The 230,686-nt window shown below is 35.5% G+C and carries 159 protein-coding genes, 1 tRNA gene and 3 pseudogenes (1 of these 163 cut by a window edge); 82 read left to right on the plus strand and 81 right to left on the minus strand.

Annotated features, from left to right (window positions below; genetic code table 11):
* A pseudogene (locus tag IR022_RS04375) lies at window positions 1-247 on the plus strand (MFS transporter); the annotation flags it as partial.
* 96 nt (window positions 248-343) lie between these two features.
* Here the strand turns inward: IR022_RS04375 and IR022_RS04380 are convergent.
* The 3 genes from IR022_RS04380 to IR022_RS04390 all read right to left on the minus strand — a co-directional run bounded on the left by IR022_RS04380 (window position 344) and on the right by IR022_RS04390 (window position 4,354).
* Window positions 344-1,510 (minus strand): glycosyltransferase, encoded by a 1,167-nt coding sequence (locus IR022_RS04380; protein WP_194202762.1) that lies wholly within the window; start codon window positions 1,508-1,510, stop codon window positions 344-346.
* Between the two features lie 270 nt (window positions 1,511-1,780).
* Complete coding sequence (gene lysA / locus IR022_RS04385) at window positions 1,781-2,938, minus strand: diaminopimelate decarboxylase (RefSeq protein ID WP_194202763.1); 1,158 nt, start codon at window positions 2,936-2,938, stop codon at window positions 1,781-1,783.
* Window positions 2,939-3,043: 105 nt separating this feature from the next.
* Window positions 3,044-4,354: an aspartate kinase gene (locus IR022_RS04390; RefSeq protein WP_194202764.1), complete on the minus strand. Its 1,311-nt coding sequence runs from the start codon at window positions 4,352-4,354 to the stop codon at window positions 3,044-3,046.
* Between the two features lie 455 nt (window positions 4,355-4,809).
* On the opposite strand from IR022_RS04390, the gene IR022_RS04395 reads away from it, so the two are divergent.
* Entirely contained in the window at window positions 4,810-6,426 is a 1,617-nt protein-coding gene (locus IR022_RS04395; protein WP_050708803.1) for an ABC-F family ATP-binding cassette domain-containing protein, read from the plus strand.
* A 105-nt stretch (window positions 6,427-6,531) separates the two neighbouring features.
* Here the strand turns inward: IR022_RS04395 and IR022_RS04400 are convergent, their stop codons facing one another.
* Window positions 6,532-7,509, minus strand: coding sequence for a DUF4349 domain-containing protein (locus IR022_RS04400; protein WP_194202765.1), 978 nt, complete (start codon window positions 7,507-7,509; stop codon window positions 6,532-6,534).
* 265 nt (window positions 7,510-7,774) lie between these two features.
* Here IR022_RS04400 and IR022_RS04405 point away from each other — a divergent pair, with 265 nt between their 5' ends.
* Both IR022_RS04405 and IR022_RS04410 read left to right on the plus strand, forming a co-directional pair.
* Window positions 7,775-9,025: a DUF5103 domain-containing protein gene (locus IR022_RS04405; RefSeq protein WP_194202766.1), complete on the plus strand. Its 1,251-nt coding sequence runs from the start codon at window positions 7,775-7,777 to the stop codon at window positions 9,023-9,025.
* Window positions 9,026-9,194: 169 nt separating this feature from the next.
* Window positions 9,195-15,053 carry an alpha-2-macroglobulin family protein gene (locus tag IR022_RS04410; protein WP_194202767.1) on the plus strand — a complete coding sequence of 1,953 codons (5,859 nt, stop codon included), beginning with the start codon at window positions 9,195-9,197 and terminating at the stop codon, window positions 15,051-15,053.
* Between the two features lie 616 nt (window positions 15,054-15,669).
* On the opposite strand, the gene aroB is transcribed toward IR022_RS04410, so the two are convergent.
* From aroB to IR022_RS04480, 14 genes are all read right to left on the minus strand, one after another.
* On the minus strand, window positions 15,670-16,728 hold the full coding sequence (gene aroB / locus IR022_RS04415; RefSeq protein WP_194202768.1) for a 3-dehydroquinate synthase: 1,059 nt from the start codon (window positions 16,726-16,728) through the stop codon (window positions 15,670-15,672).
* Window positions 16,729-16,773: 45 nt separating this feature from the next.
* Window positions 16,774-17,745, minus strand: coding sequence for a methionyl-tRNA formyltransferase (fmt, locus tag IR022_RS04420; protein WP_194202769.1), 972 nt, complete (start codon window positions 17,743-17,745; stop codon window positions 16,774-16,776).
* A gap of 85 nt (window positions 17,746-17,830) precedes the next feature.
* Window positions 17,831-19,621, minus strand: a complete 1,791-nt coding sequence (locus IR022_RS04425) for a chloride channel protein (protein ID WP_194202770.1) — start codon at window positions 19,619-19,621, stop codon at window positions 17,831-17,833.
* A gap of 167 nt (window positions 19,622-19,788) precedes the next feature.
* Window positions 19,789-20,382 (minus strand): YdeI/OmpD-associated family protein, encoded by a 594-nt coding sequence (locus IR022_RS04430; RefSeq protein ID WP_194202771.1) that lies wholly within the window; start codon window positions 20,380-20,382, stop codon window positions 19,789-19,791.
* Between the two features lie 113 nt (window positions 20,383-20,495).
* The gene (locus IR022_RS04435; RefSeq protein ID WP_194202772.1) at window positions 20,496-21,065 is read right to left on the minus strand and encodes a pentapeptide repeat-containing protein; all 570 of its coding nucleotides are present in this window, start codon (window positions 21,063-21,065) and stop codon (window positions 20,496-20,498) included.
* A gap of 18 nt (window positions 21,066-21,083) precedes the next feature.
* Window positions 21,084-21,647, minus strand: coding sequence for an L-threonylcarbamoyladenylate synthase (locus IR022_RS04440; RefSeq protein WP_050711183.1), 564 nt, complete (start codon window positions 21,645-21,647; stop codon window positions 21,084-21,086).
* An 83-nt stretch (window positions 21,648-21,730) separates the two neighbouring features.
* Window positions 21,731-22,255 carry a GNAT family N-acetyltransferase gene (locus IR022_RS04445; protein ID WP_050711182.1) on the minus strand — a complete coding sequence of 175 codons (525 nt, stop codon included), beginning with the start codon at window positions 22,253-22,255 and terminating at the stop codon, window positions 21,731-21,733.
* An 84-nt stretch (window positions 22,256-22,339) separates the two neighbouring features.
* On the minus strand, window positions 22,340-23,323 hold the full coding sequence (locus tag IR022_RS04450; protein ID WP_194202773.1) for a glycosyltransferase family 2 protein: 984 nt from the start codon (window positions 23,321-23,323) through the stop codon (window positions 22,340-22,342).
* 18 nt (window positions 23,324-23,341) lie between these two features.
* Complete coding sequence (locus IR022_RS04455) at window positions 23,342-23,797, minus strand: BT0820 family HAD-type phosphatase (RefSeq protein WP_050711180.1); 456 nt, start codon at window positions 23,795-23,797, stop codon at window positions 23,342-23,344.
* Window positions 23,798-23,868: 71 nt separating this feature from the next.
* Complete coding sequence (locus IR022_RS04460) at window positions 23,869-24,291, minus strand: hypothetical protein (protein ID WP_050711179.1); 423 nt, start codon at window positions 24,289-24,291, stop codon at window positions 23,869-23,871.
* A gap of 14 nt (window positions 24,292-24,305) precedes the next feature.
* Complete coding sequence (gene recR / locus IR022_RS04465; protein ID WP_050711178.1) at window positions 24,306-24,929, minus strand: recombination mediator RecR; 624 nt, start codon at window positions 24,927-24,929, stop codon at window positions 24,306-24,308.
* A gap of 107 nt (window positions 24,930-25,036) precedes the next feature.
* A complete protein-coding gene (locus IR022_RS04470) occupies window positions 25,037-26,251 on the minus strand; it encodes an HD domain-containing protein (protein ID WP_194202963.1) in 1,215 nt (404 codons plus the stop codon).
* Between the two features lie 76 nt (window positions 26,252-26,327).
* Window positions 26,328-26,864 carry a hypothetical protein gene (locus tag IR022_RS04475; RefSeq protein ID WP_050711177.1) on the minus strand — a complete coding sequence of 179 codons (537 nt, stop codon included), beginning with the start codon at window positions 26,862-26,864 and terminating at the stop codon, window positions 26,328-26,330.
* Between the two features lie 18 nt (window positions 26,865-26,882).
* Window positions 26,883-27,341, minus strand: a complete 459-nt coding sequence (locus tag IR022_RS04480; RefSeq protein WP_050711176.1) for a hypothetical protein — start codon at window positions 27,339-27,341, stop codon at window positions 26,883-26,885.
* A gap of 271 nt (window positions 27,342-27,612) precedes the next feature.
* Between IR022_RS04480 and IR022_RS04485 the strand changes: the two genes are divergently transcribed.
* The 4 genes from IR022_RS04485 to IR022_RS04500 all read left to right on the plus strand — a co-directional run bounded on the left by IR022_RS04485 (window position 27,613) and on the right by IR022_RS04500 (window position 32,364).
* Window positions 27,613-29,601 carry an OmpA family protein gene (locus tag IR022_RS04485; RefSeq protein ID WP_194202774.1) on the plus strand — a complete coding sequence of 663 codons (1,989 nt, stop codon included), beginning with the start codon at window positions 27,613-27,615 and terminating at the stop codon, window positions 29,599-29,601.
* An 89-nt stretch (window positions 29,602-29,690) separates the two neighbouring features.
* Window positions 29,691-30,590 carry a DUF4835 family protein gene (locus tag IR022_RS04490; protein ID WP_194202775.1) on the plus strand — a complete coding sequence of 300 codons (900 nt, stop codon included), beginning with the start codon at window positions 29,691-29,693 and terminating at the stop codon, window positions 30,588-30,590.
* 94 nt (window positions 30,591-30,684) lie between these two features.
* The gene (locus IR022_RS04495) at window positions 30,685-31,053 is read left to right on the plus strand and encodes a BlaI/MecI/CopY family transcriptional regulator (RefSeq protein WP_194202776.1); all 369 of its coding nucleotides are present in this window, start codon (window positions 30,685-30,687) and stop codon (window positions 31,051-31,053) included.
* Between the two features lie 15 nt (window positions 31,054-31,068).
* Window positions 31,069-32,364: a M56 family metallopeptidase gene (locus tag IR022_RS04500; protein WP_194202777.1), complete on the plus strand. Its 1,296-nt coding sequence runs from the start codon at window positions 31,069-31,071 to the stop codon at window positions 32,362-32,364.
* Between the two features lie 69 nt (window positions 32,365-32,433).
* Here the strand turns inward: IR022_RS04500 and mfd are convergent, their stop codons facing one another.
* Window positions 32,434-35,766, minus strand: a complete 3,333-nt coding sequence (gene mfd / locus IR022_RS04505; RefSeq protein WP_199330265.1) for a transcription-repair coupling factor — start codon at window positions 35,764-35,766, stop codon at window positions 32,434-32,436.
* 168 nt (window positions 35,767-35,934) lie between these two features.
* On the opposite strand from mfd, the gene IR022_RS04510 reads away from it, so the two are divergent.
* Entirely contained in the window at window positions 35,935-36,675 is a 741-nt protein-coding gene (locus tag IR022_RS04510; RefSeq protein WP_194202778.1) for a polyprenol monophosphomannose synthase, read from the plus strand.
* 173 nt (window positions 36,676-36,848) lie between these two features.
* A complete protein-coding gene (trmD, locus tag IR022_RS04515) occupies window positions 36,849-37,529 on the plus strand; it encodes a tRNA (guanosine(37)-N1)-methyltransferase TrmD (protein ID WP_194202779.1) in 681 nt (226 codons plus the stop codon).
* An 89-nt stretch (window positions 37,530-37,618) separates the two neighbouring features.
* Here trmD and IR022_RS04520 read toward each other — a convergent pair whose 3' ends face one another.
* The gene (locus tag IR022_RS04520) at window positions 37,619-40,078 is read right to left on the minus strand and encodes a BamA/TamA family outer membrane protein (protein ID WP_194202780.1); all 2,460 of its coding nucleotides are present in this window, start codon (window positions 40,076-40,078) and stop codon (window positions 37,619-37,621) included.
* Window positions 40,079-40,297: 219 nt separating this feature from the next.
* On the opposite strand from IR022_RS04520, the gene IR022_RS04525 reads away from it, so the two are divergent.
* From IR022_RS04525 to IR022_RS04550, 6 genes are all read left to right on the plus strand, one after another.
* On the plus strand, window positions 40,298-41,065 hold the full coding sequence (locus IR022_RS04525; RefSeq protein ID WP_194202781.1) for an RNA methyltransferase: 768 nt from the start codon (window positions 40,298-40,300) through the stop codon (window positions 41,063-41,065).
* Between the two features lie 213 nt (window positions 41,066-41,278).
* Window positions 41,279-43,240 carry an amylo-alpha-1,6-glucosidase gene (locus IR022_RS04530; RefSeq protein ID WP_194202782.1) on the plus strand — a complete coding sequence of 654 codons (1,962 nt, stop codon included), beginning with the start codon at window positions 41,279-41,281 and terminating at the stop codon, window positions 43,238-43,240.
* A gap of 29 nt (window positions 43,241-43,269) precedes the next feature.
* The gene (locus IR022_RS04535) at window positions 43,270-44,565 is read left to right on the plus strand and encodes a glycosyltransferase family 4 protein (protein ID WP_194202783.1); all 1,296 of its coding nucleotides are present in this window, start codon (window positions 43,270-43,272) and stop codon (window positions 44,563-44,565) included.
* Window positions 44,566-44,667: 102 nt separating this feature from the next.
* Window positions 44,668-46,014, plus strand: a complete 1,347-nt coding sequence (locus IR022_RS04540; RefSeq protein ID WP_194202784.1) for a glycoside hydrolase family 57 protein — start codon at window positions 44,668-44,670, stop codon at window positions 46,012-46,014.
* A gap of 33 nt (window positions 46,015-46,047) precedes the next feature.
* A complete protein-coding gene (glgP, locus tag IR022_RS04545) occupies window positions 46,048-50,295 on the plus strand; it encodes an alpha-glucan family phosphorylase (protein ID WP_194202785.1) in 4,248 nt (1,415 codons plus the stop codon).
* Between the two features lie 187 nt (window positions 50,296-50,482).
* Window positions 50,483-52,453 carry an alpha-amylase family glycosyl hydrolase gene (locus IR022_RS04550; RefSeq protein WP_194202786.1) on the plus strand — a complete coding sequence of 657 codons (1,971 nt, stop codon included), beginning with the start codon at window positions 50,483-50,485 and terminating at the stop codon, window positions 52,451-52,453.
* An 80-nt stretch (window positions 52,454-52,533) separates the two neighbouring features.
* Here the strand turns inward: IR022_RS04550 and IR022_RS04555 are convergent, their stop codons facing one another.
* The 4 genes from IR022_RS04555 to IR022_RS04570 form a co-directional block, all read right to left on the minus strand.
* Window positions 52,534-54,735 (minus strand): glycoside hydrolase family 3 C-terminal domain-containing protein, encoded by a 2,202-nt coding sequence (locus IR022_RS04555; protein WP_194202787.1) that lies wholly within the window; start codon window positions 54,733-54,735, stop codon window positions 52,534-52,536.
* Window positions 54,736-54,838: 103 nt separating this feature from the next.
* Window positions 54,839-57,145: a glycosyl hydrolase family 95 catalytic domain-containing protein gene (locus tag IR022_RS04560; protein ID WP_242053063.1), complete on the minus strand. Its 2,307-nt coding sequence runs from the start codon at window positions 57,143-57,145 to the stop codon at window positions 54,839-54,841.
* Between the two features lie 47 nt (window positions 57,146-57,192).
* Window positions 57,193-59,382: a glycoside hydrolase family 3 C-terminal domain-containing protein gene (locus IR022_RS04565; RefSeq protein WP_194202789.1), complete on the minus strand. Its 2,190-nt coding sequence runs from the start codon at window positions 59,380-59,382 to the stop codon at window positions 57,193-57,195.
* 142 nt (window positions 59,383-59,524) lie between these two features.
* On the minus strand, window positions 59,525-63,646 hold the full coding sequence (locus IR022_RS04570; protein ID WP_194202790.1) for a hybrid sensor histidine kinase/response regulator transcription factor: 4,122 nt from the start codon (window positions 63,644-63,646) through the stop codon (window positions 59,525-59,527).
* 210 nt (window positions 63,647-63,856) lie between these two features.
* Between IR022_RS04570 and IR022_RS04575 the strand changes: the two genes are divergently transcribed.
* The 7 genes from IR022_RS04575 (at window position 63,857) to IR022_RS04605 (ending at window position 77,872) form a co-directional block, all read left to right on the plus strand.
* Window positions 63,857-66,685, plus strand: a complete 2,829-nt coding sequence (locus IR022_RS04575; RefSeq protein WP_194202791.1) for a TIM-barrel domain-containing protein — start codon at window positions 63,857-63,859, stop codon at window positions 66,683-66,685.
* 126 nt (window positions 66,686-66,811) lie between these two features.
* Window positions 66,812-69,991: a SusC/RagA family TonB-linked outer membrane protein gene (locus IR022_RS04580; protein ID WP_410492794.1), complete on the plus strand. Its 3,180-nt coding sequence runs from the start codon at window positions 66,812-66,814 to the stop codon at window positions 69,989-69,991.
* Between the two features lie 35 nt (window positions 69,992-70,026).
* A complete protein-coding gene (locus IR022_RS04585) occupies window positions 70,027-71,643 on the plus strand; it encodes a RagB/SusD family nutrient uptake outer membrane protein (RefSeq protein WP_194202792.1) in 1,617 nt (538 codons plus the stop codon).
* 26 nt (window positions 71,644-71,669) lie between these two features.
* On the plus strand, window positions 71,670-73,028 hold the full coding sequence (locus IR022_RS04590) for a hypothetical protein (RefSeq protein WP_194202793.1): 1,359 nt from the start codon (window positions 71,670-71,672) through the stop codon (window positions 73,026-73,028).
* Window positions 73,029-73,143: 115 nt separating this feature from the next.
* Window positions 73,144-74,616, plus strand: a complete 1,473-nt coding sequence (locus IR022_RS04595; protein ID WP_194202794.1) for a cellulase family glycosylhydrolase — start codon at window positions 73,144-73,146, stop codon at window positions 74,614-74,616.
* Between the two features lie 23 nt (window positions 74,617-74,639).
* Window positions 74,640-77,141, plus strand: a complete 2,502-nt coding sequence (locus IR022_RS04600) for a sugar-binding domain-containing protein (protein ID WP_194202795.1) — start codon at window positions 74,640-74,642, stop codon at window positions 77,139-77,141.
* A gap of 173 nt (window positions 77,142-77,314) precedes the next feature.
* Window positions 77,315-77,872 carry an NADPH-dependent FMN reductase gene (locus IR022_RS04605; RefSeq protein ID WP_194202796.1) on the plus strand — a complete coding sequence of 186 codons (558 nt, stop codon included), beginning with the start codon at window positions 77,315-77,317 and terminating at the stop codon, window positions 77,870-77,872.
* A 144-nt stretch (window positions 77,873-78,016) separates the two neighbouring features.
* Here the strand turns inward: IR022_RS04605 and fucP (IR022_RS04610) are convergent, their stop codons facing one another.
* The 4 genes from fucP (IR022_RS04610) to fucI form a co-directional block, all read right to left on the minus strand.
* On the minus strand, window positions 78,017-79,354 hold the full coding sequence (gene fucP, locus IR022_RS04610) for an L-fucose:H+ symporter permease (RefSeq protein ID WP_194202797.1): 1,338 nt from the start codon (window positions 79,352-79,354) through the stop codon (window positions 78,017-78,019).
* Between the two features lie 7 nt (window positions 79,355-79,361).
* Window positions 79,362-80,825 carry a rhamnulokinase gene (locus IR022_RS04615; protein ID WP_194202798.1) on the minus strand — a complete coding sequence of 488 codons (1,464 nt, stop codon included), beginning with the start codon at window positions 80,823-80,825 and terminating at the stop codon, window positions 79,362-79,364.
* A 6-nt stretch (window positions 80,826-80,831) separates the two neighbouring features.
* Complete coding sequence (locus IR022_RS04620; RefSeq protein WP_194202799.1) at window positions 80,832-81,476, minus strand: class II aldolase/adducin family protein; 645 nt, start codon at window positions 81,474-81,476, stop codon at window positions 80,832-80,834.
* Between the two features lie 187 nt (window positions 81,477-81,663).
* Window positions 81,664-83,451, minus strand: coding sequence for an L-fucose isomerase (fucI, locus tag IR022_RS04625; RefSeq protein WP_194202800.1), 1,788 nt, complete (start codon window positions 83,449-83,451; stop codon window positions 81,664-81,666).
* Window positions 83,452-83,704: 253 nt separating this feature from the next.
* Here fucI and IR022_RS04630 point away from each other — a divergent pair, with 253 nt between their 5' ends.
* The gene (locus IR022_RS04630) at window positions 83,705-84,565 is read left to right on the plus strand and encodes an AraC family transcriptional regulator (RefSeq protein ID WP_194202801.1); all 861 of its coding nucleotides are present in this window, start codon (window positions 83,705-83,707) and stop codon (window positions 84,563-84,565) included.
* A 56-nt stretch (window positions 84,566-84,621) separates the two neighbouring features.
* Here the strand turns inward: IR022_RS04630 and IR022_RS04635 are convergent, their stop codons facing one another.
* The 18 genes and pseudogenes from IR022_RS04635 to IR022_RS04715 all read right to left on the minus strand — a co-directional run bounded on the left by IR022_RS04635 (window position 84,622) and on the right by IR022_RS04715 (window position 127,194).
* Complete coding sequence (locus IR022_RS04635) at window positions 84,622-86,916, minus strand: DUF5703 domain-containing protein (protein WP_410492795.1); 2,295 nt, start codon at window positions 86,914-86,916, stop codon at window positions 84,622-84,624.
* A 56-nt stretch (window positions 86,917-86,972) separates the two neighbouring features.
* A complete protein-coding gene (locus IR022_RS04640; protein ID WP_194202802.1) occupies window positions 86,973-88,406 on the minus strand; it encodes a sialate O-acetylesterase in 1,434 nt (477 codons plus the stop codon).
* 25 nt (window positions 88,407-88,431) lie between these two features.
* A complete protein-coding gene (locus tag IR022_RS04645; RefSeq protein ID WP_194202803.1) occupies window positions 88,432-91,812 on the minus strand; it encodes a glycosyl hydrolase in 3,381 nt (1,126 codons plus the stop codon).
* 4 nt (window positions 91,813-91,816) lie between these two features.
* The gene (locus IR022_RS04650) at window positions 91,817-94,687 is read right to left on the minus strand and encodes a glycoside hydrolase family 2 TIM barrel-domain containing protein (RefSeq protein WP_242053065.1); all 2,871 of its coding nucleotides are present in this window, start codon (window positions 94,685-94,687) and stop codon (window positions 91,817-91,819) included.
* 84 nt (window positions 94,688-94,771) lie between these two features.
* Complete coding sequence (locus IR022_RS04655) at window positions 94,772-98,029, minus strand: glycoside hydrolase family 2 TIM barrel-domain containing protein (RefSeq protein WP_194202804.1); 3,258 nt, start codon at window positions 98,027-98,029, stop codon at window positions 94,772-94,774.
* A 34-nt stretch (window positions 98,030-98,063) separates the two neighbouring features.
* Window positions 98,064-102,515: a malectin domain-containing carbohydrate-binding protein gene (locus IR022_RS04660; protein WP_194202805.1), complete on the minus strand. Its 4,452-nt coding sequence runs from the start codon at window positions 102,513-102,515 to the stop codon at window positions 98,064-98,066.
* A 300-nt stretch (window positions 102,516-102,815) separates the two neighbouring features.
* A complete protein-coding gene (locus IR022_RS04665) occupies window positions 102,816-105,494 on the minus strand; it encodes a glycoside hydrolase family 20 zincin-like fold domain-containing protein (protein WP_194202806.1) in 2,679 nt (892 codons plus the stop codon).
* A gap of 93 nt (window positions 105,495-105,587) precedes the next feature.
* Window positions 105,588-107,615, minus strand: coding sequence for a glycoside hydrolase family 127 protein (locus IR022_RS04670; protein WP_194202807.1), 2,028 nt, complete (start codon window positions 107,613-107,615; stop codon window positions 105,588-105,590).
* 4 nt (window positions 107,616-107,619) lie between these two features.
* Entirely contained in the window at window positions 107,620-109,785 is a 2,166-nt protein-coding gene (locus tag IR022_RS04675; RefSeq protein WP_410492798.1) for an alpha-rhamnosidase, read from the minus strand.
* Window positions 109,786-109,800: 15 nt separating this feature from the next.
* Window positions 109,801-111,636 carry a right-handed parallel beta-helix repeat-containing protein gene (locus tag IR022_RS04680; protein WP_194202809.1) on the minus strand — a complete coding sequence of 612 codons (1,836 nt, stop codon included), beginning with the start codon at window positions 111,634-111,636 and terminating at the stop codon, window positions 109,801-109,803.
* Between the two features lie 102 nt (window positions 111,637-111,738).
* Window positions 111,739-112,581, minus strand: coding sequence for a sugar phosphate isomerase/epimerase family protein (locus IR022_RS20320; protein ID WP_410492799.1), 843 nt, complete (start codon window positions 112,579-112,581; stop codon window positions 111,739-111,741).
* Between the two features lie 21 nt (window positions 112,582-112,602).
* Window positions 112,603-116,349: pseudogene (locus IR022_RS04685) on the minus strand (family 78 glycoside hydrolase catalytic domain); the annotation flags it as partial.
* A gap of 1 nt (window position 116,350) precedes the next feature.
* Window positions 116,351-117,796 carry a glycoside hydrolase family 140 protein gene (locus IR022_RS04690; RefSeq protein ID WP_194202811.1) on the minus strand — a complete coding sequence of 482 codons (1,446 nt, stop codon included), beginning with the start codon at window positions 117,794-117,796 and terminating at the stop codon, window positions 116,351-116,353.
* Window positions 117,797-117,861: 65 nt separating this feature from the next.
* A complete protein-coding gene (locus IR022_RS04695; protein ID WP_194202812.1) occupies window positions 117,862-120,312 on the minus strand; it encodes a glycosyl hydrolase family 95 catalytic domain-containing protein in 2,451 nt (816 codons plus the stop codon).
* 25 nt (window positions 120,313-120,337) lie between these two features.
* On the minus strand, window positions 120,338-121,738 hold the full coding sequence (locus IR022_RS04700) for an alpha/beta hydrolase family protein (protein ID WP_194202813.1): 1,401 nt from the start codon (window positions 121,736-121,738) through the stop codon (window positions 120,338-120,340).
* Between the two features lie 257 nt (window positions 121,739-121,995).
* Window positions 121,996-123,321, minus strand: a pseudogene (locus tag IR022_RS04705) (glycoside hydrolase family 28 protein); the annotation flags it as partial.
* A 63-nt stretch (window positions 123,322-123,384) separates the two neighbouring features.
* The gene (locus tag IR022_RS04710) at window positions 123,385-124,377 is read right to left on the minus strand and encodes a LacI family DNA-binding transcriptional regulator (RefSeq protein ID WP_194202815.1); all 993 of its coding nucleotides are present in this window, start codon (window positions 124,375-124,377) and stop codon (window positions 123,385-123,387) included.
* 219 nt (window positions 124,378-124,596) lie between these two features.
* Window positions 124,597-127,194, minus strand: coding sequence for a glycoside hydrolase family 2 protein (locus tag IR022_RS04715; protein WP_194202816.1), 2,598 nt, complete (start codon window positions 127,192-127,194; stop codon window positions 124,597-124,599).
* A 671-nt stretch (window positions 127,195-127,865) separates the two neighbouring features.
* On the opposite strand from IR022_RS04715, the gene IR022_RS04720 reads away from it, so the two are divergent.
* From IR022_RS04720 to IR022_RS04765, 10 genes are all read left to right on the plus strand, one after another.
* Window positions 127,866-129,554 carry a polysaccharide lyase gene (locus IR022_RS04720; RefSeq protein ID WP_194202817.1) on the plus strand — a complete coding sequence of 563 codons (1,689 nt, stop codon included), beginning with the start codon at window positions 127,866-127,868 and terminating at the stop codon, window positions 129,552-129,554.
* Between the two features lie 180 nt (window positions 129,555-129,734).
* Entirely contained in the window at window positions 129,735-130,382 is a 648-nt protein-coding gene (locus tag IR022_RS04725; protein WP_194202818.1) for a DUF3826 domain-containing protein, read from the plus strand.
* Window positions 130,383-130,495: 113 nt separating this feature from the next.
* A complete protein-coding gene (locus IR022_RS04730; RefSeq protein WP_194202819.1) occupies window positions 130,496-133,627 on the plus strand; it encodes a DUF6298 domain-containing protein in 3,132 nt (1,043 codons plus the stop codon).
* 5 nt (window positions 133,628-133,632) lie between these two features.
* The gene (locus IR022_RS04735; RefSeq protein ID WP_194202820.1) at window positions 133,633-134,586 is read left to right on the plus strand and encodes a glycoside hydrolase family 43 protein; all 954 of its coding nucleotides are present in this window, start codon (window positions 133,633-133,635) and stop codon (window positions 134,584-134,586) included.
* Between the two features lie 54 nt (window positions 134,587-134,640).
* Window positions 134,641-137,958, plus strand: a complete 3,318-nt coding sequence (locus IR022_RS04740) for an MGH1-like glycoside hydrolase domain-containing protein (RefSeq protein WP_194202821.1) — start codon at window positions 134,641-134,643, stop codon at window positions 137,956-137,958.
* Window positions 137,959-138,004: 46 nt separating this feature from the next.
* Window positions 138,005-140,746 (plus strand): glycoside hydrolase family 78 protein, encoded by a 2,742-nt coding sequence (locus IR022_RS04745; protein ID WP_194202822.1) that lies wholly within the window; start codon window positions 138,005-138,007, stop codon window positions 140,744-140,746.
* Between the two features lie 80 nt (window positions 140,747-140,826).
* Window positions 140,827-141,759: an aldo/keto reductase gene (locus tag IR022_RS04750; protein WP_194202823.1), complete on the plus strand. Its 933-nt coding sequence runs from the start codon at window positions 140,827-140,829 to the stop codon at window positions 141,757-141,759.
* Window positions 141,760-141,799: 40 nt separating this feature from the next.
* On the plus strand, window positions 141,800-142,726 hold the full coding sequence (locus tag IR022_RS04755) for an amidohydrolase family protein (protein ID WP_194202824.1): 927 nt from the start codon (window positions 141,800-141,802) through the stop codon (window positions 142,724-142,726).
* Window positions 142,723-143,970 carry an L-fucose:H+ symporter permease gene (gene fucP, locus IR022_RS04760; RefSeq protein ID WP_194202825.1) on the plus strand — a complete coding sequence of 416 codons (1,248 nt, stop codon included), beginning with the start codon at window positions 142,723-142,725 and terminating at the stop codon, window positions 143,968-143,970. The genes IR022_RS04755 and fucP (IR022_RS04760) overlap by 4 nt, the downstream gene beginning before the upstream one ends.
* A gap of 24 nt (window positions 143,971-143,994) precedes the next feature.
* Entirely contained in the window at window positions 143,995-145,017 is a 1,023-nt protein-coding gene (locus IR022_RS04765) for a zinc-binding alcohol dehydrogenase family protein (RefSeq protein WP_194202826.1), read from the plus strand.
* Window positions 145,018-145,075: 58 nt separating this feature from the next.
* On the opposite strand, the gene IR022_RS04770 is transcribed toward IR022_RS04765, so the two are convergent.
* From IR022_RS04770 to IR022_RS04785, 4 genes are all read right to left on the minus strand, one after another.
* Window positions 145,076-145,714 (minus strand): murein L,D-transpeptidase catalytic domain-containing protein, encoded by a 639-nt coding sequence (locus IR022_RS04770; RefSeq protein ID WP_194202827.1) that lies wholly within the window; start codon window positions 145,712-145,714, stop codon window positions 145,076-145,078.
* A gap of 163 nt (window positions 145,715-145,877) precedes the next feature.
* The gene (locus IR022_RS04775) at window positions 145,878-146,294 is read right to left on the minus strand and encodes a hypothetical protein (RefSeq protein ID WP_194202828.1); all 417 of its coding nucleotides are present in this window, start codon (window positions 146,292-146,294) and stop codon (window positions 145,878-145,880) included.
* Window positions 146,272-148,422: a hypothetical protein gene (locus IR022_RS04780; protein ID WP_194202829.1), complete on the minus strand. Its 2,151-nt coding sequence runs from the start codon at window positions 148,420-148,422 to the stop codon at window positions 146,272-146,274. Before IR022_RS04780 ends, IR022_RS04775 begins: the two co-directional genes overlap by 23 nt.
* Window positions 148,423-148,739: 317 nt before the next feature.
* Window positions 148,740-148,813, minus strand: a tRNA-Met gene (locus IR022_RS04785).
* A 352-nt stretch (window positions 148,814-149,165) separates the two neighbouring features.
* Here IR022_RS04785 and secDF point away from each other — a divergent pair.
* From secDF to IR022_RS04800, 3 genes are all read left to right on the plus strand, one after another.
* Window positions 149,166-152,063 (plus strand): protein translocase subunit SecDF, encoded by a 2,898-nt coding sequence (gene secDF / locus IR022_RS04790; RefSeq protein WP_194202830.1) that lies wholly within the window; start codon window positions 149,166-149,168, stop codon window positions 152,061-152,063.
* Window positions 152,064-152,261: 198 nt separating this feature from the next.
* Window positions 152,262-153,431 carry a MalY/PatB family protein gene (locus IR022_RS04795; RefSeq protein WP_194202831.1) on the plus strand — a complete coding sequence of 390 codons (1,170 nt, stop codon included), beginning with the start codon at window positions 152,262-152,264 and terminating at the stop codon, window positions 153,429-153,431.
* A 120-nt stretch (window positions 153,432-153,551) separates the two neighbouring features.
* On the plus strand, window positions 153,552-154,172 hold the full coding sequence (locus IR022_RS04800; protein ID WP_050711209.1) for a peptidylprolyl isomerase: 621 nt from the start codon (window positions 153,552-153,554) through the stop codon (window positions 154,170-154,172).
* Window positions 154,173-154,287: 115 nt separating this feature from the next.
* Here IR022_RS04800 and IR022_RS04805 read toward each other — a convergent pair whose 3' ends face one another.
* Window positions 154,288-155,760, minus strand: coding sequence for a DUF3943 domain-containing protein (locus tag IR022_RS04805; protein WP_050711210.1), 1,473 nt, complete (start codon window positions 155,758-155,760; stop codon window positions 154,288-154,290).
* Between the two features lie 235 nt (window positions 155,761-155,995).
* Here IR022_RS04805 and IR022_RS04810 point away from each other — a divergent pair, with 235 nt between their 5' ends.
* The 17 genes from IR022_RS04810 to IR022_RS04890 all read left to right on the plus strand — a co-directional run bounded on the left by IR022_RS04810 (window position 155,996) and on the right by IR022_RS04890 (window position 173,710).
* A complete protein-coding gene (locus tag IR022_RS04810; protein WP_194202832.1) occupies window positions 155,996-156,838 on the plus strand; it encodes a TerC family protein in 843 nt (280 codons plus the stop codon).
* Between the two features lie 120 nt (window positions 156,839-156,958).
* A complete protein-coding gene (locus IR022_RS04815; RefSeq protein ID WP_050709940.1) occupies window positions 156,959-158,707 on the plus strand; it encodes a phospho-sugar mutase in 1,749 nt (582 codons plus the stop codon).
* A gap of 185 nt (window positions 158,708-158,892) precedes the next feature.
* The gene (locus tag IR022_RS04820) at window positions 158,893-159,627 is read left to right on the plus strand and encodes a lysophospholipid acyltransferase family protein (RefSeq protein ID WP_194202833.1); all 735 of its coding nucleotides are present in this window, start codon (window positions 158,893-158,895) and stop codon (window positions 159,625-159,627) included.
* Between the two features lie 98 nt (window positions 159,628-159,725).
* Window positions 159,726-161,219: an arylsulfatase gene (locus tag IR022_RS04825; protein WP_194202834.1), complete on the plus strand. Its 1,494-nt coding sequence runs from the start codon at window positions 159,726-159,728 to the stop codon at window positions 161,217-161,219.
* Between the two features lie 174 nt (window positions 161,220-161,393).
* Window positions 161,394-162,416: a class 1 fructose-bisphosphatase gene (gene fbp, locus IR022_RS04830; RefSeq protein WP_050711196.1), complete on the plus strand. Its 1,023-nt coding sequence runs from the start codon at window positions 161,394-161,396 to the stop codon at window positions 162,414-162,416.
* A 344-nt stretch (window positions 162,417-162,760) separates the two neighbouring features.
* A complete protein-coding gene (trpB, locus tag IR022_RS04835; RefSeq protein WP_194202835.1) occupies window positions 162,761-163,954 on the plus strand; it encodes a tryptophan synthase subunit beta in 1,194 nt (397 codons plus the stop codon).
* Window positions 163,951-165,357, plus strand: coding sequence for an anthranilate synthase component I family protein (locus IR022_RS04840; protein WP_194202836.1), 1,407 nt, complete (start codon window positions 163,951-163,953; stop codon window positions 165,355-165,357). The genes trpB and IR022_RS04840 overlap by 4 nt, the downstream gene beginning before the upstream one ends.
* Before the next feature lie 60 nt (window positions 165,358-165,417).
* Window positions 165,418-165,984, plus strand: a complete 567-nt coding sequence (locus tag IR022_RS04845; protein ID WP_050708381.1) for an anthranilate synthase component II — start codon at window positions 165,418-165,420, stop codon at window positions 165,982-165,984.
* 49 nt (window positions 165,985-166,033) lie between these two features.
* On the plus strand, window positions 166,034-167,392 hold the full coding sequence (locus tag IR022_RS04850) for a TrpB-like pyridoxal phosphate-dependent enzyme (protein ID WP_050708380.1): 1,359 nt from the start codon (window positions 166,034-166,036) through the stop codon (window positions 167,390-167,392).
* A 4-nt stretch (window positions 167,393-167,396) separates the two neighbouring features.
* Window positions 167,397-168,395 carry an anthranilate phosphoribosyltransferase gene (gene trpD, locus IR022_RS04855; protein WP_050708379.1) on the plus strand — a complete coding sequence of 333 codons (999 nt, stop codon included), beginning with the start codon at window positions 167,397-167,399 and terminating at the stop codon, window positions 168,393-168,395.
* Window positions 168,396-168,419: 24 nt separating this feature from the next.
* A complete protein-coding gene (locus tag IR022_RS04860; RefSeq protein WP_194202837.1) occupies window positions 168,420-168,710 on the plus strand; it encodes a chorismate mutase in 291 nt (96 codons plus the stop codon).
* A gap of 2 nt (window positions 168,711-168,712) precedes the next feature.
* Window positions 168,713-169,504 (plus strand): class I SAM-dependent methyltransferase, encoded by a 792-nt coding sequence (locus tag IR022_RS04865; protein ID WP_194202838.1) that lies wholly within the window; start codon window positions 168,713-168,715, stop codon window positions 169,502-169,504.
* A 14-nt stretch (window positions 169,505-169,518) separates the two neighbouring features.
* Window positions 169,519-170,301, plus strand: coding sequence for an indole-3-glycerol phosphate synthase TrpC (trpC, locus tag IR022_RS04870; RefSeq protein ID WP_194202839.1), 783 nt, complete (start codon window positions 169,519-169,521; stop codon window positions 170,299-170,301).
* Window positions 170,298-170,927, plus strand: coding sequence for a phosphoribosylanthranilate isomerase (locus tag IR022_RS04875; protein WP_194202840.1), 630 nt, complete (start codon window positions 170,298-170,300; stop codon window positions 170,925-170,927). The genes trpC and IR022_RS04875 overlap by 4 nt, the downstream gene beginning before the upstream one ends.
* A complete protein-coding gene (gene trpA / locus IR022_RS04880) occupies window positions 170,920-171,693 on the plus strand; it encodes a tryptophan synthase subunit alpha (RefSeq protein ID WP_194202841.1) in 774 nt (257 codons plus the stop codon). Before IR022_RS04875 ends, trpA begins: the two co-directional genes overlap by 8 nt.
* A 132-nt stretch (window positions 171,694-171,825) precedes the next feature.
* Window positions 171,826-172,992, plus strand: a complete 1,167-nt coding sequence (locus IR022_RS04885) for a sulfatase-like hydrolase/transferase (RefSeq protein WP_194202842.1) — start codon at window positions 171,826-171,828, stop codon at window positions 172,990-172,992.
* A 202-nt stretch (window positions 172,993-173,194) separates the two neighbouring features.
* Window positions 173,195-173,710, plus strand: a complete 516-nt coding sequence (locus tag IR022_RS04890) for a DUF4625 domain-containing protein (RefSeq protein ID WP_194202843.1) — start codon at window positions 173,195-173,197, stop codon at window positions 173,708-173,710.
* Window positions 173,711-173,717: 7 nt separating this feature from the next.
* Here IR022_RS04890 and IR022_RS04895 read toward each other — a convergent pair whose 3' ends face one another.
* The 13 genes from IR022_RS04895 to IR022_RS04955 form a co-directional block, all read right to left on the minus strand.
* The gene (locus IR022_RS04895) at window positions 173,718-174,932 is read right to left on the minus strand and encodes a hypothetical protein (RefSeq protein WP_194202844.1); all 1,215 of its coding nucleotides are present in this window, start codon (window positions 174,930-174,932) and stop codon (window positions 173,718-173,720) included.
* On the minus strand, window positions 174,922-175,704 hold the full coding sequence (gene proC / locus IR022_RS04900; protein WP_050708372.1) for a pyrroline-5-carboxylate reductase: 783 nt from the start codon (window positions 175,702-175,704) through the stop codon (window positions 174,922-174,924). The genes IR022_RS04895 and proC overlap by 11 nt, the downstream gene beginning before the upstream one ends.
* 87 nt (window positions 175,705-175,791) lie before the next feature.
* Window positions 175,792-176,391 carry an IMPACT family protein gene (locus IR022_RS04905; RefSeq protein ID WP_194202845.1) on the minus strand — a complete coding sequence of 200 codons (600 nt, stop codon included), beginning with the start codon at window positions 176,389-176,391 and terminating at the stop codon, window positions 175,792-175,794.
* Window positions 176,392-177,321, minus strand: coding sequence for an RluA family pseudouridine synthase (locus IR022_RS04910; protein WP_194202846.1), 930 nt, complete (start codon window positions 177,319-177,321; stop codon window positions 176,392-176,394).
* An 88-nt stretch (window positions 177,322-177,409) separates the two neighbouring features.
* A complete protein-coding gene (locus IR022_RS04915; protein ID WP_194202847.1) occupies window positions 177,410-177,850 on the minus strand; it encodes a DUF4348 domain-containing protein in 441 nt (146 codons plus the stop codon).
* A 132-nt stretch (window positions 177,851-177,982) separates the two neighbouring features.
* The gene (gene leuB / locus IR022_RS04920) at window positions 177,983-179,050 is read right to left on the minus strand and encodes a 3-isopropylmalate dehydrogenase (protein WP_050708836.1); all 1,068 of its coding nucleotides are present in this window, start codon (window positions 179,048-179,050) and stop codon (window positions 177,983-177,985) included.
* 102 nt (window positions 179,051-179,152) lie between these two features.
* The gene (locus IR022_RS04925) at window positions 179,153-180,391 is read right to left on the minus strand and encodes a protoporphyrinogen/coproporphyrinogen oxidase (RefSeq protein ID WP_194202848.1); all 1,239 of its coding nucleotides are present in this window, start codon (window positions 180,389-180,391) and stop codon (window positions 179,153-179,155) included.
* Between the two features lie 134 nt (window positions 180,392-180,525).
* On the minus strand, window positions 180,526-181,572 hold the full coding sequence (locus IR022_RS04930; RefSeq protein WP_194202849.1) for a hypothetical protein: 1,047 nt from the start codon (window positions 181,570-181,572) through the stop codon (window positions 180,526-180,528).
* An 84-nt stretch (window positions 181,573-181,656) separates the two neighbouring features.
* Window positions 181,657-183,168 (minus strand): alpha-isopropylmalate synthase regulatory domain-containing protein, encoded by a 1,512-nt coding sequence (locus tag IR022_RS04935; RefSeq protein WP_050708833.1) that lies wholly within the window; start codon window positions 183,166-183,168, stop codon window positions 181,657-181,659.
* A 96-nt stretch (window positions 183,169-183,264) separates the two neighbouring features.
* Window positions 183,265-183,855 carry a 3-isopropylmalate dehydratase small subunit gene (leuD, locus tag IR022_RS04940; RefSeq protein WP_050708832.1) on the minus strand — a complete coding sequence of 197 codons (591 nt, stop codon included), beginning with the start codon at window positions 183,853-183,855 and terminating at the stop codon, window positions 183,265-183,267.
* Window positions 183,856-183,939: 84 nt separating this feature from the next.
* Window positions 183,940-185,331, minus strand: coding sequence for a 3-isopropylmalate dehydratase large subunit (leuC, locus tag IR022_RS04945; RefSeq protein WP_194202850.1), 1,392 nt, complete (start codon window positions 185,329-185,331; stop codon window positions 183,940-183,942).
* A 9-nt stretch (window positions 185,332-185,340) separates the two neighbouring features.
* Window positions 185,341-186,414: an acyltransferase family protein gene (locus IR022_RS04950; RefSeq protein WP_194202851.1), complete on the minus strand. Its 1,074-nt coding sequence runs from the start codon at window positions 186,412-186,414 to the stop codon at window positions 185,341-185,343.
* Window positions 186,415-186,432: 18 nt separating this feature from the next.
* Entirely contained in the window at window positions 186,433-187,923 is a 1,491-nt protein-coding gene (locus tag IR022_RS04955) for a 2-isopropylmalate synthase (protein ID WP_194202852.1), read from the minus strand.
* A gap of 365 nt (window positions 187,924-188,288) precedes the next feature.
* Between IR022_RS04955 and IR022_RS04960 the strand changes: the two genes are divergently transcribed.
* The 5 genes from IR022_RS04960 (at window position 188,289) to IR022_RS04980 (ending at window position 194,605) form a co-directional block, all read left to right on the plus strand.
* Window positions 188,289-188,867: a uracil-DNA glycosylase family protein gene (locus tag IR022_RS04960; protein ID WP_194202853.1), complete on the plus strand. Its 579-nt coding sequence runs from the start codon at window positions 188,289-188,291 to the stop codon at window positions 188,865-188,867.
* A 69-nt stretch (window positions 188,868-188,936) separates the two neighbouring features.
* Window positions 188,937-189,413, plus strand: coding sequence for a GAF domain-containing protein (locus IR022_RS04965; protein ID WP_194202854.1), 477 nt, complete (start codon window positions 188,937-188,939; stop codon window positions 189,411-189,413).
* 106 nt (window positions 189,414-189,519) lie between these two features.
* Window positions 189,520-191,736, plus strand: coding sequence for a GH92 family glycosyl hydrolase (locus IR022_RS04970; RefSeq protein ID WP_410492800.1), 2,217 nt, complete (start codon window positions 189,520-189,522; stop codon window positions 191,734-191,736).
* Window positions 191,737-191,888: 152 nt separating this feature from the next.
* Window positions 191,889-193,883, plus strand: a complete 1,995-nt coding sequence (locus IR022_RS04975) for an SUMF1/EgtB/PvdO family nonheme iron enzyme (RefSeq protein WP_194202856.1) — start codon at window positions 191,889-191,891, stop codon at window positions 193,881-193,883.
* Between the two features lie 218 nt (window positions 193,884-194,101).
* A complete protein-coding gene (locus tag IR022_RS04980) occupies window positions 194,102-194,605 on the plus strand; it encodes a hypothetical protein (protein ID WP_194202857.1) in 504 nt (167 codons plus the stop codon).
* A gap of 142 nt (window positions 194,606-194,747) precedes the next feature.
* On the opposite strand, the gene IR022_RS04985 is transcribed toward IR022_RS04980, so the two are convergent.
* The 7 genes from IR022_RS04985 to IR022_RS05015 form a co-directional block, all read right to left on the minus strand.
* A complete protein-coding gene (locus IR022_RS04985; protein WP_194202858.1) occupies window positions 194,748-194,942 on the minus strand; it encodes a hypothetical protein in 195 nt (64 codons plus the stop codon).
* A 2-nt stretch (window positions 194,943-194,944) separates the two neighbouring features.
* Complete coding sequence (locus IR022_RS04990) at window positions 194,945-195,307, minus strand: GntR family transcriptional regulator (RefSeq protein ID WP_194202859.1); 363 nt, start codon at window positions 195,305-195,307, stop codon at window positions 194,945-194,947.
* A 4-nt stretch (window positions 195,308-195,311) separates the two neighbouring features.
* A complete protein-coding gene (locus tag IR022_RS04995; RefSeq protein ID WP_194202860.1) occupies window positions 195,312-196,064 on the minus strand; it encodes a hypothetical protein in 753 nt (250 codons plus the stop codon).
* A gap of 11 nt (window positions 196,065-196,075) precedes the next feature.
* Entirely contained in the window at window positions 196,076-196,903 is an 828-nt protein-coding gene (locus IR022_RS05000; protein ID WP_194202861.1) for an ATP-binding cassette domain-containing protein, read from the minus strand.
* Between the two features lie 202 nt (window positions 196,904-197,105).
* Window positions 197,106-198,929 (minus strand): peptidase U32 family protein, encoded by a 1,824-nt coding sequence (locus tag IR022_RS05005; protein WP_194202862.1) that lies wholly within the window; start codon window positions 198,927-198,929, stop codon window positions 197,106-197,108.
* Between the two features lie 112 nt (window positions 198,930-199,041).
* A complete protein-coding gene (locus IR022_RS05010; RefSeq protein ID WP_194202863.1) occupies window positions 199,042-200,250 on the minus strand; it encodes an MFS transporter in 1,209 nt (402 codons plus the stop codon).
* Window positions 200,251-200,387: 137 nt separating this feature from the next.
* Window positions 200,388-200,642, minus strand: coding sequence for a hypothetical protein (locus IR022_RS05015; protein WP_050708817.1), 255 nt, complete (start codon window positions 200,640-200,642; stop codon window positions 200,388-200,390).
* A gap of 178 nt (window positions 200,643-200,820) precedes the next feature.
* On the opposite strand from IR022_RS05015, the gene IR022_RS05020 reads away from it, so the two are divergent.
* Complete coding sequence (locus IR022_RS05020) at window positions 200,821-201,696, plus strand: DUF4261 domain-containing protein (protein WP_194202864.1); 876 nt, start codon at window positions 200,821-200,823, stop codon at window positions 201,694-201,696.
* A 229-nt stretch (window positions 201,697-201,925) separates the two neighbouring features.
* On the plus strand, window positions 201,926-203,269 hold the full coding sequence (locus IR022_RS05025; RefSeq protein ID WP_242053067.1) for an alpha-L-fucosidase: 1,344 nt from the start codon (window positions 201,926-201,928) through the stop codon (window positions 203,267-203,269).
* Window positions 203,270-203,438: 169 nt separating this feature from the next.
* Here IR022_RS05025 and metA read toward each other — a convergent pair whose 3' ends face one another.
* The 4 genes from metA to IR022_RS05045 all read right to left on the minus strand — a co-directional run bounded on the left by metA (window position 203,439) and on the right by IR022_RS05045 (window position 207,588).
* Window positions 203,439-204,386 (minus strand): homoserine O-succinyltransferase, encoded by a 948-nt coding sequence (gene metA / locus IR022_RS05030; RefSeq protein WP_050711436.1) that lies wholly within the window; start codon window positions 204,384-204,386, stop codon window positions 203,439-203,441.
* A gap of 294 nt (window positions 204,387-204,680) precedes the next feature.
* Window positions 204,681-205,232, minus strand: a complete 552-nt coding sequence (locus IR022_RS05035) for a DNA-3-methyladenine glycosylase I (RefSeq protein ID WP_194202865.1) — start codon at window positions 205,230-205,232, stop codon at window positions 204,681-204,683.
* 60 nt (window positions 205,233-205,292) lie between these two features.
* Entirely contained in the window at window positions 205,293-206,234 is a 942-nt protein-coding gene (gene coaA, locus IR022_RS05040) for a type I pantothenate kinase (protein WP_050711439.1), read from the minus strand.
* Window positions 206,235-206,415: 181 nt separating this feature from the next.
* On the minus strand, window positions 206,416-207,588 hold the full coding sequence (locus tag IR022_RS05045; RefSeq protein WP_050711440.1) for a DUF418 domain-containing protein: 1,173 nt from the start codon (window positions 207,586-207,588) through the stop codon (window positions 206,416-206,418).
* Between the two features lie 264 nt (window positions 207,589-207,852).
* Between IR022_RS05045 and IR022_RS05050 the strand changes: the two genes are divergently transcribed.
* Complete coding sequence (locus tag IR022_RS05050) at window positions 207,853-208,917, plus strand: glycosyltransferase family 9 protein (RefSeq protein WP_194202866.1); 1,065 nt, start codon at window positions 207,853-207,855, stop codon at window positions 208,915-208,917.
* Between the two features lie 28 nt (window positions 208,918-208,945).
* On the opposite strand, the gene IR022_RS05055 is transcribed toward IR022_RS05050, so the two are convergent.
* From IR022_RS05055 to feoB, 5 genes are all read right to left on the minus strand, one after another.
* A complete protein-coding gene (locus IR022_RS05055) occupies window positions 208,946-209,515 on the minus strand; it encodes a DUF1697 domain-containing protein (RefSeq protein ID WP_194202867.1) in 570 nt (189 codons plus the stop codon).
* Window positions 209,516-209,527: 12 nt separating this feature from the next.
* The gene (locus tag IR022_RS05060; RefSeq protein ID WP_050711443.1) at window positions 209,528-209,971 is read right to left on the minus strand and encodes a GNAT family N-acetyltransferase; all 444 of its coding nucleotides are present in this window, start codon (window positions 209,969-209,971) and stop codon (window positions 209,528-209,530) included.
* Between the two features lie 75 nt (window positions 209,972-210,046).
* A complete protein-coding gene (locus IR022_RS05065; protein WP_146212723.1) occupies window positions 210,047-210,235 on the minus strand; it encodes a hypothetical protein in 189 nt (62 codons plus the stop codon).
* A gap of 88 nt (window positions 210,236-210,323) precedes the next feature.
* Window positions 210,324-210,476, minus strand: coding sequence for a FeoB-associated Cys-rich membrane protein (locus IR022_RS05070; protein WP_157258381.1), 153 nt, complete (start codon window positions 210,474-210,476; stop codon window positions 210,324-210,326).
* Window positions 210,477-210,552: 76 nt separating this feature from the next.
* Window positions 210,553-213,033 carry a ferrous iron transport protein B gene (gene feoB / locus IR022_RS05075; protein WP_194202868.1) on the minus strand — a complete coding sequence of 827 codons (2,481 nt, stop codon included), beginning with the start codon at window positions 213,031-213,033 and terminating at the stop codon, window positions 210,553-210,555.
* Between the two features lie 352 nt (window positions 213,034-213,385).
* Between feoB and IR022_RS05080 the strand changes: the two genes are divergently transcribed.
* The gene (locus IR022_RS05080; RefSeq protein ID WP_194202869.1) at window positions 213,386-214,153 is read left to right on the plus strand and encodes a hypothetical protein; all 768 of its coding nucleotides are present in this window, start codon (window positions 213,386-213,388) and stop codon (window positions 214,151-214,153) included.
* Window positions 214,154-214,230: 77 nt separating this feature from the next.
* On the opposite strand, the gene IR022_RS05085 is transcribed toward IR022_RS05080, so the two are convergent.
* Complete coding sequence (locus tag IR022_RS05085; RefSeq protein ID WP_199330267.1) at window positions 214,231-215,634, minus strand: DHA2 family efflux MFS transporter permease subunit; 1,404 nt, start codon at window positions 215,632-215,634, stop codon at window positions 214,231-214,233.
* Window positions 215,635-216,022: 388 nt separating this feature from the next.
* Between IR022_RS05085 and IR022_RS05090 the strand changes: the two genes are divergently transcribed.
* From IR022_RS05090 to rodA, 19 genes are all read left to right on the plus strand, one after another.
* Window positions 216,023-216,307 carry a VanZ family protein gene (locus IR022_RS05090; RefSeq protein WP_242047153.1) on the plus strand — a complete coding sequence of 95 codons (285 nt, stop codon included), beginning with the start codon at window positions 216,023-216,025 and terminating at the stop codon, window positions 216,305-216,307.
* Window positions 216,304-216,828, plus strand: a complete 525-nt coding sequence (locus IR022_RS05095) for a TlpA family protein disulfide reductase (RefSeq protein ID WP_194202871.1) — start codon at window positions 216,304-216,306, stop codon at window positions 216,826-216,828. Before IR022_RS05090 ends, IR022_RS05095 begins: the two co-directional genes overlap by 4 nt.
* A 1-nt stretch (window position 216,829) precedes the next feature.
* Entirely contained in the window at window positions 216,830-217,165 is a 336-nt protein-coding gene (locus IR022_RS05100) for a DMT family transporter (RefSeq protein ID WP_194202872.1), read from the plus strand.
* A gap of 96 nt (window positions 217,166-217,261) precedes the next feature.
* Complete coding sequence (locus tag IR022_RS05105; protein ID WP_199327751.1) at window positions 217,262-217,579, plus strand: DMT family transporter; 318 nt, start codon at window positions 217,262-217,264, stop codon at window positions 217,577-217,579.
* Window positions 217,580-217,585: 6 nt separating this feature from the next.
* Complete coding sequence (hisH, locus tag IR022_RS05110) at window positions 217,586-218,176, plus strand: imidazole glycerol phosphate synthase subunit HisH (protein WP_194202873.1); 591 nt, start codon at window positions 217,586-217,588, stop codon at window positions 218,174-218,176.
* Entirely contained in the window at window positions 218,173-218,898 is a 726-nt protein-coding gene (gene hisA, locus IR022_RS05115) for a 1-(5-phosphoribosyl)-5-[(5-phosphoribosylamino)methylideneamino]imidazole-4-carboxamide isomerase (protein WP_050709622.1), read from the plus strand. Before hisH ends, hisA begins: the two co-directional genes overlap by 4 nt.
* Window positions 218,899-218,915: 17 nt before the next feature.
* A complete protein-coding gene (gene hisF, locus IR022_RS05120; protein ID WP_194202874.1) occupies window positions 218,916-219,668 on the plus strand; it encodes an imidazole glycerol phosphate synthase subunit HisF in 753 nt (250 codons plus the stop codon).
* Window positions 219,669-219,675: 7 nt separating this feature from the next.
* On the plus strand, window positions 219,676-220,272 hold the full coding sequence (gene hisIE / locus IR022_RS05125) for a bifunctional phosphoribosyl-AMP cyclohydrolase/phosphoribosyl-ATP diphosphatase HisIE (protein WP_194202875.1): 597 nt from the start codon (window positions 219,676-219,678) through the stop codon (window positions 220,270-220,272).
* A 6-nt stretch (window positions 220,273-220,278) separates the two neighbouring features.
* Window positions 220,279-220,968, plus strand: coding sequence for a cell division ATP-binding protein FtsE (locus IR022_RS05130; RefSeq protein ID WP_194202876.1), 690 nt, complete (start codon window positions 220,279-220,281; stop codon window positions 220,966-220,968).
* A gap of 72 nt (window positions 220,969-221,040) precedes the next feature.
* The gene (locus tag IR022_RS05135) at window positions 221,041-221,583 is read left to right on the plus strand and encodes a GNAT family N-acetyltransferase (protein WP_194202877.1); all 543 of its coding nucleotides are present in this window, start codon (window positions 221,041-221,043) and stop codon (window positions 221,581-221,583) included.
* 67 nt (window positions 221,584-221,650) lie between these two features.
* Window positions 221,651-222,049 (plus strand): DUF1573 domain-containing protein, encoded by a 399-nt coding sequence (locus tag IR022_RS05140; protein WP_050709627.1) that lies wholly within the window; start codon window positions 221,651-221,653, stop codon window positions 222,047-222,049.
* 117 nt (window positions 222,050-222,166) lie between these two features.
* Window positions 222,167-223,267 (plus strand): methylmalonyl Co-A mutase-associated GTPase MeaB, encoded by a 1,101-nt coding sequence (gene meaB / locus IR022_RS05145; RefSeq protein ID WP_050709628.1) that lies wholly within the window; start codon window positions 222,167-222,169, stop codon window positions 223,265-223,267.
* Between the two features lie 123 nt (window positions 223,268-223,390).
* On the plus strand, window positions 223,391-224,356 hold the full coding sequence (locus IR022_RS05150; protein WP_050709629.1) for an ROK family protein: 966 nt from the start codon (window positions 223,391-223,393) through the stop codon (window positions 224,354-224,356).
* A gap of 174 nt (window positions 224,357-224,530) precedes the next feature.
* Window positions 224,531-226,054 (plus strand): bifunctional phosphoribosylaminoimidazolecarboxamide formyltransferase/IMP cyclohydrolase, encoded by a 1,524-nt coding sequence (gene purH, locus IR022_RS05155; protein WP_194202878.1) that lies wholly within the window; start codon window positions 224,531-224,533, stop codon window positions 226,052-226,054.
* A 114-nt stretch (window positions 226,055-226,168) separates the two neighbouring features.
* Window positions 226,169-227,194, plus strand: a complete 1,026-nt coding sequence (locus IR022_RS05160; protein ID WP_050709631.1) for a rod shape-determining protein — start codon at window positions 226,169-226,171, stop codon at window positions 227,192-227,194.
* Window positions 227,195-227,284: 90 nt separating this feature from the next.
* Window positions 227,285-228,142 (plus strand): rod shape-determining protein MreC, encoded by an 858-nt coding sequence (gene mreC / locus IR022_RS05165; RefSeq protein ID WP_194202879.1) that lies wholly within the window; start codon window positions 227,285-227,287, stop codon window positions 228,140-228,142.
* The gene (mreD, locus tag IR022_RS05170) at window positions 228,132-228,641 is read left to right on the plus strand and encodes a rod shape-determining protein MreD (protein WP_050709633.1); all 510 of its coding nucleotides are present in this window, start codon (window positions 228,132-228,134) and stop codon (window positions 228,639-228,641) included. The genes mreC and mreD overlap by 11 nt, the downstream gene beginning before the upstream one ends.
* Window positions 228,638-230,578, plus strand: a complete 1,941-nt coding sequence (mrdA, locus tag IR022_RS05175; RefSeq protein WP_194202880.1) for a penicillin-binding protein 2 — start codon at window positions 228,638-228,640, stop codon at window positions 230,576-230,578. The genes mreD and mrdA overlap by 4 nt, the downstream gene beginning before the upstream one ends.
* A gap of 27 nt (window positions 230,579-230,605) precedes the next feature.
* A protein-coding gene (rodA, locus tag IR022_RS05180) for a rod shape-determining protein RodA (protein ID WP_050709634.1) crosses the window boundary here: on the plus strand, window positions 230,606-230,686 show its 5' portion. The gene runs 1,377 nt beyond the window's last position; the window shows 81 of its 1,458 coding nt (coding positions 1-81); it begins with the start codon at window positions 230,606-230,608; its stop codon lies beyond the right edge, outside the window.

Genomic DNA, 230,686 nt, shown 5'->3' on the forward strand with positions numbered 1-230,686 from the left:
TAAGAAGGCTATTGCTACTATTACGGGTATTGGTGGTATGGCTGGTGGTGTGGGTTCGTTCCTTATTAATAAGGGTTCGGGTGTGCTCTTCGATCATGCGGGGGAGACTCAGATGGTATTCATGGGATTCAAGGGTGAAGAGGCTGGTTATTTTATCATCTTCTCGATTTGTGCCGTGGCATATCTCATTGGATGGGCTGTCATGAAAACTCTTGTACCCAAATATAGTCCGATTACTGATCTGTAAAAAAAAAGATTCTCTAAGATTAGTTTATTATAATAATTTGTTCCAAAAAAGGCTCATTGAAATATCAATGAGCCTTTTTATATATATGATTGTATTTTATTTTTTCCGTCTCTTCTTACTTTTAGAAATTCGAGAGAAGTAAGAATTGTAGTAAGGTTGAATAACATCAAGAAAAGGTAATGTTAAATGAAACCGAGTTGAAAGAAAATGATCGGCTGCTTTATTTAAAACTAAAACTTGGACTGTATATCTTATGATAAAAAATAGAATTGCAACAGCTAAATATACCCAAAGAAGTAATATTGAACTATAAACTATTGAGGCTATAGTTAGTAAATAAAACAGGTATCTGGTGAATGTTTCCAAAGAAAATATTCCAGCAGTGAATCCTTTGAAATTAAATTTTGCTCTGCTATATGCTGTCTTAATTTTTCGCCAATGAGAAAAATTATCAAGTTCGGTAGATACATAACTATCCTGATTTAAAGCTACGGCAGTGTTATTGTTTGTCATAATGTGGTTCACAAAAACCTCTTCAGCATTGTCGTAGTTGAGTGTTGCCGAAAAACCTTTATTATCGAAAAACAAGTGCTTCTTATATGCTAAGTTCTTGTATAGACCTGCAAATGGCTTGTTTTTAATAGCCATCGACATACATTGCAGAGTGAATAATAGATTATCAAATAAGGCCGTTTTATTGTTGAAATCTTCACCTTCTGTAAAACGACTATAGCCTATCACAATATCTTTATCGGCTAAGCTATTCATCATTGATTTGATCCATTGATTTGTCATTGGGAGAGAATCGGCTTCTGTAAACAGTAATATATCTTTACGTGCAGCCTTGATCCCTATAGTAAGTGGTAGTACTTTGTTTTGAATAGACTCATTATCATCTGAATAGGGTGAAAAGGTGCTATATAAAAACGGATACTCTTTTTTTAGATTTTTCAAAAGGAACTCACTCTCATCAGTTGATCCGTCGTTTACAACTATTACTTCATAATCGGGATAGTCCTGATTAAGAATAGAGGGTAAACATCGAGCAAGGTTTTCGGATTCATCTTTGGCTACTATGATTACAGAGACAGATGGTAAATTGGTTCTATCTTCATTTTTATTGCTAGTTTTATTGAAATAAGACACAGGCTTCTTGTAGTACAGAATATAAAAGAATATCTGAATAATAAGAGTTACTAGTAGTATTGATAGTAGTGTTATTCCAATAATATCAAGCGTAAAATAAGATGAAAATTGTTCCATTATAGAATATATATAAGTACCGTAAAATATTTATAGCTGTGTTTAAGGTCTCAGACCTTTTAATACTTTATCAAGCATAATACTATGACTTGATAATATATCATCAAAACTTTCAGATAATTAACATAGAGAGACATATATACAATGTATCTCTATCCAAATATTAGACAAAGATACTAAGATTTATAAACCTTACCCCTTTACAACAGAAGAAAGCCAAGAATTATCTGCTCTTGACTTTCTTTAGATATTGATATCCAGTGTTTATGCTTATAGACTATCTGATAGATAAGCTTTAGGCAATTCTCTGCAATTGTATTGTGAGGCCATTATCTCGCCATAAGCTCCTGCAGAGCGAAGGGCTACAAAATCACCTCTTTTAGTTTCATTCAATTCGTAATCTTTAGCAAAGCAGTCAGAAGATTCACAGATAGGACCTACCACGTCGTATTGTTGAATGGGTAGATTCGATGAAATGTTCTCTATCTTATGATATGCTTGATATAGAGCTGGACGAATTAAATCGGTCATACCTGCATCAAGAATTATAAATTTTTTGCTTTCGCCTTCCTTTACATAAGTAACTCTCGAAACAAGAGAACCACATTGTGCTACCATGGCACGACCTAATTCGAAATGAAGGGTTTGTCCTTTTCTTAATTCTAATTTACTATTAAATCGATCGAAGTAATTTTTAAAATCAGAAATTGGATTTTCATTAGGATTATCATAATCGATGCCTAATCCACCACCAACATTGATGTGTTTAAGAATGATACCTTCGTTTTCGCATTGTGTTTGCAACTCGTTTACACGTTCGCATAATGGATCAAATGTATCAACTTCTGTAATTTGAGATCCGATATGGAAGTGAATACCTAATAGTTCGATATTCTTCAATGTTTTGATCTTTGCAAATACTTTAGGCAAAGAAGACATTGAGAAACCGAATTTATTTTCGTTCAGTCCAGTAGTAATGTATTCATGAGTATGAGCATCTACATTAGGATTGATACGAATAGCTACAGATGCTGTTTTTCCTTTTTTCTCAGCCAATTCATTTATTACCTCTAATTCGGGTAATGACTCAACGTTGAAACAGAAAATATTGTAATCTAATGCTAAATTTATTTCTTTGTCGGTTTTACCAACTCCTGCAAAAACAATTTTAGAAGCAGGAAAGCCAGCATTAATAGCTGCTTTTACTTCGTTACCACTAACACAATCTGCTCCAAAACCAGCAGTTGCAATTATTTGTAAAATTCTGTGATTTGCATTTGCCTTTACTGCATAATGCTGTATATAACCATACTTATGAGTTATTTCCTTAACTATAGATAGGGTTTCTTTTAATAGATTGACATCGTAATAATAGAAAGGAGTTTCGAGCCCTTTGAAGCTCTCCACAGGAAATGTTCCTTTTGTCATATATTGTAATTAAGTAAATGAAAAATATTTAATGATATGTTTTAGAGTCATAACGTCTCTGGATATTGCAACAATCAAAGCTATAAAAGGTTTAAATCTTACCGCTTAGAATATTTTATTATTTAGAGATTGTAATGTCTTTTCTTTGTCTTCTTCTTTGATAATGAAGGATATATTATAACTGCTTCCTCCATATGAAATCATTCTGATAGGCACATTTTTGATGGCATCCAGAACTTCTGCTTCTAGGCTTGCATTTTCCCAATTAAGATCGCCTACAACCGAAATGATAGTCATATTTTGGTCTACGGTTACTATGCCTAGCTTTTTCAGTTCATCTGTGATTTCAGTCAAATATTTAGGACTATCAATAGTAACAGCTACGCCGACTTCAGAAGTGGTAAGCATGTCAATTGAGGTTTGATGATTCTCGAATATTTCACAGACTTTTCTCAAAAAGCCATGAGCGAGTAGCATTCTGCTCGATTTAATATTGATAACGGTGATACCATCCTTAGACGCTATTGCCTTAATCTTTCCCTTTTCAGTCTGATTAGAGATAAGTGTACCTTTTCCTTCTGGTTTATATATATTCAATAAACGTACTGGTATATTTGCCATTTTAGCAGGAAGAATACACATTGGATGCAATATTTTAGCACCAAAATATGCTAATTCAGCAGCTTCATCAAAATTGATCTGATGTACAATATGTGTATTAGAAATCAATTGAGAATTATTACCATATAGAGCATCAAAGCCTGTCCAGATTTGAATTTCTTCTGCTTGGATTGCTGCACCTACAAGAGATGCCGAATAATCGCTTCCTCCAAATTGAAAGTTATCTATTTCGCCATAGGCATTCTGACAGATATAACCTTGGGTTACAAATATATCAGTATCCTTATTTTGCTGTAATAACTTAGTAAGGTTTTGCTGAATGAAAGTAGAATCGGGTTCTTGCTTCTTATCTATTCTAATAAAGTCTTTAGCTTGTAGTTCAAGAGCTTTAATATTTAACTCTTTTAGCATTAATGTAAAAAGCCCTGTACTTAGAAGTTCGCCTTGAGCAAGTACTATTCTTTGTTCGAAAAGTGTGAACAGATCATTTGTTAATGAGCGGATATAAGAAATCGTTTCTATAACAAAAGATTCAGCTTCGCTTTTTATAGCTTGTGCAGAATATAATTCTTCAACTTTTTCAAGATATTCTTTTTCCAGACGATTGATAGATTCGTTCGCTCCTTCAGGGTTTTTCTTGTATAAATAATCTGAAATTTCTTCTAATTGACTGGTTGTACCTGCAATAGCAGAAAGTATTACAATACTATTAGGTATTTGACTAACTAGTTTAGTAACAATTTTAAGCCTCTCGGGGCTTGCAATAGCAGTGGAACCGAATTTCAGAACTTTCATCTTTATATGTTGTATTAAAAAATGATTACTAAGGTATAGACCTAAATATATTGTACAATGTAAGTATACGGATAATAAAGCAAGCTTTAATCTCTTTAGTATAAATTATGTAACAATAGATATCTTCCAGTATCAATATACTGAATAAAGATGAACAAAAATACAAAAAAAACTTGTATTTTCTTGCTTTGGATCAAATCTGATACCATTTTTTAAGTTCTCCTTACAGTTGTTTCATTTTTAGAATGTTTTGATGCTTATCATTGGAGTGGCAGACGGTTTGGTTAATTCGGTAAGTGAAATATACCTAGTTAGTTATCCTTATGTAATGTGGCAATAGATATTTATCATTATTTAAATTGGTTGAGAATGGTTATTAGATACTTGCAGGGTTGTTTATCTCTTCAAAATATCTACCTTTGCACCTCGTTTTAAATTAAGAAGAATAGAAGTACATGCTGATAGTTGAATCGCTTAAAGTAGAGTTTGGAGGAAAAACTCTTTTTGATAATATAAATTTTATAATTAACGCTAAGGATCGTATAGCTCTTGTTGGTAAAAATGGTGCAGGCAAAAGTACCATGTTGAAGATACTTGCTGGTGTAAATAAAAGCTATCAGGGTTCGGTTTCAGGTCCCGAAGGGATGACTATCGGTTATTTGCCTCAGGTTATGCAGGTTTCGGATGATAGAACTGTTCGTGAAGAGGCCTCATTGGCTTTTTCGCAGATTTATGATCTGGAAGCACTTATAGAAGAAATGAATCGTCAGTTGGAGACTCGTACAGATTATGAGTCGGACGATTATTCGAAATTATTAGATGATTTTACCCATGCCCATGAAAGGCTGGCAAATATAGAAGATACCAACTTCGATGGTGAGGTTGAGAAAACATTGATGGGACTTGGTTTCAAACGTGACGATTTGGACAGAGCAACGAGCGAGTTTAGCGGTGGTTGGCGTATGCGTATCGAACTAGCTAAATTGTTGCTTCGTAAACCTGACATTATGTTATTGGATGAGCCTACCAATCACCTAGATATTGAATCTATCGGTTGGTTAGAGGATTTTATAACTACTCAGGCAAATGCAGTGGTTCTTATATCGCATGACCGTACTTTTATCGATGCAGTAACTACTCGGACTATTGAGTTGACTTTAGGTAAAATTTACGATTACAAAGTAAACTTCTCTAAATATATAGAATTGAGAGAAGAACGCCGTCAACAGCAAGTGCATGCTTGGGAAGCTCAACAAAAACAAATACAGGAAATTGAAGAGTTTATAGAGCGATTTCGTGCTCAGGCAGCTAAGGCTACTTTGGTACAAAGCCGTGTGCGCCAATTGGAAAAACTGGATAGGGTAGTGATTGATGAAGAAGATCGTTCATCTATTCGCATTAAGTTTCAACCAGCCACACGTTCGGGTACTTATCCGTTAACGGTTGATATGGTTACCAAAAAATACGATGATTATCTTGTTTTTGAGCATGCCAATTTAATGATAGAGCGTGGAGAGAAAGTTGCTCTTGCCGGTAAGAATGGTGAAGGTAAATCAACTTTTGTTAAATGTGTGATGGGCGAAACTCCATACACGGGAACAATGATGTTGGGGCATAATATAACGATTGGTTATTTTGCTCAGAATCAAGCTGATTTATTGGATGAAGACTTAACTGTTTTTGAAACAATAGATCGCGTTGCTGAAGGTGATATACGTACGCAGATACGTAGCATATTAGGTGCTTTTATGTTCAATAGAGATGATTCTGATAAAAAGGTAAAAGTACTATCAGGAGGAGAACGTACACGTTTAGCAATGATTAAATTATTGCTTGAGCCTGTAAATCTTCTTATTCTCGATGAGCCTACCAATCACCTCGATTTGAAAACGAAAGAGGTTTTGAAAAATGCTCTTCTGGATTATGATGGAACTGTAATATTAGTATCTCACGACCGTGATTTCCTTGATGGATTAGTAACTAAAGTATTTGAATTCTCCGATAAGAAAGTAAGAGAACATATTGGAGGAATCAAAGAATTCTTAGCTAAAAAAAGAGTTCTTTCTTCTTAATATGATATATCAATAATGAAAATAGCCGAACTAATTTGTTCGGCTATTTTTATATACTACTTCAATTGAGTACCATTAAAGGTAATATTTTATCTGCATAACTACTTATTCTTTCTTCTTTCTGTATTTGCAATAGAGTATAGCTAAGATTGCACCGATTAGAATAAGTGGCCAGATATTGAGTAGGAATATAAGTAATGAACTTACGATAATCCATCCATTATATAATGCGTCTTTTGCTTTTTCGCCTAAGCTGGTTTCATATTCTTCTACAGGTTTTTCACGTAATACTCTTTCTGTATATACACTTGTATTTTGGTATAATTTAATAGTGATGGTGCTGTATTCTACCTGATCGTTTATTTCGTATTCAGCCAACTTTGTTTTATCGGCTTCTTCGAGAGTATTGTCAAGAACTTCTTCTGCATCTATTACGTCGTTCAGTTTATGTTCTTTATTATTAATAGCATCTGATACTCGTCTACCTTTTTTACTCATGCGCTCCTGTTTCATTTTCTCAGAAAGTAGCTGTAAAGTAATATCTTTTGCTTCTATAGTTCGATAATCAATTTTAAGAGCTAGTGGTGCAATTTGCTTTAATACAGTATCTAATTTGGTATGTGGTACTCTTAATACGAGATCGGCAATAAGATTACTGTAATGAGTAACTAAAGATGAGTCGTTAGAAATATTAGTAGTCGTTGAATAGCTATTCTCGTTATTTATAGTTGAATGGATTATAAAACCATTGCTCTTTATAATGATATCTTCTATCGTATAAGTTGCTTTGGGAATATCTTTTACTTTGAATTTTATTTGGGCAGTTCTTATAAATTTATGAACACCATCATGGTTGCTGGTAGATGCTGCCAGAGAGCTTATAAAATTAGATTGAGAAGAACTTGCTGATGTTCCTTGCAGTATGGTAGGGGGCGTAAAAGCTATATTTGCTTCGGTTTCTGCACTTGCTGCTGATTCAGAAATATCACTAGCTTGATGCTCTCCTTGAGAGGATTTGTTGGAGCATGATAACAAAAGGCATACTCCTAGTATAATACTTATCGATTTAGTTTGTAGAATCATAATATGCAAATTTAGATTATATAATTATAGAGGGGATAATGCTCTCCGATTCCATAAGGAGGAATAGGAATCGTAGAATATTACACTTTGAGATATTATAGTCTCAGACCTTTTTATTGCTTTGGCAAGTAAAAAACATAGTTAGTTATAACATTAAAACGTGGTATAAATATTTTATATTACTTAGTTGTACAAGTTTTGTTTAAACTTAGATGTTCCTTTATTTGTTATTATTACTTTAGTGTGTGAAATAAATTATTCTTCTATGAAACGTATATCCTTATTCTTATACTTGCTCATTGTTTCTACAGTTTTAATGTATGGACAAGTATATAAAACACAAGCATTATCGGACGAAATACATACTATACAAGTCAATGCAGGGGGCGATTGGCGGCGTTTGCCCTATATTCAATTAAACAATAATGATTATATCCAGATAAATTTCGATAGGATGGGTGCCAACTCAACTAAACAGTTGCGCTATCGTCTTATCAATTGTTATGCTGATTGGACTCGCTCGCCGCTGATAGATGTTGAATATGTAGATGGATTTAATGATATTCCGATCGAAGATTTTGCTTTATCCTTTAATACAACTGTAGATTATATAAATTTCAATATTGAAATACCTAACGATAGGCAACGGATAATGCTCTCAGGTAATTATGTCGTAGAGGTGTATGAAGAGGACAACCCCAATAAGGTTTTGCTGACTGCCTGCTTTTCTATATTAAATCCTGAGGTGCAAGTAACAGGCTCGGTTTCTTCTAATACAGATATAGATAGTAATAGAGAGCATCAGCAAGTATCGTTCGTTATCAATACTAATAATTTGAGGATAAGAGATGTGTTCTCTGACTTAACGGTATTTGTCCGTCAAAATAATCGTCTGGATAATCAGAAATCAGTTATTAAACCAACTTTTATTCAAGGTAATAGATTGGTGTATGAATTGAATAGGGACTTAATTTTTGAAGCAGGTAATGAATATCGAAGATTCGAGTCTGTAAGTTTTCGATATAATGGTTTGAGGATAGAATCAACAAAGTATATAAGACCTTATTACTATACTTATGTTGTTCCCGATAAAATAAGAGCAGGCAGAAGGCATGTATATGATCGTGATCAGGATGGGAGATTTTTTATTCGAAATGCAGAAGGACGAGACAGTGATGTTGATGCTGATTATTTTATCACCAATTTTACTTTAAAAGCCGATAATCCATTCTTAGAGCCAATCTATTTAAATGGTGCTTTTACAAATGATATATTCGATGAGAAGTCATTGATGACATACGATTATAATGAGAAAGAGTATCGTGGCTCTATGCTATTAAAGCAAGGTGCATACAATTATCAATACTTGGCAAAGTCGGGTAAGAATTATACTACCTCTGTAGTAGAGGGTAATTATTTTGAAACACAGAATCAATATTGTATATATGTTTACCATCGCCCATTGGGTTATCAAAGTGATAATTTGGTAGCAGTACTGTTAATATCTGGTAACTAATAGCTGCAAAGGTTAAAAAGAGGAGTAGCTGTATGGAATTTTCCTTTCAAAATTACCTATTAAATAAATGAAAGTATTTAATGCTATACTTTCTTATTATAACAGTCTATTGCTGTTGTTGTAGAAAAGGTTTAAAGCTTTATTTCGAGAAACGTAAAATAATAAAAATATGAAGAAGCGATTAATTTTAGGTCTGACTCTGCTCTTATCAGTTGGAGTATTTTCTCAGACTTTAAAAAATGGAGGTTCTATGAAGTCATATGAACAAAAGTGGACGCAGATACAGAAATTAGAGAAGGACGATCTGCCTAAGTCTGCAATAAATGTAATAGATGAAATTCTGAAACAGGCAATTGCTGATAAAAATACATCGCAGACAATAAAAGCCCTGATCTACAAGAATAAATATCAAATAGCTACGGATAAGCAAGAGAATATTCAGTTATTTACTGATCTGGAAAATCTGATAGCTACTTCTAAGGTTGTTAATGATAAAGCATTATTACATTCGATGTTGGCCGAGTTATATCTGAACTATTATGATGCGGATAGATGGACCATTGATCGTAGGACTAATATTGCAGGTTTTGTACCTGATGATATGAAAGAGTGGTCGAAGAATATATTTCAAGAGAAAGCTCTAAGCAATTTGGAGGAATCAGTAAAAGATCAACCATCATTGTTGAAGCAGACTACAAAGAACTATAAGGATATTATAGAGCTAGGTGATGATTCTCAGACATTGTATCCTACACTGTATGATTTCTTGGTGAATCAGGCAATAGATCAATCTACGAGGATAACTTCGGCAAATAATCAAGAGTCAGGGTTTCAAAAAGCTCTTACTGCAAAGAAATATAAAGTCTCAGATTTGGCTGTAACTGCATCCGATTTTGTGAAATTAGATTTTTCAGGAGAGGATAATCTCATTACTTTACAATATTATAAAGAGTTTCTTCAATCTCTTCTTAGTCGTAATAAGAATGAATCTTTAATGTTGTTAGAGCTGCGACGAAATAGCTACTTATCAGGTCTTTCGGAAACATATCGAACCAAATATGCTTATAATTTTTTAGAGTCATTAGAAAAAAAGAATCAGGCATATGATTATAATGTAGAGGTTATTAGTGCTTTAGTTGATTACCTGAATAGCAATAATTTATCCAGATGGGACTACTATCGCCGTGTAGATCAAGGTGATAATATTAATACTAAAAAAGCATATGATTGGTGTAAATATGGTTTGGAAAAGTATCCTAACTATAAGCGTATTAATTTACTAAAAGGTAAATTAGCTTTACTGGAAAGCCCTTATGCAAGAATAGATGGAGCATCGGTATATCATCCTGATAATAAAAGTAAGACTTTCAAATTGACATATAAAAATTTGAAAGAAATGACCATCAAAGTCAAGGATAAAAAGACCAATGCCATTGTTAAGACTGAAAAAATAGCGCTTAATCCTAAAACTACTTATTCGACTGATCAACATGAGTTTACTTTAGAATTAGATAAAATAGGTAATTATGAAGTAACAGCCGATTTTGATAAGAAGAGTAATACATCAACTAACGATTGGTTTTCATTTAGTATTTCTACGATAGCCGATTTTGCGAGAATTACAGGTGAAGATCAGTATGAGTTTTATACAGTAGATCGCCTTTCGGGTAAGCCTATGAAAGATGCTTCTATTGTGATTTATGCAGTGTCATGGTCTCCTGAAAAGTATACGAAGGTTGACGAAGTAAAGACCAATGCGGAAGGTTTTGCTACTTATGATCTTAAGAAATTATTAAAGGATAATAAAAACAAAGACAATTTCAGATATGTATATAGAGTGAGTAAAGATGGGGTAGAGTTACCTCAATACCAATACTTCTCTAATACTTCGGTATATTCTCCTTCTCTTAATGATGACGTGATTAGTATATTTACTGACAGAAGTATATATCGTCCCGGTCAGATTATGTATTTTAAGGCTGTATCAGCAAAACAAGTTGATAAGAAAACAACAGTATTAAATACAAATAAGAAGTATAAAGTGAGTTTATATAATGCAAACAATCAACTGGTTGTAGATAAAATACTTACTACTAATGAATTCGGATCAATATCAGGTGAGTTTGTGTTACCTCAAAACGGACTTACGGGTCAATATAGAATTGAAGTAGGAGAATCTTCTCAATATTTTAATGTTGAAGAATATAAACGTCCGACCTTTCAAATAACATTCGATAAAATAGAAAAGACATATGCTTTTGGTGATGTAGTGAAACTTATAGGTCGTGCCGAAAATTATTCGGGAGCTAAAGTACAGGGAGCTAATGTAGAGTATAGTATCACGAAAAGTTCATTCTTTAGATGGTGGTCTCCGGCACCTACCGAGAATATAGATAATGGAACTGTAACAACTAACGATGATGGTTCTTTTGAGATTACTTTTACTGCACCTTTAAATGATTCTCCTGCAGGAAGATTCAGTAATAATATTTTTAATTTTTCTGTAAATGCGGAGGTGACTGACATAAATGGCGAAACACAAAGTGGAAACTATAATTTTGCTATAGGTGATGTGTCGATGATATTGTCAGCTAATATTCCCTCACAATTAGATAAAGCATCGAAAGAAAAGATACATGTGACGGCAACAAATCTTAATGGACAAGCTATCGAAGCTAAGGGTAATTATACAATATATAGTGTATTACCTAATGATAGTATTAAAGCTGAAGTGTTGTCAGGTGGTTTTACAACAGATACTGCGGTGTTTGATCTTAGAAATGAGATTGTTAAATTACCTTCGGCTAGATATATGTTATCATTAAATGCTAAAGATGAGAAGGGTAGGGATGTAGTATCTCGCAGTTACTTTATCTTGTATTCTTTGGATGATAAAACTCCTCCCATTGAAACAAATGAATGGTTAATTGAAAAACAAACGACTTTTAATTCAAGTAAAAATGCTGAGATAGTATTAGGGGTATCTGCTAAAAATGCAACTATACTTTATGACTTGCTAAAGGGAGATAAACTATTGCAGCGTCAACATCTTGAGTTGAGTAACGAGAATAAGAAATTTGTAATTCCTTATAAAGATGAGTATGGTGATCAGATTACAGCAGTATTTACGTATGTAATTGATGAAAAACCATATACTAGACAAGTAACTCTTTCGAAAGAAGAAGAGACTAAGAACTTGAATTTAAAATTCGAAGTATTTAGAGATAAACTTCGCCCCGGTCAACAGGAAGAATGGCGTATTTCAGTAAAAGACAATAAAAATAAACCAGCCTTTGCTGAATTATTGGCTTCGATGTACGACACTTCATTAGATCAATTACAATCTCCCAATATTTGGTTATTAAATCCTAAATATGAAGAGTATATTTATCCTAGAGCATTTAGTAGCGATGGCTCAGCTTTTGGAACTGCGAGTGCATCATCATCTTTTGCAAGTGTAACTTGTAAATACGATCCATTTAAATGGGATCAACTAAATTGGTTTGGATTCCGTTTCTATGGCAATGGGTACGGTGTTATGGTAAGAGGTGTGTCTGTGATGTCTCCTGCTCCTGAAATGTTGCAAGATAGAGCTGCGGGAGCAGTTTCTCTTGATGTTGCTGAATTAAAAGAGCATAAAGTTATTGCTAGTGAGGGCGAAGAAAAAAGTCTTGTAGAGAATTATATGGATGAGTCTACAAAACCTCAAATTCGTACTAATTTCAATGAGACAGCGTTCTTTTATCCTCAATTGAAAACAGATAAAAACGGAGAGACTATTATTAGTTTTACTGTTCCAGAAAGTAATACTACTTGGAAATTCAGAGCTTTAGCATACGACAAATCATTAAATATAGGAAGTTTAGAAGCTTTGTCAGTTTCTCGTAAAGAATTAATGGTTACACCTAATATGCCGCGTTTTGTTCGTGAAGGCGATAAAACAAGCATATCTACTAAAATATCTAACTTATCGGATAAAGCAATCAGTGGAAAAGTTAGAATCGAATTCTTTGATCCTTTGACAGATCAAGTGAAATCAATTGGGGTAACTAATCAATATAAAGACTTTACTTTAGAGAAAGATGCTTCGGGATCGGCAACATGGACATTTGATGTTCCTGCTGATATTGATATGCTGGGTTGTCGAGTTATTGCAGAGAGTGCCTCATTTAGTGATGGTGAGCAACATGTAGTTTCGGTGCTTCCTAATAGAATGTTAGTGACTGAAAGTATGACTATGAATGTGAACGGAAATCAGACAAAAGATTTTGCTTTTGAAAAATTGATTAATAATAAATCGAATACATTATCTAATTACCGTTTGACTCTTGAGTATACAGGCAATCCTGCTTGGTATGCAGTACAAGCATTACCTACGTTGAGTAATCCTACAAATGAAAATGCTGTAAATTGGTTTGCCAGTTATTATGTAAATACTTTGGGATCGTTTATGATGAAACAATATCCAAAGGTTGCTACAATGATTGAAGCTTGGAAAAAACAAGGTGGAAATAAGGAAACACTTGTATCTAAATTACAGAAAAATGAAGAGCTAAAAGCAGTGTTGTTAGAAGAAACTCCTTGGGTTCTAGATGCCAAAAATGAAACTGAGCAGATGAATCGTCTATCGTTATTATTTGATTTGAATAATACGAATATGCAGACACAACAAGCTATTGCTAAATTGCAGGATTTACAAAATCCAGATGGAGGATGGTCGTGGTATAAAGACATGTATTCGAGCAGAAGTCTGACACAATATATATTATATGGATTTTCGCAATTGGTAAAACTCAATGCAGTTGAATATCCTAATGAAGTGCGTGTTATGCAAATGAATGCTTTGAAATATATTGATGCTCAGATTTTAAAAGATTTTACAGAACTGAAGAAACATAATACAGATTGGACGAAGATAACAAGTATATCTACCAATCAGTTAGAATATTTGTATGTAAGATCTAATTACAGAGATATTCCAATCGACCAAGCTACAAGAGAGGCAGAAAAATTTTATACATCTGTAGTAGAGAAAAATTGGACTGATCTGAATTTATATGAACGTTCTCTACTTGCAGTATTGTCTGTAAGTAATGGTAATAAAGCGGTGAGTGATAAAATTATGAATTCGATTCGTGAACACGCAACCGTTAATGATGAAATGGGAATGTTCTGGGCAAATAATGCAAGTAGTGCCTTTATGAGTAACTCTGCTGTAACAGTTCACTCTTTCATAATGGAAGCTTTCCAAGAAACAAAGGCATCTCCCAGTGATATGGATTTAATGAAACAGTGGTTGTTGAAACAAAAACAAACTCAGGTTTGGGAATCTACTCATGCTACTATTGATGCTATATATGCATTGTTGAGTACTGGCAGCGATTGGTTTGCATCAACAGGAGAATCTAAAATCTTTGTGAATAATAAAGAGATTGAGTCTAAAAACAAAGAACTAGGTACAGGCTATATCAAAGAGTCGTGGTCAGGAGAGCAGATTTCAAACCAAATGGGTAATGTGAAGATCGAAAAATCGGGAGATGGACCAGCATGGGGTGCTATGTATTGGCAATATTACGAAGACTTGGATAAGATAACTACTCAAAAAGGAGAGCTGAATATTGACAAAAAGTTATTTGTAGAAAAGGCAACTGCTAATGGTAAGACATTAGTAGAAATTACAGAATCTAATCCTCTGAAAGTAGGAGATAAAGTAATTATGCGTCTAACTGTTCGAGTAGATCGTGATATGGAGTTTGTACACTTGAAAGATATGAGAGCGTCTTGTTTCGAACCCATAGAAACTTTATCAGGATTGAGATGGCAAAATAATACTTACTATTATCAATCAACCAAAGATGCTTCAACAAATTTCTTCTTCGATCATTTAGCAAAAGGAACATATGTTTTTGAATATCCTGTATACGTAAATCGTAGTGGTGAATATTCTAATGGAATAACTTCTATACAATGCATGTATGCTCCCGAATTTATATCTAACACAAATGGTATAAAAGTGATTGTTCAGTAAATAGAGAAAGTCTCATATATATTATGTATGACCTTGTGCGAAAGTGCAGGGTCATATTTTTTTGCTAAGATTATTTTAACTAGAGTACTACTATTTCAGAGTTATGCTATAATGACTCGATAGAGAAAAAATGACCTATGTGAAGTCCTGAATATTTGCGAAAAGTAAGGTTAGTAGCCGTTTCAAATATAATATGACAACCTCAGAGAGTTAAAAAGACGTTATTTCTATTTGAAATCTTTGTTTACTAAACTTTTATGACCTCTTTGGTGTTATACCTAAAAGATGCCTAAATAGACTGTTTTATTCAATAAATGGCTATTTATTGTCAGGGGGAGCATCTTAGCTAAGGATACAGCTTGAATCATAAAATGATTCCTCTTTCCAATACAATTTATTCCTAATCGATAGTTTAGTTTCTTTAAATAGTTGTTTATCTGATAGTTTAGTTTTTTAGGTTTAGTGTTCTATAAAAGTGTTTTAGTTGTAAGTGTTATTTATTCTGCAATATTATAAGGCTATAATATTGTGTATTAGATTATTTAGTATAGAAAAAGGAGCTAATATTTATATTAGCTCCTTTTTAATTATCTTATATAGTTAATCGGTCTACATATTATGCTCCTATTGATTCTCTTAAAAAGTCAATAGACTCAAATATATCTTCTTTTGTAGCTGTTTGATTCAATAAGCATTGCCCTATATCAGACAATAGAGTGAAATTGATTTCATCAGCTGAAGCATTCTTCTTATCGTGCTTCATTAACTCGTATAGAGCCTCATATTCGTCACAACCAAAGTAGAATGTGCCATAGTTCTCTTTGATGAACGATAAGGTCTGCCATAGCTTATCTTTGGGGAAATTACATTTCTTGTGAGACAGATATAATTCACATACAATTCCCCAAGCTACTGCATAACCGTGTTGCATAGGTTGTTTCATTGTATAGGATAAGCTTTCGAAAGCATGTCCTATAGTATGACCAAGATTCAAAGACTTGCGAATATTCTTTTCTAAAGGATCTTTTTCGACAATGTCTTCTTTTACTTCTACCGATTCAACCACTAATTCTTTTAGAATTTGATAGTCAATATTGCGAGTATCGAATTGAAGAAGTTTTACCCAAGTTGATTCATTTGAGATAAGTCCATGTTTCAGCATTTCTGCATAACCGGACATGAAATTAGAATGGTCAAGTGATTTGAAAAATACCGAGTCTATCAATACTGTTTCGGCAGCCGCAAAAGCTCCAATCTCATTTTTTAGACCATTGAAATTGATACCTGTTTTCCCTCCCACAGCAGCGTCTACGGCTCCAAGTAAGGTAGTAGGTATATTTACGCACTTTATGCCACGTTTAAAAGAGGCGGCAGCAAATCCGCCGATATCGGTAATCATTCCTCCTCCAAGATTGATAAGGAGAGAATTGCGTGTTGCTCCATTGTTACATAAGAATGTCCAGATAGTAGAAAGACTCTCCAGATTCTTATTATTATCTCCTGCTTCTATGGTTACTTTTCCAGCATTCTTTATTTCATCCAGATTATTGATAAGATGAAAACATAGCTCCTCTGAATTTCTATCTGTTAGAATAAATAGTTTATCATGAGGAATTGCCGATAATATATTTTTAAGATCTGTATTCAGATCAGTCGATTTGATTACTTTCTGCATTATTTGATATTTTTATAGTGCAAATATTAGTTTGTATATGTAGTCTTATTTAAAATAGCTGCCTTCGGGAAATTTGTAACCTCTAAGGAGTTCATCTATTTTCATAGCCTTTTTTCCTGGTAGTTGTATCTCTTTAACTTCGATAGCTCCTCCCTGGCATGCTATCTGCAAATATGTTTTATTATCTGTAGAGATGCTACCTACGGGAAGTTGTAATTCGGTCTGAATTTTATTGGCTGAATATATTTTTGCTGCTATCGGCTCTTCTCCAATAGTATATAGTTCAGTCCAAGCAACAGGGTAGGGAGATAGTCCCCTAATGTGATTATAGATCTGCTCAACAGGCTTATTCCAGTCTATGCGACATGTTTCTTTAAATATCTTCGGCGCAGATTTGAGGTCAGCTTCATTATTGAAGAATTGCTCTTGAGGGATAGCGTCTACTTTATCTTCGAGAAGTAAGTCAACAGTCTTTTGTACAAGTTTTGCACCCATATTCATTAGCTCGTCATGTATCTTTCCAACATTGTCCGACTCTCCAATAGGAATGCGTTCTTGTGCTATTATCTTACCTGTATCAATTTCGTGTGTCAAGAAGAATGTAGTTGCTCCAGTTTCTTTTTCGCCGTTGATAATTGCCCAGTTAATAGGTGCTGCACCTCTGTACTGAGGCAATAAAGAGGCATGTAGGTTGAATGTTCCAAGGCGTGGCATATCCCAAATTACCTCGGGTAACATTCTGAATGCTACTACAATTTGAAGATCGGCTTTTAAAGCCTTTAGTTCTTCTATAAAGTTTTCGTTCTTTAGCTTTTCGGGTTGAAGAATAGGTAGGTTCTGCTCTAATGCATATTGTTTTACAGCCGAATGTTGTATTTTATGCCCTCTGCCACTTGGTTTGTCGGGCATGGTTATAACTCCTACTACATTATAGTTATTCTCAACCAATACACGCAAACTTGCCACAGCAAAGTCTGGTGTACCCATAAAGACGATTCGTAAATCTTTTTTATCCATTAATATTTCGTAAATATCTTTTATATCTTAATTTATGACAGGCTTCTATTGCCCTGCTACCTAAGCAATAAAAAAGTTGGTGACCTTAATCGCGTTCAGAGAAATTATCAACTAACACCTTACGATAGTTATTCAAGATGCTCGATTTGGATACAAATCCCAAATATTTGCCATTCTCATCAATAACAGGTAGATTCCAAGCTTTTGTTTTATCGAATAGAGACATGATTTCCTCCATGTGCATATTGATGCTAATAACCGCAGGAGGAGACACCAAAAAGCGGGTAATCTTAAACTTATCGTATAACTCGGGTCGGAACATAATGTTCCGTATATTGTCTATTAATACAACTCCACTAAGTTTTCCATCATTATCTACTACCGGAAAAATATTTCGCGATGATTGAGTAATTACCTTTACCATATCACCCAAAGTCATGTCTGGATTCACGGCTTGAAAGTTGTGTTCTATCAGCGATTTCAAATCCATAAGTGTTAAGACAGCCTTGTCTTTTTGATGAGTTATCAACTCGCCTTTTTTAGCCAATCGCATAGCGTATATACTATGAGGTTCAAATAATTTGATTGTGGCATATGAGATCGTAGAAACGATTAAAAGAGGAAGTAATAATTCATATCCACCAGTTAATTCCGCGATAAGGAATGTTCCAGTTAAAGGTGCATGCATAACCCCAGCCATAACTCCTGCCATACCCATAAGTGCGAAATTTTCGTGAGGAAGAAATGGTGATAGATGAAGTTGGTTAAGGATATATGCAAATACAAAGCCTGCTATACAACCAAGGAATAACGAAGGTGCAAAAATACCACCGGTACCACCACCTCCATTGGTTGCACTAGATGCAAATACTTTAAATATAAGTAAGGAAACTAATAGTCCGACAATTCCCCAAGATGAATTTTTCAAAGGATAGAATAAACTACCATTCATAATAGATTCATTGTCTTTTAGTCCGCTTAATAAAGAATCTATTGTGTCGTAACCTTCACCATAGAAAGGAGGAAAAAGGAAAATAAGCACACTTAATAAGCTTGCTCCAAGTGCGAATTTCTGCCAATAGTTGAGTTTGCGAAATACATTTTCGATGGCATTCATTGCTCTTGTGAAGTATAAGGAAACAAGTCCGCAAAATATACCTAAAAGAATTACATAAGGTATGCGTTCTAGATGAAATATTTCGACATAAGCATATCTGAACATTGCTCCTGTGCCAGTAGTCATATAAGCAAAGGTAGCAGCAGTAACAGATGTTATCAATAAAGGAAGTACGGTAGTCATTGTTAAATCGAGCATCAATACTTCGATAACAAAAACTAAACCTGCAATGGGTGCTTTAAAGATACCTGCAATGGCTCCGGCAGCTCCGCAGCCTATAAGTAGCATTAAATGACGTTGTTCTATTTTGAAAGCACGACCTAAGTTTGAACCAATAGCTGCACCTGTCAGTACAATAGGTGCCTCGGCTCCTACTGATCCCCCGAAACCAATCGTTACAGAACTGGCGAGGATAGAGGTGTACATATTATGAGCTTTTATATAACTTTTGCGTTGCGATATGGCATAGAGAATTTTAGTTACTCCATGACTAATATCATCTCTTACCACATATTTTACAAAAAGTCCAGCGATGAGAATACCTGCTACGGGATAAATCAGATATAAAAAATTGACATGTGAATCAGTGAAATTGTCAGTAAGAACGTGTTGTATAAAATGAATTATTGTTTTAAGTATAAGCGCAGCGGCAGAAGTAAGTATACCAACAAGAAAACTTAGAAAAATAATAAAGTGCTGTTCTTTGACATTCCTGTTCTTCCAGGCTATAAAACTGTTAAAAGTGCTTTTCTCTGACATACCTATAAATCTTATGAACCTCAAATTTACAAATAAGAATACAAAGAAAGAAGCTTTTAAACAATCAAATTCGGAAAATATGCAGAAGCTAATATATTGTTATATTCTATTGCAATTTTACAGGATCTTATTCCATTTTTTCTTGAATGCTGAGTCATGTAGGATTATTAATCATTTAATCCCTTACCATCGAGAATTTGTTGTGTGTATTTCTCTACCCTCAATTCTCGGGTTTTTATTTGTTTGGCTGTAGAAAAATACAGGATGTAGGCTCTTTGACGTCCCGGGCTTAATGATTCAAAAGCCGTTTTTAAGGCTGGTATCTCATCTAATTTCTTTTGAAATTCCTCAGGAATCTTAAATTCAGTATTCTTCTTGAAATTTACTTCCAAACCAGACTTTTCAATATCAATAGCTTCATAGATATAGGCTTTCAGGATTGGTTCTATGTTAACTATTTCTTGAATATTGGTGAACCGAACTTGTCGTGCTGCCTGAATATTCTCAGTTTGTTGGACTAGAATATTATTGGGATCTTTTAATAGAGAACCTTTGAAAAATAGAATCGCACAATATTCTTTAAACCCGTGTATTAATGCGATGTTTCGATTCTCAAATAAGTAACAAGGCTTTCCCCATTTCAATTCTTCGGTCAGATGGCAATCAAGAATGATGGTTCTCAATCTTTCGAACTCTGCCTGCCATTTTGTGGCTTCACTTAAAAAAATATCAACCTTAGGATTCATTATATTCTTTGCCATAATATGTTCTTTTATTGGGTTGAATACTTTTCTTTCTAAATTACTATCCGGTTGTTTTTAGTGCGATTTTTAAGTTTAGGTTCTGTACTATGTCTTCCTTTTTCTATATTTATCTAAACAATAGAAATGCTAAACTCATGAAGCAGCCCCGATAGATTGTTTTCAGAAAATACAGCTTTTTTTATATTGTTCTGCGTAGGACTTATTATAAAATTGTAAGCAGTACTTAAGTTGGCCTCTTTTAGATTGGTATTTGAAAATGTAGCTTCTTCAAGATTAACTTGATCGAAAAGGGTATTTTGTAGTTGAGTTCCTACCAGATCAACTCCCTTCATAGAACACTTCCGAAAGGATGTATTTGCCATCTTAAGTTTCTCAAACGAGCAAAAATCGAGAATGCAATCCACAAAATTTACTTCAAACAGAAATCCAGGACAACGGCTAAAATCGACTCCCATTATTTTACAATTCTCAAATTTAATATCATTCATTTGAGTGTTTGTCAGTTTGCACATAGACAAGTCGCAATTCTTGAAGATACAATTAAAAAAGATGCAGTCGTTTAATTCTTGCTCGAACAGATTACATCTTTCAATAGTACATTCGAAATATTCAATGCCGTACATTCCTGCTTCAAGAAATGCTTCTTGTGTAATAGTTTGGTTTTCGTAAATTTTGCCCATGCCTTTAATAAAATGGTATTATTCTCTAATTACTTTAATTTCTCCTCCTAAACCTAATTTAATAATGCTTGAAGGTTTTGGATTAGAGGTTTCTTCTTGTCGGAAACCTACAATATAATCAACCCCATCTTTGATGACATCCGATATTTGTGAAAAATTCTGAGGAGATGCTTCTCCACTCACATTTGCAGATGTAGATACAATGGCTTTTCGGAATCGTTTGCATAGTTCTTGTGAGAATTTTTCCTGAGTAACTCGTATTGCCAAAGTTCCATCTTCGGCTATTAAATTGGGAGCTACATAGCGGGCCTTATCATAAATGATGGTGAGTGGTTTCTCTGAGATTTCAATTAAATCCCAAGCCATGTCGGGTACTTCGTCCAGATAGTATTCTAATTTTACAGGAACATCTATAAGTACAATCATCGATTTGCTGTCCGAACGTTTTTTTAGTTCGTACACTTTGCGTACTGCATCTTCATTGGTTGCATCGCATCCAATTCCCCAGATAGTATCAGTGGGGTATAGTATAATACCTCCTGCATTCATTATCTCGCAGGCTTTTAGTATATCTTCTTTCATCTTCTTTCTATAATTTAGGTCTCAGACCTTTTTATTGTTTTGCTATGAGTAGAATAGTTATTATGCCATCATTTTATAATAGTCTATGATCTTATGAGTTGATAGATATAAACATTCTTGTAAATAGAATCGTAATGTACCCAATCTACTAACTCACCGGCACGTTTATAACCTGCTTTCTCGAATAGTCGTATACTTTGAGGATTGTCGGTAGTTATGTAGGCAAATATTTGTTTTATGTGTAAAAAAGCAAATACATATTCCTTGATTAAATCAAGAGTTTGCAATGCATAACTGTTATTTCTGTAATTTTCATCAATAAGGATTCCTATCCCTGCTCTGCTATGATGAAAATCAAATTCATATAAATCGATGGTACCAATAGCTGTATTAGTAGCTTTCAGTTCTATCATAAACCGAAGTTGTTTAGCCTCATATATATCTTGTTGTTGTGTTTCTGATATATATTGCCTTAGAGCAAGTTTAGAGTAAGGGGTTAATGTATTGCCATGCACCCAAAGGTTGGTGTTGTTTTCCCATTTGTAAAGAATGTCCAAATCTTCAGGCTCTAGTGAACGAAGTTTAAGTATATCATTTTCAAGAAACATAGTTGTATATTGTTTGGTGAATGGTGTACTAGATTATTTAAAATTCCTGATTTTGGAATTTTGGGTATAAGATTTTATTATTGTTTACTCTATTCTGTATTCTATGCTTTTATTTTGATTACTGTCCATTTTATTAATTATCTCTTCGTAACTGAGATCGTTTGTATTAAATGTGACAATATTATCTTCGGAAATATTTTTTTTCGGTTTCGATACTTTTAGTTTTCCTGCTAGCTGCTCTATCATTACCTTAGTTTTTATACCAGTCGAAACAAATATTGAAAACAGTTTATCATGAGGATAATATTTACTGTAAAATATCTGCATTGCTCCATAAAAAGCATTCGTGTATTTCGAATCGTTTTTATTAGTGCTCTTGCCTTTATAATGTATAATACGTTCGGGCAGATAGTAATTTTTATAGCCTGCTAGCTCTATTCGGTACGATAGGTCAATATCCTCTCCGTACATAAAGAAAGCTTCATCCAATAATCCGGCTTTGTCTAAAGCCTCTTTTCGTATCATCATAAAAGCTCCTGCCAATATTGGAACTTGATGTATGCTATCTTCATCCAAATATAGCAAATTATATCCTCCCCAAAAAACGGACTTTGGAAATATTGAAGCCAGACCAAATATTTTACAAAAGGAAGCCCATGGGGTGGGGAAGCCTCTTTTGGATTCAGGCAGAAACTGTCCCGATCCATCTATCATTTTTACCCCTACGGCTCCCGATTGAGGTTCGGAATCCATAAATCGGCAAACATTAGACAGAACATTTTCACCTACAATAGTATCGGGATTCAATAGTAGGATGTATTCTCCTTCGGCTAATTTTATGGCTTGATTATTTGCTTTCGCAAATCCCGGATTTGTTTTATTCTCAATGAAGTGAATGTTCGATTGTGGAAATTTACCTTTCAAATATTCAATAGAGCCGTCGGTTGAGTTATTGTCTACTATAAATATTTCATAATTAAAAGCAATGTTTGAAGCCAAGATAGACTTCAAACATTGCTCTAAAAAATATTTTACATTGTAATTAACAATGATAATAGACAATTTCATTTTATGGGTGTCTTCGGGTCAATAACCATCGCGTTCGAACATTTCACCCAAGCGGATAAAAAAGTTTTTCTTGCGACGTCTTCTTTGTTGATTTTCTCCGGCAGACATCATAATGCGTTCAAAAGAAAACTCTCCACGCTCGGCAGCTTTTACTGCATTGTAAATCACTCCCCAATCTGGTAATCCTCCAACGTTACGGTCATCAATAAACAGTTCGGCTGTTAATTTTCGAGACGCTCTCGTAGGGTCTTCTTCCGGATAGTTTTTATTGGCAGCAAAGAAGGTCAATCCTTTTTTAGCACAATAATCAATAGCTTCTTGTAGGAGAGCACCGTCTCTTACTGTCCACAAGATGAGTACATGGCCATCTTTTTGAAGCTTCAATAAAGTATCTATCGCGAATGGTATGGGAGCTCCCAATCTAGGGTATTCGTGTTCAACAATTGTTCCGTCAAAGTCAACAGCAATAATCATAATTTTGTCCTATATTTAATTGCAGTAAATCAGATACTGCTTTATTGTTAAGTTGTTTATAGCTCTCTTTTTTATTCTTGTATGTTAGTCTCATTCTCTATATGTGTCTTACTAGGAGCACACAGAAGCAATGCAAATATACTAAGGAAAGCCAAGTATCTGAAATTTTCGATAGCTGTCAGATTCAAACAAATCAGATTAAATATCGAAATCGCATTCAAAGCAGCCAGACGAGTAATATATTTTGTGAAATATTTTTTTAACGCCGTCTCTGTGTCTGTTCTATCACTTTCACTCAATCGGGGATGGAGCAATTTCAAAGATGCAAATATCCCTCCAAGAGTGATAATTATTCCCCATCGTTCCAGTCCAGTGTTTTCGATTGGCAGCGTATATTTACTTGTATATAATACGTCCAGTACAAAAGCTGTGAACATAATTATAACACAACTCCAGTAGATAAGTTTTAGTTGCTTATGTGTTTTATCAAGCATTTTAAAGTCTATTTTTATAGGTTGAATGATTCGTTGAAAAGAATTCTGTTTATAATCGATCTGCCAAGTGTAACTTCGTCAGCATATTCAATCTCATCGCCAATAGATATACCTCTGGCTATCATCGATATTTTGATATTATATGGAGCTAGTTTTTTATAAATATAAAAATTGGTTGTATCACCTTCCATGGTTGTGCTCAACGCTAATATTATTTCATTAATATGTCCTTCGGATACACGTTTTACAAGGCTTTCTATTTGAAGATCTCCGGGGCCAATACCATCAATCGGCGATATAATTCCCCCTAATACATGATATAAACCTTTAAACTGAGAAGTGTTTTCTATTGCCATTACTTCTTTGATGTTTTCTACAACACATACAATCGATTTCTCTCGCCCAGGATTTGCACAGATTGGGCAAATATCGGCATCCGAAATATTGTAGCATGACTTGCAGTACTTCACTTCATTTTTTAGAGTTAAAATGGCTGACGAGAAATTTTCGACACTCTTATTGTCTTGTCGAAGCATATGCAGTACAAGTCTAAGTGCCGTTTTTCGACCTACGCCCGGTAATTTGGCAAATTCATTTACCGCATTTTCTAATAATACGGAAGGATATTTTTGGATCATTAATTAACTCTTGTTTTAAGTAGTGTACAATTTGCCTTTTTTATAATTGTCTTTAGTTATTTTATTAGCCAAAGCAATAATAAAATTAGAGGTCTTATTTCACAAAGTTATATATTTAGATAAGAGAAATAATACTTCTCTGCCTTTTTCGAAAGAAGTTGTATGTTGAGTAAATCAGAGGCATCGGAGATGCTCTTGATTTCTCCATTTTTATAGAGTATATCTATACTGTTGTCTTTCAGATTGTACATGTCTGTTGTGACAGTTCGCGATGATAGAAAATACTCAGCTTCGTTTGCTGATAGATTCCATTTATTCATATATTTTTTTATATATGTATTTATATGGTCTTTTGATGCTGGTTCTGCTAATATTTCAGTTTTAAACAAGTCTCTATTTACAAAGGCATGACTTAATGTAGAAAGCAGAAAATCGTCGGAATTAGTCCAAACTTTGAGTGCACACCATATGTCAGAATCATCTAGATTTACGAAATGCTCAATAGCTTCGTCTCCGAAACTCTCTTTCGCTATATTTTTTGTTAGAAAATAGCTTAAAGAAGGGGAAGCGAAAAGTTCGATGCCTTGGTTTGTTAGTTCCTTTGCTCTTTTCAATGTGCTGATTAATACATTCTCAGCTCCAATAGCTGTCTTGTGGTGATACACCTGCCAATACATTAACCTCCTCGATAAAAGAAAGTTCTCGATAGAATATACTCCTTTGGATTCTACTACAAGTTGATTGTTGCGAACATCAAGAATCTGGATTATTCGTTCCGAACCTATATTGCCCTCATTTACACCAGTAAAAAAACAATCACGACGCAAATAATCAAGTCTGTCAACATCCAATTGTCCGCTTACCAACTGGTGTAAAAATTCTTTTGGATATTCGTTTTTGAATATAGCAATACAAGTATTAAGTTCGCCTTTTAGTTCTTCATTCAGTTTTTGCATCAACCGAAGAGATATTTCTTCGTGGTAAATTCCATTGACAATTGTGTGCTCCAATACATGTGAAAAAGGTCCATGTCCTACATCATGTAGAAGTATACATGCTAAAGCTCCGTTTTCTTCCTCCTTGGTTATTTCATTGCCTTTTGATCTTAGGTTATTTATAACCTCCTGCATAAGGTACATGGCTCCCAATGTGTGATGAAAACGAGTATGTTGTGCACCGGGATAGGCAAAAGAAGCCATACCCAGTTGTTTAATTCTGCTGAGCCGTTGCAAATATGGATGATTTATAATTTGGGATATAAACTCATTTGGAATGGTTATAAAGCCAAAAACAGGGTCATTTATTATTTGTTTGTTCTTTATCACGGTGTATAAAATTAAAAAAAGCACAGATTTGAATTTCAAATCTGTGCTCAAAGGTATAAAATATTTAAGTCTTTTATTGTACAGTATTGGAAGATGTAGGAACTTGTAGTGTAAGTTCCATGTTATTTGCTTTTGCAAATGCTGTTTGAGCTTTAATCATTTCATCCAATTTTACATCAGTATCTTCTAATGTTTTGTTGATGGCTTCGTCCATCTTCATTAGTTCCTCATCCGTATTTTCATTCGATAATTTTGCATATTGCTCATTATATGTATTTACCTGATTTAATAATGATTCTACATATGCTACAGTTGTATTTGCAAATGCTTCGGCTCCCGAAGGTTTTTCCAAAAGTTTGATTTTATCCAAGTCACTTTGGATGCTATCTTTTACTTCTTTCATAGATTCACTCAATAGAGTAAATTGATCAGCAGAGAATTCTTCACTATCAAAAAATGCATCAATTTTGCCATCTAGAACTTCCAGACGTTTTTCTGCATCTTCCGAATATTTCACCAAATTGTCATTATATGCTACAGGATCTACTTTTTGTTCGCAAGATGTAAAAATAACAGATAATGGTAAAAGCAGTAATAATAATTTTTTCATTGTTTTTTATTTATAAAATTAGTTAGTCAGAGCATTTAATTTTGCTATATATGTATCACGCATTCTTTTAGCGTGCTCTACTGTTTCTAAGAAATTAGAATCGAGATTTTTGGCTGTACTAGTCGATGTTGTGTCAGTTATTGTTGTGTACATCTCCTGTGCATTTATAATCTTTTGCAACGATTTGATGTATGCTATAGCTGAAATACGAAGTTCTTCGGCGGGAGGAGGAATGATCAGGTTTTTCAGATCATTGATCTTCACATTCGAAGAATCCATCGCTGTTTGAGAGACAACCTTTATATAGTCATATTTTTTACTGTCGAGTGCACTTTGTACGTTGTTATCATATTTGTTGATAATAACTTCGGCTTCGTCAACCAAAATAGATATATTACTGAAATCCTTATTGCTTCCGGGTTTACATGAAGCAAAAATAAGGGTAAAAGAAATACAGAAAAGAATAAATTTATTCATAAGTATGTTCTGATATATAATCTTCTGCAAAGATAAGTTATCTCTTTGACTTACAAAAATTAAAATAATTTGATATGTAATTTTGACTCATTTTTATTCGAAAATGAATATCCAGTAGAATGAAAATCAGTTATATTTATAACTTTGTCATTGTATACTGTAAATTCTCTAGTCTCGGTCTTCTTTGTTGTGTGGGCAAATAGTAATAACGAAGAGGTTGCAATGATTATAGATAAGAAATAAATGTTTAGTGTTATTTATGGAATTTAGGATGGTGAAATCGCGGATCTTAGTCTGTTATTTGTTATTTGTTGTTTTTGGCTTGACAATCTTTACGTTTTCCTGTAAACCGGTTAAACTTTCAGATGCAGATCGTCATTTCAAAAATGGGGAATATTTTGAAGCAGCAACTATGTACCGTAAGCTATATAGAAAAACTCCTCCTAAGAATAGGGAGTTGAGAGGGCGTATAGCCTATCGTCAGGCAGAAAGTTTTCGCCTCATTAATAATGTAGCATTAGCTAGTGCTGCTTATGTTAACGCTATCCGCTATAATCCAACAGATAGTTTAATCCGACTACAATATGCACGCACACTACATAAAGATGGTAAATACAAACAAGCTATAGAACAATATAAGTTATTCTTGAAAACAATGCCCGACAATCAGTTTGCTCTAAATGGATTGAAAGGTGCTGAAATGGCAACGGAGATGAAAGAAAATCCGACTAAATATATTGTGAAGCGGATGGATGTCTTTAATTCTCCACGTGGTGAATTTAGCCCTATGTTATTGCCTCCTGATTACGATCTTATTTATATAAGTACCAGTAGAGAAGGCGTACTTGGTGAGGATAAAAGTTCTATTACCGGTGTGAAAAATAATGATATTTTTGTTGCTCGTAAAGACGAGAATGGCAAATGGATGAAGCCCGAATCGGCAGGTCCTGTAAATACCGAAGCAGACGAGGGTACGCCCGCTTTTTCGGCAAGCGGAAATGTTATGTACTATACATTTAGTAAACAAGAACTAGACTGGTCTACTACTGCTGTAATTCATAAGGCACAACGTGCCGATGGGGCTTTTGGTAAGGGCGAAAAGCTAGCTCTTATGACAGACACCATGTCTATGTACGCTCATCCTTCTCTTTCTCCTGCCGGCGACTTTCTGTATTTTGTATCAGATATGCCTGGTGGTTATGGTGGTAAAGATATTTGGAGAGCTATTATGTTTGGAGACGAGATTAGTTATATAGAAAATCTAGGACCAGATATAAACACTTCAGGAGATGAGATGTTTCCTTATGTAAGAACTGATTCTACATTTTATTTTTCGTCAGACGGACATCCGGGAATGGGTGGTTTGGATATCTTCAAAGCGACTTTAAATAATAAGACAAAGGCTTGGAGAATCGAAAATATGGGTTCTGCCTTGAATTCGCAAGCAGATGATTTTGGGCTTACCTTTGAGGGTGATAAAGAAGCCGGTTTTTTCAGCTCCAATAGAGGTGATGGTAAAGGATTGGATCATATTTATTCTTTTGAATATCCGATTGTAAGAGTAGCAGTAGAAGGGTTTGTGGTTGACAAAGATGATGAGTTTGTACCCCGACCTATCATTAGAGTGGTAGGTAATAATGGCACAAACGAGAAATTTGGAGGGAAGCCTAATGGAACATATCGTTTGGATATAGAAAGAGGTGTCAATTATGTATTTTTAGCTAGTGCAGAGGGCTATCTGAATACTAAAATGAGTTTACGAACTGTGGAAACAGAGAAGGACTCTATATATTATGTTGATTTTGTCATGTATGCAATCAATAAGCCGGCTGTTCTTGAAAATATATTCTATGATTTTGATAAGGCAGCCTTGCGAGAAGAGTCTAAAAAAGAATTGGATGATCTTATCGAGCTTCTTGAAATAAACCCGAATGTAACTATTGAGTTATCAGCACATACTGATAGAAAAGGTACGCAAGAATATAATCAACGGTTATCTCAGCGTAGAGCACAATCAGTGGTAGATTATTTGATTGCACACCGAATATCTAAAGATCGTTTAACTGTTGCCGGCTATGGTAAATTACAGCCAAAAGTTGTTACTAAAAATATTGTGAAGAAGTATGATTTTCTGACTGTTGGCGATGTATTGACAGAGGAGTTTATATTAGCTTTACCTCCGGAGCAACAAGAGATTGCTGATCAAATAAATAGAAGAACAGAGTTTAAAGTTCTATCTATTACTTATGGGTTGCATTAAGATTTCAGCTTTTTGATTGCTTTTAGCATTATACGTACAACCAGTTATTGCTTAGCAGTACAGTAATAATTATATGACATTATTATTAGATGAAAAAAATATTTATATGTATATTTTCTATCATTATATTAGGTTTTAGCATTGTTGAAGCACAAGAGCTAAATCTGAAAGTGACGGTCAATAGTAATCAAATTCAAGCGACAGACAAAAGCATATTTACTAAAATAGAAGAGTCTCTAAATCAATTAATAAATGACCGCAAATGGACGGATGCAACTTTTGCATCGAATGAACTAATTGAAGGAAGTATATTGATTACACTAAGTGAAATTCCTCAAGAAAATTCATATAAGGGCGAGATTCAGATAATAGCTAATCGTCCCGTTTACAATGCGACTTATAATACACAGCTCTTTAACTTTCGTGATACAGAGTTTGAGTTCAGTTATTTATTAGGTGAAAATCTTGAATACATAGAGAGCAACGTAAATAATAATCTGGTAGCTATAATTTCGTATTATACTTATATAATTCTGGGACTCGATTTTGATTCTTTTACTTTACAAGGAGGTAGACCCTATTTTGAGAAGGCAATGGAAATTGTAAATGCTGCTCAGTCGCTGAATGCTAAAGGATGGGCTCCTTTTGGTGGAGATCGTAACAGATATGCCATAGCTTTGGCTTTAACAGAAGAGAGTTCTTCGGTATTTCATTCCATGTGGTATAATTATCATCGTAAAGGTTTAGATGAAATGGCAGCAAACCCTGCCCGTGGTCGTGCAGGCGTTATTGCTACTGTTCCCGATCTGCAAACTATCTATAAAGCCCGACCTGCCTCGGCTATTCTCTCTTTTTATGGAGACACTAAGCTCGATGAGCTTATTAATATTTACTCGGAAGCTACTACTGAGGAAAAAGCTGAAGCTTACAAAATTCTTCAATCTATTTATCCTACAAAAAGATATATTCTAGATAAAATAAAAAAATAAGAATTCTTGTTTTTTTATTCATTTTCCTTGCTCATATAAAAGATATACGTATATTTACGAAAAAATAGTAGATTTACTTAAATAAAATAATAGTATGGAGAAGTTAACTTATCAGGAAGAAGTTGTAATGTTACATATCTGGCAATTAAAAGAATGCGTTGTCAAGGATATTGTAAATGAAATGAAAGAACCTAAGCCTCCTTATACTACTGTGGCATCTATAGTTCGTAATCTGGAGCAAAAAGGATATTTGAACTCTAAGAAATATGCTAACGTTTATGTTTATTCTCCTCGGGTTGAAGAGGACGAATATAAGAAAGTATTTATGTCAGGGGTTGTAAAAAGCTATTTTGAGAATTCATACAAAGAGCTTGTATCCTTCTTTGCTAAAGAGGAAAAAATATCTTCTTCGGATTTGGAAGAAATAATTCGGATGATAGAAGAGGGTAAAAAAGATCAATAATAAAACTATTACACTATGGCAAGTTTAATTATATCATATGTAATCAAGGCATCTTTGGCTATGATTCTGTTATGTGGATTATATGCATTGTGCTTTAGGAATGATACTTTTAATAAGACGAAACGATTTTATTTACTATTCATCATATTGTTTTCTTTAGTATATCCTTTCTGTAAATTGAATATTTCGTCAGTCAATGATATTGCTATTTATCAGGCAATACTACCTCAAGTAGAGATAACCAATAATGCTTCTGATACTGCAACTGCAAGTGGGTTTAGTTTGGGATTAACCGAACTATTAATATTTGGAATTATAGGTGGAATAGTAATAATGCTTTCCCGATTTTTAATACAAATGTCAGGCATATTAAAGCTTCGATGGAAGAATAGATCTAGTAATAGTCTTAACTATAAGATTATAAAACTAGATAAACCAATGGCTCCTTTCTCATTCTTCAATTGGATATTTGTATCGAATAATGGTCTGAAAGAAGAAGATTTGGAAGTAATGATGGCTCACGAAGAGGAGCATGTTGATCAATATCATTCTTTTGATATACTATTGAGTGAATTGTTTTGTATTTTATTTTGGTGGAACCCTATTGCATGGTTATTAAAAAGAGAAATTAAAATAAACCTCGAATATCTTGCTGATAAAGGAGTTTTGGAAAAAGGTGTAGAGGCGAAAAAATATCAGTATCTCTTATTACAAGTCATAAAACCTAACGCTACTATACAGATTGTTAACAATTTCAATGTTTCACAATTAAAAAAACGTATTACTATGATTAATAAAAAAAGAACCTCAGGACTTATGTCCTGCAAGTATTTACTGGCTTTTCCGATTATAGCACTAATGCTTTTAGGAAATGCTCAAAATACATTCTCTAAACAAATTGAAAATACAGAAGAGGAACACCTTGCTGCAGAAACGGTTTCAAGTCAAAGTTATGATATGCCTCAACAGAAGGAGACGGTTTATACAGCAGTTGAAGTAATGCCTGAGTATCCGGGAGGACCTAGAGCTTTGTTAGAGTATATAAATGCGAATCTAAAATATCCAGAACAAGCAGCAAAAGACAAAGTGGAAGGAAGGGTAGTGCTTCGCTTTGTGGTATCTAAAAAGGGAGAAGTAAAGGATGTTACAGTGCTAAGGAGTCTGGACACCCAATGCGATGAAGAAGCTATGAGAGTTGTTCGAGAAATGCCTACTTGGACACCCGGAAAACAAAATGGGAAAGATGTAGAAGTGTATTATACGCTTCCTATTTCATATAAGTTACAGAAGGATACTAAAACAGAGAGTTAATAGACTTTTATAAATGTGTAGATTTTTATATAGAAAATGGGCAGATGTAGCAAAACATCTGCCCACTTTTTATTCTTGTAAATAAATATTATTCAAAACATTGTATGCTTTCTCTACATTGTCGATATGCTTGATAATAATAGATCGTTTTCCGTGATTCTCTCTTAATTGACAGTCTCGATGATGACCTTGTACATAGCTCAGTAACTTATCGAAAGCTTGAGATTGATAATATAGGGAGTCAGGGTTCGAAACCAGATATAATAGCATCTGTCCTTTTTTCAAAATTACTTTCTCTATACTTAGATATTTGGCTATTCTACGGATTCTAATTACGCCTATTAAATCCTGACCTTCTTGAGGTATTTCACCAAAACGGTCTTTCAGCATTTTCACAAACTCGGTTATCTCTTCCTCTTTCTCTAAATTATTTAGAGTACTGTAAATAGATATACGCTCCGAATCGTTGGGGATATAAATAGGAGGGAACAGAAGCTCTAGATCACTATCAATAACCACATCATCCACAAAGTTATCACCTTTGTTTTTCTCTCCGTCTTTACTTTCGTGATATAGTTCTGCAAACTCGTTATTTTTCAATTCAGTAACGGCTTCGGTCAATATCTTTTGATATGCTTCGTAACCTAAGTCGGCAATAAAACCACTTTGCTCTGCACCTAAAAGATTTCCTGCACCTCTTATGTCCAAATCTTGCATAGCGATATGTATTCCACTACCCAATTCAGCAAAGTTCTCTATTGCTTGTAATCTTCGCTTAGCCTCAATAGTTAAGCTATCCAATGGAGGAGCGAGCAGGTAACAAAAAGCTTTGCGATTACCTCGACCAACACGTCCACGCAATTGGTGTAAATCGCTCAGACCAAATCGTTGAGCATTATTTATTATTATCGTATTGGCATTAGGTATATCTATACCCGATTCTATGATAGATGTTGCAATCAGTACATCAAACTCATAATCTACAAAGTCAGTGATTATTTCCTCTAGTTTAGCAGGAGGCATTTGCCCGTGTGCAACTGCAATACGTGCATCGGGAACGCCTTTGCGGATAGTTGCTTCTATTTCGGGAAGATTGTTGATTCTATTATTCAAGAAAAACACCTGTCCATTTCTACTCATTTCAAAGTTGATAGCTTCTGCTATGATTTGAGCATCGAAAGTATGTACTTCCGTTTGAGTAGGGTATCGGTTGGGTGGGGGAGTTGTTATAGTGGAAAGGTCGCGAGCACCCATCAATGAGAATTGAAGCGTTCTGGGGATAGGTGTTGCAGTCATAGTCAATGTATCAACATTAGACTTCATCTGTTTTAGTTTCTCTTTAACAGATACTCCAAATTTTTGCTCTTCATCTATGATTAGCAATCCTAAATCTTTGAATTGAATATCTTTATTGACAATACGGTGTGTACCGATAAGTATGTCTATTTCGCCTTTTTTAAGTTTATCCAGCAATTCTTTTACAGCTGCCGGTTTACGTGCCCTGCTTATGTAATCTACCTTACAAGGAAAATCTTTTAAGCGATCTCTGAAAGTATGGAAATGTTGAGTTGCTAATACTGTAGTAGGCACAAGAACTGCTACTTGCTTGTTATCAGCAACAGCTTTAAAAGCTGCTCTGATAGCAACCTCTGTTTTCCCAAAACCTACGTCCCCACAGATAAGTCTGTCCATAGGACGATGGTTTTCCATGTCTTTTTTTACATCAGCCGTAGCAGTTATCTGGTCGGGAGTATCTTCGTATACAAACGAAGCTTCCAACTCGGTTTGCATAAAGGTATCAGGAGAAAACTTGAAGCCTTCTTCTTCATTACGTTTCGAATAAAGGACAATTAGATCACGAGCAATGTCTTTAAGACGTTTTTTCGTGTTTTCCTTCATCTTTTGCCATGCTCCCGAGCCTAATTTGTTTAGGCGTGGAGGTTCTCCATCTTTTCCTCGATATTTAGAGATCTTGTATAAAGAATGGATAGGAACAAATATGGCATCATTATTCAGATACGATATTTTGATATGTTCTTGTAGCTTCTCGTTTACAATGAGTCTTACAAGTCCTCCGAATTTACCGACTCCATGATCGTTATGAACAACAAAATCGCCAACCTGCAATTGCTTTAATTCCTTTAGGCTTAATGCAATCTTACCGGTACGAGCATTGTCTGATTTTAGGTTGTATTTATGGAAACGATCGAATATCTGATGATCGGTAAAACAACATATCTTTAGAGTCTGGTCGTAAAAACCTTCATGTAAGGTTTTGTTTATAGGTACCAATGGTATCTTATCGCCCCGGTCTTCAAAAATTGTTTTCAGACGCTCTATTTGCTTCATGCTATCGCTCAGAATATAGATTGTATATCCTTGTGCTATAAATTCGTGCAAACTTTTGCTGACTAAATCGAAATTTTTATGGTAAATAGGTTGTAATGCAGTATTATATTCAAAAGAAGCATCGGGAACTCCAGAGCAAGTATTTCCGAATTGCATTTGCTTAAACTTCACAAGTTCGCTTGTAAAGAGTGGCTCGGATATTAATTTCGATTGGACATCGGCTTCGTATTCGGGGTTGTCTAATATAGCACTGTCTTCATATATCGAATTTAGGCGTCCTTGTATCCAAGAATAATCCTTAAATCCGATCACCGTCTCAGCAGGTAGAAGGCTCAATAACGAGTCTTGAAGCTGGCTGGCTTTAGACATTTCGGGTATAACTTGTATAGATGTCAGTTGTTCTTTTGATAATTGACTTTCGATATCAAAACGTCGTATGGTCTCTACTTCGTCTCCAAAGAAATCAATGCGAAAAGGGTATTCGCTGGAGTACGAAAAAACGTCGAGAATACTTCCTCTAATTGCATACTGGCCGGGTTCATATACATATTCAGTGTATTCGAAACCATAGGAATCGAGAACTTCTGAAACGAATGCCGAATCGATTTTCTCACCTACTGCAATTCGCAAAGTATTTTCTTTAAGCGTATCTTTCGATACTACCTTCTCAGCTATAGCTTCGGGATACGTAACTATAATAAGTGGCGTATTTTCTCCTTGCAATCGGCTCAAAACTTCGGTTCTGAGTATGGCATTTGCTGGATCAGATTGTCCATACTTAATTGCCCTTTTGTATGCAGAAGGGAAAAAAAGTACATCTTTTGATCCTAATAGCTGATTGAGGTCGTGATAAAAATATCCGGCCGTCTCAAGATCATCTAATATGTATAGATATTGCCCCTTTTTTTGATTGAATAAAGCTGACACAAAAACTGACCATGAAGAGCCAAGTAAGCCTTTTATATGTAAGTTTTTGTCTTTATTTAGGGTGCTTGATATCGCTTTTATGCTTTTATGTCCATCGAAAAGATGGAGAGGAGAAATCGATTCCAAAATAGAGTTGTTTTATGCCTACAAAGGTAATAATAATTGAAGATAGCAGCAATATAGATGTGAATAAAAGAGAAATCACAACTTTTTGATGAAAAATGTTTAAAAATCGGAGAATCTATGCATAAACTGAATTATGGAATAGCTAATTTTGGGTAAAAATATAATGTGATGTCGGATTCTATTGTTATTATTCCAACGTATAACGAAAAAGAGAATATCGAAAAAATGATCGAAACGGTGTTTTCTCTTTCGAAATCTTTTCATATTCTGGTAGTCGATGACGGTTCTCCTGATGGTACGGCTGCTATTGTTAAGCGATTGCAGGAAAAGTATTCTGATTTGTTATTCTTACTCGAACGAAAGGGTAAGCAAGGGTTGGGTACTGCCTATATTGCAGGTTTTAAATGGGCTTTGGCTCGCGATTATCAGTACGTTTTTGAAATGGATGCTGATTTTTCGCACGACCCGAATGATTTGATACATCTCTATAATGCGTGTGCGATAGATGGTGCAGAGATGGCAATCGGTTCACGATATTCTACCGGAGTTAATGTCGTAAATTGGCCTATGGGAAGGGTTATCATGTCGTTTTATGCATCGAAGTATGTAAAACTGGTGACTGGAATGGATATACATGATGCGACAGCAGGTTTTGTTTGCTATAAGAGAAATGTATTAGAGTTTATAGACTTAGATAAAATTCGATTTAAAGGATATGCTTTCCAGATTGAAATGAAATACACTGCTTATACTTTAGGCTTTAAGTTGAAAGAAGTATCTATTATTTTTGTCAATCGTGTTTTAGGCGAATCGAAAATGAATGCAGGCATTTTCGGAGAAGCTTTTTATGGTGTAATAAGACTTCGTCTCAATAAAATGATGGGTAAAATTAAGGGTAAATCCCAGTAATTGATATTTAATAAAATATATACACACTAACTTACGACGAACCAATACTGAGGGTCGAAGCCCTTTGTACGAATACACTCCAATTACATATAGCGTATAATCGTTTATTTTTGATTATTTTTGTCTTATGAAAAGAGATTGGGCTCAATCCCTCTAACATTACAGATACAAGAATGAGAGTAGACATTATAACCGTACTTCCACAAATGCTCGAAGGAGCAATGAATTGTTCTATCCTAAAAAGAGCACAAGATAAAGAACTTGTCGAAATACAAATTCATAACCTTCGTGATTATTCGTCAGATAAACATCATCGGGTTGATGATTACCCTTTTGGTGGAGAAGCCGGAATGGTGATGCAAATTGAACCTATTGATAATATTATATCTCTTTTAAAAAGCCAAAGATCGTATGATGAAGTAATCTTTACATCGCCCGATGGTGAGCGCTTCGATCAGAAGATGGCAAATAGAATGTCGTCTTTCGAAAATATAATTATCCTTTGTGGTCATTATAAAGGTATAGATTATAGAATCAGAGAATACCTCATAACTAAAGAAATCTCAATAGGAGACTATGTCCTTACTGGAGGCGAACTTGCTGCAGCTATCATAACGGATGCAATAGTTCGGTTAATTCCGGGGGCTATCGGCGATGAGCAATCGGCTTTATCCGATTCATTTCAAGATAATCTACTCGCTCCACCCGTTTACACACGCCCTGCAGAATATAAAGGTTGGAAAGTTCCCGATATATTACTATCTGGTCATGAAGCTAAAATAGACGAGTGGAAGTTGAAGCAAGCCATAGCCAGAACTAAACTGCTTAGGCCTGATTTGTTAGAAGAAAAATAGGTAATTAAGTGATATAGGTTATTTATTACACTGGTTTTAGTTGTAACAAATACCCTATATTATTTTATTCACAAGGGAAGTCTGATACATTAGAATGGATATCCTACAGCTATATGCCAAGCTGTATTTTCCCTGAATTTAAGAGGTTTTAAGATAGACCATTTCGATTGATAACCATCTACTACTTGATATCCACTATCATCCATTCTATAATTAGGAATATCAGCCGGATTATATAGTTTCCACCCACAATCGAGACGAATGATTACAAATTCGAGATCGAGTCTTACCCCCATTCCCCAAGCATATGCAATCTGTTTGTAGAAGCTATTTACTTTAAATTCTCCTTTTTCTTGACGATCGCTCCCTCTTACAGTCCATATATTTCCGGCATCCAGAAACGTAGCTAATTCGAGTTTCCAGAATACTTTGCTTCGGTATTCAATGTTTGCATCAAATCTGATGTCTCCTGATTGATCATTGAAATTGGCATCAGCACGATAAAATGCTCCGGGACCTAATTCACGGGCAGCCCATCCTCTTACACTATTAGCTCCTCCAGAGAAGAAACGTTTCTCGAAAGGCACTTGTGTGTTATTACCATACGCATAGGCTATACCGCCACCTAATCGCCAAGCAAAAGCATTTTTCTCATCAATACGTATCGATTTGCTATAATCAAAATTCCCACGTATATATTGAGCAAAGAACGTGTCAAATACTTTTCTCGATCCGGTCTCAGGATCTTTCTTTACGTTAGCTAATGCAGCTGCCAGTGCGAGTGCATTACCTGCTGTCTCGATAGATGCTCTTAATGAATATGTAGATCTGTTGGTATTTCTTCGGTTTGAAGCGATGATTCCCGGAACTATACTATTCGTTTTATAGTAAGTGTATCCTGTGGCTAGTATAAACTGATCAGTAAAACTATATAGCTTGGCATTGGGCGATAACGTATTTTCGAATCTAGGATCTAGGTGAGGTATATGAGCATAACTTATCTCTACAAGATCAAGAGTGTGACGTACAGTGTTATTATTTCTGTTTTCCCATATATACTTTACTCCGGTAGAAAAAACCGTTCTTGTAAAGTAGTTTGGACGGCGTTGGTATGTATAGCTTGAGACTACTTGTGTTGACGCTCGTAGCCTACGCCTTAGATCGTGATCTAAGAATGGAAATAGAAACCGAGGGAATGTTAGTGATGTTTCTCCACCTATTTCAAAATAATTGTCTTTGAAGCTCGAGAAGTTAGGTGTAACCGCCTCGTACGAACCTAATATTTTAGCATTGAATACCTCTGAGCCTTTAAAGGCGTTTCGATGTACATAGCCTAAGCTAGCACCAACACCAAAAAAACCGGCTGAATTTGTTCCTTCTACTTCCGCAGATATACCTTGTCTTTTATCAGGCACTGCGGTTATAATACATCTGAGTTTGGTTGAATCATTCTCTAAATATTCTTCGTATTTGATATTTACATTTTTAAGAATATGTAGTTGCGACAATGAATTGTAAGTCATTGAAACCTGATTCTCATTATATAATGCCTGAGGTTGGATATAGCAATTATCTAAAATTACAAAAGGCTTTATATATTTACCTCGTGTGCCATAATATATCTTGTATTTTCCTCTGGTTACAGTATCTGTGGCGTTATAATTGCTTATGTCACCATCTGCAATAGGATCATAATCAACATATATATCTATTTTACCTACATAGTATTGGCGATGAGGTACTTCTATTGATTCGTTATTGCCGATACGTTGAGTAAAGGGATAAATGATAAGTTCTAAATCTACTTTGTTTTTTTTCTCTAAAGTATCAGCCACAAAGCCTATATATTCTTTATTGAAAGCCATGTAGCCATTTCTTTTCAAAATAGAGGTGATGCGGTTACGTTCTTCATCTAGTAGATCTAAGTCGAATCTATCTCCTTCTTTTAGGAGGTTTCCTCTGCTTAAGTATTTGTTTAAGCTTATTTGGGTAGAGTCTAAGGTTGATTGTGCTCTTCTTCGTCTGTTAGACAGAAATGATTTATCTATGACTTCGGGAGAAAATACTGTGTCACTTACATTTATAGTATAGCTTTCGATGCTAGAAGGTTCTCCGGATTTTACTTCATATATTACTTTTGCTTTTTTGTCTTTTTGTATAACCTTAGGAGCTACTTCTGCTTGTAGATATCCTTTGTTATTCATTATTCTCTCAAGGTTTACTATTGTTGGCTCTACTTGTGTACTATCATACAAAACGGGAGGTTCTCCTCCATTCTTTAAAGCTCTATTGTACCACTTGGTAGAGTCTCGCCCTGATAGATTATACATAAATAAAGGGAACTTAAATACTTCAAATGTTTTGAAATTGGCTTTTTGTTTCACATAGGGCTCTAAATCAAAAAACGAAACATCTTTTGCATCCACTTTTACAGTGGCTACATCGAGTAAATATTCGTTGTCGGGGACATATTTGGTAGAGCTACAAGAATAGCCCAATATTAATAAAGTGCCTATTATGAAAATTATATTCTGAGGTCTGAGTTTCATTTATCTGTATGTATAGGTAACATTATAACAATAAATAATATTGTTACATTTTATAATTATAACTGCCTCTAATTATTTACTTGCCAAAGTAAGAATAAGGTTTGTGACCTTAAGAGACTATTGATTGTTTAAAAAACGACAAATTTAGGATATAATTGTATCTTTTTTGTAGATTTGCCTAACAAAGAATTATTAAATAATGTTGGTTATCATAGTTGAATGAATTTAAGTAAGAATAAAATAAAATATATACAATCTCTGAAAGATAAAAAGTCTCGCGAAGAGCATGGAACTTTTGTTGTGGAAGGGGATAAAATGGTAGCCGAATTATTAAACGTGATGAAATGTCAATTACTAATTGCGACTCCCGATTTTATTCAATCAAATTTTATTCAACAAGCCAATATAGACGAAATTATAGAGGTATCCAAATCTGAACTATCCAGAGCCAGCTTTTTAAAAAATCCACAACAAGCTTTAGCTGTATTTTATCAGCCACAGTATGCTCTTGATAAAGAAGATTTGAAAGAACAGTTAAGTTTAGCTTTAGATTGTATTCAAGATCCCGGAAATTTTGGTACGATAATAAGATTGGCCGATTGGTATGGCATTGAAAATATAATATGCTCTACTGATACTGTTGATATTTATAATCCTAAGGTTGTACAAGCTACTATGGGAGCTTTAGCGAGAGTTAAAGTCCATTATGTAGATTTATATGCATATTTGAAAAATACAGAAGGAATCTCTCTTTACGGCACTTTTTTGGATGGTGATAATATGTACGAACAAGAATTAACACAAACGGGTATTATTGTCATGGGAAATGAGGGCAATGGTATCAGCGCAGAGATAGAAACACTTATTACAAACAAACTTTTCATCCCCAATTATCCCCAAGACAGAGAAACATCCGAGTCTTTAAATGTAGCAATTGCAACTGCTATAATTTGTACAGAATTCAGACGACGTTTGCAAAAACAATAATGATATTTGAAGTGTTATAATTAACTAGAGTAATCAATTTGCTCAAGATTGTTTGAGGCTGAATTTTTTTGGTCTTGATATAGGTTATGTACATTTCGATAAAATGTTATAAAACATTCTAGATTTTAAGATTTTAATTAAGAAAATTCTTAAATTTAGGATGTGTTTACTTTTTGTCATTTCGCATTACTAAACAAAACACTATTATATACTATGAGCTATCTTAATTTTAATAAAGATGAATTAGTTAATCTACAATATTCATTGCATCGAGAGATTTTGAGTACTAACAGAGCAGGTGCTTATATGAGTACAACTATCGTAGGTTGTAATACTCGTAAATACCACGGTCTATTAGTTTGTCCCATTGAGAAATTCAATGGCGAAAGTTATGTATTGCTGTCGTCTTTGGATGAAACAGTGATACAGCACGATAAGTCATTCAATTTGGGGATACATCAGTATCCAGGAGGTATATATAATCCTCGTGGGCACAAATATATTATTGACTTTGAGTTTGAGCCGACACCAACTCTGGTGTATCGTGTAGGAGGTGTAGTCCTCAAGAAAGAATTCCTGATGGAACACAATGCAGATCGTATACTTATAAAATACACTCTATTAGAAGCTCACTCTGACACAAAATTACGTTTAAGACCTTTTCTAGCCTTCAGAAACAGACATAAACTAAGTAAAGCAAACTTATTTGTTAATACAGATACAGATCATATCGAAAATGGTATCGCTTCGAGATTATACGATGGATTTCCAATTCTTAACATGCAGTTGAGTAAAAAGAATGAATTTGTAGAAAATCCCGATTGGTACTATAATATCGAATATTCGGAAGAGAAAGAAAGAGGTTATGAATTTCAAGAGGATTTATTTACTCCCGGATACCTCGAAATGCCAATAAAGAAAGGAGAAAGTATTCTTTTTTCAGCTTCATTAAAAGAAGAAAAAGTGAAGACGTTAGCAGATGCTTTCGATAAAGGAGTTGCATCGCGTCAGCCAAAAGATAGTTTCCTCAATTGTTTGAAAAATTCAGCGACTCAATTTATAGTTCAGCAAGGTAACGATATGGAGGTTATAGCCGGTTACCCTTGGTTTGGACGTTGGGGGCGTGATACATTTATAGCTTTACCTGGACTTACTTTAGCTGCTAATTACGACTTAGAGAGTTGCAAAGGTGTGCTAGATACAATGTCAGGAGAAGTGAACAACGGGCTTTTCCCTAATATCGGAAAGAGTGATCATGCAGCTTACAACTCGGTAGATGCTCCTATGTGGTATTTCTGGGCTATTCAGAAATATGCAGAGGCAATAAATGATAAAAAGGCTATCTGGAAATCATATGGTGAGAAAATGAAATCGGTATTGTCTGCTTTCAGATCAGGAGTAAATGAGCATATCCTTATGCATGAAAACGGACTTATCTGGGCTGGACAAGAAGGTAAAGCTCTAACATGGATGGATGCGGTAGTTGCAGAGGGGCCTGTTACGCCTCGTAGAGGCTATGCGGTTGAAATAAATGCTTTGTGGTACAACGCCATTCAATTTACAATAGAATTGGCTGAGGCGAACGGAGATAAAGAGTTTACCAAAGATTGGAAAGATCTGGCTAATCGTATACAAGAGAGCTATGTTTCAACATTCTGGAATGAAGATTTAGGATATTTGGCTGATTATGTAGATGAGAATGGTCAGAATCTGGATATTCGTTCCAATCAGGTTATAGCAACATCATTACCATATAGCCCTATTAATGACGAGATTAAAAGTCATGTATTGAATGTGATCAAGAGAGAGTTATTAACCCTTAAAGGCTTGAGAACATTATCACCCGGACATCCCGATTATAAAGGAATATACAGTGGCGATCAAAGAACGCGAGATTTGGCTTATCATCAAGGTACAGTATGGGTGTGGCAATTAAGCCATTATATAGAAGCTAACTTCAAACTTTATGGTGATGCCTTTTATGGTGATGCAAAATGGATTGTTGAGCATTTTGAAGAAGATATGACCGATTATGGAATTTGTAGTATAGCCGAAGTTTATGACGGTAATCCGCCTCACCATGCCGGAGGAAGCATTTCGCAAGCTTGGAGTGTAAGCGAGGTGCTTCGTATTATGCAAATGATAGAACAACACAAAAAACAAGACAAAAAATAATATGAACAACCTAAATGCTATGATATAATATGAAAGTATTAATGTTTGGTTGGGAGTTTCCTCCTCATATATCGGGAGGGCTAGGAACTGCCTGTTATGGATTGACAAAAGGTTTGGCACAACAAGGTGTCGAGGTCTTATTTGTTATGCCCAAGGCTGTAGGTGATGAAGATTCTAGTATTGGAAAAATAATCAATGCTAGTGATGTTGAGATGCCAATAACGACATCTTATGTGGATGATTTTTGGCAGAATGTAAGTTTTCTACCTGTCAGCTCAGGTCTTATCCCGTATTTAGGTTTGGAAGAATACGAACAATATGTAACCGAAACTGAAAATGGAGGAGGTCAACGATCTTTTACTCACTTAGGAGGTAAATTTCCATTTTCGGGAAAGTATGGTACTAATTTGATGGAAGAAGTAAGAAACTATGCTTACGTTGCTTCTAAAATAGCCAGAGAAAATGATTTTGATGTAATTCATGCTCATGATTGGCTTACTTATCTAGCAGGTATAGTTGCGAAAAAAATCTCAGGAAAACCTTTGGTAGTGCATGTGCATGCTACTGAATTTGATCGAAGTGGCGAGAATGTAAACCGAGTGGTTTATGATCTGGAACGTCTGGGAATGGAACAAGCTGACGCCGTAGTAGCCGTAAGTAATCTTACTCGCAATATCGTTATTAACCGATATGGAATAGATAAGTCTCGTGTATTTGCAGTACATAATGCTGTGGATTTTTCGGGACGTAAGGAGATTGAGGTAAAGAAGGCTGTTAAAGAGAAAGTTATTACTTTCTTGGGGCGTATTACTTATCAGAAAGGACCTGAATATTTTATAGAGGCTGCAAGTAAGGTGTTAAAACGTTATCCGAATGTTCGTTTTGTAATGGCTGGTAGTGGCGATATGATGAACAAAATGGTACAGCGTGTAGCTAAATTGCGTATAGGGTCTAAATTTTCATTTACAGGTTTTCTTACAGGTGATGATGTAAATCAAATGTATGCTCAAAGCGATGTATATGTGATGCCATCAGTATCCGAACCCTTTGGTATATCTCCATTGGAAGCTATGCGCACGGGAGTTCCAGTCATTATATCAAATCAATCTGGAGTGGCGGAAGTATTAGAACATGCGATGAAAGTTAATTTTTGGGATATAGATGCTTTAGCAGATGCCATGTATGGTCTTTTGGCATATCCAACTTTAACAGATACACTCAAGGTAAGAGGCACCGAAGAAGTTAATTCTTTGAATTGGGATGATAGTGCGATAAGAGTAAAAGAAGTGTACGAAAAGATGTTAGCAGACTCTAATTTAGGATAATATAGTTTAGGATTTGTATTCATATAGAAGTGAACACTATATGCTTAGATGAATACAACGATTAAAAAAAACGCAAAATATAACAGACATACATAATTAGTCATGAAAAAAACTTTATGCTTTTATTTTCAAATACACTTACCCTTTCAATTAAGAAGATATCGCTTTTTTGATATAGGAAATTCTCATCAGTATTACGATGAATTCAATATCCGAAACTATTTGAATAAAATAGTAGAACAGTGTTATCTTCCAATGAATAAAGTGCTATTAGATATCATTAAAGAACATGGTAGCAAATTTAAAGTAGCGTTCTCTATTACGGGCGAAACTATAGAACAATTAGAACAATACGCACCTCAGGTGTTAGATAGTTTTAAAGAATTGGCTGCAACAGGTTCTGTTGAATTTATATGTGAAACTTATGCACACTCTCTGGCTTTTTTGAAAGATGAAAAGGAATTGGAACGTCAGTTGAAGAAACAAGCTGCAACGATTAAGAAATATTTTAATCAAGAGCCTGTTACTGCTCGTCTCACAGGACTTATGTACTCTGACCAAATTGGAGAAAGAGTTGCTAATCTAGGTTTTAAAGCTATTGTAACGGAAGGAGCTAAACATGTGCTAGGATGGAAGAGTCCTAATTATGTGTATAGTAATGTCAACAATCCCGATTTAAATGTATTACTCCGTAATTTCCATTTGAGTGATGATATTGCTTATCGTTTTTCGGATAGAAGTTGGAGCGAATGGCCTGTAACAAGCGAGAAGTTTGTAAATTGGCTGGATGTTGTTAATGAAAATGAAGAGGTTGTAAATCTTTTCATGGATTATATTACATTCGGAAATCGTCACTCGCGCGCTACAGGAATATTTGAATTCATGCGCTACTTACCCAAAGAGGTATTTAGTCATGATAAATTTGAATTCCTTACACCTTCGGAAGTTATTAAGAAACATAAACCCGTAGGACCAGTGCATGTACCTTATCCTATTTCGTGGTCGGAAGAAGAGCGGGATTTAAGTATATGGCTTGGTAACGATTTACAAAATGATGCTTTTACATCCCTCTGCGATTTAGGCGAGAAAGTTCGTTTTGTAGATGATGCCTCATTAACACAAGATTGGGAACGTTTACAAGATAGTGACCATTATTATTATATGTGTACCAAATGGATGTCGGATGCTGCTTCTCGCAGATTTAAGAGTGTCTACTCAAGCCCTTACGATGCATATATTAATTATATGAATGTTTTAAGTGATTTAATATCTCGGGTTAATGAAGCAGTAGCAGAAAAGGTGGATTTGTTAATGAAAGATAGCCATTATGCAAATGAAATTTCTAAATTTGTTACACCTCATGAAACTGAATATTCATCATTACAAATAAAAAAAATAGTTGAATTACTAGGTCAAAAAGCTGGAAAATCTCTTTTAGAGTCAAATTAATTGAATATAGATTAGTATATTAATAATAATTTTATGCAAAACGAAAAATTACTAACGCCGGATTATTTATTTGAAGTAAGCTGGGAAGTATGTAACAAAGTTGGAGGTATACATACCGTTATTGCGACTAAGGTTCCTACTTTGGAAAAGGTTTTAAGAAAACCTCACATTTTGATTGGTCCGGATGTAGTAAAGGAAAATGAGACAAATCCAGAGTTTATAGAAGATTCTCTGTTGTTAAAATCGTGGAGAGCCAGAGCTGCTAATGATGGATTACGCATTCGTGTAGGTCGCTGGAATATAGCAGAAAGACCTATTGCAATATTGGTTGATTTCACTCCATTTTTTTCTCAGAAAGATGATATTCTATCATTCATGTGGGAGAAATACAAACTAGATTCTCTTTCAGGACAATGGGATTATATCGAACCTGCATTGTTTGGTTATGCAGCAGGTAAAGTTATCGAGAGTTATGTAAAATACCATTGCTCGCCAAGTGATAAGATTATTGCTCAATTCCATGAGTGGATGACTGGTACAGGTCTATTGTATCTGAAATCGGCAGTTCCTCAGATTGGATGTGCGTTTACCACTCACGCAACAGCACTGGGTAGATGTATTGCTGGTAATAATTTACCTCTTTACGATAGCTTGAAAACTTATAATCCGGATAATATCGCTCATAACTTTAATGTAACAGCTAAGCAGTCTCTTGAGAAAATTGCAGCACAACAAGCTGACGTTTTTACAACGGTAAGTGATATTACAGCTAAAGAATGTGAGCAATTTTTAGGTCGATCGGTTGACCTAGTGACACCTAATGGATTTCAGGATTTTATAACCAATGAGGCTGAATTTGCTCAAAAGCAAAAAGATGGACGCAAAAGGTTAATAACTGCTGCTGAGGCAATTTTAGCAGAGCCAATTGACAGTAATGCTTTATTAATTGGTATCAGTGGACGATACGAATACAAAAACAAAGGGATAGATGTATTTATCGAAGCTTTGGGTAAACTGAATAAGAGTGATGCTCTAAATAGAGAGATTGTAGGTTTTATATTAGTACCCGCAGGACATCATGGACCATCCAAAGCTCTTTTACATAATCTACAGAGCAAGGAGGCAATATCTCCTCTTGCAAACCCTTATTTGACCCATGATTTAAATGATGAGAATTACGATCCTGTATTGAATGCTGTAAGACAGAATGAGCTTTATAATACGAAAAATGATAAGGTGAAAATATTCTTCGTTCCTTCTTATTTGAATGGTAATGACGGAATATTTGATGTTCCCTATTATGATTTGCTTGCTGGGCTCGATCTTTCTTTATTCCCTTCTTATTATGAACCATGGGGTTATACACCTTTGGAGAGTGTTGCATTTAAAGTTCCTACTATTACTACAACATTAGCGGGATTTGGATTATGGGTAAAAACTCATAGTGAAGGTGAACGTCCCGGTATTGCTGTTATAAATCGTACGGATACAAATGATGCGGAGGTTATTGATCGTATTGAAGCTCACATAATCCGTCATGCTAAAAATAGTGAAGCAGATTATCAGGCAGCTAAGCAAAATGCTCTTGAAATATCTAAGATTGCCCTTTGGGATAATCTGATAACTTATTACATGCAAGCTTATAGCACAGCTCTTGATAAAGTGGCTACACGCTATACCGAAAGTGATTTTATTATAGAAGAACCACAAAATAATTATATTCCACAAATGTCTCAACATACAACACCTAACTGGTTTAACGTTATTGTACATCGTAATGTACCTGAAAAACTTCATGCTTTAGAAGAATTAGCTAATAACCTTTGGTGGTCTTGGAATCAAGATGCAAAAGACCTGTTTGAATCACTAGATCCAGTTGCATGGAAAAAAGTATATTATAATCCTATCGTGTTGTTAGATAATATTAGCTTACAACGCTATCAGGAGTTAGAAAATGATGATGAGTTTGTAGCTAAACTTGCTGCTGTATATAATCATTTTCAGACATACATGAACAATAAGAGCGATTTGAGCGAAGCTTCTGTTGCTTATTTCTGTATGGAATATGGTTTGCATACATCTCTTAAAATCTATTCGGGTGGACTTGGTATTCTTGCCGGAGACTACTTGAAAGAAGCTAGTGATAAAGGGGTACGTATGACAGGTATTGGTCTTTTGTATCGCTATGGTTATTTTACTCAACGTTTGTCAACATCAGGAGAGCAAGAAAATATTTATGAAGCTCAACTATTTGATAAAATACCCGTATCAGCGGTACGTGATGAAGATGGCAATTGGGTTACTGTAAAAATAGCATTGCCAGGACGTGATTTACATGCACGCGTTTGGAAAGTAAATGTTGGACGTGTTGAGCTATTCTTGATGGATACTGATATTGAAGATAACTTACCAGAAGATCGTTCGGTTACACATCATCTTTATGGTGGCGACTGGGAAAACAGACTAAAACAAGAGCTTCTATTAGGAGTTGGTGGTATTAGAGTTCTTCAAAAAATAGGACGTCATTTTGATGTATACCATTGTAATGAAGGACATGCGGCATTTACAGGATTAGAGCGTATTCATCAATTGATGGTTAATAGAAAACTATCTTTTGAAGAAGCGAGAGAAGCAATTCGCTCTTCTTCATTATTTACAACTCATACACCTGTACCTGCAGGACATGATGCTTTTGATGAAGGATTGTTACGTAAATATATATCGCATTACCCTGATCGCTTCCAAATAACTTGGGAACAAGTAATGGCATTGGGGCGTGTACATGCCGATAATTCTTATGAGAAATTCTCAATGAGTAATCTTGCAGTTCATCTTTCTCAAGAAGTGAATGGTGTAAGCTGGTTACACGGGAAAGTTTCTCAGGAAATGTTTAAAGATATGTTCCCTGGTTATTTAGCTCAGGAATCATATATCAGCTATGTAACTAATGGTGTGCATTATCCTACATGGGCTGCTCCAGAGTGGAAAACTCTACATGAACGTGTTTTTGGTGCAGACTTTGCAACGCATCATTATGATAAATCTTGTTTCTCTAATATTCAAGATGTTGAGGATAAAGAGATATGGGATATCCGTCGCAAGCTACGTGGAGCTATGATTGAGCATATCAAAGAGCGTATCACTAGTAATAATGAGTTATTATACTATACCCCTCGTGAGATTGTAGAGATAGTTGAAAGACTTGATCCTAACAAATTAACATTCGGTTTTGCTAGACGTTTTGCTACTTATAAACGTGCTCAACTATTATTTAAGAATATTGACACATTAAATGAGATCGTAAATCATCCGACAAGACCAGTTCAGTTTATCTTTGCCGGAAAAGCTCACCCCGCGGATAAAGCAGGTCAGGACTTAATCAAAAAGATTGTTGAAGTATCTAAATATCCTCAATTCTTAGGTAAAATCTTATTTATAGAGAATTACGATATGGAGTTGGCTTCGAAATTGGTTCAAGGTGTTGATATTTGGTTGAATACTCCGACAAGACCAATGGAAGCATCGGGCACGAGTGGCGAAAAAGCCGTTATGAATGGTGTTATGCACTTTAGTGTGCTTGATGGATGGTGGGTTGAAGGTTATCAAAAAGATGCTGGATGGGCTTTACCTCTTGAGCAGGTTTATGAAAACAACGACTACCAAAACGAATTGGATGCTGAGATAATTTACAATACTATTGAAAATGAAATAGCTCCGTTGTATTATCAACAAAATTCAGAAGGTATTCCTTCAGAATGGGTACAGCATGTAAAGAACTCTATTGATAAAGTTGCTTCAAACTTCACCATGAACCGTCAGTTGACTGATTATGAAGATCGTTTCTATAATAAGTTGAGCAAACGTGCACATGAGATCAGAGAGAATGACTATGCAATGGCGAAAGACATCGTTACTTGGAAACATAAAATGTCGAGAGAGTGGGATGGTGTTGAGATTATTTCAACAAAAATGCCAAGTGTCTATAAAGAGCCAATTGTACTAGGACAAGAGTACGAAATGGAAATAAGACTTACTTGCGGTTCACTTTCTGCTGAAGATATAGGTGTTGAGTTGGTTATCACTAACGATCCAACTAGTAAAGGCGAAGAATTCTTGATTAAACATGCATTTACTTGTGTATCACAGGATAGTAGTGTTGCTACTTATCGCTTGAAGCATACCAGTGAACAAGCCGGAACATTTAACATGGGACTTCGTATTTTTGCTAAAAACGATTTGTTAGCACATCAACAAGATTCAGGTTTAGTGAAATGGATGTAATACTCTTATTGTTTTAAAATTAAGACAATAATAATGATAATTATATGGCTATTTTGTAATCCAATTTAGCCATATAATATTTAAGGTCGCAGACCTTTTTATAGATTTGGTTATTCTTATATATAAAGGCATGCTATACAAGGATAACAATAGAGAACTTTACTTAAACTAATACCTGACATTATAAATGAAAGCTTCAATATATGGTGATAGTGGACTCGAAAAATATCGATCTACTATTTTACGAAGACATGAAAAATATCAGTTAAAAGTGGCTGAACTGACAAGCGGTTCGGATCTGAGTGATGCCGCTAATGGATACTTGTTTTATGGATTGCATGCATATCCTGATAAATGGGTACTGAGAGAATGGGCTCCTAATGCTACGGCGGTTTATTTGATGGGTGATTTTAATCATTGGCAAATAGACCTTAAGTATGCTTTCTATCCAATACCAGGAGGTAATTGGGAATTAGAATTACCCTTGGAGACCTTGCAGCATGGCATGCTGTTTAAACTATGGGTAAAATGGGAAGATGGGGCAGGAGAGCGCATCCCTGCTTATATTCGGAGAGTTGTGCAGGATGATGTCAGTAAAATATTCTCGGCTCAAGTATGGCAACCCGAACCTTATGTTTGGAAATACGATCAGCCTAAGGAAGAAATAGCTCCTATTATTTATGAAGCTCATATCGGGATGTCGGGAGAAGAGGAAAATGTAGCCACATACAATCATTTTAGGGAGACGGTATTGCCTTATATCGCTGATATGGGTTACAATACTATACAATTGATGGCTATACAAGAGCACCCTTATTATGGTTCGTTTGGTTATCAGGTTTCTAATTTTTTCGCCCCAAGTTCACGCTTTGGTACTCCCGAGGAGTTGAAAGAATTGATTGATACAGCTCATAAATTAAATATTAGAGTTGTTTTGGATATTGTGCATTCACATTCGGTAATTAATGAAGCTGATGGATTGAGCCGTTTTGATGGAACTTTTGATCTCTATTTCCATTCAGGAGAGCGTGGAACACATTCGGTGTGGAATTCACGTTGTTTTGATTATGGTAAAAATGAGGTTCTGGCTTTTCTATTATCCAATTGTAAATATTGGTTAGAGGAATTCAAATTTGATGGTTTTAGATTCGATGGTGTTACCAGTATGATGTATTACGATCATGGTATTGGTCGTGATTTTACTAACTATTCCATGTATTACGATGGTAATCAGGATGAAGATGCGATCGTTTATTTGACCTTAGCTAATAAGCTGATACATGAAGTGAACTCTCTGGCATTTACAATTGCCGAAGATGTTAGCGGAATGCCGGGATTAGCTTCGTCAATAGAGAATTTTGGTATAGGTTTTGACTATCGTATGGCGATGGGAATTGCCGATTTTTGGGTCAAAATACTCAAAGATAAGAAAGACGAAGAATGGCACGTCGGAGATATGTTTTATGAACTAACCAATAAAAGAAAAGAAGAAAAGACAATCAGCTATGTAGAAAGCCACGATCAGGCAATGGTGGGAGATAAAACTCTTATTTTCAATCTGCTTGATAGCTTGATGTACACAAATATGAACGTTTTTGAACGTAATACTAAAGTAGATAGGGGTTTGGCTCTTCATAAGATGATCAGATTGGCTACACTAGCCACTGCGGGAAATGGCTATCTTACTTTTATGGGGAATGAGTTTGGACATCCCGAATGGATCGATTTTCCTCGATTAGGCAACGATTGGTCTTATAAATATGCTCGTCGTCAATGGTCTTTGCTTACTGATACAAATTTGAGGTATCGATTTCTAGCTGAGTTTGAGAAAGAAATGTTAGGCTTGATAAATAAGCACGATATATTTTCGTTCAGACCTTTTGCTATTATACAAAGTACGCCCGATCAGGTATTGATATTTAAGCGTAATAATTTGGTGTTTATTTTTAATTTCAATCCGACAAAATCGTTTACTGATTATGGTTTTGAGGTAGATAAAGGACAATATAAAATTGTTCTAAACTCTGATGATTCCGAATTTGATGGTTTCGACAGGGTAGACGATAATTACGATTATTCAACTCTCAGCATCAAAGGAAAAGATGTATTGAGGGTATATATTCCTGCACGTACTGCCTTTGTGTTGGAAAAGCAGTAAGTTGCATTAGAACATAAATAAAAATAAGGTTGCTCAAATAGGGCAACCTTATTTTATTATACGAATTAAGATTATAGTATTTATTTTATTTTTACAGCTACTGAGCTTCTCACATCAGCCGAAGATGCTGCACAATGCAATGTAAATTGATCTGACTCTACAGTCCAATTATGAGCTTTATCATCAAAAAAGGCTAAATCTTTAACAGGAACAGCTAATTCTACATTTTTAGTCTCACCCGCTTTTAAGAATACTTTTTTGAATGCCTTAAGTTCTTTTTCTGGACGTTCTACAGATGGTTTCGATTGAGAGGCATATACTTGCACAGACTCAGCACCATCTACTTTACCTTTATTGGTTACAGTAATAGAAACTTTGATTGTTTCATCCTTTCCATATTCTTTTTTGTCAGTATTGGCTTTTCCGTACTCAAATGTTGTATATGAAAGACCATAACCAAAAGGGAATAAAGCAGGAATATTTTTAGTATCGTGCCAACGGTAACCTACCAGAATATCTTCTTTATAGATTTGTTTGATGCTGTCTCCGGGATATGATATCGTACCGAACGAGATAGCTCCATTATCTTCTAATTTGCGAGGTACACTATAAGGTAACTTACCCGATGGGTTAATATCGCCAGCAATAATATTTGCTGTTGCACTACCTGCTTCTGAACCTAAATACCAAGATTGCATAAGGGCTGGAATTTTATCTAGCCAAGGCATCGAAACTGCATTACCACTGACAAGTATTACACCTAATTTTTTATTCACTTTTAGTAGGTCATCAATCAATTCGTTTTGTCCGAAAGGCAAATCATATGTAATACGATCTGCTCCTTCGCAGTCTTGTTGGAAATTTTTATTCAATCCTCCGAAGAAAAGAACTACATCTGCATTTTTAGCAAGAGCAAGAGCTTCTTTCTTTAACGAATCAGCATTGTAAGGTGAGGGTACAAAGTTGTCATACACAGTAGGACCTGAACCATATCCCATTGTATAGGATACATTGTTTTCGCCATACTTAGCTTTAAGACCTTCTAATGGAGAAATTTCTTGCTTTACTTTAAGTTCGGATGAACCTCCGCCAACGGTTAACGATCGGCTTGCATTTTCTCCTATCACTACAATTTTTTTGTATTTGTTTTTTGCAATAGGAAAGAAATTTTTCTCATTCTTCATCAATACAATACCTTGTTCTGCTACACGACGAGCTACATCTGCATGCTCAGGAGTTGCAAAACTTCCGTAAGGACGGTTGCGGTTCATATTGGTTCTGAAGTTTAGACGAAGAACTTTTTTCACTTTATCATCCAATGTCGATTCGGAAACTTCGCCTCTTTTTATCATATCTAGATAGGGTTGAGCCATAAAATAGTTGTCATAGGCGAAACTCTCGCCCCATGTTAATCCATTTGTCCAACTACCCATTTCTATATCCAAACCATTTAAAGCAGCTTCTTTGGTATCGTGAGCACTGCCCCAATCTGTTACCAGAACACCATCAAAACCCCATTCTCCTTTTAGAATCTTATTTACAAGTATTTCGTGATGACTACAATATTGCCCTCTGAATTTATTGTATGATCCCATAACAGCCCATACATTTCCTTCTTCAACTCCTGCTTTAAATGCAGGCAAATAGATTTCATAGAGTGCTCTGTCGCTTACTTCTACGTCTATATGTCCACGCCACAATTCTTGATTATTAAGAGCAAAGTGCTTCATACAGGCAGCAACTCCATTTTGTTGAACTCCTTTGATGAAAGGAACTACCATTTTAGATGCCAAATAAGGGTCTTCTCCTAAGTACTCGAAGTTACGACCATTCATAGGAGTACGATAAATATTTACTCCGGGACCTAGAATAATGTCTTTTTTTCTGAAACGTGCCTCTTCTCCTAATGCATTTCCATATTCGAGAGAGAGCTCTGGATCAAAAGTTGCTGCTAGGCAAGTTAAAGCCGGAAATGCGGTACACGAATCGTTTGTCCATCCTGCGTGTCCCCATGTATCCCAATCTATTTCCATACGAACTCCGTGAGGTCCATCGCTCATCCAAATTTCGGGGATGCCTAAACGAGGACATCCGGGTGTGCTGAATTTAGATTGTGCATGTATCATGGCAATCTTTTCTTCGAGCGTCATTTTCGACAAAGCATCGTTTATTCTTACCTCTATAGGTTTACTTTCGTCCAAATAAACAGGCACCGATTTAGTTTGTGCTTGAGTTTGGGATGTAAACAAAGCTAGTATACTACAGAAAAACAGTTTTTTCATATCCTCTTCTTTGATTTTGTATTTAAGTAATTTGATTATCTATCAATGTATTTCTATTATTCTAACTTGTGCTTATCAAAGCATAAAGAGGTCTGAGACCTTATCAGAATTGTATTGTTATCTTTTCTGCCTTCTTTAATTGGAAATTTAACTTACCCTCATTGAGTGTATAATCTTTTACACCTTTAATTGAGGGTCTCCCTAGGGGTAGCTTAAGTGTAAAATTGTTTGGTACATTAGATTTAATCTCAATAAAATCAACAACTCCGTTTTTCCAAGAAAAGTCCACTTCGGCTCCACCTCTTACTTTTAAGCCTTTAACCGAGCCATCTTTCCATTCTGTAGGTATTGCAGGTAATAATTCAATATAGCCGGCATGACTCTGTATAAGCATTTCTATAATTCCGGCAGAACCTCCAAAGTTGCCGTCTATCTGCATCGGTGGGTGAGCGCTGAATAGGTTAGGGTAGGTTCCTCTTCCCTCTCCGGCAGGTTTAAGCAAATCACCGATCAATTTATAAGCTCTGTTTCCATCTTTAAGTCTAGCCCAGAAGTTTATTTTCCATGCCATAGACCATCCTGTCGACTCATCTCCTCGTCTTTCTAATGTTACTCTTGCAGCTTCCATTAACTGAGGAGAGGTCGCTTCATTTAATTCGTATCCGGGATAGAGTCCATATAATTGCGATACGTGGCGATGGTGTATTTCCACCTCTTCGTAGTCTTGTAACCATTCCATCACTTGTCCGTATTTACCAATAGAAGTAGGTGCAAGTCTTTCCTTTTTGGCTTCTATTGTTTGAGTCCAATCCTGATCAATATTCAATAATTTAGCAGCCTCCGAGACATTGGTAAATAGTTCTCTGATTATTTGATTATCCATTGTAGAACCTGCACTGATGCTAACGGTTTCTCCCGTTGAAGCGAAGTAACTGTTTTCGGGTGAAGTGGTAGGAGCTGTAACCAGATAACCGTTGTTAGGGTCTTCAATCAACATATCTTCAAAAAATAGAGCTGCACCTTTCATAGTTGGATAAGCCGATCGTAGATAATCCAAGTCTTGTGTATATAAGTAATGTTCCCAGAGATGTTGGCATAACCAAGCTCCTGCTGTATTAGTAGCTCCCCATGATGGGTCTTCTGAAGGAGAGGTAAAATCCCAGACATTACCTAAAATATGAGTAACCCATCCTCTGCTGTTATAATAGATACGAGCAGTTTTCTCTCCAGGTTCAACTAGGCTTTTTGTGTATTCGATCATAGGTAAATGCAGTTCAGATAAATTACCAACTTCTGCACCCCATAGATTCATTTGTAGATTGATATTCAAATGATAGTCGCCATTCCAAGGTGTAAGAATCTGAGGAGCCCACAATCCTTGTAAATTTGGAGGTAAGCCACCTACACGTGTAGATGATATAAGCAAGTAGCGTCCGTATTGCATATACAGGGCAACCAAATCGAAATCGCTTTTATCGGAAGCAAAAGCTTCTAACCTTTTATTAATAGGCAGGTCAGAGTTTTTATTTTTATTCAGAGTTAGATCAACACGATTAAATAAATACTGGTATTTTGATATGTGATTTTTCTTTAGTGTAGAATAATTAGTATCGGTACTTTTTATTAATTGGGTGGCTATAGCCTTTTCGTCTTTGCCCTTGTAGCTCGTAGCCAGAGAAACAAGCAAGATAACTTCGTCTGCATTTTGTATCTGAATATCTTTATTTCTGGTAACTAAAGTTCCTCCTTTGTGTATGACTTTCACTTGACCAAAGTATCTGATCCCATCGTTCTTTACATTATCTTTCATTTGTCCACAAATAGATAAGGTATTGCCTTCGGTTGAAACTTCGTAATTTTCGTCTCTTTGAAGTGATATTGTAAGGTTCAGAGCTTTTGCTTGGTTTGCAGTGTATCTGATAACTCCAATATCATCAGAAAACGAAGTGAAATATTCTCTGGTGTAGGCTATTCCTCCTTTTGTGTATGAAGTAGTAGATAAGGCATTATTCATATCCAATGTCCTCTTGTAATTGGATATAGGTGCCGATTGATCTGGATATACAAAATCGACTTGTAGGTTTCCAAAGTTCTGAAAATTACCATATGCCGATGTATCAGCGCTACCTTTGCCTAAACAAGTGAAAGTTTTGTACATCAGGTTTTGTGCTTCTTTGTTCTTATTCTCAAAAAGAAGCCTGCGTATTTCTCCTAAATATTTATAGGCTTCGGGATTGTCTGCATCTTGTTTATTACCTGACCAGAGTGATATTTCATTTAATACAACTCGTTCTTTATCCACATCACCCCATGGCATCATTCCTATACGTCCGTTGCCGAGAGGTATAGATTCTTCCCAGATTGAAGCGGGACTGTCAAAATAGTATTGCCATGAATTTTGTGCGGACATTGATAATGTACACAGGCATAAGATAATGCAAGATGAGATTTTTGAGATCATTCTGTAATAGTTATTTGTTGGGTTAATTGAATATTTTCAGAGGAACTGCCAATCATTAGATTAACTTTTCCTGCTTCTATTTCATATGAATGTGTATCCATATCCCAATAAGCTAAATCAGATGCTTTTATATTGAATTTCATTGTTTCGGTTTTACCGGATTCGATCATAATTCGTTCAAATCCTTTAAGCTGTTTGATTGGTCTGCTTATTCTGGAATTAGGAAAAGATACATAGAGTTGCACAACTTCTTCTCCGTTTAATTTACCAGTGTTTTTTACATTTACTGATACAGTGATATTCTCAGCCTTTTTTAATGTAGAGGAAGATGTACTCATCTTAGAGTATGAGAAATCAGTATAGCTCAATCCATAACCAAACGGATAGAGAGGTTTCTCTTTTGCATACATATAAGTACGCCCATTGCGGATATTGTAATCCATCATTGGAGGAAGATCAGCTATTGACTTTACCCATGTTTGATTGGTACGTCCTGCGGGATTAAAATCACCAAACAGAACATCGGCTATTCCATTGCCAAGCTCTTGACTATTATTGGTTACATGTAATATGGCAGGTATGTTTTCTTGCGACCAGTTGATCGTAAACGGAAAACTGCTGACTAATAGCATGATAGTATTAGGGTTAACTTTGTTGATTATCTTTACGAGATCTTCTTGTTCTAAAGATAATGATTTTCGGTCAACTGCCTCTCTTCCATCACTTGGTACAGGCGAATATTTCCATTTTGGGTCGGTTCCATATACATGATTTCCTACACAAACAATCGCAATATCTGCTTTTTGTGCAGCAATGGAGGCTTTATCTATTTCGTTAGATGCTTCGTAATATACTTCGATATTATTGCCAACTGCATTTTTTATTCCTTGCAAAATACTTACTGTATAGGGTGGGGTTCCACTATACCAATCGAGAAGTATTTCATCGGCACGAGGACCAATAACTGCTATTGATTTGATTTTGTTTTTATCAAGAGGTAGTAATTTCTTTTCGTTCTTAAGTAATACTACCGATTTCGCGGTAACAAGGCGTACGAAATCTTGCACTTCTTTATTTAGCCAAGGCGAAACAGTGTCTGTTACTCCGATATTGGAATAGGGTAGATGTGTTTGATCTCCATCTAATAACCCTAATCGTAAAGCGACAAAAAAGTTTCCTCTTATAGCCTCGTCTATATCTTTTTCAGATAGAATGTTTTGCTTTAGAGCCTCATACACATAAGGTTTATAATTATCCAAGAATTGTCCGACTCCGGCTTTTACTATTGCAGCTGCTCCTTCAACATGAGAGGGATAAGCCTTATGTGAGGTAATAAGCAAGTCTAATGCTCCTCCATCGGTACATATTATACCATTGTTACCCCATTGTTGACGGGTAATTTCTTTTAGCACGGGATGTACTGTCATTGCTGTGCCGTTCCAACCATTATAGGAAGCCATAAAGGCTCGAGAGCCTCCATCTTCGATTCCTCTTTGGAAAGGGTAAGCGTAGTATTCATGGAATAATCGTTCATCGAAATTAGAAGATGTAGAGTCTCTTCCATCTTCGTTGCTATTAGCTAAGAAATGCTTCATAAGTGATGCCGATTTCCAATACTTAGGATTATCTCCCTGTAAGCCTTTTATGAATGCGACACTCAGTTGAGAGACTAGAAACGGATCTTCTCCAAAACTTTCTTCAGTGCGACCCCATCGTGGATCACGTGCTAAATCGGCATTGGGGGCACGCATAACTAAACCTCCCTTTTTATATTTTTCGTTTTGAGTATAAAAGCGTACTTCGTTTGCCTCTATTTCGGCTACTTTCTTTATTAATTGAGTATCCCATGTTTCACCCAAACCGTATGCCTGAGGAAAGGTGGTAGTATAAAATACAGCAGGTACTTGTTGATAATTGATAGTTTGGAAACCACCCCAATTGCCGGGACCTCCGAGTGCCATTCCATGTAAACCTTCGGAGTGACCTGTATTGCGTATTCCTAAACGTGGAACACCCAAATTAGTAGATAGAGCATTGATTTTTTCATCGATTGTCATTAATGACAATAAATTAGATATCCTCTCTTCATCCGAAAGAGCAGTATCTTGAAAAGGGTGTATGTATTGAGCAAATGATGCAATATTCAGACCGAATATGCACATTACGAGCATAACAATTTTTCTCATGGCTATAGGTTTCTTAGACTAACTATGCAAAGTTATTGTTTAATTAGTAAGTCGCTCTATACCTGTGTTTCCGTTGAGGGTATCCCTTAAATTATCATAGGGGTTGTATGCTAACTATAGGGTGCTAATATGTTTCTTTAGGTTAATTTGTAAACTTTTTCTTGTATTCGTTTGGTGTTACTCCAAACTCATCTTTAAAATATTTTCGGAAGTATTTAGGGTCATTAAATCCCACCTGAAAGGCTACTTCGTTTACAAACATCTGGCTTTTTTCTAATAGATTGGCTGCACGTTTTAATCTTATAAAACGAATAAATTCGGAGGGCGATTTATCGGTGAGTGCCAATATTTTTTTATAGAAGTAAACACGGCTCATAGCCATTTCACGGCATAGGTCTTCCACCAGAAAATCGGCATTTCCAATATTTTCTTCTACAATAGAGATAGCCTTTTTTACAAACTTTTCGTCCATTGTCATTATCTCTATTTCGCTTGGAGATATTTCTATCTTCTTTTTAAAATTGTTCTGATTTTTCTTTTGACGTTCTATTATTTTTGAGATTTTCAGGATCAACATATCTATATTGAATGGTTTGGAGATATAGTCGTCCGCACCAGCTTCTATACCTGAATATTGATTTTCTTCGGATGATTTTGCTGTTAAAAGAATAATCGGAATATGAGAAGTTCTTATATCAGCTTTTATCTTCCGACACAGTTCATAACCATCCATTCTAGGCATCATTACGTCGCATAAAATAATGTCGGGTAATTGATCTAATATTATTTGAGAGGCTTCCTCACCATCGTTTGCGGTAATTATTCGATAGGAGTGAATAAATAGGCTCTTGATAAACTCACGGAAATCTTCATTATCATCAACTATAAGCAATAGAGGTAATTTTAAATCTTTGGGTGTGACAGATGAAGTTTCTGGTTCTGTTAATAAAGTGTCTTGAATATCTCCCGAATAAATAACATCTTGACTCTTAGATTCTTTATAAGTAGAGTTGTCCATGGGAATTAATACAGTGAAAGTAGAGCCTTTGCCAGCTGTACTTTCTACCGAAATTTCTCCATTATGTAGCTTTACATATTCACTAACTAAATGTAATCCGACTCCGGTACCAGCCTGATTATTCTTTTGAGATTGTTCTATACGATAAAAACGATCGAATATTTTCTCCAGATATTTACTTTCTATTCCTATACCTGTATCCGAAACTTTGATACATAGTTGCTTCTTTGCATCTTTTTGAACTTCTTCGGTAATGCCTACACTTACATCAATATGACCTTCTTCGGTATATTTGAAGGCATTAGAAATCAGATTAATAATTATTTTACTCATCTTTTCAGGGTCAAAATCCACCTGAAGTTCTTTGAGGTAAGTTGTAAATGTGAATTTTATGGACTTATCAGCAGCTAGAGACGAAAATGATTGACATATTTCTCTTACTATTGGTATTATATCTCCAGTTGAAACACTCAAATTCATTTTATTCAAATCCAGTTTTCTGAAATCCAGAATCTCATTAACCATATTCAAAAGGCTCAAAGCATTTTTTCGCATGATGTTCAGTAAAGTCTTTTGTTCCTCTGAATGTGGCTCCTTCATCAGTTTTTCGAGAGGAGTCAATATAAGCGTAATAGGTGTTTTAAACTCGTGACTTATATTTGTAAAGAAGCGAAATTTGAGTTCGTCTACTTCATGAATTTTGTCGGCTTCCATTATCTTCTGAGCCTGCTTGAATTCGTGTTTTTGCTTATTTAATTTGTATAGAATAAAGAATCTCAGTACAATAACGAATATAATGAAGTAGATAAAGAATGCCCACCATGTAAGCCAAAAAGGAGGTTTTACAATTATTTTCATTATCAATGGAGTATCACTCCATACACCATCATTGTTTCCTGCATATATTATCAATTTATATGTTCCCGAATTAAGATTCGAGTATGAAGCTGCTCCAACTCCATTTTTAACCTCTATCCAATCGGTATCTAAGCCCTCAAGCATATACTTGTAGTGATTTTTCTCAGGATGTATATAGTTAAGTGCCGAAAATTGTAATGTAAAATTGGTTTCTTTATAATTAAGAGTTATTTGATCGAGATAGGTAATTGATTGATTTATAATTACCCGATTATTATACTTTTCGTTGGGTCTGATTACCTGATTGGCAATCAATAACTCCGTAAATCGGGGTTTGGGAATGTATTCGTTGAATACTATATTATTAGGGTCGAAACTCACATACCCATTTGTACTTCCTACATAAATAATTCCACTTTTGTCTTTGAACATAGCATTCTGATTACAGATAGAACTGGGCAAGCCGTCTTTAGAGTCGAAATAAGTGATCGTATAATCGAGAATATTATTTGTGTACTGACAATGGATACATGCTAATCCATTGCGTGTACCTGCCCAAATATTGTTGTTATTATCTTCTATAAGAGATACTACTTCATCGCTCGGTAACCCTTGTTTTGAGGTTATATATACAAACCGTTTGGTTAGAGAATTATATATATTCAGACCATTATCAGTGGCTATCCATGTCAAATTTCGGGAATCAACTAAAATGTTATTGGTCGAAATATTAGATAACGAATCTTGTTGTATCTGATCTTTAAAATAAGTACTTATTGCTTTACTATTGGCATCTATAATATTTACACCCCTGTCTGTGCTCAGATATATATTCTTATTAATATCTGTATATACGGAAAGGATATAATCGGAGTATAGTGCTTTTGTATTTAGAGTTGTAAATCTTGTGAAATTCGTGCGGTTGTCATTTAACTTATTTACGCCACCTCCTAAAGTGCCTATCCATAGATTGTTATCTTTATCTTCTGCAAGTCCATATACGCTTTTGCCCGAGATTGAATTAGAGTCTGTTTCATTAATCTGATATCGGGTGAAGCTTTTTCCATCAAAGGAATTTAGCCCACCTAAGAAAGTTCCGATCCATAGAGTTTTTGAATGATCTTCTAAGAGAGATGTAACTATATCAGCAGAAATGCTTTTGGGATTATTCGCATTGTAATTGAATGTTTCTACGCTTTGTTTTTCTTCATTATACTTTATTAAGCCTCTGCCATTTGTACCTATCCATAGATTATTGTTGTCGTCTTTATACAAGCTGTTACAATCAAAGGTATCCGAGTCTTCTTTTAAGTGATAGAATAGGGGAGACTTCTTGAACTTAAACATATTAGGGTGATAATAAGAGATACCTTTTTTATATGTTCCTATCCAAATAATTCCGTCGTTGTCGCAAAATATACTGATAATAGAATTCTGACTAATTGAATTGTTATTATATATATTGTTACGTAAAACAGTAATTTCCTTTTTTGATTTGTCGAAGATATTTAAGCCTCCATGATCTGTTCCTATCCAAATTAAGCCTTCTTTGTCTTGATCCATACACCGAAAGAAATTGCTGGAGAGAGCAATCTCCGAATCTTTATTTAAGAAAACCCAACTATTTGCTTTTGTATCATAGTAAGCACTGCCTTTGTCGGCTACTCCGGGATAAACCCATACATCGTTATCAGCATCTACAAATAAAGATTTCTGAATAGTAGAATTTTTAGAGTTTTCTCTAAAAAATGTATTTCGTATATCTACAAGATTAGTTTTCTCATTAAATCTTTCGATCAGACCATCTCTGTATAATACCCATATGTATTGGTTGTGTATTTTTAAATCAATAATTTCTCCGGAACTTAAAGTTTGTCCTTGTTTCGACTGGTTAAATATTACATACTTATCGGTTTCGATATTGTATTTATATATTCCTTTCTCTTTGTAGTAAAGATAGAGATTCATATGTGTATCTATTTCCACAAGTGAAGGAGAAGGAGGCAGCCCCATTTTAGTAACTAAGGAATCGATATTCTGAATGAAACTTTCACTTTTAAAATCATATATAATATACCCCGTATTTCCTATTTGCAACCATAGCATGCCTTGTGCATCTTCCTGAATATTGGTAACTCTATCGAAAGGAATGCTAGAAAGATCATTACGGCTATGTTTGTAAACTTTGAAGTTTTGACCATCGTAACGATTTAAACCCTGATTAGTTCCAAACCACATAAAACCACGGCTGTCTTTGAAAATACACTCCACTTGATTGTTAGATAAACCGTTTCTGTTATCTAAGTGAGAGAAGTCAAAGGATTGTGAATAAATAATGCTTACTGCACTATTGAGTGCTAGTAGTAGCAAGGAAATAATTATTTTCATGAAGATTTGGCTAACATTGGTTCTTTCTCTAACAAATTTAGATAAATTATATAATTATAGAGGATTTATTACAAATTTAGCCTCCATATAGAAACATATACACCCCTCCTTTGTTCAAGAACACCTTCTTTTCAAAACATTTAAACAGAACTTTTGTTATTTGATGGCATACATTTGTATTGTTACTAAAATCTAAAAATATAATTGACCATGAAGAAGCATCTATTATTAATAATGGTGTTATTACCTGCTCTGTTCTTTAGTTGTAATGATTCCTATGAGAAGACTCGCGACGGAATTATTGTAAGCCTGAAGAATGATTCTACAAATGCAACAAAACAAATTAGATTGCAAGTTATCACTGACGATATTATTCGCGTTAGTGCAACTCCTAAAGACAAATTTTCAGATAGAGAGAGTTTAATAAGCGTTTATGACAAAACTCAAACAAGTGGCTGGGATGTTTCCGAACAGAAAGACAATGTTATACTTAAAACTGCTACAACAATAGCAAAGGTTTCTCTAAAAACAGGAGAAATAGTATTTACCGATTTACAAGGTAATGTATTACTATCTGAAAATAAAGGTGGAGGGAAATCTTTTAAAGACATTGAAGTTGAAGGCAAAAAAGCATATACACTACGTCAGGTGTTTGATTCGCCCGATGATGAAGCTTTTTATGGTTTAGGTCAACATCAATCGGATGAATTTAACTACAAAGGAAAAAATGAAGTACTGTTCCAGTATAATACTAAGGTATCTGTTCCTTTTGTTGTATCCTCTAAAAACTACGGTGTTTTATGGGATAATTATTCGTTGACTAAGTTTGGAGATCCTAGAGATTACGAAAACCTAGATCAGTTCAAATTATATGACAAGAATGGAAAAGAGGGAGGTCTTACTGCTACATACATGGAGAGTAACGATCCCACACATATATTTACTGAACGTACAGAAACTACAATAGATTATGAAAATTTGGAGACTGTGAAGAACTTTCCCAAAGATTTTCCTTTCAATAATTCGAGAATTACATGGGAAGGTGAGATAGAATCAAAAGAATCGGGTACTCACCGATTTATATTATACTATGCGGGTTATACCAAAGTATATATTGATGATGAATTGATTGTTCCCGAAAGATGGCGTACAGCCTGGAATCCTAACAGCTACAAATTTGCTATTGATTTAAAAGCCGGAGAGAAGCATAAAATTAAACTGGATTGGAAACCCGATGGAGGTATATCTTACATAAGCCTTAAAGCTTTAGATTCCAAAAATGAGAAAGATCAGAACAAATTATCTCTTTGGTCGGAAATGGGTGACGAAATTGATTATTATTTCATCAGAGGAAATAATATGGATGATGTTATCAAGGGATATCGCACAGTTACAGGAAAGTCTCAAATTATGCCTAAATGGGCTATGGGATTCTGGCAAAGCCGCGAGCGTTACAAAACTCAGGATGAATTATTAAGTGCAGTAAAAGAATATCGTAAAAGAGAGATTCCTTTAGATAATATTGTTTTAGATTGGTCTTACTGGCCTCAGGATGCATGGGGAAGCCATGATTTTGATCTTACCCGTTTTCCAGATGCAAAAGGTATGATTGATAGTGTACATGCGATGGACGCACGTATCATGATCTCAGTTTGGCCAAAATTTTATCATACTACTGATAATTATAAAGCGTTTGATGAAAAAGGATGGATGTATAACCGTGCTGTAAAAGACAGTATCAGAGATTGGATTGGTCAGGGTTATATAGCCGGTTTTTATGATGCTTACAGTAAAGATGCTCGTAAAATGTTTTGGGATCAAATGAATGAAAAGCTTTACTCGAAAGGTATTGATGCTTGGTGGATGGATGCTTCAGAACCAGATATTTTATCGAATGCGAGTATGAAATACCGTAAGGAGTTGAGTACTCCTACTGCTTTGGGTTCTTCAACCGAATATTTTAATGCATATGCTTTAGTGAATGCAATGGCTATATATAACGGCCAACGTTCGGTTAACCCTGATAGTCGTGTATTTCTTTTGACCCGTTCGGGATTCGCAGGGCTACAACGCTATTCAACAGCTACATGGAGTGGTGATATTGGTACTCGTTGGGAAGATATGAAAGCTCAGATTTCAGCAGGACTAAATTTTGCTATGTCGGGTATTCCTTATTGGACTATGGATATTGGCGGTTTCTGTGTAGAGAAACGTTACGAACAAGCCAAAGAAGGATCGGAAGATCTGAACGAATGGCGTGAGTTGAATACACGTTGGTTTCAGTTTGGTGCTTTTTGCCCTCTGTTCCGTAGTCATGGACAATACCCATATCGTGAGATTTATAATATTGCTCCCGAAAACCATCCTGCATATAAGAGTATGGTATATTATGATAAGCTTCGTTATCGTTTGATGCCTTATATATATTCGGTTGCAGGAATGACACACTTTGATGATTATACTATCATGCGTGCTATGGTAATGGATTTTGGACGTGATACTAAAACTTATAATATTGACGATCAATATATGTTTGGACCCGATCTTATGGTTTGTCCTGTATATACTTACAAAACTACTTCGCGTGATGTTTATTTTCCTGCTAATACAAACTGGTACGATTTTGAATCGGGCAGATATATCACAGGTGGAAAAACGGAGAAGATTTCAGCACCATACGAACGTATTCCTTTGTTTGTTCGAGAAGGAGCTATTCTGCCCTTTGGTAAGGATATCCAAAATACAAAGCAATCTCAGGCAGATAATATTCAACTGAAAATATATGAAGGTAAGGACGGAGAGTTTACAATTTATGAAGATGAAGGTGTAAATTATAATTATGAAAAAGGACAATTTGCTAAAATAAAAATCAACTATGAGGAGAAAACCAAAACTGTAACCATTGCAGACATTCAGGGAGAATACTCGGGAATGCCTAATACCAGAACTTTTGAAATTGAATTAATAACTAAAGACAACAAAAAACAAAATCCTAAAATCGTAGAATACTCAGGTAAGAAGTTATCTGTAACTGTATGAAAAAAGTAAAGTAAAATAAAATATTTGATACTATGTTTTAGAATCATAACTATCTATTGTTGTTTTACTAGCCAAAGCACAATAAATAGTTCTGAAAACTTAATAATTTCTTAAAATTTCAAAACCATGAATAAACAATTAAAATTATTAGTTAACCAATCATCTCATTTTGGCTTTTTGAAGCTGTGTTTGATGATTATACTAAGCTTTGGATTGATTCTCAATCTGCAAGCTCAGACTATACAGGAAGTTTCGGGGGTTGTAACTAGTAACGGAGAGCCTCTTGTGGGAGCTTCGGTAGTAGAAAGAGGTACAACCAATGGAACTATTACCGATCTGGATGGAAAGTTTACTCTTAATGTAGCCGGTAATGCTTCTCTGGTAGTTACTTACTTGGGATATACAACCCGAACAATATCGGTTAATAACCAAAAACAATTGGACATTCAATTACAGGAAGATAGTAATATGCTTGATGAAGTAGTTGCAATTGGATATGGTGTTCAAAAGAAAAAATTAAATACAGGTGCAACTATACAAGTAAAAGGTGATGAATTGGCTAAGTTGAATACAACTAATGCACTTCAGGCTTTACAGGGACAAACCGCAGGGGTACAAATTTCATCTACTTCGGGACAACCAGGTGCTGATATGAAAGTGACCGTTCGTGGATTGGGAACTGTGGGGAATTCTCAACCTCTTTATATTATAGATGGTATCGAAGGTGATATTACTGTCCTAAATCCCGCTGACATAGAATCTATTGATGTACTTAAAGATGCAGCATCAGCAGCAATCTTCGGATCTCAAGCTGCAAATGGTGTGGTTTTGGTAACAACAAAAGGTGGTAAAAAAGGAAAAGGACAAGTATCGTTCGATGCTTTCTATGGAGTTCAGAATGTAGCACGTAAGGCTAATATGCTTGATGCTAATGCTTACAAAGTAATAATGAATGAGCAAGCTATAAACTCAGGCTCTGCAATGTATGATTTTGATGCGATGGGCGAACTTGCTAATACTAACTGGATAGACCAGATGTTTAAGGACAATGCAAAGATCGAAAACTATTCATTAAATGTTTTGGGTGGTTCAGAAACTTCGGTTTATGCCTTATCTCTAAACTACCTATCTCAAGAAGGTATTATTGGCGGTAGTGATGTTTCGAATTACGAGCGTTATGGATTTCGTGTAAATACCGAACATAAACTGTATAAAGATGTATTGAAAGTAGGGCAACACCTAAACTTTAACTATATTAAAAGTAGAGGTATAGATGTTGGTAATCAATATAATAATACTTTAAGAGGAGCTTTTGCAACTTCACCTCTTTCTCCTGTATATAGTGATAATAATATCTACGATAGTCCATTTAATGATACCAGCAATTCTCTTTGGTACAAAGGTGATGGCAACCCTTATGGAGCTATGATGACTAACAGCAACAATGCTAATGATGCTCAAAAATTATTAGCCGATGTTTATGCTGAACTTGAACCAATAAAGAACTTAAAGATAAAATCGGTGCTTGGTATCAACTACTATTCATCTGAGTACCGTAGTTTCGATCCATTGTATCAATTCTCTATTTACTCATACAATAACGATCATACTACTGTAAATCAAAATATGAGTAAAGGACATACTTTAACATGGATGAATACAGCCGGATACGATTTTAATATAGGAGAAGATCACGCTTTTAGTGCTTTAATTGGTACAGAAGCTGTTCGCTATCAAGGCACTTATTTATCTGGTTCGAACTGGAATCTTTTGTCTCAGTTCAATGACTTTTCTCATGCTTATTTGGATAATACAACAGGTCAGGCGCATTTAGATGAAAAAGGAAATATTGTAGAAACTAAAACAGTAGGAGGAAGACCCGAAAATGCATATCGCCGTATGTCGTATTTTACACGTATAGGTTATAACTATGCTGAGAAATATATGATCAATGCAACATTGCGTGCCGATGGTTCTTCACGATTTGCTCAAGGACATCGTTGGGGATATTTCCCATCAGTTTCGGCAGGATGGATTATTTCGAAAGAATCTTTCATGGAAGATCTTACAAAAGGATCATGGTTGGATATGTTGAAATTGAGAGCAAGTTGGGGACAAGTAGGTAATCAAGATATCAAAGACTTTCAATATGCATCACCCATAAATACCTCTACGGGATACAGCGCAGATAACCCTGCTGCCTATTATACGTTTGGCACAAACAAAGTAAATGTACCGGGTGCATATGCTAATCGCTTATCTAATCCCGCTTTGACTTGGGAAACTTCTGAGCAAACAAATATTGGTTTGGATGCTTTCATGTTGAGCAATCGCTTAGGTATTAATATGGACTTTTATGTAAAAACAACCAAAGATTGGTTAGTTGAAGCTCCTATTTTAGCAACAGCAGGGGCAGGAGCTCCTTATATCAATGGTGGTGATGTTAAGAATACAGGTTTTGAGTTAGCTGTATCGTGGAAAGACAATATTGGTCAGGTTGGTTATAGTATTGGAGCAAACGGAGCTTACAATCAAAACAAGGTAGGTAACATTCCGGGAGAAGCTGGTACTATAAATGGAGCTGAAAATATGCTTTATGATGGTTCGGTAGAATTTTACCGTGCTCAAAACGGGTATCCTATTGGCTATTTCTATGGTTTTAAAACATCTGGAATTTTTCAGAATACACAAGAAATAGCGGATTGGAAAGCAGCTGGAAATGGTATACTTCAAAGTGATGTACGCCCAGGTGATGTAAAATATGTAGATATGAATAAAGATGGTAAAATAGATAAATTAGATAAAACTGATTTAGGCAATGGTATGCCCGATTTTACTTTTGGTTTCAATATTGCTGTTGACTATAAACATTTCGATTTCTCGGTAAATGCAAATGGTGTTGCCGGTAATAAAATTGTACAATCTTATCGTAATCATGCCAATAAACAAGCCAATTATACTACGGCTATACTTAATCGTTGGACTGGTGAGGGAACATCAAACAGAATGCCTCGTGTTACAGAAACCAATACTAACTGGCAGTTTTCTGATTTATATATCCAAAAAGGTGATTTCCTTAGGATAAATAATATTATGCTCGGATATGACCTTGCACAAGTAATCAAATGGAAAAATCTTAGTCAGTTGAGAATTTATGGTGCTGTTCAGAATGCATTTACGTTCACTAAATACGATGGTATGGATCCTGAAATTGGATATGGAACAAGTGCATGGGTATCTGGTGTTGATGTGGGTTATTATCCTCGTCCAAGAACCTTCTTATTTGGTGTAAATCTTAAATTTTAAGGTGATAGATGTATTTACTAAAAAAAGAGAAAACAATGAAAAAGTTTAAATTAAATATATTATTAGCAATGGGAGTGAGTTTAGGCTTATTTTCTTGCTCCGAAAGTTTTTTAGATGTTGAACCCGGAACCAGTATTCTTGATAACAATTACTATAAAACAGTTAGTGATGCCGAAATGGCTCTGGTAGGATGTTATGATGGATTTCAACGTACATCATCTAATGGTAACTTATCTATTTATGTAGTTTCTGAAGTTCTTTCCGATAACTGTTTTGGAGGAACTGGTAATACCGATGGACGCGGTTATCAGGCACTAGACCGTTTTGATTTGTCACAATCACCATCGGATGCCAATTTGTTTAACGGAACTTGGACAGACTATTATGCTGCAATATTCCGTTGCAATACACTATTATCCAAATTAGATGGTATTCCTTTCAAAGAGGGAACAAATACAAGAAATCGTATTGAAGGAGAAACTCGTTTCCTGAGAGCAATTCTATACTTCGACTTAGTTCGCTTGTTTGAAAGAATTCCATTATTAAAGGTTCCTACTACGGAAAATCTTCCTCAAGCAGAACCTGTTGAAACATATAAACTGATAGTGGAAGACTTGAAGTTTGCCTCTGAAAATATTCCGGCAGATGCTTATTCGAAATCAAAAGCAAGTGAAAATGATGGTAGGGTAACTCCTTATGCAGCTAAATCGATGATGGCACGTGTGTATTTATTTTATACAGGATATTATAAAGTTGATGATTTGGGTATCACTAAATCAGAAGTATTGGCAGGTTTAGAAAATGTGATTAGTAGTGGTGAGTATGGTTTAATAGATTCTTACAAATCTCTATGGCCTGCAGCTAGTTATATTCCTTCAGAAACAGCTAATACCCTTGACAAATCGGGATATATAGGTGAAGGAAACAAAGAAACAGTATTTGCTCAGAAGTTTAATAGTACTACCGATTATAATGGTAATATCGATGGCAATCGCTGGTTGGTAATGATGGGTATGCGTAATACCAACTGGTCTCCATATGGAAAAGGGTGGGGCGCTTGTACTGTAAATCCTAAGTTGGTAGCAGCTTATTCAGACAACGATACACGTAAGAAAGCTTCTATAATCGATATTGTAGGTGAAGGCATCAAAACATTCGATTTGAAAGATGCACGTGAGTATACAGGTTATTCAACTAAAAAATATACTCCGACAGCTTTACCCGATGGTACTTCTGATACAGGTGGTTCTAAGGATAATCAAATATCTCAGGATCAGGATTACGTTCTTATCAGATATGCAGATGTGTTGTTAATGGCAGCAGAATTGGGTTCGCCTAATGCTCAGACTTATTATGACAGTGTACGTAAACGTGCAGGCTTGAATGGTAGATCAGTATCATTAGCTAATATTCAGGAAGAACGTCGTTTGGAGTTTGCTTTTGAAGGTATTCGCTATTGGGATTTGCTTCGCCAAGGCTTAGATGTTGCGGCTTCTACCATTGCACAAACACAAAAAGTAAAAAGTGGTGCAGCCGATGATGAAGTGGTTATTACTGCAGATAATGTTAGAAAGACTAGAGGCTTTATGCAGATACCAAATACGCAGATTATAATATCTCACGATGTTCTGATCCAAAATCCAGGATGGTAATAATCAACATTTAATATTGAAACGTTATGAAAAATATATATAAATCGATATTAGCTATTTTAAGTATGGTACTGCTCTTTACGGCTTGTTCTCCAGACAATCCGCAACTAGGGTCTACTTTGGCAAAAGATCAATTAAAATTTAGCATTACACAAAATCCAGATGATCCTAATATGGTGATATTGGAAAGTTTTACGCCTAATGCTTCACCATTCTGGACTACACCTTTAGGTCGTTCTACTCATGTAAGAGATACTGTAAGGATTGCTTTCCCCGGGACCTATACATTTACTTATGGAGCTCTTTCGAGCGGAGGAGCTACACAAGCCGATCCTTTTGAATTGACTATCACAACTACTAATTTAAGTTATGTAGACGATCAGTTATGGACAAATCTAACAGGTGGTGTAGGCAATGAAAAAGTATGGAGATTAGATTATGGAATGTATGGATTGAACTCAGGGCCTTTGACCTATTGTGCTCCTCTAACAACTTGGACTCAGTGGCAAGCTGGTACAGCCGAAGTGGGTTGGGCTCCATCTTGGAATGATAATCAGTGGATTATTGAGGAAGCAGATAAAGAAAGTCGTATGACCTTTAGTCTCAAAGGTGGGGCTTATATGAAAACTCATAAAGTAACTGAGGGTGTAAATGAATCGGGTACATTCTTTTTAGATGTTAACAATCATACATTGACAACTACAGACGCAACTATCCTGCGTTCGAAAAGTTTTATTGCAAATGCAACTAATTGGAACAAAGACTTGGTTGTACTTTCTCTTACCGAAAATCAGTTGATGGTAGGTGTTAGACGTACCAACTCGGAAGGTGATTATTTATATGTTTGGAATTTTGTATCTGAAGAGTATGCTGAAAAATATGTTCCTGAAGATGTAGAAGATCCTAATTTCGATTTTGGAAATCAAACGGAAATCCTTGCAGTAAATACGACTAAAACATGGTACTTAGATACTGAGGTTCCTTTTAACTGGGCAGATATCAATGGTAAACTATTGAATGAATGGAGTAGCAGAGCTGATATTATATCTGCGGGATGGACTGGCTATGACGATTCGTCGGTTGCTAATATTGATGGTTGTTCTATCACTTTCACTCAAGATGGAAAAGTAACTGTAAAACAAGATAATGGAACGGAAACATCCGGAACTTATAAGAATACTCAATCAACCAATACAATTACATTCAAGGATGTTACACCTTCTTTCCTTATTGCAGGTTGGATAAGTGTTGCTACAACAGACGAAAATCAATGGAAGATTGTAAAAGTAGATCATAATGCCTTAGGAAATGTAAGCGGTATCTGGTTTGGAAAAAGAGATCCATCAAAAGCTGAATATATGGTATTCCATTTTATCAGTAAATAAGCCGTAGAAATGGGTTAGATAACTTATTGTCGAAAATAAATCAATAATGACTACCTCTCGGATGCTCACCGAAATGAACTCTCTGAGGTAGTCTTTTCTTTAATACGATTTGTATATGAAACTACTAAAATGCTTAATTCCTATTATATTGGTATTCTTTTCCTTACAGAGTTGTAGTAATTCTGAAGATGAAATAATACCAGAAGAAATAGTTCCGATTGTATCGGTCAGTTCTGTGGCTATCTCTTTTGAAGCTGTGGGCGGTACAAGCCCTCTTGAGATAGTTAGTAATTCTAACTGGAAAATAAATTATACGTCTACTTGGTGCAGACCTTCTATTCAAGCATCTAAAGGAAATGTTAAGGTAACTATAACTGCAGATGCTAATGATAAAGAAGAAGAGCGTAGCGAAACTTTTACTCTTTCGGCAACAGGAATGAAGGATGTTGTGGTGACTATCACACAAAAAGCGAAAGATCCGGCTGTAATCATACCAGACTATATTGATCCAGATAAAACGGGAATGACAAACGATGCTTTGCTATTAGCTGCTAAGATGAAACTGGGATGGAATCTAGGCAATACAATGGAATCGTGTGATGCTACAAATGCAGGAGAAACGATGTGGGGAAATCCGATGACATCTAAGAAACTGATTGACGCAGTTAAAGCAGGAGGTTTTAATGTTGTTCGTATTCCTTGTGCATGGAGCGGATATATAGAAGATGCAGCAACTTATAAGATAAAAGAATCGTGGTTGGCACGTGTAAAAGAAGTTGTAGACTATTGTATTGATAACGATATGTATGTTATTCTCAACATCCATTGGGATGGTGGATGGTTGGAAAATAATCCTACCTACGACAAACAAGAAACTGTAAACGTAAAACAGAAAGCCTTGTGGAAGCAAATAGCTATTTATTTCCGTGATTATGATGAGCATTTGTTGTTTGCGGGTACAAACGAAGTGCATAAGGACTATAATGCACCTTCTACTGAAAACCTTACAGTTCAGATGTCATATAATCAAACCTTTGTAGATGCAGTGCGTGCTACGGGAGGTAGAAATACTTGGCGTAATCTTGTAGTGCAAGCTTATAATACAAATATAGAATATGCTGTAAATTATTTAAAGATGCCTACTGATGCTACTGCAAGTCGCCTAATGTCGGAAGTTCATTTCTATGATCCGTATGATTTTGCATTACAAGAAGATGGTACATATAAAACTCAGTGGGGAAAACCTTTTGTAGGTGGAGATGTATCTTCTTGGGGACAAGAGGCTTGGATAAATGAAGCTTTTGGTAAAATGAAAACCAACTTTGTAAATAAAGGAATACCCGTTGTCTTAGGTGAATATGGTGCTATTCTTCGTACATCATTATCTGCCGAATTACAAACAAAACATATTGAGGCACGTAACTACTACTTGAATTATGTAACTAAAGCAGCAAAGAATAATGGTCTGATTCCTGTCTATTGGGACAATGGTAATGCCGGCGATAAAGGCTTTGCATTATTTAATCGTAATACGGGTGATCAAGTACATGCAGATGCTTTAAAGGCAATAGTAACAGCAATAGAGTAATTATTTGGATAAAGAAACAGACCATGAAAATATTATATGGACTTATAATTATTTCTATTCTATGTGGGTGTTCTACTCAGGTAAAAGTAAGAGATAGAGCTGATTTCACAGAAAACTGGAAATTTTACTTAGGAGACGATTCTCTGGCTAATAAAGCTCAATATGATGACTCTAAATGGCGAACTTTAGATTTGCCCCATGATTGGAGTATCGAAGCCGATTTTTCGCTGTCAAATCCTGCAACACCGGGTGGGGGAGCACTTCCCGGAGGAGTTGGATGGTATCGTAAAGAGTTTACCCTTGATAAATCGTCAGAAGGTAAGACCGTTTACATAGATTTTGATGGCATATATTGGAATAGCAAAGTTTGGGTTAATGGTCATCTAATAGGTGAACGTCCTAATGGGTATATATCATTTAGATATGATCTTACACCGTATTTGAAGTTTGGCGAAAAGAATATCATCTCAGTACGAGTTGATAATTCTCAACAGCCTAATTCCCGATGGTATTCAGGTTCGGGTATATATCGTAATGTTTGGTTGGTAACTGTAGATCCTGTTCATGTTGATTATAATGGTACGTATATTACGACTCCGGTAGTAACTAAAGATTCTGCTGAGATTAAGATTGTGACCACTATTCGGACTACGGAAAATACTCTATCGGATGTAGAATTGTATTCGATATTAGTAGATGCAGAGGGAAAAGAGGTTACAAGGATTAATAGTTCTGTGAATACAACAGCTTCGGGAGTAGCAACATCAGAACAGGCGTTAAAAGTAGAACAACCTAATCTGTGGTCGGTAGACAAACCATATATGTATAAGGTAGTCTCTCAAATTAAACAGAACGGAAAAATTATTGATGAATATGAAACTCCTATTGGAATACGCTATTTTACATTTGATAAAGATAAAGGCTTCTTTTTGAATGGAGAATCAGTTAAAATAAAAGGGGTCTGTAATCATCACGATTTAGGATGTTTAGGTGCAGCTGTTAATGTGAGAGCTATTGAGCGTCAGTTAGAGATTTTGAAAGAAATGGGCTGTAATGGCATACGTACAGCTCATAATCCACCTTCGCCCGAATTATTGGATTTATGTGATAAGATGGGTTTTATAGTGATGGATGAAGCTTTTGATATGTGGAGAAAGAAGAAGTCCCCATACGATTATTCTCAATTTTTCCCAGAATGGCACGAAAGAGATTTAACAGATCTTATTCTGAGAGATCGTAACCATCCATCTATTTTTATGTGGAGCATTGGAAATGAAATTTTAGAGCAATGGTCGCATATTGATGCTGATACTTTGGATTTGCAGCAAGCTAATATGGTGTTGAATTTTGCAAATACGTTAGATAAAAAGTCTGTTCCATCGAAAGATTTGCATGTAAACTCTCTTTTGACTCTCAAGTTGGCAGATATAGTAAAACAACTGGATCCGACGCGACCTGTAACAACAGGTAATAATGAAACTGAGCCAAGCAATCATATATTTCGTTCGGAAGCGATGGAAATTATAGGATTTAATTATCATGAGAATAATTGGGTGAATTTCCATGAGAAGTTTCCCGGTCAGAAGCTTATTATAACCGAATCTACTTCAGCACTTATGTCTAGGGGCTATTATATAATGCCTTCCGACAGTATGAATATTTGGCCGGAACGTTGGGATAAACCTTTTGACAGAACCGTACATCAGTGTTCATCGTATGACAATAATCATGTGCCTTGGGGAACGACTCATGAGGATACTTGGCGATTGATAAAAGAATACGATCATATATCGGGAGTATATTTGTGGACAGGTTTTGATTATCTGGGAGAACCAACTCCTTTTTGGTGGCCATCGCGTAGTTCTTATTTCGGAATTATAGATTTAGCAGGCTTCGCTAAGGATGTTTACTATATGTATCAAAGCGAATGGACTAATAAAGATGTATTACATTTATTTCCTCACTGGAATTGGGATGAAGGGCAACTTGTTGATGTTTGGGCATATTACAGTAATGCAGACGAAGTGGAACTTTATCTAAATGGAAAATCATTAGGAACGAAAACTAAAAAAGATGGAGAGTTTCATGTGCTTTGGCGAGTTCCATATACTAAAGGAACATTAAAAGCTGTATCTCGAAAGAATGGAAAAGAAGTATTATCCAGAGAAATAAAAACAACAAGTAAGCCAGTTTCAATCCGTTTAACCGCAGACAGAAATAAGATAACCGCTGATGGCAAAGATTTGTCTTTTGTGACAGTTGAAGTATTAGATGCCGATGGTCTGGTTGTTCCTACGGCAGATAATCTGATTAAATTTTCGATAGCAGGTAATGGTATTATTGCTGGTACTGACAATGGAAACCCTACGGATTCTTTATCCCTAAAGAAACCCGAAAGACAGTTGTTTAGTGGAAAAGCAATAGCAGTAATTCAATCTACAAGAAAAGAAGGAAAGATTGTTTTGAAAGCAAGCTCAGAAGGTTTAGAAAGTAATTACATTGAGATTAGTTCCAAGAAAAGGTGATAAGTAAGAATAAAGTAACATCTTTATTATTGTGATTCAAATACCTTTTTATTGTATTTAATGTTATTAATATAAGAGATTTAAGTTAAATATGTTTCATCCAAAAATGAAATATTAGGTGAATTTTATGTATATTTATAATGTGAAAATATTAAATCTTAAAAAGGTCAGTTATGAAGAAAAAGAAGATTGCAGTATTAGTCGGAAGTTTAAGAAAAGGTGCTTATTCGAAAAGTGTAGCCAATTGTCTTATTAGTCTAGCACCTGAGTCCTTTGATATGAACGTTATAGAGATAGGAAAGTTACCTATTTATAATCAGGACTATGATGAAGAGACAATTGAAGCATATACTAAATTTAGAGAAGCTGTAAAAGAATCAGATGCTGTTTTGATAGTTACAGCAGAGCATAACCGTTCTATACCTGCAGTACTTAAAAATGCCTTAGATGTAGGGTCACGACCATTTGGTAAAAGCGTTTGGGGAGGTAAACCCGGAGCTATTGTCAGTCAATCCTATGGTGCTATTGGTGGTTTTGGAGCTAATCATCATCTTCGTCAAGTGTCGTCATTTCTTGATATACGTATGATGAACCAACCTGAGTGTTATCTAGGTGAAATTCAGGATTCTATGGATCAGAATGGAGTTATTACATCGGAAAGAACTATCAAATTCTTACAGAAATTCATGAATTCTTATGAAGAATGGGCTAATCAACATCTTGATAAATAATCAAATTGAATATAGTTTTATAAAGAAACCTTACTTTATTTAGTGAGTAATTCTAATAAAAAGAGGCTGTTCATTACAAACAGCCTCTTTTTATATAGCTTGCATTCTATTGACAATGATCTAAGTAAATATAAAATTAAACTCTTATTGCTTTACTGAACTACCAAAGAATCCGAAGAAGGATATATATAGGAAGCACACTAAAGGAACAATAAAGCCAATGCTCATATTTGTTTCACCTATCAGTCCCATTAGTGTCGGAGCAATTGCTCCACCCACTACAGTGAATACTAATATAGAAGAAGCCGTCTTAGTTTTTTCACCCAGATGCCTTAATCCTAAAGCGAAAATAGATGGAAACATAATAGACATAAACAAATAACTTGCTATTAAAGCGATAAGCCCAAAACGAGTATGGCTTGCCATTGCAATTATCATCAATAGTGTATTTATAAGAGCAAAGCTACCCAATAATACCTCGGGTTTTACTTTTTGCATAATCATACTACCCGACAATCTGCCTATTGCAAATAGAGCCATCCCACCAAGACCCAATAATAGTCCTGCTTGCATTTCATTTAATTGCAGAGCTTCTATTTCAACAGTATAATTAATAAAAAAACTACCTATACCAGTTTGAGCCGCAACATACAAAAATTGGGCTATCACCGCCATTACAAAATGTCGTTGTTGTATCAAGGGTCTATTTGAGATCCGTTCATTATTAAGACTTGCAGCAGCATCTTCCGAAGATGTTTCCGATTTGATTTCTGGCAGTTTTACGAAAATAAATAGTACCAAAACCAATAGAACAATTGTTCCCAATCCTACATATGGTGCTACTAATGCAGTGTTATCTGTTATAGCTTCACTTGCCGAGGTTGTAATATTCTGAACTTGCTCGGTAGCTCCTAAGAATACTTTCTTTACAGCCTCAACGAATAGTTCTAATATCGATTTTTCGGATTCATTACTAAATATTAGTATAGAACCAACTAGAGGTCCTAGAATCCAACCAATTGCATTAAATGTTTGAGCCAGATTAATTCGGCTTGCAGCTTTTTCAGGAGAACCTAATACTATTGTATATGGGTTGGCTACAGTCTCGAGGCACGCAAGACCACAAAATAACACTAATAGACCTATTAAGAAAGCCCAAAATGTATTAATACCAACTGCCGGTACAAACCAAAAGGCTCCTGCAGCAAAGAGAGAAAGCCCAACTATAATTCCGAATTTATAACCAAACTTTCGTGCTATAATTCCGGCAGGAATTGCCATAATAAAATAAGCACCGTAAGCAGCTGCTTGTACGGCTCCCGATTCGGCTTTCGTAAGGGATAATGAATCCTGAAAATGCTTATTTAAAACATCCAGCAAGCTATGTGCAAATCCCCATAAGAAAAACAGACTGGTGATAAGGATAAATGGAAATAAATAATTTACTCCATTTTCTCCTGTAAACATCGAGTTTTTTTTCATACTTTAATTAAAATAAGTGTTTTACATTTTCTGCAATTTCTAACCATTTCTGGTTGTCTTTAGGATAATAAGATTTAAGGATAAAGCTGTTTTTTATAATTTCGTGCCCTTCATTCCAATCTTTGACTGTTCTATCGGCAATTGCCTGCTGTATAATATTACCAATGGCTGTAGATTCAGTCATCCCTGTTGATACCACAACATTAAGTGCATCAGCTGTATATTGGTTTAGTAAATCATTTTGACTACCACCTCCTACAACATATAATTGGTCAATTTTCCTACTAGAGCATTCTTTTAGTTTCTTAGCAACAAAATGATATTTTAATGCTAATGATTCCATAACACACCTTACAAACTCTCCTTTGGTTATAGGCGTAGTCTGATTGGTATTAGTACAATAAGATTCTATTGCAGTACTCATTGAAGATGGATTCGAAAACGATACATCATCTGGGTTTACAATGCTTTGGAATGCTTTTGCTTGAATTGCTTCTGACAATAGATATTCATACGAGTATTTCTTTTCATCCTTCTTTTCCCATTCAGCAATTAGTTGCTGTAAAAGCCAAAGACCTGTGATGTTTCTCATAAAGAGTATTTTGCCATTCACTCCACCTTCATTTGTGAAATCGTTCAGCATTGCTTCCGATGTAAGAATAGGTTCATCTGTAAGCAAGCCCAACAATGACCATGTACCCGAACTTAGGAATGCCCAATTATTACCTTCTGCCGGAATTGCACCTATTGCACTGGCTGTATCATGCGAGCCAACAGCAAAGACTTTTGCATGTCTGGCTCCTGTTTCTTCTACAATTGTTTTTGAAAGACTACCGATAATTTCTCCTGGTTTTATGATTTTTTCCATGACAGAAAAGGGCAACTCTAATTGACGAAATATATATTCGTCCCATTGTCGTGTTTTTGCATTTAATAATTGAGAAGTAGAAGCTATTGTGTATTCGTTAGCTGCCACACCTGTCAGGAAATAATTTATAAGATCGGGTGTAAAAAGTAGTTTATCTGTGGAACATAAAGAAGGATCGCCTTTAGAGTGAAGACTATACAATTGAAAAATGGTATTTATCTCCATCTGCTGAATACCTGTACTTTCATACAAATATTCTTTAGATATATTTTGTGTAGCCTCATTTGCCATACCTAAGGTACGATGATCTCTATAAGTAACAGGATTGGAAACCAAATGCCCTGCTTTATCTATAAGACCAAAGTCTACACCCCATGTATCAACAGCTATGCCTTTTAGGTTATATCCTTTTTTTATGGCAAGAAATATACCGTATTTTATATTCTCAAATAGAGATAAGAAATTCCAATGTAGTGTATTACCCAATTGTACAGGCTTATTCTCAAATCTGTGAATTTCATCTAAACAAATCCTTCTATCAACAATCGTCCCGACAATGGCTCGACCACTGCCAGCACCCAGATCTAAAGCAAGATATGCCATAAGTGATCATTTAGATGTTTTGCCTAGAATATATTTATCAAGATCGTCAACTTCTTGTTCCGTAAGAGTTAAATAATTGCCTGCTCCCGCATTTACAATTATCTGGCATGCCAATTCAAAGAATACTGCTTTTTGGAAAGCATCATCAAAGTCTTTTCCACAAACTACTTGTCCGTGCTTGCTGAGTAATGCAGTATCATTATTTGTTAATGCTGCTGTTACAGCCTTAGCAAGTTCGGGAGATCCTGGTCTATGATAGTCCACAACCGATATTTCGCGACCACAATAACAAGGAACTTCTGCAATAACATTAAAATTAGTAGGTTTATCCTTCATACACGAAACTACTGTTGCGTATTGAGATTGGAAGTGTACAACAACATTAACATCTTTTCTATTACGTAACACACCTAAGTGAAAAGAACTTTCCATAGATGGTTTTACACCTTGTACAGGCATGCCATCGGAAATGCGACATGTTGCTATTTTATTTTCGGTAATGCGAGGAAGCCAAGAGCCTGTTCCTGAGATTAAAGCTAAGTCTTCTTCTACTCTCCAGGATATGTTGCCACTACTGCAAAGTTGTAGACGTTCTTTTCCTACTCTTTGAGCTTGTGCTATAAATTCAGCTAAATGTTTATCTGTTATCATGGTATATATGTGCTTATATCAACTAAAACGAATAAACGTAAAGTCTATCCGTTTTAGTGTATTATTAGTATTACTTTTGTTCTTATTTAACAGTTAATAAAGTGAAGCTCGAATTTGACTTCGGACTTTTAATTCATAACGTGCAATTATAGGTGTATTCAGATGAACCGAAATAAGGTCTCAGCCCTTATTTATACAAAGGTCCATAAGTATTACAAGCACGATAATCAGCACCTTCTTTATCCATTCCAAAAGCACTCCATACTGCAGGACGGAATACGTCTTCTTTATCTACGTTATGCATAGAAACAGGAATGCGAAGCATTGATGCTAAAGTGATTATATCGGCTCCAATATGTCCATAACTGATTGCTCCGTGATTAGCTCCCCAATTATTCATAACAGAATATACATCTTTGAAGTTAGAGTCTTCTGTTAAACGAGGCACAAACCAAGTTGTAGGCCAGCCTTTATCTGTTCTGTCATCTAATATTTTATGAATTGCAGGATCAATGTCTACTGTCCATCCTTCAGCTATTTGAAGTACAGGACCAAGTCCTTTAATTAAATTCAGACGAGCCATAGTACAAGGCATACCACCTTTTGTCAGGAATTTTGAAGAATAGCCACCTCCTCTGAAATATTCACGGTTGGCAGGCATCCAAGTAGTTGCATCAAGACAAGCTTTGGTTTCAGCTTCGCTAATATCCCAAAATGCTTTCATTGCCGGATTACCATTTTTATCTGATTGTTGACCCGAACCATCTAATGTTGCAGCACCCGAGTTTATCAAGTGAATCATACCATTAGCTGCTACTCCTTCGAGTTTTTTGCCTGTAACACGTTCTACAGCCTCAGGGCTCCAATAAGTACGAACATCGGCAAATATTTGAGCTGTGTTGGTTAACAAATAACTGAATAGCATTACCGTTCCATTTAAAGCATCATTTTCTGTTGCTAACATATATGGAGCGCGAACACCTGTCCAGTCGAAAGATGAATTAAGAATTGCTTCTGCAAAGTCTCCGTTCGGATAGAAATCAGTCCATTGGCGTTGACCTTGGAATCCTGCTGCAATAGCATTATGTCCCAGAGCTTCTTCTCCAAATCCCATTTCCTTAAGTTTTGGATTTCCCACCATCAAATCTCTGACAATGATAGCCATCTTTACAACAAACTCCCAGTCTGCATCTTTTCCGGCTCTGTCTTTTATCAGGTCTTTTCGGTTGATAATATCTTCGCCTTCTTTGCAGTTGGCTTTAGCCCAAGCTAGTGCTTTTTCGTATTCTTCTTTATCGTATATGCCTTCGGTCATACGACGAATTATTTCCACTTCGTCGATACCTTCGCAACGCATGCCTAAATAATCTTCGAAGAAATCTGGACTCACAATCGAACCGGCTATACCCATACATACAGCACCTATTGATAGATATGATTTACCTTTCATAGTGGCTACTGCCATTCCGGCACGGGCAAAGCGCAATAATTTTTCGGTAACATCTTTTGGAATAGAAGTATCTGATGATTCTTGCACATCGTGCCCATATATACCAAATGCTGGTAATCCTTTTTGTGCATGTCCGGCTAATACAGCTGCTAAATACACAGCTCCGGGACGCTCTGTTCCATTAAATCCCCAAACAGCTTTAACTGTATGCGGATCCATATCCATAGTCTCACTACCATAACACCAACATGGAGTAACGGTAATAGTAACACCTACACCTTCTTTTCTGAATTTTTCTGCACAAGCAGCACTTTCGGGTACACGACCTATAGTAGAGTCTGCAATTACACATTGTACAGGAGTACCATCGGGGTATTTTAAATTATCAGATATTAATGTAGCTACACTTTTGGCCATGTTCATAGTTTGAACTTCCAACGATTCACGTACACCACCCATACGACCGTCTATAGTTGGGCGTATTCCGATTTTAGGCCATTCTCCTTGAAATCTGTTTTTCTTCATGATATTTACAATAGTTAGGTTAAAGTAATGTCTCCGATACTATGTAGCTAGAGACATTTATAATAAATAAGGTTTAATAATAGAAATTGGTATAACTTATATGACAAATATATGTTTAAGATATTACAATCGCTTTCACTATTTCGACAGACGACTAATACAATATCGATATTCTGATATTTGAATTATATGTTATTAATTATATATAAGTATATTTACACATTCTTGGTATGATATTAAAACGATATGCCATATGCTTAAATCTAATGAAGACCTTAGTCTTATTTTGCTCAATGTTGGTTATTCTGAACTGAATGCAAACTGGAATTGGAAAAATGTGCATAGCCCTTTTGCCCGTATATATTATGTAAAAGAGGGAAAAGCCAGAACTAAGATTGGAGATAAAACATATATTTTAGAACCCGGATATTTGTATTTAACACCTCCCTTTACTTTACACGATAACGAATGCGACAGTTATTTCTCGCTATACTATATCCATTTCTATGAAAAGGTATTAAACAAGGAATCCATATTTGATAAATACGATTTTCCGATCGGAATAGAAGCCTCTTCTTTGGATTTATTATTAACACAACGGTTATTGGAAATAAATCCTGATAGGTATTTACATCATTTCGATCCGAAATTGTACGATAATCCTCCTATATTTTCTCAGTATATAGCAAACAACAATAAGATGGCTTTGCATTCTAATATTGAGACACAGGGTATTCTTTATATGCTGATGTCGAAATTTCTCGAATTGATAAAGATGAAATCGAATAATAAAGATATTCGTATCAATAAAAGCCTCCTTCATATACACGAAAATATAGATAAGGATATTTCTATCGATCAATTGGCGAATATAGCTTGTATAACAGAAGATCATTTTATTCGTTTGTTTAAGAAAGAGATGAACTGTACACCAACTAAATATATCAATTTGAAGAAGATGGAAAAGGCTCAGTTATTTCTATTGACTACGGATATGTCCATCAGAAGTATTGCTTTTGATTTATCAATAGACAATATATCGTATTTCAATAGAATCTTTAAACAGCATACAGGAAAAACTCCTACTCAGTATAGAGAGGAATATAATAGGTAATAAAAAGAGCCGACTATAATTGTCGGCTCTCTTAGTATATATCTAAAAAATGAGTATCAAAAGACTTCAATTACATCTTTCCTTCTATTTTCTGGAGTTACTTTCAATAAAGTAATTTCACCATTTTCTAGTTTACATTCCACAATTGTATTGTAAGGTGCATGAAGTTTAAAATGTACATCCCATGATTTATCCCACGCCGGAAGAAGTAATATTCGTTCTCCATCTGTTTGAAGTAACATCTCTTGTAAAGCAATCATTCCACTTCCTCCCCAATTATGGTCGGGAGTCCAATCGTATCCGGGTCCCCAGAATGTAGGAAAGCGTGTCTTAGCACTTTCGAGCTTCTTTGTAACTAATTCCTTTGCTTCATTAATTAAACCTAGCCTAGCCGCCCAAATAGCATCTTGTTTCCATCCAACATGACTTCTGAATTTTATAACATCCTTATCATATTTCCACGTGTTGAGAGCAATATCTAAATTGGGTTTGCCTACTCCATAAATACCCCAAGGGAAAACAGGATATAATTGAGGTGTTTCTACATTGTTAACTCGTTCCCATAGCCAAGCAGGCGAGATGGTAGTATGTCCGTCAATTTCTCGTGTTCGATTTTCAGGGATTCTAGTTAAAAACTCCTTGAAATATTTACTCTTAATAGTATCAGATTGTATTTGGGGCAATTCTAATAAGCGAGAACTAACGGTTTGTAATGCTGCAACTGTAGATGCTGCATTATAAGCCATTTTATAAGTCTCGCAAGCCGACCCCGGATAAAGGACTAGTTTGCCTTGTTCATCTAGAGATTTTCGTCCTCGTTGTTTTGCCAGATATTGATAATGTTCATCAAAGAAACGAAGTGTACTTTCTATAAGTAGTAGGTATGTCGAAATACCCTTATCTGTGTATCTTTTAGTTTCGAGAATCATAAAGCAAAATTCGAGGGCAGTATCCCATTGGTATTCGAGCCAAGCATTATATTCCATGCCCATGTCGTACCATTCAGGACGTTTCCATCCATATTCACTAGGGTTAGGTAATCCGAAGTTCTCAATTTGCTCTGTAAAACAAGCTCCCTCATGCCCCCAATAGATTTTGCTTCTTAATTCTGCTGTGGCAAGTATACGATTGTAGAAATCAAACTGAGGTTTCATCATATCCGCATCTCCGCTTCTTAACATAGGAAAGTAAACTAACCGTTGATTTTGGGCAGTGTGTGTGCCACCTCCCCATTTCCTGAAATCGGGCGTAAAATTTAAAGTACTGTCTGTATGAACAGGATCATAAGTAAATAATCCTCCATTGAATTTAGTAGGATATTGTCCGTATGCATTACAGCCTAGCATATAACGAAAAAGTTGATAGTTACGGGCTATTTCGAAACCTTTACTCTCTTTTTTTTTAGATTGAATATGTATGAAACTCTTATCCCAGAACGCTTTCCACCAGGTTTTATTCTTAGTTAAATCAGATACGATAGGCTTATAAAGCTTACTTTTCCAATCATCAATATTCTCTGTTTGTTCTGTATGTAGCTTTATTTTTATCTGAGCATTCTTAGTTGGTTTATTACTTTCTAATTTCCATGCCTTATAATCCGTATCAGCATAAATGCCTGTTGATATATCGGATGCTTTAAAGCCTTTAGCTTCAATAACTCCACCGAAAGTAAGGTTCTTTATAGGGTTAAACATTTCTGATTTAACAGCCTCTAGTCCTTGTTGCTGAACAACGACATCAAAGAGAGTTTGCTTATCATTTTGATGAAAGAATAAAATCTTATCTTCATCAAATTGAATTTCGTCTTTCTTTGTAGCTAGATCTTTGGGTGCTGCCCATTTATAAGAGTTCTGATTGCTTTCGTTTTTTCTCAATAACCTGTCTTGATAACGCCAATTTTCATAAAAGACTTCCACTTTTAGATTTTGGTTGTTAGAAATATCTACATTAATAACAGGATTAAAAACATCTGCCCAAATACGAATGTCTGATGAAATAGTATTGTTTTTTCCTTTGATAACAATATGACCTTCTTCAAGTTTTAGTTCCTGACTAAAATCATTCCCCTCAAAAGGGTTCGGGGTAAGTCTTACTCTTACTCGTCCTAGTTTCAATAAAGTATTGTTTTCGTCAAAAGTACCGCTTCGTGAAAAATAAAAGAGCACATCTCCGTTTTCTACCCAAACATTCATTCCTATATCTCCACCTCCACAAGGCATACTCTCCGAAGAGTTTTTACTCGGACTGTGCCATACAATATTGTAATCTGAAATATTCTGAGCCATTGATTGTACGACCCAGAACATTAAAAAGAATGTGATTAGTTTAAAATATTTATTGCTATATCTCATAGTTATATTTCTATGCTTACTGAATCTATACTAAAACGTTGAAGCTTTAGCTTTTTTTATTTATCCCAATTATCACTTCTAAAAGAGGATAGGGGGAGTCCTTCTGTACTGAAAAGATCTCCTACAACGAAATCTTTGAAAGCGTATCTAACCGCAACGGGTTTACTAACCTTATCGGAGGATACTTCTACTTTGCTTCGTTTAATTTCAGCTTTAGCTGGATAGAAAACTTTGTCTGCTCCTGCAACCTCAAATTCTTTCAACTCTTTTCCGAAAGCGGTGAGCCACATTGGTGCATTTTCAAACGTAAGTATAACTTTGTTTTCTTCGAGTACCATTTCTTTGAATGTAGGACTTTCGTATGCAAATCCTTTTAATCCGTAGGTTTTACCAAGAGCCATCATAGCAAGGCGTTCGCCGCCTGTTTTTTTATTTTGAGGGTGAATGCAGTTTTCTTCTCCAATATCCATCAATACCACCATTCCTACGTCGGGAACTTGTATTGCCGATTTAGATTGTGCTTCCCTCAAAAATGCAGAATTGAATTTCCCTCCTTGTTTATCAGGAGTAGAAATAGATGCATAGTTATAAGGTGCTATCTGGCAATAGTAAAAAGGAAATTCACCTTGTCCCCAGACCTTTCGCCACTCGTTCACCATTTTTCCGAAAAGCAGAGGGTATTGATCTGATCGTTCGTAGTTAGATTCTCCCTGATACCAAATACAGCCTTTAATGGTATAACCAGCAATTGGATTGATCATACTATTGTACAATACCATTGGAGTACGGTTAGGTACTTTCATATCTTCTTTGGTTGTTGGAAGTTTTATGTCATTGAATTCAGCAAGCATATCTTTACTCATCCACGCTTCAATAGAAGAACCTCCCCAAGACGAAAGGATTAATCCAATAGGCACATCCAACATTTCATTTAATAATTTGCCATAATAATAGCCTGTCGCACTAAATTCTTTTACAGTTTCGGGTGTTGCTTCTGCCCATTCTCCGATAATGTCATTTTGAGTTGTTAAAGAGGATGCCCTTTTTACGGTAATAAGCCGTATATTTTTATTTTTAGACTTTAAGATAGCTTCATTACCACCAAGTACAGGCTGATTTTTAAATCCTTTCATAGGCATTTCCATATTCGATTGCCCTGAACAAAGCCATACTTCGCCAATCAATATATTATCGAAAGTTATCTTATTTTTATTGTCAGATATGTTTATTTCGTAAGTCTCATAACTTGCTGCAGGTGTAGGAATTTTTATCATCCACTTTCCAGCATTATCCGCTTTTCCAGCATACTTTTGAGTAGACCAAGAGGGGCTTACAGTTATTGTTTGTCCCTTATTAGCCCATCCCCATATATTTACTTCCGTATTTTGTTGAAGCAACATGTTTCTACCGAAAATGGCAGGAGTTTTTAGTTCTGCGTGAACTGATATAACGACAAAAAAGGTTATTAATAGTATATATATATTCTTCATAACTTATATAATGCTAAGGTTTTTATTAATGGATAGGAGTCCACTTTTGAATCACTACATTTCCTGTTAATCCACTTTTTACCAATTCTTTGACAGGTAGACGGAAAGGTGCATTTGTCCATATCTTCTTACTCTCGTCTTTTTCTGCTCCAAAATCTTCATCTCTCATAATACGGTTTGCCCATGTATTTGCAACTTCTATCTCTATTGTATTTTCTCCATCTTTTACACCATCTGTAATGTCTAAACTATATGGCTTAGTCCAAAGAATACCACATGATTTTCCGTTAATTTTCACCTCTGCCAAATTGAAAATTTCGTCGAATACTATGGTAAATTTATCTTTTGCGTTAACCTTTAGGTTTACAGTATTCTTATAAATAGCTGTACCCGAATAATATCGTATACGATCATCTGAATTTGTACTCCAATCTGTAAGTTTTTCAAATATAACAGGCTCTTCAGGTCCACGTTGTGTAGGATCGAATTGTACTGTCCACGCTTTTTTAGGAGAGTAGCCGCTAATCCTTCCCATTTCCTCTTTTGTTACTTTTTCTTTTATGTCTTTTGTTGTTTCTTTAAAGACTATAAATAAAGACTGATAAGCATCTAATGATATTCGCAAATCTGAGCGATGCCCCGAATCTTTAAAATGATGAGAAGTAGATATAGAAGAAACTTCTCCTGTCACAGGATTCCATATTTCAGGTGTCTTTCCACTGACGCGTAACGAAATATTGAGATCTCTCATTTTATCGGTTTGATTGGATACAAAATAAATATCAACTCCATCTCCTTGTCGATGAGTATAAGCTATATTTTGTGCATATTCTTTAAAGCTCGAATCTTTAGCTATAAAATCTCGTTCAATATTCAGAAATGTATCGTCATTTAGAGGAAGATTCTTTGTTTTAGGAGCTTGTTCTGTCCAATTTATTACTTTATCTCCACTTTTAGTCTGATTAGATATTTCTCTTTTAAGGTTATTCTCCATAAATAAAGTAGCCCCTTGCAAAGCAAACTCTTTAAGCTTATTTGCTACCTGCTCAGATATGAATTCGGGATTGGGTTGCATAGGATGCTTTCCTGGAATAACAAGTGCTGCATAACTCATGCCATTAGGAAGTACAATACGTCCATCTACTACTTTTGCGAAATTAAGAAGTACATCAGGATTAAAACTATCATATTGATAGCCTCTTAATGGATTTATCCAATCCTCGGCCCCTGTTATATTAGCTGAATGATTTACACCAACAGGCATTTGACGGGTAGGCTGTCCTATATTAGCCAAACGTTGTTTTTCGAATTCCACTTTTTCTTTTCCGAATATTCCGGGTAAAAACGGTAGTAGTCTATCGGGTAGAATTGCCCTGCGAGGAAACCCTTCTCCGGTAAATACAGCAATGTCTACAACAGGTCTACCAAATTGAAGTAATGCCTGACAGCGTTGTGCATAGTCTACCCAAGCACGACCCAACTTCCACCATGTCTGATCTCGTTGGAAATACAATCCTATACCATCTAAAGTCATACCGGGTTTACGGTCTAGCCATGGATTTAGCGCATTTACGTGATAACTCAGACGGTTAATACCTAGTGCATAATGTCTATCTTGTAATGCCTTAAGCATGGCAGGATGCTCGTCGAACATTGCTCTGAGTTGAGTGAAAGCTTCGGCTTGAATGATATTTTTTTCATAGATATGTCCTCCTGAAATAGCATCTAAAACATCGTTAGGTTTGTCATGTGTAGGACTTTGCAACCAATATTCGCCCATAGGGATATCAGTATTCTTATAATGCATCATTCCATCGCTCATCATAGTAGGCGATACACATTCGGCACTGAATTGGGCTCCTTTAGCGTTGGCTTCCTCTTTCAGCACGGCATAGAATTTGTCTACGACCAACTCTGATATGGTTTGTCGTACATCGTATAATACTCTTTCCGATGTTTCGGCATTTTCTATTGGAATACCTGCCATTACAGGTAGATATGGATATATGTCGTAACCTCTGCGTTTCTTGAATTCATCCTTAAAATTTGACGACCAATTTTGACTGCCACACTCCCAACTATCTACATGAAATACTTTTAAGACACGAGCTGCTAAATCTTCGCCTGCCACTTCCACAGCTTTTCCAAACCAAGAGTTAAATTGCAAGCGGATAGCTTCGGGATTGAATTTATCACATTCCAAGCCTATACCTTTTCCGCCTGTGGCATTAGTATGCCCTGTTGAAGTATGTCCCATGCGAAGTATTGTCCAATTTCCTTTGGGTGCTTTCCAATTTAATTTTCCGTCCTTATCTACATATTGAGATATATCAATTAATTGTTTAGGATTGATGCATAAATCAGCAGTTATTTGCTCATTGGTTGTGCGAGGGCTTATTCTCCATGCTTGTGCACTTTTACCTTCATATTGATGTATACGTGCTTCGGATGATAACCAAATCCCTTTTATTTTCAAGGATTGTTTCCATTTGGCTGCATCTAAATCTTCTGCTCCCGGCTCGGTTCCTGATATATCGTACAAGAAACGGAAATAGCGAGCAGTTGTGCTTGGTATGCTACTTGTCATAGGAAAATCATCATTTTGCCATCCTTGACGTGGTGGTTCTAATTGTACTATTTTACGAAAGTTCACACCATCATCACTGGCTTGGATAGTTAGGCGTTGCCCCTGAAAACTCCTTGGTGGAGTTTGTACCTGTATTGTTCGACAGGTAAATGGTTCATCAAATGTATATTGTATCCAGCAAGGTGATTCACTACGGAAGATCTCTTTGCTGTTTTTATCAGTCAAAAACTGAGGATCAGTATTTGGAACATTCGTTGTTACTTTGGGTTTTATTGTTTCTGTCGAGACTCCTTCTCCTTGTGGAGTAGGATAGGCAAATACCGCAATATCTTTATAATATCCTTCGAAACTTTCGGGTTGAGAAAGCATCTGATTAATCGTTTTTCCTCCTTTAATGTTTGTCTGCTTCCAAACCACTTTTTGCATAGATAATTCGGGTGTAATCCAAGGACCTCCTGCTAGAGCAAATCCATCACAGATATGAAATCCGATCTTTACACCTACACGATCGGCTTCTTTGAACGCAAATTCGACCATTTCCCACCAAAGTGGGCTAAGTTGTTCTACTATAGGAGTAACAAAAGGTTTTTCGGGGACTCCTTTTATAGGCATCAGGTATGCGCCGGCAATTCCTACTTCTTTCATTGCCTCAAGGTCGGCAGTGATTCCTTCTTTGGTTACAGCACCTTTCATCCAATACCAAAACACCCACGATCTAGATGCTTCGGGAGGAGATGTCCACAATTGTCTTAAGTCTTGAGCATAGCTTAGGCTTAAGTTTAGACAAAGGATTAAACAGATAAAATATATTTTTTTCATAACTTTATTTTGCTTCGAATTTTAGATAAATACTACCTTGCTGCAAACCGCTTACCCATTGAGCTTGGGACGATGGACCTACCAAGTCCGTAGAATTTACTTTATTACGGACAGCGGGAATCACTTTTAATACAGAGATTCCACTCTGAGGAATAGTATATAATAATACATCACGTCCATCACGAGGCGTATAAACTCCTAAGTAGTTATTTTCGTTAGTATTGCCTAAACTGATAACACCCTCGGTAGTATTAATGTCAGCCCATTTCCAATTGTTGAAATAACCCTTAAATTCAGGATAGATAAATGATTCTCCGGGAATAGGATCATTATAATCGTTTTCCCATATTCCGAAGTTAGAGCCATGTATACGGTTTTGCCATACACGATACGGACCTTCGCCTAACCATCGCTTAGATATTACTTGATTTTCGGGGTAATCAAATTTTATACCCATCAATTCTACGACTCCTTCATACTGATAGCTATAATCTAAACGAATATTTCCATCTGATTTGATAACCCAATGTGCCTGACGCATATTTCCGAAATAGTCGGCAGTAATAGTGATACTGTCTGGCGTACTCTGAAATGTAAAATTAGTAAGTTTGTTTTCGCCCGAAATATCATTGTAAATCCGTTCTTTGCTTCGTGCTTCGGCATCATCATGATTATAGAAAACATCCATAGACCGATCGCCACGGCGAGCTGCTATAAAGCGAGGACCATTACCAAAAGATATATCTTTATTATTCTGTTTTACAGAACTCAGTTCTCCATTTTTTGTATTGAAAGTCAATAGGGTTGAACCTACTGTTACAAGGAGTTTATTATCTTCTTCTTTTGCCGATAAGTTGTTTTTTCCTTTAGAGAACGAATAATACTCACTGGGCTTTTTCCATTGCCAATCCCATGTCCAAAGTTCTTCGTTGGTTGGGCTATAAACTGTAAGTGATAAGGCTCCTGCATTCTGCCAATCAGAGGGGAGATTGACTTTAAATGTACCCGAAGTATGTGGAGCAATATCAACACCCCTTATATCTCCTGTTTTTATTATTTTTTCTTGATCATCAAACGATTTAAGTGTCCATACAAAACGACAATCTTTAAGATTGGTAAAGTCATATCTATTCTCGACTGTAAATGTACCGTCAAAGTTATCGGGTAGGGTAGTATTCATTATTTGTACGGGTGACCATACTTGTTTCACGGTATAGAAGCTTCCTTCTTTTTCGTGGTGAGGCCCTACGATACCATCTGCACCATAATTGCCCACATTATCAATACGTCCGTTCTGATCGGTTCTTACGACTCCTTCATCTGCAAACATCCATATAAAACCACCTGCACAACGAGGGTGTTTGCGCATCATCTCCCAATAATCCCAAAGACCTGCACCAGCTCCACCATCATAAAGGGCATGAAGAAATTCGGTAGGCATAAAAATTTCGGGTAAACGCATATATTCCTGACTTTCGCCATAGGAACGATAATGCATAGTTTCAAATCCTCCAAAGTTTTTCTGTGGATGCAAAACGGGTCTTTTTTGAGGATCGAGCGGTGCAAACTCTTTGTCTATTTCAAGATTGTGACCTCCTTCGTTACCATTGGCCCACCATGTTACTGATGGATGGTTTACATCTCTTTTCACCATTTCGTGAATAAGTTTTGCTCCTACATTGCTGTCGTACTTTCCATGCCACCCTGCAAGCTCTACCATCACGTATAATCCCAATTCATCACATGCTTTTAAGAAATCAGGATCTGATGGATAATGAGATAGACGAACGGCATTCATATTCATTTCTTTGATGAGTTTTACATCATCATAATTATCTTTTTTACTCAGAGTTCTTCCTGTTTCGGGACGGAAGCTATGGCGGTTAACTCCTTTTATTATAACTTTTTGACCGTTTATATATAAACCATCACTTGGACGAACTTCAATAGTGCGGAATCCGAAGCGTTCAGTAACAGTATGTAGTACTTTATTGTCTTGTATCAATGAAAACTTAGCATAATACAGATTGGGCGTTTCAGGTGTCCAATTCTTTATATTATCCAATTTTGTCTTTATTATTGCTTTGTCTGAACCTCCTGAAATGGGAGTTTCTGTGCTTTTACCGATTGATTTTCCGTTTATGTCGGTCAATTCGGCAACTACCTTAGTATTGTTGCCCATTGCTAAGCCTAGAAATACATCTGCATAGAAACTACCGTCTGCATCTGCATCAATTGCTGTACGATCGATGAATTCGGCAGGAAGTGCTTCTACAAACACAGGACGGAAAATGCCTCCAAAGTTCCAATAATCGGCACGTCTTTCAGCCATATTCACGCTGGGGTTGGCAGATTCTTTACTAACAGTGAGTTCTAATACATTTTCTTTATCTCCAAAAAATATACGGTCGCTAACATCGCTCTTGAAGCGATAAAAAGCTCCTTGATGCAAATTACCACATCGACGACCATTGATTAGTGCTTCTACATCGGTCATCACTCCATCAAAAACAATACGTACAGTTCTGCCTTCCCATTCTTTGGGTAGCTTGAATTTGTATTTATATTTACCTTGTTCGTTTGCTATTCCCGGAGGATTAGCTTTGCCGTAAAAAGGCATTCCGTATTGATATGTACCGAAGCCTTGTAATTCCCAGCAGGATGGAACGGGAATAGTTGTCCATTTACCGCTGTTACGTCCATCAGTACAGAAAAACTCCCAATCGACAGTATCATCTGATCCTGTGCCTGATAAATATTGTATGCCAGTTTCGGTAGGATGAAAAGGCTGGACTTTATTTTGTGCATTTATACATTGTGAGGCCAAAATGCCGCAGAATAGCATAAATTGGAATAAGAGGTTTCTTTTTTTCATAGTCTAATATAGAGTTCTATTGTTATTAAGGTCTCAGACCTTTTTATTACTTTCGAAAGCATTTCATTAAATACTTTTATCTACTTAATTTAGAGGTTTAATAACGAAATTTAATTTGTACGTTTTTTTCTCGATGGCATATTTCTTTAATACACCCGGTCCACAACTACTGTTTCCTAAACCTAACATAATAGCATCAAGAGATAGTACTACTTCTTCTCTTGGTTTCAAAAGATAAGCATGAGTTGCAGCATCTAAATCTCCTGCTGTAAAATGTAATGCAGAGCCCGACATGGTTTCAGATAGGCGAGTTATGGAGATACCTTTTCCGTTTCTATCAGCTAGATTTATCCACTTTATCCCTTCCTTATTTCCTGTTTCTTGTGGATGAGGGTAGGGTATATATTGATCTGTAACAGTACTTGAATATATACCAATGGGGGTACTAGTCTTACGATCCGAATAATTTTCGAAAGGACCATGACCATACCATTTTATGTTTTCTAAATCAGAGTTTAAAGACATAACTACTCCTAATCGGGGTAATTCGGGTAAATCTCCTGATGGGGTAAATTTGTTGTTGACCTCTATACTTCCATCACCGCTTATTCTCCAAATACATTCATGCATAAACTTTCCATTTTTAGAAAAACTTTCGGCAATGGTTTTTATTTTGATGTATGAGCTGTTCTCTTCTATTATTTCAGCTGATTTTACTATTCGTTTTAAACTATCTAATCCTTGTTGTTTCCAGTCTTTTGCCAACCAATTACCAAAACCTTTATCGTTGTCAACAGGAGCACGGTATCCCTGAAAAATAGGAGCAGAAACAATCATTTCTTTTCCATTATATATAAGAGAAGATAAGTTTCCTTTTTGTAAATCAAATACAGTTGAGAATCTTTTTCCTTGAACTTCAATTCTATCAGCATATTTATCAATTTTAGAGATAGGTGTTTTATCTTTTAATACAGCTGCATCTTCTCTAATATTTAGATCAAATTGTTCAAAGCCTATTTCGAATCCTTTATCTGCCCAAAGAGTATTTTCTTTCAGGTGAAAACTTACCCGTAACCAATAGTCTGAATTCGGCTTAACTTTTATAGCTTGTATGGGGAGTTGTATATCTCGTTTCGCTCCTGCCGCAATATTTAGATTAGGGATAACTCCTTTTTGTATAGTGTCTCCTTCAGTAATTATCTGCCACCTCATTTCATATTCATTAAGATTTATGTGATGATTGCGATTTGTTATATAGAACGATGCTTTATTTTTATTTAAAACCAAAGGCTCAATAAGTATAGGTTGATATACTTTTTTTACTTCAAAGTATTTAGGCGTAGTTTCACGTTCTCCAAATACAATTCCGTTAAAGCAAAATGCTTTTAGGTTGGGTTTATCTCCGAAGTCTCCACCGTAAGCCATAAAGCGAATGCCGTTTTCGTCGGTTTTATATAACCCTTGGTCTACCCAGTCCCATATAAATCCGCCTAACATTCGTTTATTAGAATAGATCTCATCCCAATACTCTTTAAAATTGCCTAGGGCATTTCCCATCGCATGAGCGTATTCACTGGTAAGTACGGGGCGATTGTCAACAGTATCTTGTGCAATACTCAACAGTCTTTCCCAACGGGCATTTTCTGCACGTTCTTTGTCTTCTCCTTCTTTGATATTTGGATTGAGATATTCTTGCTGTACACGTGGATAAAAACGACTAATTACATCTACCGTTTTAGGGTCTGTGGGTGTACCTTGCGCTCCTTCATAATGAATAAATCGAGTAGGATCGAAGTCTTTCAGCCAAGCTGATATAGCGGCGAAATTAGGACCGTAACCAGCCTCATTACCCATCGACCAACATATTATTGAAGGATAATTTTTGTCTCTCTCAGCCATTCTAACAGCTCTATCCATAAATGCAGCATGCCAAGCAGGATCGTTTGCCAGTTGCCCTCTTAAGCCATGTTCTTCTATATCGGCTTCGTCCATTACATACATTCCGTATTCGTTGCAGAGCTCGTACCACTGTGTATTATTCGGATAATGAGATGTACGAACGGCATTTATATTAGCTTGCTTCATTAGAATAATATCCTGTTTCATCCTTTCGTAGCTAATGCTTCGACCTGTAGCGGGGTCGTGTTCGTGACGGTTTACTCCTCGTAAGCGAATAGGGTTCCCATTCACTAAAACTTGACCGTCTTTTATTTCTACACTACGAAAACCGACTTGAGTACGAACTGTTTCTACGACTTCGTTTTTATCATTTTTTAAACTAAGAACGAGTGTATATAAATTGGGTGTTTCGGCTGTCCACTTCAATGGATTAGACACATTCGCTTCCAACCAAGCAAATTTGGCAGGTCCACGCTGAGGTGCTCTATCATTCATTATTGCCGCTTTGTAATCCGCATTAAGTATGGGTAGGGCATCTTGTCTCAGAGCATCTATAAATACAGGCTTTTTTTGCGCATCATACAATTGCGCTTCGATGTTCCAACCTTCGAGTTTATTTCCTTTATACGATTTCAGTTCGGGTTTTATTTGCAGACTTGCATCTTTGTAGTCTTTGTCTAAAACAGTTCTTACCGCAAAATCGGAAATACGGACATCACTAGTCGAGTATAGAAACACTTCTCTGTGAATGCCGCTTGTTCGCCACATGTCTTGATCTTCTAGATAGCTTCCATCACACCAGCGATACACTTCTACTGCCAATTGATTCTTTCCTTTTTGAACGTAGTCTGTAATATCAAATTCGGCAGGTTCCATACTACCTTGGCTATATCCTACTTTTTCGCCGTTGATCCACACATAAAATGCACTTTGTACTCCTGCAAAATGAATGAATGTTCGACGCCCATTCCAGTTTTGAGGTAAGTCGAACGAATGCCTGTATGAACCTACGGGATTTCGTTCTTTAAACGCCGTGTAGTCGGCTTTAGGTTCGCCCATCACACGGGGAGGGTCTATTTTAAAGGGGTATCCTGCACTTACATAAATAGGTGTACCATATCCTTGCATCTCCCAATTGGAGGGAACAGAAATGGTTTTCCATTGACTATCATTGAAATTTGTTTGATAGAAGTTCAGAGGTCTTTTGTCGGGTGTATTTACCCAATGGAATTTCCAGTTTCCGTTAAGTAATACAAAATAAGGAGATTTTTCCCTATTGCCCGACAGTGCTTGTTGAGTATCGGCAAAGGGTACAAAATCAGCTCTTGCATCTTCTCTGTTTATCTCCAATATTGATAAATTTTCCCAATCGGGTTTATCGTATTGTGCGAAACCCGAAAATGCCGATGCTAGGAAAGTGGATATAATTAAAATTCTTTTCATCTTAAGTGAATTATAATAAAAAGGTCTGCAACCTTCACTGCATGTCTAAACCATCGAACCAAAGTCCGTTAAGATTATCTCCACTAATCACCACCCTGTAATGTCCTGCATTAATATAAGCTCCTGTAGTGGTACTTACCATACGCCATTTTTCGGGAGCAGATGGGAATTGGATGTTATCTTCACGCATCACTCTGTCATCCGAGGCCAATACTTGAATTTTAGCAATGATGGGTTCTTTAGTCACATTCATATACTTGAAACGAAGAGCATACACTCCAGCCAATCCGGGTGAAATAGTCCAAGTGATGCTATGTGCACCATTTTGTACTATTTTCATTCCGTCTTTTTTGCGGTGATTAACTTTTGCCCAGCCTTTTCCTTTGGTAATGGCTTCTTCTGCTTCGTAACTGATTTCTGGGCGAAGATTAGGTTCTTCTATCCAATTGATTTGAGGAATGGCTACAATATATTTGTTTCCGCTGATTATGATCGACTGATTTTTAGGATATGATTTCTTTACAAAACCTGTATCTTCTTTGATATAAATATCTGCATTGTCAGTCAAACTGAAACTGATTTCTTTAGAGTCTTTATTCGGAATTATATATTCTGCTCCATAGAATAACGGAGGAAGTGTTTTGAACTCTCTACCTGTATCAAGCCACGATTTTTGCGTACCTCCTTTTACATCAGTAACCAATTGAGGAGATTGTGGTGCAGCCTTAATATTGTTATTTGTTGAAGCAATGGCAATGGCTGAAAGGATAGCTTGCCCTGCCGTAGTATTCGGAAAGTATATTTCTAGAATACCATTTTTAGCAGATGCTTTTACAATCTTTTTAAGTAGTTTGTCGTGTCCTGCTTCTTTCCAAATATCCAGACTTTTCAGAACAGTATCTCCACTTATTGCCACGTCAAAGATGCGGTAGCCTTCACAGTCCATGCTTCTATCCGTTCCCCACCAAGGTTCGATAAAATACATTTCTACCAAATACTCTCCATCGGGTAGGGGAAATTGATATTTAAGTTTGTCTCGACCATAGCGGAAAGTTTGAAATAATTCCCAATTCTTAGTGCCTTCAATCGGGTCTTTAGTAACTCGTTGAGAAGCTAAAAAATTAGGAAGATTGCCAAATTGATCTGTCCACGAAAGAGAACCCCAATAGTTTCCGTCTTTTTTATGAACATCAGCAGCCCAGAGGTTTCCGTTTTCGTCTGTAAAATCACCTCCTCCGCAATTGACACGGTATATGTAATTATATCCCTTTTCGGGTAAAGTTGGATTGGTGACATTCTTATATAATTTGTCAAAATCGGGAGATTGAGGTAGGTTTTCCAGAACAATAAAATCTTCTGTAACAGCTTTTCCGTCAACATAGCCTACTGCATAAAGTACATTGTAACGAATGTCTACATTATCCCACTGAAAATGTGTGCCTATTCCGCCTCTGGTGCGTTTACCTAGCGAAATGGATTTTACATCGTTGAAAAGTTCTACTTCGTCGCAATTCGAATATACAATGATACTGTCTTTTTTGCCTGCTTCTGTCCATCGGTGATTCCAAGTATGAGAAACCAGATAGACCATTGGTTCTTCTTCTTTCGATACATAATTAGAACGGTACATGTAATATACATCCAAAGGTTCTTCCCATGGTGTGACTAAACCTTTATAATTGAAAGGTCCTATACGGTCTATATCCCGAAACCCTTCTTCGTTCTGTATTCTACCTGGGTTATCATGCGAACTGTATATCCACTGAAATTGTCCACAAACGCTGTCTTTGGCTTGTTCTGCTAAACGAATTTTCATTTCCAGGAGTTGAGTCATTCGATCTTCACTCCAGATTCCATCTTGCTTAAAGCCTCCTTCAGCATGTAATCCGATGCTTCTCCAAGCACCGTATTCACCGTTGAGTAGTTGCTCTTTTTTACTAAGCTCTTTGTCATATTTATAAGGATCGCCTCCATAAGTTCCCGACCAGTTTTGTACTACATTCCAATCCGTTCCCGAGCCTCCATTACAAGTAGTAACTAAACGTTGTGATGGTGAAGTAGGATCCATCTCACGGATAATATCAGTACATTCTTTGGCAAAATCTTCGGGTAGTGTGCTTTCGTTTTGCAATCCCCACAGAACAACTGATGGACACGAACGTCTTTCTTTTACCCATTCGCGAAGGTTGTTTTTGAAGTTCTCTCTGAATTCGGGAGTATCGTACCATACATGGGCGGATAACTGAGTCCAGAAAAGCATACCTGTTCTATCCCACATATTCTGATAGATAAGGTTGTGCGGTTGGTGAGCATCCCGAAAGGCATTAAATCCTGCTGCTTTCATCTGACTGATACGTGATAGTATCTGATCTTCACTGAAAGCATGGCTGTCTCCCAACATGTGTTCGTATTCGCAAACTCCATTTAGAAAAACAGGCTTACCATTCAAATAGAATCGCTGGTCACCATCTGTACGATAGATAGGCCACGAAACCCAACGAAAACCATAAGCGGTAGTCTCTTGGTCGATGGTTTTCCCGTCTTCTTTTATCATTGTAATCAGTTTGTAGAGATACGGATTTTCGGTATCCCACAAATGTGGATTTTCGATATCTTTACTCTTTTGACTGATAGTTTTTATTTCGTTGGGTTTTAAGATTACTTTATCGGTAATACGCTCTACCTGAATACCATCTTTGTTAACCAGTTTTTGAATTACCTCGAAAGTACGCTCTCTTGAACTATAATTTTTGACTTCTGTATTTACATTTAGCATAAATATCTTTTTACTATTACCAGTGGGTTCGTTATTCCATGCATGAACACCGAAAGGTTCTATTCTCACTTCATCTGTAACCACTAATGTTACAGGTCGGAAAATACCCATAGGTTGAGAACCTTCAGAGAAACCCCATTCTGACGAACAACCTCCGCATACCCAGGGCAAATCGGAGATCATAGATGGATGGTCTGCCTGCACCGCTAATGTATTAGGACGGTCGAAGTTGACAACGTCTGTTACATCTAAAGTGAATGTGGTACGACCACCTGCATGGTAACCCACTTTTTTACCATTTACAAATACAGTTGCATACGAGCCTACACCTTCAAAATATAAAAAGTATCTTTTATTTTCGCCTTGTTTTTCTATATTGAAATCTTTTCTGTACCAAGAATATCCGTGTTTATTTCCATGCTTCAGGCGTCGGATACCCTCGTATTTGTCCCAATTGTGAGGAACACTTACACGTTCCCATTGAGTATCGTTATAAAGCGGATTTTCAAATCCTTTGTGTGCATCTCTGTCTGTTTCGTTTACTATCGTTTTCCAACCTTCATTCAAAGAAAACTCTTTTCTGAAAGTTTCTTTGTCGGATTTTGGAAAACGAATAAGACTCTTACCTAAATCTTTAGATGTAGCTACGGCGATTGCCCGTTGATCATTCTCATTTACTCCACAATAGAAGTGATATACAGTTCCGTTCCATTTTACAACGTACGATTTATGAGCAAAAAGATTATCATATTTTTCAGATGGTATAATCAAATCTTCACCATCCCAATCGGTCCAGTTGACTAAATCATACGAGCAAGCAAATGTATTGAATGCTTTATAAGGACGGTCTTTACGGAAAGCACTGAAATAGAACATCACATATACATCGCCTATTTTTTGTATCACACCGTCGCCTGTAATGCCCTCTTCGTGGTTAACTATCGGATTGCCTTTGTAGCGTTTCCAGTTAACCATATCTTTTGACAGTGCAATACCTATGCGTTCAGCTTTTACATTATTGGCAGGATTGATACCGCCAGCATTGTAATACATAATGAAAGGATAGCCCAATGTCTTTTTCTTATCCCAAATAACAGACGATTTGTATTGTGTAATGTTTTCCCACCACCCTTTATTAGGGTCTAAAGGAGAGAGAACCGGTTTATCCAAGTATTTCCATTCGTGAGCTTTGGTTATATCACCATCAGTATAAGCAATACCTTCTTCTAGTCTTCCTTGTTCGTATCCTTGACCAATACCTCCAAAGTATGACAACCAATATTTATTATCGAATTTCTGAGCTTTATAACTTCCGCCCCATTCGTAATCTATGAGGGAAATATACCCTCCACGTTGATTCTCGTCCCATCTACCACTCCCAATCTGAGGGAAAGACATTATTCTACCTAGTGTTTTCCATTGCAAAAGATCGTCGCTTTCTGCTAACCATGTCTCATATCCGCGTCCGTCTTTGCCCGATTTTCCGTCATAAACTAGATATGACATATACCATTTTCCATTTTCTCGAAAAACGGTAGGGCAATCCATCTTATGTTTGTTATCGGAAGGAGCAAGTACAAGCCCATATTTAAACGGAGTTTTTACTTCTTCGTAAATTTTCTGCATTACATCTTTAGTTACTGTCTTTTGTGCAGACAGCAACGATATATAGGTAATGCATAACAGTATGGTAACGAATGTTTTTTTCATAATTATTAGTTTATTGACTTTTCTACACGAACGTTCTTTTTTACTGACGCACCTCTATCGAGGTTTGTCTTTCATTTTGCCTTGATACAAAACGAAACAAAAAATCAAGACTGTACCTTTTGCCTGACCCGATTCGTGCTCGAAAGCGAAAACAAAAAAATACTTTTAATGCTGATTTCTTTTTGTTTTTTGTGCTTTCTTTTCACATCGGGTGCCCCGTGCAACCGGTAAGGTCGTGAGCCTTACGGGCATAATCTTTAATTGTGCGTAGGTAATTCAACTACTTATTCGCATTATTTATCAATAGAATAACCAATCAATTTTACTTGAAGCATCTTCTCCTCCAAATCCTGCATTATGAGGTGTGATTTTCTGGTTAGCATCTATAAATCCGAGAATCATTAAAGCTCCTTTACCCAAATTCAACGTGTTTTTTCCTGCGGGGAAAGTATAAGAGTGAATATTGATAGAACCTCTTCCCGGAATGTCTAAAGCATTGGCTATCTTAACATCTCCTTGTCCATACTGATTAGCACTTGCATCTGTCTCTAAAGTAGGAGCTTTAGCATATTCTTTACGTTCGGTATTAAGATATCCAACTAAGATGCTAACAGGTTTCTGATTTTCGAAAGATAGGGTTGTTCCATGTTCTGCTTGTTTATCCTGACTAAAGCGAATTGCCTTCATATTCTTCAATTCAGGAGAGAAATCTCCGATCACAAAATCTTTATCAGAGAATACTTTTTCTCCTTTTTTAATAAGGTAAGAGACTCCTTCTTTATTGTCTATTTTAACCTCAACAGGTTTTAGTACATCAAAAGTTTGATTATCTGAATTTCCATTCTTTTTAATAAACTCAACATTTTTCTTGAAGTTTGCCAATTCTGCTTGGTAGTGAGGCAGAAGTTCTTCCCACGTTTTATTTTTTGCATCATCGCCTCCAATCGGAATACGGCGTTGAGCTGTTTGCATGCTATTTGCATATAGATAGGCATCTTTGGTCAGATTTACCAATTGTTGATAATATTCCAAACTTTTTTCGATATGAGGAATTGCATTCTCTAAGTCGGCAATTTTATTAGAATGTGTATATTGAAGTATTAGCATAGCAGCTTTTACTTTTTCTGAGAAGAAGTTAGCAAATGCTTGATAGCAATACATATCGTTTTTCAGACGGTTAAACTCGTCTTTGTTTTTGTTTACTTTAGGTGTAGCTTTGTCTATGGCAGCAACAGCAGCATTACCATGCGCAACAGCTTCAGAAATCAACTGAGGAGGAGTTTCACCTACATGAGGTTGTTTGTTCCATTCTTTGTTCATGTAATCAATTAGCATTTCGCCTTCGGGTCCGCAAGACTCATGAAATCCAGGATATACTTTCCATTTGGCTGGATTCACTAATTGGCTTAAGAACATACCCAATAGGAGGGTTTGTCTGTTTCCTTCTGTAATTCCGAATTTGCGAAGCAGTTTAGGTGCTATTTCTCCCGATTGTTCGTAAGCTTCGAGTATGTTTTTGCCTCCTTCACCACAACCATACATATTGTCTAGTTGTTTTGTCCAGTATTTTATTTCATCATTTCTGTCTCTGTTTACATTCCAAGCATAGCGTCCCCAAGCTTGATACCAAATCCAATCTCGTTCCATTTCTTTTAAACGAGGTTCAGTTTTATCGGCAGTATAAGGCCAGTCCCAATACGATGCTTGTGGATATAGGTGAAGGGCATTGGCTCCATGTACTTTATGCATAGCTTGTACACATTTTTGGATAAAATCGGGAGATCCATAACGGAAAGGCTCAAGATTAGCTAGAATATGAACATTTGAGATATGTACTGAACCCAAGCTACTAAGATCGGTATGAATCTTAGACCACGAACCTCGAGGTTCGTAAGTGGTTAACGATTCTCCATTGTATTTGTGCATAGTATACAAGTTCTTATAAAGGGGTAGGGAAGCATCCATCACCATTTTGGCATCAGTATCATGTGCTCTTACAACTATTGGAGGTTGTATTGTAGTATTTAATTTAGCTAACCCATCTTGTACTCCCGGAATAATCGTTTTAGTGAACCATTCTACATCATCTTCATAAGTATCCATTGCTTCTCCCAAACAAACCAAAAGTCCAACATTGGGATATTTCTCAATAAATGCAGCTACTGATTTTCGAGTATAATCTGAAATAAGTGGCGTAATAGGGCGGCTTCTATCCTGTGTTTTTATTCCATAATGTTCGGCAAAAGGTTTAGATACGAATATATTGTAAAACATCTGTATAACCCAAATACCGCGTTTGTCGGCTTCTTCGGTAAGAAATGCAAACATATCTTCATTCTTTTTGAATGTTTCGTCATCTACCTCTACTGCAAATGGATAATCTTCCAGTTTTACCAACGAAGCAAAAGGATGCCCGTTCCATAAGTATAAAGAGTTCATTTTATTTTCGACTAACATATCCAGATATTCAATCCACAATGCTTTATCATAAAACCAAGGGAACGTTTCAGGGGTATATGGGTATTCATATACATTTCTGTCAGGTAGATAGTATGGTTTTTGAATACCTACACAAGCTCCACGCAAAACCATTTCGGGCTGATCAGTAATGTTGAAATTTGCAGGTAGTTTCTTTTCCTCTTTAATTTGTTTTACCAATTCTATACAACCATATAATGTGCCTGAAGCGTCATTTCCTTTGATTGAAATCGATCCGTTTTCGGATGCTATTGTATATCCTTCCTTTGCCAAAGAATCGGTTTTATTCTCACTTATAGTAATAACTAGTACGTCGTTATTCTCGTTTACAGTTTTTATTGAAACTGTATATTTAGCTTCTTCAAGAGCTGATTTTAATCTCTCAACACCAAAGGTTACACGAGTTGATGGATTGTCTTCGACTATGATTGTTACTTTTTCCGTTGAGCACGAAATAAATAAAATCATAGAAAAAATAGCTAATAATAATTTATGCTTCATAATTTATAGATTTTGGATCAAGGTTGCAGACCCATTTGTTATTATTTCTTCTTATAGAGGCAGATTTATGTATCTCCCTTATATTGATAGATTTTATCTTTTTAGATTCATCCAAACAGTCATATCCGATTTACCTCTGTTACCCCAAGCGTAGTAGGGGATTAATTTTACTGAACTAAGCTTATTTACAGGTGATACTTCACGATATAGAGTGTTATCCCAATTACTATTTTCAATATATGCTTGTCCTTCTAAAGCCATGAATTTGCTATTATCGATATTCATTGTGATAGGGGTAAATTTAGTATCAGAAGGAATAACTACTTGAAATATATCTTGCTTAGGCAGATCGTTACTTTCAAGACAGTAAACTACTGGTCCCTTTTTTACTGCTATCTGATTACGTGTTTCTTCTACCAAAGGATTTGTTTCTATCAATTTGGCTTCCATTGGGAGATTTAGTTCTACTTTGTCGCCGTTTTTCCATGTTCTTGTTATTTGAGCATAGGAACCCGATTCCAAATTGACTTCTTGCTTTTTGCCATTAACGGAGATTGTTGCTCCTTTACACCATCCGGGAATACGCATCGAAAGTGTAAACGATTTCTCAGGTGCTTTATCAATGGTTAATGATATTTGTCCATCCCATGGATAATCAGTTGCTTGAGTCACTTGAATATTATCACCGTTTTTAAGATTGGTTTTTAATTGACTTCCTCCATAAAGGTTTACATATAAGCCATCCTCTGAAAGATTATAGACATAATTTTGAACTTCTGATATAGTTCTCACTGTATTTGGAGGGCAGCAATTGGATAAGGCTATATAAGGAATCCTACCTCCTGACCAACGCATGGTATACGGAAACTTATCGGAAACAGCCAAAGGATTTGTATAGCAAAAGTCAAGACCATTAAGACTAACACCCGATAAAATACTATTGTAAAGAGTCAACTCAACTATATCGGCATATTTGGCTTCTCCTGTGAGTTGAAGCATCCGCCAGTTCCAAAGCAGGTTACCTATATTAGCACAAGTTTCGTTATGTGCGGTCATATTGGGTAGTTGATAGTCTCGACCATAAGATTGATGTGTTTTCTGAACCTCCAATGGATCATATGATGTTCCGTTAGGAGATACTCCATCATAAAGAGCACCACAAGCTCCTGTTATATACATTTTGGTATTCACCAGATTGTCCCATATAAGGTTCAATGGACGAATCAAAGATGTGTCTCCCGTTTCGGCATACACATCGGCTACACCTGCATACAAGTAGTTTGCACGTACAGCATGCCCCATTGCCTTGGTTTGTTGACGGAAAGGAACTCTATCTTGATTATCATCTGTTCCATCTTCCATCAATCCTCTGATGTCGATAAGGCTTTTCGATAATTCCAAGTATTTAGGATCACGGGTAGTTCGGTACATCTCTACCACTCCCATATAATGTGAAGGGCAAATGGCGTTTCGGGCTAGTTCGGGTGATGCTGTTTTATAGAAATTATAGAGATAATCGGTTGCTTTTACAGCTACATCCAATAAAGTGCGTTTTCCGGTAACCCGATAATGTAAACAAGCCATAGTCATTAGATGTCCCATGTTGTAAGTCTCGAAGTTTAACCGATCGTCAAATGCTTTTGCTTTTTGACCGTTTTTACGTTCTTCAATCATTACAGGTGTGTGGATATATCCGTCTTCACGTTGTGATTTAGTAATAACGGGAATAATTTCATCCATTAATACCATCAGGTTTTTATCTCCAGTAGTGGCATATAAACTTACCAGACTCTCGAATGCTTTATAGAAATCTCCATCATGAAATGGAGGACCAACATGAGAACCTGTATCAATTCGAGCTGCTATCTCGAAATTTTTAAATGAATGACTGATACTTTCATCCATATATGTTTTCATCAAACCGGGAGACATAGATTGTTTGCAGACTTCAAAGCGATCTGCCCAAAATCCGTTTGTCCAATGAACATCGCTCATACCTACACCCGAAAGTTTGGCATATGGGCTTTGAGATGTATTTACCAGACTTTTATTTTGAGCAGGTAGAGTAAAAGTCCCACTCAAAAACAATGCTGATAAAAATATATAACTTAACTTTTTCATTCTTTTACAATGGCTTATATGTTATTACGTATTCTTTTCCTTTAAGTATTTCGACTTCATAAATATTGCCGCCTTTAGAATTTATAGTGGCATCTTTAGAGGCTGGTTTTGATTTACTTTTGACAGTTAATGTTCCTGTTCCTGTATCCGATTTTACTTTGATCTGTTTGGTGTCACAATAGACGTAAATATCCCCGTTAGGAGTTGGTACTTTTCCTTCGATCCATTTCAAATCAGCCAGATTTGGTTCAATCGTATATGTTTCGTATCCGGGAGAGGCAGGTTTTACTCCTAAATAATATTTACCGAATAAGTATATAGGGCTTGCTCCCCATGCATGACACAGGCTTTTACCAAAGGGACGACCATACATCGCAAGATGTTCTGCTCCTTTTTCGTTTGGATTGTATTTTTCCCAGAAAGAGGTAGCTCCCTCATTGAGCATTCCACCCCAATAATCACGAATTTCTTTTAGTACATAATTTTGTTCACCAAGTATACAGAGTGCTTCCAATTCATAAAAACGCATATAAGGAGTGGTGATTTTTAGCGCATCGGAATTCAACAATACATTGTATTTTACCGCATTTGTTTTATCCTGATCTAAGTAGTCAAAAAGAACTGCAAACATATTAGTATAAGGGGTTACTTGCTCGCTTTGCACACCATTCTCACGATTATGTATAAATGCATTTTCTTTTCCTGACCAGAAAGCTGTGAACAGTTTTGATTTCAAATCATTAGCCAGTAAGGTATATTTATTACTGTCTTCAGTATTATCTACAAGTTTAGCACAAAGAGCCATCGTTTCGAGGCTTTTACAGAAAAGTAATTGCTCGAAACTTACTTCTCCTGTTTTACTCATCTTGAAATCTGCCCAATCGAGAAATACCCAATCGCCCGAAAGACCTTCCATCATTCCATTCGAATTGGTGCGTGACAGACAGTATTGCATTAAAGATTGCATTCGAGGATAAAATTGTTCTATAAAAGTTTTATCACCTGTATATTGGTAGTAATCGTATACACCCATAAACCAATAGAATGTATAATCCATAATGGTATTCACATGGCTTGTCACAGGATCTTTTCCTCTCAGATTAAGCATGGTTCTGGTGACAGAAGGCGAATCGAAGAACAGGTAATAATTCATCAAATAGCTTTGATAAGCATCGCCCGACCACACCCATCTGTCACGCTTGATTCCATCAATAAAAAACTCACGAGAAGTAAGATGCATTGTATAGGCTGAAATATCCCAAATCTGATTCAATAGAGCATCATTACATCTGAAACTACCTCTGTAATCTAAAGGCAGATATTCGTATAACATAGATACCGAATCATACGAAAGGCTATTGTCTTTTTCAATATAGATATAGCGGAACGCTTTTGAATCGCTAATAGTTAAATCTTTAGCATTGTTGTAGTCAATAGGTAAACGATCTAGTGTTTCACAAGAGACTGTTGATAGTGATTCTTCGGGCGATTCTCCATAATAAATATTTAGATTCCCTTTTCCTTTCAGATTATGGAACTTTACAAAACCGAAAGTTTCTTTTCCGAAGTCGATAAGTGTACCGTTTCCTTTTTGCTCTGATTTTACGGCTGACATAGGCTCTGTAGCCAATTTAAATTTAGATGGTGTATTTTCGGGGGAATCGAAATTCCATGAAGAAGCATTCAGATACACAGTTCCCGAAGAAGTATCTGATGCTTTACCCGATTCGTCAATCCATTCTTTATCTTCGAAAGTAACCAACCATGTGTTATCCGACTGCACGGTTTTTCCTTTCACATAAATAGCAGGAACAGTTGCCTGATTATGTACTTTTATATTTAAGCTATGCTTTCCTGCAGGAATTGTAACAGTGGTAGGGTAGCCCGAGATCATTTTTCCGTCCAACTTTACATTGTAGCGACCTTCTGCATAAATCTGTACTTCTTCAGGTTGAGTCAGGTCTAATTTCTTGGAAAATTCCACTAATACATAATGACTATCCATTTTCCAGAATGGAGGAAAGAAAGTTCCTCTTTCGGTTCTTCTGTTTTGCATTTCATTACCCAACCATATTTCGAAATCTCCTGGATAATATATCCAAGTAGCTTTTTGTGCATTGATCGATTGTATCGAAAAAGCAATTATAAAAAGGAATAATATGTGTTTTATATATAGTTTCATAAGTTATCGGTTTAATAGATGTTTGTATTTTGCCTGTAATCCTGCTCTTTGCTTGATAGAATCTCCTACCATTGGCCCGTTGTTTTCCCAAGTATTACCGGGACCATTGGCATTTTGCAAGAACTTTTCTGAAGGCGTCCAATTGTCTTTTACAGTAATGAAAGATGAGCCTTCGTCTGTATATAAATAGAACCAATGGTTGGGGTCATGTACATAAGAGGGTACATAAATACTATCTACAACATTCTCGCTAATAGTCGATTTAGATTGTACCGATAAGGTGTAAATACCTGCCACATCATACATGTGTTTACCATAGTGATGGATATAATTAGCATGAACTAGATTGTTTCTCATACTATTTACGGTTTTTGTCCAACCCCATCCGAGATTGATTCCCGAATACGAGACCTCACTGATTTCGTTGTGTTCGATATTAATATCACGTACAAAGCCCGCTGCTATACCTAAACAACCCCAGTCTTCGTTGGTGACATCAGTAATCAGGTTATTAGCTATGCGTTGATGAGAACATAGTAGCCTTTCGTCTTTGGGGTCGTAAGGTAGATGTGTTTCGAAAGCTTCTTCTGCAAATTCGCCTATCTGCATACCATTTCCAGCTATATCTCTGAATAGGCAACCTTCGATTGTTGAATATTTAGAACCCGGAAGAATATCTACTCCGCAAGAACCAAGCTGTTCAAATCGGCAGTTTTCGACTCCTATATATTGTGTATTTTTTATTTGAAGTGCAGCAGGAGGACGACCGATCCACCCTTGATTTTCGATTCCTTTATTGAAATTACCAGGAACTCCCGGAGGACGTAATTTATAGGCATCCACTAAATACATACCCGCTTGTAACGGAACATGTCCTTTTTCGGATGGTCTTGTCCATGTTGTATTTTTGAAAGAGAGTCCTTTTATATAAATGTGCTGAACAGGTTTTTCCAATGTTCCACAGATGTTGATTAGCGTTTCCACAGCAGGAATAACAGCCTGTATTCTGCTCATATCTTCACCTTTTTTCGGAATATAATATATCTTATTTTTGGCTCTGTCATGATACCATTCTCCCGGCTCATCAAGCAATTCGATAGCATTAGTCAGGTAAAAAGCAGAATTGAATTCCTCCTTTATCATTGGTTGTGGCCATGGGTGTTCAAATTGGATTCTAGCTTCGGGATTATGAAACTTTATCCCTGCCGAATCACCCTGTATCGTGATTGATTTAACACGTAGATTTGCAATTGCCCACATTTGATGGATAACCAATTCTAGGTTTTCAGACTTCACTACATTTTTTACGGCAGAAGCAGGAACCCAAAGAATTTCATTTATTTTATCGTTGCTTCGGATTCTGTCCATTTTCTCAAAATCGGAGACATTACGTGCTCTTGTGGCTTTTTTGCCATTAATCCAAAGCTGTCTGAATAGGAGAGGGTTTCCATTAAATGACGGAACATTCGCAGTCCAATACTTACCTTCTTTTTTCCAATTGATTATATTGATTCCTCCACTTAATACAGGTTCTTCTCCTTCAAGAGCTTGTATAATAGTAGGGCTTTGTTCTGTTCCCGAATCCTCAGAACGAACGAAAACAGGTTCGTACAATGAATAAGTACCTCCTGACATCCAAATATAAAGAGGCTCATTATTCTTGATCTTACCCAGTCGACGCATGTTTCGAGCTTCCCTTAAGGCATTGCTTAAAGTTGCTTTAGGTGCAGATTTAGTTCCCTCATTGCTGTCTTTTCCATTAGAGTTTACATAGATGTCTGCTCCAAAAGATTGGATTGAAATGAAAGTGAAAAATAAAAAACTAATATATTTAATCATGGTATAAAACTTAACATTCTATATTGTTGTAGGGGCAGACCTATATGTTTGTCCTCCGTGGGCGAGCACATAGGTTCGCCCTACAACTACTATTCTGTGATCTTATTGAAATACTGATTTAAGATAGTTGGCATTTGCTCCGAAGTTTTTCTTCACATTGTGAACATCTGTTGTATCTCGTGAACGTTCGATAACAAGCCATCCGCTCCAACCCATTTTGTCAAGGGTTTTCTTTACTTCGGGCATATTAATTGCAGGATCGTTTTCTAGCCAATGCCCATCTGTATTGCTTGCATGTATTTGTATGATACGATCTTTTCCTAAAGTCTTCAATTCTTTGATAATATCTCCATTACGTTTCAGAATGCTTGAAAAGTTGACATAGCTTTTTACTGATGGAGAACCTATCTCATCAATCAATTTTGCTTCTTTTTTAGCATCCAAAGAAGTTTCAATACCAATAACTACTCCTGCTTTTTCAGCTTTCTTTGCAGCCACTTTTAAGCGTTCCAATATGATGGGATATAGTTCTGGATTTTTGGCTAAATCACTTTGATTTCCTAAGGGCAAGAAAACTACTTTAGCACCTAATGCTTGCATAGTTGCAATACATTCATCCATCAATTGTTCATAATTATCTCTGCTGGCAAACGATTGCCCATAAAATCCAGACATGGCAATAGAACTCAATTGTATGCCAACTCTATTAAATTCAGCTATAAATAACTCTTGAAATTGTTTATCAGTAAACTTGTTATCAAACGATACACGTTTACCTAAACTACCCATATCTAACTCTAAACCATCAGCACCAACTTCTTGAGCTAATTGCATAGCTCCTACTTTTTGACGTTTTAGCATCATCCAGTCACAAACCGAAACCTTATATCTGTTGTTGTTTACAACTTCTATTTCAGATGTTTCTTGAGTTGAAGGCCATTTCATATTCTCTATTTTTGATAGTACCAGTTTATTAGGATCTATCTGAATATGTTTAATAGCTTTTCTTCTCCATGTATATACAATATGTACCATGCCGTCCTTACTCTGAATAACAGAAGGATAAGAGTACTGACTGATAGGCGAGTCTTCTAATATAGAAGTAGCATACCATGTTTCACCATCTTCCGAAATGGCTACATTTAATGGAGTGCGTGCACCTTTTCCATTTTTTAAAGTGTCATGAGGCAATACATGATTGTACACTAACAATTGACGGCCGTCTTGCAAGGTTACTGCATCCGTTCCCGAATTATTATTGGGTAGCATCGTTTTAGTCATAGGACTCCATGTCTTTCCATTGTCAGACGACCACGATTCGGCAATTGCCCGCTCTTTAGTACGGCAAAGAATCTGTAATCTTCCATCCTTATGAGTTAGTATCGATGGTTGTATAGTATGTAATTCTACACCTTCATTTATAGGACCTATTTTAGACCATGTTTTTCCAAAGTCTTTACTTGCTTCAAGATGAACTCTCCATGCACCGCCTTCGGTACTGGATGGGGAAAGTAGTGTTCCATTCTTCAATAAAACAGGTTTATTTTTCACAGGACCTAAAAATCCATCAGGTAAATCAACTGGTTTTGACCAAGTTTTACCACCATCTTGAGAGGTTATAAGTTTACCAGCCCATCCTCCAACATTTGGACCTACTTTGTAATAGAGCTGTAATTCTCCGTTTGGTACTTGAAACAATACGGGATTCCAACAAGCATATCGCAGAGTATCATTTACAATGCCATTAGCTACATTCTGAGGCTCTGTCCATTGTCCGTTTACCAAATAGCTAGTCCAGATACAAACATCAGGATTTCGCTCTTTAGTGCCTCCAAACCACGAGGCGATCAATTGTCCTTCTTTCGTTTCAGCAATAGTTGCTGCATGACTTTCGGGATAAGGGGCAGTCTTATTTATAAATTGATCAACTATGACTCCTTCCCTCCAACGATTGAAAGATTGTCCGTATTTGCAGGTGAAAACGTACTCTCCCGATCCTATTTCGAGGTTTATTCTGCCTTTTTCTTCTCTTACATATTTTAATCCTTCAACTTTTGTAATTGGTTGACCGTTTTCTGTAATATCATCTCCGGAAGCAGCGGGTAGTAAAATATTGGCACGAGTATTTGCAGGAATCGTAATTTTCCATGTGAAAATGCCTTTATCTAGCTTCCATTCGCTTTTTACTAATCCGTATAATGTTTGGTGAGAAGCTTTTGCATAAGTCAAATCTTCGGTTGGATTAGGCATCATCCACAGATTTTTAAATCCGGAATAGTTAGGGTGGGGTTTGATACCTGCCACATCTTGATACATCCATGTTATGAGGTCTCCCAATAACATTACATGATTGTGCGAATTCATTTTAGGACTAGCTGTATCTCCGTTCCAAAGTTCCCAAATGGTTGTGGCGCCTTGTTCAGCCATATAGCCCCAACTTGGATAGTCTTTTTGTGAAGCAATGGTGTAAGCAACATCCATACAGCCTCTTTTAGTCAACTCACGCATGAGCCACTGTGTACCGATAACTCCTGTACTGATATGTAGTTTCTCTTTCCTTACAATTTTATCCAGCATATTCTGGAATACAATATCTTCATTTTCTTTATCTACAATATTGAATGCCAATGGTAAAAGATTAGCAGTAACAGTATAGTTGCCATATTGTTTTGTCTCGCTATCATAAAATTTAGTATTAAATGCCATCCTTACATTCTCAGCCAAATCTGCATAAGTCTGAACATCCGCGGTGCTACCATTTATTTTTGCAAATTTCTGCATGAATAACAATATCTTATAGAAATAGGCAGTGGCAATTAGCTCACCATTTGTTATTCGGGCAGGGTCTTGCGACTTAATCATTTCTTTAGCTTCGGGTGGAACACACCAATCACCGTACTTATCTTTAGTCATAATGTAATCTGCCGTCATATATTTGTCAGTCATATACGAAAGCCATTTTTTCATATACGGATAATGCTCTACAATAGGTTGAGAGTTTCCAAATTGATTATACAACATATCGGCAATAAACATATATGTACCCGGCCATGTCATATTATCGCTGTAATAAGTCATATAAAAAGGTGGCACTATATCCGATAACTGTCCATTATCGAGTTGAGAGTCTTGTATGTCTTTAAGCCATTTAGTATATAGCTTTTCGTTACCAAAAATATAGCTTTCGCCTAAAGAACCGGTCGTGCGGTCGCCTAGCCAAGGCTGTCTTTCGTCTCTTTGCGGACAATCAAGTGGTATTCCTTTGTAATTACTACGAATACCCCAATATGCATTCTTATAAATTCTATTCAGCACATCATTAGATGATTCAAAATGACCAATTGTTTCTATATCATCATAAATAACTTGACCCAGAAAGTTGTCAATAGTTGGTGTTTCTGAATATCCTGAAACTTCCATATAACGGAATCCATGATGCATAAATGATGGCTCCCACGATTCTAAAGCATCGCCTCTCATCGTATAGATATCAGTTTGCTTGGCACTTCTTAAATTTTCGGTATATAAACGTCCGTCGCTTTTTAATCTTTCGGCAAATCTCAAAGATATTTTAGCATCTCTTTTTCCTTTTATCTTCTGAATCTTAACCCAACCGGTCATATTTTGCCCCATGTCTACAATGAAGGTATCAGCTTTAAGATGGGTGATTGAAATAGGTTTAAGCGATTCATGAATTTTCATATTTTCGCTCATCTGAGCCGAAAGTTTCCCTTCGGGAGCTTTTACAAGTTCGACTTTTTGCCATTTTCTGTCATTAAATCCAATTTGGTTCCATTTACCTAATTCTTTTGTTGCATCATATTCTTCGCCATCAAAATCATTATTTGATCGGATAGGCCCATCAGTTGTAATCTTCCATGAACTATCACTTACTATAACTTCTTTTGTTCCATCCGTATATTCTATTTCGAATTGACAAAGAAGTTTAGGATAACCAAATGTTTTAATTTTATGAGGTTTGAAGTTCTGACGCATGTTGTAAAAACGTCCGTTTCCTAAAACTACTCCAATAGCATTTTTACCGCTTTTGATTTCTTTAGTGACGTCAAACGTATTATAAAGAACAGTCTTAGTATAATCGGTAGCCACAGGTGCTAATACCTGATCGCCTATTTTATTACCATTGATATATAGCTCATATAATCCCAATCCTGAGATGTATGCTTTAGCCGATTTAATACTTTTATTACTGCTGAATTCTTTTCTCAAGTAACGCGCTGAGAGTCTTGCCCACTGAGTTTCACTATCCCAAGGGAATACTTTATCTAGCCCAATCCATTGAGCAGACCACTCTTTATCAGACAATAATCCAATACTGAACTTTGCGGGTTTACTCCATTCTGATTCTCCTTTATTGGTAGAAACTTTCACTTTCCAATAAACATCGGTACGACTTTTTAAGGGAGTGCCGCCATAATTTACAAAAATGGATTGGCTACCGTTTACTTTTCCCGAATCCCAAATATCAGCTTCATTTTTCGCTAATTTATCAGCAGATGATGCCATTAATATTTGATAGATAGTTTGACTAATGTTTCTTTCTTTGGATTGAATTATCCAACTTAATCGAGGTTGAGAAGTAGCAATACCTTCAGGGTTTACAAGCATCTCACATCTAAGCCTGTCTACTTCTACACCAAATGCAGAGGCTAGACAAAAGGCTGATAATAGGAGTAATATTATTTTTTTCATATCAATTCTTATTATCTTGTAAGTTATCCTGAACATAAGATTTCGAAGCATCTGTAATAATAAGTACCCAGTCGTTTCCTGCTCGGTAACCCGAATCGTGGATGAAGGTTTGTTTTCCGTTTTCAAATTCTCCAATAAACTCTACTTTTCCATTAGCGGGACTGAACCACCATGCTTTCTTCTTTGCTCCTAATATTTTAGTCAGATCAATTTCAGATAATCTATTTGTATAATTATATACTAGAATATAATCTTTTCCACGTGTAGCAATTACTCGTTCGTATTGCACCCCATTTACATTGGTTATTACTGATTGATCGGGAATACGATCGAAGAAAGGGAATGCCAGAATTAAGTTTTTAAGGTATTTCATTTGTTGACATCCTGGGTCATGAATTGCTTCCCACCAAGGTTTCTTTGCTCCAAATGAAGCTTGATAACCGGGGCGAAGCATTTGCATGGTAGAATTGTGTCCGTATGTGTGACCGAACGATCCTGCAAATACCGACCAATAAGCATATCGACGTACGTCTTCGGCTTGCCAATAGCGCTCATTAAAATCGTGCAAACCATGAGGAATATCTTCATAAGAAGGCTCTCCGTCAATTACAGGTTTTAATGGCTTTTCGGCTAAGCTGCGTTCTACAAAACGCCAGTTGTCTTCTTCGGTATTTTCTTCTATCGGATAATCTCCGTCACCGAAACGTTGTCCATAGCGGCGATGTCCCGATTGGAACATATTGAAATCGAGCCATGATTCGTTATTGAACCAAGTAGTCGATATGGTACGTCCACGAGGATGGAAAGTCATTAAATGATCAGGATCTATTTCTCGAATAGTTTTAGCAAGCATTTGCCAGACTTCGGGCTGAACATCTCCACGGATGTCACCTCCTATGAGCCACACAATATTGGGGTATTTCTTATAGCGCTCAGCAAGAAATTTACCGTATTTCTTAGCATCTTCAACTGACATTTGTTTCTGTTGAACAACACTTCCCCAAACACAAACTATGCTTATGTACATACCTTTGGCTTTGGCTCTCTCTACAATATAGTCTACATGTTGCCAATAGTTATATTCTCCTTTTTTATCTATATTATCGAAGTTGAAGCCATAAGGTAAAGCCCAATCTCCATACACATTCATAGCTGGAACAGTATGCAATGTTGATATTTGAACAACATTATAGCCATTCTTTTGAGTTTCGTTCATAAAGAAGTCTACTTCATCCCTATTTGATCGTGAGGGCAATAACCAAGCAGTTTCTCCCAACCAGAAAAACGGTTTTCCATTTTCGTGTTGAAGGAAAAGTTTATTGTCACTTACTTTTAATTTTCCATTGTCCCAAGGTATATCTATTTTGCTTTTTTTCTCTTGTGCATGGATAGAACCAAGTCCTAAAAATGCAAAAGCTGCTATAAGTATAACTTTGCGTATCTTCATGTTTTTTATATTTAAGGTCGCAGACCTATTTAATTATTTAATAAGGTTACTTTAAATACTGACTATTACTTACTCTTGAATGTATATGTTTTTCCTTGTTCTGTTTTCAGGTCGTATGTTAACGATTTTCTATTAGCTGGAATAGACAGTTGAGCTTTATCTGAGATTATAGGTTGCTTAATCTCGGGTGTTGTATAAAGCGGATTTGTATTTGTTCCTTTCGCAGGCTTCAATCCTTTTCCTAGTAATGGTGAATCAATTTTTAATCGGCAGTTTCCTCCATTCTTAGAAACAATTTTTAGAGACTCTACCTTTCCATCTTTCCAATCGATATCTATAACAAATCCACCTCGGGCAACAAGACCTTTGATACTACCCGTTTTCCAAACACTAGGTAATGCAGGTAATATGTAGATGAATCCATCGTGACTTTGTACAAACATTTCGCCAATTCCGGCAGTGCATCCAAAATTTCCATCAATTTGAAAAGGTGGATGAGCATCAAACATATTGCTGTAAGTACCTCCTTTTTTCTTTTCGTTAGTTACTAAGTTCAATTGCTCAGTCAACAATTTATAGGCATGATCTCCATCTAAAAGACGTGCCCAAAGGCATACTTTCCATCCCATTGACCATCCTGTTGATGGATCGCCACGTTGAATTAAGGTATTCTTTGCAGCCTCGCTCAACTGAGGTGTATGAATGGGTGATATCTGATTACTAGGATACAATCCGTATAGATGAGATACATGGCGATGCTTGTCTTCGGGTGAATCCCAATCATATAACCATTCTTGTAATTGACCATGTTGTCCTACTTGCATAGGGGGAAGTTTATCTCTTTTCGTACGCAATGTATCAGCGAATGTTTTGTCTACACCTAATATGTCAGCAGCAGCAATTACATTCGAAAACAAATCGAATACCAACTGATTATCCATTGTTGTGCCTGCTGCTATTGTAGCTTTAAGCTTGCTTCCTGCATGAGCATTTTCGGGAGAATTAGAAGGAGATACAACCAACCAGCCATGATCGGGTTCTTCAATAAGAAAGTCTACAAAGAACATGGCAGCACCTTTCATCACCTGATAAACGTCTTTCAGATATTTCGTATCACCTGTGTATAAATACCGATACCATAAGTGTTGACTTACCCATGCACCTCCGGTTGGCCACATACCTGATGTTGCCTGATCTACGGGAGCCGTAGTTCTCCATATATCTGTATTATGATGTAATACCCATCCACGAGTGTGATACATCATCTTAGCTGTGGTTTCTCCCGTTTCGGCAACCTCTTTTACAAGTTGTAACATAGGATCATGCATTTCGCTTAGATTTGTAGGCTCGGCAGGCCAATAGTTCATTTCTAAGTTTATATTACAAGTATATTTACTATCCCAAGAGGGTAGGAGTCTGTCATTCCATATTCCTTGTAAATTAGCAGGTTGAGTATTTGGCTGAGAGGATGAGATCAATAAATAACGCCCGAATTGGAAATATAGGGCAGCCAATTGAGGATCGAAAGTTTGTGCAAACTCTTTTATTCTTACATCGGTTGGCTTTAAAACTGCATCCGTAGTGCCTAAATTGAGTGAAACACGATCTATGTATTGACGATAAAAATCAATATGACGTTGTTTTGATAAGGCATAATCTTTGACAGTTGCATTATCAAGATATGTTTTACATTTCAGAGTTTTATCTCCTGATATATCTTTATAGTTCACAAAATTAGTAGCGATAGCAATATAGATAATTGCTTCATCAGCGTTCTCAATACTTATTATATTATCTTTTATTTGATAAGTCCCTCCTACAATTTTGGGTTTTACTCTTGTCTCTAATTGTACCTTTCCACTTTGTTTTTCGTGTGCAGGTGTTAGTGCTGATAGTATAATCTGATTGTTATCGGCAGTATATTCGACTTTCTCCTGTGGAGTTGTCAAAAATGCATTACATGAAATGCTAGCGGGTTTATCAGCTGTCAACCGAACCATTATCACTTGATCGGTAAATGATGTAAGAATTTCACGTTTAAAAGTTACACCATTCACTTTATAAGTCACAGTTGCCAGAGCATCAGATATATCTAAATCTCTATAATAGTTTGTGTATTTATCGTGTCCGGGAAAAGAAATAAACAAATCGCCCATCGTTTGATAAGGCATTCCGTGATTCTTTTTAGACATTAGTTTTTCATTGGCTAACTGTTGAGCTTCAACATATTTTTTGTCGAAAATAAGCTTACGAACCTCTTGTAAAACTTCGGGAGCTACTTCATGAGCATTATTATTAGGAGAACCAGCCCAAATAGTTTCTTCATTCAATTGCAAGTGTTCGACTGAAGGTACACCAAATACCATTGCACCTAAACGTCCATTTCCCAAAGGAAGAGCTTCATTCCAATCGGCAGCAGGTTTGTTATACCAGAGGCGTAAATTGTCGTTATCCTTTGCTGTTATCCATTGAGATGAAAAGCATAGTAAGATTAAGAGATAGACGAGTTTTTTCATGGCTATTTTATTTAAGATATGAGGTTTATTTTTGAATGCCTATGTTTTTCAAAACCTCCATTAAGGCTTCTTTTCCTTTTATGGCATTTGAAGGAAGATTTTCTCCATTTTTGCCGAAAGCATACATTTGCCATTCTTTCTCGATGGTTATTGTACTTTCATCGTATTGACCTTCTTTATTTTTAAGCATTTCGGGATTTAACTCGAATTTTTCAGCTATAAAATCATATGCCGCTATCCTTTTAGAGAAGCCATAGTCATGTCCTTCCTCAGGTAAGTGAACATTCTTTACGTTATCAGTAGCACCATAAAATCCGTAAATCCGTTTTATAAAAGGATATTCTAAAGTAGGAACACTACTTGACCAATCTTTACCATCAGAGATTATTAATTGTGGTTTGGGTGCAAATATGGCTGCGACTTCTGCGTTGTTTGTACGATTTCCACATAAATGGGTTGGCATGCCACTTTCGCATGGACAGCCACCATTGAAATGTGACGCCAACATTACTACGGGTATGCTTAGACTAATTCGATCATCTATTGCCGACATCATCATAGTCATGCTTCCACCTCCCGATCCACCGGTGATCCCTACACGAGAGGAGTCCGATTCTTTAAGTGTCAATAAATAATCAAGTACGCGTATTGCGTTTAATGTTTGTATAGAATGAGCTGCACTTAGGCGATGCAATGTTCCATCGAATTGCAGGAGGCTTTCTCCCCAAGCGAAAATATCCCAAGAGGCCGAAATGATTCCCATTCGGGCTTGCATAGCACATCGTTTTTGTTGGTCTTCCCGGTATCTTCCTTGCCCAAAATGCCCATTGGGATTGAGTATTACCGGGTATTTACCTTTTATTTTAGAAGGCTTATAAATTGATCCGCAAACATATATTCCCGGCAGTGTTTCAATAGCAAAATTTTCAACTGTATATCCATTGTATTTCCTTTTGGCTGTCAGTATAACCTTAGAATTTGGTTTTGCAGGTAATGGTGACAATCTTAATGCTTCTTTGAAGCAGGGAATTAGTTCAGCTTTTCGTTTTTCCCAACTTGATTTATCGTTATATAATGTCTTAAGATATGTTAGGAATTTTTCGCCCTGCGCTACATTTGTTCTAGCATATTCAAACGATTTTATTTTATACTTATCGTTATCCATAACAAAGGTATAATCGAAAGGAGCCAGTACAGCATAAAGGCTTTCTTCGACACTCCATGGTTTGATTCTCCAATCGGCATAATTCAAGACCTTATCGTCTATCATCTTTTTATCATACTTGATTTTAATATTGAATTGTTGCTCAATGTCTGCCAGAACATCTTTTAGAGGACGTGCATAAGAATCGTCTGCTGTTTGTGCAAACAATGCAGATGAAACAATAATTAATTGAAATAAGAGGATAGTTGTCAGTTTTCTCATTGCTCTATAATTATTGCATTCGGGTTCAAGTTTTGTCCTTTCTCAATGCTTTGATTCAACCTCTTAAGGTAATTGCCCATTAATATAATATTGTTGGTACTTGCACCGTCTGCTTTTAGGAACGATTGGCTTCCTGCTAGAGGAAAACATCCTTTTATGAAAATGTCTTTTACATCTGTGAGAGATATAAGACTTTTCTCAGAGTTAGGTTGCAACGTATATACATTGTTCATCTGAATATTTGCAGAATTTTTGATTGTAAACGAAGGACTCAAGGTTGCATTTACCTGAACATCAGTAAATATCAAATCTTTCGATTTATCAATATCAAATCCGGTTTTGGCATCAATATTTATATCAGTAAAAGTTATATTCGAGATAGGAGCCTCTTCAATTCCCCATATAGTACAAGCTGCGTTTACATCAGACCCCGTAAGATTAGAGAAATGTATATTTCTGAAAATAGGAGTTCTATCTGATAATGGTTCAGCAGGCACGTTTGAATAAAAAAGATTCAATGTAATTGCTTCCTTTTTGATGTTTTTCATAACCACATTACTCACTCTTATCTCTTCTACGATACCACCTCGTCCTCTGGTCGATTTAATACGGATACCTCTGTCCGTTCCATCGAAAATACAGTTTGATATAGTTATTTTGCGAACATCGCCAGACATTTCGCTGCCAATAACAACACCTCCATGACCTGCTAACATTGTACAGTTTATAATGGTTACATTCTCACAAGGTGTAGCATACTCACGTCCTTGAAGGTCACGTCCTGATTTTAATGTGATACAATCATCACCTACACTTATGTGACAATCCGAGATATGTACATCTTTACATGATGAAGGATTTATTCCATCCGTGTTTGGGGAGTAAGGGTTAAAAATAGATACTCCCTTAATAGTTATATTTTCACAAAACTCAGGATTGATTGTCCAGAAAGGAGAGTTTTCGATTGTGATTCCTTCAATAAGTATATTTTTACTTTTATACATTTGAATGAAGGGTGGGCGAAAGAACTTCTTTGCAAGTGTTCTTTTCCAATCCGATTGTTCTTCAATCTTAAGATTTGGGTTTTCCTTATCCCATAATTCTTGTAGAGGAGCTACTCGTTTTAAAAGTGGTGCGTATTTTTCAATACCATCCATTGCCCATGCTACATGCCACCAATAAGCTCCGTTGCCATCAATCTTTCCTCTGCCTTTTATGGTAATATTTTCTTTCTCATAAGCATAAAAGAGAGGGTGGAAGCTTTTCATTACAACTCCTTCATATCGCATTTCTACAAACGGGGTATACTCTTCGTACTCACCCGAAAATAGAATTGTTGCACCCGATTCAATATCAATTGTAATATTACTTTCGAGTTTGATAGGTCCTGTTAGATATGTTCCTGCCGGAAAATATAAAGTTCCACCTCCATCAGAAGTAAGCTTATCAATAGCTTTTTTTATTATTTGTGTATTTGAGGTTTTCCCATCGGATTTTCCTCCAAACGAAATAAGGTTAATCGTTTTAGCATTGCTGCAAAAAAATACACTTAGAAAATAAATTGTCAATAATAATTTCTTCATTATATTTTATACGTGTTTCTATTTAATACCAGAGGTTAAGTTATTTAAATTAAAAATCTTACATCAGCTATGCAAGGTAGCTTGAAGTTCTATTTTTTCGGACGTATTTGATTTGTTTACAATTTGATTTACTAATATATCTATGGCTCTTCTCCCCATTTCGGGTAAAGGTTGCATCATATAAGGAACGTCATAATTTACAAAATCAAATATTTCGTTTCTATCAAAACTCATCAGATTTACTTTCTTAAAAATATTTTTGTCTGTTTCTTGCATATATTTTATTCCTGCTACGCAAACACTATCTGTTGAGAAGAATATACCGTCCAGATCTTTTATTTTAAGCAGATCGTTAATGGCATTAGTGGTATCTTCTGTGATATTTTCATAACTCACTTCTTTAATGAGTCCGGCATCAAATATATTAGCATTTTGTACAGCTTCAACATATCCGCGTTTACGCTCGGTCATATGGTGAAGTCTATTTTTATAAGTAAGTAATGCTATTTTTTTACATCCTAAAGCTATCAGATGTCGAGTAGCCAAATAGGAGGTCTGATAATTATCTATCATTACATGACTCGTTTCAATTGCCGGAAAACATCTATCGAGAAGAACAACGGGAGTTTTAGACCTCACAAGTTTAGCAATGTCTTCTTCTCCGTTCTCCGTAGGAACTATAATAAAACCATCCACTTGCCTGCTTTGGAGTGTATGTATCATCTTTCCCATTTTAGATGTATCCTCATTAGTATTGGTTATCACAATGGTGTATCCTAGTTTTTCTGCATATTCTTGTATATGAAATGCAAGAGTTGCAAAGAATATATTGGAAATATCAGCAACAATTAATCCTATTGTTTCAGAGCGTCCAATCCTTAAACTTCGAGCCAGATTATTAGGCTCATAATTCAATTCTTTAGCTTTTGCTCTGATCTTTTCAGCCATTTCAAATCCTACACGCCCTTCCTTCTCTTTGCCATTGATAACTAACGAAACAGTAGCGTTAGAAACTCCTAATGCTATTGCAATATCTTTAATAGAAACTCGTGCCATTGTTGTGTTGTTTATAGTTTTCAATTTTACAAAAATATCAGATTAAACGTTTTAGCAAGGTGTTTTCATTATGTTATGAAACATGAATTGCTAAAACCAATCTAATAATTATTCCCATGGCTATCATATCTATGTAACGATTACTATCTATGATTACATTTTATTATTATAGCTTTGGTTCTATACTATACTAACCAAAGCTATAATAAAGCTTGTCCTTTATTGACCAAATTCGGTTTGTTGTCTTTCAACTTCATCTAAAGCTTTTTTTCGCTCTTCCTCTGAGAGTTGTCTATTAAAGCTTCGCTGATATGCTTCACTACTAATTTTATTAACTGTTGGTTTATCTAAAAACAATAGATTACGATTTGGGGCGATTGTCTCAAATTCTATATCAGCAGGGGTAGGGGCATGTTCACCTTCGAACAATACACGGGCATGCGCTTTAATTTTACCGGGAGTTATAGTTGATCTTATCAAAACAGGGGCAGAGCCAAACTCAATGGTCCGTGGATTTGCTCCTATTTGCGAACCTCCAATTATTTCGCCTTCACCTTCTATCGAAAATAAAATCTGCTCTTTAGCTAATCTGCGAACATTACCTTCATCATCGGTAACTTCGCATATAACGGGAACAAAATCTGAACCATCAGCATATAACTGTCTGCCTTCGTTATCTATTCTTAAACTCAATTTGGTAGAGCGTCTCGATGGCTTTTTTGTTGTAGAGCATACTACTTTACCATCTATAAGTCCTTCTGCTACAAAGCTTACTTTTTGCCATTGTTTTTGTACATATGGATATTCTCTCATAGAATTGAAATCGAAAACATTCTTGAAAATAACCGGAGGGTGGGGCATTCCATATTGAGCTTTTTGTACTTTCTGAGTTAAAGTATCTTTCCCATAGACAATCAGTCTAATTTCGTCACAATTAGTAAATATAGTTACATCCGGATCTGAAAAAGGAGAAATCTCATGAGCTACAAATACCATTGGTCCTGTTTCCGACAATGGATGTTTAAGATCGGCATCAACCTGACTCTTGAACATATAATACGAATATTTAGGTTGACGGAAAGCATCCATTAGTCCACCCCAATATGGGTCGGGATGGTAGCCTCTCTGGTGATCGAAAGGATGCCATAATGCACCTCCTATAAACTGATTGCTTTGTGTATACATTTCATTGTAAGCTTTAGCCAGCTGCAAAGCCTGAACAACCTGAGGTCTTTCGCCCCAACTACGGGATGCTCTGTTGTTGGTATTATGTGCATACCAATCATCTACATTTTCGCCAAATTCGCGTGTAAATATACACTGCTTATAGCTGCCTACATCTTTAGGCCATCCGTAAACAACTTCATAGTTTTCGGCCACCCCTTCCGAGTGTGCGTCAGCTACACAGAAAGCTCCCATATATGGATATTCTTCGTGTGTGATCTGATGGGCTTTCAATGAAAACTCTAAAGGAAAGCGTGTTTCATTAAGAATCGGCTCCCACATTAAAACTGAGGTATGATTACGGTCTCGTCTAATCATATTCCGTATATCTTCATAAACCAATTCAGCAAACTTAGGGTCTTTGTTCCAGTATTGCCATCCCGGAGTAGCTACAATAACGAATATACCCAACTCGTCGCAAGCATCCATAAAAGAGGGATCTTGTGGATAATGTGCTACACGAACTATGCGGCATCCAGCATCACGTAATTTTTTAGCATCACGCCAATGTTGAGAATTGGGCATGGCGTTACCTACGTATGCGAAATCCTGATGCCTGTTACCTCCAATAAGTTTGTCCGATAACTCATCGTTTAACCAAAATCCGTCTTTACCTCTAAATTCGGCTTTTCTCAAACCTATACGTGTTGTTCCACCATCTAAGCTAGTTCCATTAGATGCAATAATTCGCGATTCTACTCTATATAAATAAGGCTGATCGGGCGACCATAAAGTTGGATTATTAAGTATAATATTTTGCTTTACCTGCTTCGATTCTCCTCGCTTTAGGTTTACTTTCGATGATATTGTTTTTAACACATTTCCGTTTGCATCACACAGTCGGGTTTCAATCTTAATATTTTCATTATTTGTAGATTGATTCAATACATCTGTGTCAATAGATATAGAAGCTTTCTTTTTAGAAATTTCATCAAAATGTACAAATACTCCACCTCCTGCAGGTTTATTTTCTTTATTGGGGTCTGAGATATGAATTCTAGAAGTTGCTATCAACCAGACATCTCTATAAATACCTCCATGATATGTAAAGTCGAGTGTTGACTGCTTTTTACCCGGAGGATAGTTTTTATCATCGGAGTTATCGGTAAGTACTGCAATTAAGCATTTATCTCCTGCCTTTACTCCATATTTAGTCAGTTCTATGCTAAAAGGAAGATAACCACCTAAGTGTTCTTCCACTTCTTGTCCGTTTAGGTATATAGTACTTTTACCCATAGCAGCTTCAAAATAGATATTTATCAACTGATCTTTTAGAGTCTCATCTACTATAAAATGCTTTCTATACCAAGCTGGCCCTTGATAGTTACGTCCTCCACTAGCTTCTGCAGGCATTAACTGAACGGTATGAGGTGTAGAGACTATGTCCCATTTAGAATCATCGAAGTCTATCTTTTCAGCTCCGTTTGGATTACCCCTCTGGAATCTCCATCCAACATTGAAGTTATAGACCTTACGCCCCGAGTTTTTCAAATCGAAAAAACCTGCGACTGATGTTTGAGGCTGAATATCGTTTCCTAGAACGAGAAAGGATAAGAATAGAGAAAATACAAGAAAAATTATTTTTTTGTTCATTCTTTGTGGTTTTCAAATAATCAATTAAAAAGGTTATTTTTGCTTGGATAAAAGCAATCGTGCTTTCAAAAATATATAAGTTTTGCCATAGAATAAAATGGACTAAAGAATGACTTTGGGATTATTTAGTCATTCTAAAAATAGTCAGAATCTAGTATTCAAGCGGATTTAACGGCAAAATATACAATAGTAATATGCCGATCATACTTTGAGTTAAGATCAAAAAAGTTATAATTAAGATCAATTTGCATATATCAAAATGTGAATAAGAACATATATTTGCAGACATCAAATACTATTTAGAAAAATTAAACCTTAGTCGTTTTAAATATTTAGACCCGAAAAAGAGATACTTATCAAATAAATAAATTGCAGAGAGTTCTTAGTTTATTAAGTTAAACGTTTAATTAGATTTTATAACCCTTTAGTTAAACGATTAATCAATTTAGAAGTTCTACTTTATTAATACCATTTAGAAATTATGAAAAAACGATGGAAAACAAGTTCCTGAATTTATTAGTGGAGTATTACAACTTCAAGCTAAATAAAAAAAGCTAACGTATAAGAACAATATATAGTCAAAAATTGAGGTAAGAGGAAGTGTTGATCCTTTATTGTAAATAAAACTTCTAAACCTTGAAAATAAAGAATTTCCTTAAATTAAATACCAGATGAAAAAGAAATTTTTAGTAGTTACGGCTTTTGTCTCTTTAATCTGTGCTAATAACTTATTTGCACAGTATCCCAAAATTACCGCTGAAGTAAAAAAAGAATCAGAGGCTATGTTGGCAGAGGCTGAAAGATTATCAGACATTGCTTGGGAAAAAGCTTTGCCAATTATTGAACAACAAGCAAAAGAAGGCCGTCCATACATTCCTTGGGCAGCTCGTCCAACAGATCTGCCACAAGGCGAAATTCCTGCATTCCCGGGAGCTGAAGGTGGTGGTGCATATTCTTTAGGTGGTCGTGGCGGAAAAGTTATTGTAGTTACAAGCTTAGAAGATAGCGGTCCCGGAACATTTCGTGAAGCTTGTGAAACAGGTGGAGCCCGTATTGTTGTTTTTAATGTATCGGGAATCATTCATATAAAAACTCCTGTTATCATAAGAGCTCCTTATATAACTATTGCAGGACAAACTGCTCCTGGCGATGGTGTTTGTATTGCTGGTGAAACTATTTGGGCAAATACTCACGATGTTGTTGTACGACATATGCGTTTCCGTAGAGGCGAAACTTATGTGGGCCGTCGCGATGATTCGTTTGGCGGAAACCCTGTAGGTAATATCATGATTGACCATTGCTCTACTTCATGGGGACTGGACGAGAATATATCTTTCTATCGCCATATGTTTAATCCACAAGATGGGACTAAAGATCTGAAACTACCAACAGTAAATGTTACTATTCAGAATACAATATCTTCTCAAGCATTAGATACTTACAACCACTCTTTCGGAAGTACACTTGGTGGGGAGAATTGCACATTTATGCGTAATCTTTGGGCTAATAATGCAGGTCGAAATCCATCGATTGGTTGGAATGGAGTGTTCAACTTTGTAAATAATGTAATTTATAACTGGGTACATCGTTCTGTTGATGGTGGAGATTACACTGCTCTTTATAATATGATTAATAATTATTATAAACCTGGTCCTTTAACTCCTATAGACAAACCTGTTGGACACAGAATCCTTAAGCCAGAATCAGGACGTAGCAAGCTAGGTTACTTTGTTTTTGGTAGAGTATATGCCAACGGAAATATTATGGAAGGCAATGATGCTGTAACAAAAGATAACTGGAACGGAGGTATTCAAGTACAAGAGCAAAAAGATACTGAAGGTTATACTGCCAATATGAAATGGGATAAACCATTCCCTATAGAAAACCCTTTCCCCATTATGCCTGCAAAAGAAGCTTATAACTTTGTAATGGATAATGTGGGCGCTACTTTTCCAAAACGTGATATTGTAGATCAACGTGTTATTGAACAAGTGAAAACAGGAAAAGTATATTATAAAGAAGGCTTAAATCCTGAAAGTTTCTATCAGTTTGAACACCGCCGTTTACCTGCTGATTCTTATAAACACGGTATAATTACAGATATTGAACAAGTAGGAGGTTATCCTGAATATAAAGGAACACCATATAAAGATTCTGATGGTGATGGAATGCCTGATGCATGGGAAATTAAATACGGATTGAATCCAAACGACCCATCGGATGCTGTTAAAGATATGAATGGCGATGGATATACTAATATTGAAAAATATATCAATGGCATAGACCCAAAGAAAAAAGTTGATTGGAAAAATCCAAGTAACAACTACGATACCTTAGCAAAAAGAAAGAGTTTATTTTAGGTTTAATAATAGTTTTGAATTGAAAGTAACTGTACAGGCTTAGGCTGTGCAGTTACTCTTTTGAAAATGAGTATATATAAATAATATACAAGCATCAATTAGTATATTTTATGACTATAACAGATTGTTATAGTTACTAAAACAATAAAAAGGTTTGAGACCTTACTAGAAATCTGAATTATGAAATCACTTATATTATTTGTTTCTGTTTTAATCTCCTTATCTGCTTTTAGTCAGAACAAAGAGGAAGAATATACCAAGGTTTTAACTCAAAGAGCTGAAAAGATAGTTAATACTCTTGACATTAAAGACAAAGCTGTTTATGATGCAGTTACACAAGTTATTGTAACCCAATATAAAGCTTTAGGAGAATTACACGATAAATCGGATGCAGACATCAAAAACGCCAAACAAAATATAGTTGATAAAACAGCAAAAGAAAATACTATTAAAGCATTAGATACAGAATTGAATTCAAATTTATATAATCTGCATTGTGTTTATATAGGTGCCCTTTCGGCTTATCTGACAAACGATCAGATAGAGAAAGTAAAAGATGGAATGACTTATGGGGTAGTGCAAGTTACATATACCTCATATTTAGATATGATACCCTCATTAAAACCTGAAGAAAAAAGACAATTGTATGCTTGGTTAGTAGAAGCTCGCGAACATGCAATGAGTGCAGCATCGTCGAAAGGAAAGCATGAATGGTTTGGTAAATATAAAGGTAGATTCAATAACTATCTTTCGAAGCAAGGATATGATATTCAGAAAGAAAGAAAAGCATGGGAAGAACGTATAAAAGCAAAAGGTGGAACATTATAATGGTAACAGACCTTTTAGAGCTTTGACAAGTTTCATTGTTATTATGTAATACAATAATAAGTATTTTATATTTATAAGAATAACAAATCAGCCTACGACCTTAAAAGTAGTTTATGAAAAAGATATGTGTTTGTTTATTATTTTTTTTAGCTGTGGGAATCAATGTATTTCCTCAGAATAAAAAGGATTCGCCTAAACCAATACCCCCTATAGTATTTAAAGATGGAATGCTTTCTTATTCACCTGATAACTTAAATAATAGAATACCCGATTTCTCTTATTGCGGTTATAAAGCATCCGACGAACCGATTCCAAGTATTGATGCAAAGATATTTATAGCATGGCAAGATGGAGATGTAACCAATCTTCTCCAAAATGCAATAGACTATATTGGTTCGTTACCTCTCGATAATAATGGATTTAGGGGAGCAATCTTATTAGATAAAGGCTCTTTTAAAATTGAAGGACAATTAAAAGTCCAACAATCAGGAATCGTTATTCGCGGTAGTGGTGTAGGAGAGAATGGAACAAATCTTATTGCAGCAGGAAAAGATCGCCGTACATTAATTCGTGTTTTAGGACAAGATAATAAGAGATTAAACTCAGCAATTAAAATATCGGATGATTACGTGCCTGTAAACTCATTTTCGGTTACATTATCAGCCAATCATAGATTAAAAATTGGAGATAATATTTTAATTCAAAGACCTTCAACTAAAGAATGGATTGAAGAACTAGGAACAGATCACTTCGGTGGAGGTATAACATCTCTAGGATGGAAACCATCGGAGCAGGATATTTATTGGGACAGAACAATTACTTCGGTAAATGGAAATAAAATAACATTTGATGCACCTCTTACAACCGCCTTAGATCAAAAATATGGTGGAGGATTTATAATACCTTATACTTGGAATGGTCGAATTTCGAATGTAGGAATTGAAAATTTATCTTACATATCGGAATACGACTTAAATAACCCTAAAGATGAAGCACATGCATGGATGGCAATAACATTGGAAAATGTTTCTGATGCATGGATACGCAGTGTTATATTCAAACATTTTGCAGGATCGGCAGTTGCTGTACTCGAATCGGCAAAACGTGTGACAGTAGAAAACTGTAAATCACTAGACCCAATTTCAGAAATAGGAGGACAACGCCGATACACATTCTTTACATCTGGACAACAATGTTTGTTTCAACGATTGTATGCAGAACAAGGATATCACGATTTTGCTTTAGGTTTTTGTGCTGCTGGCCCTAATGCTTTTGTACAATGCCAATCAGAATTGCCTTATAGCTTTAGCGGTCCTGTTGATAGTTGGGCTTCGGGAGTATTATTTGATATAGTTAATATAAACGGTAATGCATTGAGCTATAGAAATAGGATGCAAGAAGCACAAGGGGCAGGCTGGAATGCAGCAAATAGTGTATTCTGGCAATGCACAGCATCTCTGATGGAATGTTTTTCACCCCCCACAGCTCAAAACTGGGCATTTGGTTCATGGTCTGAGTTCTCAGGAAACGGTTATTGGAACGAAAGCAATAATCATATCAATCCCAGAAGCTTGTATTATGCACAATTGAAAGGGCGTTTGGGAGATAAATACACCGAGAGGTCGAATTTATTGGCTGTGGAAACAGAGGCATCTAGTTCTCCACAAATAGCTGTTGCACAAGAATTAACCAAGAAAGCATATACAACACCTTTAACTCTTTCGGAATGGATAGATACTCTTATCTCGAATAGCAATATTCCTATTGAAAAAGCAGGTATTAAAACCTTTGGACAAAACAATAAACTACTTACTGGTAAATCAATGGCGACTACTTCACCATTGTCTATAAAAAACGGATGGTTAGTAAGAAATAATACAATTCAAACAGGAGGAAAGCACAATATACAATGGTGGAATGGAACTGTTCAGCCCTCTTATCTGAAAAAATCGGCTAGTCCTCATTTAACACGCTTTGTTCCAGGAAGAACAGGTACCGGATTAACCGATGATATAGATTCAGTTGGTAGTTGGATGAAAAAAGAACATGTTCTTATTCTCGATCATAATTATGGTTTGTGGTACGACCGCCGAAGAGACGATCACGAACGCATTCGACGTATAAATGGCGAAGTATGGCCTCCGTTTTATGAGCAACCTTTTGCCCGTAGTGGGGAAGGTACAGCTTATGATGGGTTAAGTAAATATGACCTAACAAAATACAATGACTGGTATTGGAGGCGGCTTCGTCAATTTGTGGATTTGGCAGATCAGAAAGAACTGATCTTATTCCATCAGAATTATTTTCAACATAATATTATCGAAGCAGGTGCACATTGGGCTGATAGTCCTTGGAGACCGGCAAATAATATAAATAACACAGGATTTCCCGAACCTGCACCTTATGCGGGAGATAAACGTATCTTTTTGGCTGAGCAGTTTTATGATATAAATCATCCCGTAAGAAGAGAGTTACACCGTGCTTTTATTCGTAAATGTTTGGAGAATTTCAGAGGCAATAACAGTGTGGTTCAACTTATCAGTGAGGAATATACAGGACCTCTTCACTTTGTGGAGTTTTGGTTTGATGTAATTGCTGAATGGGAAGCCGAAACCGGGGAGAGACCTCTTATCGCTCTTAGTGCAACAAAGGATGTACAGGATGCTATTTTAGCTGATCCTATCCGCTCAAAAATAGTTGATATTATAGATATTCGTTATTGGTTTTATCGTGAAGACGGTACAACTTACGAACCTCAGGGAGGATTAAACTTGGCTCCACGCCAACATGCCCGTTTGACTAAACCAGGAAAAGTTTCTTTTGAGTCCGTTTATCGTGCTGTGAATGAATATAAAACAAAATATGCAAAAGCAGTTACCTATTTTTCGAACTCATATCCGCAACAAGCATGGGCTTCGTTTATGGCAGGTGGCTCTTTGACTAATTTACCTCGTATCTCTAATAAAAATTTCTTAGAAGCAGCTTCTTCTATGCAACCACTACAAGCACTCAATAGTACAAATCAATATGTATTGGGAGATGAAAGTAAAGGCTTCATTATTTATACGAGCAATTCAACAATAGATTTAGATCTATCTAAAGTGGCAAGCAAATTTATTGTAAATAGAATTAATCCTACAGATGGCTCAATTGTAAAAGAGAAAAATGAAATAAAAGGAGGAACCCATGTTCAATTAAAAAATACTGATGCTAAGGATGTAGTTATATGGCTACAAAAAAAATAAATACTATGAAAAAATCAATCTTATATATATTAGGACTAGTAGTTCTTCTGATATCCTGTAATACTAGTAAAAAAGAAACAGAAAATACAACTCCCGAAAAAGAAGTATATCTGTTTACTTCTTTTCATGAACCGGCTACCGAAGGGCTTCGATTCCTTTACAGTTACGATGGATATAAATGGGACAGTATTCCGGGAATATACCTAAAACCCGAAGTAGGGGTGCAAAAAATAATGCGTGACCCCAGTATAGTTCAAGGACCCGACAGTACATTTCACTTGGTGTGGACTTGCAGTTGGAAGGGAGATCCCGCCTTTGGATATGCTTCTTCTAAAGACCTAATTAATTGGTCGGAACAAAAGTATATTCCCATTATGGCATTCGATACAACGACTGTAAATGTATGGGCTCCCGAATTATTTTATGATGACGAAGCAAACGATTTTATTATTGTATGGGCTTCAACAATTCCATTCAAATTCGAAAAAGGAATAGAAGATGAAGATAATAACCATCGCTTATATTACACAAAAACAAAAGACTTTAAAGACTTTACCAAAGCAGAATTGCTTTATGATCCCGGATATAGCTCTATTGATGCTGTGATTGTTAAACGAGATTTGGCTGATTATGTTCTGGTTTTCAAAGACAATACACGTCCTGAACGAAATATGAAAGTAGCATTTGCGACAACTTCAGCGGGAGAATATATTAATCCATCTGAACCCTTTACAGGTAATTTTACAGAAGGTCCTTCAGTAGTGAAAGTTGGAGATGAATGGCTTATCTATTTTGATGCTTACGATAAAAAGTCTTATGATGCAGTATCAACAAAAGATTTCAAAACATTTACTGATATAAATGATAAAATATCGATTCCTGTTGGACATAAACATGGAACTATATTTAAAGCTCCCGAAAGTGTTTTGAATAAATTAAGATCTCAGACCTCTTTATAATTTTAGTAAAGTGCAATTTGAACAGGCTTTGGTCTGTGACCTTAAATGATTATTATGAAAAAGAAATCAATTATACTATCCTTACTTTGTTTGAGTAGCATCTTCTTATCCAAAGCTCAAGATGGTGTTTTTTATACGGGAAAAACATTATCTAATGTGAACTATCACAATGGACGATTGAGTCCTGCGGTAGGTACTCACAATATTCAAACGATGCGTGCCAATCGCGAGCATCCCGAAAAAGGTGATGGCTTCGGTTGGACTTACAATCACCAATCTTTTCTGGCATATTGGAACAATACATATTATCTGCAGTATTTAAGTGATTCTGTTGGTGAACATATACCTCCATCTCATACATTGTTGCAAACATCTAAAGACGGCTATAGCTGGACTAAACCCGAAATTGTTTTCCCGAGATATAAAGTACCCGATGGTACAACCAAAGCCGGATATAATGGTGTTGCAAAAGACTTATACGCTATAATGCATCAACGTATGGGTTTTTATGTATCAAAAAGTAATCGTTTACTAACTATTGGCTTTTACGGTATTTGTCTTGATAAGAAAGATGATCCGAATGATGGAAAAGGAATAGGACGTGTTGTAAGAGAAATAAAAGCTGACGGAAGCTACGGACCTATTTATTTTATACATTACAATCCAACGTGGAACGAGAAAAACACAGCTTATCCTTTCTATAAAAAGAGCAAGGATAAAGCATTTATTGCAGCGTGTGATGAATTAATGGCTAACCCTTTGATGATGATGCAATGGGTTGAAGAATCGGACAGTAATGATGCCCTTATTCCATTGAAGAAGAAATACAAAGCATTCAGTTATTATCATTTAAATAATGGTGATGTTGTTGCCTTATGGAAGCATGCCCTAACTACGATAAGCAAAGACGGAGGTAAAACATGGCCGGGAAATGTTGCCCGTGCTGTTGGCTTTGTAAATAGTAACGCGAAAATATGGGGACAAAGAACCTCTGATGGAAAGTTTGCTACCGTTTATAACCCATCCGAGTTTCGTTGGCCATTGGCTGTATCAACAAGTGAAGATGGATTGAATTACACTAATTTATATTCTGTACATGGAGATATAGCATCAATGCGTTATGGTGGAAACTATAAGTCACGAGGACCTCAATATCCAAGAGGTATTCTTGAAACTAATGGTACGCCTCCCGATGGTAATATGTGGGTAACATATAGTGTGAATAAAGAGGATATATGGGTGTCAAAAGTTCCGGTTCCCGTGACAGATAAAGCGATTAGTCATGCAGATGAAACCTTTGATTTGATGCCACAAAGCAAAGAGCTAGATACTTGGAATGTGTATAGTCCCTTATGGGCTCCTGTCAAAATAGAAAAAAGATCGGATAATAAACGTTGGCTTTCGTTGAAAGACTGGGATCCATTTGATTATGCAAAAGTAGAAAGAGTGATTCCCGAATCTAAGAATTTAGAAGCCTCTTTCTCGGTTCTGTCTGCTCAAAATAAGAATGGAAACCTACAAGTTGAGTTTCAAAATGCTCAAGGCGATGCTTGTACCCGTATCATTTTTGATAATGACGGTTTGATAAAATTAAAAACCGGAGCTAGATATGCTACCTTAATACCCTATGAAGCAGAAATTATTTATGACATCAATGTTTCTTTATCGACTTCTACCAGAAGCCTGACAATGAAAATCAACAATAAGGAGATTTCTACAAAATTATTTTTTAATCCCGTAGAATCTATCCAAAGAATTGTGTTCAGAACGGGTGATTTACCGACCGATCCGACTCCTAATGATGTGGCTGACAGAGATACTGATTTGCCAAATGCAGGAGCAGAGGAGCAAAGAGCCGAATATTATATCTCATACCTAAAAACATATGATCCAGCAAATCATGCTGCAATTCTAAATGTGGATGATTATAAGCGTTATGCAGATTATTTTAATACAATGGAAGACGAAAATATAGCACAAGCTATTCCAAATGCTCAGTCTTGGGAGTGGATGAAAGCCAATATACCATTGTTTGAATGTCCTCAAAATAATTTCGAAGAGATGTTCTATTACAGATGGTGGTCTTTAAGAAAACACATCAAAGAAACTCCCGAAGGTTATATAATGACCGAATTTTTAGTAAATCGTTCGTATGCTGATAAATATAATTTAATCTCTTGTGCTTTAGGGCATCATATCTATGAAAGCCGATGGTTACGCGATCCTAAATATCTAAATCAATATGTACATGTTTGGTTTAGAGGAAATGAGGGCAAGCCTATGTCGAAGCTTCGTAGTTTCAGTAGTTGGACATCCGATGCACTTTATAATAAATATTTGGTGGATGGAGATAAAAACTATCTGTTAGACATGTTTCCCGATCTGGAAAGCGAATATGCAGCATGGGAGGGAGATCATCGCTTACCAAGCGGATTATATTGGCAAGGAGATGTACAAGACGGAATGGAAGAAACCATTAGTGGCGGACGCCGTAAGAAATATGCTCGCCCAACTATCAATTCTTATATGTTTGGTAATGCAAAAGCTCTATCGGAAGTTGCCAAATTGAAAGGAGACAATGCCACAGCTCAGAAATATGAGAATAAAGCTATTGAGATTAAGAATTTGGTTCAAAATCAACTATGGAACTCAGATAGTATATTCTTTGAAACATTAAGAGAACCCGGAAAATTTGCTTTGGTACGCGAAGCGATCGGTTATATACCTTGGTATTTTAATCTTCCCGACAATAAGACTGATTTTGCAAAAGCATGGTCACAAGTAAAAGACGAAGGTGGTTTTTGTGCTCCTTATGGACTTACCACAGCAGAACGCCGTCATCCCGAATTTCGTTCTCATGGATGTTGTAAATGTGAGTGGGATGGAGCTATCTGGCCTTTTGCCTCATCACAAACTTTAACAGCTATGGCTAACCTATTAAATAATTACAAACAAGATGTAGTAAATGACAGTGTTTATTTTCGTCATATGGAATTATATGTAGAAAGTCAGTATCACAGAGGAAGACCTTATATCGGAGAGTATCAGGATGAAGTAACAGGCTACTGGCTTAAAGGCGATCAGGAACGCAGCCGTTATTATAATCACTCCACTTTCAATGATTTGATTATCTCTGGATTGATAGGCTTAAAACCTCGTCCCGATAATACTTTAGAAGTTAATCCCCTCATACCTCAGGATAAATGGGATTGGTTCTGTTTAGATAACGTTCCTTATCATGGAAAAACGGTTACTATCGTTTGGGATAAAACAGGAGGCAAGTACAAAAGAGGAAAAGGATTTTATATTATGCTAGACGGAAAAGTTGTAGCTAAATCTGATAAATTAGAACGATTAACCTATAAGATGTAATGATACGAACGATTCTATAAGATAAGGTCCCAGACATTTTATTACTATGGCAAGCATAAAACCGATAACTATGATTCTGAAATACAACATTAAATATTCTCTGCTTCTGATATTGTTTACACTTTTTGTTTTTAATGTCTATCCTATAGATATTAAGGATTTGACTTGTGAAATGCAGAAAACTCCATTGGCTATGGATAAAGCTAATCCTCGTTTCGGGTGGAAGCTGACTTCTAATGTCCAAGGAGATAAACAAACGGCTTATCAGATAATACTTACATCTAATGGCGTGAAAGTATGGGATTCGGGAAAAGTAAAATCCGATCAAAGTCAATTAGTAGTTTATAAAGGGAAACCTTTGGAAAAAGGTAAACGCTATTTATGGACTGTAAAAGTGTGGGATGCAAAAGGAAAAATGAGTGAAAGCAAAAATACTTTTTTTGAAACTGCACCCGATTTTAATAACACAAAAACACAATGGATTGGTGCAATTACTCAAGCAAATTCAAATTTACCAATAGGGCGTCGTGATCTACATAGTCCATCCTTTAAGAAACTCGAATATAAAGAGCTGTATGATAAAATAAATCCATTAGCACTACACAGTATTATATTGAGAAAATCTTTCAATACAAGCAAAACTGTGGACAAAGCAATTGTTCATGCTTCGGGTTTGGGTCATTATAACCTTTCTTTAAATGGCAAGAAAGTAAGTAAAGATATTTTCACTCCCGTATGGAGCGATTATGATAAGACGGTTTATTACAATACTTATCAGATAGATACTTTACTAAATAAAGGAGAAAACGTTATCGGAATAACATTAGGCAATGGCTTTTACAATGCAGTCGGTAATCGTTATCGGAAATTATGGGTTTCTTTCGGACCTCCAACTTTATTTCTCGAAATGCATGTGTATTATACGGATGGCACAAGTGAAATAATTACTTCTGATGAGTCATGGAAATACGCACTTAGTCCTATAACATTCAATGATATTTTTGGGGGCGAAGACTACGATGCCCGCTTAGAACAAAAAGGATGGGATAAACCAAGTTTCAATGATAAGTCATGGAAATCGGTTGTTATCCAAGAAGCTCCAAAAGGAATTCTTCGTGCCCAACAGATCACAAGTGTTCGTAGTATTAAAGAATATGGAGCAGTATCGATGTCTAAAATAGATACTAGCTATGTCTTGAATATGGGACAAAACCTTTCGGGTTACCCCGAAATAAAAGTCACAGGAAAGAAAGGACAGACAGTTAAAATTACCGTAGGTGAGTTGTTGAACGAAGAGACAGGAAAAGTTTCTCAAAAGCAATCGGGAGGACCGCATATATATTCCTATACATTAAAAGGTGATGGAGTGGAGGAGTGGCACCCTGAGTTTACTTACTATGGTTTTCAATATATTCAGATTGACGGGGCTAATGTATTATCGTCAGATGGTTCAGATAAACCATTGATTGTAGATATAAAATCGCACTTTATATATAACTCAACTAATGAGAATGGGCATTTTGAATCTTCGAACGAGATTTTTAATAAAGCACATCAGTTGATTAAAAATGCAGTGAGAAGTAATATGCAGTCGGTATTTACAGATTGTCCTCACCGCGAAAAACTTGGATGGCTAGAAGAAACTCATTTAAATGGTCCAGGGCTCCTTTACAATTGGGATTTGACTCAGTTCTTTCCAAAAGTAATGCAAGATATAGCAGACGGACAGCAAGCTGATGGACTTGTACCCAATATAGTTCCCGAATATGTAGAGTTTGGCAAAGGGCTCGAAGTATTCAGAGATTCTCCCGAATGGGGTGGTGCTGCGGTTATTGTACCCTGGATGTATTATCAGTTTTATGGTGATAATGCCTTGATTGGGGAATACTACTATGTGATGAAGCAATATGTAGATTACTTAACTTCAAGATCAACAGATCACATAGTTTCTCATGGATTGGGTGATTGGTACGATTATGGAGAACATCGTGCAGGATTCTCTATGAATAGTCCTGTTGAAGTGTCGGCTACAGCTCATTATTACTATGTTACACATTTGTTAGCAAAGGCTGCAAAGATGTTTAACAAGTCTAATGATGAGAAGAAATATACTGTTTTAGCTCAAGATATAAGAAAAGCTTTCAATGAAAAGTTTTTAGATAAAAACACGATGCAATATGGCTCAGGTAGTCAGTTTTGTAATGCCGTAGCTTTATTTATGGGTATAGTAGAGCCACAGAACAAAGTTGCTGTACTACAAAATCTGAAAGCAGATATTCAGCAAAGAGGTAATCGATTGACTACGGGTGATGTAGGCAATAGATATTTGTTTCAGGCTTTGGCTCTAAATGACGAGAACGAACTAATGTATTTAATGAATAATCATACCGATGCTCCGGGGTATGGCTTTCAAATACAATTTGGTGTAACAACCTTGACTGAACAATGGGATCCACGTAAAGGTGCATCATGGAATCACTTCATGATGGGGCAGATAGACGAATGGTTTTTCCAAAGTTTAGCAGGAATCGTTCCTTCAACACCCGGTTTCAAAGAGTTTACAATACAGCCACAACCTGTGGGTGATTTAACTTGGGTAAAAGCTAATCACGAAACATTATATGGAAAAATAGCAGTAAGCTGGAAAGTGGAGAATGATATATTCTACCTATCAGTTGATGTACCCGTTAATACTCGTGCTACTATTATATTACCCGGTGGCAAGGATACAAAAAGAATAGTAGGCTCAGGACAACATGTATTAGAGTGCAAATTAAATAAAAAGTAAAGATTGGCATAATATCTCGAAGATATAACTAGATAAAGGATTAAAGGTCTGAGACCTTATAACATTTTAGAAGAATTGAAATGGAATACAGAAGAATTGGAAATACAGACATGAGGGTGTCTACTCTGAGTTTTGGAGCTTCTTCATTGGGTGGAGTTTTCCATTCGTTGAAGGAGGCCGAAGGTATAAAAACGGTGCATGCAGCAGTTGAAGGTGGTATAAACTTCATTGATGTATCTCCCTATTACGGACATTTAAAATCAGAAATTTTATTAGGAAAAGCTTTAAAAGAAATTGATCGAAAGAAGTATTATTTATCAACTAAAGTAGGTCGATATGGGGAGAACGGTATAAATCTTTGGGACTATTCAGCCAAAAAAGCAAAAGAGAGTGTATATCAAAGTATGGAGCGCTTGAATGTCAACTACTTTGACTTGATTAATATACACGATATTGAGTTTGCCGATCTAGATCAGATTTGTAATGAAACATTGCCCGCCTTAGTTCAACTAAAAAGGGAAGGTGTTGTTGGATATGTTGGCATTACGAATCTAGCATTGAGACATTTTAAATATGTTATTGATAATGTACCTCCAAAAACAGTTGATAGCATTCTCTCTTTTTGTCACTATTGCTTAAATGATGACGCTCTTAGTGATTATCTGGATTATTTCGAAACCAATGGAGTGGGGGTTATTAATGCTTCTCCTTTCTCTATGGGATTATTAACAGAAAGAGGAGCTCCCGATTGGCACCCAGCACCAAAACCTTTAATAGAACTTTGTAAGAAAGCTGCACAACATTGCAAAAGTAAGGGAAAAAACATCGAACAGCTGGCTATAAAATATGTAGTGAGTAATCCACGCATAGCAACAACATTATTTAGTACTACACGATCGGAAGCTGTTATTCAGAACTTACAGTGGATTGAAGAACCTTTAGATACTCAATTATTAGAAGAAGTACAAGATATCCTTAAATCGCGATTTCGAGATACTTGGTTGAATAGCTAAGGGTCTGTTTTGCTATTTAACCTTAATCAAACTACATATCATGAAAAATATTAAAATAATTGATGCACATGCTCACCTTTGGTTGAAACAAGATACAGAAGTAAACGGTCTTAAAATACAAACTTTAGACAATGGACGCTCACTTTTTATGGGAGAAGTTCGCCAAATGCTTCCTCCATTCATGGTTGACGGACGTAACACTGCTGAAATATTTTTATCGAATATGGATTATGCCCAAGTATCGGCGGCAGTTATTACACAAGAATATATAGACGGCTTACAGAATGGTTATCTGTGGGAAGTTCAACAAAAATATCCCAATCGCTTTTTATGTTGTGGCATGGTTGATGCTCGTAGCTCTGGTTATTTTGAGCATGTTCAGAAATTAATAGAACAAGGGTTTAAGGCGATTAAGATTCCTGCCGAAAGATTGATAGAACCACATAAGCAAACATTCCTGACATCATCTGAAATGATGAAGATGTTTAAATTGATGGAAGAAAAAGACATTTTGCTTTCTATTGATTTGGCAGAAGGCGACACTCAAATTGCAGAAATGGGAGAAGTAATTTCCGAGTATCCCGACCTACGTATTGCAATAGGACATTTCGGGATGGTAAACCGCCCTAACTGGCAAAAACAGATTAAGTTAGCCCGATATAAAAATGTAATGATTGAATCAGGAGGAATAACGTGGTTATTTAATGATGAGTTTTATCCATTCAAAGGAGCAGTATTAGCGATAAAAGAAGCTGCCTCACTTGTAGGAATGGAAAAACTGATGTGGGGATCAGATTATCCACGTACAATCACAGCTATAACTTATCGTATGTCATACGACTTTATTTTGAAGTCTGATTTACTTCCGGAGAATGAAAAGCGCATGTTTTTGGGAGAAAACGCTGTTCGATTTTATAACTTAAAAGATTTAGTAGAATTACCCTATATCAAAAATATGTCCGAATGAAAAACAACACGTACAGAGGATCCTTAATATTAATTTTCAGCCTGTTTTTTATATGGGCAATCAGTAGTAACCTTCTGCCAACCATGATTCGGCAATTAATGAAGACCTGCGAACTTAATACGTTCGAAGCATCATTTACCGAAACCGCTTATTGGCTTGCTTACTTTATATTTCCTATTCCGATAGCTATGTTTATGAAAAAATACAGCTACAAATCTGGTATTATTCTAGGATTACTTCTTGCCGCTTTCGGAGGTTTTCTATTTCTATTTGCCGCCAATATAAAGGAATATTGGGCATATCTGGGCATATTTTTCATTATTGCAACGGGTATGTGCTTTCTGGAAACGGCAGCAAACCCATACGTTACAGCATTGGGAGATCCTAATACGTCAGCACGAAGACTCAATTTAGCACAATCGTTTAACGGTTTAGGAGCTTTTATAGCTGCTATGTTTTTGAGTAAGCTTATTCTCAGTGGAAAAACATACACGAGAGATACATTGCCTACTGATTATTTAGGAGGATGGGAAGCTTATATTCAGTTCGAAACTGACTCCATGAAATCAATCTACCTCGTATTAGCTTTAGTTTTAGTACTTATAGCTGTGTTGTTTGTCTTTTTTAAGTTTCCGAAAATAAAAGAAGAGGAAGCCGAAGATAACTCAGACAAATTGATCGATTTTAAAGTATTGAAACGTTCCCACTTGAGATGGGGCGTAATTGCTCAACTCTTTTACAACGGAGGGCAAACAGCCATTAATAGCCTGTTTCTGGTATATTGCTGTGTATATGTTAAAATGGAGGAAGATTTAGCTACAACTTTCTTTGGACTCTATATGCTCGCTTTTCTTTTAGGTAGATGGATAGGTACACTGTTTATGAGTAAATTCAAACCTCAGAATATGTTGCTCCTCTATGCAATAGTCAATGTTATATTATGTGTGGTAATAGCTGTATTTGGCGGAATGATAGGACTCTATGCTATGTTGGGAGTATCATTCTTTATGTCGATCATGTATCCTACACAATTTTCTCTCGCGTTGAAAGATTTGGGATCAAATACCAAAAGTGGGGCAGCCTTTTTAGTAATGGCAATTGTAGGGAATGCTTGTTTGCCACAGCTAACAGCCTTTTTTATGGATCAAAATGAGCATATCTATCAGATAGCTTATATTATACCACTTATCTGCTTCCTTTTCTGTGCCTATTATGGATGGAAAGGATATAAAGTAATAGATTGAAGTTAACGGAATAAACAAATAATAATGAAAGCAATACAAATTGTTCAACCTGGCGAAGTTCGTATGGTTGAATTAGAAAAACCTATACCTCAAGAAGGCGAAGTTTTAGTAAAACTTCAGTATGTTGGTTTCTGTGGATCAGACTTAAATACATATTTAGGAAAGAACCCAATGGTAAAACTACCAGTAATTCCAGGACATGAGATTGGAGCAGTTATAGACGCTGTTGGAAATAAAGTTCCATCAAATATTAAAGTAGGATCGCCATGTACAGTAAATCCATATACCAATTGCGGAAATTGCCCATCATGTAGAAATGGTCGTCCTAATGCCTGCCAATTTAATGAAACCTTCGGAGTTCAGCGCAATGGCGCAATGGCTGAATATATTGTTGTGCCATGGAGTAAAGTTATTATTGATGGCGACTCTCAACTTTCGCCTAAAGATTTTGCCTTAGTAGAACCTATGAGTGTAGGCTTCCATGCCGTTTCGAGAGGCGAGGTGTCTGACCTTGATACAGTAATGGTTATAGGCTGTGGCATGATTGGTGTTGGAGCTATTGTTCGATCTGTAATAAGAGGTGCTACGGTAATTGCTGTAGATATGGATGATGAAAAACTGGCATTAGCAAAACGTCTTGGAGCACATCATACAATTAACTCTAAAACCCAAAATGTAACGGAAGTTTTAGGCAATTTAACTAATGGGTTGGGAGCTGATGTAATTATCGAAGCAGTGGGTTCACCTATAACGTATCAGATGGCTATAAATGAAGTTGCTTTTACAGGTAGGGTAGTGTGCATTGGTTATGCAAAAAGCGAAATAGCATTCGAAACTAAATATTTTGTTCAAAAAGAATTAGATATTAGAGGCTCCCGCAATGCTATGCCTGAAGATTTTAGAAGTGTAATAAAATATCTAAAAAAAGGGACATGCCCTATTAACGAACTTATTAGCGGAATCTATAAGCCCGAAGAAGCTCAAAACGCTTTAATAAAGTGGCAAGAAAATCCAGGCAAGGTATTTCGGCTATTGATTCAATTTTAGAAAAATAAGTATAGCATCTATCTAAAATACAAATATCTCTCTTTACGCAAATTACAAATCAATAATAAATCCACATTAAGGTGGGCTTTTTATTGGTTTGTAATTTCTTGTCCATATATCTCATCATTTCGTCACTTGTAACGGGGCATCCAAAGCTCCATCCCATTGGTAAATGCTGTGGATATATTTCTTTAGTAGGCATAGGTGTATGCGAATGAAATACAATAATACGCTTATAGGCATTATTGTTCGTTTTTTCGAGTCCATGCATTTTATAATGTACATTAATTCCCCATTGACTATATGATCGTATACCTAGTTTATATTTGCCCACAGAAGAGCATAAACTACCATCTGTATTGCTGAATACTGGTTTTGCTCCTGTACTTAAATTTTCACCTTTACCACACCCATGTGCACATAAAGCTTTTTGGTCAATGCTTTTTGTTTTAAAATTCCAGACAAACATGCGGTTTCGTCCTGAGTGAATTTTCATATCAATCAATACACAGAAATCTGTATTATAATTGTTCTTTTCGCAGAAAGCCATAGCCTCATTAGCTTTCTCTTCTAATCGTTTTTGAGCTTCTGTTGCTGTGTCTTGTGTCTCAAGTGAATGACCTGATATATTATTACAGCTAGATAAGAGCATCAAAACAATGATTGTTTTGATGTATATAATGAATGAGAAATTCATATAAAAAGTCGGTTAGTGTTTAAAAGTCAGTTTCCTTAGAGTGTTTAGTTTAGAAATATATTATTCCTATTCCTTCCACAAAGAAACAACAAAAAAGTCAATCTGAGAAAAGAGAGGCAATAAACCTAATTATTAGCATTTTTAAATTGGTTATATATATTGATTAGTTAGTCACTTTAATTTCATTAATTCCATATACAATTTTTCCATCCGTAGTCATGCCTTCAATAACAACTGAATAATCAGTTATAAAATCTGCCGTATAGAAATCAACAGATGCTTCACCCAATGAGGATGTATTGATATTTGGATTCCAATAAATTGTTGTACGCAAATCAGGCTGTTTATCATTTATTTCTCTTACTGTCTCATATTTTGGACTATAAAAAGATATTGGTTGCTGATATCCAAGAGGCATAATAGATTTTATATTATCTTCTTTTGGTTCTATAATATTTTTAGACTTTCCTGTTTTTGTTCGTATCACAACTGCTCCTGCTCCTCCTCTTACACCCAACAGACTACCAGCCTTAGCCCCCTTTATGACTCCTATTTCTTCAATATCTGAAATGTTTAACATTCAAATCAAAATCTTTATCCATAGGTTGATCATCAACTAAAATGAGTGCGGGATATCTTACTTGTGCATCTCTTGTTATGTAAACCTTGTTGTCTATTATCTGAACTCCCGATGTATTACGTACTATATCCTGTATTCGAGACATTCCCGATTTTTCAATATACTCTGTTGAAAAGGTTTTATTCGCTATATTCATATAATATGATGCTTCTTTATCTTGCTTCTTGCCCAAAATTGAAACCTCTTTAAGAAACACCATACGGATTCCCTTCTCGATTGCATACTTTTGCTCTGCCTTCTCTACATAATGTGCTAAAGGAGCATTTTCTTGTAATATAGGAGATCGAAAGCCTTTTGATATTAGAGGAAAGCTCTGATTATCTATCGTCAAGATAACATTATCTTTGCCATGTTTAGATAGTGCCTGTACTACGAATTTAGTACTATCGGGAAATTCGAATCCATCGAAATTAAAACGCCCCATCTCATCAGTCATAACTTCATCATAATACCCATTCTTTACTGATAATAAACTGACCTTACTGTTTTTCTGAGTAGTCGTTTTAAATAAGCCACCTTCTATTGCTCCCGATATATTTTGAGAAAGTTCTATTGGAATATTGGGCTTCTGTATTTTTCCTTTTATGACTTCAGGTACATTATATCTTCTCCATCCTTGTGTCAGCATTAGCAGGTCTAAAGCTATCTGGTTGGCTTTGGAATCCTTGTCTAAATATGAAGCTGGATTTTCTATATAACCCTTTAGTTCAGAAGACAGAAGTAGGGTTGACAATATGTTTTCACTTTTGTTGATAGCTACATCTTTGTTATCAGTAACCGATATTGACAAGTTTGCATTCAATGGATTATTATTACTATCTGTGACCTTTATATTTGACTTAACGTAGTCACGGCTTTTATAGGAGGCTTTATCAGGTGAAAAAGCAATAGCTGCCTGATCATTATTCAGGCAAAAGAACAAACGCTCGCTAAGTGGATTTTTATTTACATCTGAGAGTACTATCTGTGAAACGCCCGAAGGAAATTCTGTTTTATCAAGTATGAGAACATTACTCTTTGCGTCCCAATTTCCAGAATATTGGGGAATCCCTCTTGTGTGGATCAATAAGTGTAGAGGTTCACTTGCTTTAGAATCTATTGTACTAAGTACTGATATGTATATCTTGTTCTTTACAGTGTTTACACTCAAGGTATATCCTTTGTCTCTTGCTATGGGTAGAGGTATTTGTTTCCAGATATTCTTGCTGTTTTTACATTTAGCATAATATGTTTTACCTTTTTCGGGTTTTAAGAAAAAAAAGCCCATCCCTTTATCTAGTGTTTCCAGTTTGGCTATTTTGAGTCCTGTTTCATCTATAATATGACCAGAGATGGGTTCCGACCATCCTTTTGCATTTAGTGCTTTAAATGCAACTTTAGAGTATAGTCCTTCAAACAAATAACCTCCTTCGGGATGAAAAGATACATCAAACTCATTATCGGATGTCGGTATCTGAATATACTTCTCATAATTACCATATTTCAGATACAATATTTTACCATTTTTTAGAGTTAATTGAGCAACGGAATCATATCTATTTATCTTTATATGCTTAGGCTCTTTATTGTCTATAGAAACAATTAAATCATCTAAATCTTTTTGTTGTCCACTCTTTACATCTATAAGGGATATTTTCACATCCACTTGATCCTTTGTGTTTAAATTAAAATCTACTCTAGCTTCTACTGATGTGGAAATAGGACTTTTTATTTGCACAGTTGTGTAAGCAAAATAATCTTCATCAACATTAAGCATATAGTTTGTATATGCTCTCAGGGTATAGTTGCCTTCTGCTAAATCATCTTCTAATGGAATATACCCACTGTATGTACCCTTATTCTGACGTACTTTTATCCGTTGTATAACTTCTCCCAATGGAGTAACCAACTCTAAATAAATATAACGGCTTGCATCTATCGGATAATGACTTGATGCATCAACTAAATAACATTTCACCCATATTTTTTCACCTAATATATAGTAAGGTTTATCAATGTGTAGATGAATTTTCTCTTCCGGCAATTCTTCGAGTTGTTTTATGAGATTTATCGAGACCGAATCCGACATAGTGCTGTTACTCTGACCAATTATAGGATAGAATATTAGTAAGAATAATATAGTTAAGATTGTATTTTCATAGGTATGGAGAGTATTGTAATTTAGGTTTAAGATTTCAGTAGATTCAAGAAAGTCGTTTGTGATAATAATTCTGACCGCAATTGAGCTTCATAGTTTCATGCGGGATCAGTTTGGTTCAAGAGAATTTTCTAATATACTCAAAAGCAGAGTGCGGGCAAAATAATGGTGGATAAATATTGAAAATAGAGGGTTTGTGTTTTCAGTAATAAACGAAAAAAGGCTTACATAAAATGTAAACCTTTTTGTAGCGGGACCGAGAATTGAACTCGGGACCTCATGATTATGAATCATGCGCTCTAACCATCTGAGCTATCCCGCCATGCCTCATTAGCGGTTGCAAAAGTATGGCAAATATTTTGTATCCGCAAGCCTATTTTGAAAAAATATAAGTGTATCTTTGAAAATATTTTTTAAGATATTGATAACTAATGTTTAATAGATGTTGATTAGTTGCGAGGATTGGTGGTTTTTAAAATAAGCTACTATTTCACTTTAGAAAAAGATAAAAAAGATTATATTTGCACGCTTAAGTCGTGTTCTGAGCCGTTTCTTATGATATATCTGCATTATTATACTATTTAAATGTATTTATAACTACAAAAGGTTTTGGAATCTATATCATTGAAAATTAAATATTAAAATAAACAAATAGTAACAAAAGTAACTTTAAAATGCAAAACAAGGGATTTGTAATAACTTTTGCCATTTTGTTGACTGTAGTTTGCTGTTTTTATTTATCCTTCTCCTTTGTGACGAGATATTATGAAAAACAAGCTGCGGAATACTCTAATGGTGATCTTAATGCGCAGAGTCATTATCTGGACTCTATTTCTACAGAAAAAGTATGGTTGGGATATACCCTAAAACAAGCCAGAGAAAAAGAAATCGGTTTAGGTCTTGACCTTAAAGGTGGGATGAACGTTATTCTTGAAATCGATGCTGCTGCTGTATTGCGCTCATTGGCTAATGAAGAAGATGCTCAATTCAACAAAGCTTTACAACAAGCTGTAGAAGAAAACCGTAAAGGAAGTAATAAAGACTTTATTACTTTATTTGTAGAAAAATATGAAGCTATTGACAAATCTGGAAAATTAGCTATTGTATTTGGTGCAAGATTAAAGGATCAAATAAGTCCAACGGATAATAATGCTACTGTAAAGAAAGTTCTTGAAAAAGAATTACAAAGTGTAGCAGATAACTCTTTCAATGTATTACGTACACGTATTGATCGTTTTGGAGTTGTTGCTCCTAACATTCAAAAACTAGATCGTGCAGAACGTATACTTATTGAGCTACCAGGTATTAAAGAACCTGAACGTGTAAAGAAACTTTTGCAAGGAAATTCAAATCTTGAATTCTGGAAAACTTATAACCTTCAAGATATTCAAGGTTATTTAGGTGCTATCAATTCAAGAAGTACAGAATTATTAGCGGCTAAAACACCAGCAAATAATGTAGCTGTAGCTGATTCTACATCTTCTGATTCATTGTCGGTAGCTTCTGTTACTCAAATAGAATCGGAATCAACTCCAATGTTTACAAAATCATTATTCGAATATTTTGATGGAAAATGGGGTGGAGGTTCTGTTGTAGGTATAGCTGACAGAAAAGATACTGCATCTATTAATACAATATTACGCGCATCTAAAGATTTGTATCCAACAGATCTTAAATTTGCATGGGGCTTTAAAGCTATTGATGATAAAGAAACTATATTCCAATTATTTGCTCTTCGTGGTGATGGTACTAAAAGAGGACCAGCTTTAGACGGTGAAGCTATTGTTACTGCAAGTGCAGATCAGATACAAGGTCAAGGTTGGGGTGTAAGCATGCAAATGAACTCAACTGGCGCAAAACGTTGGGCTGCTATTACAGGAGCTGAAAGAGGTCGTTCAATTGCGATCGTTCTTGATGGTTATGTTTATTCAGCACCAAATGTAAATGACCGTATCGAAGGAGGAAACTCTTCTATTACTGGTAATTTCTCAGTAGAAGAAGCGAAAGACTTAGAAAACGTTCTTAAATCTGGTAAAATGCGTGCTGGTGTACGTATTGTACAAGAAGATATTGTAGGACCATCTCTTGGTGAAGAAGCAATTCAATCGGGACTTATCTCTTTTGTTGTAGCACTTATTGTTTTAATGGCATATATGTGTTTGGTTTATGGATTCATTCCAGGTATGATTGCAAATGCAGCTTTATTGCTCAACTTGTTCTTCACTCTGGGTGTCCTGGCGTCCTTCCATGCAGTTCTTACCTTACCAGGTATTGCAGGTTTGGTACTAGCCTTAGCGATGGCGGTTGATGCTAACGTTCTTATCTATGAGCGAACAAAAGAAGAGTTGCGAGCAGGCAAGAATGTGAAGACTGCTGTTCAGGATGGTTACAAACATGCATTCTCTGCGATTTTTGACTCTAACTTAACTTCTATTATAACAGGTTTAATCCTTTATAATTTTGGTACAGGAGCTATCAGAGGTTTTGCTATTACCGAGATCATTGGTATATCAGCATCATTCTTTACAGCTATCTTTATGACCCGTTTGGTTTATAACTATGGTTTCTCTAAAGGTAAGTTTGCTAACTTGACATTCTCGTCAAAACCACTTAAGAATTTCTTAATGGATACTAAGATTAATTTCTTGAATCTACACAGAAAAGCTTATGCGGCATCTTTGGCAGTAATCATACTAGGTATCCTCTCTATATTCACACTTGGATTAAACAATGGTATTGACTTTACCGGTGGACGTAACTATATTGTACGTTTCGATAATCCAGTAAATACAGAAGAAATAACAGATGCTCTTAAACCAGTATTAGGCGAAGAGTCTATGGTTAGTGTTATTACTATTGGTTCAAGCAATCAAGTAAGAATAACTACCAACTATAAGATTGAAGATGCTAGAGACGAAGTTGAAACTGAGATTAAAGATAAAATGAATACTGCTCTTAGCAGTTACATCGCATCGGGTAAAACTATTGATGACTATATTCAAAGTTCTCAAAAAGTGGGTCCTAGTGTGGCAGATGATATGAAGACGGCAGCCGTAGGTGCAGTTATTCTGGCTATCATTTGTATGGGACTATATATCTTACTGCGATTTAGAGATGTAGCTTTCTCTTTAGGAACAATTATTGCTGTTGCTCACGATGCTGCTATTGTGATATTCGCATACTCATTCTTCCACAAGATCATGCCATTCTCTTTAGAAATTGATCAAACGTTTATTGCGGCAATCTTAACAGTAGTTGGATTCTCTATTCACGATAAGGTTGTAATCTTTGACCGTGTACGTGAGAGAAGAAATGCATTTCCTTTAAGAGACATCGCATTAAATATAAATGACTCTCTTAATACAACTTTAACTCGTACAGTTAGTACTTCTTTAAGTACAATACTTGTATTGATCTGTATCTTTGTATTAGGTGGTGATTCAATCAGAAGCTTTACTTTTGCAATGTTACTAGGTATTATACTAGGTACATATTCATCAGTATTCATTGCGACTCCGGTTGCTTATGATTTCTTAAAAAGAAAAGAAGATAAAGCAAAAGCTGCGAAATAAAAAATACTTATAAAGTATATATAGCATAAGAGGCTGCCCAATCGGGTAGCCTCTTGTTTTATCTATTAATCTTCGTTTATTAATAAAATATCCCTCTTTATTTTACTATCTTTGTGGCTAATTTAAATTATAAACAGGCACTCAAGAGAGATAGTCTTATTATAATATTTACAATACCAAAATTGACCAATTCTGAAAATGGGGAAGTATAATTTTGATCAAATCATAGATCGCAGAGGAACTAATGCTCTAAAAATAGACGTTTTAAAAGAAAGATATGGTAGTGAAGATCTAATACCTTTATGGGTTGCAGATATGGATTTTTTATCGCCTCCAGCGGTTACCGAAGCTATTATAGAACGTGCGAAACATGGTTTGTTTGGTTATACATGTCCTTCTCAAGAATATTACAACTCGATTATTAATTGGGTGAAAAGAAGTCACGATTGGACTTTAGATCAACAATGGATAACCTTTATACCTGGTATTGTAAAAGGAATTGCTTTTGTAATAGATTGCTTTTCAACTAAAGAAGATCATGTAATAATACAGCCTCCTGTATATCATCCATTCAGAATTATACCAAGCCTACACCAGAGGAAAGTTGTTGATAATCCTTTAGTGTTAGAGGCTGGACAATATAAGATGGATTTATCTGATTTGAAGAAAAGAATAGATACTTCGTCCAAAATATTAATACTTTGTAATCCTCACAATCCGGGAGGTAGAGTTTGGACTAAAGAAGAACTAGCCGATTTGGCAGAAGTATGTTATGACAATGACATACTTGTTATATCGGACGAAATTCATTCAGACATGGCTTTTGAGAACAATAAACATGTTCCGTTTGCTTCTGTTTCGGAAAAGGCAGCTCAAAATAGTATAACGTTTATGGCTCCAAGCAAAACCTTCAATATTGCAGGTATTGTGAGTTCATATTCAATTATTCCAAATGAAAAGATAAGAACCAAATTTAACAATTATCTAAAGAGTAGCGAATTAGAAGAAGGTCACATTTTTGCTTATCTGGCAGCTCAGGCAGCATACGAAAAAGGAGAAGAATGGCTAATTGAAGCTAAAGACTATATTTGGGGAAATATTCAATTTGTTGATCAATTTCTAAAAACAAATATCCCTCAAATAAAAGCTATGATACCTGAGGCATCATTCCTAGTATGGCTTGATTGTAGAGAATTGGATTTGACTCAAAAAGATTTAGTATCACTATTTGTAAAAGATGCTAAATTGGCATTAAATGATGGTATGATGTTTGGCAAAGGAGGAGAGGGCTTTATGCGCTTAAATGTCGGATCACCTAGATCGGTAATCGAAAAAGCTCTAAATAACTTAAAAGCTGCAATTAAATAATAAATAAAACAGAACGCATTCAACAAAAGGGCATGATTCTTGTTATGTATTCTGAGAAGACTAAAAATAGCCCGGAGTAAAATTGGGCGATTGAATATTAAGTAATATAAAATAATCAAAATGAAAATTTCACCTAATAAATTTGTTTCGCTATCTTATGACTTGAATGTTGGCGAAGGTGACGAAAAAGAGTTAATGGAAAAAGCAACTCCTGAGCAACCACTTGAGTTTATTTTTGGAACAAATTCTATGCTTGAAGCTTTTGAAAAAAATGTAGACGGTTTGGCTGAAGGAGATTCTTTCGACTTCATTCTTACTCCTGATCAAGCATATGGAGAATATGACGATGAGCATTTAGTAGATTTACCTAAAAATATATTTGAGGTTGATGGAAAAATGGACGAAAGCGTAGTATTTGAAGGAAATACTATTCCAATGATGGATTCAAATGGCAACAGACTTAACGGATCAGTAGTATCTGTTAGCGACGATGTTGTTAAAATGGACTTTAACCACCCTCTAGCTGGTGAAACATTACACTTTACAGGTAATGTATTGTCAATAAGAGAAGCATCAGCTGAAGAAATTGCAGCATTATTTGCACCTCAAGGTGGAGGATGCGGATCAGGTTGTGGTTGTGGTAGTTCAGATGATTCTGAAGGATGCGGATCAGGCTGCGGTTGTGGAAGCTCAGACGAGTCTGAAGGTTCTTCATGCGGATCTGGCTGTGGATGTCACTAATCTAAAGTATAGATAAATATACAAAAAGGACAGACTTTTATAAGTCTGTCCTTTTTATTTTGTATTGACTCTTTTAGAGTTTCTACTGTGGCCCCAATTCTCAATTAAATTTATATTAGAATTTGTATGTTAGCATCAGTCGTCCTTCTGCTGTTACTGAGTACACATCATTGTAATATTTGTAATGGGTAGAACGCCTATATCCCGTTGCAGTTCCTGTTAAATGTATCTTATCTCTCAATTTGAGATCAACCCGAAAGGTAGTTAGATTAAATGTTGCATTCGAATTATCCCCTTGTGCATTCAGGTGTTCATAATCTACATTTTCGAGGTCTGTTCCTTTGGCATAACCTTTCCATGTAAATAACCTGTAGCCTTCATATAACCACGATACACCAACTTTATCTTTATATGAAATATTGATTCCCGTTTTCCAACCAAAGCCACTTCCAAGGTTGTAGTTTCTGTTCGACACCCTATAGTGGTCACTCAAGCTTGCACCTAATATAATTCCATTAAGATGGACATATGAGTTAAAATTCCAATCAGCAAAACGTTTACTCTTATGTATAAGTCCCACACCTACAGTTGCAGGAGCTGCCAGTTTATATGGTATTTCATTAGATTTTTTCGAAATAGTATCTGAATCATAATAATCAAAATGTTGGTAAATACCTATTCCTAAATAATCCTTTGAAGAATCAACCAATTGACTAGCCCAAAGACGTCCGATAATATTTATTTGCCCCAACATGGGTTGAGATTCTTGTATATTCAAATTGGCTTGTATCGTAAAATAGTCAAAAGGCTTGGTACTTTCGTCTTCGTAACGATCTCCATATTCAACACTAACAGTAGTTGTAAAACCAATCCCTTTATCTAAGATTTCATCTTGTAATTCTAATACCCTGACTCCTGCTGATATCTCTGCGCTAATCTCAGGAATACCAAACTGACGACCCGAGGTCGATCTTTTTTTCCATGCATCTCCATTTATTATTCTGGTAAGTCCTCTGGATGGAGATATAAGGAAACCGAAGAATTCGCGTCTAAACCTTTCTCCTCCTTTTTTACGATCATCATATACCAAATCGGAAGCTCTATAAAGTACCTCTCCTAAAGCCATACCTCCAATTGGAGTAGCAATTATATCATTAGTTGAAGGGGGTTCATTTTCTAGAAATAGCTCCCACATGGCACTTCCTCCTAAAGCGAACGCACCTGATTCCCAATAGTTAAAACCTCTAGACCGAGCTGAATTATAGTATAAACTACCATGATATGGATGCAGAAACATATTTGTTCCAATTTGATCGTTATCCCAGTAGAATCCTTTTTTCAAATTGTTACTTATAGAATTAAAGCCTATATATGCAAAATCTTCTTTCATTATATAACGATCGAATGCCCAAATAGACATATTAAGTGTGAAGATTTGAGCAGCTGCTCCCCAACCCTTCTTTTTTGAATAATATTGCAAATCTAGAGAATCTGCAGGGATAGATTTTGTAGTTTTATGTCGTAATAAATGTTGGGAATAAACACTAAATGGTGCTAATAGAGCTATTATGAGTATATATTTCTTCATCAAGAATAGAAACTTTAATTTTAAATAGGCTTTGTGTGCATAGCGAAAAGAAGTTGCAAAGATACTTTTGTTTTTGGAGATAAGAAACCTTACTCTATTTTATTCTTTGGGTAAATACAATCATCAAAGGATGTTATCTGAAAATATAGAGACGATTCACTTTTAATGACAACCAATACCTATTGATATATATAATAAATTAAATTTGTATCAAATTTATAAATAGACTTTACTTATGGAGATATTAGAAACGTTTTTGCTTCCTTCCGCATGGATCGCTTTACTAACCCTAACTTTTCTCGAAATAGTATTAGGTGTTGATAATATTGTCTTCTTGTCAATAATGTCATCTAAATTACCTCCGGAGCAACAGCCCAGAGCCAGAACTATTGGTTTGAGTTGTGCCATGCTCTTTAGAATATTACTATTGTTTTGTATTTCATGGCTAATGAAATTGACTCAACCTATTATATCTATTGATACATCCTGGTTTGATGGCTCTGTTTCGGGACAGAGCTTAATTGTATTTTTCGGAGGTCTGTTTCTCTTATATAAAAGTGTGACAGAAATACATCACAAACTAGAGGGAATGGAAGAGCATGGACGAGAAGCCAAGAAAACCAGCTTTATTTCTGTTGTAGTTCAAATTATAGCTCTTGATATTGTTTTTTCTTTTGATAGTGTTCTAACTGCTGTTGGTTTAGTTAGTTTTAATGAATTTGGTTATGTAGGAGCCATGTCTATTATGGTTACTGCTGTAGTTATTTCAGTAGTTATTATGCTACTATTTTCGGGTCCAGTAAGTCGCTTTGTAAATACACACCCGACTATTCAGATATTGGGACTTTCTTTCCTTATTCTGATAGGGGTGATGCTACTCGTAGAAGCTGCTCATTTATCTCAAATCTCTATATTTGGTTCTGTTGTCGGAGAAATACCAAAAGGGTACATTTATTTTGCAATAGCATTTTCTTTATTGGTAGAATTCTTCAATATGAAGCTAAGAAAACGATCAAAACCAGTTCAATTAAAAGATTCTGAATTGGTGGATAATAAAAATAAAGAAAACAATAAGTAATTTTTCATTGAATCTATTTTAGGAAAAGAGTGCTATTTGTAAATTAGTTTGATTGTCGGTCAATCTACTTTTATTATATTTGTGTTTAAGAAATAACAAAATAAAATACATATAAGTATTATGGAAAACAAAGAACTGCTAAAGCAAGTTACCTCTAAAGCTAATATCTGGTTAGCAGGGGATTATGATGCCGAAACGAAAACCGAGATTAAGCGTATGCTTGATAATGCAGATAAAACCGAATTAATGGAATCTTTCTATAAAGATTTAGAATTTGGTACGGGTGGTCTTCGTGGAATTATGGGAGTAGGTACCAATCGTATCAATAAGTACACCATTGGTGCTGCCACACAAGGACTATCAAATTACTTATTAAAGCAATTTTCGCATCTGGAACAAATAAAAGTTGTTATTGGATATGATTGCCGTAACAATAGTAAATATTTCGGACAGGTTGTTGCTGATATATTCTCGGCTAATGGGATAAAAGTTTATCTTTTTGAAAACTTGAGACCTACACCCGAAGTTTCATTCGCAATACGTACTTTAGGTTGCCAAAGTGGTGTTATTCTTACAGCATCGCACAATCCAAAAGAGTATAATGGATATAAAGCTTATTGGGATGATGGAGCACAAGTAACACCTCCTCACGATAAAAACATCATTGAAGAAGTTAATAGTATTAGCTCAGTTGCTGAGATTAAATTTGCAGGAAATCCAGCTTTGATCGAGTCTTTGGGCGAGGATATGGATAATAAATTCATTGAATCTCTTAAAGCAATATTATTGTCTCCCGAATCCATTAAGCGTCATGGAAATATAGGTATAGTATATACACCTATCCATGGAACAGGTGGTCAGATTGTACCTAAAGCTTTGAAAGCATACGGTTTTACCAATATAATACACGTACCCGAACAAGATGTAGTTGATGGCAATTTCCCTACAGTAGTTTCTCCTAACCCCGAAGAGCCTGCTGCTATGGCAATGGCTGTAAAGAAAGGTATTGAAACGGGTGCAGAATTGGTATTTGCAACTGACCCCGATGCTGACCGCTTTGGTGCAGGTGTGCGTGATACAAACGGAGATTTCATTCTATTGAATGGTAATCAAACAATGATTATCCTTATATATTATCTTGTTACCCGTTGGAAAGAACTTGGCAAATTGACAGGTACTGAATATACTGTACGTACTATTGTAACAAGTGAACTGACTCAGGTTATTTCTGAAAAAAATGGTGTAGAGATGTTCGAATGCTTTACCGGTTTCAAATGGATTGCATCTGTAATGCGTCAATTGGAAGGCAAACGCAAATATATCGGTGGAGGCGAAGAAAGCTATGGTTTCTTAGCAGAAGACTTTATTCGTGATAAGGATTCTGTTTCGGCTGCTGCTCTATTTGCTGAAATAGCTGCATGGTGTAAAGATAATGGCAGAACTATCTATGAAATGCTTCAGGATATTTATGTAGAATATGGTTTTTCTAAAGAAAAAGGTATTTCTGTTGTGAAGAAAGGAATGTCTGGAGCACAAGAAATCCAATCTATGATGGATAATTTCCGTAACAATCCATTAGAAGAGATTGCTGGATCTAAAGTTACTCTAGTTAAAGATTTCGAGATCTTAGAAGTTAAAGATCTTAGAACCGGCAAAATTTCGAAATTAGACATGCCAGCTACATCTAATGTGCTTCAGTATTTTACAGAAGATAAGACTAAGGTTTCAATTCGTCCTTCGGGAACTGAACCTAAGATAAAATTCTATATTGAAGTAGTTGACAAATTACCATCTCGTGCAGATTTTGCAAAAGTAGATGCTGCAACAGAGGCTAAAGTAGAACAAATATGTAAAGATCTGGGTATCTAATAGAATATCTCAGTTTAAATATAAACGAGAATTGTAATTATATACAGTTCTCGTTTCTTGCTTACTACTAAATTCAGAAGCGGAACTTAACTCACATACACCAAAACTTTATCATTTCATTTAAAACAGTTATATTTGAAACTAATTAACGAGTCTAAAGACCCTTTTTTATTGACAATACTTCTATGATACGTATTTTATATCTTATATATCAATGGGTTATTTTTGTACCATTGTTAATTCTCTCTACTACTTGGTGTACCCTAACAATAATAATAGGCTCTACTTTGGGCAATAATAAATTCTGGGGGTATTATCCGGGAGTTATTTGGGGACGATTTGTATGTGTAGCTGCCTTATTACGTATTAAGGTAAATCGTAAAGTAGTTTTAGATAAAAAACAGTCTTATATATTTGTAGCAAATCATCAAGGAGCTTTCGATATATTTTTGGTATATGGCTATCTAGGTCATAATTTTAAATGGCTGATGAAACAAAGCCTAAAAAAAATGCCCCTAGTAGGACTTGCATCTGCAAAGGCTGGTCATGTATTTGTAGATCAATCGACCAGAAAAGGCATTGTAGAAACGATGAAGAATACAAGAGATACACTTAAAGAAGGTATGTCGACAGTTGTTTTCCCCGAAGGACACCGCACTCCTGACGGCAATATGGCAGAATTCAAGAAAGGAGCTTTTCAGACAGCTTTAAGCTTAAAGTTACCCATTGTTCCGATGACTATTGATGGTGCTTATAAAGTGCTTCCTATCCACTCCTGGCGCATGTCTCCATCCGCTATTTCTCTCACATTCCACGAACCTATCGAAACAGCTAATCTTACCTCAGATGATCTTCCTGAGTTAATGAAAAAAGTACATTCTATTATAGAATCAAGCTTATTATCAAAAGGAAATAGTTAAATCTATAAAGTGTTTTACTACTTCATTCTATTTTCGATACCTTTGATCTGATTATTATAAGCTCTTTTAGGGCTTAAACCTTAATTTGTCATAGTATTATGAAAGCATTAAAACTAATATCCTTTACATTAGTTGGATTGGTCATACCCTCAAAGCACAAGGCGCAAGACCAACAAAAGCCTCATTTAATTTTAATAATGACCGATCAGCAACGTTCTGATTGTGTGGGGGCCATGGGGAATCCTTATATCTCAACTCCACATATGGATGCGTTAGCCGAGGATGGCGCATTATTTATGAATGGTTATTCATCCTTACCCAGTAGCACGCCTGCACGAGCTAGTTTATTGACGGGTAATGCTCCCTGGAAACATGGAATGTTAGGATATTATAAGGTCGCACCAAAGTATCCGAATGAAATGCCTCAAATGTTACGTGATGCAGGTTACTTTACTTTTGGTATAGGAAAAATGCATTGGACTCCCCAACGCAGCCTGCATGGTTTTTATGGAACTCTTCTGGATGAATCGGGACGTGTTGAATCTCCTGATTTTGTAAGTGATTACCGCCAATGGTTCGCAATGGAAGCTCCCGGACTTAATCCTGATTCTACAGGAATAGGATGGAATGCACATCAAGGGAAAGAGTATGCTTTAGAAGAACGTCTACATCCAACACAATGGACAGGTAATGAAGCTATCCGTTTTATTGAGAACTACAATCTGCAACAACCTATGTTCCTTAAGATATCTTTTGCCCGTCCACATAGCCCTTATGATCCTCCTAAGAAATATGCCGACATGTATAAAGATGTTGTAGCTCCCTATATTGGAAATTGGTGCCAATCGTTTGCTGATAGGAAGATGACACCTGATGCTCCGTTTGGAGACTTTGGACTTGAACATTCTCTGGAATCACGCCGATATTATTATGGTGCGGTTACTTTTGTTGATGACCAGATCGGACGGATTATTCAAAGCTTAAAAGACAAAGGTATCTATGATAATGCTCTAATTATATTTATCTCGGATCATGGAGACATGTTGGGAGATCATTATCACTGGCGTAAAACTTATGCCTACGAGGGTTCGTCTCATATCCCCTTTATTGTGAAGCCTCCTAAGAATATGAATCTCAAAAGGAATCAGAAAATAGATCAGGTTGTAGAGTTGAGAGATGTTCTACCCACATTCCTCGAAGCATCTCATATCGATAAACCTCTGGAAATGGATGGAATGTCAGTATTGTCTTTACTAAAAAATCAGAAAAATGCCTGGAGACCTTATATTGATTTAGAACATGCAACTATTTATGAAAATGATAATTATTGGGCGGCATTGACTGATGGAAAGATGAAATATATATGGTTTTTCCATACCGGAGAGGAGCAATTATTCAACTTAGAGAAAGATAGAGGAGAAACAGTAAACCTATCTAAAAATAAAAAATACAAGGCTAATCTAGACAAATGGCGTAATTCGATGATTGAACATTTGAGCGAAAGAGGGGAGCCTTATATTAAAGATGGTAAACTTAATGTATTTAAAGAAACCATTTTGACTAGCCCTAATTATCCGACGAAAAACCAATAAAGTTTTCATGTAATTGATTACGTTATAAATCTCTGTATAATTGACTATTATGGATAAATAATATTCTATAAATATATTTACTGCTACTTAACATATTATCTTCTCAGAACTATTTTCGAATTAAAGCATTATATATATCAATAGTATTTATATAATTACAAAGCACATAAGCCTATGAAAAGTAATACCAGAAAAACTTTGGATGAGTTTATTATTGAAAGACAAGACGACTTTCAATATTCAACAGGAGAATTATCTCGCCTTCTTAACTCTATACTATTAGCAGCTAGAGTAGTAAGCTACAAAGTAAGAAAAGCCGGTCTAATAGACATTATTGGTGCAGTAGGAACTACAAATATACAGGGTGAAGATCAGCAGAAGCTCGATTTGTATGCTCATAATGTATTTGTGGAAACACTAGTCAACCGAGAAATTGTTTGCGGAATAGCATCTGAGGAAAATGATAATTTTATAACTATTCAAGGGTTAGATCAATCTCATAATAACAAGTATGTTGTTTTGATGGATCCTCTTGATGGATCTTCAAATATTGATGTTAATGTTTCGGTGGGAACTATTTTTTCTGTTTATCATCGTATTTCACCCGTTGGTACACCCGTTACTATGGAAGACTTTCTACAACCGGGAGTAAATCAGGCCGCAGCAGGATATATCCTTTATGGAACTTCTACAATGATTGTTTACACAACAGGTGCAGGTGTGAATGGTTTCACTCTAAACTCTGCTATTGGCAGTTTTTATTTGTCACATCCTAATATGAGATGTCCTGAGGATGGTAATGTATATTCGGTGAACGAAGGTAATTATGTACATTTTCCGCAAGGGATTAAAAACTATATAAAGTATTGTCAGGAAGAAAAGGAGAACCGCCCTTATACATCACGCTACATAGGAAGTTTAGTTTCTGACTGTCATCGTAATCTCATTAGGGGAGGGGTATACCTATATCCATCTACTTTGAAAACACCTAAAGGTAAGCTACGTCTATTGTATGAGTGTAACCCTATGGCTTTTATTACAGAACAAGCCGGTGGGCGTGCCTCTGATGGTAAAAGACGTATTCTAGAACTAACGCCTACGGAACTTCATCAGCGTACACCTTTCTATTGTGGAAGTAAAAGTATGGTAGACAAGATAGAAGAATTTATTGCAAACGAAGAAGAAAAGACAGAGTAAGGAACCGTTTGTTGTTTTATTTCTAAGGAATAATAGACTCTTCTACTTACACTTACTAAAGCAATAGACGGAGATGATATCTTTAATAGTATTATTTTTTCAAAAATTATTTGAAATGGTTTGTTAATTATAATTTTTTTATAACTTTGCAAATATCATAATGAAATAAGAAATGAATTTTCAATTGACAAATACATATTGGTGGTGGTGCTTACAACTTCAAAAGTCGTGAGTCGGATCATTGTGTGTTAATCAATAGAAAATGATTAAATAATAAATGAAAACCTATCGTCCTCACGATAGGTTTTTTTTGTGAAAAATAGAAAACAATAATATAATATATAATGGGAAAATTTAATGTTGATTCTAACGGTTTTTATGGAGAATTTGGAGGTGCTTATATTCCTGAAATTCTTTATGATAATGTAGAAAACTTAAAGAAAGCATATTTGACAATACTTGATGATTCTACTTTTCAGAAAGAGTATCATGACTTGCTTCGCGATTATGTAGGAAGACCTTCACCTCTTTATCTGGCTAAAAGATTATCAGAGAAATACAACTGTAAAATATACTTGAAACGTGAAGACCTGAATCACACAGGAGCTCATAAAATAAACAATACTATTGGTCAAATACTTTTGGCTCGTAGAATGGGTAAAACTCGTATTATTGCTGAAACGGGAGCCGGACAGCATGGTGTAGCAACTGCAACTGTTTGTGCACTTATGAACATGGAATGTATTGTTTATATGGGAGCAACAGATGTAGAGCGTCAGAAACTGAATGTACAGAAAATGGAAATGCTTGGAGCAACTGTTGTACCTGTTACAAGTGGTAATATGACACTGAAAGATGCAACAAACGAAGCAATTAGAGATTGGTGTTGCAATCCTTCTGACACCTATTATATTATAGGTTCTACTGTTGGACCACACCCATATCCAGACATGGTTGCCCGTCTTCAATCAGTTATCAGTGAAGAGACGCGTAAACAATTGTTAGAAAAAGAAGGTAAAGAAACCCCCGATTATGTAATAGCTTGTGTAGGTGGTGGCAGTAACGCTGCAGGTATGACTTACCACTTTCTGGACGATGCTGATGTTAAGATTGTATTGGCTGAAGCTGCCGGTAAAGGTGTAAACTCGGGCGAATCTGCTGCAACCATTCATCTTGGTAAATTAGGTATTATTCATGGCAGTAAGACTCTTATAATGCAATCGGAAGATGGACAGATTGAAGAGCCTTATTCAATATCAGCCGGTCTCGATTATCCGGGTATTGGTCCGCTACATGCACACCTTGCAAGAACAGGAAGGTCGGAAGTATTAGCTGTAACCGATGATGAAGCCATTGCTGCTGCATTTGAGTTGACCGAACTAGAAGGTATTATTCCGGCTATTGAATCGGCTCATGCATTAGGAGTATTTGGTCAGAAAAAATTCAAGTCAGATGATGTAATTGTTCTTTGTCTTTCGGGACGTGGAGATAAGGATATGGAAACCTATATACGAATTAAAGAAGAATCTAAAAGATGAAAATAAAAATACAAACTCAAACTAAAAAGCTTCTTGCTGATATGCAAACGCCGGTAGGCATATATCTGAAAATTAGAGATGCTTATACAGAATCGGCATTACTTGAAAGTTCTGATTTCCATACAAATGAAAATAGCTTCTCCTTTGTTGGAGTTGACCCTATTGCCAGATTTAAGGTAGAGGATAGAAGTATTACAAAACAATACCCGTCAGGAGAAATAATAGAAAAACCTTTATTAGAATCTGATCAATTAACTTCTGTTTTCAAGCAGTTTATACAAGAATTTGATGTGAAAGGAGAAAATCCTACGGGAACCAATGGTTTCTTTGGATATACCTCTTACGATGCTATTCACCACTTTGAAGATGTTGATTCGGTTAATTTCAAATTGGATAATGCCAATATTCCTGAATTTTATTACATTTTATATCGTTTTATTATTGTCATCAATCATTTAAAAAATGAATTGACAATCGTTGAAAATGTTGTTGAAGGAGATACTTCTCGAACGGAAGAACTGGAAGCCATATTAATGAATAATAATATAGCAACTTACAATTTCGAAAGCATCGGTAACGAGTGTTCTTATATAACAGATGAAGAGCATATCGAAATGATTAAAAAAGGAATTGCACACTGTAAACGAGGTGATGTATTTCAGATTGTATTATCACGTTGCTTTACTCAAAAATTCAAAGGAGATGAATTCAATGTATACAGAGCATTACGCTCAATAAACCCTTCTCCATATTTATTCTTCTTCGATTTTGGCTCATTCCGAGTATTTGGTTCTTCTCCCGAAACTCACTGTAAAGTGACAAAAGGAAAAGCTTATATTGATCCTATTGCAGGAACTTATTTCCGTACGGGTGATGATGAGAAAGATCGTATATTGTCAGAAAACCTATTGAAAGACGAAAAAGAAAATGCAGAGCATGTGATGCTGGTTGACCTAGCTCGTAACGATCTCAGTCGCAACTGCCACGATGTAAAAGTTGATTTTTATAAAAATGTACAGTTCTATTCTCATGTAATCCACTTAGTATCTCGTGTAAGTGGAACAATAGATAAAGATGTTGATAGCATAAAAGTATTTGCTGATACGTTTCCGGCAGGAACCTTATCGGGAGCACCCAAAGTAAGAGCAATGCAATTGATCCGAGATATTGAAAAATCGATGCGAGGAGTTTATGGTGGTTGTATCGGATATATCGGATTCAATGGCGATCTAAATCAAGCAATAACTATCCGTACATTCCTTAGTAAAAACAATACACTTTATTATCAAGCGGGTGGGGGAATCGTAGCGAAATCTACTCCCGAAACCGAAGTTATGGAAGTGAAAAATAAACTGGGAGCTTTAAAAAAAGCTGTAGATTTTGCTGTAACAATAAAGAACTAGGTCGCAGACTATAAGTAAACCACTGTAATAAATAGGTCTGAGACCTTAATACTAAATTTTATGAAAATATTAATTTTTGATAATTACGACTCATTTACATATAATCTGGTTCATCTTGTAAAACAGCTTGGATATACAGATGTAGATGTTGTTCGAAATGATAAAATAGCATTAGCTGATATCTCTAAATACGATAAAATTATTTTATCTCCCGGTCCTGGTGTTCCATCAGAAGCAGGTCTTCTACTCCCTTTAATTAAAGAATATGCAGCCATTAAACCTATTTTAGGCGTATGCCTGGGTCATCAAGCAATAGGTGAAGCATTTGGTGCTAATCTTGTTAATTTAGAAGATGTATATCACGGAATAACCACAAGTACCACTATTATTGAAAATGATTATATTTTCGATAGTCTTGATAAAGAGATAGAGGTCGGACGTTATCATTCGTGGATTGTTGATGCTAAAGACCTTCCAACATGTTTTGTCGTTACTGCTACTGACAGCGATGGACAGATTATGGCAATGAAACATAAAGAATATGATGTGCATGGTGTACAGTTTCACCCAGAATCAGTATTGACTCCTGAAGGAGCAGTAATAGTAAAGAATTTTTTATCAAAATAAGTATAAACCTATTAAGCTAAAGTCTAGTATTATTTTAAATAAGTCAATTATTATGTCGAAAAAAATACTTTTAAGTGAGAACGAGATTCCTAAACAATGGTATAATATTGTAGCTGATATGGTAAACAAACCTTTACCTCCATTAAATCCGGCTACAAAAGAAGTTTTAAGTGCAGAAGACTTGGAACCTATATTTGCCAAAGAACTTATACAGCAAGAAATGTCTCAAGATAGATGGATTGATATTCCCGAAGAAGTGAGAGAGTTGTATAAAATATGGAGACCTACACCATTAGTAAGAGCTACTGGACTGGAAAAAGCTTTGGGAACACCAGCTCACATCTATTTTAAGAATGAGAGTGTAAGCCCTATCGGCTCACATAAATTGAATTCGGCATTGCCTCAGGCATACTATAATAAGAAACAAGGAATTAAGCGTTTGACTACCGAAACAGGAGCTGGACAATGGGGAGCTGCATTAAGTTTTGCATCTAGCGTATTCAAATTGGATCTGGAAGTATATATGGTAAAAGTTAGCTATGAGCAAAAGCCATATAGAAGAATGATGATGCAAACTTGGGGAGCCAATGTTATTGCTTCACCCAGTAATAAAACAGAATCGGGACGGAGTATATTGGCTAAAGACCCCAATAACTCAGGCAGTTTAGGTATTGCTATTTCTGAAGCAGTAGAAATGGCAGCAAAAGATCCAGATACTCGCTACACCTTAGGTAGTGTATTGAATCATGTTTCATTACATCAGACTGTTATAGGATTAGAAAGCGAAAAACAAATGGACATTGCAGGAGAATATCCTGATATAGTTGTAGGTTGCTTTGGTGGAGGGTCTAACTTTTCAGGAATTAGTTTCCCTTTCCTACGTCACAAAATAGTGGATGGAAAAAGCATTCGCATCATTGCAGCAGAGCCTGCTTCTTGTCCCAAATTATCGAGAGGTAAATTTGAGTATGACTTTGGTGACTCCGTTGGTCTAACTCCACTTTTACCGATGTACACACTTGGACATGATTTTCAACCAGCTGATATTCATGCAGGAGGATTGAGATACCATGGTGCAGGAACAATTGTAAGTCAACTTCGCAAAGATGGATTAATTGAAGTGCAAGCTATTCCTCAATTAGAAACATTTGAAGCCGGTCAGCTTTTTGCAAATACAGAAGGAATTATTCCTGCTCCCGAATCTACTCATGCCATTGCAACAGTAATACGTGAAGCTCTTAAAGCTAAAGAAGAAGGTGTTCAAAAAAATATATTATTCTGTCTATCAGGACATGGATTAATTGATATGACAGCTTACGATCAGTATTTATCAGGAAATATGTCGAACTATAAGCTGACAGATGAAGAAATCAGCAAGACGACAGATAGCCTAGAAAAATTAGTATAAAACGATGAAACAAGTATTAAATAGATTATTCAACCATCAGCAACTGAGTCGTGCTGAATCGAAAGATATACTGACTCGTATGTCGATGGGCGAATACAACGAATCTCAGATTGCAGCATTTATAAGTGTTTATCTGATGCGTAGCATAAGTATAGATGAGTTTCTCGGTTTTACCGATGCATTACTCGAACTATGTGCAGATGTTACTCCATTAGCTGCTTATAATCCAATAGATATTGTAGGTACAGGCGGTGATAATAAAAATACATTCAATATCTCTACATTATCGTGCTTCACCGTAGCCGCTTCCGGATACAAAGTTGCAAAACATGGAAATTATGGTGCAACATCTGTAAGTGGTGCATCAACAGTAATGGAACAACATGGTGTTAAATTCACCAATGATGTAAGTAAATTAGAAAAGTCTCTGGCTGAGACTAATATTGCCTATTTACATGCACCCTTGTTTAATAATGCACTGAAAGAGGTTGCTCCCGTCCGTAAAGCTTTAGGTGTGCGTACATTTTTCAATATGCTTGGACCTGTAGCAAACCCTATTCGTCCCAAGAGAAGCGTATTAGGAGTTTTCAACCTAAAGATGGCTCGTATGTATTATTATATGTATCAGCAAACCGATGTTGATTATGCAATTGTACATGGCTTGGATGGGTATGACGAAATATCTCTTACTGGTGATTTTAAAGTTATAAACAGAAATTCTGAAAGTATCTATTCTCCCGAACTACTGGGTTTTGAAAGATGTTCAGAACTTGATCTTGATGGAGGTAAAACTCCCGAAGATGCATCTGCTATTTTCGATAACATTATTAATAATACAGCTACACAAGCACAAAAGAATGCAGTAATAGCTAATTCGGCAATAGGTATTCAAACTATCGATCCTAATCTGTCAATACAAGAATGTGTTGCTCAGGCGACAGAAGCCATAGATAGTGGTAAAGTAAAAGCTATCTTTAAAAGATTTTTAGAACTGAATTCTTAGTTAGATTATAATATCTTGTTTATTATGAAAGTAATTACTTGTGAGTCATTAGATGAAGTTCGCGAAAATATCGACCGTATTGATAAAGATCTAATCCGCTTAATGGCCGAACGAAGTATCTTTGTCAATCAGGCAGCTAAATTTAAGAAGACCGAAGCCGATGTTGAAGCTCCCAAAAGAGTAGAACAAATAATAACCAAAGTTCGCAGTTTGGCTAATGAGGTAAATCTTAATCCGGATATTGCAGAGTCTGTATATCGAACAATGATTACTGCCTTTATTGAGCAAGAGAAATCAAAACTAAAAGAAGAATAAAAATGAGTGACTATATAGAGATAAATAAAAATGCTTGGAATAAAAAAACAGATATACATATTAAATCTGAATTTTATGATAACGAAGCATTTCTGAAAGGCAAAAGCTCTTTGAAAAATATTGAGCTAGATCTATTAGGTGATATCAGAGGCAAATCAATATTACATCTACAATGTCATTTTGGGCAAGACAGTATTTCGCTGAGCCGGAGGGGTGCGATAGTAACAGGTATTGATCTATCAGATAAAGCTATTGAAACAGCAAAGCTATTAGCTCAACAAACAAATGTAGATACAGAATTTATCTGCTGCGATATATTTGATCTACCTAATTATCTGGATAAACAATTTGATATTGTTTTTACCAGCTATGGTGTAATAGGTTGGCTTCCTGACTTAGATAAGTGGGCTGCTATAGTATCGAAATATCTAAAACCTTCCGGTCGATTTGTATTTGTAGAGTTTCATCCTTTCATCTGGATGTTTGACTATGATTTTAAGACTATTGCTTATAATTATTTCAATTCAGGAGAAATTGTTGAAGCTAATGAAGGCTCGTATGCCGATAGAGATGCAGAGATAGAATATTCGACCGTAAACTGGAATCATAGTACTAGCGAAGTTCTAAATAGTTTGATAAAGAATAATATAGAAATTAAATCATTTAATGAGTATGATTATTCTCCATACAATTGCTTTAATCACACAATAAAAATCGATACGGATAAATATCAAATTGATAGTTTTGGAAATAAAGTTCCTATTACCTTTTCCGTTGAAGGAATTAAAAAATAAACGACATTTAGATTATGACTAATATTTTAGATAAAATAGTTGCTAATAAGCGTATTGAGGTAGAGCAACAAAAGAAAGAAGTTAGCATTGACCAATTGATAAAGCAAATTGGTACAGCCAATAAACAAGGTTTGTTTAAGCAATCTTTAATAAATTCTTCAACAGGAATTATTACAGAATTCAAAAGACGCTCACCTTCAAGAGGCTGGATTTTCGAAAATGCAAAAGTAGAAGAAGTTATACCTTTATATTCTGGAGGAGGAGCAAGTGCTATTTCTGTTCTGACAGATACTGTTTTTTTTGGAGGCACTTTTTCTGATTTAACAATGGCAAGCTCTTTAACCAAGACTCCTTTACTTCGTAAAGATTTTATGGTAGACGAGTATCAATTTTATCAGGCTGCTGCAATGGGAGCCAGTGCAGTCTTATTAATTGCATCTTCTCTTACTATTCAAGAGACTAAGCAATTTGCTGTAAAAGCAAAAGAACTAGGTTTAGATGTGTTACTTGAAGTTCATAATGAAGCTGAACTCGGACATATAAACGAATATGTAGATGTTGTAGGTGTAAATAATCGCAATCTAGGTACATTCGTTACTGATGTGCAAGCATCATTTGACTTGGTAGATAAAATACCAAATGAGTTTGTAAAAATATCCGAAAGCGGAATTTCATCTCCTCAAACAGTACTTGATCTTCGCGAAGTAGGATATAAAGGATTCCTTATGGGCGAGAACTTTATGAAAACAGATAATCCGGGCGAAGCCTTAGCTAACTTTATTAAAGAGTTATCATGAAGATTAAAGTCTGTGGGATGAAGAATCCTGAAAATATTTTGGCGTTAGCAAAATTACCTATTGATTATATGGGTTTGATATTTTATCCTAAATCGCCTAGATATATTCAGAGTTTAGATTCTAACATATTAAATATCTTACCCGATAACATTGATAGAGTAGGAGTCTTTGTGAATGAGAACATCGAATCAGTATTAGAACAGATTAATAAGTATAAACTTTCTGTGGTTCAACTACACGGAAGTGAAGCTATTGAATATTGCTACGCACTAAGAGCAGAATATCCAAATCTCACACTAATAAAAGCATTCAATATTTCTGAGGAAGCAGACTTCTTATCTACCAAAGAATATGAAAATGTTTGTGATTTTCTCTTATTTGACACAAAAACTTCACAACATGGAGGTTCGGGTATAAAATTTGATTGGAGTATTCTCAATCAATATAAAGGTAAGCTTCCATTTTTCCTTAGTGGAGGTATTTCGGTCGAAGATGTAAAAGCAATTAAAAGCATCTCACACCCTCAATTATATGCTCTGGATCTAAACAGTAAATTTGAATTAGAACCAGGTTTGAAAAATATAGATCTTTTAGAACAATTTATAAATCAATTGAAAAATGAATAGAATAAAACAACTTTTTGAAGCGAAACAAAAAAATATACTATCTATATATTTTACAGCAGGTTTCCCTAATCTGAATGATACTGTTAATGTTATAAAAGAGTTGGAGGCAAATAATATAGACTTAATAGAAATAGGCATTCCTTTTTCAGATCCTATGGCTGATGGTCCTACGATTCAAGCAAGCGGAACTATTGCTCTAAGAAATGGAATGACCTTATCTAAGCTATTCGACCAATTAAAAGATATTCGCAAAGAAGTATCAATACCTCTGATCTTGATGGGATATTTAAATCCAATCATGAGATATGGGTTCGAGACTTTCTGTAAAAAGTGCCAAGAAGTAGGCATAGATGGAGCTATTATTCCTGATCTTCCTTTCGATGATTACCTAAAAGAATATAAGCCTGTTGCTGATAAATACAACATAAAAGTAGTAATGCTAATAACACCTGAAACATCAGATGAGCGAATTCGTCTTATTGATGAACATACTGACGGTTTCATTTATATGGTATCTTCTGCAGCTACTACAGGAGCTCAAAAAAGCTTTGATGATAGTAAACAAGCTTATTTCAAGAGAATAAATGGAATGAATTTAAAGAATCCTCGCTTAATAGGTTTCGGTATTTCAAACAAAGCCACTTTAGAGGCTGCACAAGCAAATGCAAGTGGAGCTATCATAGGTAGCAAATTTATTACACTCTTACAGGATTCCTCTAATATAAAAGAAGCTGTTTCTGACCTTATAGAATGTTTAAAAGAATAGAGTATCTTTGACGTCTTATATTAAAGCTAACTGCAGTTAAGTTATATGAAGAGTGTTTTATATCGGTATTTTTTCAGTGTTTTTGATTGTGTTTGGAAATATAAGTATTCTATAATTTGTTTTTTCCTGTTTATGTATATTGCTCATAAACAGGGAGCTAATTGGATGCATTCTTCTATTAACAGTTTCCTGTTATTACTGATCTATAATATATTATCGAAAGTAAAATATGGAAAGATACTGGTAATATTGCTTACTTTCATTCTCTGCTTCGACATAACTTTTACAGTCTTATACAGATCGCCTATATCTTTGGGAGTGATGGCATCTATACTCGAAACCACTTGGGTAGAGAGTTATTCTATGCTGAAAGGTTTCTGGCATATTGCACTCATTAGCTTGTTTTTATTACTACTATTTATATTTAAATCACAGAAAGAGCTAAAGGAATCAATTTTAAATAAGAAAAAATCTTTTCTTATTTTTATCATTAGCTCCTGCTTACTTTTCACCTATCTCTACCAAACAGATATTAAAGGGAATGAGATAGAACGATATAACTTAAAAACACTCCCGTTGTTAACTGTTCAAAAAAGCATCTATCGACGTTTACCTCTCTTTTTTAATGACCTGATTGTATATCTCTGTTATCGGCAGGAAATGCGAGCAATGGAAAAGTTTATCCACGCAGAAAAAGAAATTCCTGATTTCTTAACCTTTAATGAAGCTGATGACCAACCAGAAAAAATCTTTTTAGTCATTGGCGAAAGTTCTCTAAGAGGAAGCTATTCTTTGTATGGATACTCATTGCTTACAACACCTTCTCTAGACAGTTTAAGTAAATTAGAAAATATAGAGTTCACTTATCATGATGCAATTGCAGTAGCACCTTTAACACGCGAAGCAATCCGATTATCGTTATCCTTTGCAACGCCTAACTATGGAATGCCCTTTTTTACAAAAAAGAATATCATAGACTTAGCTAATGAAGTAGGTTATGAAACAATATGGATCTCAAACCAAGATAAGTTAGGTATTTATGATAATAACATCGGATATATTGCAAGTTGTGCCTCTGATTCGTATTTTTTAGAAAGTAAAAGCCGGGATGATCTGGAGTTAATAAAAGTTCTGGAATCAAAACTAGTAAAAGGAAAAAAACAATTTATTGTTTTACACATGTATGGAAGTCACTCGTGGTATGGTGATAGAAATGATGATATAGATAAAGCTGCATTGACTAATGAAATGAATAATGATCCGACAGTATTGCTAAAAAATATATTACACCTAGTCTGAATGCCATAAATACAAGTAATTCAATCTTTATCTTATCTGAATTTTTAGGATACAATGTATTAGAAAATAGAGTGAAAGATGCTATAAAGGAAGGTGAATATATATATGATGTTGATGGTTCTGCATATTTATATGAGACAATGCCTAGACATAATTAAATGAATTTCTTTATATTTGTTCTCTCTCATAATAAAGGTAAATAATGACTCGCAATATATCTCTTCTTATATTAATTGTAGTTTTAGCAGTTGGCACAAATCTGTTTTTTTCATGCTCTAAAATTGATACAGATAATACTTTTCCAACAATAAAACTTCTGAAACCACTTAATAACGATACTCTATTTATCTATATGGATACAGATACAATATTACCTATATTTAGCGCTACTTTAAGTGATGATGAAGGACTATCATCTTATACTTTTAGAATAAGACATCTTAGAGACAGTATTAAAGATGTGCCGGGAGATACAACTGCTTATTTTTATAAGAATTATCAGGTATCGTCTATATTCGGGAAGAAAGATACTACAATTACGCATCCGTTTCAGATTGATTCAATTGTTTCGGTGACCGATACAAATAAAAATATCAACCGTCGTCATATATGGCAAGGTGTATATCAACTAGATGCATCTGTTATGGATACGTATGGAAACATTACTACTCTAGATTCCATTAACGTTGTTATTGTAAAAACTAAGTATAAGAAATAATAAGCTTTTAGTTTTTAACCAGCACATAGGCTCTGTATTTTGTTTTATCATTTACAGGACATAAAGATAAATATCCGGATTTTATTTTACCATTCGTAAATAAAGCCGGGTATTCTTTTTTCATTTGATTATCTCTATTTACTTGTTCTCCTTCTTGAGAGGTAAAGTCCATGTAAAATGAGCCTTCGGATCCTGGTTCTAAATATTTTTGACTAAAACGAAGAGCTAATAATCCCATATTATCTCTGACATTTATTTCGATGCAAGGATGCAGCTTATAGGCATTATCTTCATCTTTATAAATCATCATATCTACCCCTATACAACCTGAATAGAATCCTTTGAATTTATTTTTCAAGATTCTTAATAAGCTATTCTTGACCTCTTCTAATAACTGATTTGGGATAAATTCGAGGATCTTATTTATTATATTCTTTTGGTTACCAATATAATTTCCGAGATAGCCTCCTTTAGAATTTGTCTCGAATAAAGAATATCCTTCAAAACGGATCTCATTATTATCTAAAATAAATTCCATCGCAAAATCGAGCTGCTTATTCAGAGCTTTTTCTATTGAAACTATTTCCTGCTTATTTAAAATACCTTGTAATATTTGACGCTCGGTTTGAGTTAAGCCTCCCACAGGTAACCATAACAAACCTCTACCGGAAGAAGAGTAGGGCGCTTTTGCTAAAAACTGATAGTCTGCATTTCTTACAATATCTTCTATTTCATCTAAGCTACTATAAAAACTGGATATAATATCAGTTGAAATAGATGATATTTCACAACACAATTCTCTCAAACATTCTTTAGCTGTTTCTCTACTTGACAATAGACGCAATTCGTCTTTCCATTGAGGCAGATTAAAATGTAAATGGTATTTAGAATTAATTTTCTCAAAATAATTAATCGACTGTGGAGATAATCCCCATAAATGAACCTCTGTTAATGAACGGTTCATTTTATCAGAAATAATTCCTTTTGGGAGTGGTAGCAAATTCTTAGATAAATATTCCTCGAAATCAAAAGGTAGTTCCGATTGAACTAAAACATAATCCTCGGCATCAGCATACCAAGCAACCAAATAGGCCAAATCGTGTTGAAGATTGACCATATTAGCGGGTGCTGTATAATAAGGCGATAAAGTTAGTACTGCGCCCTCATGTCCAGGATTGAAATAATAAAGTTGTGGTTTTCTTTCAGTTTTATCACTTAACATAACTAGCTTTCAACCCTTTGATCACAGCAGAAGTAAACCCTGCATTTTCCATTTCGTTCAGTCCTTTAATCGTTACTCCTCCGGGAGTAGTTACCTTGTCTATTTCAACTTCGGGATGACTATTGTTGGCCTCTAACAAATTAGCAGCACCTCGTAAGGTCTGAATAACGGCTTCCTTTGACTGATCGGCTCTTAATCCCATTTCTATACCACCTTCCATTGCAGCACGTATGTAACGGAAAGCAAAAGCTATTCCACATGAAGCAAGCGATGTAGCAGCAGCAAATAATTTTTCATCAATAAACTCGACCTTACCTAATTCGCTGAATATTTTGAGAATCAATTCGTCATTTTCTTTATTAGTGTCATGAGAAGCTACAAAGCTCATACTTTCTTTAATTGCAATAGCCGTATTAGGCATTACTCTATATATAGCAGAATCATTAAGAATCCATTCTGAAAGCTGATTTAAAGAAATACCAGATGCAATAGAAATTATAATTTGATATGGGTTAAATACTTTTCGGTGTTTCTCTAATACTTCTTGAATGTACCAAGGCTTAACAGCCAAGACTATAATATCAGTTTCAGATAATGAAGAGTAATCATTTATAACAGCATTTATACCCTTATTATATGTTTTAATAGTGTCAATATTTCTTTGATTACGATCTATAACCGTAATATCTTGTGGATTAAATATCTTGCCACTTGCAAGTCCGGCAGCAATAGCTCCTCCCATATTACCACCACCTATAATTGTTATCTTCATGACTATAATGTATTTATGAGTTTAATATATCGAGTAGTGAGAAATTATTGTTCTTATACATTCTTTGTTCTAAAAAGACCTGAGAGCTTAATCTTCTTTTGGAAAATGTAAGCTTTCTACTTTTTCTAATCTGGATATAAGCTGATCATACAATCCTTTTCGGATACGCAGAGACATAGAGCAATCCATATCATATTGTTGGCCTAGAATAGTTGGCTCTAAGTCCTTTACAATTTTCATAACATCATTCATAAAAGGATATTCGAATTGAAAGCTTATATCTATATCAACAGTCTTTTCTATTATTTCCGCAGCAGCGATAGCTTCAATAGCAGCTTCTTTATAAGCACTTATTAATCCACTAGTTCCTAATTTAACACCTCCAAAATAACGAATCACTATGATAAGAATATCTGTGAGTTCATTCGAATTGATTTGCCCTAATATGGGCTTGCCTGCTGTTCCCGAAGGTTCACCATCGTCATTTGCTCTAAATTCGTTCCCCTCAGCACCAAGCATGTATGCCCAACAAACATGTCGGGCATCATAATATTCTTTTCTGTATTTCTCAACTTCGACTTTTACATCATCTACAGTTTGCACAGGAATGGCAAAAGAAATAAATTTACTTTTCTTCTCAGTAAACAATCCTTTAGCTGTTTCTTTGACTGTTTTAAATGTATCCATTTACTCCTCTGATACTTCTTTCTTTTTGGGTTGAATTGCATCTACCATTACTTGCATCTTCTTTGGAAGAGGTGATGACAATTGTATTTTTTGTTTTGTTTTTGGATGCACAAATTCCAATTCATCGGCGTGTAGAGCGATTCGACGTAATGGGCTTATTTTCGATCCGTATTTCTTATCTCCAACAATAGGATGTCCTATAAATTGAAGTTGTACGCGCAATTGATTCTTACGCGAAGTAGTAGGAGTCAATCTTATTACCGAATATCTGCTATTAGCTTTAAGAGTTTCGTATTCAGTAACAGCCTCTAAACCTCCGTTGTCTGTCTTAGACGCAAATACTACAAAGTTTTTGTTCTCAGTAAGCCATGAGGTTATAGTACCTTTTTCGGGAACGAGAGGACCTTCGATTACTCCTAAGTAAGAACGTTTCAGTGGATTCAATATCCATGTATGTTGCAATTCTTCTTGTATCTCTGGACTTTTGGCAAATACCATTAATCCCGAAGTTTCTCTGTCAAGACGGAATAATACATATGCTCTTTCTTTAGCATTCTTACCTTTTACATATTCATTGATGATATTATATGCTGTTTCCTTTAGCAATTCTCTGCCTGTTGAAACAGATAGTAATCCTGAATCTTTATCTACAACAATAAGATCCTTATCTTCATAAATAATAGTAAGCCCCTTTAGTTTCTTCTGATCCATTTTGTGATCATGTTTATGTATAGAAACTGTGTCTCCAGCTTTTAGCTCATGATTATGTTGCGATACGACCTTGTTGTTTACTCTTATTTGTTTGTGAACCAAAAGAGACTTTGTCGCATTTCTACTTTTTCGTACGTTACTATCCACTAAGAAATTAAGTAACTCGGCATTCTCTGTTACCTTTATTTCTAACAATAGTGTATTCTGCTTTTCTTTCATATATTTTTTATTCTCTCACAAAGGTATGATTTTTTATAGAGTTTTGTATTTGTATAGCACTAATAGAATGAAGATTGTGTACGATTAATCATAAAAAGATACTTTTATAATATATCAAATACCATTTCCCTTTTATTTGCTTATACTTTAAGAGTATATCAGTATCCGAATTTTCAATATAAATCCGATGAGTAACTATGTTTGGCGTTTTTGTAACCTTTACTTTATAAACGTTTCTGTCTACCTGATCGATAGGCACTTTCATTGGAACCCACTGCTGTTCCTCTATACTCTTTAGGTTTCTTTCAGGTTCCGAGATATCGCATTTTAAGGGAAACATAACTCTTGATTTTTGAAATTTAATATCTGACATAAATTTCGAATAAAAAGTATCAAAGTTCTCCCCCTTACTTTTACTTGTTCCTTCGATTTTAGATTTTCTATTTTCTTGACCTTGCTTTGTTTTACAGCCGAAAAGAAAAATACAGCTTACAATAATTATAGCCAATAAGCTAATACGATTCTTCATATAATAAATATTTATTTGATGAAAACCCAATGTGAGACAAAATATAGAAATAAAAAAGTGAGTAACAAAATGTTGCTCACTTTTTATAACTTTTCAATGAATGAAGTATATGTCTCTTAGATTAAGATAACCTTATTTCTTTACAAAATTTACAATCCAATCACCAACTTCAGATGTTGAATAAGCTTTGCCATCTGAAGAAATATCTTCAGTTACAATACCTTGTTCCAAAGAAGCATTTACTGCATCACGAATAATTTTGCCTTCTTCTTGAAGATCAAAAGCATATTCGAACATCATAGCTGCCGAAAGTATAGTAGCAATAGGGTTTGCTATATTCTTTCCTGCTGCCTGAGGATACGATCCGTGTATAGGCTCAAATACCGATGTATGAACACCAATTGATGCAGATGGTAACATTCCTAATGAACCTGTAATAACAGATGATTCATCAGTAAGAATATCTCCAAATAAATTCTCTGTAACTAATACATCAAAACGTTTTGGCCATTGAATAATCTGCATGGCTGCATTATCAACAAACATATATTCTGTTTCAACATCAGGATATTGTTTTTCGATTTCCTGAGCTACTTCTCTCCACAAACGAGATGTACAAAGAACATTAGCTTTATCTACTACAGTCACTTTCTTGCGACGTTGACGAGCATATTTATAAGATAGATGAAGAATACGTTCTACTTCCTCACGAGTATATACACAGGTGTCATAAGCAGTATTTCCATCTTCGCTTCTTCCTTGAGGACGTCCAAAATAAAGGCCTCCCGTCAATTCGCGTACACACATAAAATCGGCTCCTTCTACAAGATCTGCACGAAGAGGCGATTTGTGTATTAATGATGGAAAAGTAGTTATCGGACGTAGGTTTGCATATAGACCAAGATCTTTACGCATTTTCAATAAACCTTGTTCCGGTCTAACTTTAGCCGATGGGTTATTATCGTATTTAGGATCACCAATAGCGCCGAATAGTACAGCATCAGATTCCATACAAAGCTCGTGAGTTGCATCAGGATAGGGGCTTCCTACTTCATCAATAGCACATGCTCCCACAATTCCGTATTCGTACGACAATTCATGACCGAATCTTTCGCAAATAGCTTCAGTAACTCTTAATGCTTGTCCAATAATCTCAGGACCAATACCATCGCCGGGTAATACCGCAATATTTAATTTCATACTATATTAATTAAAGTAAATAAAAGTATTTAGTGATATATTTGAAAATTATGGCAAGATATAATCATTATATATGCCTGAATATTAAATAGGTCTGAGACCTTAAATTTTCTTTTCTAGTATCTTTTTAGATAGATCAATGGCTTTTTTTATACATACATCCATATTGTAATATTGCCATTCTCCAAATCGTCCTAAAGTATGTAATCCTACTTCTCCCAGATACTCTTTTATAGCCTTTGTAGTTACATCATAGTTCTCATCAAATACAACATATGCATAGTCGGATACCGAGTGAGCTACTGGCTCTATTAAGAAATCGTCTTGTTGTCCTGCTTTAGTCATCTCTTCAACAGAATGTTGTCCTATAACTTCTGAGATCGAATAATTCTGTTTAGGATTCCAAAACGAACCAATATGAATATATCTATGGAATAAATATTTCTGGTTTGGAATATATGTCCACGTTTTATCTGTTTCCTTTGTTTTCCAAAGGATATTAGATACACCGTTTTTCTTCAATTTCTTTGCAGCAGATTGGATATTCTCAGGAGCATCCGCAAGAGTACCTATGAATTGATCTAGAGGTGTAGTATTAATTATCAGATCGTAATAATCTGTATCATTAATAGTCCATTTCTTAGAACTGTTATCATATTTAATGGATTCAACCTTATAATTATACTTGATTGCTGTATCTTTGGCTAAAGCCTCGATGAATGTATTCTGATTGTTTGTCTTAGGATAATAAAATTCTGAATGAGACATTTTATCTCTCATATTAGATATTAGCCCTTCAAAAAAAGAATCTTTATTAGGAATTGGAAGTTTATCTTCAACCCATAAATAGCTCATTTTTTTAGGATCATTATTCCATATCTTAGAGTTATAGGGAATGAAGTATTCTTCAGCAAAACTATCGCCAAACTTCTTTCTGAACCATTCGTCTAAGTTCTCATATTTACCGTTATCATCAGCCTTAAAAAAATCAATAGTCAATCGTTGAGCCAACTCTTTGTCATGCTCATAAATCTGCTTGATTGAAAATTCAATAGGATAATCGATCTCGTAATTTTGGAACTTTATTTTCGATTTTCGTATTATTTTATTCCATTCACTTTTAGGTAGAACTTCATCAAATACAAAACTCAACACATCTTCATATTTCGAATTAAAACAATGACCGCCAATAGTATGATATGCAACACCATCAACATCCGTAGTACGAGCAATTCCTCCACAAACGGGATTCTTCTCTAAAACTTCAACATCAAATGTTTTCTTTAGTATTTTAGCAATACTTAAACCACTGATACCTGCACCTAAAACACCTATTTTCATCGAATCTTGTTTATTATAAATAATATGAAATTTTATTGCTACACTTTTCAGTAATAACTATCAGTTACAATTTAGTCTTACAATAAAAAAGGTCTCAGACCTTAAAGTCTAACAAAAGTAATAAATATATTTTGCTAGTTTAAATTTTGAATAATCTCTTGCAACTCCTTACCTCGCACTGATGTATAATGCTTATTTAGTATTGAAGCATAAAAAGGCAAATCTATTTTATTATTACGATCTAAATATCTATCCATATGAGATTTAAAAGTATCATATGAATCAGTACTAGAGCAAATTTTATCGACTTCATACAGTTTAGTTTCAACTGTATAGGGATAGCGAGCTACAATCTTACACTGAGAAGATAGTGCTTCCAGATATTTAGGTGTTACAGGATTATAACCTTTTGTTCGTTTTTCACCTCCATCAATTCCTGGTGTAGCATACATTATTACTCTCGATTTTCTCAACAAATCTATGTATTCTACCCTGCCATTAAAGCTACCAAGTACTCCTCTGTTGTTAGATGTGAATATTAACTGTCCGTCTTCTATATCACTTCGTACAACCTCAATTTGCTTATTATCTTGTAAGTATTGCTCTAAATATGACAAAAGAACTCCGTTTTGTCTTCCTGCAAGTAATATATCAATTTCTTTGTTGTATTCGTTCTCCGAATCCAATTTATAATCATCAGATAAACTAAGTCCCCAGTATCTTATATTTAAAGGACAATTTACCGATTTAAGATATTCATATGTTTCGATGCTCGATATTAGTACTAATGGACAATCTCCATATTTTTTATAAAAGACAGGCAAGTAATCCTCTGCAATAAAAGCATCTACAATCACAGGTATAATTCTGTTTAATCTGCTTTTTTTAAGCTGTATCAAACTAGTTACCGTCAAGTGAAAATACAGAGAGCAATCTATCTCAGATTCTTTAATGAAGCATCTTTTTATAGCTCTGAAAAATTTAATTAGAGGATAAGCTACTCGTTCGGATATATTATATTTAATCGAATTTTTCAGACTTGTTTCAACACGATCTGGATTATCAATAATAGGAATATCCAAAGTCTTAGACAATTGATCTTCCCATTCATAGATAAGTTGAAAACTAACCCATGATTCATATTTGCGATCCGAAATAATATTGACGAGATTTATCCTCATATTAAGTAAATGATAGTATTAAATGATATACTTTCGAGATTATAAAAGGCTATAGCTTACCAAAGCCTCAAATAGATTCGCACCTTACATATCTTCAATTATATTCAACATTTTTTCGGTAGCTTTTACCGCTGCCTCTGTTTGGTCAGCATCCAGACCTCTAGTCTTAAATACTTTATCGTTAAACCTCCACGATATAACAGTTTGTACCAAAGCATCCGTGCGTCCTCCCGGTGGAATTATTACCGAATAATTTACCAAGTCGGGTTTAGGCTTATTTAATTTTGTATATATTTTCCATAAAGCTTTCGAAAAAGCATGATACTGTCCGTCTCCCGGTGCAGTCTCTTCATACTCCTTACCATTTACTTCAATACGAACGGAAGCAGAAGGACGTACCCCTTTGGATAAAATAAACGCAAAAGCAATAATCTTGACCTGTTTATCTTTCTCGCTACTTCTTAAAACATCCGAGATTATATAGGGTAAATCTTCTTGAGTAATAACCTCTTTTTTATCACCAAGTTCTATAACCCGATTGGTAACTTTAGTCATATCAGCTTCATCAAGTTCAATGCCCAACGCCTCAATATTTTTCCGAATATTTGCCTTACCTGATAGTTTACCCAGTGCATATTCTCTCACTCGACCAAATCGTTCAGGGTATAAGTCATTGTAGTAGAGATTGTTCTTGTTATCTCCATCAGCATGAATACCTGCACATTGAGTAAAAACATTTTCTCCCACAATCGGCTGATTTGCAGAGATCGTTAAACCTGAGTAAGTTTCAACAACACGACTTACTCTATTCAGTTTTTCTTCTTTTATTGTAGTTTCCACATTCAGATGATCATGTAGAACTGCTATTACACTCGACAGACTTGCATTTCCTGCACGTTCGCCCAAACCATTCATAGTTACATGTACACCATGTACTCCGACTTCAACGGCAACCATAACATTGGCAACTGCTAAATCGTAATCATTGTGAGCATGGAAATCGAAATGTAATCCGGGATATCGTTTAGTCATTCGTCGGCAAGCACGCCATGTAGTATGAGGATTGAGAATACCCAGTGTATCTGGGAGCATGAACCTTTTGATAGGTAAATCTTTTAAATTATCCACCATAAAGTAAACATACTCTTCGGAATTCAAAATACCATTTGACCAATCTTCGAGATAAATATTTACATTTAATCCCATTTCTTGAGCCAAATATATTTCGGCTTTAATATCCTCTAAATGTTGCTCAGGAGTTTTTCGTAATTGCTCTGTTACATGCTTATAAGATCCCTTCGTCAGTAGATTTACAGTATTGCACCCAACCTCCTTAATCCATTTTAAAGAAGCCCCTTTGTCGATAAATCCCAGTATCTCGATTTTATCAATATACCCTGCACCTTTAGCCCAATCGGTAATTCGTTTTACAGTCTTAAATTCACCATCCGATACACGGGCAGATGCAATTTCTATCCGATTTACACCCAGATCAACTAACAGCAGGTGGGCAATACTTAATTTCTCTTGCATAGAAAACGAAACTCCGGAAGTTTGTTCTCCATCACGCAAGGTAGTATCCATTATTTCTAACATAGGCTTGTAAAATAAATTATGTTACATTCTCGTAACAAAGAATCAATATGTGTTGGTTAAGTCTTAGGTAACCAACACATATTAAAATGACCCGATTTATAATGTCTGATCTTTTTCATATGCTTCTATAAGAGTTTTCTTAGATAGAAGATAATCTATATCGTCAAGTCCCTTAAGTAGACATTCTTTTTTATAAGGATTGATCTCAAAAGATTCTGAATTTCCGGTTGCATTATTAGTTATAGTTTGCTTTTCCAGATTGATTGTAAGCGTAGCCTTTGGATCTTTACTTACACTGTCAAATATCTCAGCTAAAAATTCAACACTAACAATTACAGGTAGTAATCCGTTATTTAATGAATTGTTTTTAAAGATATCAGCAAAGAAACTCGATACTACTGCTTTAAATCCGTATCCAACTATAGCCCAAGCAGCATGCTCACGACTAGATCCGCTACCAAAGTTTTTTCCTGCTACAAGAATTTCTCCACTGTATGTAGGATTATTCAATACGAAATCAGCTTTGGGTTTGCCTTCTTTATCATAACGCCAATCTGCAAAAAGATTGTCACCAAAACCTTCTTTGGTGGTTGCTTTTAAGAAACGAGCTGGTATAATTTGGTCTGTGTCCACGTTCTCGATAGGAAGTGGAACATATGTTGATGTTAATGTTTGAAACTTTTCCATTTTACTTTTATTAGAAAATTAAGTAATGCAAAATATAATTGGTTGTATCAAGAGAATATTATTCTCTCCTGAAAAGGTCTAATCTTAGAATGTTCTAGGATCAGTTATTTTTCCTGTAATTGCTGCTGCTGCTGCAACTAATGGTCCAGCCAATATAGTACGTGCTCCAGGACCTTGACGACCTTCGAAGTTACGATTCGATGTAGAAATCGCATATTTACCGGCAGGAACTTTATCGTCATTCATAGCTAAACATGCCGAACATCCAGGTTGACGTAAAGAGAAGCCTGCTTCGATAAGAATATCATATAAACCTTCTTCGCGTATTTGCTTTTCTACCATCCAACTACCGGGAACCAACCAAGCAACAACATTTTCTGCTTTTTTCTTTCCTTTGATAAAGTTAGTAAAAGCACGGAAATCTTCGATACGTCCATTAGTACAGCTACCAAGGAAAACATAGTCTATTGATTTGCCTTCTAATTTCTCTCCTGGTTTGAAACCCATGTAATCCATCGATTTTTGGAAAGATATACGACCAGCTTCGTCTATTTGATCTAGTGTAGGAATTGAATCATTTACAGCCATACCCATACCCGGATTTGTTCCGTAAGTAATCATTGGTTGAATATCAGCAGCTTCGAATACTAATTCTTTATCGAATTTAGCACCTTCATCTGTTTTCAAAGTTTTCCAATAAGCTAAAGCTTTATCCCACGCTTTGCCTTTAGGAGCAAATTCACGTCCTTTTACATAAGCAAATGTAGCCTCATCCGGAGCAATTAATCCCCCACGAGCACCCATTTCGATACTTAAGTTACAAAGCGTCATACGTTCTTCCATCGACATATTGCGGATTGCTTCTCCTGCATATTCAACAAAATAACCAGTAGCACCACCAGTAGTAAGTTTGGCAATCATATAAAGAGCCAAATCTTTAGCAGTAACCCCTTTATTCAGTTTACCATTAAAGGTAATTCTCATTGTCTTTGGACGACTTTGTAATATACATTGAGTCGCTAGTACCATTTCTACTTCTGATGTACCAATACCAAAAGCAATAGAACCGAAAGCTCCGTGAGTAGAAGTGTGACTATCTCCACAAACAATAGTCATTCCGGGTTGAGTATATCCATTTTCAGGACCTATAATGTGTACAACGCCGTTTTTCTTGTTTCCTAATGCATATAATGTCAGACCAAAATCAGCAGCATTCTTCGATAGAGTATCTAATTGATTTCTGGAAATAGGATCTTTAACTGGTTGGTCTTGATTAATTGTCGGCGTGTTATGATCTGCCGTTAACGTTGTTTTATCAGGACGCAAAACCGTAAGCCCTCTTGTACGTAAACCATTAAAGGCTTGTGGACTTGTTACCTCATGACAGAAGTGTCTGTCTATATACAACTGTGTGGGACCATCTTGTACTGTTGATACTGTGTGGGCATCCCAAATTTTATCGAATAATGTTTTCATACTGAAATATTATTTTGTTGATCTAATTTTTATTAGTTTTTTTCCAAGATTTTGTCCGGGAAGTTCTATAAATTTATATGAGAAATATGAAATTGTATACGTTAAAGTGAAAACCAGAGTGTATAATAAGACGAAGTTTACTATAGATGTAAATAAATTTGTGACAGGTATAAGATGTCCTATTCCTAAATTATTCATCATTATTATTAAGAAAAAGTGTACGATATACATACTAAAACTTACTCTACCTACTTTAGAAAGCCATTTGTTTGATAAAAATTTATAAGGCTTTTTTGATAGAATCAAAATCAAGATGCAATATATTATACAATAAAACAAATAGTAGGGTACTACCATGTGTGTGAACAAAAGCATCACAATAATAAATAGTGCCCATGTTTTATTTTTAATCTGTGTATAACTTTCCTTTGTTAACCAATAAGTGAATATACCAATAAAAAATACGGGCAGTTGATTCACAAAATTAATTTGATTAAAGTCAAACTGAAAGAAAAAGAATTGACCTCTAGTAACATATATAAAAAGAGTTGCAACAATAAGACTTATGCACAATGCAATAGCCGCAGTGTTAATGCTTTTTATACGAGAAGCTATAAATGGGAATATCATATAGAAAAGAAATTCTACAGAAATAGACCAACCTCCGGGAACTATTGTCTTAATCCAAGCAGGATTCACTGTATTTAAAAAGAAATAATTGCTGAGATACCAAGGTGTAGTCAGAATATCCCAATTTCGAACATCTAAACGAATAAAGTAAGCCGTGATAGCAACAATAGCGAGATAATACATCGGAGCTATTCTAAAAAAACGCCGTATATAAAAATTTGAAGTACCATTTTTCTCTCCAATTCTTCTGTCGAAAGAAAACATTAGAGTAAAAGAACTGAGTATGAAAAATAATTGAACGCCCATTCTTCCACTATAAACCATTTCAAACAACAAGTGAGAGAAGTATTCGGTAGTTGGTAATTTAAAGAAATTACCAACATGAACCATCAATACCATCAATACGGCAATCCCTCGTAAACTATCTATGTATTCGTATTTTTTAGTTTCCACTAAAATATTGATATTCGTTTATTTTACAAATTTATTAATTGCATTGATAAATGCTTCAACAGATGCCGCTACAATATCAGTATTTGCTGAAAATCCATAATAATTTTGTCCTTCGTGCTCTACTTGCATATGCACTTTACCTACATCATCACTACCTTTATTTATGGCTTGAATTAGGAATTCCTGAATTATTGTTTCGCGGCGAATGATTTGTTTTACTGCTTTGATTGCTGCATCAACAGGTCCATTTCCGGAAGCAGAAGCCTCAAATTTTTCTCCGGCAATATCTATGCCCACATTAGCAATACAACGAACACCTATACCAGATGTTACTTGTAGATAATCTAACTTGATGCTGTGCATTTTATCAGTCTCTTTTCCTGCAAGAATCAAAATATCCTCATCTGTAATATCCTTCTTACGATCTGCAAGTTCTAAAAAACGTTGATATATTTCTGTTAATTCACTATCATTAACTTCAATGCCCAAAATACTCAATCTATTTTTCAGTGCTGCACGTCCACTTCTAGCTGTAAGAACTATGGCATTATCGTCTATACCAACATCCTTAGGATCTATAATTTCGTAGGTAGACATATTCTTAAGAACTCCATCTTGATGTATTCCCGATGAATGTGCAAATGCATTCCTTCCTACAATAGCTTTGTTTGGTTGTACAGGCATATTCATTAGGCTTGATATCATACGACTCATCGGATATATCTTTTGAGTATTGATGTTCATTTCAATATCAAGTTCCTTATGACTCTTTATAGCCATTACAACTTCTTCTAAAGAAGTATTACCGGCACGTTCTCCAATACCATTTATTGTAACCTCAACTTGACGGGCACCATTTAATACTCCCATGATAGAGTTGGCTGTTGCCATTCCCAAATCCTGATGACAGTGTGTTGAAAGTATGGCATTTTTCATATCTACATGATCAATCAGATACTTAATTTTTGCACCATACTCGGTTGGTAAACAATAACCGGTAGTATCAGGTATATTAACAACAGTTGCACCTGCATTTATAACGGCTTGTACTACTCTTGCTAAATATGCATTATCTGTTCTACCAGCATCTTCTGCATAAAATTCAACATCTTCAACAAAACGCTTCGCATATTTTACCGCTGCGATTGCACGTTCTACAATTTCATCCTGAGTTGAATTAAATTTATGTTTTATATGGAAATCAGAAGTTCCGATTCCTGTATGTATACGTTTTTTCTTAGCATACTTGAGAGCTTCAGCAGCAACTTCTATATCTTTTTCAACTGCACGAGTGAGTGCACAGATAGTAGGCCATGTAACGGCTTTAGAAATCTCGACCACTGAATTAAAGTCTCCGGGACTTGATACAGGAAAACCAGCTTCTATAACATCAACACCGAGAGCTTCGAGAGCTTTAGCCACTTCTATTTTTTCAATAGTGTTCAACTGGCAGCCCGGAACTTGTTCTCCGTCTCTAAGGGTCGTGTCAAAAATAAATAATTTGTCCATATAAATTTGTCTAAAGTATGTTTCTATTCTTAGTCAATATTGATGCTATTTAACAAAATAGCCCTTCTCATTTAGTGAGAAAGGCCATTGCTATATCTGTTTTGATTATTCAACTACGCAGCACTACTCACTCTAAGGTTTTCCCAGAGCAGAATAATAGAGCTAAGAATGTTAGTGAATAATTTCATTTTGATCTAATTTTTTATTTCGTCACAGCAAAAATATAACATATTTCTTTAATTGCAAATAAAAAGATATATAATTTTCAATAAATCCTGTTTTATATAATCAAAAGGTGAAAATAGCCTGAAATTATTTTTATTATCTTCGTATTTATAACACGCCTATAAATATTGAATGTATTTATGAAAGATATAGAATATCATCCGTTACCTTTTTTTTTACCTGCTGATACTCAAATGATAATGCTAGGGAGTTTTCCTCCCAAGCAAGAAAGATGGTCTATGAATTTTTTCTATCCCAATTTTCAGAATGACATGTGGCGAATATTCGGTTTGATATTTTTTCAAAATAAAGATCATTTTCTACTTGCCAATAAAAAAGCTTTTAACGAAGATCTGATAAAGGAATTCCTCACTCATAAAGGAATAGGATTGGGAGATACAGCCAAAGCTATTATAAGACATAAGGATAATGCTTCGGATAATTTCTTAGAAGTAGTAGAAGCAACTGATCTAAGTCTTATATTAAAGCAAATACCAACCTGCAGGGCTATTATTACCACAGGACAGAAAGCTACTGATACATTGATCTCTTTTGTAAATACGAAAGAACCTAAAATTGGCGACTTTTCAGAATTTGAATTTGATGGTCATTTAATGAGATTATATCGTATGCCATCATCATCTAGAGCTTACCCTAAATCTTTAAGCGGAAAAGCCGAAATATATCAAACCATGTTTGAGCAACTAGGGTTGTTATAAGTTTGTGTGTTTTTAAATACTATCAAGCTAATCATTTCAAATTTTTCTAAAAAGCAATATCTTTACAGTATGGCAGAAAAAGTAGACATATTAAAACATGCGTCAAGAGAAGATCAATATAAGAATCTCTTACCTCAAATAAAAGCCCTATTAGAGGCTGAAACAGATACTATTGCCAACTTTGCAAATGTATCTGCTGTATTAAAAGAAGCTTTTGGCTTTCTTTGGGTTGGTTTCTATATAGTAAAGCGAGAGCAATTAGTACTAGGACCTTTTCAGGGGCGAATAGCTTGCACACGTATAAATTATGGCAAAGGAGTATGCGGAACTGCATGGAAAGAGAATCGAACTATTATCGTTGCCGATGTTAATACATTTGCCGGGCATATTGCTTGCGATAGCGAATCTCGTTCCGAGATCGTAGTACCTATCCGAAAACAAGGTGAAGTTATAGCTGTCTTAGATGTAGATAGTGAGATTGAAAACTATTTTACCGAGATAGACGCTAAGCATCTGGAAGAGATTGCTTCTTTCTTAGAAGCATAGTCTTTTTAGATCATAGCTCTGGCATTTTACCACATAAAAAGCATTTTAATCATTACTAAATATCATGAGAAAAACATTCCTTTATTTATTTCTAGGTTGTTTCACTATGGTTGCCGCCCAAAATGAGCCGGTTGACTATGTCAACCCATTTATAGGGACAACTAATTATGGAACAACTAACCCAGGTGCTATGTGCCCCCAAAGTTTTATGTCGGTAACACCTTTCAATGTTATGGGGTCCGACCTTAATAAAAGGGACAAGGATACCGGATGGTGGTCTACCCCTTATAGCTTCGATAATAAATACTTCACCGGATATGCCCACGTAAACTTAAGTGGAGTAGGTTGCCCCGATATGAGTAGTCTTTTACTGATGCCTACATCAGGAGATTTGGATGTAGATTATCGTAAATACGGAAGCGAATATAAAGATGAAACTGCATCTCCTGGATACTACTCTAATATTCTGACAAAATATAACATTAAGACCGAAGTAAGTGCAACCCCTCGGGTTGGGATTGCTCGTTTTACCTTTCCCAAAGGACAAGCCAATATATTATTGAATCTGGGCGAAGGACTTACCAATGAATCCGGAGCTATGGTTCGTAGAGTAAGTGATACAGAAATCGAAGGCACTAAGCTTCTTGGTACGTTCTGTTATACTGCATCTCAGGCTGTATTTCCTATTTATTTTGTGATGAGAATAAATAAAGCTCCTAAATCAGTAGGATATTGGAAATTGCAACGTCCTGGTGAGGCTTGGGAAAAAGAATGGAATAAGGATGCCGGTACTTATAAACTTTATACGAAATATAACAAAGAGATTGCTGGTGATGATGTAGGCGCATATTTCACTTTTGATGCACAAGAGGGTGAAAGTATAGAAGTGCAAATGGGTGTCTCTTTTGTTAGTATCGAAAATGCACGTTTGAATTTAAATACTGAACAGCCTAAAGCTGATTTTGAAGCTGTGCATAAAGCTGCTCGTAAAAGCTGGAACGATGATCTTTCGAGAATTTTGGTAGAAGGCGGAACAAAAGATCAGAAAACAGTTTTTTATACAGGACTTTATCATGCTCTTGTTCACCCTAATATTCTACAAGATGTGAACGGCGACTATCCAGCAATGGAAAGCTCTGAGATAAAAACAACAAAGGAAAATCGTTATACAGTATTCTCTCTTTGGGATACTTACCGTAATGTGCATCAATTAATGACACTGGTATATCCAGAACGTCAGATTCAAATGATGCATACAATGATAGATATGTACAAAGAGCACGGGTGGTTACCTAAATGGGAATTATACGGTCGTGAGTCTTATACAATGGAAGGTGACCCTTCTATACCTGTTATTGTAGATGCTTGGTTTAAAGGGTTAAAGGATTTTGATGTAAACACTGCATACGAAGCAATGTATAAGTCGGCAACACTACCAAGTAAAGAGAACTTAATGCGTCCCGATAATGATGACTACATGAAGCTAGGCTTTGTTCCCTTACGTGGAGAATTTGATAACTCTGTTTCTCACGCTTTAGAATATTATATTGCTGATTGGAATTTAGCTCGCTTTGCTGAAGCTTTAGGTAAAAAAGAAGACGCTAAACTATTTTATAAAAGATCGTTAGGCTATAAACATTATTATGATAAAGAAAGTGGAGCATTCAGACCTCTATTACCTGATGGAACATTCTTAACGCCATTTAATCCGGCACAAGGAATGAATTTCGAACCGAATCCCGGATTTCACGAAGGTTCTGCATGGAATTATACCTTTGCTGTGCCTCATGACATAGCAGGTTTAGCTAAGCTTATGGGTGGTGATAAAAAATTCGTTGATAAATTGCAAATGGTATTTGATAAAGAATATTTCGATGTAACTAACGAACCTGATATAAACTATCCTCATTTTTTTAGCAATTTCAAAGGAGAAGAGTGGAGAACTCAAAAAATTGTAAAACAATTGCTGAATGATCATTTTACAAATGCGCCAGGTGGATTGCCAGGAAATGATGATACTGGTACTCTTTCTACATGGGCAGTATTTAATATGATGGGATTTTATCCCGAATGTCCAGGACGACCTGATTACACTCTGGTAACACCAACTTTCGATAAAATAACAATTAAGCTAAATCCAAACTATTATAAATCAGACAAAGTCGTAATAGAGACTATAAAACCGATGGATGCTGTTAATGTTAATTATATTGGAGGTCTTAGTATAGATGGTAAAGCACATGATAGCTTTAGAATCACTCATGAAGAATTAACCGGAGCTAAAGAGATTAAATATTTGCTGAAACCAATAGCTGGCAAATAAGATATATATTTATCATTAATTGCAATAAAGAGACTCATATCCCGATCACAAGGTATGAGTCTTTTTTATTTTAGTTAAATATTAATGTTGTGTTTTTAAGCCCAACAGCTTATATTTGTTTTTACGAAAAGTCTCAGATCTTATATCATATTATGAATAAAATTTTCTCATTAATCACACTTGCTATTTTTAATAGTGGACTCTGTGCTCAAACAGAAATAAACATCATAGGAATAAACCTGACAGAAATACCCGCAGGGTATTTTTGGATGGGTGAGGGTAAAGGTGAAAACTACGACGAAGCGCCTATGCATAAGGTGACTATAAGCAAACCTTTCAAAATGGGAGTAACTGAAATTACAAACATTCAGTATGAACAATTTGATCCATCTCACTCTCAATATAGAGGAAAATATGGATTATCTACAAAAGATGATGACGCTGTTATATATGTAAACTATTTAGATGCTATTGCTTTTTGCAAATGGTTATCTAAAAAGGAAGGGAAGACATATCGACTACCCACAGAAGCAGAGTGGGAGTATGCTTGCAGAGCTGGTACTTATTCTCTCTTTTACACGGGAGACTATCTGCCTAATTCTTTTCTTAAGAATCAAAATTTATACCGTGATCCTGTAGCAGTTTCTTTACAAGTAGGTCAAAGCACTCCAAATAGTTTTGGGTTATATGATATGCATGGTAATGTAGAAGAATGGTGTTATGACTGGTATGCTCCATACTCATCTAAAGAAGATGTGATTGATCCATTAGGAGGTAAAGAAGGTTTATTTAGAGTTACACGTGGAGGGAGTCATGGTACTCCAACAGACTACCTTAGATCTGCAAATCGGATGGCTATGATTCCCGAAGATAAACATTGGCTTACAGGGTTTAGGGTTGTACAAGCAGATTATCCTGATAGCAAAGTATATACGAGTCAATCTCCAATACCTGAAAATATGCTGAATATAGATCAAAAGAGACATATCTGGACAAAAGAAACTACACCAAAATTCAAAGAACCTGTGAGATATGTAATTAATCCAGATTGCAAATCGGGAACTCCTTTTTATTCACATGATCATTGCCCAACTATAACGTGGTGTAATAATGGCGATTTATTGGCTGTATGGTTTACTGCTGATCAAGAGAACGGAAGAGGTATAGAGATTATAGGTAGTAGATTGAGACAAGGAAAAGATCAATGGGAACCTGCATCCCGATTTTTCAAAGTCCCCGATCGCAATATGACTGGCTCCGCTCTATTTAATAAAGGTGGAGATACTTTAATGTATTTCAATGGGGTAGAAGCCGCAGGCGATTGGCAAAATCTAGCCATAGTACAACGTATAAGTACAGATAATGGAGCAACATGGGATAAACCAAGAATGATAGTGCCTGAACATGGTAAACGAAATCAAGTAATATCTGGCACTATTCAAACATCCAAAGGATGGCTAATACAAGCTGCCGATGCAACCCCTGAGGGAGAAGGAGGAACAGCAATTCATATAAGTAAAGATGGTGGTACAACATGGTATGATCCGAATAGTGGAATTCCGAATGATTTTACAGAAAGAGGAACGGGGAGTAATATTGCCGGAATACATGCTGGTATTGTAGAGTTGAAAGATGGTAATCTAATGGCTTTAGGACGAGGCGATGCTATCAAAAATATAGAAGGACTACTTCGTATGCCAATGAGTATTTCATCTGATATGGGGCAAACTTGGGAATATACAGCATCAGAATTACCTCCAATAGATGGAGGACAACGTTTAGTTCTGATGAGACTTCATGAAGGACCTTTGATGGTAATATCATTTACTCATCATCCGTACCGCTTAAAAAATGATGGAGAGGAAGGTATGATATTTATTGATTCAGAAGGAAAGGAGTTTATTGGATATGGTGCATATGCAGCCCTTTCGTGGGATGAAGGAAAAACCTGGCCAGTAAAGAAATTAATTACCGATGGTAAAGAACGTTTATTATACGGACAAGCATGGACTGGACATTTCCTAATGGACAATACTCATGCCGAGCCTCGTGGATATCTAGCTGCGACACAATCGCCTGATAATATGATACATTTACTCAGTAGCGGCATTCATTATCAGTTTAATTTAGAATGGCTGACACATTAAGAATTAAATAAAAAATAGATCATCAAGATGTCATAATAATGAAAAGTAACTCTTGAATCAAGTTGCTTTTTCTTATTATGAACATTCTCTAAAATAACTATATTTTAACAGATTTACTAATTAACATTTATAGATGTAAAGCTTATGTAACCTTAACTTTTTTGTATATAAAGCAACATACTCTTTTATTAGTTTTGTACAAATAGAAAATACAAAAAATGGACTTTCATCAGAGATATGTAACGAGCTTTGTTCTTTTAATAATCTCGGTTTCAATAAATGCTCAAAGCCTTAAATCATATATTAAAGATGATATGAAAAAGGAATTGCTAAAACAGGTAAAACCTAAATTATCAGCACCTGGTTCTACAATGAAACAATCTCCTTTGGACTCTAAAGATGAAGATGATGATCTTCTTGAATATTATAAAAAATCTAGAATGGGTTCTGTACTAGATGTAGATATAGACAAGAATTATAAGATCAGCCCACATGTAACAAAATACACAGGAAAAGATCCTATAAATAAATTACCTGACGGCTATGTTGTTCCTGTATTTAATTTAGGGCATTGGAGTTTTGGCAACACTTCAAATCGTGTTGATGGATTAGTGACTCCTTCAGGTCTGGACTTATCAGGTGGCGGCAAAAAAAAGTTATCTAAAAAGTCAAGACATATCCTTATAAATGTCTATAAAATGACTCTTGATGATGACCTATAAAAGAGAAAACTATCCTCTATTAAAGATATAAAGTATAAATATCATCACAAACCTCAATTATCATTAAAAATGAGGCTATGGTCTTATTAATCAGAATACAGTATGCAGCATAAATTATCGAAATTTATGCTGCACCTTTTTATTATTGATCGTTTTCATCCTTTATTATTTCTTTTCTAATATCTTCCTTATACCGATCCTTCCATTCTTTTTGTTTTTGTTGGTTATATCGTTGATGATTATCATAAGCTTCTATCAACTGAGTTGATTCTACAGCTACACAGATCACGATTAACGAACAGAGAAAGAATAATATTTTATTGCCATACTTTTTCATAACTATTTGTTTTTATATTTCTTATACTTTTCAATAACTTCATCCATACTAATATCCAGAAGTTCCATAGATTCGAATGTCTCAGGTAAAACATTTTCAAAAAATTCATCTTTCTGCAATTTTAAGACTTGCTTTATAGCTCCTTTCTGCACAAAATATCCTGTACCTCTTTTCAGATAGATTATATCAGCAGTTTGCATATATTCGAAAGCACGCATAGCTGTATTAGGATTTACTTGCAAAAGAGAGCCAAGCTCCCTAACCGAAGGGATTCTATCGTCTTCCAGCCATTCTTTTAACAGAATTTTTTGAAAACAAAAATCAACAATTTGAAGATATATCGGTTTGTTAGATTTAAAATCCATATGCTTAAATTTCAGTTTCTTTGAGTTTAAAATAAATCACAATCCATAAACCAAAAGGAAATACACTCTTTATTATAGCATTACAAACACTTACAATAGAATTGGATCCATCAATCCACTGATTATAATATTTCAGAGGTTGTAATAAATCAAAAACGCTATAACTTATCTGAGTATTCATCGTGTATCGCACTGAGATCACACTAACGAATTGAAGTAGCATAAAAAATAGAAATAAGGCAATGGGAACTTTTATAATCGCCAATTTTCTGAAATAGAAATAACCAAGTAAAAATATTGCCTGAAAGCCAAAGATTAGAAGATTCAAATAGCTATCGATACTTAAAGTTGTTTTATACAAAAGGACTTGAGAATCAGGAACAAAAAATGGAGAAATCAACTTTAGCAAAAAGACTGTTGACAGGCATAATAATGGAATTATTAGTACATACTTAAGTCCTAAACTTAGTAAACGTTCAAAATTAGATACGGGGAGCGTATATTGAAAGGTGCCAGTATACTTATCTAATTTAGAGACTAAAATACAAGGCGACACAATAATTATTACAAGAGCCAATACAGGGACTAAGTTAATAAGCTTAGGAAATACACGGAAGCTCTCCAAAGAATTAGATAAGATAGCTAATACATATACTATAACAATAGAGCCTACTATTAGTAGCATTTGATTTTTCGATTTTACAAAATCATATATTTCTAAATACATGAATCGTTTCAGATTAAACGTATTATTCATAATTCGTAATTTTAGGCATTAAATAATTCTCTCATTTTGGCTTTATTAGATATTGCAGCATTAAACAGAGCTTCAATATTTAGAATACTCTCTTTTTGATTCTCGTTTATTTGTACTGAAGAATATCCCTGCAATATTTGCTCTGTATATAAAGCTTCGTGAGGCTTCGATGGAGTGTATGAGAAATATAGCTTCTGTGTTATTTCTTCAACTGTATTATTAATAAGGACTTGATTCTGATCCAGAATAATAATCGGATCAATTAAATTTTCAAGATCCCTAACCTGATGTGTAGATATAATCACACATTTGTCTTCTGTAAACAAAGATGATAATATCCTTCTGAATTGAGCTTTTGAAGGTATGTCAAGCCCATTAGTCGGCTCATCTAATAACACAATGGGAGTATTTAAAGCTAGAGCAAACGCAATCATTGCTTTTTTTCTCTGTCCAAATGACATTTCCATCATATTCTTTTCCCTATCAACCTGAAATTCGCTGAGATAAAAGTTAAATTGTTCTTTGCTGAAATTAGGATAAAATACAGCATTGTATTTTGCATAAGTCTCAACAGACATAGACGGTGTCTGAAACTCCTCCGGAAGAAAATACAATTGAGATAGCATTGCAGGTTTCCTATACGCTGATTCGTAATTCAAAACTCTACAATTTCCATTTTTCGGGAAACGAAGCCCACTAATAATGTGTAGCAATGTTGTTTTACCAACACCGTTTTCACCTAGTAACCCATATATGCCATTCTTTAAAGAAAAAGAGACATTATTGAAAATCGGCAAATTGCTCTTGTAATTAAAACTTAGATTAGTAATGTTTATCATAAGTCATCAATGTTTTAGTGTATTATTTCATTAATACACCTCAAATATAGAGAGATTTTTAAATAAAACAAATAAACATCAAACTTTTATATTCAAATTATAAGAAAAGAATAAGCAATAGCTTAGAACATAATATACTAATCAATCTTAGAGTGATAAGATATTCTGCATCTTTTTCAACGGTAGAGAAAAAATAAAATCATTAGCTATCAAAAACCTTCATTTCACAATTTTTGCAATCAAACTCAAGTCGCAATTTGGTTGCATTATAAAGCAAGTAAAATGGTTCTTTATAGGGTGGGCGAGTAGATGTTTCCTTAGGACACCAGCCCATAGACTGCTTAATACAGTGACGAGTAAACATCAAAGGAACAGCCTTTTGTTGCTTCTTTTCAAAAGCAAGTTCTTGAACAACCGATTGGTGTTGTGCATAAAAAAGTTCGCTTTTCTTATTCATTACATTACCTAGATAAGTAATATTTTTTGTAGGAAAAGCATGTGTAGTTTGCTTGTGACTAACTTCTTCTATAATATGAGATGATATACGTTCGTTCAATAGACTGTCAACGAGTTTACGCCTCCAATCTGTAATAAGTGAAGCCGGTATAAACCAATTACCTAATAAATGCAATTTAACTTCAGTTACATTAAAAATAGTATTACCTGTTTTGCTTAAATTATTTTTTAGATTATCCGTTTGATTTTTCTGAGCCGTTTCTTTATTCAACTCAACTTCTAAAAATGCTGATATTCCATCTTCATCTTCAATCTTCAATCTAAAACCAGTGTTAGTTTCTTCAAGAGAAATAGTGATATCAATTTTACGCTCAGCAGATTTTTTGCTGAGAATTTTCTCAAATTCATGATCGTAATTACGATATACAAAAGTACCTTTTCGGAGCGAAAGATGATTTTCGGCAGGAAAAACTTTCTCCCCCTCTATTCTGTTAACCCTGATTCCTTGTAATTCTTTATTTTCTGTCAGAAAACAAAGGCCATCTCCATTACTTAATAATTTTGTACCCGATAGAGTAAAGAAACGATCAAACACATCTTTTATCTTTCCAATAGGTTCGCCAATGGATTTAGGGGAATCAATAGACCACATATCAGGTGTCCGACCATTAAAAAAGTATTCGGTATAACCTCTATTAAAACTTTTTTCGAGATTAGGCGTAAAAGTGTAAGTACTCTTTCCCGATGATGCTCTTATATATTCAGGACGGCGAGCAAGTATCTTATCTAATTTTTGCCTATAATAAGTTACCACATTCTTCACATACGACAGGTCTTTTAACCTGCCTTCTATCTTTAGCGAACTTACTCCGGCATCAATCATCTCTTCCAGATGCTCAGATAAATTCAAATCTTTCATCGATAATAAATGCTTCTTTTGCACCACCGTTTTACCTTCATTATCTAAAAGAGTATAAGGTAAACGGCAAAATTGAGCACACGAACCACGGTTGGCACTTCGCTTAGATATCGCCTCACTTAAATAACATTGCCCGCTATAACACACACACAATGCTCCATGTACAAAAGCTTCGAGAGGTACTGATATTTCGGAATAGATAGCTTTAATTTCACTCATTGTCAGCTCACGAGCTAACACAACCTGAGAGAAGCCAGCCTCCTCTAAAAATTTAGCTTTATCAGCCGTTCTATTATCATTTTGTGTACTCGCATGTAGTGGAATAGGAGGTAGGTTAAGCATAGTTATACCCATATCCTGAATAATCACTGCATCTACCTTTGCGTTGTATAAATCCCAGATTAGTTTTTCTGTCTCTTCCAGCTCTTCATCTTTAACGATAGTGTTTAGTGCCACATACACACGTGCATTAAACTGATGAGCATACTGAGCTAGTGCTTGTATATCGTCCAGAGTATTTCCGGCAGCAGCACGAGCACTAAACTTAGGTGCGCCTATATACACAGCATCTGCACCATGATTTATGGCTTCGATACCACATTCGAGATTTTTCGCAGGAGCGAGTAATTCAATTTTACGAGCGTTTATCAATTGACTTATTTTTTAACTTCAAAATATAAAACCTCAGGCCTTCTTGTTACTTGGGTAAATATAATAACAACTGCCTACTATGACTCTAAAAGTAATATTAAAACTTTCTTTGTTATTCCTTTTCAATAGCAGTTGCCTTATTATTGGGCAGTAATCCTGCTATTAAACCAATTAGTGGCATGAATGCTGCAATATGATAAATATATTCAATACCATGCTTATCTGCCATATTACCAAATATAGCGGAAGATATACCTGCAATACCAAAAGCTAGTCCAAAAAATAATCCTCCGATCAAACCTTCTTTTCCGGGTAGAAGCTCTTGAGCATAAACCAAAATAGCCGAGAATGCGGAAGAAAGGACAAGACCTATAATAACACTCAGAATACAAGTCCATATTAAATCAGCATAAGGCATTATCAGAGCAAACGGTGCTGCACCTAATATAGAAAACCAAATAACGTATTTACGTCCAAAACGGTCTCCGATAGGTCCGCCTAAGAATGTTCCTGCCGCAACAGCAAATAAGAATATAAAAAGATATACCTGAGACTGACCAATACTAACGCCAAACTTTTCGATCAAATAAAAAGTATAAAAGCTGGTAAGGCTCGACATATATACATATTTTGAGAAGATCAGCAATAAAAGAATGGACAGTGTAAACACTACTTTTTTTGTTAGTACACCTCCTCGTTTTTCCACTTTAGATTCTTCTTTAGGAAGAGCATTGGCTTTAATATAAAGCAGACGGTGTTTGTACCATTTGCTTATATACAACATCACCCCAATAGAAACAAGAGAGATTATCGAAAACCATGCTATATTTTGTTGTCCGTAAGGCGCTATAAACAGAGCAGCCAAAAGAGGACCTAATGAACCACCAAAATTACCACCTACCTGAAAAATAGATTGGGCTAAACCACGTTTACCTCCGGAAGCCATGTGTGCCAATCGACTAGCCTCGGGATGAAATATAGAAGAACCGATTCCACAAAAGAAAACGGAAAATAAAACATGAGTAAACTCTGAAGCAAAAGCCAAAGAAAAGATTCCAATCATAGTAAATGTCATACCTATCGGAAGAGAGTAGGGTTGTGGTTTTCTATCGGTATATGCACCAATAATAGGTTGAAAGATAGATGCTGCCATTTGATATACTAGAGTAATTATACCAATCTGACTAAAGTTTAGTGCCAGCGACTCCTTTATCATCGGATATACTGCTTGTACTAAATTTTGTAGTGTATCATTAAACATATGTGACACACCTAATAGAATCAATATCGAAAATACTGAGCCCTTTTCTTTACCTTTCATTTCTATCTACTTACTTTATGGGAAAATAATATAAGGGCGCAAAGGTAAGAATATATTAATCATTAATATAAAATAAGGAGGAACTTTGACACTAGAGAATAAAAAATGTCTCTCTAAATAGAGAGACATTAAAATGGTTAAATACCAATCTGTGTTTTTATAAATTCTTCCGCTTCATCTTGAGTTTTAAATAAAAGCAGGCCATGACATTCTACGGGAAAATTCTCGATAGGAATTGATTCTTCTTCAGAAGAGAAAGAATGACGAACAGAAACCTTTCCATAACCATTTTTGACTTGTGTTACATTTGTTGTGGCGATTACCAACCTTTGGGGATCGACACTAAATAAAACGTCGCCTTCTTTTATTTTTCTTGTATCATTTGTCTTCATGGAGGGATTGTATTAAGTTATGAATCTGTTATTTATATATGTAACTTTAAAACAGTCTATACATATGAAAAGTTTAATAACAAGCTTCAAATTAACAATTTATAAAGAATGCTTTAACTAATTAAAGCCCTTCTAAGTAAAGTAGACTCTTTTATTTCTGAAAAATGTTTACCTTAGTATGATAAAATGTTTATCTAACTCATTCGAACGAAAGGGTTATCTTCAAAATTACACATCAATTATGGGATTATTTAGTTTTTTTAGGAGTAAAAACAAAAAAGTAGAAATACAAACTATCGAGCAAGACAGAAAAGAGAAAGTACTTTTAGCAATGCCTATATTTATAAATGGAGGCTCTCTCAAATTAGATAAAGTTGTAGAGAATCTTAAAGGTTTTTGGGGCCTGAATGTTTCAAATATCGAAGGAGATAACGAAACTGCTGCTTTCGAAATAGATGGATTAACCATCGCTTTGGGGAACATGCCTATTCCTATCCCTAAAGAAGAGCTTGACGAAGTGATTCCCTATGCATACGTTTGGAGAGATGCAGCCAAAGAACTAGAAAAGCATACAGGTCACGCCATTGTATCTATTTTAGGAGGTGAAAAAACTCAAATAGAACGTTTCACAATTCTCAGTAAATTGCTTTGTTCAATTCTTATCACATCCGAAAACTGTATCGCTATCTATCAAGGCAACGAAACATTATTATTACATAAAGATCATTATCTATCGGCTGTTGACGATTTAAAGATGAATAGAATTCCTATATCTGCATGGATATACATAGGACTACGCTCTACTGCTAGTGGTATTGATGCATATACGTATGGATTATTTAATTTTGGAAAACCCGAAATAGAAATTATCGATTCTGGTCTTGATACGAATCGCTTATATACTATGATCTTAAGTATTGCAACACATATTATAGATAAGGATATTACATTTAGAGATGAAGATATCTATAGCCTCTCGGGAGGTGTGAAACTAAAAGTCAATATATCTAAAGGAATTTATGTTGATGGGGTAAGTTTAAAATTTACCATTTAAAAGAATCGCATGCTTTTTCTTTTTATATAAATAATACACTCAGACTTAGTTATTATAATATACATTACTATATATCGAAAATAGTATCTATTAATTTTAGATAGGCATTAACACTACTAATTTTGATAATTTATTAACTTTGAGATTCCACTAATCTTACTAAATCTATTATAAAACCGAAATAAACTAATCACTAGGTCTATGACCTTAAAATCTAAAACAGTAATATATGATGCGTCGATCTCTCAGTATTATTATTGGTTTATGTATATGTGCAAATCTTACGTTTGCTCAGAATAAATCACTATCACTCGATCCCCAAAAGGCTGAATGGTTTAAAGATGCCAAATTTGGTATGTTTATCCATTGGGGACTTTATTCTATGCTTGAAGGAAGTTACAAAAACAGAACATTGCCCGATAGTACTCTAGAAAATGGAAATACATGGTATGCAGAATGGATTCAAATGCGCTTGGAAATACCAGGTAGTGAATACCAAAAGCTGGCTCAAACATTTAATCCTGTCGATTTTGATGCAGATGCATGGATTGCAGAAGCTAAAAATGCGGGGATGCGTTATTTTGTAATTACATCAAAGCATCACGATGGTTTTGCGTTGTGGGATACTAAAGTATCAGATTTCAAAGTTACCAATACACCTTTCAAAAGAGATATTCTGGCAGAACTGGTAGCTGCATGTAAAAAATATGGAATTAAATACGGATTCTATTACTCACATTGGCAAGATTGGGAATATCCGGGTGGAGGAATGCCTAACTGGATGACAATGATTCCAGATGATCAGTTCGAAAAATACTGGCAAGAAAAATCTCTGCCACAAGTGAAAGAGTTATTAGTCAATTTCGATCCTGACTTATTATGGTTCGATACATGGGATTGGCCAACACACATCACAGATAAACGTCGAGACGAATTGATTGCTCTTGTACGTGAAAACAGTTCGAAGTGTTTGATTAACGGACGTATATCTTATCTAAACCCTGGGGATAATATTGATTTTCTAGAAATGCACGATAATCAATATCCTGAAAAGATGCTTGATAAACCTTGGCAAACTCCCGCAACGATGGTACATTCTTGGGGATGGCATGCCAAAGATTATGCATGGAAACCTGCTTCTGAAATGCTTGGCTATTTAGTAAACAATGTATCAAAAGGAGGAAATTACCTTTTGAATATCGGACCCAAGCCCGATGGAACATTCCCTAAAGCTGCAACCCGTCGTTTGAGAGAAATGGGTGCATGGATGATTCCTAATCAAGAATCTATATACGGAACAAAACCTGTAAAGGTTGAAACTCCTACTGGTGTTTATTTGGCTCAGAAATCAGAAAACAATAAGCACTATCTATATATTAGTTTGACTAATGCTACTGGTAAAGTTGATTTACCATTTGATGTTTTAACTATTAAGAATTGTGTGGTTCTTGAATCAGATATGCCTATTTCGTTTTCAAAAGTAAATAACGGAGTTACTTTTGATATACCACAAAGCTTATTTAAAGATTGCTCAGTACAAGTACTGAAAGCTGAAATAACAAAAGAACTTTAAGCTAAAGTATAATAATGTAAAAAGCAGCTTCATTATAAAAATGAAGCTGCTTTTTTATTTTATCTGAATTATTTGTTTTATCAAGTAAAAGAAAGTATTTAATGCATACTTTCTGATTATAACAGGTTATTACTGTTCTGCTTGCCAAAGTAAGAAATAGGTCAAGACCTTATTCTCGAGTAGGCTTTAAATTTTCCAATTCTTTGATCTGAGACAAATCGAATGGTGTTTCCTGATATAAAAAATAATTAATCCAATTGTTAAATAACAAATTACCATGACCAGTCCAACGAGAAATCGGTTTTAAACTAGGATCATCGTGTTTATAATAATGCTTAGGTATGCTTATTGGCAAATCTTTCTCCAAATCGCGTACATATTCGTTATGTAAAGTATAGAGTGCATACTCTGAATGTCCTGTTACATAAAACTCTCGACCTCCACGTCCTACAACTATATATATACCCGCTTCGTCAGATTCAGCCAATATTTCCAGATCAGGATGTTTCTCTATATCCTCTCGTCTAATCTCAGTATGACGACTATGAGGTGCATAAAACTCATCATCAAACCCTCTGAATAAAGGGAAACTTCTATCATTGATTGTATGCTTGAATACTCCGAATGTTTTTTCTGCCATCAAATGTTTAGGTACTCCGTATGCATTATACAAAGCAGCTTGTGCAGCCCAACATATATAAAATGTGGATGTTACATGATTACGTGCCCAATCAAACACAGCTGAAACCTCAGGCCAATAAGTTACTTCCTCAAATTCCATCAACTCCACAGGTGCACCAGTAACAATGAGTCCATCATAATTACTATTACGCACATCATTAAACTCCTTATAGAATGTTTCCATATGTTCTATAGGTGTATTCTTTGATTGGTGAGTCGAAAGTTTCAAAAAATCAACTTCTATTTGCAATGGAGTATTCGATAGTAAGCGAACTAAGTCTGTTTCCGCAGCTATTTTTATAGGCATCAGATTAAGTATAAGTACTTTTAATGGACGTATATCTTGCTCTTTAGCTCTAAGCTGAGTCATTACAAATATATTCTCTTTCTTAAGAATTTCTATTGCAGGCAGGTTATCGGGTAGTGTTACGGGCATATTCTATTAGGGTCTTTTAGTCAATTAGAACAATAAAGATATAAAAAGCTATCAAATATAACTAATTGGAAACATTTATCAAGGTATTTCTATAAGAGTGTATATCGCTAAGTTATGTTTTTAGGCAATCAACAGAAGCGAATTGAGAGTATATTTTCTTTGCCAAACAAATTTAATCCAACTATTTCCAGAATTTCCAAAAGTTTTTTTTCTTTTCGATTACTTTTATTGCTGATTCTTCATATTGATCCAGAGTATTTATATCCATATACATTTATTATAAAGATATACTAACTAGTTTTTAGTACTCCATGCAGGTTTTAGTTCCAGTACTTTATTGTGGATTGGGCAATCCTGATCGTGTGCCCCTCCTAAATAACCAGTACTCATCAAAAACTCATTAACTATTTCTCCTCCTGTAAATTTAAATGTCTTCTTGAAAAGCTTAACCCATTCTTCCTTTGTTTTAGGATGATTGGTGTCTATCCAATTTTTAAATGACCCGAATTCATTCTGCAGCTCTATAATTACTTTAGCATTATGTATTGCTGCATTAATTTTCAATTTATTCCGAATGATTCCTGTATCATTAAGCAATCGCTCAATATCCTTATCAGTATAATTAGCAACAGTAATTATATTAAAATTATCGTAAGCTTTTTTGAAATTACTTTGCTTCTTAAGTATTGTTAGCCAACTTAATCCTGCTTGATTAATTTCGAGAACTAATCTTTCAAACAACTCATTATCATCAGTGATAGGGAATCCATAATGATTGTTATGATAATCCTTATTAGGATTATTATCATCTTCTGTCAGATTATTTACAAATTCACAATAGGTCATATAGTCAAGTTAGTTAAATGTATATTCAATAAAAGACTGAATTTAATAGGGTAGGAGATCTTATTTCCTCAACCGAACATAATCAACCTTATGATCCTCGCTTTTATGTAAGATCAGACTGGCACGTTCGCGAGTAGGGAGTATGTTCTTGCGTAAGTTTTTCCTGTTTATTTCTCGCCAAATACCTTTAGCCATATTAATGGCATTAGATTCTGCTAATTGAGTAAAATTATAAAAATAAGACTGCGGATCGGTAAATGCCCCATTTCTAAACTTCATGAAACGCGAAATATACCAGTGTTCAAGCATATCCTCTTCAGCATCTACATAGATCGAAAAGTTGAGATAGTCAGAAAGGAAAACACGAGGTTTACTTTTAGGATAATCCATGCCACTCTGTAAAACGTTGAGACCCTCTATTATTAAGATATCAGGCTGTTTAATGATCTCATATTCATTGGGTACTACATCATAAATAAGGTGGGAATATTTAGGAGCTTTTACCTCTTCTTTACCCGATTTTATGTCGCTTACAAACTCCAGTAGTTTATGTATATCATAAGATTGAGGAAATCCCTTTTTTAGCATTAATCCCTTTTCTTCCAAAATTGCATTCGGATAAAGAAAGCCATCCGTAGTAATAAGGGCAACCTTAGAGTTTTCTTTCCATCTACTCATCAACGCCTGCAAAACCCGTGCAGTAGTACTTTTCCCGACTGAGACACTTCCTGCAACACCTATTATAAAAGGAATCTTAAGAGCTTTTTCGTTCAAAAACTCCATTGTTGCAGCTTGGCGCGTTTTGGTTGCATTTACATAATAGCTCAACAATCGGGTCAAAGGCAGATATATATCCTGAACTTCTTCTATGGAAAGTTCTTCATTTATACCCTTTAATTTCCCCAACTCTTCTTGCGTAAGCGTCATTGGCTCAGATTGTCGTAGTGCAGCCCATTTGTCACGACTAAACAGCATATAGGGGCTCTGAGAAGAAACATCCATTTATAGTCTCAGGTTTTGAGAATAATCGTTCAATTATTCATCGTGAATTAATTTTGCACAAAAGTACAAAATTAATTCACGACACTCATATTAAGTAGGTGAAAGTATTTAAGGATGCGCTTTTTGATTATAAAAGACTATTGCTTTTGAGCTTACCAAAGAAACAATCCGATCTCAATTCTTATTTATCGTTCTTTGCACCAATCCATGTGGCCTTTCTCCAAATATATTCTAAAGGACCATGTTTATGACGTTTCATCCACCAGCAGGCAAAGCTATATTGTAATAAGAATAAGACTATCCCCAAAAGGAATGAGAAAGTTATAGACAACTTATCGTGCAACCCTAGTCCCCAATTATAGAATAAGAAAGAGCCAACTATCGATTGGGTAATATATGCAGTAAGGCTCATCATGCCATATGGGGCTAATTTGCCTAATATTTTATGAAACTTAGTGGTATAATATAGATTAATAATCAACGAAACTATGAAAACCATAAACATAAGGTTTGCCAGAGGGTTAAGTATTATTTTAAGAGAACTAAGTACAGGTCCTTTATCTATAAACTGAGGAATCAGATTTACTAAACCACTCAAAGGGAAAAAGCATAGTATAGATATAATTAATGCTTTTTTCCAGAATCTTAGATTATCCTCTGTATTCAAAAATAAACCCGCACGCCCCACCAGCATACCAAACATAAACAAGGATGCAGTTTGAAAAACACGACCATACTCCCATGCATACGAGAAGTTAGCCATCTGTCCCGCTCCAAGATTCATTTTCACCGTCTCTAAAAACGTTCCGTTCATCTGTACTTTGTATGCTTCTCCGAAATAATAGCCCACCATACTTTCACCTGCTACATAATCAGGATTCATCAATGCCGAAATAAGCTTATACCATTCAAAAGGCTGTAACATTAAGATTGTTGCAATTATAAAAACAACTTTACTTGACAAGCGACAAACAAAAAGCAATACAAACCCCATGATAGAGAAGAAAACCAATATTTCGCCAGTAAAGAACATTGCATTAATAGTTCCCCAGAGAAACAACAAAACAAGCCTCCAAGCAAATCGAGGTCTAAAATCTGCTCCTTTTTCCATTCGGTTATTATCTTGAATGAAGAAACTGAATCCAAATAATAAAGCAAATATTCCGTATGCTTTACCCGAAAAAACAAAAAAAACTGAATCCCAAATGGCTTTATCTGTAAACTTCAACCATTCGTTTTCGACTTCAGGAAACGAATAGAAATTGAAATGCTCAATGGTATGAATAAGAAATATTCCCATAATAGCAAAACCGCGTAATACATCGGCTACATCAATACGTTTTGACTCACTCATAGTATTAGTTTAATATTAATAAGGTTTAATTTTCCACTTTGTACAAAAATATCATATTATATTTAATAGCCCTCAACTAAAATGATTTTGTTATAATAATTAACAATAGATGTTCACTAATTTATTAAATCGATATACTTCTGATCCTTTACAACCCAATCTTCTAAAATAAAGTAATAAAAGAATGAAAGAATATCTAAAAAAAGTCTATTTTTACGGCCAGAGTTTTTACTCAAGGAATGTAGCAATAAATAAAATATAGAAATGAGTTTCAGTAGTAAAATAAACCAAGCAAGAAGGGTTATAATGCAAGGGTTGGCCAGTAATATTGGTAAATCGACCATTAGCAAGAAAGATTATTCAAATAACCCTCTTCAGGTAAAAAGAATTTTAATTTGTAGACCTAATAGTCGATTAGGCAATCAATTATTAATAACACCTTTAGTACAAGAACTCGTCGAAACATTTCCTGAATGCAAAATTGATCTGTTTGTTAGAGGATTTCTAGCACCTATTTTGTTTGAAAACTACAGCAATGTTGATCGTACTATTAAGCTACCTCGAAAACCATTCAAAGAATTAATAGGATACAGTAAAGTTTGGTTCTCATTAAGAAAATACCATTATGACTTAGTGATTAATGTTAGTATGAGTTCCTCATCTGGAAGACTTTCTACTCAGCTTACTCGTTCAAAAGTGAAATTTTTCAATGAGGACAGCGAAGAACTACGAGCAAAATACCCCGATTATATTCATATTGCTAAATTCCCAGTTTATAACTTGAGGAAATATCTAACCCAATTTGGAATTAAAGAGAACAACAAGCCTGTTTTTCCTTTAGATCTAAAATTAAGCCCTTCGGAAATAGCCAATGGTAAAAACGTTTTAGATAATATTGTTAGTGACACAAAGAAGACAATTTGTATATATACTTTTGCTACAGGCAGTAAATGCTATACTGAATCGTGGTGGGAACCTGTATACGACAGACTAAAGGCTGAATATGGTGAAACTTATAATATATTGGAAGTTTTGCCCGTTGAAAATGTTTCTCAAATAGGATTTAAAGCACCCTCTTATTACAGTAAGGATATCCGTGAGATTGGCTCAGTTATAACAAACACCGAAGTTTTTATAGGTGCTGATAGCGGTATTATGCACTTAGCTAGTTCTGTTGATACCCCAACAGTGGGATTATTTTCAATTAGTGATATAGATAAATACCAGCCTTACAACAAGGGCAGTATAGCCATAAATACTAACAAAACAAGTACGGACGACCTTATACAAGTAATTAATAAAATCCTTTCAGATAAAAAAGGAGAATAAGTAATTACAACTTAGAAAACTTTGTTGATTACTTATTCATCGAACTTTTAGCTATCTCTCTGAGCTTAGACACTGTTGTCCATCCTCGAGTGGTAGCTAAAATTTTTAATTTCTTTTCAAAGAAAGTATTTGTCAATTTTGTTTTGCCATATCCATTGGTGCAAAATAAGTAGATAGCTGATTTATAAATGATAAATAAATCATCCCCTGCATACTTATTGATCTCTTCGATAACAGGCTCATTTATATTCTCAGATAGAAAAATGATATAAAGTTTTTCAGTATCTTTATTCTGTGTCACAAATGGATTGTTTTCATACACATCATTAAACTCCTCAAGACTTTTGACAATAACGGGCACATCCAATTGAAATTGTTGATGTATTTGCTTCGAAATTAGATCAGCTAGTGCTTTACAACTTTGTATATTAGATTGAAAAACAACATTACCACTCTGAATATACGTCATCACGTTTTCGAGTTGTAGATTTTCATAGAGGATTTTCAAATCATCCATCTTTACTTTTCGATGCCCACCAACATTAATCCCCCGTAACATGGATATGTAAGTTTGTTTCGAAGAATCCTCTATATTCATGATATTACTTTTTTATTTAATTTCGTAAGCACAATTCAAACTATCATCACCAACAGTTGCTCCTAATTTCTTATAAAACGAAATGGCTTCTTTATTCCACTCCAATACTTGCCATCGAAGTGATTTGCATTTTGTTTGTCTTGCCAAATCAATTAAAGCACAAGCTAGCATTGTTCCGACAGACAATCTCCTGTACTTTTCTTTTACATATAAATCATCCAGATAAATAGACTTTCCAGTCCAAGTATGATAGGTATAGAAATAGAACGCGTACCCGATAGCATCGCCTTTTTCATTTTCGGCTAAATAACAATGGTAATTATCCTTTTCCTTTATTAGTTCGTCTATGCTTATTTTCACTTTGTCGGCTTTACCTAAATAAGTAGCAAACTCTTTAATCATATTAAATATTACGGGAATGTCTTTTTCTGTGGATTTTCTAATGCTAATATTCATAAAATGTGTTTGTTTAAATGGAACTACCAGTTATTTTTCAACTAAAAAAGGCAGATCATATAGATGATCTACCTTTTAGTATGAGAGAGCCGTACCGATGGATAAAGACGAAACTCCGTTAAACAGGATTTGAGTGCCTCCATCCCTTTGTAATTCACTGCGCCTAAGCAATCCCGAAGGATGTGACCCGCCATTAGAATAGAGAAGCTTGTCTCGGAATTCGTATGTAATTGATGAGTTTCCCAATCGACCAGTACGACTCAATATTTTAAAGAAGGCTCTCCTTCTAATTGATCTTAATTGCTAATTCAAAAATATAGAATATTCTCGAAATATACAAGCTTTGCAGGAGTTATTTAAATTTTTTCTCCACATTGCAATGGCAACTCGAACATCCACAGGCACCTCCTGATTTCTCCTTTAGGAAGAAGAAAGAATAGACTTTATATCCTAAAGTTGCAGCAACTGCTAATCCTATTATTGTTACAATTATCTCTTGTATCATCATTTTTCAATTTTATTACAACATTCAATTGGTTCTTTTTTATAAACAGACATCTACTATATAACGTTCAATTTATTCACAAAAATAAACTTCCTATCTGGAATACTGCAAACGCAACAAACCAAGCCAGTAGGGTAGTGTAGACTACACTGAAAAGTCCCCATTTCCAAGATCCTGCTTCCTCTTTTATTGCAGCAATTGTAGCCACACAAGGGAAATAAATCAATACAAATAGTAGTAAACTTATCACAACCAATGGCGTAAAAGTTGGTGTACCATCAGGATTTGTACTACTCAATAAACGTTCTTGCAGCGATGATTGATCTTCATCTGCATTTCCGGTATATAACACTGCCAATGTACTCACCACAACTTCTTTTGCTGCACTTCCTGTTAGTAAGCTTACACTTATTCTCCAGTCAAAACCTAAAGGACGCATCACCGGTTCGATGAACTTCCCAAGACGTCCTATATATGAATATTCCGTATGGTCGGTAGTTCTTAAAGCTTCTTGCTCATTAACTTGTTCGTTTCTTTCTTCCTCAGTAAGCAAGCCACTAGAGAAGCTTTCATCAATTTGTTCGATCTGAGTATCTATCTGTTGGTTTTCGATACTATCCTGAGGGAAATATCCTAAAAACCAGATAAGAATAGAAGCTATAAGAATAACTCCCCCCATCTTTCTGAGGTATTGTCTCGATTTATCCCACATATGTCTGCATACCGATTTAAGAGTAGGCATACGATAAGGAGGTAATTCCATTACAAAAGGAGCATCTTCACCCGCAAATAAGAAACGCTTAAACAATCGGGCAGATATTACAGCTAATAATATTCCTATTATATATAGACTAAATAGAGCTAATCCTGCATTGGCTTTAAAAAACACCCCTACAAAAAGCAGATACACTGGTAAACGGGCACTACATGACATAAATGGGTTGATAAGCATAGTTATCATACGGCTATTACGACTTTCGATAGTACGCGTTGCCAGTATTGCAGGAACGTTACAGCCAAACCCCATAATCAATGGAATAAAAGACTTACCATGCAATCCCATCTTATGCATTACCTTATCCATTATAAATGCTGCACGAGACATATAACCCGAATCTTCCATAAATGAAATGAAAGCATATAAGATCACAATGTTTGGAAGGAATACAATTACGCCACCTACACCTCCAATAATACCATCAACTATAAGGTCTTTAAGTATACCATCGGGCATGTAATTACGCACTATATTACCTATCCATTCCACAGCAGATTCAATCCACCCCATCGGATAATCACCCAAACGGAATGTACATTCAAACATAATCCACATGAAGATAAAGAATAACGGGAAACCCAGATACTTATTGGTTACAATAGCATCAATCACACGTGTGGCATCCGATTCTTTCAGCTTCTCTTTGAATGTTTCTTTTAATCCTCCGGCAACAAAGCCATAGCGGGCATTAGTTATTGCAGATTCGGTATCTTCTTGAAGAGTACTTTCTATATCTTTAATTTCATCAGCAGTTACTTGCAGTATGTTTTCAGCCGACTGATATGCATGCTTCACATATTTGGTAACTTCCGCATCTTTCTCTAATAGCTTAATAGATAGGTAACGAGTAGGGAATATACGTTCAATTCCTTTTTCCTTATCGAGTAAGATATTAGTTTTACTAATTGCATTTTCGATAGTATGTCCGTAATATATTTTAATACGGCGCACTACTGGTTCTTTGTTTTCGTAAACTCTGATTACTGCATCAAACAAGGCTGGAATACCCATTCCCGAGCGACAAACTGTGGGAACAATAGGAATACCTAATAACTTAGAAAGTTTTATATGATCAAATTCACTACCACTTTCCTGAAGCTCGTCATACATATTCAAATCTATGACCATCGGAACCTCCATATCGATTAATTCCGTTGTCAGATATAGATTTCGTTCCAAATTAGAAGCTGCAACAACATTGATTACAACATCCGGCTTTTCTTCTATTAAGAATTTCCGCACATATAATTCTTCGGGGGTATAAGCCGATATAGAATATGTACCAGGCAAGTCTACAATTTTGATTTGATACCCGTTATGCTTGAAGTTTCCTTCTTTAGAATCAACAGTCACACCACCATAGTTACCAACGTGCTCGTGCGCTCCTGATGCAATATTAAACAATGACGTTTTACCGGCATTCGGATTTCCAACTAGTGCGATGGTTATCTGTTTAGTTCCATTAGGAGCTTTTTTCAGAACACACTCTTCGCAATCATAATTATTCTCAAATGAGTAATTCTCTTCAACAAGAGCTTTTTTTTCTTTATTATCTTTAGGATATATTACTTCGATCAATTTGGCTTCGCTTCTTCGTAACGAAACCTCATAGTCCATTATTTTATACTTTATCGGATCTTTGAGAGGAGCATTAAGTATGACTTTTATAGCTTTTCCTTTTATGAATCCCATTTCAAGAATTCGTTTACGGAAAGCCCCACTGCCATTTACTTTTACAATAACACCAATCTCTCCGGTTTTGAGGTCAGATAGAAACATGTTTTTTTATTAATTTTAGGGAATACAAAGATGCTTATTTTTGCCGATATACCTCTTTATTATTTATAATAATTTTAAATAAGGATGGCTTTTTAAGGACTAATAGGTTATTTTAAATTTTAGAATACTTCCCTTTTTATCCCATTTTTTATGTTTTTGAAATCTGATATGCTATATTTATGTATTATTTGTAACTAAAAAATATAAACTCTCTATAAATTGATATTTTCGACACATCTTTTTTCACAGAATATTTGTTATAAATAATATGGCTAATTGATGGTATAGTTTTTGATACAAGTAGTTATATATAAAAAGGTCTGAGACCTAAATCACCTAATGAAATTAGTTTATGAAAGAATTTGAAAAAATGCTTAATCAGTTGAGAGATTCATCAGGTGAATTAAAAGCTAACATGCACCTTTTGAACGAGATTGTACCCGTAGAAGAGCAAATGAAATACTTCGAATACTCGAAATATGTACAATCAACCAAAGATAATATGGGTCTCGATCGCAACTATTTAATAGCAAAGCTTTTCACACCCGAAATTGATCTGGAAGATAGACGCTACTATCTGTCAGCATTAGCTGGTATTGTTGATGTGGCAGCATTTAGGGCTATTGAAACATACCATAGCAGTCCCTTAGAACCCGAATTAGCCAATTGGTCGGCAATGGCTTTGGCTGAAAGTAAAATATTATTAGATGCCGATTTGTCAGGTGAAAAACAATTTTTTGTATCTACTGGATTAGGAGGAAAAAACGGAAAATTGCGTTACTTCTCGGTTATAGCATCTTCGGATCGTTCCGATTTCAATGATTTCCAAAAAGAAACCCTCCTAAGAGAGCTACAATTTGCATTTACAACTCATAATATAGAAGTTGAAAGCATTGATATAAAAACAAACTACCTAAAGATGTTTCTTTTATGCGGATTGAATCAGGATGGGCACATTTGTATCGAAAATGCAATTAAAGAATGTAATGAATTAGGGCAGTTTGTGGACGATCAATTCCTTCTCACCAACGTGAAAAAGATTGAAGATGACCAAATAGAAGAGTTGCTTAAAAGGAAAAACTCCGACACAGATACTGAAGACGAATCAGAAAGCATTTAAGCTAAATATAAATACCTGTACTAAAAGAGGAAACGTTTATTTCCCCTTTTAGTACAGGTATTTTGAATATATATATCTTATTTATGCCCTGACATTTGCTCTCCGTCACCAGGCTTCAACTGACTAAATATTAAGGAGGCTAGTAAAGTTATTACTCCCAATATAAGAAAAGTATATCTAAAAGAAGATTCAATATCTCCACCAGTTAACCAAGTTGTTGATTCTGTTGTCCGTAAAATCATGGCTCCCACGGAAACACCAAAACTCATAGACAATTGCTGTGTAATTGCTAAAAGGCTATTTCCACCACTTGCAACCTCAGGTGTTAGATCAGCTAATGAAATAGTATTCATGGATGTCATTTGTATAGAATTTACAGCTCCATAAATTACTAATATAGGTATCAATAAATAGAGTGGGGTAGCTTTGTCTGGTAATGCAAACATCGAAATTACAAACCCAAGAATAATAGTATTAGTAATCAATATCTTTTTGTATCCAAATCGGTGTACCAAGCGAACCACTTGCGATTTTGCTATAATAGTAGAAATAGCAGAAACCATCATAATCATTCCCGACTCAGTAGATGTGTGCAGAAAAGCTATCTGTAGCATTTGAGGAAGTAAAAAGGGAACACTTCCAATTCCCAATCGGGTAAATAAGTTACCCATCAATCCAATTCGCAATGTTCGTATCGAAAATAAATTCAAATTGATAATCGGATAGTTTACCCTTTTCGAGTATAGTATATATAATCCTCCAAAAGCAATAGCTAAGCATAATATACTTGGAATTACCCACCATTCAAAAGAACTGCCTTCGCCAATTTCGAGAAATAAGGACAATGCAATAAGAGCTGCCGAAAACAGAAAGAATCCGATAATATCAAAATTTTTGCCTCCCCTTGTAAAATTAGGCATTACATATTGAGTAAATATCAATCCTACAACTCCTATTGGAATATTAATAAGGAAAATCCAATGCCATGTCGAGATATCTACAATCCATCCACCAAGAAGAGGTCCTATCAGTGGACCAACTAATCCCGGCATAGTTACAAAATTCATAACACCCAATAGTTTACTTTTGGGATAAGCATAAAGCAAAGCCAAACGCGATACAGGTACCATCATAGAACCACCTATTGCCTGTAATATACGCGAATACACCAAAAGCGAATAACTTGTAGACAAAGCACAAGCCAATGATCCTAAAGTGAATAAAAATACAGCAATACTAAAAATTCGTTTTGTACCATACTTATCAGACAACCATCCACTAACAGGTATTAACAAGGCAAGAGTCAGAGCATAACTAACCACAACAGCTTGCATAGATAATGGGGAGTGATTTAAATCTTTTGCTATAGTAGGTAAAGCTGTATTTAATATTGTAGCATCTAATGATTGCATAAACATTGCCATAGCAGCTAACCAAGGCAATTTGGGAGAGATATTCAATGTCTCTTTATTTTCGTCCAACAACATATCATATAAGTAAATGAAAGTATGTAATGATATACTTTCGAGTTGTAAAAGGGTACAGCTTTTATTCTTGCCAAATCTTAAATAGATCTAAGACTTAAATTACATTTTATCTAAAGTTTCTAATTCAAAAATAGGGCACACGTCTAAAACACACTTTTTATATAACAAAATTACTATTAATTCAGATTAAAACTGTTACAGATTGTATGCAAATGTCGATAATTTATAGCACCTTTGTATACGAAACAGGTAAAAGATTATGTCATATTCGCTAATTAGGTATTCTATAGTACCGATTTTTATTTCGCTTGTAATTCTATATTTGTGTTGCCTTATTCCTACCAATGATATCCCCGAAGTATCATTCGATTTTTTTATACCTATGGACAAAATAGTTCACTTTTGTATGTATCTGGGTTTATCGGGAGCAACTGCAATTAATTATATACACGGAAAAAGAGGTCACGTAAATACTCAAAAGCTAATAATAGCTGCATTTTTACTACCAATACTCTACGGTGGATTTATCGAAATTTTACAACATTATTTCTTTCCTCCCCGAGCAGGCGATTGGTTCGATTTTTTAGCCGACATGCTAGGCTCTCTTACAGCATTGCCAATAGCATTTCAGTATAGAAATTACTTAAAGAAAAAACATATACAATGAAGATCATATTTTTGACTTTTATCGTAACTTTGGTATCTCTGAACATATTTGCTCAGAATGACGATCGTAAATACCTTGTGGAAGTAGGGGATATTGCTCCAGATTTTGAAATGGCAATGCCCGATGGTACCATGATGAAACTATCAGCTCTTCGAGGTAAAGTAGTAATGCTTCAATTTACAGCTAGCTGGTGTGGAGTATGTCGCAAAGAAATGCCATTTATAGAATCAGAAATCTGGCAAAAACATAAAGGAAATCCTAATTTCGCATTATACGGAATAGATAGAGACGAACCTGCTGCAACAGTAATTGCTTTTGCTAAGAAAACAGGGGTTACTTACCCGATAGGGTTAGATCCTAAAGCCGGAATCTTTGAGCGCTACGCCGAAAAAGATGCAGGTATTACACGTAATGTAATTATAGGAAAAGATGGTAGAATAGTTATGCTAACTCGCCTTTACGATCCGGAGGAATTTAAGGAAATGGTAAAAGTTATTGATAATCTTTTAGCTAAAAAATAATATGGCTTGGTTATATCTTATATTAGCCGGACTATCAGAGATAGTCTGGGCGTATGGTTTAAAAGCAGCACATGGCTTTACTGATGTTAAATGGAGTTTAATTACTCTGTTTTTTATGATTATAAGTTTCTATCTTTTTGCCCGTGCAATGCGTGCTATTCCCATTGGTACAGCTTATGCTGTTTTTACAGGAATAGGAGCGGCTGGTACAGCTATAATAGGCATTCTTTTTTTGAATGAAGGAACTAGCTTCCTTAAAATATTCTCATTAACCCTTTTAATATTGGGTATTATAGGGCTGAAACTTGCTAAGGACGAAAAGACAGAGGCTAAGTAATATCAATAAAATAAGGCTATATATAAACTATAATAGCTTTGATTGGTTATTAACCAAAACAATAAAAGGTCTGAAGACCTAAAAAAAGTAAAAATTATGATTTCATGGATATTCCTCTTAATAGGAGGAGCATGCGAAATTGGTTTTGTGACAATGATGAAGTTATCCGATGGTTTTCGGAAACTCAAATATTCTTTATTGACTGTTTTATTTATGATTGTCAGTTTTTATTCTTTATCATTAGCTTTAAAAACAATACCTATTGGCACAGGTTACGCTGTTTGGTCGGGTATAGGAGCAGTTGGAAGTGTACTTATTGGCATGTTCTTCTTTAAAGAGTCAAAAAGCTTTTTGAAAATTATTTTTATCCTAATGATCATCATCGGAATTACCGGTCTAAAACTTTCGAGTTAATACATAATGGGAATAGTAATTATAAAATACAATGCAGGCAATATATTTTCCGTTGATTCAGCTATGAAGCGATTAGGAGTAGATGCCATCGTAACAGACGACAAGGAGCTGATACGGAAAGCCGACAAGGTTATATTTCCGGGAGTAGGAGAAGCTAGTACAACCATGAAATATCTTAGAGAGAATGGATTAGACTCTCTCATTAAAGACCTGAAACAACCGGTATTAGGTATTTGCCTTGGAATGCAGTTGATGTGCAAACATTCCGAAGAAGGAAATGCCGATTGCTTGGATATTTTTGATGTCAATGTAAAACGTTTTATACCCCAAAAGCATGAGGATAAAATTCCTCATATGGGCTGGAATACCATTACAGATGTAAAAAATCCACTATTCGATACTACATTAGAAAATCAGTACGTTTACTTTGTTCATAGTTATTATGTACCGATCAACTCTAATACTGCTGCCACTACTGACTACATATTGCCATTTAGTGCAGCACTTCATACTCAGAATTTTTATGCTACACAATTCCACCCAGAAAAGAGTGGTAGCGTGGGCGAACATATACTAACCAATTTCTTAAAGTTATGATAGAAATAATTCCGGCTATAGACATTATCGATGGAAAATGCGTACGTCTCTCTCAAGGAGATTATGGTGCGAAAACCATATATAATGAGAATCCTCTGGAGGTAGCTAAAATGTTTGAAGATGCAGGTATTCATCGCCTACATTTAGTTGATCTAGATGGAGCTAAGGCCAAACATGTAATCAACAATAAAGTATTGGAAAATATAGCAACCCATACTTCACTTATTATTGATTTTGGTGGTGGTATTCAAAGCGAACAAGATATAGATATTGCATTTGCATCCGGTGCGGCAATGGTTACAGGAGGTAGTGTAGCAGCAAAGAACAGACAACTTTTTGTTAGTTGGATAAAAAAATATGGTGGAGATAAAATCATATTAGGTGCTGATAGTAAAAACCGACATATAGCCGTTTCAGGTTGGCAAGAAGCAACAAGCTTAGACGTAGTTCCTTACATACGTAACTATATGCAATATGGTGTACAAAAAGTGGTTTGTACAGATATTACTAAAGACGGAATGCTAGGTGGACCAGCTATAGACCTATATAAATTAATCATGAATCAGGTACCTGATGTATATTTGATTGCCAGCGGTGGTGTATCATGTAAACAGGATATTCTGGATTTAGATGCAGCAGGTATACCCGCTGTAATTATGGGTAAAGCTATTTATGAAAACAAGGTGACTCTTAAAGAGCTTGCTGAGATTCAAAATTCATAAATAACAGTTCTGAAACTATGCTGGCGAAAAGAATAATACCATGTTTGGATATTAAAGATGGAACCACAGTAAAAGGAATAAATTTCGTCAACTTACGAGATGCTGGAGACCCTGTTGAATTGGGTATAAAATATAGCAAAGAAGGAGCAGACGAACTGGTTTTTCTTGATATAACAGCCTCTCATGAAGAACGGAAAACTTTTACCGAATTAGTAGAACGTATAGCTCTCAACATCAGTATACCGTTTACTGTTGGAGGAGGTATAAACGAACTAAAGGATGTAGATAGATTGTTGAGTGCTGGGGCGGATAAAGTTTCGGTCAACTCAACAGCCCTTCGTAACCCAATGATAATAGACGAAATCTCTAAAAATTTCGGTTCACAAGTTTGTGTATGTGCTATTGATGCTCGTTTTGATGGCGAGAAATGGATGTGCTATACTAGTGGGGGGCGTAATTTGACAGATAAAGAACTATTCTCTTGGGCAAAAGAAGTAGAAAATAGAGGAGCCGGAGAGATTCTATTTACCAGTATGAATCACGATGGCGTAAAGCAGGGATATGCAAACGAAGCTTTATGCCGTTTATCCGAATCACTCAATATCCCTATTATAGCCTCTGGTGGAGCTGGTAATTTGCAACATTTTTCGGATGTTTTTAAAGAAGGAAAAGCAGATGCAGCATTGGCAGCCAGCGTTTTTCATTTTGGAGAGATTGCGATTAAAGATTTAAAATATTATCTTCGTAGTGAGGGTATAAACGTAAGATAAACATACTATGAACTTGGATTTTGACAAAGTTGGCGGATTAATACCAGCCATCATACAAGATAATGAGACTAATAAGGTCTTAATGCTAGGCTATATGAACCAAGAGGCTTTGGATAAAACCAATGAACTTGGTAAGGTTACTTTTTACAGCCGTACTAAACAACGTCTTTGGACAAAGGGTGAAGAAAGTGGTAACTATTTGAATGTGATAAGCATTCAGGAAGATTGCGACCAAGATACTCTACTAATCAAAGTAAATCCCGTAGGACCTGTTTGTCACACGGGCGATGATACTTGTTTTAAAGAAGTAAATCGCGAAGAAGTAATGTTCTTCAAACATCTCCAACAATTTATAGAGAAACGTCATCAAGAAATGCCCGAGGGCTCTTATACTACCTCTCTTTTTCAGTCAGGAGTTAACAGAATGGCTCAAAAAGTAGGAGAAGAAGCAATAGAATCGGTAATTGAAGCTTGCAACGGTACTGATGACAGGTTGATTTATGAATCTGCGGATATGCTCTATCACTTAATAGTATTGCTTACATCAAAAGGTTTGAGCATTGAGGATTTATCTCGGGAATTACAAAAAAGACATAAAAAATAAATAGCCATGGGTGAAATCATTGTAGATTACAAAGGAGTAGGTCTTAGTAGAGATGGTAATTCAATACTGCAAGACTTAAATCTGCAAATATCAGAAGGAGATTTCGTATATCTGATCGGTAAAGTAGGATCAGGAAAAAGTACTTTTCTCAAAAGTCTTTATTGCGAAGTTCTGATAGATGATGGTGGAACCGCCTATATTTTGGATTATTGTCTGAATGATATTAAAAGAAATCAAATTCCTTTTTTAAGACGAAAAATTGGTATAGTATTCCAAGACTTTCAATTATTAATAGATAGATCTGCTGAAAAGAATTTAGAGTTCGTTCTCAAAGCAACCGGATGGGATAGCCAAGATGCCATAGATAATCGGATTCGCGAAGTGCTAACTCAAGTGGGTATGCAAAATAAAGGATACAAAATGCCTCATGAATTATCAGGGGGAGAACAACAACGTATCGTTATAGCACGTGCACTGCTTAATTCTCCTGCATTAATACTTGCAGATGAACCTACCGGAAACTTAGACCCTGAAACTGGAACGCAGATTGTGAAATTATTACATGAAATTTCAGAAAAAGGAACAACTGTTATAATGTCGACTCACAATTATGCAATCGTTCAGAAATTTCATGGACGAATCATAAAATGTGATGACGGATCTATGAAAGAAGTTATGCTCTCATCACACTCTTAAAGTCACACTCTATAAAAAGAGCAACGATTATAGCTAGTTCTTTATTCGCATAAATATAAATAAGAATAGAAAATGATATTAAAAAAAGTAACTCTTGATAATAAATCGGATTTAGAATTTATAGAGAAACTATATATTGAAAGTTTTCCTCGTTACGAGAGACGACCTATATTGCAAATGCATCAACTATTGGAAATAGAAGAACGATTCAATATGTATCTATTGGAAACAGAAGACAACACTCGAATCGGTTTTGTAACATATTGGATGCTTGATACGTTTATATTCTTAGATCATTTTGCGATTAGTTCAGAACAAAGAAGTGGCGGATATGGAAAAAAAGCCGTAGAAAAACTTATTCAGCAAACCGACTTACCTTTAGTGGGCGAAATAGAATTGACAGGAGCTTCGGATATGGCAAGCAGACGGGCTAAATTCTACGAGAAACAAGGTTTTAAAATTTGGGATTTACCTTACGAACAACCTCCTTTCGAAGAAGAATACGATGCAGTACCCATGCATATCATTACATATCGTGAGGTTGGTTTTCCTGCTAATTTCGAAACAATACGGGACACTATATATTCCGAAGTTTATAAAAAGAGATATAAATGATTGTTAAATTTGTATTAGATTACTGTATTATTTATAACTTTGACGCATTAACATAAAGTTAGAGACAATGAAAAAAATTAGTTTTATTCTATTGACAATGATTTTGAGCATCGGTTTGATATCGGCTCAGCAAAATAAACAACAAACTGGCGATGCTAAATTTGGAACATTAGTTCACGATTTTGGCAAAGTTGCAGAAGAGGTTGGCTCTGTTAGCTGTGAGTTTCAATTCACGAATACGGGAAAGAAACCTCTAATCATTCAAGATATAAGAACAAGTTGTGGATGTACTACACCTTCTTATACCAAAGATCCTGTATTACCTGGAAAAACAGGAACAATCAAAATTTCTTATTCTACAATCGGTAGAATTGGAAGTTTCGATAAGAAAATAACTATTTTCACAAATGAGCCAGACAATGTATATACTTTGACTATTAAAGGAGAAGTATTGCCTCGCAAATAATTTGTGACTGATAAATTAAAAGAAAGACTAAATAAGAGTATGTTTTACAACTGAATCTTATTTAGTCTTTCTTTTTTGTTATATCTTTACGTATATAAAGATAAAAAATGAAGTATGATGGAACATGAACATCCCGAAAATGACGAGCATTTTCACACATTGCAAGTGAATGAAGGAACATCAGACAAACCTACAGTAAATCCTTACCTCAAAGATTTTAGTCGTTTCAAAAAGAAAACATACTCAGTAGATGAATATGTAGATGGCATTCTTAAAGGTAATATATCAATACTTAGTCAGGCAGTAACTCTTGTCGAGAGTTCTAAATTGGAACACCAAATAATTGCTCAAGAAATCATTGAAAAGTGCTTACCTTATTCAGGTAATTCTGTAAGAATTGGTCTAACAGGAGTACCGGGAGCAGGAAAAAGTACGTCTATTGATGCTTTTGGTATGCATTTATTAAAAGATACAGATGTTAAACTAGCCGTATTGGCTATTGATCCATCTAGCGAATTAAGCAAAGGGAGTATTCTTGGAGACAAGACCCGTATGGAACGCTTAAGTGTTGCCAACAATGCTTTTATTCGTCCTTCACCATCGGCAGGCTCTTTGGGTGGAGTTGCACGTAAAACACGAGAAATAATAATACTTTGCGAAGCAGCCGGCTTTAATCGCATAATAATAGAAACTGTAGGAGTTGGACAGTCTGAAACGGCGGTACATTCTATGGTCGATTTCTTCTTGTTGATACAACTTGCAGGAACAGGTGACGAACTACAAGGAATCAAAAGAGGTATTATGGAGATGGCTGACGGCATTATCATCAACAAAGCAGATGGTGATAATATAGACAAGGCTAAATTGGCTCAGGCACACTTCAAAAACGCTCTACATTTATTCCCTACACCCGAATCGGGATGGGAGCCCAAAGTTTTATTATATTCAGGCTATTACGAATATGGAATCAAAGAAATTTGGGATATGATTGCCGATTATATGGCATTCACCACCAAAAATGGATATTTTGCACATCGTCGTAATGAGCAATCTAAATTTTGGATGTATGAAACAATTAACGAGCAACTGAAATCCAGATTTTACAATAATTCAAAGGTGCAATCTGAATTGAAAGTGTGCGAACAACAAGTTCTCAGTTCACAAATAAGTTCGTTTGCAGCAGCAAAAAAGGTGTTAAGTTTATATTTTAATGAATAAGCAACATTAAAAGATGCGTATTTCTACAATATCAAATGGTTATTTATAAGGAATAATAATTTATATTTGTATGCTTTTAAGAAAAAACTAGTCATTGTTGAATTAAATATATTAAGTTTTATCATGGAAAAACCATATGCAATTGGTATTGATATCGGTGGTACTAACACTGTCTTTGGCGTTGTAGACAAAAGAGGTCATATTATAGCTCAAGGTTCTATCAAGACAGCAGTCCACAAAGAAATCAACGAATATGTTAACAATTTAGCTGTCGCTTTACAAGAAGTGATGGATCAAGTCGGTGGATCTGCCAACATCAAAGGTGTAGGTGTAGGAGCTCCGAACGGTAATTTCTTTACTGGTTGTATCGAATTTGCTCCTAATTTACCTTGGAAAGGAATGATTCCATTGGCACAAATGCTAACAGATCGTATTAAAGTACCCGTTGCTTTGACAAACGATGCTAATGCTGCTGCTATTGGCGAAATGACTTACGGTGCTGCACGTGGAATGAAAGATTTCATTGTGATTACATTAGGTACAGGAGTTGGTAGTGGTATTGTTGTTAACGGACAATTAGTTTACGGTCACGATGGTTTTGCCGGAGAACTTGGTCATACAACTATTCGCCGTACTAACGGACGTATGTGTGGTTGTGGCAGAAAAGGTTGTCTTGAAACATATACATCTGCAACAGGTGTAGCTCGTACAGCTAAAGAATTTGTATCAACACGCCAAGATCCAAGCTTACTTCGCAATATAAATATTGATGAAATAACTTCTAAAGATGTAGCAGAAGCTGCACAACAAGGTGATGCTTTAGCGAAAGAAATATTTGAATATACAGGACAGCTTTTAGGTGAAGCTTTTGCTGATTTCATTGCATTCTCTAGCCCCGAAGCTATAATCTTATTTGGTGGTCTGACCAAAGCAGGAAGTCTTATTTTTGACCCTGTTAAGAAACACATGGAAGATAACTTACTACCTATCTTCAAGAACAAAGTAAAATTATTGATGTCTGAACTTAAAGAAAGTGACGCAGCTGTACTAGGTGCTAGTGCATTAGGCTGGGAAGTGAAAGAAATTTAATCTTTCTTTTAGTTTTAAACTTCATATAAAATAGGCTCTTATAGTAACATTTTGCTATAAGAGCATTCTATTTATAAACGATTGTAAAAATTCTAAAATCTTTCATTGCATATCTGAAGTATATGAGATAGATTTTATACCTTTGTGAACCAAAAAAGTTACACTATTAGTTCTATGTCTTCTACTAAAAAAATTAAAACCGCATTAGTCTCTGTCTATCATAAAGATGGATTAGATGAAATACTGAAAAAGTTGAACTCTTTAGGAGTTTCGTTTATTTCAACTGGAGGAACTCGTGAATTTATCGAATCACTAGGGTTTCCTTGTCAAGCAGTCGAAAATATAACAGGATATCCTTCTATATTAGGAGGTCGGGTTAAAACACTTCATCCAAAAATTTTTGGAGGAATATTAAGTAGGAGAGAACTACCGGAAGATGCTAAGCAAACTAAAGCTTATGATATTACCGAGATTGATCTTGTAATCGTCGATTTGTATCCGTTTCAAGAGACTGTAGATTCGGGTGCTGAAGAAAAAGACATTATCGAAAAAATAGATATAGGTGGCATTTCTCTAATAAGAGCTGCTGCTAAAAACTTCAAAGACGTTGTGATTGTACCATCTAAAGGACAATACAGTGCTCTTTCTGCTTTATTAGATAACAAACAAGGATCGTCGGAAATAGATGATCGCAAATGGTTTGCTAAAGAAGCATTTGGAGTATCTTCGGAATACGATTCTGCTATTTTCAACTATATGGATAAGGACGAATGTACCGCATTCCGTAAAACCGAAAATAAAGTAAAACATCTTCGTTATGGAGAAAATCCTCACCAAAAAGGATCGTTTTACGGAGATTTTGAAAGCTTATTCGAGCAATTACATGGTCGCGAGATTTCGTATAATAACCTACTTGATATAGATGCTTCCGTATCTTTAATAAGCGAGTTTAACGAAACTACAGTTGCCATATTAAAGCATAACAATGCATGTGGTATAGCTTCCAAAGCAACAGTATTAGAAGCTTGGAATATAGCCTTAGCTGCTGACCCTCTTTCTGCTTTTGGGGGAATTATTGTTTCGAATACTAAAATAGATAAAGAAGCTGCAGAAGCTATCAATACTATATTTTTTGAAATTATTATAGCTCCTGCATATGACGCAGAAGCTTTAGAAATATTGACCCAGAAGAAAAATCGTATAATACTTGTACAAAAGGGAGAGATTACAGAAACATCTCAATTCCGTTCTCTTTTAAATGGGGTATTAGTTCAAGATAGAGATCTTAGTATACAGAATAAGGAAGATTTGACTTTAGTTACTCGCCGTCAGTTAGAAGGTACCGAACTAGAAGACTTATTATTTGCAAACAAACTTGTGAAGCATACTAAATCAAATGCGATTATTTTGGTAAAAGACAAACAATTATTGGCGAGCGGCACAGGACAAACGTCAAGAGTTGATGCACTAAAACAGGCTATAGAGAAATCTCATACATTTGGATTTAGTTTGCAAGGTGCTGTGATGGCATCAGATGCATTCTTTCCATTTCCCGACTGTGTAGAGATTGCTGGCAATGCAGGTATAACCGCTGTTATACAACCTGGAGGCTCTGTAAAAGACGATCTGTCTGTTGAATATTGTAACGAAAACAATATCTCAATGGTAATGACAGGTGTCCGTCATTTCAAACATTAAGGTCGCAGACCTTTTTATTGCTTTGATCTGATTCGTATAACTACTAGTTGTACTTCGAAAGTCGGGCATTAAATATTTACCTATTACTTAATTAGTTTAAAGAAAAATAACAAGATGGGATTATTCTCTTTTACACAAGAAATAGCGATGGATCTTGGAACAGCCAACACCATCATCATTAAAGACGGGAAGATCGTTGTAGACGAGCCTTCAGTGGTAGCTCTCGAACGCAAAACTGATAAGGTTATTGCAGTAGGAGATAAAGCCCGTCAAATGCATGGGAAAACCCATGAAAATATTCGTACAATTCGTCCATTGAGAGATGGTGTTATTGCAGACTTTACGGCTGCAGAGCATATGATTAGAGGAATGATAAAAATGATTGATAACAAAAATCGTTTATTCTCGCCATCATTACGTATTGTAGTTTGTATTCCATCAGGAAGTACAGAAGTCGAAATTCGTGCGATTCGTGACTCTGCTGAACATGCTGGAGGACGCGATGTATATATGATCTATGAGCCAATGGCAGCTGCATTAGGTATCGGATTAGATGTTGAAGCCCCTGAAGGCAACATGATTGTTGATATAGGCGGTGGAACTACTGAAATCGCGGTTATATCATTAGGCGGTATTGTTTCAAACAAATCTATCAAAATTGCAGGTGATGATTTAACTGAAGATATTCAGGAATACATGAGTCGTCAACACAATATTAAAGTTGGAGAACGTACAGCCGAAGGTATCAAAATTGCTGTAGGATCTGCTTTGACAGAACTTGCTGAAAATGAAGAGCCCGAAGATTTTATTGTACATGGACCAAATAGAATGACTTCATTACCAATGGATATTCCGATTTCTTATCAGGAAATGGCTCATTGCTTAGATAAATCTATTTCTAAAATGGACTCTGCTATTTTAAGTGCTCTTGAGCAAACTCCTCCTGAATTATATGCTGACATTGTAAAAAATGGCATCTATGTTACAGGTGGTGGTGCGTTATTAAGAGGACTAAGCAAACGTTTTTCAGATAAAATAGGTATTCCTTTTCATGTAGCTGAAGATCCTCTTCATGCTGTAGCAAAAGGTACAGGAATAGCACTGAACAATATTGAGAAATTTAATTTCTTGATGAGATAAAACTATTAAGTTTAATACAACTTAATAGTTTATCATGTTTATTGATTCTAATTTTTTATGCACCCAAAGTGTGTGATCTGATACGTATACATGCGCAACTTAATAGCTTTTTTAATAAAAAACAGTTCGTGGTTTCTATTTATACTCCTCGAAATACTGTGCTTTTATTTTATATTCCAATATAACTCCTTCCAAAGGAGTGTATACTTAAACTCTTCGAACGAAATTGTTGGAAGAGTTTATGCTATTTCAGGTGAAGTAACATCTTACTTTGGTTTAAAAGAGACCAATCAAGATTTGTTATTAAGAAATGCCGAGTTACAGAACAAAGTTCTTCAACTCGAAAGTCACATACATGACAGAAATACCGATAGTCTTAAAACTCAAGCTATAGTTTTAGATTCGATTCCCAATAAACACTTCGAGTTTATTATTTCCAGAGTTATAAATAATAGCATTTCTCAGATAGAGAATTATATTACAATCAATAAAGGAAGTAACGAGGGTGTACATAACGAGATGGGTGTTGTATCTCAACAAGGTATAGTAGGCATTGTTAGGGCAGTATCTCCTAATTACTCGGTTGTACAAACTATCATAAACCCTAAGACCAGTCTTAACTGCAAAGTGAAAGGTTCTAATAACCCCGGAACATTGGCTTGGGATGGAACAGATTATCGATACACGAATCTTGAAGGATTTCCTCGATTCGAGAAGTTTGCTGTTGGCGATACGATTATAACAAGTGGTAATTCAGGAATATTTCCGGAAGGAATTATTGTAGGGGTTGTAGAAGATTCTAAAAATCAAAGCGATGACAACTTTCTGACTCTGAAAATACGATTGTCGACAGATTTTAGTTCTTTGAAGGATGTATTGATTATAAAAAACAACGATAGAGAAGAGCTTATACACTTAGAAAAAGAAATTACAACTAATGGCAGGTAATTGGCTGAAACAGTCTATTTCATTTATTATACTTGTGCTTCTTCAAGTACTGGTGCTTAATCATATCTCTTTTCTGGGCTATGCTACACCTTTCTTATACATATACTTTATAATAAAAATGCCTATCGGAACAAATCGTAATTTAGTCTTAATTACGGCATTTCTTTTAGGTTTTTCTATTGACATATTCTGTAATACTCTAGGACAGAATGCCGCTGCTGCTGTTTTGGCTGCATTTATGCGTCGCCCTGTTCAAGGATTATTCTTTGCAAGAGAAGATTTCGAACATTTTATACCAAGCATTCCCAATCTAGGGCTTGCTTTTATAAAGTACACAATCGTGATTGTTTTTATTCATCATCTTGCACTTATCTCAATTAGCTCATTTTCATATCTCAATTTTCCTACGATAATGCTGCGTATAATAAGTTCTACACTTCTTACCTCCATTTTAATTTATGCTATTGAAGGTTTTGCTGTTAAAAGAAAGAGAGCATGAGCAAGGATAATAATAGTTTACATTCTGAAAAAAGATATTATACTATTATAGCAATAACAGTAATTATTGTTATTGTATTGATTTTTCAATTGTTCAACTTACAGATAATTCAGAACGAGTATAAATATTCAGCAGATAGCAATGCTTTTTTCAAAAAAACGTTATATCCGGCAAGGGGAACTATATCAGATCGCAAAGACCGTCTCTTAGTCTATAATCAGCCAACATACGACATAGTATATATACCACGAGAAGTAGAGCCTTTTGATACTCTCGATTTTTGTAATATTCTAGGACTTACAAAGGATCAATTAGAGAAAAAGATAAGTGATGTTAAGGATCGGAGACTTAATCCCGGTTATTCTTCTTACACGCTACAAACTCTTATGACTCAACTCACAGTTCGTGAGTATGGTCTTTTTCAAGAAAAATTGTACAAGTTTCCCGGATTCTATATCCAGAATAGAGCCCTGCGCCAATACAATTTTGTCAATGCTGCTCAAGTGCTAGGATATGTTGCCGAAGTCAATAAAGCAACTCTGGCAGAAGACCCTTATTATGTTAGAGGTGATTATGCCGGAAAATCAGGTATAGAAACATCTTATGAGAATATACTAAGAGGACAAAAAGGAGTGGAAATTCTCCTTCGTGATGCACATGGAAGAATAAAAGGAAAATATGAGAATGGCAAACATGATGTAAATCCTGTTTCCGGAAAAAACCTCAAATTAGCGATAGATATAGAACTACAAGCTTATGGCGAATATCTAATGCAAAATAAAATTGGTAGTATAGTTATGATCGAACCCTCTACGGGTGAAATCTTATGTTTGGTTACTTCTCCAACTTACGACCCTTCCATTTTGTTAGGACGCGAATTTGGGAACAATTATAAATCACTAGAGCAAAATCCTTCTAAGCCTCTATTCAATAGAGCAACACAAGGTGCATATCCTCCAGGGTCTACATTCAAAACAACTCAAGGATTAATCTTTCTCGAAGAGGGCATTATTTCAGCAGAAACAGCCTATTCTTGTGCAGGAGGCTATCCTCCAGGAGGCGGAAGGCCTCGATGTCATGCCCACGGGTCGCCACTATCATTAGTACCAGCAATAGCTACTTCTTGTAATTCTTATTTTTGCTATGGATTAAACGCTATGCTTAGTAATCGAAAGAAATATGCAAACATCGGAGAAGCTTTTGATATCTGGAAAGATTATTTAGTCTCTATGGGATTTGGCTATAAACTAGGCGTTGATCTACCTTCAGAAAAGAGGGGGCTTGTACCCAATAGCCAATTTTATACAAAGATTTTTAGAACCGAAAAATGGTACGCTCAGAACGTTATCTCTATTGCAATAGGACAAGGTGAAATTTTGGCAACCCCATTGCAAGTAGCTAATTTAGGTGCAACAATTGCTAACAGAGGTTTCTTCTATACTCCTCATATTGTAAGACAAATTCAAGATACACCTTTAGATAAAACATATACAGATAAACGCTATACAGGCGTTAAAGAAGCGCATTACAGAACAATAGTCGAAGGTATGGCAAATGCTGTAACTGGAGGTACTTGTAGAGGTGCAAATCTTCTCCCCGAAATTGCAGTGGCAGGAAAAACAGGGACTGCTGAAAACCCTCATGGTAGAGACCACTCTTGGTTTATGGGATTTGCGCCAGTTGACAAACCTCAGGTTGCTATTTCGGTGCTAGTTGAAAACGCTGGTTTTGGAGCTCGATTTGCTGTGCCAATTGGACGATTAATGATTCTAAAATACATGAAAGGTGAAATACCTGCTAATGAAAAATATCTGGAAGATAACATGGCAAATGCTATAATTCTGCCTAATGTTTTAAATACTTGGGAGCAACGAAGAAGTGATGTTGCCACACAGCAAAGTACAGCAAGCGAAGCAGACGTAATAGTTGAAGAATAAAAATCGCCGAATAGATTTAAATTATACATGCTAAAAAAAGAAGACGATCATATTACAGGAAGTGTCGACTGGTTTATAATAGTTTTATATTTTCTATTAATAATTGGG

It is taken from the genome of Dysgonomonas sp. GY617 (genome assembly GCF_015233815.1).
GTDB lineage: Bacteria > Bacteroidota > Bacteroidia > Bacteroidales > Dysgonomonadaceae > Dysgonomonas_A.

What these genes read in the sequence shown, in the direction of transcription:
- IR022_RS04380 (WP_194202762.1), bottom strand. Translation starts at nt 1,510, where the DNA reads ATGGAACAATTTTCATCTTATTTTACGCTTGATATTATTGGAATAACA.
- lysA (WP_194202763.1), bottom strand. Translation starts at nt 2,938, where the DNA reads ATGACAAAAGGAACATTTCCTGTGGAGAGCTTCAAAGGGCTCGAAACT.
- IR022_RS04390 (WP_194202764.1), bottom strand. Translation starts at nt 4,354, where the DNA reads ATGAAAGTTCTGAAATTCGGTTCCACTGCTATTGCAAGCCCCGAGAGG.
- IR022_RS04395 (WP_050708803.1), top strand. Translation starts at nt 4,810, where the DNA reads ATGCTGATAGTTGAATCGCTTAAAGTAGAGTTTGGAGGAAAAACTCTT.
- IR022_RS04400 (WP_194202765.1), bottom strand. Translation starts at nt 7,509, where the DNA reads ATGATTCTACAAACTAAATCGATAAGTATTATACTAGGAGTATGCCTT.
- IR022_RS04405 (WP_194202766.1), top strand. Translation starts at nt 7,775, where the DNA reads ATGAAACGTATATCCTTATTCTTATACTTGCTCATTGTTTCTACAGTT.
- IR022_RS04410 (WP_194202767.1), top strand. Translation starts at nt 9,195, where the DNA reads ATGAAGAAGCGATTAATTTTAGGTCTGACTCTGCTCTTATCAGTTGGA.
- aroB (WP_194202768.1), bottom strand. Translation starts at nt 16,728, where the DNA reads ATGCAGAAAGTAATCAAATCGACTGATCTGAATACAGATCTTAAAAAT.
- fmt (WP_194202769.1), bottom strand. Translation starts at nt 17,745, where the DNA reads ATGGATAAAAAAGATTTACGAATCGTCTTTATGGGTACACCAGACTTT.
- IR022_RS04425 (WP_194202770.1), bottom strand. Translation starts at nt 19,621, where the DNA reads ATGTCAGAGAAAAGCACTTTTAACAGTTTTATAGCCTGGAAGAACAGG.
- IR022_RS04430 (WP_194202771.1), bottom strand. Translation starts at nt 20,382, where the DNA reads ATGGCAAAGAATATAATGAATCCTAAGGTTGATATTTTTTTAAGTGAA.
- IR022_RS04435 (WP_194202772.1), bottom strand. Translation starts at nt 21,065, where the DNA reads ATGGGCAAAATTTACGAAAACCAAACTATTACACAAGAAGCATTTCTT.
- IR022_RS04440 (WP_050711183.1), bottom strand. Translation starts at nt 21,647, where the DNA reads ATGAAAGAAGATATACTAAAAGCCTGCGAGATAATGAATGCAGGAGGT.
- IR022_RS04445 (WP_050711182.1), bottom strand. Translation starts at nt 22,255, where the DNA reads ATGTTTCTTGAAAATGATATACTTAAACTTCGTTCACTAGAGCCTGAA.
- IR022_RS04450 (WP_194202773.1), bottom strand. Translation starts at nt 23,323, where the DNA reads ATGAAATTGTCTATTATCATTGTTAATTACAATGTAAAATATTTTTTA.
- IR022_RS04455 (WP_050711180.1), bottom strand. Translation starts at nt 23,797, where the DNA reads ATGATTATTGCTGTTGACTTTGACGGAACAATTGTTGAACACGAATAC.
- IR022_RS04460 (WP_050711179.1), bottom strand. Translation starts at nt 24,291, where the DNA reads ATGCTTGATAAAACACATAAGCAACTAAAACTTATCTACTGGAGTTGT.
- recR (WP_050711178.1), bottom strand. Translation starts at nt 24,929, where the DNA reads ATGATCCAAAAATATCCTTCCGTATTATTAGAAAATGCGGTAAATGAA.
- IR022_RS04475 (WP_050711177.1), bottom strand. Translation starts at nt 26,864, where the DNA reads ATGAAAAAATTATTATTACTGCTTTTACCATTATCTGTTATTTTTACA.
- IR022_RS04480 (WP_050711176.1), bottom strand. Translation starts at nt 27,341, where the DNA reads ATGAATAAATTTATTCTTTTCTGTATTTCTTTTACCCTTATTTTTGCT.
- IR022_RS04485 (WP_194202774.1), top strand. Translation starts at nt 27,613, where the DNA reads ATGGTGAAATCGCGGATCTTAGTCTGTTATTTGTTATTTGTTGTTTTT.
- IR022_RS04490 (WP_194202775.1), top strand. Translation starts at nt 29,691, where the DNA reads ATGAAAAAAATATTTATATGTATATTTTCTATCATTATATTAGGTTTT.
- IR022_RS04495 (WP_194202776.1), top strand. Translation starts at nt 30,685, where the DNA reads ATGGAGAAGTTAACTTATCAGGAAGAAGTTGTAATGTTACATATCTGG.
- IR022_RS04500 (WP_194202777.1), top strand. Translation starts at nt 31,069, where the DNA reads ATGGCAAGTTTAATTATATCATATGTAATCAAGGCATCTTTGGCTATG.
- IR022_RS04510 (WP_194202778.1), top strand. Translation starts at nt 35,935, where the DNA reads ATGTCGGATTCTATTGTTATTATTCCAACGTATAACGAAAAAGAGAAT.
- trmD (WP_194202779.1), top strand. Translation starts at nt 36,849, where the DNA reads ATGAGAGTAGACATTATAACCGTACTTCCACAAATGCTCGAAGGAGCA.
- IR022_RS04520 (WP_194202780.1), bottom strand. Translation starts at nt 40,078, where the DNA reads ATGAAACTCAGACCTCAGAATATAATTTTCATAATAGGCACTTTATTA.
- IR022_RS04525 (WP_194202781.1), top strand. Translation starts at nt 40,298, where the DNA reads ATGAATTTAAGTAAGAATAAAATAAAATATATACAATCTCTGAAAGAT.
- IR022_RS04530 (WP_194202782.1), top strand. Translation starts at nt 41,279, where the DNA reads ATGAGCTATCTTAATTTTAATAAAGATGAATTAGTTAATCTACAATAT.
- IR022_RS04535 (WP_194202783.1), top strand. Translation starts at nt 43,270, where the DNA reads ATGAAAGTATTAATGTTTGGTTGGGAGTTTCCTCCTCATATATCGGGA.
- IR022_RS04540 (WP_194202784.1), top strand. Translation starts at nt 44,668, where the DNA reads ATGAAAAAAACTTTATGCTTTTATTTTCAAATACACTTACCCTTTCAA.
- glgP (WP_194202785.1), top strand. Translation starts at nt 46,048, where the DNA reads ATGCAAAACGAAAAATTACTAACGCCGGATTATTTATTTGAAGTAAGC.
- IR022_RS04550 (WP_194202786.1), top strand. Translation starts at nt 50,483, where the DNA reads ATGAAAGCTTCAATATATGGTGATAGTGGACTCGAAAAATATCGATCT.
- IR022_RS04555 (WP_194202787.1), bottom strand. Translation starts at nt 54,735, where the DNA reads ATGAAAAAACTGTTTTTCTGTAGTATACTAGCTTTGTTTACATCCCAA.
- IR022_RS04560 (WP_242053063.1), bottom strand. Translation starts at nt 57,145, where the DNA reads ATGTCCGCACAAAATTCATGGCAATACTATTTTGACAGTCCCGCTTCA.
- IR022_RS04565 (WP_194202789.1), bottom strand. Translation starts at nt 59,382, where the DNA reads ATGAGAAAAATTGTTATGCTCGTAATGTGCATATTCGGTCTGAATATT.
- IR022_RS04570 (WP_194202790.1), bottom strand. Translation starts at nt 63,646, where the DNA reads ATGAAAATAATTATTTCCTTGCTACTACTAGCACTCAATAGTGCAGTA.
- IR022_RS04575 (WP_194202791.1), top strand. Translation starts at nt 63,857, where the DNA reads ATGAAGAAGCATCTATTATTAATAATGGTGTTATTACCTGCTCTGTTC.
- IR022_RS04580 (WP_410492794.1), top strand. Translation starts at nt 66,812, where the DNA reads ATGAATAAACAATTAAAATTATTAGTTAACCAATCATCTCATTTTGGC.
- IR022_RS04585 (WP_194202792.1), top strand. Translation starts at nt 70,027, where the DNA reads ATGAAAAAGTTTAAATTAAATATATTATTAGCAATGGGAGTGAGTTTA.
- IR022_RS04590 (WP_194202793.1), top strand. Translation starts at nt 71,670, where the DNA reads ATGAAAAATATATATAAATCGATATTAGCTATTTTAAGTATGGTACTG.
- IR022_RS04595 (WP_194202794.1), top strand. Translation starts at nt 73,144, where the DNA reads ATGAAACTACTAAAATGCTTAATTCCTATTATATTGGTATTCTTTTCC.
- IR022_RS04600 (WP_194202795.1), top strand. Translation starts at nt 74,640, where the DNA reads ATGAAAATATTATATGGACTTATAATTATTTCTATTCTATGTGGGTGT.
- IR022_RS04605 (WP_194202796.1), top strand. Translation starts at nt 77,315, where the DNA reads ATGAAGAAAAAGAAGATTGCAGTATTAGTCGGAAGTTTAAGAAAAGGT.
- fucP (WP_194202797.1), bottom strand. Translation starts at nt 79,354, where the DNA reads ATGAAAAAAAACTCGATGTTTACAGGAGAAAATGGAGTAAATTATTTA.
- IR022_RS04615 (WP_194202798.1), bottom strand. Translation starts at nt 80,825, where the DNA reads ATGGCATATCTTGCTTTAGATCTGGGTGCTGGCAGTGGTCGAGCCATT.
- IR022_RS04620 (WP_194202799.1), bottom strand. Translation starts at nt 81,476, where the DNA reads ATGATAACAGATAAACATTTAGCTGAATTTATAGCACAAGCTCAAAGA.
- fucI (WP_194202800.1), bottom strand. Translation starts at nt 83,451, where the DNA reads ATGAAGAAAAACAGATTTCAAGGAGAATGGCCTAAAATCGGAATACGC.
- IR022_RS04630 (WP_194202801.1), top strand. Translation starts at nt 83,705, where the DNA reads ATGCTTAAATCTAATGAAGACCTTAGTCTTATTTTGCTCAATGTTGGT.
- IR022_RS04635 (WP_410492795.1), bottom strand. Translation starts at nt 86,916, where the DNA reads ATGAGATATAGCAATAAATATTTTAAACTAATCACATTCTTTTTAATG.
- IR022_RS04640 (WP_194202802.1), bottom strand. Translation starts at nt 88,406, where the DNA reads ATGAAGAATATATATATACTATTAATAACCTTTTTTGTCGTTATATCA.
- IR022_RS04645 (WP_194202803.1), bottom strand. Translation starts at nt 91,812, where the DNA reads ATGAAAAAAATATATTTTATCTGTTTAATCCTTTGTCTAAACTTAAGC.
- IR022_RS04650 (WP_242053065.1), bottom strand. Translation starts at nt 94,687, where the DNA reads ATGAAAAAAAGAAACCTCTTATTCCAATTTATGCTATTCTGCGGCATT.
- IR022_RS04655 (WP_194202804.1), bottom strand. Translation starts at nt 98,029, where the DNA reads ATGAAAAGAATTTTAATTATATCCACTTTCCTAGCATCGGCATTTTCG.
- IR022_RS04660 (WP_194202805.1), bottom strand. Translation starts at nt 102,515, where the DNA reads ATGAAAAAAACATTCGTTACCATACTGTTATGCATTACCTATATATCG.
- IR022_RS04665 (WP_194202806.1), bottom strand. Translation starts at nt 105,494, where the DNA reads ATGAAGCATAAATTATTATTAGCTATTTTTTCTATGATTTTATTTATT.
- IR022_RS04670 (WP_194202807.1), bottom strand. Translation starts at nt 107,615, where the DNA reads ATGAAAAAGTTAAGTTATATATTTTTATCAGCATTGTTTTTGAGTGGG.
- IR022_RS04680 (WP_194202809.1), bottom strand. Translation starts at nt 111,636, where the DNA reads ATGATTAAATATATTAGTTTTTTATTTTTCACTTTCATTTCAATCCAA.
- IR022_RS20320 (WP_410492799.1), bottom strand. Translation starts at nt 112,581, where the DNA reads ATGAAATGGCCTTCAACTCAAGAAACATCTGAAATAGAAGTTGTAAAC.
- IR022_RS04690 (WP_194202811.1), bottom strand. Translation starts at nt 117,796, where the DNA reads ATGAAGATACGCAAAGTTATACTTATAGCAGCTTTTGCATTTTTAGGA.
- IR022_RS04695 (WP_194202812.1), bottom strand. Translation starts at nt 120,312, where the DNA reads ATGAAAAAACTCGTCTATCTCTTAATCTTACTATGCTTTTCATCTCAA.
- IR022_RS04700 (WP_194202813.1), bottom strand. Translation starts at nt 121,738, where the DNA reads ATGAGAAAACTGACAACTATCCTCTTATTTCAATTAATTATTGTTTCA.
- IR022_RS04710 (WP_194202815.1), bottom strand. Translation starts at nt 124,377, where the DNA reads ATGGCACGAGTTTCTATTAAAGATATTGCAATAGCATTAGGAGTTTCT.
- IR022_RS04715 (WP_194202816.1), bottom strand. Translation starts at nt 127,194, where the DNA reads ATGAACAAAAAAATAATTTTTCTTGTATTTTCTCTATTCTTATCCTTT.
- IR022_RS04720 (WP_194202817.1), top strand. Translation starts at nt 127,866, where the DNA reads ATGAAAAAGAAATTTTTAGTAGTTACGGCTTTTGTCTCTTTAATCTGT.
- IR022_RS04725 (WP_194202818.1), top strand. Translation starts at nt 129,735, where the DNA reads ATGAAATCACTTATATTATTTGTTTCTGTTTTAATCTCCTTATCTGCT.
- IR022_RS04730 (WP_194202819.1), top strand. Translation starts at nt 130,496, where the DNA reads ATGAAAAAGATATGTGTTTGTTTATTATTTTTTTTAGCTGTGGGAATC.
- IR022_RS04735 (WP_194202820.1), top strand. Translation starts at nt 133,633, where the DNA reads ATGAAAAAATCAATCTTATATATATTAGGACTAGTAGTTCTTCTGATA.
- IR022_RS04740 (WP_194202821.1), top strand. Translation starts at nt 134,641, where the DNA reads ATGAAAAAGAAATCAATTATACTATCCTTACTTTGTTTGAGTAGCATC.
- IR022_RS04745 (WP_194202822.1), top strand. Translation starts at nt 138,005, where the DNA reads ATGGCAAGCATAAAACCGATAACTATGATTCTGAAATACAACATTAAA.
- IR022_RS04750 (WP_194202823.1), top strand. Translation starts at nt 140,827, where the DNA reads ATGGAATACAGAAGAATTGGAAATACAGACATGAGGGTGTCTACTCTG.
- IR022_RS04755 (WP_194202824.1), top strand. Translation starts at nt 141,800, where the DNA reads ATGAAAAATATTAAAATAATTGATGCACATGCTCACCTTTGGTTGAAA.
- fucP (WP_194202825.1), top strand. Translation starts at nt 142,723, where the DNA reads ATGAAAAACAACACGTACAGAGGATCCTTAATATTAATTTTCAGCCTG.
- IR022_RS04765 (WP_194202826.1), top strand. Translation starts at nt 143,995, where the DNA reads ATGAAAGCAATACAAATTGTTCAACCTGGCGAAGTTCGTATGGTTGAA.
- IR022_RS04770 (WP_194202827.1), bottom strand. Translation starts at nt 145,714, where the DNA reads ATGAATTTCTCATTCATTATATACATCAAAACAATCATTGTTTTGATG.
- IR022_RS04775 (WP_194202828.1), bottom strand. Translation starts at nt 146,294, where the DNA reads ATGTTAAACATTTCAGATATTGAAGAAATAGGAGTCATAAAGGGGGCT.
- IR022_RS04780 (WP_194202829.1), bottom strand. Translation starts at nt 148,422, where the DNA reads ATGTCGGATTCGGTCTCGATAAATCTCATAAAACAACTCGAAGAATTG.
- secDF (WP_194202830.1), top strand. Translation starts at nt 149,166, where the DNA reads ATGCAAAACAAGGGATTTGTAATAACTTTTGCCATTTTGTTGACTGTA.
- IR022_RS04795 (WP_194202831.1), top strand. Translation starts at nt 152,262, where the DNA reads ATGGGGAAGTATAATTTTGATCAAATCATAGATCGCAGAGGAACTAAT.
- IR022_RS04800 (WP_050711209.1), top strand. Translation starts at nt 153,552, where the DNA reads ATGAAAATTTCACCTAATAAATTTGTTTCGCTATCTTATGACTTGAAT.
- IR022_RS04805 (WP_050711210.1), bottom strand. Translation starts at nt 155,760, where the DNA reads ATGAAGAAATATATACTCATAATAGCTCTATTAGCACCATTTAGTGTT.
- IR022_RS04810 (WP_194202832.1), top strand. Translation starts at nt 155,996, where the DNA reads ATGGAGATATTAGAAACGTTTTTGCTTCCTTCCGCATGGATCGCTTTA.
- IR022_RS04815 (WP_050709940.1), top strand. Translation starts at nt 156,959, where the DNA reads ATGGAAAACAAAGAACTGCTAAAGCAAGTTACCTCTAAAGCTAATATC.
- IR022_RS04820 (WP_194202833.1), top strand. Translation starts at nt 158,893, where the DNA reads ATGATACGTATTTTATATCTTATATATCAATGGGTTATTTTTGTACCA.
- IR022_RS04825 (WP_194202834.1), top strand. Translation starts at nt 159,726, where the DNA reads ATGAAAGCATTAAAACTAATATCCTTTACATTAGTTGGATTGGTCATA.
- fbp (WP_050711196.1), top strand. Translation starts at nt 161,394, where the DNA reads ATGAAAAGTAATACCAGAAAAACTTTGGATGAGTTTATTATTGAAAGA.
- trpB (WP_194202835.1), top strand. Translation starts at nt 162,761, where the DNA reads ATGGGAAAATTTAATGTTGATTCTAACGGTTTTTATGGAGAATTTGGA.
- IR022_RS04840 (WP_194202836.1), top strand. Translation starts at nt 163,951, where the DNA reads ATGAAAATAAAAATACAAACTCAAACTAAAAAGCTTCTTGCTGATATG.
- IR022_RS04845 (WP_050708381.1), top strand. Translation starts at nt 165,418, where the DNA reads ATGAAAATATTAATTTTTGATAATTACGACTCATTTACATATAATCTG.
- trpD (WP_050708379.1), top strand. Translation starts at nt 167,397, where the DNA reads ATGAAACAAGTATTAAATAGATTATTCAACCATCAGCAACTGAGTCGT.
- IR022_RS04860 (WP_194202837.1), top strand. Translation starts at nt 168,420, where the DNA reads ATGAAAGTAATTACTTGTGAGTCATTAGATGAAGTTCGCGAAAATATC.
- IR022_RS04865 (WP_194202838.1), top strand. Translation starts at nt 168,713, where the DNA reads ATGAGTGACTATATAGAGATAAATAAAAATGCTTGGAATAAAAAAACA.
- trpC (WP_194202839.1), top strand. Translation starts at nt 169,519, where the DNA reads ATGACTAATATTTTAGATAAAATAGTTGCTAATAAGCGTATTGAGGTA.
- IR022_RS04875 (WP_194202840.1), top strand. Translation starts at nt 170,298, where the DNA reads ATGAAGATTAAAGTCTGTGGGATGAAGAATCCTGAAAATATTTTGGCG.
- trpA (WP_194202841.1), top strand. Translation starts at nt 170,920, where the DNA reads ATGAATAGAATAAAACAACTTTTTGAAGCGAAACAAAAAAATATACTA.
- IR022_RS04885 (WP_194202842.1), top strand. Translation starts at nt 171,826, where the DNA reads ATGTATATTGCTCATAAACAGGGAGCTAATTGGATGCATTCTTCTATT.
- IR022_RS04890 (WP_194202843.1), top strand. Translation starts at nt 173,195, where the DNA reads ATGACTCGCAATATATCTCTTCTTATATTAATTGTAGTTTTAGCAGTT.
- IR022_RS04895 (WP_194202844.1), bottom strand. Translation starts at nt 174,932, where the DNA reads ATGTTAAGTGATAAAACTGAAAGAAAACCACAACTTTATTATTTCAAT.
- proC (WP_050708372.1), bottom strand. Translation starts at nt 175,704, where the DNA reads ATGAAGATAACAATTATAGGTGGTGGTAATATGGGAGGAGCTATTGCT.
- IR022_RS04905 (WP_194202845.1), bottom strand. Translation starts at nt 176,391, where the DNA reads ATGGATACATTTAAAACAGTCAAAGAAACAGCTAAAGGATTGTTTACT.
- IR022_RS04910 (WP_194202846.1), bottom strand. Translation starts at nt 177,321, where the DNA reads ATGAAAGAAAAGCAGAATACACTATTGTTAGAAATAAAGGTAACAGAG.
- IR022_RS04915 (WP_194202847.1), bottom strand. Translation starts at nt 177,850, where the DNA reads ATGAAGAATCGTATTAGCTTATTGGCTATAATTATTGTAAGCTGTATT.
- leuB (WP_050708836.1), bottom strand. Translation starts at nt 179,050, where the DNA reads ATGAAATTAAATATTGCGGTATTACCCGGCGATGGTATTGGTCCTGAG.
- IR022_RS04925 (WP_194202848.1), bottom strand. Translation starts at nt 180,391, where the DNA reads ATGAAAATAGGTGTTTTAGGTGCAGGTATCAGTGGTTTAAGTATTGCT.
- IR022_RS04930 (WP_194202849.1), bottom strand. Translation starts at nt 181,572, where the DNA reads ATGAGGATAAATCTCGTCAATATTATTTCGGATCGCAAATATGAATCA.
- IR022_RS04935 (WP_050708833.1), bottom strand. Translation starts at nt 183,168, where the DNA reads ATGTTAGAAATAATGGATACTACCTTGCGTGATGGAGAACAAACTTCC.
- leuD (WP_050708832.1), bottom strand. Translation starts at nt 183,855, where the DNA reads ATGGAAAAGTTTCAAACATTAACATCAACATATGTTCCACTTCCTATC.
- leuC (WP_194202850.1), bottom strand. Translation starts at nt 185,331, where the DNA reads ATGAAAACATTATTCGATAAAATTTGGGATGCCCACACAGTATCAACA.
- IR022_RS04955 (WP_194202852.1), bottom strand. Translation starts at nt 187,923, where the DNA reads ATGGACAAATTATTTATTTTTGACACGACCCTTAGAGACGGAGAACAA.
- IR022_RS04960 (WP_194202853.1), top strand. Translation starts at nt 188,289, where the DNA reads ATGAAAGATATAGAATATCATCCGTTACCTTTTTTTTTACCTGCTGAT.
- IR022_RS04965 (WP_194202854.1), top strand. Translation starts at nt 188,937, where the DNA reads ATGGCAGAAAAAGTAGACATATTAAAACATGCGTCAAGAGAAGATCAA.
- IR022_RS04970 (WP_410492800.1), top strand. Translation starts at nt 189,520, where the DNA reads ATGGTTGCCGCCCAAAATGAGCCGGTTGACTATGTCAACCCATTTATA.
- IR022_RS04975 (WP_194202856.1), top strand. Translation starts at nt 191,889, where the DNA reads ATGAATAAAATTTTCTCATTAATCACACTTGCTATTTTTAATAGTGGA.
- IR022_RS04980 (WP_194202857.1), top strand. Translation starts at nt 194,102, where the DNA reads ATGGACTTTCATCAGAGATATGTAACGAGCTTTGTTCTTTTAATAATC.
- IR022_RS04985 (WP_194202858.1), bottom strand. Translation starts at nt 194,942, where the DNA reads ATGAAAAAGTATGGCAATAAAATATTATTCTTTCTCTGTTCGTTAATC.
- IR022_RS04990 (WP_194202859.1), bottom strand. Translation starts at nt 195,307, where the DNA reads ATGGATTTTAAATCTAACAAACCGATATATCTTCAAATTGTTGATTTT.
- IR022_RS04995 (WP_194202860.1), bottom strand. Translation starts at nt 196,064, where the DNA reads ATGAATAATACGTTTAATCTGAAACGATTCATGTATTTAGAAATATAT.
- IR022_RS05000 (WP_194202861.1), bottom strand. Translation starts at nt 196,903, where the DNA reads ATGATAAACATTACTAATCTAAGTTTTAATTACAAGAGCAATTTGCCG.
- IR022_RS05010 (WP_194202863.1), bottom strand. Translation starts at nt 200,250, where the DNA reads ATGAAAGGTAAAGAAAAGGGCTCAGTATTTTCGATATTGATTCTATTA.
- IR022_RS05015 (WP_050708817.1), bottom strand. Translation starts at nt 200,642, where the DNA reads ATGAAGACAAATGATACAAGAAAAATAAAAGAAGGCGACGTTTTATTT.
- IR022_RS05020 (WP_194202864.1), top strand. Translation starts at nt 200,821, where the DNA reads ATGATAAAATGTTTATCTAACTCATTCGAACGAAAGGGTTATCTTCAA.
- IR022_RS05025 (WP_242053067.1), top strand. Translation starts at nt 201,926, where the DNA reads ATGATGCGTCGATCTCTCAGTATTATTATTGGTTTATGTATATGTGCA.
- metA (WP_050711436.1), bottom strand. Translation starts at nt 204,386, where the DNA reads ATGCCCGTAACACTACCCGATAACCTGCCTGCAATAGAAATTCTTAAG.
- IR022_RS05035 (WP_194202865.1), bottom strand. Translation starts at nt 205,232, where the DNA reads ATGACCTATTGTGAATTTGTAAATAATCTGACAGAAGATGATAATAAT.
- coaA (WP_050711439.1), bottom strand. Translation starts at nt 206,234, where the DNA reads ATGGATGTTTCTTCTCAGAGCCCCTATATGCTGTTTAGTCGTGACAAA.
- IR022_RS05045 (WP_050711440.1), bottom strand. Translation starts at nt 207,588, where the DNA reads ATGAGTGAGTCAAAACGTATTGATGTAGCCGATGTATTACGCGGTTTT.
- IR022_RS05050 (WP_194202866.1), top strand. Translation starts at nt 207,853, where the DNA reads ATGAGTTTCAGTAGTAAAATAAACCAAGCAAGAAGGGTTATAATGCAA.
- IR022_RS05055 (WP_194202867.1), bottom strand. Translation starts at nt 209,515, where the DNA reads ATGAATATAGAGGATTCTTCGAAACAAACTTACATATCCATGTTACGG.
- IR022_RS05060 (WP_050711443.1), bottom strand. Translation starts at nt 209,971, where the DNA reads ATGAATATTAGCATTAGAAAATCCACAGAAAAAGACATTCCCGTAATA.
- IR022_RS05070 (WP_157258381.1), bottom strand. Translation starts at nt 210,476, where the DNA reads ATGATACAAGAGATAATTGTAACAATAATAGGATTAGCAGTTGCTGCA.
- feoB (WP_194202868.1), bottom strand. Translation starts at nt 213,033, where the DNA reads ATGTTTCTATCTGACCTCAAAACCGGAGAGATTGGTGTTATTGTAAAA.
- IR022_RS05080 (WP_194202869.1), top strand. Translation starts at nt 213,386, where the DNA reads ATGAAAGAATTTGAAAAAATGCTTAATCAGTTGAGAGATTCATCAGGT.
- IR022_RS05090 (WP_242047153.1), top strand. Translation starts at nt 216,023, where the DNA reads ATGGACAAAATAGTTCACTTTTGTATGTATCTGGGTTTATCGGGAGCA.
- IR022_RS05095 (WP_194202871.1), top strand. Translation starts at nt 216,304, where the DNA reads ATGAAGATCATATTTTTGACTTTTATCGTAACTTTGGTATCTCTGAAC.
- IR022_RS05100 (WP_194202872.1), top strand. Translation starts at nt 216,830, where the DNA reads ATGGCTTGGTTATATCTTATATTAGCCGGACTATCAGAGATAGTCTGG.
- IR022_RS05105 (WP_199327751.1), top strand. Translation starts at nt 217,262, where the DNA reads ATGATTTCATGGATATTCCTCTTAATAGGAGGAGCATGCGAAATTGGT.
- hisH (WP_194202873.1), top strand. Translation starts at nt 217,586, where the DNA reads ATGGGAATAGTAATTATAAAATACAATGCAGGCAATATATTTTCCGTT.
- hisA (WP_050709622.1), top strand. Translation starts at nt 218,173, where the DNA reads ATGATAGAAATAATTCCGGCTATAGACATTATCGATGGAAAATGCGTA.
- hisF (WP_194202874.1), top strand. Translation starts at nt 218,916, where the DNA reads ATGCTGGCGAAAAGAATAATACCATGTTTGGATATTAAAGATGGAACC.
- hisIE (WP_194202875.1), top strand. Translation starts at nt 219,676, where the DNA reads ATGAACTTGGATTTTGACAAAGTTGGCGGATTAATACCAGCCATCATA.
- IR022_RS05130 (WP_194202876.1), top strand. Translation starts at nt 220,279, where the DNA reads ATGGGTGAAATCATTGTAGATTACAAAGGAGTAGGTCTTAGTAGAGAT.
- IR022_RS05135 (WP_194202877.1), top strand. Translation starts at nt 221,041, where the DNA reads ATGATATTAAAAAAAGTAACTCTTGATAATAAATCGGATTTAGAATTT.
- IR022_RS05140 (WP_050709627.1), top strand. Translation starts at nt 221,651, where the DNA reads ATGAAAAAAATTAGTTTTATTCTATTGACAATGATTTTGAGCATCGGT.
- meaB (WP_050709628.1), top strand. Translation starts at nt 222,167, where the DNA reads ATGGAACATGAACATCCCGAAAATGACGAGCATTTTCACACATTGCAA.
- IR022_RS05150 (WP_050709629.1), top strand. Translation starts at nt 223,391, where the DNA reads ATGGAAAAACCATATGCAATTGGTATTGATATCGGTGGTACTAACACT.
- purH (WP_194202878.1), top strand. Translation starts at nt 224,531, where the DNA reads ATGTCTTCTACTAAAAAAATTAAAACCGCATTAGTCTCTGTCTATCAT.
- IR022_RS05160 (WP_050709631.1), top strand. Translation starts at nt 226,169, where the DNA reads ATGGGATTATTCTCTTTTACACAAGAAATAGCGATGGATCTTGGAACA.
- mreC (WP_194202879.1), top strand. Translation starts at nt 227,285, where the DNA reads ATGCGCAACTTAATAGCTTTTTTAATAAAAAACAGTTCGTGGTTTCTA.
- mreD (WP_050709633.1), top strand. Translation starts at nt 228,132, where the DNA reads ATGGCAGGTAATTGGCTGAAACAGTCTATTTCATTTATTATACTTGTG.
- mrdA (WP_194202880.1), top strand. Translation starts at nt 228,638, where the DNA reads ATGAGCAAGGATAATAATAGTTTACATTCTGAAAAAAGATATTATACT.